The 224026-nt window shown below is 61.1% G+C and carries 220 protein-coding genes and 1 tRNA gene (2 of these 221 running past the window's edge); 102 read left to right on the top strand and 119 right to left on the bottom strand.

Annotation, left to right across the window (positions count from 1 at the left end; translation table 11 throughout):
* The 7 genes from GKIL_RS09940 to GKIL_RS09970 form a co-directional block, all read right to left on the bottom strand.
* Positions 1-337: the start of a hypothetical protein gene (locus GKIL_RS09940; RefSeq protein WP_023173419.1), read on the bottom strand. The gene continues 572 nt to the left of window position 1, outside the view; the window shows 337 of its 909 coding nt (coding positions 1-337); its start codon is at positions 335-337; its stop codon lies beyond the left edge, outside the window.
* A gap of 36 nt (positions 338-373) precedes the next feature.
* Entirely contained in the window at positions 374-3517 is a 3144-nt protein-coding gene (locus GKIL_RS09945) for an efflux RND transporter permease subunit (protein WP_023173420.1), read from the bottom strand.
* A 15-nt stretch (positions 3518-3532) separates the two neighbouring features.
* Entirely contained in the window at positions 3533-4969 is a 1437-nt protein-coding gene (locus GKIL_RS22590) for an efflux RND transporter periplasmic adaptor subunit (RefSeq protein WP_023173422.1), read from the bottom strand.
* A 76-nt stretch (positions 4970-5045) separates the two neighbouring features.
* Positions 5046-5963 carry a M56 family metallopeptidase gene (locus GKIL_RS22595; RefSeq protein ID WP_023173423.1) on the bottom strand — a complete coding sequence of 306 codons (918 nt, stop codon included), beginning with the start codon at positions 5961-5963 and terminating at the stop codon, positions 5046-5048.
* A gap of 3 nt (positions 5964-5966) precedes the next feature.
* A complete protein-coding gene (locus tag GKIL_RS09960; RefSeq protein ID WP_023173424.1) occupies positions 5967-6395 on the bottom strand; it encodes a BlaI/MecI/CopY family transcriptional regulator in 429 nt (142 codons plus the stop codon).
* Between the two features lie 66 nt (positions 6396-6461).
* Complete coding sequence (locus tag GKIL_RS09965) at positions 6462-6821, bottom strand: VOC family protein (RefSeq protein ID WP_023173425.1); 360 nt, start codon at positions 6819-6821, stop codon at positions 6462-6464.
* A 3-nt stretch (positions 6822-6824) separates the two neighbouring features.
* Complete coding sequence (locus GKIL_RS09970) at positions 6825-7025, bottom strand: hypothetical protein (RefSeq protein ID WP_023173426.1); 201 nt, start codon at positions 7023-7025, stop codon at positions 6825-6827.
* Positions 7026-7344: 319 nt separating this feature from the next.
* Between GKIL_RS09970 and GKIL_RS09975 the strand changes: the two genes are divergently transcribed.
* Positions 7345-8505 carry an FG-GAP repeat domain-containing protein gene (locus tag GKIL_RS09975; protein ID WP_023173427.1) on the top strand — a complete coding sequence of 387 codons (1161 nt, stop codon included), beginning with the start codon at positions 7345-7347 and terminating at the stop codon, positions 8503-8505.
* Positions 8506-8555: 50 nt separating this feature from the next.
* Here the strand turns inward: GKIL_RS09975 and GKIL_RS09980 are convergent, their stop codons facing one another.
* Together GKIL_RS09980 and GKIL_RS09985 are read right to left on the bottom strand one after the other, a co-directional pair.
* Positions 8556-10484 (bottom strand): heavy metal translocating P-type ATPase, encoded by a 1929-nt coding sequence (locus tag GKIL_RS09980; RefSeq protein ID WP_023173428.1) that lies wholly within the window; start codon positions 10482-10484, stop codon positions 8556-8558.
* Positions 10481-10861 (bottom strand): ArsR/SmtB family transcription factor, encoded by a 381-nt coding sequence (locus tag GKIL_RS09985; protein WP_023173429.1) that lies wholly within the window; start codon positions 10859-10861, stop codon positions 10481-10483. Before GKIL_RS09985 ends, GKIL_RS09980 begins: the two co-directional genes overlap by 4 nt.
* A gap of 123 nt (positions 10862-10984) precedes the next feature.
* Between GKIL_RS09985 and GKIL_RS09990 the strand changes: the two genes are divergently transcribed.
* A complete protein-coding gene (locus tag GKIL_RS09990; protein ID WP_023173430.1) occupies positions 10985-11233 on the top strand; it encodes a FitA-like ribbon-helix-helix domain-containing protein in 249 nt (82 codons plus the stop codon).
* Positions 11234-11239: 6 nt separating this feature from the next.
* On the top strand, positions 11240-11662 hold the full coding sequence (locus GKIL_RS09995) for a type II toxin-antitoxin system VapC family toxin (protein ID WP_041244618.1): 423 nt from the start codon (positions 11240-11242) through the stop codon (positions 11660-11662).
* Positions 11663-11797: 135 nt separating this feature from the next.
* On the opposite strand, the gene GKIL_RS10000 is transcribed toward GKIL_RS09995, so the two are convergent.
* Both GKIL_RS10000 and GKIL_RS10005 read right to left on the bottom strand, forming a co-directional pair.
* A complete protein-coding gene (locus GKIL_RS10000; RefSeq protein ID WP_023173432.1) occupies positions 11798-12097 on the bottom strand; it encodes a type II toxin-antitoxin system RelE/ParE family toxin in 300 nt (99 codons plus the stop codon).
* Positions 12094-12372, bottom strand: a complete 279-nt coding sequence (locus tag GKIL_RS10005) for a ribbon-helix-helix domain-containing protein (RefSeq protein WP_245595923.1) — start codon at positions 12370-12372, stop codon at positions 12094-12096. Before GKIL_RS10005 ends, GKIL_RS10000 begins: the two co-directional genes overlap by 4 nt.
* A gap of 170 nt (positions 12373-12542) precedes the next feature.
* Here GKIL_RS10005 and hpnA point away from each other — a divergent pair, with 170 nt between their 5' ends.
* From hpnA to GKIL_RS10035, 6 genes are all read left to right on the top strand, one after another.
* Positions 12543-13541, top strand: coding sequence for a hopanoid-associated sugar epimerase (gene hpnA / locus GKIL_RS10010; RefSeq protein WP_023173434.1), 999 nt, complete (start codon positions 12543-12545; stop codon positions 13539-13541).
* An 8-nt stretch (positions 13542-13549) separates the two neighbouring features.
* Complete coding sequence (gene hpnH / locus GKIL_RS10015) at positions 13550-14569, top strand: adenosyl-hopene transferase HpnH (RefSeq protein ID WP_023173435.1); 1020 nt, start codon at positions 13550-13552, stop codon at positions 14567-14569.
* Between the two features lie 37 nt (positions 14570-14606).
* Positions 14607-15608, top strand: coding sequence for a threo-3-hydroxy-L-aspartate ammonia-lyase (locus tag GKIL_RS10020; RefSeq protein ID WP_023173436.1), 1002 nt, complete (start codon positions 14607-14609; stop codon positions 15606-15608).
* A complete protein-coding gene (rnhA, locus tag GKIL_RS10025; RefSeq protein ID WP_023173437.1) occupies positions 15605-16267 on the top strand; it encodes a ribonuclease HI in 663 nt (220 codons plus the stop codon). Before GKIL_RS10020 ends, rnhA begins: the two co-directional genes overlap by 4 nt.
* A gap of 26 nt (positions 16268-16293) precedes the next feature.
* Positions 16294-17262, top strand: a complete 969-nt coding sequence (locus GKIL_RS10030; protein ID WP_023173438.1) for a PhoH family protein — start codon at positions 16294-16296, stop codon at positions 17260-17262.
* Between the two features lie 291 nt (positions 17263-17553).
* Positions 17554-18582, top strand: coding sequence for an IS110 family RNA-guided transposase (locus GKIL_RS10035; protein WP_023171280.1), 1029 nt, complete (start codon positions 17554-17556; stop codon positions 18580-18582).
* A 146-nt stretch (positions 18583-18728) separates the two neighbouring features.
* Here GKIL_RS10035 and GKIL_RS10040 read toward each other — a convergent pair whose 3' ends face one another.
* Complete coding sequence (locus GKIL_RS10040; protein ID WP_023173439.1) at positions 18729-19340, bottom strand: MarC family protein; 612 nt, start codon at positions 19338-19340, stop codon at positions 18729-18731.
* A 280-nt stretch (positions 19341-19620) separates the two neighbouring features.
* Here GKIL_RS10040 and topA point away from each other — a divergent pair, with 280 nt between their 5' ends.
* Positions 19621-21915 carry a type I DNA topoisomerase gene (topA, locus tag GKIL_RS10045; protein WP_023173440.1) on the top strand — a complete coding sequence of 765 codons (2295 nt, stop codon included), beginning with the start codon at positions 19621-19623 and terminating at the stop codon, positions 21913-21915.
* 6 nt (positions 21916-21921) lie between these two features.
* Here the strand turns inward: topA and GKIL_RS10050 are convergent, their stop codons facing one another.
* Positions 21922-22563: a DUF4142 domain-containing protein gene (locus tag GKIL_RS10050; protein WP_023173441.1), complete on the bottom strand. Its 642-nt coding sequence runs from the start codon at positions 22561-22563 to the stop codon at positions 21922-21924.
* Between the two features lie 72 nt (positions 22564-22635).
* Complete coding sequence (locus GKIL_RS10055) at positions 22636-23541, bottom strand: TerB family tellurite resistance protein (RefSeq protein WP_023173443.1); 906 nt, start codon at positions 23539-23541, stop codon at positions 22636-22638.
* A 224-nt stretch (positions 23542-23765) separates the two neighbouring features.
* Between GKIL_RS10055 and GKIL_RS10060 the strand changes: the two genes are divergently transcribed.
* From GKIL_RS10060 to GKIL_RS10070, 3 genes are all read left to right on the top strand, one after another.
* Positions 23766-24008 carry a hypothetical protein gene (locus tag GKIL_RS10060; protein ID WP_144080370.1) on the top strand — a complete coding sequence of 81 codons (243 nt, stop codon included), beginning with the start codon at positions 23766-23768 and terminating at the stop codon, positions 24006-24008.
* Between the two features lie 84 nt (positions 24009-24092).
* Positions 24093-26369 (top strand): M28 family metallopeptidase, encoded by a 2277-nt coding sequence (locus GKIL_RS10065; RefSeq protein WP_023173445.1) that lies wholly within the window; start codon positions 24093-24095, stop codon positions 26367-26369.
* A gap of 55 nt (positions 26370-26424) precedes the next feature.
* Positions 26425-27336 (top strand): alpha/beta fold hydrolase, encoded by a 912-nt coding sequence (locus GKIL_RS10070; RefSeq protein WP_023173446.1) that lies wholly within the window; start codon positions 26425-26427, stop codon positions 27334-27336.
* A 206-nt stretch (positions 27337-27542) separates the two neighbouring features.
* On the opposite strand, the gene GKIL_RS10075 is transcribed toward GKIL_RS10070, so the two are convergent.
* The 3 genes from GKIL_RS10075 to gpmI form a co-directional block, all read right to left on the bottom strand.
* A complete protein-coding gene (locus tag GKIL_RS10075) occupies positions 27543-28460 on the bottom strand; it encodes a hypothetical protein (RefSeq protein WP_187293912.1) in 918 nt (305 codons plus the stop codon).
* Positions 28461-28543: 83 nt separating this feature from the next.
* The gene (locus GKIL_RS10080) at positions 28544-29581 is read right to left on the bottom strand and encodes a hypothetical protein (RefSeq protein WP_023173448.1); all 1038 of its coding nucleotides are present in this window, start codon (positions 29579-29581) and stop codon (positions 28544-28546) included.
* On the bottom strand, positions 29532-31133 hold the full coding sequence (gpmI, locus tag GKIL_RS10085; RefSeq protein WP_023173449.1) for a 2,3-bisphosphoglycerate-independent phosphoglycerate mutase: 1602 nt from the start codon (positions 31131-31133) through the stop codon (positions 29532-29534). Before gpmI ends, GKIL_RS10080 begins: the two co-directional genes overlap by 50 nt.
* 278 nt (positions 31134-31411) lie before the next feature.
* Between gpmI and GKIL_RS10095 the strand changes: the two genes are divergently transcribed.
* Positions 31412-32584: a hypothetical protein gene (locus GKIL_RS10095; RefSeq protein WP_023173450.1), complete on the top strand. Its 1173-nt coding sequence runs from the start codon at positions 31412-31414 to the stop codon at positions 32582-32584.
* Between the two features lie 71 nt (positions 32585-32655).
* Here the strand turns inward: GKIL_RS10095 and GKIL_RS10100 are convergent, their stop codons facing one another.
* From GKIL_RS10100 to GKIL_RS10125, 6 genes are all read right to left on the bottom strand, one after another.
* Positions 32656-32934, bottom strand: a complete 279-nt coding sequence (locus GKIL_RS10100) for a hypothetical protein (protein ID WP_023173451.1) — start codon at positions 32932-32934, stop codon at positions 32656-32658.
* A gap of 96 nt (positions 32935-33030) precedes the next feature.
* Complete coding sequence (locus GKIL_RS10105; RefSeq protein ID WP_023173452.1) at positions 33031-33546, bottom strand: gamma carbonic anhydrase family protein; 516 nt, start codon at positions 33544-33546, stop codon at positions 33031-33033.
* Between the two features lie 4 nt (positions 33547-33550).
* Entirely contained in the window at positions 33551-34480 is a 930-nt protein-coding gene (locus GKIL_RS10110; protein WP_041244621.1) for an SPFH domain-containing protein, read from the bottom strand.
* 34 nt (positions 34481-34514) lie between these two features.
* Entirely contained in the window at positions 34515-34943 is a 429-nt protein-coding gene (locus GKIL_RS10115; protein ID WP_023173454.1) for an NfeD family protein, read from the bottom strand.
* 78 nt (positions 34944-35021) lie between these two features.
* Positions 35022-35552, bottom strand: coding sequence for a cupin domain-containing protein (locus GKIL_RS10120; protein WP_023173455.1), 531 nt, complete (start codon positions 35550-35552; stop codon positions 35022-35024).
* Between the two features lie 93 nt (positions 35553-35645).
* Positions 35646-36005, bottom strand: coding sequence for a hypothetical protein (locus tag GKIL_RS10125; RefSeq protein WP_023173456.1), 360 nt, complete (start codon positions 36003-36005; stop codon positions 35646-35648).
* 303 nt (positions 36006-36308) lie between these two features.
* Between GKIL_RS10125 and GKIL_RS10130 the strand changes: the two genes are divergently transcribed.
* From GKIL_RS10130 to GKIL_RS10140, 3 genes are all read left to right on the top strand, one after another.
* Positions 36309-38744: a penicillin acylase family protein gene (locus GKIL_RS10130; RefSeq protein WP_023173458.1), complete on the top strand. Its 2436-nt coding sequence runs from the start codon at positions 36309-36311 to the stop codon at positions 38742-38744.
* A gap of 14 nt (positions 38745-38758) precedes the next feature.
* Positions 38759-39301 (top strand): hypothetical protein, encoded by a 543-nt coding sequence (locus GKIL_RS10135; RefSeq protein ID WP_023173460.1) that lies wholly within the window; start codon positions 38759-38761, stop codon positions 39299-39301.
* An 80-nt stretch (positions 39302-39381) separates the two neighbouring features.
* Positions 39382-41496, top strand: a complete 2115-nt coding sequence (locus tag GKIL_RS10140; RefSeq protein ID WP_023173461.1) for a S9 family peptidase — start codon at positions 39382-39384, stop codon at positions 41494-41496.
* On the opposite strand, the gene GKIL_RS10145 is transcribed toward GKIL_RS10140, so the two are convergent.
* From GKIL_RS10145 to GKIL_RS10155, 3 genes are all read right to left on the bottom strand, one after another.
* Positions 41493-41705: a hypothetical protein gene (locus tag GKIL_RS10145; protein WP_023173462.1), complete on the bottom strand. Its 213-nt coding sequence runs from the start codon at positions 41703-41705 to the stop codon at positions 41493-41495. The genes GKIL_RS10140 and GKIL_RS10145 overlap by 4 nt on opposite strands.
* A 25-nt stretch (positions 41706-41730) precedes the next feature.
* Positions 41731-42915, bottom strand: a complete 1185-nt coding sequence (locus GKIL_RS10150; protein ID WP_023173463.1) for an NAD(P)H-quinone oxidoreductase subunit H — start codon at positions 42913-42915, stop codon at positions 41731-41733.
* An 81-nt stretch (positions 42916-42996) separates the two neighbouring features.
* Positions 42997-44160, bottom strand: coding sequence for a class I SAM-dependent methyltransferase (locus GKIL_RS10155; RefSeq protein WP_041243874.1), 1164 nt, complete (start codon positions 44158-44160; stop codon positions 42997-42999).
* A 175-nt stretch (positions 44161-44335) separates the two neighbouring features.
* Between GKIL_RS10155 and nuoB the strand changes: the two genes are divergently transcribed.
* Together nuoB and GKIL_RS10165 are read left to right on the top strand one after the other, a co-directional pair.
* Entirely contained in the window at positions 44336-45064 is a 729-nt protein-coding gene (gene nuoB / locus GKIL_RS10160) for an NADH-quinone oxidoreductase subunit NuoB (RefSeq protein ID WP_023173465.1), read from the top strand.
* Positions 45045-45563 (top strand): NAD(P)H-quinone oxidoreductase subunit J, encoded by a 519-nt coding sequence (locus GKIL_RS10165; RefSeq protein WP_023173466.1) that lies wholly within the window; start codon positions 45045-45047, stop codon positions 45561-45563. Before nuoB ends, GKIL_RS10165 begins: the two co-directional genes overlap by 20 nt.
* On the opposite strand, the gene GKIL_RS10170 is transcribed toward GKIL_RS10165, so the two are convergent.
* The 4 genes from GKIL_RS10170 to GKIL_RS10185 all read right to left on the bottom strand — a co-directional run bounded on the left by GKIL_RS10170 (position 45557) and on the right by GKIL_RS10185 (position 47800).
* Positions 45557-46012: a hypothetical protein gene (locus GKIL_RS10170; RefSeq protein WP_023173467.1), complete on the bottom strand. Its 456-nt coding sequence runs from the start codon at positions 46010-46012 to the stop codon at positions 45557-45559. The genes GKIL_RS10165 and GKIL_RS10170 overlap by 7 nt on opposite strands.
* Entirely contained in the window at positions 45991-46374 is a 384-nt protein-coding gene (locus GKIL_RS10175; protein ID WP_023173468.1) for a phage holin family protein, read from the bottom strand. The genes GKIL_RS10170 and GKIL_RS10175 overlap by 22 nt, the downstream gene beginning before the upstream one ends.
* A gap of 12 nt (positions 46375-46386) precedes the next feature.
* Positions 46387-46779 carry a hypothetical protein gene (locus GKIL_RS10180; protein WP_023173470.1) on the bottom strand — a complete coding sequence of 131 codons (393 nt, stop codon included), beginning with the start codon at positions 46777-46779 and terminating at the stop codon, positions 46387-46389.
* A gap of 127 nt (positions 46780-46906) precedes the next feature.
* Positions 46907-47800 (bottom strand): dockerin type I repeat-containing protein, encoded by an 894-nt coding sequence (locus GKIL_RS10185; protein WP_023173471.1) that lies wholly within the window; start codon positions 47798-47800, stop codon positions 46907-46909.
* Between the two features lie 101 nt (positions 47801-47901).
* Here GKIL_RS10185 and GKIL_RS10190 point away from each other — a divergent pair, with 101 nt between their 5' ends.
* Entirely contained in the window at positions 47902-48897 is a 996-nt protein-coding gene (locus GKIL_RS10190) for an NAD(P)/FAD-dependent oxidoreductase (RefSeq protein ID WP_023173473.1), read from the top strand.
* A gap of 328 nt (positions 48898-49225) precedes the next feature.
* Positions 49226-49591 (top strand): DUF2237 family protein, encoded by a 366-nt coding sequence (locus GKIL_RS10195; RefSeq protein ID WP_023173474.1) that lies wholly within the window; start codon positions 49226-49228, stop codon positions 49589-49591.
* A gap of 6 nt (positions 49592-49597) precedes the next feature.
* Here the strand turns inward: GKIL_RS10195 and egtC are convergent, their stop codons facing one another.
* From egtC to GKIL_RS10210, 3 genes are read right to left on the bottom strand one after another with little or no spacing between them, the layout of a single operon-like run.
* Positions 49598-50389 carry an ergothioneine biosynthesis protein EgtC gene (gene egtC, locus GKIL_RS10200; RefSeq protein WP_023173475.1) on the bottom strand — a complete coding sequence of 264 codons (792 nt, stop codon included), beginning with the start codon at positions 50387-50389 and terminating at the stop codon, positions 49598-49600.
* Between the two features lie 25 nt (positions 50390-50414).
* Positions 50415-50789: a DUF423 domain-containing protein gene (locus GKIL_RS10205; protein WP_023173476.1), complete on the bottom strand. Its 375-nt coding sequence runs from the start codon at positions 50787-50789 to the stop codon at positions 50415-50417.
* The gene (locus GKIL_RS10210; RefSeq protein WP_223173822.1) at positions 50789-51196 is read right to left on the bottom strand and encodes an NUDIX hydrolase; all 408 of its coding nucleotides are present in this window, start codon (positions 51194-51196) and stop codon (positions 50789-50791) included. Before GKIL_RS10210 ends, GKIL_RS10205 begins: the two co-directional genes overlap by 1 nt.
* 255 nt (positions 51197-51451) lie before the next feature.
* Here GKIL_RS10210 and GKIL_RS10215 point away from each other — a divergent pair, with 255 nt between their 5' ends.
* Positions 51452-52243 carry a PRC-barrel domain-containing protein gene (locus GKIL_RS10215; protein ID WP_023173479.1) on the top strand — a complete coding sequence of 264 codons (792 nt, stop codon included), beginning with the start codon at positions 51452-51454 and terminating at the stop codon, positions 52241-52243.
* Here GKIL_RS10215 and bioB read toward each other — a convergent pair.
* The 3 genes from bioB to GKIL_RS10230 form a co-directional block, all read right to left on the bottom strand.
* Entirely contained in the window at positions 52240-53184 is a 945-nt protein-coding gene (gene bioB, locus GKIL_RS10220; RefSeq protein ID WP_023173480.1) for a biotin synthase BioB, read from the bottom strand. The two genes, GKIL_RS10215 and bioB, sit on opposite strands and share 4 nt — an antisense overlap.
* A gap of 88 nt (positions 53185-53272) precedes the next feature.
* Positions 53273-53737 carry a hypothetical protein gene (locus GKIL_RS22600; protein ID WP_023173481.1) on the bottom strand — a complete coding sequence of 155 codons (465 nt, stop codon included), beginning with the start codon at positions 53735-53737 and terminating at the stop codon, positions 53273-53275.
* 101 nt (positions 53738-53838) lie between these two features.
* Positions 53839-54579, bottom strand: a complete 741-nt coding sequence (locus GKIL_RS10230; protein ID WP_041243876.1) for a proteasome-type protease — start codon at positions 54577-54579, stop codon at positions 53839-53841.
* A gap of 142 nt (positions 54580-54721) precedes the next feature.
* On the opposite strand from GKIL_RS10230, the gene GKIL_RS10235 reads away from it, so the two are divergent.
* Positions 54722-55096 carry a hypothetical protein gene (locus GKIL_RS10235; RefSeq protein ID WP_023173483.1) on the top strand — a complete coding sequence of 125 codons (375 nt, stop codon included), beginning with the start codon at positions 54722-54724 and terminating at the stop codon, positions 55094-55096.
* 38 nt (positions 55097-55134) lie between these two features.
* On the opposite strand, the gene GKIL_RS10240 is transcribed toward GKIL_RS10235, so the two are convergent.
* Together GKIL_RS10240 and pedR are read right to left on the bottom strand one after the other, a co-directional pair.
* Entirely contained in the window at positions 55135-55485 is a 351-nt protein-coding gene (locus GKIL_RS10240; RefSeq protein WP_023173484.1) for a hypothetical protein, read from the bottom strand.
* Positions 55460-55732, bottom strand: a complete 273-nt coding sequence (gene pedR, locus GKIL_RS10245) for a photosynthetic electron transport-dependent transcriptional regulator PedR (RefSeq protein ID WP_023173485.1) — start codon at positions 55730-55732, stop codon at positions 55460-55462. Before pedR ends, GKIL_RS10240 begins: the two co-directional genes overlap by 26 nt.
* A 232-nt stretch (positions 55733-55964) precedes the next feature.
* On the opposite strand from pedR, the gene GKIL_RS10250 reads away from it, so the two are divergent.
* Both GKIL_RS10250 and GKIL_RS24720 read left to right on the top strand, forming a co-directional pair.
* Positions 55965-57938 carry a hypothetical protein gene (locus GKIL_RS10250; protein ID WP_023173486.1) on the top strand — a complete coding sequence of 658 codons (1974 nt, stop codon included), beginning with the start codon at positions 55965-55967 and terminating at the stop codon, positions 57936-57938.
* 8 nt (positions 57939-57946) lie between these two features.
* Positions 57947-58339, top strand: coding sequence for a hypothetical protein (locus GKIL_RS24720; RefSeq protein ID WP_144080371.1), 393 nt, complete (start codon positions 57947-57949; stop codon positions 58337-58339).
* A 96-nt stretch (positions 58340-58435) separates the two neighbouring features.
* On the opposite strand, the gene GKIL_RS10255 is transcribed toward GKIL_RS24720, so the two are convergent.
* Positions 58436-59626 (bottom strand): GNAT family N-acetyltransferase, encoded by a 1191-nt coding sequence (locus GKIL_RS10255; protein WP_023173487.1) that lies wholly within the window; start codon positions 59624-59626, stop codon positions 58436-58438.
* A gap of 187 nt (positions 59627-59813) precedes the next feature.
* Between GKIL_RS10255 and GKIL_RS10260 the strand changes: the two genes are divergently transcribed.
* Positions 59814-60971: a hypothetical protein gene (locus tag GKIL_RS10260; protein WP_023173488.1), complete on the top strand. Its 1158-nt coding sequence runs from the start codon at positions 59814-59816 to the stop codon at positions 60969-60971.
* Between the two features lie 134 nt (positions 60972-61105).
* Positions 61106-62281 carry a DNA double-strand break repair nuclease NurA gene (locus GKIL_RS10265; RefSeq protein ID WP_023173489.1) on the top strand — a complete coding sequence of 392 codons (1176 nt, stop codon included), beginning with the start codon at positions 61106-61108 and terminating at the stop codon, positions 62279-62281.
* Between the two features lie 122 nt (positions 62282-62403).
* Here GKIL_RS10265 and GKIL_RS10270 read toward each other — a convergent pair whose 3' ends face one another.
* The 4 genes from GKIL_RS10270 to GKIL_RS10285 all read right to left on the bottom strand — a co-directional run bounded on the left by GKIL_RS10270 (position 62404) and on the right by GKIL_RS10285 (position 66208).
* Positions 62404-63129, bottom strand: a complete 726-nt coding sequence (locus GKIL_RS10270; RefSeq protein ID WP_023173491.1) for a CsbD family protein — start codon at positions 63127-63129, stop codon at positions 62404-62406.
* Between the two features lie 92 nt (positions 63130-63221).
* The gene (locus tag GKIL_RS10275) at positions 63222-65015 is read right to left on the bottom strand and encodes an ABC transporter ATP-binding protein (RefSeq protein ID WP_187293913.1); all 1794 of its coding nucleotides are present in this window, start codon (positions 65013-65015) and stop codon (positions 63222-63224) included.
* A gap of 31 nt (positions 65016-65046) precedes the next feature.
* Positions 65047-65913 (bottom strand): ADP-ribosylglycohydrolase family protein, encoded by an 867-nt coding sequence (locus GKIL_RS10280; protein WP_023173493.1) that lies wholly within the window; start codon positions 65911-65913, stop codon positions 65047-65049.
* Between the two features lie 10 nt (positions 65914-65923).
* On the bottom strand, positions 65924-66208 hold the full coding sequence (locus GKIL_RS10285; RefSeq protein WP_023173495.1) for a type II toxin-antitoxin system Phd/YefM family antitoxin: 285 nt from the start codon (positions 66206-66208) through the stop codon (positions 65924-65926).
* A 205-nt stretch (positions 66209-66413) separates the two neighbouring features.
* Between GKIL_RS10285 and recG the strand changes: the two genes are divergently transcribed.
* Positions 66414-68858, top strand: coding sequence for an ATP-dependent DNA helicase RecG (gene recG / locus GKIL_RS10290; RefSeq protein ID WP_023173496.1), 2445 nt, complete (start codon positions 66414-66416; stop codon positions 68856-68858).
* Between the two features lie 3 nt (positions 68859-68861).
* Here the strand turns inward: recG and GKIL_RS10295 are convergent, their stop codons facing one another.
* The 3 genes from GKIL_RS10295 to GKIL_RS10310 all read right to left on the bottom strand — a co-directional run bounded on the left by GKIL_RS10295 (position 68862) and on the right by GKIL_RS10310 (position 70851).
* Positions 68862-69077 (bottom strand): hypothetical protein, encoded by a 216-nt coding sequence (locus tag GKIL_RS10295; RefSeq protein ID WP_023173498.1) that lies wholly within the window; start codon positions 69075-69077, stop codon positions 68862-68864.
* A 180-nt stretch (positions 69078-69257) separates the two neighbouring features.
* Positions 69258-69788 (bottom strand): hypothetical protein, encoded by a 531-nt coding sequence (locus tag GKIL_RS22605; RefSeq protein ID WP_023173499.1) that lies wholly within the window; start codon positions 69786-69788, stop codon positions 69258-69260.
* Positions 69789-70137: 349 nt separating this feature from the next.
* Positions 70138-70851: a rhomboid family intramembrane serine protease gene (locus GKIL_RS10310; RefSeq protein ID WP_023173501.1), complete on the bottom strand. Its 714-nt coding sequence runs from the start codon at positions 70849-70851 to the stop codon at positions 70138-70140.
* Between the two features lie 190 nt (positions 70852-71041).
* Between GKIL_RS10310 and dnaK the strand changes: the two genes are divergently transcribed.
* Entirely contained in the window at positions 71042-72940 is a 1899-nt protein-coding gene (dnaK, locus tag GKIL_RS10315; protein WP_023173502.1) for a molecular chaperone DnaK, read from the top strand.
* A gap of 94 nt (positions 72941-73034) precedes the next feature.
* Positions 73035-73571: a DUF4330 domain-containing protein gene (locus GKIL_RS10320; RefSeq protein ID WP_023173503.1), complete on the top strand. Its 537-nt coding sequence runs from the start codon at positions 73035-73037 to the stop codon at positions 73569-73571.
* 7 nt (positions 73572-73578) lie between these two features.
* Here the strand turns inward: GKIL_RS10320 and GKIL_RS10325 are convergent, their stop codons facing one another.
* From GKIL_RS10325 to GKIL_RS10335, 3 genes are all read right to left on the bottom strand, one after another.
* The gene (locus GKIL_RS10325) at positions 73579-73836 is read right to left on the bottom strand and encodes a ubiquitin carboxyl-terminal hydrolase 14 (protein WP_023173504.1); all 258 of its coding nucleotides are present in this window, start codon (positions 73834-73836) and stop codon (positions 73579-73581) included.
* Between the two features lie 11 nt (positions 73837-73847).
* A complete protein-coding gene (locus GKIL_RS10330) occupies positions 73848-75806 on the bottom strand; it encodes an ATP-dependent DNA helicase (RefSeq protein ID WP_023173505.1) in 1959 nt (652 codons plus the stop codon).
* Positions 75807-75874: 68 nt separating this feature from the next.
* Positions 75875-76579 (bottom strand): DJ-1/PfpI family protein, encoded by a 705-nt coding sequence (locus tag GKIL_RS10335; RefSeq protein WP_041244627.1) that lies wholly within the window; start codon positions 76577-76579, stop codon positions 75875-75877.
* A 316-nt stretch (positions 76580-76895) separates the two neighbouring features.
* On the opposite strand from GKIL_RS10335, the gene GKIL_RS10340 reads away from it, so the two are divergent.
* Positions 76896-77771, top strand: a complete 876-nt coding sequence (locus GKIL_RS10340) for an NmrA/HSCARG family protein (RefSeq protein ID WP_023173507.1) — start codon at positions 76896-76898, stop codon at positions 77769-77771.
* Positions 77772-77795: 24 nt separating this feature from the next.
* Here GKIL_RS10340 and GKIL_RS10345 read toward each other — a convergent pair whose 3' ends face one another.
* Genes GKIL_RS10345 through GKIL_RS22610 form a run of 3 tightly spaced genes read right to left on the bottom strand, consistent with a single transcriptional unit; the run spans position 77796 to position 79685 of the window.
* Positions 77796-78329, bottom strand: a complete 534-nt coding sequence (locus GKIL_RS10345) for a hypothetical protein (protein WP_023173508.1) — start codon at positions 78327-78329, stop codon at positions 77796-77798.
* Complete coding sequence (locus GKIL_RS10350; RefSeq protein ID WP_223173823.1) at positions 78329-78814, bottom strand: type II toxin-antitoxin system RelE/ParE family toxin; 486 nt, start codon at positions 78812-78814, stop codon at positions 78329-78331. The genes GKIL_RS10345 and GKIL_RS10350 overlap by 1 nt, the downstream gene beginning before the upstream one ends.
* 49 nt (positions 78815-78863) lie before the next feature.
* Complete coding sequence (locus tag GKIL_RS22610) at positions 78864-79685, bottom strand: SpoIID/LytB domain-containing protein (protein WP_023173510.1); 822 nt, start codon at positions 79683-79685, stop codon at positions 78864-78866.
* 94 nt (positions 79686-79779) lie between these two features.
* Between GKIL_RS22610 and GKIL_RS10360 the strand changes: the two genes are divergently transcribed.
* The 4 genes from GKIL_RS10360 to fba all read left to right on the top strand — a co-directional run bounded on the left by GKIL_RS10360 (position 79780) and on the right by fba (position 83337).
* On the top strand, positions 79780-80439 hold the full coding sequence (locus GKIL_RS10360) for a phosphoribosylanthranilate isomerase (protein WP_023173511.1): 660 nt from the start codon (positions 79780-79782) through the stop codon (positions 80437-80439).
* On the top strand, positions 80426-81094 hold the full coding sequence (locus GKIL_RS10365; RefSeq protein WP_023173512.1) for a CAAX prenyl protease-related protein: 669 nt from the start codon (positions 80426-80428) through the stop codon (positions 81092-81094). Before GKIL_RS10360 ends, GKIL_RS10365 begins: the two co-directional genes overlap by 14 nt.
* Positions 81095-81176: 82 nt before the next feature.
* A complete protein-coding gene (gene sds / locus GKIL_RS10370) occupies positions 81177-82154 on the top strand; it encodes a solanesyl diphosphate synthase (RefSeq protein ID WP_023173513.1) in 978 nt (325 codons plus the stop codon).
* 112 nt (positions 82155-82266) lie between these two features.
* Entirely contained in the window at positions 82267-83337 is a 1071-nt protein-coding gene (gene fba / locus GKIL_RS10375; protein ID WP_023173514.1) for a class II fructose-bisphosphate aldolase, read from the top strand.
* 68 nt (positions 83338-83405) lie between these two features.
* On the opposite strand, the gene GKIL_RS10380 is transcribed toward fba, so the two are convergent.
* A complete protein-coding gene (locus tag GKIL_RS10380; RefSeq protein WP_023173515.1) occupies positions 83406-84071 on the bottom strand; it encodes a DUF7282 domain-containing protein in 666 nt (221 codons plus the stop codon).
* Positions 84072-84227: 156 nt separating this feature from the next.
* On the opposite strand from GKIL_RS10380, the gene GKIL_RS10385 reads away from it, so the two are divergent.
* Together GKIL_RS10385 and GKIL_RS22615 are read left to right on the top strand one after the other, a co-directional pair.
* Entirely contained in the window at positions 84228-85016 is a 789-nt protein-coding gene (locus tag GKIL_RS10385) for an ABC transporter ATP-binding protein (RefSeq protein WP_023173516.1), read from the top strand.
* 18 nt (positions 85017-85034) lie between these two features.
* Positions 85035-86180: an MlaD family protein gene (locus GKIL_RS22615; RefSeq protein WP_023173517.1), complete on the top strand. Its 1146-nt coding sequence runs from the start codon at positions 85035-85037 to the stop codon at positions 86178-86180.
* Here GKIL_RS22615 and GKIL_RS10395 read toward each other — a convergent pair.
* A complete protein-coding gene (locus GKIL_RS10395; protein WP_023173518.1) occupies positions 86146-86745 on the bottom strand; it encodes a 2OG-Fe(II) oxygenase in 600 nt (199 codons plus the stop codon). The genes GKIL_RS22615 and GKIL_RS10395 overlap by 35 nt on opposite strands.
* A gap of 101 nt (positions 86746-86846) precedes the next feature.
* On the opposite strand from GKIL_RS10395, the gene GKIL_RS10400 reads away from it, so the two are divergent.
* Together GKIL_RS10400 and GKIL_RS10405 are read left to right on the top strand one after the other, a co-directional pair.
* Entirely contained in the window at positions 86847-88166 is a 1320-nt protein-coding gene (locus GKIL_RS10400) for a DUF2157 domain-containing protein (RefSeq protein ID WP_023173519.1), read from the top strand.
* On the top strand, positions 88159-88716 hold the full coding sequence (locus GKIL_RS10405; protein ID WP_023173521.1) for a GDYXXLXY domain-containing protein: 558 nt from the start codon (positions 88159-88161) through the stop codon (positions 88714-88716). The genes GKIL_RS10400 and GKIL_RS10405 overlap by 8 nt, the downstream gene beginning before the upstream one ends.
* On the opposite strand, the gene GKIL_RS10410 is transcribed toward GKIL_RS10405, so the two are convergent.
* On the bottom strand, positions 88704-89183 hold the full coding sequence (locus GKIL_RS10410) for a hypothetical protein (protein ID WP_023173522.1): 480 nt from the start codon (positions 89181-89183) through the stop codon (positions 88704-88706). The genes GKIL_RS10405 and GKIL_RS10410 overlap by 13 nt on opposite strands.
* A 192-nt stretch (positions 89184-89375) precedes the next feature.
* Here GKIL_RS10410 and GKIL_RS10415 point away from each other — a divergent pair, with 192 nt between their 5' ends.
* From GKIL_RS10415 to tolA, 6 genes are all read left to right on the top strand, one after another.
* Positions 89376-90218 carry a dockerin type I repeat-containing protein gene (locus GKIL_RS10415; protein WP_023173524.1) on the top strand — a complete coding sequence of 281 codons (843 nt, stop codon included), beginning with the start codon at positions 89376-89378 and terminating at the stop codon, positions 90216-90218.
* 44 nt (positions 90219-90262) lie between these two features.
* The gene (locus tag GKIL_RS10420) at positions 90263-92194 is read left to right on the top strand and encodes a DUF3769 domain-containing protein (RefSeq protein ID WP_023173526.1); all 1932 of its coding nucleotides are present in this window, start codon (positions 90263-90265) and stop codon (positions 92192-92194) included.
* A gap of 110 nt (positions 92195-92304) precedes the next feature.
* Positions 92305-96132, top strand: coding sequence for an ATP-binding protein (locus GKIL_RS10425; protein WP_023173527.1), 3828 nt, complete (start codon positions 92305-92307; stop codon positions 96130-96132).
* 52 nt (positions 96133-96184) lie between these two features.
* Positions 96185-97978: a penicillin-binding protein 2 gene (gene mrdA / locus GKIL_RS10430; protein WP_023173528.1), complete on the top strand. Its 1794-nt coding sequence runs from the start codon at positions 96185-96187 to the stop codon at positions 97976-97978.
* An 82-nt stretch (positions 97979-98060) separates the two neighbouring features.
* Positions 98061-98348: an HU family DNA-binding protein gene (locus GKIL_RS10435; RefSeq protein ID WP_023173529.1), complete on the top strand. Its 288-nt coding sequence runs from the start codon at positions 98061-98063 to the stop codon at positions 98346-98348.
* A 2-nt stretch (positions 98349-98350) separates the two neighbouring features.
* Positions 98351-99064 carry a cell envelope integrity protein TolA gene (gene tolA, locus GKIL_RS10440; protein ID WP_023173530.1) on the top strand — a complete coding sequence of 238 codons (714 nt, stop codon included), beginning with the start codon at positions 98351-98353 and terminating at the stop codon, positions 99062-99064.
* A gap of 2 nt (positions 99065-99066) precedes the next feature.
* On the opposite strand, the gene GKIL_RS10445 is transcribed toward tolA, so the two are convergent.
* Entirely contained in the window at positions 99067-99975 is a 909-nt protein-coding gene (locus GKIL_RS10445) for a bifunctional riboflavin kinase/FAD synthetase (RefSeq protein WP_023173531.1), read from the bottom strand.
* Positions 99976-100269: 294 nt separating this feature from the next.
* Between GKIL_RS10445 and GKIL_RS10450 the strand changes: the two genes are divergently transcribed.
* The 4 genes from GKIL_RS10450 to GKIL_RS10465 all read left to right on the top strand — a co-directional run bounded on the left by GKIL_RS10450 (position 100270) and on the right by GKIL_RS10465 (position 106531).
* The gene (locus GKIL_RS10450; protein WP_023173533.1) at positions 100270-102351 is read left to right on the top strand and encodes an NAD(P)H-quinone oxidoreductase subunit 5; all 2082 of its coding nucleotides are present in this window, start codon (positions 100270-100272) and stop codon (positions 102349-102351) included.
* A 16-nt stretch (positions 102352-102367) separates the two neighbouring features.
* Positions 102368-103933, top strand: coding sequence for an NAD(P)H-quinone oxidoreductase subunit 4 (locus tag GKIL_RS10455; protein ID WP_023173534.1), 1566 nt, complete (start codon positions 102368-102370; stop codon positions 103931-103933).
* A 343-nt stretch (positions 103934-104276) separates the two neighbouring features.
* The gene (locus tag GKIL_RS10460; protein ID WP_187293914.1) at positions 104277-105422 is read left to right on the top strand and encodes a sigma-70 family RNA polymerase sigma factor; all 1146 of its coding nucleotides are present in this window, start codon (positions 104277-104279) and stop codon (positions 105420-105422) included.
* A complete protein-coding gene (locus GKIL_RS10465) occupies positions 105419-106531 on the top strand; it encodes a DUF1822 family protein (RefSeq protein WP_023173536.1) in 1113 nt (370 codons plus the stop codon). Before GKIL_RS10460 ends, GKIL_RS10465 begins: the two co-directional genes overlap by 4 nt.
* Before the next feature lie 11 nt (positions 106532-106542).
* On the opposite strand, the gene GKIL_RS10470 is transcribed toward GKIL_RS10465, so the two are convergent.
* The gene (locus GKIL_RS10470) at positions 106543-107853 is read right to left on the bottom strand and encodes a TldD/PmbA family protein (RefSeq protein ID WP_023173537.1); all 1311 of its coding nucleotides are present in this window, start codon (positions 107851-107853) and stop codon (positions 106543-106545) included.
* Complete coding sequence (locus GKIL_RS10475) at positions 107850-108104, bottom strand: hypothetical protein (protein ID WP_023173538.1); 255 nt, start codon at positions 108102-108104, stop codon at positions 107850-107852. Before GKIL_RS10475 ends, GKIL_RS10470 begins: the two co-directional genes overlap by 4 nt.
* A 376-nt stretch (positions 108105-108480) precedes the next feature.
* Between GKIL_RS10475 and GKIL_RS10480 the strand changes: the two genes are divergently transcribed.
* From GKIL_RS10480 to GKIL_RS10510, 7 genes are all read left to right on the top strand, one after another.
* Positions 108481-108978, top strand: a complete 498-nt coding sequence (locus GKIL_RS10480; protein ID WP_041243886.1) for a hypothetical protein — start codon at positions 108481-108483, stop codon at positions 108976-108978.
* 299 nt (positions 108979-109277) lie between these two features.
* On the top strand, positions 109278-109910 hold the full coding sequence (locus tag GKIL_RS10485; protein WP_023173541.1) for a DedA family protein: 633 nt from the start codon (positions 109278-109280) through the stop codon (positions 109908-109910).
* An 88-nt stretch (positions 109911-109998) separates the two neighbouring features.
* A complete protein-coding gene (locus GKIL_RS10490) occupies positions 109999-113178 on the top strand; it encodes an amidohydrolase family protein (RefSeq protein WP_023173542.1) in 3180 nt (1059 codons plus the stop codon).
* Positions 113084-114487: an amidohydrolase family protein gene (locus GKIL_RS10495; RefSeq protein ID WP_051382761.1), complete on the top strand. Its 1404-nt coding sequence runs from the start codon at positions 113084-113086 to the stop codon at positions 114485-114487. Before GKIL_RS10490 ends, GKIL_RS10495 begins: the two co-directional genes overlap by 95 nt.
* Before the next feature lie 35 nt (positions 114488-114522).
* Entirely contained in the window at positions 114523-114786 is a 264-nt protein-coding gene (locus tag GKIL_RS25265) for a hypothetical protein (protein ID WP_023173544.1), read from the top strand.
* 47 nt (positions 114787-114833) lie between these two features.
* Entirely contained in the window at positions 114834-115499 is a 666-nt protein-coding gene (locus GKIL_RS10505; protein ID WP_023173545.1) for an acyltransferase, read from the top strand.
* 6 nt (positions 115500-115505) lie between these two features.
* Positions 115506-116063: a WcaF family extracellular polysaccharide biosynthesis acetyltransferase gene (locus GKIL_RS10510; RefSeq protein WP_023173546.1), complete on the top strand. Its 558-nt coding sequence runs from the start codon at positions 115506-115508 to the stop codon at positions 116061-116063.
* Position 116064: 1 nt separating this feature from the next.
* Here the strand turns inward: GKIL_RS10510 and GKIL_RS10515 are convergent, their stop codons facing one another.
* The 8 genes from GKIL_RS10515 to GKIL_RS10545 form a co-directional block, all read right to left on the bottom strand.
* Entirely contained in the window at positions 116065-117210 is a 1146-nt protein-coding gene (locus tag GKIL_RS10515; RefSeq protein WP_023173547.1) for a nucleotidyltransferase domain-containing protein, read from the bottom strand.
* 6 nt (positions 117211-117216) lie between these two features.
* Positions 117217-118347 (bottom strand): 50S ribosomal protein L11 methyltransferase, encoded by a 1131-nt coding sequence (locus GKIL_RS22620; protein ID WP_023173548.1) that lies wholly within the window; start codon positions 118345-118347, stop codon positions 117217-117219.
* Positions 118348-119289 (bottom strand): phytanoyl-CoA dioxygenase family protein, encoded by a 942-nt coding sequence (locus tag GKIL_RS22625; RefSeq protein ID WP_023173549.1) that lies wholly within the window; start codon positions 119287-119289, stop codon positions 118348-118350. It lies immediately after the preceding gene.
* Positions 119280-120266, bottom strand: coding sequence for a phosphoenolpyruvate carboxykinase (ATP) (locus GKIL_RS10530; RefSeq protein ID WP_023173550.1), 987 nt, complete (start codon positions 120264-120266; stop codon positions 119280-119282). Before GKIL_RS10530 ends, GKIL_RS22625 begins: the two co-directional genes overlap by 10 nt.
* Positions 120263-121303, bottom strand: coding sequence for a hypothetical protein (locus GKIL_RS10535; protein WP_023173551.1), 1041 nt, complete (start codon positions 121301-121303; stop codon positions 120263-120265). The genes GKIL_RS10530 and GKIL_RS10535 overlap by 4 nt, the downstream gene beginning before the upstream one ends.
* A gap of 5 nt (positions 121304-121308) precedes the next feature.
* Complete coding sequence (locus GKIL_RS24730; RefSeq protein WP_023173552.1) at positions 121309-121449, bottom strand: lasso RiPP family leader peptide-containing protein; 141 nt, start codon at positions 121447-121449, stop codon at positions 121309-121311.
* Positions 121446-123257: an asparagine synthetase B family protein gene (locus tag GKIL_RS10540; RefSeq protein WP_023173553.1), complete on the bottom strand. Its 1812-nt coding sequence runs from the start codon at positions 123255-123257 to the stop codon at positions 121446-121448. Before GKIL_RS10540 ends, GKIL_RS24730 begins: the two co-directional genes overlap by 4 nt.
* Positions 123258-123338: 81 nt before the next feature.
* Positions 123339-123614 carry a PqqD family protein gene (locus GKIL_RS10545; RefSeq protein WP_023173554.1) on the bottom strand — a complete coding sequence of 92 codons (276 nt, stop codon included), beginning with the start codon at positions 123612-123614 and terminating at the stop codon, positions 123339-123341.
* A 122-nt stretch (positions 123615-123736) separates the two neighbouring features.
* Here GKIL_RS10545 and GKIL_RS10550 point away from each other — a divergent pair, with 122 nt between their 5' ends.
* From GKIL_RS10550 to GKIL_RS10575, 6 genes are all read left to right on the top strand, one after another.
* Entirely contained in the window at positions 123737-124576 is an 840-nt protein-coding gene (locus GKIL_RS10550) for a glycosyltransferase family 2 protein (protein WP_223173825.1), read from the top strand.
* Between the two features lie 222 nt (positions 124577-124798).
* A complete protein-coding gene (locus GKIL_RS10555; RefSeq protein ID WP_023173556.1) occupies positions 124799-126106 on the top strand; it encodes a glycosyltransferase WbuB in 1308 nt (435 codons plus the stop codon).
* Between the two features lie 9 nt (positions 126107-126115).
* Entirely contained in the window at positions 126116-127156 is a 1041-nt protein-coding gene (glpX, locus tag GKIL_RS10560; RefSeq protein ID WP_023173557.1) for a class II fructose-bisphosphatase, read from the top strand.
* 119 nt (positions 127157-127275) lie between these two features.
* Entirely contained in the window at positions 127276-127848 is a 573-nt protein-coding gene (locus GKIL_RS10565) for a Uma2 family endonuclease (protein WP_023173558.1), read from the top strand.
* 98 nt (positions 127849-127946) lie between these two features.
* Positions 127947-128309, top strand: coding sequence for a hypothetical protein (locus GKIL_RS10570; protein ID WP_023173560.1), 363 nt, complete (start codon positions 127947-127949; stop codon positions 128307-128309).
* Positions 128310-128324: 15 nt separating this feature from the next.
* Positions 128325-128861 (top strand): RES family NAD+ phosphorylase, encoded by a 537-nt coding sequence (locus GKIL_RS10575; protein ID WP_023173562.1) that lies wholly within the window; start codon positions 128325-128327, stop codon positions 128859-128861.
* 24 nt (positions 128862-128885) lie between these two features.
* Here GKIL_RS10575 and GKIL_RS10580 read toward each other — a convergent pair whose 3' ends face one another.
* The 3 genes from GKIL_RS10580 to GKIL_RS10590 all read right to left on the bottom strand — a co-directional run bounded on the left by GKIL_RS10580 (position 128886) and on the right by GKIL_RS10590 (position 132976).
* Positions 128886-130118, bottom strand: a complete 1233-nt coding sequence (locus tag GKIL_RS10580) for a type II secretion system F family protein (RefSeq protein WP_023173564.1) — start codon at positions 130116-130118, stop codon at positions 128886-128888.
* Between the two features lie 16 nt (positions 130119-130134).
* Complete coding sequence (locus GKIL_RS10585) at positions 130135-131238, bottom strand: type IV pilus twitching motility protein PilT (RefSeq protein ID WP_023173565.1); 1104 nt, start codon at positions 131236-131238, stop codon at positions 130135-130137.
* Positions 131239-131317: 79 nt separating this feature from the next.
* Positions 131318-132976 carry a GspE/PulE family protein gene (locus GKIL_RS10590; RefSeq protein ID WP_023173567.1) on the bottom strand — a complete coding sequence of 553 codons (1659 nt, stop codon included), beginning with the start codon at positions 132974-132976 and terminating at the stop codon, positions 131318-131320.
* A gap of 163 nt (positions 132977-133139) precedes the next feature.
* Between GKIL_RS10590 and GKIL_RS10595 the strand changes: the two genes are divergently transcribed.
* From GKIL_RS10595 to GKIL_RS25620, 4 genes are all read left to right on the top strand, one after another.
* Entirely contained in the window at positions 133140-133913 is a 774-nt protein-coding gene (locus GKIL_RS10595; protein WP_023173568.1) for a sigma-70 family RNA polymerase sigma factor, read from the top strand.
* A 189-nt stretch (positions 133914-134102) separates the two neighbouring features.
* Complete coding sequence (gene rpaB / locus GKIL_RS10600) at positions 134103-134828, top strand: response regulator transcription factor RpaB (RefSeq protein ID WP_041244642.1); 726 nt, start codon at positions 134103-134105, stop codon at positions 134826-134828.
* 79 nt (positions 134829-134907) lie between these two features.
* A complete protein-coding gene (locus GKIL_RS10605; protein WP_023173570.1) occupies positions 134908-135600 on the top strand; it encodes a hypothetical protein in 693 nt (230 codons plus the stop codon).
* 330 nt (positions 135601-135930) lie between these two features.
* Positions 135931-137754 (top strand): IPT/TIG domain-containing protein, encoded by a 1824-nt coding sequence (locus GKIL_RS25620; protein WP_023173571.1) that lies wholly within the window; start codon positions 135931-135933, stop codon positions 137752-137754.
* A 149-nt stretch (positions 137755-137903) separates the two neighbouring features.
* On the opposite strand, the gene GKIL_RS24740 is transcribed toward GKIL_RS25620, so the two are convergent.
* The 5 genes from GKIL_RS24740 to arsM form a co-directional block, all read right to left on the bottom strand.
* Positions 137904-138545: a hypothetical protein gene (locus tag GKIL_RS24740; protein ID WP_023173572.1), complete on the bottom strand. Its 642-nt coding sequence runs from the start codon at positions 138543-138545 to the stop codon at positions 137904-137906.
* 163 nt (positions 138546-138708) lie between these two features.
* Positions 138709-141522 (bottom strand): serine/threonine-protein kinase, encoded by a 2814-nt coding sequence (locus tag GKIL_RS22630; RefSeq protein ID WP_187293915.1) that lies wholly within the window; start codon positions 141520-141522, stop codon positions 138709-138711.
* On the bottom strand, positions 141512-142090 hold the full coding sequence (locus GKIL_RS10620) for a sigma-70 family RNA polymerase sigma factor (RefSeq protein ID WP_023173574.1): 579 nt from the start codon (positions 142088-142090) through the stop codon (positions 141512-141514). Before GKIL_RS10620 ends, GKIL_RS22630 begins: the two co-directional genes overlap by 11 nt.
* 334 nt (positions 142091-142424) lie before the next feature.
* Positions 142425-142811, bottom strand: coding sequence for a hypothetical protein (locus GKIL_RS10625; RefSeq protein ID WP_023173578.1), 387 nt, complete (start codon positions 142809-142811; stop codon positions 142425-142427).
* 90 nt (positions 142812-142901) lie between these two features.
* The gene (gene arsM / locus GKIL_RS10630) at positions 142902-143873 is read right to left on the bottom strand and encodes an arsenosugar biosynthesis arsenite methyltransferase ArsM (RefSeq protein WP_041244644.1); all 972 of its coding nucleotides are present in this window, start codon (positions 143871-143873) and stop codon (positions 142902-142904) included.
* 132 nt (positions 143874-144005) lie between these two features.
* Between arsM and GKIL_RS10635 the strand changes: the two genes are divergently transcribed.
* Positions 144006-144410 (top strand): fasciclin domain-containing protein, encoded by a 405-nt coding sequence (locus GKIL_RS10635; RefSeq protein ID WP_023173580.1) that lies wholly within the window; start codon positions 144006-144008, stop codon positions 144408-144410.
* Here GKIL_RS10635 and GKIL_RS10640 read toward each other — a convergent pair whose 3' ends face one another.
* Together GKIL_RS10640 and GKIL_RS10645 are read right to left on the bottom strand one after the other, a co-directional pair.
* A complete protein-coding gene (locus GKIL_RS10640; RefSeq protein WP_041243890.1) occupies positions 144411-144911 on the bottom strand; it encodes a gluconokinase in 501 nt (166 codons plus the stop codon).
* A gap of 61 nt (positions 144912-144972) precedes the next feature.
* Complete coding sequence (locus tag GKIL_RS10645; protein ID WP_023173583.1) at positions 144973-145518, bottom strand: Dps family protein; 546 nt, start codon at positions 145516-145518, stop codon at positions 144973-144975.
* A gap of 123 nt (positions 145519-145641) precedes the next feature.
* Here GKIL_RS10645 and galE point away from each other — a divergent pair, with 123 nt between their 5' ends.
* Together galE and GKIL_RS10655 are read left to right on the top strand one after the other, a co-directional pair.
* Positions 145642-146619, top strand: a complete 978-nt coding sequence (gene galE / locus GKIL_RS10650) for a UDP-glucose 4-epimerase GalE (protein WP_023173584.1) — start codon at positions 145642-145644, stop codon at positions 146617-146619.
* A 40-nt stretch (positions 146620-146659) separates the two neighbouring features.
* Positions 146660-146732, top strand: a tRNA-Ala gene (locus tag GKIL_RS10655).
* Positions 146733-146965: 233 nt separating this feature from the next.
* Here GKIL_RS10655 and GKIL_RS10660 read toward each other — a convergent pair.
* From GKIL_RS10660 to GKIL_RS10690, 7 genes are all read right to left on the bottom strand, one after another.
* A complete protein-coding gene (locus GKIL_RS10660) occupies positions 146966-148126 on the bottom strand; it encodes a hypothetical protein (RefSeq protein ID WP_023173585.1) in 1161 nt (386 codons plus the stop codon).
* Between the two features lie 45 nt (positions 148127-148171).
* Complete coding sequence (locus tag GKIL_RS10665; protein WP_023173586.1) at positions 148172-148843, bottom strand: hypothetical protein; 672 nt, start codon at positions 148841-148843, stop codon at positions 148172-148174.
* Between the two features lie 76 nt (positions 148844-148919).
* Positions 148920-149495, bottom strand: coding sequence for a M23 family metallopeptidase (locus GKIL_RS10670; RefSeq protein WP_023173587.1), 576 nt, complete (start codon positions 149493-149495; stop codon positions 148920-148922).
* Between the two features lie 99 nt (positions 149496-149594).
* On the bottom strand, positions 149595-149798 hold the full coding sequence (locus GKIL_RS10675; protein ID WP_023173588.1) for a hypothetical protein: 204 nt from the start codon (positions 149796-149798) through the stop codon (positions 149595-149597).
* A 276-nt stretch (positions 149799-150074) separates the two neighbouring features.
* Entirely contained in the window at positions 150075-151733 is a 1659-nt protein-coding gene (locus GKIL_RS10680) for a cyclic peptide export ABC transporter (protein ID WP_023173589.1), read from the bottom strand.
* The gene (locus GKIL_RS10685; RefSeq protein ID WP_023173590.1) at positions 151730-155803 is read right to left on the bottom strand and encodes a non-ribosomal peptide synthetase; all 4074 of its coding nucleotides are present in this window, start codon (positions 155801-155803) and stop codon (positions 151730-151732) included. Before GKIL_RS10685 ends, GKIL_RS10680 begins: the two co-directional genes overlap by 4 nt.
* 175 nt (positions 155804-155978) lie before the next feature.
* A complete protein-coding gene (locus GKIL_RS10690) occupies positions 155979-157337 on the bottom strand; it encodes an anthranilate synthase component I (protein ID WP_023173591.1) in 1359 nt (452 codons plus the stop codon).
* A 123-nt stretch (positions 157338-157460) separates the two neighbouring features.
* On the opposite strand from GKIL_RS10690, the gene GKIL_RS10695 reads away from it, so the two are divergent.
* Positions 157461-158351 (top strand): hypothetical protein, encoded by an 891-nt coding sequence (locus tag GKIL_RS10695; RefSeq protein ID WP_023173592.1) that lies wholly within the window; start codon positions 157461-157463, stop codon positions 158349-158351.
* 6 nt (positions 158352-158357) lie between these two features.
* Here GKIL_RS10695 and tyrS read toward each other — a convergent pair whose 3' ends face one another.
* Positions 158358-159542, bottom strand: a complete 1185-nt coding sequence (gene tyrS / locus GKIL_RS10700; RefSeq protein WP_023173593.1) for a tyrosine--tRNA ligase — start codon at positions 159540-159542, stop codon at positions 158358-158360.
* 28 nt (positions 159543-159570) lie between these two features.
* Positions 159571-160107, bottom strand: coding sequence for a Ycf51 family protein (locus GKIL_RS10705; RefSeq protein ID WP_023173594.1), 537 nt, complete (start codon positions 160105-160107; stop codon positions 159571-159573).
* 109 nt (positions 160108-160216) lie between these two features.
* On the opposite strand from GKIL_RS10705, the gene GKIL_RS10710 reads away from it, so the two are divergent.
* Together GKIL_RS10710 and GKIL_RS10715 are read left to right on the top strand one after the other, a co-directional pair.
* Positions 160217-160480 (top strand): BolA family protein, encoded by a 264-nt coding sequence (locus GKIL_RS10710; RefSeq protein ID WP_023173595.1) that lies wholly within the window; start codon positions 160217-160219, stop codon positions 160478-160480.
* 12 nt (positions 160481-160492) lie between these two features.
* Positions 160493-160897, top strand: a complete 405-nt coding sequence (locus GKIL_RS10715; protein WP_023173596.1) for a hypothetical protein — start codon at positions 160493-160495, stop codon at positions 160895-160897.
* Positions 160898-161085: 188 nt separating this feature from the next.
* On the opposite strand, the gene GKIL_RS10720 is transcribed toward GKIL_RS10715, so the two are convergent.
* Positions 161086-161322 (bottom strand): hypothetical protein, encoded by a 237-nt coding sequence (locus GKIL_RS10720; protein WP_144080372.1) that lies wholly within the window; start codon positions 161320-161322, stop codon positions 161086-161088.
* A 502-nt stretch (positions 161323-161824) separates the two neighbouring features.
* On the opposite strand from GKIL_RS10720, the gene GKIL_RS23585 reads away from it, so the two are divergent.
* Positions 161825-162142: a hypothetical protein gene (locus GKIL_RS23585; protein WP_023173598.1), complete on the top strand. Its 318-nt coding sequence runs from the start codon at positions 161825-161827 to the stop codon at positions 162140-162142.
* Here GKIL_RS23585 and GKIL_RS23590 read toward each other — a convergent pair.
* The 4 genes from GKIL_RS23590 to GKIL_RS10735 all read right to left on the bottom strand — a co-directional run bounded on the left by GKIL_RS23590 (position 162139) and on the right by GKIL_RS10735 (position 165539).
* Entirely contained in the window at positions 162139-163851 is a 1713-nt protein-coding gene (locus GKIL_RS23590) for an ATP-dependent nuclease (RefSeq protein ID WP_023173599.1), read from the bottom strand. The two genes, GKIL_RS23585 and GKIL_RS23590, sit on opposite strands and share 4 nt — an antisense overlap.
* A gap of 347 nt (positions 163852-164198) precedes the next feature.
* Entirely contained in the window at positions 164199-164936 is a 738-nt protein-coding gene (locus GKIL_RS10725) for a Uma2 family endonuclease (protein WP_041243891.1), read from the bottom strand.
* A 46-nt stretch (positions 164937-164982) separates the two neighbouring features.
* Entirely contained in the window at positions 164983-165201 is a 219-nt protein-coding gene (locus GKIL_RS10730) for a hypothetical protein (protein WP_023173601.1), read from the bottom strand.
* On the bottom strand, positions 165198-165539 hold the full coding sequence (locus GKIL_RS10735) for a hypothetical protein (protein ID WP_023173602.1): 342 nt from the start codon (positions 165537-165539) through the stop codon (positions 165198-165200). The genes GKIL_RS10730 and GKIL_RS10735 overlap by 4 nt, the downstream gene beginning before the upstream one ends.
* Before the next feature lie 202 nt (positions 165540-165741).
* Here GKIL_RS10735 and rplM point away from each other — a divergent pair, with 202 nt between their 5' ends.
* From rplM to era, 5 genes are all read left to right on the top strand, one after another.
* On the top strand, positions 165742-166200 hold the full coding sequence (rplM, locus tag GKIL_RS10740; RefSeq protein ID WP_023173603.1) for a 50S ribosomal protein L13: 459 nt from the start codon (positions 165742-165744) through the stop codon (positions 166198-166200).
* Positions 166197-166598: a 30S ribosomal protein S9 gene (gene rpsI / locus GKIL_RS10745; RefSeq protein ID WP_023173604.1), complete on the top strand. Its 402-nt coding sequence runs from the start codon at positions 166197-166199 to the stop codon at positions 166596-166598. Before rplM ends, rpsI begins: the two co-directional genes overlap by 4 nt.
* Positions 166599-166614: 16 nt before the next feature.
* Positions 166615-166839, top strand: coding sequence for a 50S ribosomal protein L31 (rpmE, locus tag GKIL_RS10750; RefSeq protein ID WP_023173605.1), 225 nt, complete (start codon positions 166615-166617; stop codon positions 166837-166839).
* A 93-nt stretch (positions 166840-166932) separates the two neighbouring features.
* Positions 166933-168027: a peptide chain release factor 1 gene (gene prfA / locus GKIL_RS10755; RefSeq protein ID WP_023173606.1), complete on the top strand. Its 1095-nt coding sequence runs from the start codon at positions 166933-166935 to the stop codon at positions 168025-168027.
* Positions 168024-168938, top strand: coding sequence for a GTPase Era (era, locus tag GKIL_RS10760; RefSeq protein ID WP_023173607.1), 915 nt, complete (start codon positions 168024-168026; stop codon positions 168936-168938). The genes prfA and era overlap by 4 nt, the downstream gene beginning before the upstream one ends.
* Here the strand turns inward: era and purC are convergent.
* Both purC and sipA read right to left on the bottom strand, forming a co-directional pair.
* On the bottom strand, positions 168935-169678 hold the full coding sequence (purC, locus tag GKIL_RS10765) for a phosphoribosylaminoimidazolesuccinocarboxamide synthase (protein WP_051382770.1): 744 nt from the start codon (positions 169676-169678) through the stop codon (positions 168935-168937). The two genes, era and purC, sit on opposite strands and share 4 nt — an antisense overlap.
* Positions 169679-169696: 18 nt before the next feature.
* A complete protein-coding gene (gene sipA / locus GKIL_RS10770) occupies positions 169697-169912 on the bottom strand; it encodes a regulatory protein SipA (protein ID WP_023173610.1) in 216 nt (71 codons plus the stop codon).
* Positions 169913-170028: 116 nt separating this feature from the next.
* Between sipA and yidD the strand changes: the two genes are divergently transcribed.
* On the top strand, positions 170029-170286 hold the full coding sequence (gene yidD / locus GKIL_RS10775) for a membrane protein insertion efficiency factor YidD (RefSeq protein ID WP_023173612.1): 258 nt from the start codon (positions 170029-170031) through the stop codon (positions 170284-170286).
* Between the two features lie 27 nt (positions 170287-170313).
* On the top strand, positions 170314-171108 hold the full coding sequence (gene tatC, locus GKIL_RS10780) for a twin-arginine translocase subunit TatC (RefSeq protein WP_023173613.1): 795 nt from the start codon (positions 170314-170316) through the stop codon (positions 171106-171108).
* 110 nt (positions 171109-171218) lie between these two features.
* Here the strand turns inward: tatC and GKIL_RS10785 are convergent, their stop codons facing one another.
* The 3 genes from GKIL_RS10785 to GKIL_RS10795 form a co-directional block, all read right to left on the bottom strand.
* Positions 171219-171887, bottom strand: coding sequence for an OmpA family protein (locus tag GKIL_RS10785; protein WP_023173615.1), 669 nt, complete (start codon positions 171885-171887; stop codon positions 171219-171221).
* A gap of 44 nt (positions 171888-171931) precedes the next feature.
* Positions 171932-173275 (bottom strand): PrsW family glutamic-type intramembrane protease, encoded by a 1344-nt coding sequence (locus tag GKIL_RS10790; protein ID WP_023173617.1) that lies wholly within the window; start codon positions 173273-173275, stop codon positions 171932-171934.
* 121 nt (positions 173276-173396) lie between these two features.
* On the bottom strand, positions 173397-174680 hold the full coding sequence (locus tag GKIL_RS10795; protein ID WP_023173618.1) for a histidine phosphatase family protein: 1284 nt from the start codon (positions 174678-174680) through the stop codon (positions 173397-173399).
* 78 nt (positions 174681-174758) lie between these two features.
* On the opposite strand from GKIL_RS10795, the gene GKIL_RS10800 reads away from it, so the two are divergent.
* The gene (locus tag GKIL_RS10800; protein WP_023173619.1) at positions 174759-175409 is read left to right on the top strand and encodes a tetratricopeptide repeat protein; all 651 of its coding nucleotides are present in this window, start codon (positions 174759-174761) and stop codon (positions 175407-175409) included.
* Positions 175410-175420: 11 nt separating this feature from the next.
* Here the strand turns inward: GKIL_RS10800 and GKIL_RS10805 are convergent, their stop codons facing one another.
* Positions 175421-176725: an ABC transporter permease gene (locus tag GKIL_RS10805; RefSeq protein ID WP_023173620.1), complete on the bottom strand. Its 1305-nt coding sequence runs from the start codon at positions 176723-176725 to the stop codon at positions 175421-175423.
* Positions 176726-176738: 13 nt separating this feature from the next.
* Positions 176739-178100 (bottom strand): efflux RND transporter periplasmic adaptor subunit, encoded by a 1362-nt coding sequence (locus tag GKIL_RS10810; protein WP_023173621.1) that lies wholly within the window; start codon positions 178098-178100, stop codon positions 176739-176741.
* A 109-nt stretch (positions 178101-178209) separates the two neighbouring features.
* Between GKIL_RS10810 and cofH the strand changes: the two genes are divergently transcribed.
* Entirely contained in the window at positions 178210-179370 is a 1161-nt protein-coding gene (gene cofH, locus GKIL_RS10815; protein ID WP_023173622.1) for a 7,8-didemethyl-8-hydroxy-5-deazariboflavin synthase subunit CofH, read from the top strand.
* Here cofH and GKIL_RS10820 read toward each other — a convergent pair.
* Complete coding sequence (locus GKIL_RS10820) at positions 179367-179975, bottom strand: D-glycero-alpha-D-manno-heptose-1,7-bisphosphate 7-phosphatase (RefSeq protein ID WP_023173623.1); 609 nt, start codon at positions 179973-179975, stop codon at positions 179367-179369. The two genes, cofH and GKIL_RS10820, sit on opposite strands and share 4 nt — an antisense overlap.
* Positions 179962-180813, bottom strand: coding sequence for an alpha/beta hydrolase (locus tag GKIL_RS10825; RefSeq protein ID WP_023173624.1), 852 nt, complete (start codon positions 180811-180813; stop codon positions 179962-179964). The genes GKIL_RS10820 and GKIL_RS10825 overlap by 14 nt, the downstream gene beginning before the upstream one ends.
* A gap of 202 nt (positions 180814-181015) precedes the next feature.
* Between GKIL_RS10825 and psbA the strand changes: the two genes are divergently transcribed.
* Together psbA and GKIL_RS10835 are read left to right on the top strand one after the other, a co-directional pair.
* On the top strand, positions 181016-182098 hold the full coding sequence (gene psbA, locus GKIL_RS10830) for a photosystem II q(b) protein (protein ID WP_023172020.1): 1083 nt from the start codon (positions 181016-181018) through the stop codon (positions 182096-182098).
* 113 nt (positions 182099-182211) lie between these two features.
* Positions 182212-184047 carry a M2 family metallopeptidase gene (locus tag GKIL_RS10835; protein WP_023173625.1) on the top strand — a complete coding sequence of 612 codons (1836 nt, stop codon included), beginning with the start codon at positions 182212-182214 and terminating at the stop codon, positions 184045-184047.
* Between the two features lie 5 nt (positions 184048-184052).
* On the opposite strand, the gene GKIL_RS10840 is transcribed toward GKIL_RS10835, so the two are convergent.
* The gene (locus tag GKIL_RS10840; RefSeq protein WP_023173626.1) at positions 184053-185033 is read right to left on the bottom strand and encodes an ABC transporter substrate-binding protein; all 981 of its coding nucleotides are present in this window, start codon (positions 185031-185033) and stop codon (positions 184053-184055) included.
* Positions 185034-185168: 135 nt separating this feature from the next.
* Here GKIL_RS10840 and GKIL_RS10845 point away from each other — a divergent pair, with 135 nt between their 5' ends.
* The 3 genes from GKIL_RS10845 to cobT all read left to right on the top strand — a co-directional run bounded on the left by GKIL_RS10845 (position 185169) and on the right by cobT (position 187011).
* Positions 185169-185426, top strand: a complete 258-nt coding sequence (locus tag GKIL_RS10845; RefSeq protein WP_023173628.1) for a hypothetical protein — start codon at positions 185169-185171, stop codon at positions 185424-185426.
* 95 nt (positions 185427-185521) lie between these two features.
* Positions 185522-185905, top strand: a complete 384-nt coding sequence (locus GKIL_RS10850; RefSeq protein ID WP_223173826.1) for a DUF302 domain-containing protein — start codon at positions 185522-185524, stop codon at positions 185903-185905.
* A gap of 23 nt (positions 185906-185928) precedes the next feature.
* A complete protein-coding gene (gene cobT / locus GKIL_RS10855; protein WP_023173630.1) occupies positions 185929-187011 on the top strand; it encodes a nicotinate mononucleotide-dependent phosphoribosyltransferase CobT in 1083 nt (360 codons plus the stop codon).
* On the opposite strand, the gene GKIL_RS10860 is transcribed toward cobT, so the two are convergent.
* On the bottom strand, positions 187012-187203 hold the full coding sequence (locus GKIL_RS10860; RefSeq protein ID WP_023173631.1) for a hypothetical protein: 192 nt from the start codon (positions 187201-187203) through the stop codon (positions 187012-187014).
* Between the two features lie 170 nt (positions 187204-187373).
* On the opposite strand from GKIL_RS10860, the gene ntcA reads away from it, so the two are divergent.
* On the top strand, positions 187374-188042 hold the full coding sequence (ntcA, locus tag GKIL_RS10865; RefSeq protein ID WP_023173632.1) for a global nitrogen regulator NtcA: 669 nt from the start codon (positions 187374-187376) through the stop codon (positions 188040-188042).
* Between the two features lie 76 nt (positions 188043-188118).
* Here the strand turns inward: ntcA and atpA are convergent, their stop codons facing one another.
* The 8 genes from atpA to GKIL_RS24745 form a co-directional block, all read right to left on the bottom strand.
* Positions 188119-189669 (bottom strand): F0F1 ATP synthase subunit alpha, encoded by a 1551-nt coding sequence (gene atpA, locus GKIL_RS10870; RefSeq protein WP_023173633.1) that lies wholly within the window; start codon positions 189667-189669, stop codon positions 188119-188121.
* A 17-nt stretch (positions 189670-189686) separates the two neighbouring features.
* Positions 189687-190238: an ATP synthase F1 subunit delta gene (gene atpH, locus GKIL_RS10875; protein ID WP_023173634.1), complete on the bottom strand. Its 552-nt coding sequence runs from the start codon at positions 190236-190238 to the stop codon at positions 189687-189689.
* Between the two features lie 3 nt (positions 190239-190241).
* Complete coding sequence (locus tag GKIL_RS10880) at positions 190242-190769, bottom strand: F0F1 ATP synthase subunit B (protein WP_023173635.1); 528 nt, start codon at positions 190767-190769, stop codon at positions 190242-190244.
* Positions 190766-191287 carry a F0F1 ATP synthase subunit B' gene (locus tag GKIL_RS10885; protein ID WP_023173636.1) on the bottom strand — a complete coding sequence of 174 codons (522 nt, stop codon included), beginning with the start codon at positions 191285-191287 and terminating at the stop codon, positions 190766-190768. Before GKIL_RS10885 ends, GKIL_RS10880 begins: the two co-directional genes overlap by 4 nt.
* Positions 191288-191312: 25 nt before the next feature.
* A complete protein-coding gene (gene atpE / locus GKIL_RS10890; protein ID WP_023173637.1) occupies positions 191313-191567 on the bottom strand; it encodes an ATP synthase F0 subunit C in 255 nt (84 codons plus the stop codon).
* 51 nt (positions 191568-191618) lie between these two features.
* Complete coding sequence (gene atpB, locus GKIL_RS10895; protein ID WP_023173638.1) at positions 191619-192350, bottom strand: F0F1 ATP synthase subunit A; 732 nt, start codon at positions 192348-192350, stop codon at positions 191619-191621.
* The gene (locus GKIL_RS10900) at positions 192347-192781 is read right to left on the bottom strand and encodes an ATP synthase subunit I (RefSeq protein WP_023173639.1); all 435 of its coding nucleotides are present in this window, start codon (positions 192779-192781) and stop codon (positions 192347-192349) included. Before GKIL_RS10900 ends, atpB begins: the two co-directional genes overlap by 4 nt.
* 140 nt (positions 192782-192921) lie before the next feature.
* Positions 192922-193095: a hypothetical protein gene (locus tag GKIL_RS24745; RefSeq protein WP_023173641.1), complete on the bottom strand. Its 174-nt coding sequence runs from the start codon at positions 193093-193095 to the stop codon at positions 192922-192924.
* 33 nt (positions 193096-193128) lie between these two features.
* Between GKIL_RS24745 and GKIL_RS24750 the strand changes: the two genes are divergently transcribed.
* The 4 genes from GKIL_RS24750 to GKIL_RS10920 all read left to right on the top strand — a co-directional run bounded on the left by GKIL_RS24750 (position 193129) and on the right by GKIL_RS10920 (position 195526).
* Positions 193129-193494 carry an Npun_F0494 family protein gene (locus tag GKIL_RS24750; RefSeq protein ID WP_023173642.1) on the top strand — a complete coding sequence of 122 codons (366 nt, stop codon included), beginning with the start codon at positions 193129-193131 and terminating at the stop codon, positions 193492-193494.
* A 45-nt stretch (positions 193495-193539) separates the two neighbouring features.
* Positions 193540-194160, top strand: a complete 621-nt coding sequence (locus GKIL_RS10910; RefSeq protein ID WP_023173643.1) for a hypothetical protein — start codon at positions 193540-193542, stop codon at positions 194158-194160.
* A gap of 127 nt (positions 194161-194287) precedes the next feature.
* Entirely contained in the window at positions 194288-194593 is a 306-nt protein-coding gene (locus GKIL_RS10915) for a hypothetical protein (RefSeq protein WP_023173644.1), read from the top strand.
* A gap of 78 nt (positions 194594-194671) precedes the next feature.
* Positions 194672-195526, top strand: a complete 855-nt coding sequence (locus GKIL_RS10920; protein ID WP_023173645.1) for a metal-dependent hydrolase — start codon at positions 194672-194674, stop codon at positions 195524-195526.
* Positions 195527-195536: 10 nt separating this feature from the next.
* Here the strand turns inward: GKIL_RS10920 and GKIL_RS10925 are convergent, their stop codons facing one another.
* Complete coding sequence (locus tag GKIL_RS10925) at positions 195537-196316, bottom strand: PHP domain-containing protein (protein ID WP_023173646.1); 780 nt, start codon at positions 196314-196316, stop codon at positions 195537-195539.
* Between the two features lie 141 nt (positions 196317-196457).
* Between GKIL_RS10925 and GKIL_RS10930 the strand changes: the two genes are divergently transcribed.
* Together GKIL_RS10930 and GKIL_RS10935 are read left to right on the top strand one after the other, a co-directional pair.
* Positions 196458-199151 carry a valine--tRNA ligase gene (locus GKIL_RS10930; protein WP_023173647.1) on the top strand — a complete coding sequence of 898 codons (2694 nt, stop codon included), beginning with the start codon at positions 196458-196460 and terminating at the stop codon, positions 199149-199151.
* A 32-nt stretch (positions 199152-199183) separates the two neighbouring features.
* Entirely contained in the window at positions 199184-199849 is a 666-nt protein-coding gene (locus GKIL_RS10935) for a class I SAM-dependent methyltransferase (RefSeq protein WP_023173648.1), read from the top strand.
* Between the two features lie 297 nt (positions 199850-200146).
* On the opposite strand, the gene GKIL_RS24755 is transcribed toward GKIL_RS10935, so the two are convergent.
* Positions 200147-200905, bottom strand: coding sequence for an HNH endonuclease (locus GKIL_RS24755; protein ID WP_223173827.1), 759 nt, complete (start codon positions 200903-200905; stop codon positions 200147-200149).
* 80 nt (positions 200906-200985) lie between these two features.
* A complete protein-coding gene (locus tag GKIL_RS10940) occupies positions 200986-202041 on the bottom strand; it encodes a fatty acid desaturase (protein ID WP_023173650.1) in 1056 nt (351 codons plus the stop codon).
* Positions 202042-202434: 393 nt separating this feature from the next.
* Between GKIL_RS10940 and GKIL_RS10945 the strand changes: the two genes are divergently transcribed.
* Positions 202435-206421, top strand: coding sequence for a magnesium chelatase subunit H (locus tag GKIL_RS10945; protein ID WP_023173651.1), 3987 nt, complete (start codon positions 202435-202437; stop codon positions 206419-206421).
* 25 nt (positions 206422-206446) lie between these two features.
* Here GKIL_RS10945 and GKIL_RS10950 read toward each other — a convergent pair whose 3' ends face one another.
* Together GKIL_RS10950 and GKIL_RS10955 are read right to left on the bottom strand one after the other, a co-directional pair.
* Positions 206447-207004 (bottom strand): aspartyl/asparaginyl beta-hydroxylase domain-containing protein, encoded by a 558-nt coding sequence (locus tag GKIL_RS10950; protein ID WP_023173652.1) that lies wholly within the window; start codon positions 207002-207004, stop codon positions 206447-206449.
* A 39-nt stretch (positions 207005-207043) separates the two neighbouring features.
* Complete coding sequence (locus GKIL_RS10955) at positions 207044-207289, bottom strand: hypothetical protein (protein WP_144080373.1); 246 nt, start codon at positions 207287-207289, stop codon at positions 207044-207046.
* 178 nt (positions 207290-207467) lie between these two features.
* Between GKIL_RS10955 and GKIL_RS10960 the strand changes: the two genes are divergently transcribed.
* The 6 genes from GKIL_RS10960 (at position 207468) to GKIL_RS10985 (ending at position 216693) form a co-directional block, all read left to right on the top strand.
* Complete coding sequence (locus GKIL_RS10960) at positions 207468-209258, top strand: response regulator (protein WP_023173654.1); 1791 nt, start codon at positions 207468-207470, stop codon at positions 209256-209258.
* Positions 209255-210886: a PAS domain-containing sensor histidine kinase gene (locus tag GKIL_RS10965; protein ID WP_023173655.1), complete on the top strand. Its 1632-nt coding sequence runs from the start codon at positions 209255-209257 to the stop codon at positions 210884-210886. The genes GKIL_RS10960 and GKIL_RS10965 overlap by 4 nt, the downstream gene beginning before the upstream one ends.
* On the top strand, positions 210883-211257 hold the full coding sequence (locus GKIL_RS10970) for a response regulator (protein WP_023173657.1): 375 nt from the start codon (positions 210883-210885) through the stop codon (positions 211255-211257). Before GKIL_RS10965 ends, GKIL_RS10970 begins: the two co-directional genes overlap by 4 nt.
* 249 nt (positions 211258-211506) lie before the next feature.
* A complete protein-coding gene (locus tag GKIL_RS10975) occupies positions 211507-214911 on the top strand; it encodes an ATP-binding protein (RefSeq protein ID WP_023173659.1) in 3405 nt (1134 codons plus the stop codon).
* On the top strand, positions 214908-216119 hold the full coding sequence (locus GKIL_RS22635) for a hybrid sensor histidine kinase/response regulator (protein ID WP_023173660.1): 1212 nt from the start codon (positions 214908-214910) through the stop codon (positions 216117-216119). Before GKIL_RS10975 ends, GKIL_RS22635 begins: the two co-directional genes overlap by 4 nt.
* Before the next feature lie 91 nt (positions 216120-216210).
* On the top strand, positions 216211-216693 hold the full coding sequence (locus GKIL_RS10985) for a hypothetical protein (protein ID WP_023173661.1): 483 nt from the start codon (positions 216211-216213) through the stop codon (positions 216691-216693).
* Between the two features lie 84 nt (positions 216694-216777).
* Here GKIL_RS10985 and GKIL_RS10990 read toward each other — a convergent pair whose 3' ends face one another.
* The 5 genes from GKIL_RS10990 to GKIL_RS11010 form a co-directional block, all read right to left on the bottom strand.
* Positions 216778-217311: a universal stress protein gene (locus GKIL_RS10990; RefSeq protein ID WP_023173663.1), complete on the bottom strand. Its 534-nt coding sequence runs from the start codon at positions 217309-217311 to the stop codon at positions 216778-216780.
* A 232-nt stretch (positions 217312-217543) separates the two neighbouring features.
* Positions 217544-218041 carry a universal stress protein gene (locus GKIL_RS10995; RefSeq protein ID WP_023173664.1) on the bottom strand — a complete coding sequence of 166 codons (498 nt, stop codon included), beginning with the start codon at positions 218039-218041 and terminating at the stop codon, positions 217544-217546.
* Between the two features lie 71 nt (positions 218042-218112).
* Complete coding sequence (locus GKIL_RS11000) at positions 218113-220584, bottom strand: cation-translocating P-type ATPase (protein WP_023173665.1); 2472 nt, start codon at positions 220582-220584, stop codon at positions 218113-218115.
* Positions 220585-220725: 141 nt separating this feature from the next.
* Entirely contained in the window at positions 220726-222273 is a 1548-nt protein-coding gene (locus tag GKIL_RS11005) for a hypothetical protein (protein ID WP_023173666.1), read from the bottom strand.
* Positions 222274-222513: 240 nt separating this feature from the next.
* A complete protein-coding gene (locus GKIL_RS11010; RefSeq protein WP_041243893.1) occupies positions 222514-223689 on the bottom strand; it encodes a tetracycline resistance MFS efflux pump in 1176 nt (391 codons plus the stop codon).
* Between the two features lie 120 nt (positions 223690-223809).
* Between GKIL_RS11010 and GKIL_RS11015 the strand changes: the two genes are divergently transcribed.
* On the top strand, positions 223810-224026 hold the 5' end (the start) of the coding sequence (locus tag GKIL_RS11015; protein WP_245595837.1) for a transglycosylase domain-containing protein. The gene runs 1877 nt beyond the window's last position; the window shows 217 of its 2094 coding nt (coding positions 1-217); the start codon lies at positions 223810-223812; the stop codon falls past the right edge of the window.

Here is a 224026-nt window from a genome sequence, read left to right on the forward strand (position 1 = left end):
TCGCCGTCACCCGAAAGCGGCCCCCGCCGACGTATTGCGGATGGAGGTGATCGAAGAAGGTGAGGTCGTCGCTGACCACGATCAGGTGCATCAGTTTCTCATGCTGGAGGGCAAAGCGCTCGACGGGCCTCCCCCTGCCGTCGCGCACAAAAATCAGCATCGCCTGCGGCTTACCCGGCTTCAGTTGAGCAGGTGAAACGGTGGCGCGGCTGCTGCTGGTCGTCTTTGTCGCCCCCGGCATCGCCATTGACTCCAGGCTGTGCGGGCCGTGGGCCAGGGCGGGGATGGCGGCCATTCCACCCAGGACGAGAAGCACTGCCAGCTTGCGTATCGACATCTTTTCTCCCTCGTCGGTATATCTAGACAAAAGCGATTATTCTCCATCGACCCGCACACCCGCATCTTCGATCCGGTAAGCGTAATCGTCGAAAACGGGCGGCCTGCGAGCGGCGAAGCGCTCGAACAGGGCCGGGATCACTACCAGCGTCAGGGCGGTGGAGGTAAAAAGCCCCCCAAAGACGACGACTGCCAGGGGCTGGAGAATTTCTTTGCCCGCCCCGCCCCCGATCATCAGGGGCAGCATCGCTAGAGCAGCGGTGAGGGCGGTCATCAGCACGGGCGAGAGCCGTTCGAGGGTGCCTTCGATGAGAGCGTCCTCGACAGCTTCTCCCGCCGCCAGGCGCTGGTAGTAGGTGGTGACAAGGATGATGCCGTTGCGGTTGGCGACGCCAAAGAGGGTGATAAAGCCCACCAGCGAGGCCACCGAGAGCACCCCGCCGCCGAGCCGGACGGCGACGATGCCGCCAATCAGGGCGAGGGGCAGATTGGCAAGGATGAGCAAAGTGGCCCGCAGCGAGCGAACCGCCCGATAGAGTAAAAAGACGACGACCAGCAAAGCGAGCAGGCCAAAGAGCAATAACTCGCGGGTGGCCCGCTCCTGGGCCTCGAACTGGCCGCCGTACTGGAGGTAGTAGCCGCTGGGCAATTGTACCTGGGCGGCAATCTTCTCCCGCGCCTGGGCAATGAGCGATCCGATGTCGCGCCCGGAGACGTTGGCAGAGATGACGATCCGCCGCGAGACGTTCTGGCGGTTGATCGTGTTTGGTCCCTCGCCCAGGACGACTGTGGCCACGGCGGAGAGCGGAATTTTCTGTCCGGTTGGGGTGTCGAGGACGAGCGCCTGCAGCGATTCGGGCCGGTTGCGCGCCTCTGGAGCGAGCCAGACGACGAGGTTGAAGAGGCGCTGCGCTTCGAGGACCTGGGAGACGACCCGGCCATTAAAGGCCGTCTCGATCTGCTCGGCGATCTGGCCCACGCTCAGGCCATAGCGGGCCGCCGCCGATCGATCGAAGCGCACGGTGTACTGCTCGACCGGCACCTGGGGCTCTATTTGCAGATCTACGACGCCGTTTATGTTCTTCATGAGCTGAGAAATCTCGGCTGCCTTAGTGCGCAGGATGTCCAGATCCGGCCCGAAGAGCTTGATTGCGACAGCGGCGCGGGTGCCGGAGAGCACTTCGTCGATGCGGTGGGAGATAAAGCCGCCAACGTTGACGGCCACCCCAGGAAAGCGGCCCAACTCGGCGCGGATCGTGGCGAGCACTTTCTCGCGATCGGTGGCGTTGGGGGCAATCTGCACGTCGAGTTCGCCGAAGTTGACCCCGCCCGCGTCGTCGTCGCCGGGGGCGCGACCGGCGCGAAACTGGGCGGTCTCGATCTCGGGGTGGCGGATCAGCGCTTTTTCCATCGCCGCCCCGATCTGCTGGGTGGAGGCGAGCGAAGCGCCAGGGAGCTGCGAGACGGCGATCACCAGGCTGCGCTCCTGGAACTCGGGCAAAAAGGTGCGGCCTAAGGAGGGGATCAAGGCGAGGGAGAGCCCAAAAGCGAGCAGCGAGCCGCCCAAAACGGGAGCCGGGTGGCGCAGTGCCCAGGTAAGAATCGGGCGGTAGAGCCGCTTGAGGAGGCGGACGGTGGGCGTCTCTTCGGTGGGCAGGGGCCGGTCGGCCAGAAGCAGATAACACAGCGCCGGTGTCAGCGTCAGCGCCACCAAGAGCGAGGCGAGAATCGAGAGCCCGTAGGCGAGGCCCAGGGGCGTGAAGATCTGCCCTTCCACTCCAGAAAGAACGAAGACCGGGGCAATCGCCGCACAGAGGATGAGCGTTGCAAAGACCACCGAGCTGCGAATCTGGGCCGACGCCTGAAAGATCACCTTGAGGGCGGGCTGGGGATCGAGCGAGCGGGCGTTCTCGCGCAAGCGGCGATAGACGTTCTCCGCGTCGATGATCGCATCGTCGATCACTTCTCCCAGGGCGATGGCCAGACCTCCCAGGCTCATCGTATTGAGGCCCACCCCAAAGGCATTGAGCGCCAGCAGCCCCAACCCGATCGACAGCGGTAGGGCGGCGAGGGTGACGAGCATCGTCCGCCAGTTGCCCAGAAAAAAAATCAAGATCACCGCGACGATGAGCGCCCCATCCCTGAGGGCGTCCACCACGTTGCCCACGGAGGTCTCGATAAAATCCTGCTGGCGAAAGGTCGTCGTCACCTTCACATCCTTCGGCAAGGTCGGTTGCAACTCCGCCATCGCCTGCTCGACGGCGCGGGTGACGGTGGGCGTGTCAGCAAAAGGCTGGCGGGTAACGGTGACAATCACGGCGGGTTTGCCGTCAAAAGAACCGTCCCCCCGCCGTACACCCGAACCGATCGCGATGCGGGCGACATCGGCCAGGCGCACCGCAACGCCCTGGCGCACCGCGACCACCGAGGTGCGCAGGTCCGCCAGCGAGGCGATCCGCCCGACGCCCCGAATCAAAAATTCCCGATCCGGCGTCTGCAAAAAGCCGCCCGCAGCGTTGACATTTGCCTGCCGCACCGCTTCTGTCACCTGATTGAGGCTGACGCCGTACTGTTTGAGCTTCACCGGTTCTACCAATACCTGGTACTGCCGCTCGCCTCCCCCCAGCACCAGCACCCGCGTGACGCCAGGAACCGCCAAAAGCCGGTTGCGGATCTGCCAGTTGGCGATCGCCGCCAGATCCAGTAGAGCCGTCGGTTTTGGAACTTTTATGTCGGAATCGACTGTGAGGGCGTACTTGATCACATCGCCCACGGGTGAACTGATGGGCGAGAGGATGGGCGCGCCTGCGCCCTGGGGCAGGCGGGGCACCACCTGATCGACCCGCTCGGTGACGAGCTGGCGGGCGCGGAAGATGTCCGTGTTCCAGCCAAAGACAATCGTCACCACCGAGAGGCCCACCGACGAACTCGATCGAATGTCCACAAGGCCCGGCAGGCCGCCCAGGGCGCTTTCTAAGGGCAGGGTGACGAGAGATTCTACTTCTTCTGGGGCGAGTCCCACCGCTTCGGTCTGGATCACCACCTGGGGCGGAGCAAAGTTGGGAAAGACATCGAGGGGCAGCCGCACGATCGTGGCGGTGCCAAAGATGAGCAGGGCAACCGAAGCGATCACCACCAGCCAGCGCTGGGCCAGCGACCAGAGGATCAGGCGGTTGAGCATCCCGTTCCTCCTCGATTAGCGCTGGGGAGGGCGGGAGGAGGACACCCCCGCCGGTGGACGAGCGGCTGGCGCTGCCGGGCGGCCAGTGCGTCGCGCCACCCCCACCCCGGCAACAAAGGAACCCACAGCGATCAGGACACCTCCGACGACCCAGCTCCACCAGGGCAACGCCGCCCTGTCTGCCTTTGCTGTGGGTCTAGAATCAGAATTTTCGGCGCTCACCTGACCAGAAGCACTCTCCTCGGCTGCCAGACTCCCTTTGAGCGCCTGGGCGCGCAGTTGAAAGGCGCGCTGGGTGACGACCCTATCGCCTGGAGCCAGGCCGTCTTTGACCTCGATAAGATCCTCCCCGTCCGTCCGTCCCAGTTGCACTTCGGTTGGAACGAAAGCCTCGCCCTTCTGGACGTAGACGAGCTTCTGGCCATCGGCGTCGATCACCGCCGTGCGGGGGATTACCGCTACCGCCCTGGAGGCTCTGCCTGTCACCAGGCGCAGGGTAGCGAACATGCCGGGCTTGAGTTGCCCGTCCGGGTTGGCCAGAATTGCCCGCACCCCGAGCGTGCGCGTGTCCGCATCGATGGCGGGATCGACGGAGGCCACCCGGCCCCGGAACGTTCGATTCGGATAGGCCGCGACACTCACCTCGACCGGCTCCCCTGGCCGGACCTGGGCGAGGTCCTTTTCGTAGACCGCCGCCGTTGCCCAGACTGCTGTCAGATCGATGATCTTGTAGAGTGGCTTGCCGGGTTCGACCGCCTCGCCCGCTGTCACCCGTTGTTCGGCGACGACCCCCGCCACAGGAGCGGCGAGGGCAACGATGCCGTCGGCGCGGGCGCTCACCCCGCGCTGGCCCAACTGACTGAGGCGGCTTTTAAGAAGCGCGTCCGCAAGCTGGACCTGGGCGCGTGCCGCCTCCCGGTCAGCCCGCACCTGGTTGCGCTCAGCCTCCGCCAGCTGAAAATCCCTCCGCGCCGAAATTCCTTTTGTGAGCAGGTCTTTTTCGCGCTGATAATTCGCCTCCGCCAGGGCCAGCCGCGCTTCTGCCTGCTTAAAAGCGGTGCGCGCCTGCACCCTGCTGCGGGCCGCCTCGACCGCCAGTTGCCGGATCTCAGGACTATCGAGGGTGGCGAGTACCTGGCCGGTGCGCACCGCCTGGGCCCGGCTCGCGTAGAGCGCCAGCACCCGCCCTGCCAGCGGTGCGTTCACATCCGCCGAATGGCTCGGGATCGCCTCGATCTTGCCGTTGACTGCCAGGCCACTGCTCAGCAGGCGCTGTTGGACCGGGCGGACGACCAGGCCCATCGCCTTCTGGACATCGGGTGCCACCCGCACCGCCTCCGCCGCCTGATGCTGCTCGAAAGCGTCGTCGTGGCCGCCGTGCGCCCCAGCCGGAACCGCAAGGGCGAGTACTACCACCGCCGCCAGAAACCAGACCCTGCCTCGCGCTTCCATCTCGATCGCTCCAGAACAAGCCTGCCGCCATCGCTCAACCAACTTTAGCCTGTTTTGCAGAGGGTGCAAAAGATTTTCAAGGCAGCTCCAGCAGGTGGGGCAGAGCAAAGATGAGCCAGGCAAGACCAGGCGGCACCAGCAGTGTCAATTTCCAGATCCGGGACCACTGTCGGGCTTCCTTCGCGGCACCGGTACCGCCCTTGTGCAGGGCGACGAGCTGCCGAATGCGCCGTTCGGCTGTGGCACTTTTCAGTAGCCCACAGGCCACCCCAGAGGGAGCTGTGTTGGCGCAGGCGGCCCGGTGAAGCACCCGCGCCAGGGCAACGGGCTTGCCTGTGACGGCGACAGCCAGCGCATCGGCTGCCAGTTCGCGCTCTGTGAACAGGTTTTGCCAGGCGAGCCAGTTGGTGGGCAGCCAGGCAGCCGCTCCCAGAAGTGTCGTGGCTACAAAGGCGATCAGGTTGTCGCGCTGGGCAATATGGGCCAGCTCGTGAGCGAGCACCCCTTCCAGCTCCTCCGGACCGAGATTGTCCTCCATCCAGCTTGAAAGATAGAGTCGGGGCCGGAACAGTCCTGCGACGCAGGCCAGTGGCCGGTCTGAAGGAATCAGCCGCGCCTCGGGTGTGCGCTTGAGATTTAGACGGGGAGCAAGGTCCGCCAGTGTCGCGGCAATTTCGGAGGGCACCGGCTGCGACCACGCCTCCAGAGAAGCTCCAAAGCGGTACTGGCGCAGGAGAAAACCACACGCGAAGCTGGCGGCACAAAGACCCGTTCCTCCCAGTGCCCAAAGAGGCAGGCAGGCAGAACCGCCCTGACCGGCAGCCACGTCGTCCCCGTGCAGGTGCCACAGGGCAAAGCTGAAGGCAAAAGCACCGACCAAGAGGGTCGCGTAAGAGCGCACCGGTCCCGCCTGTTTGCGGGTGAGAACCAGCACCAGGCCGTAAGCGAAGGCGGCCATGAGCAACGGCACCAGGCGTTCAATGTCCAGAGGCATCCTTCAATCCTCCAGATGCGAGAGCAATTCGCCCAACTCCGGCGACAGGTTCTCACTACCTTGCAAGAACCCGGCCACCGCCGCCGGAAAATCCTTCGCGAGCGAGGCGAGAACCCGGCGCACCGACGTTTCGATAAATGCCTCACGCCCAATCGTCGCCACGTACAGATAAGGCTTGGTCGAGGGATTGGTAACTTTTAATAGTCCCTTAGCGACCAGACGGCCCATCGTACAGACGACCGTCGAGTACGCCAGCTTCGCCCCTCCCGGCATCGCCTCGTGGACCTGCCGGGCGAGCACCGGCCCGTCCATCGCCCAGACCTGCTCCATGATCTCGGCTTCTTGATCGCCCAGTAGCTTTTTGAGGCCGCTTTGCGCGGTGCGCACCAGTGGCTGGCGCTGCGCCTCCCTGCCCCGGTCTATTTCGTGCATCGTCGTTGCCGGTACCTGCCCATTTATCCTAAGGCGCGGGACTTTGCAGTGCCAGCAAATTGGTACCTACCCCTGGGTGAGCAGATAAAACGAGCAGCGGTGTCCATCGGGATCGACAAAATTGAGGGCAACTTCCCGCCTGGCGAGGGCCGGATGGTCAAACTGGCGGCGCTCGAAGGGGAGGCTACGAGCAGAACATCTACGGGCCAGCGCATCGAGGTCCGCCTGCCGGGCAAGCCGAAAACCGAAGCGCACCGGCACGACCGTCCCCGGCAGCACCAGTAGTTCCGCGCCGTAGACAGTAAAAAGAACGAATCCCGCGCTGTGATTCACTGTGGGCGGCGCGTCAAAAAGCTGGTGGTAAAACCGCTCTGAGCGCAACAGGTCCGTTGCGCGCAATTCAAGATGCACCGCTTGAATCTGCATCGACTAGCCAGAATGATGAGCTGCCCGCAGGCGGTCGATAAGCACCTGCAGCTGGTCTTTTGAGCGGCAGTGGACGTGCCGGCGCTCGCCTTGCCGGTCGCGATAAATGATGGCGTACTCGGCTCCCTCGCGGTCGTAGCGGCAGGTGAGCCAGAAGCCGGGGTTGTCCCACTCGATTTGATCCAGGCTACGCGTCTCGTTCATGACTTACGCTTTGTACTGGAGGAGGGAGCTGAAGCACTTTTTCTCCAGATTCCCACCTCAAGTTCTTAATCTAGCTACCATTTTGGTAAGAATGTCTTCACAGATAATCTTTAGAACTAAGTATTACATATTGAGTGATGCCACCTCCTTGCCGCACCGGCAGCGAGCCTGGTAGTATCAGTCCGGCTGCCGGTAGACTTCAGCCCCTGGGGGATCGCTTCGGGGCCGGTTTTGTGGGTCTTTACGGGTGCTGCGCCATGCATGGCCTTCCTGTTTCAATTTTTCCAACCGTTCGCTGCAGCCTTTCTGGAGATACTCGATGGACATTCACTACTCGATGAAGCACTCCTGGTTCTCGCTGAGCGCAGTCTGTCTACTGACGTGCGGTCTGTTCCCAGGCAGGGCAGTGGGGCAGACGGTACCCTTCACCCTCCTGCGCAGTATACCGATACCGGGACAGCCATCCGGCCTGGCCGCCGGAGATTTCAACGGCGACGGTCGCCCGGACCTGGTCACTGCTAACTGCAATACCGATACGGTGACGCTTCTACCCAACCTGGGACGGAGTGCTGCATTTCTCGGCCTGCGCGGAGTCCGCTCCTTGCCGGTTGGAGACTGCCCCACCGCCGTTATCTTGGCCGATCTCGATCGCGATGGAGATCTAGATCTGATAACAGCCAATCTGAATGGTGGTTCGCTCTCGGTGCTCCTCAACAGTGGCAGGGGAGTTTTTGCAGCTCCTATTGAGGTTCCGGTAGGTCAGAAACCAGTCGCGGTGGCGGCGGGTGACCTCGACGCCGATGGTGACCTGGATCTGGTATCGGCCAACTCCTCCAGCAGCAGCATCACTATTGTCAAGAATCTGGGCAGTGGTCAGTTTAGCGGTGTCGAGCGTCGCTTGAGTAGATATATCAACGCCAGTTCGGTAGCGATCGGCGATCTGGACGGTGACAAGGACCTCGACCTGGCAGTATCCGATTTTGGATCATCCACTGGCCTACTCCTGCTACGCAACGCGGGTAACGGCACTTTCTCCACCTTTGCTCAACTAGATCCAACCTATGTGCGCACAGTCTTGCTCGGGGATCTTGATGGCGACGGCGATTTGGATCTGGTGGCGACTGGAAACGGGATCTACGACTACTCTGCAACTTGTATTTTGAAGAACAGCGGCAGTGGCAGCTTCAGCGAGACTGACCGTTTCGGCGGCTTCGGATATCCGACGGGGACAACCCTGGGCGACTTCGATGGTGATGGCGATCTCGATGTTGTGGTTGGCTTTACGTTCGATGACGGCCTTAAAGTGTTTCTCAACGATGGGGACGGGAACTTTCCAGCGGATCAGGGAACTTTCGTGCCGACGGCCAGTTTCCCATCCAGCCTGGTAAACGGCGATTTCGATGGTGACGGCAATCTCGACGTTGCTGCGGTGTTACCCAACTTGAATGAGGTAGTCATTTTTCGGAACAGTAGTCCCTAGCGAGCATGGCTTGCTATCCTACCGGGAGAAGCAACCCAAGGATGCCGAGTTTAACTTCTGGAGCCAACCAGCAGCCTGAGGCCGCTCAGGGTGACGAGCAGCGTCGAACCTTCGTGACCGAGAACGCCCAGAGGCAGGGTGAGATCGGCGGCAAAGTTGGCCCCCAGTAATACTGCGACGCTTGCCAGGGCAAAGGCAACGTTCTGGCGCACGACGCTTCTGGCTCGCCGCCCGAGGTGCAGCGAGTCAAAGAGTTTTTCGAGGCGGTCGGCCATCAGCACCACGTCTGCGCTTTCGAGGGCAACATCGCTGCCCGCCCCGCCCATCGCAATGCCAACATCCGCCTGGGCGAGGGCTGGGGCGTCGTTGATGCCGTCGCCCACCATCGCTACAATTCCGTACTGCTTCTGGAGCCGGCGGATTGCCTCGACCTTGTCCTCCGGCAGCAGACCAGCGCGCACTTCTTTGATACCGAGGCTGTCGGCGATCGTCTGGGCAGCCCGCAGATTGTCGCCGCTCAGCATGACAATGTGCTCGATCCCCAGCCGCCGCAACTGCTCGACCGCCCCTTTTGCCTCGGGCCGCACCCGGTCCGCCACCGCTACCGCTCCTGTAAGACGTGCATCAGCAGCCACCCAGATCACCGTCTGGCCCTGGGCTTCACGCTCGTCACTCCAGGCTTTGAGCGCTTCTTCCACCGGACGATCCGGTAAGACAAATCCAAGACGCCCTACCCGGATCGCCGTTCCATCCGGCAGTTGCCCCGCAATGCCCAGGCCGGTCCGCGCCTGGACGGCACTGGCCTGCGGGAAGGCGATGGCGCGCTCGGTGGCCGAATCGACGATCGCTTTACCTATCGGGTGCTCGGAGCCCGCCTCCAGCGCGGCGGCAAGCCGGAGCACCGTCTGCTCCGTTTCGCCAGCTGCTGCAAAAATGCCCGTTACCTGGGGCTGACCCACGGTGAGCGTGCCGGTCTTGTCGAAGGCGACGGCGCGCACCCGGCCCAGTGTCTCCACCTGGGCAGCGTTCTTGAAGAGCACGCCGTTTCTTGCGCCGTTGGCAATAGCTGAGAGCAAGGCGGGCATCGTCGCCGCCATCAGCGCGCAGGGCGAGGCGACCACCAGAAAGATCAAGGCGCGGTAGATAGCCGTCTGCCAGTCCCACAAACCCGCCACGGGCGGCACCAGCACCAGCACCAGCGCCACGGCGATTACAGCACGCGCATAGAGTCGCTCGAAGCGCTCGATCGACCGCTGCGAGGGGGGCTCCTCGCTCTGGGCCTGCTCGACCAGGCGAATCACCCGCTGCAACAGGCTGCTTTGGGGAGGCTGGTCCACCTGGGCGATGAGCGTGCCGTTGCCGTTGAGGGTACCGGCGTAGATCACCTCGCCCGGCCCCTTATCGACCGGCAGCGACTCGCCGGTGATCGCCGCCTGGTTGAGGGCGCTGGTGCCCTCGACGATGCGGGCATCGGTGGGCACCAGTTCACCGGGCCGGATGAGCACCCGATCGCCAATGGCCAGATCGGCTACGGCAACGCGGGCAAGTTCACCGCCGCGCTGAACGGTCGCCTGGTCGGGGGCAAGGCGCATCAAACTTTTGATGTCGCGGCCCGTGCGCTCCATCGCATAACTTTCGAGGGCACCGCTCACCGCAAAGATCAAAATCAAGATTGCCCCGTCCAGGATGAAGTGGTACTCCCCCTGCCAGAGGCCCAGACCCGCCGCTCCGAGGGCCGCCACGATCATCAACAGATCCACGTCGAGTTCGCGCTCGTGCAAGAGCGTCTCCAGACCCTCGCGGGCCGGTCCCTGACCGCCGACGAGGTAGGCGGCAAAGAGCACCGCCAGCGCCGGGACGATGAGCCCCGCCTGCAGTGCCAGCCAGCCTCCCAGCACCAGCGCCGCACAGCCGAGGGCGGCCAGTACATCGGCGTTGAGCAGCAGCCGTCCAGAGGATATTGCCGTCTGTGTCGTCATGATTGCCCTCTACTGTGATGCCGGACATGGGCCTCGCCCTGGGCGAGTAAATTGAGTACATGCTCGTCGTCGAGGCGATAGTAGACGACCCGCCCCTCCCGGCGCGAGCGCACCAGCCGCAGCGAGCGCAGCAGCCGCAACTGGTGAGAGACCGCTGAGGCCGTCATCCCGAGCGCAGCGCTCAGATCGCACACGCACAGATCGCCTTCGCTTAAAGCCGTGAGAATGCGTAGACGGGTCGGATCGCCGAAGGCAGCGAACAACTCTGCTAGATCCTGCCCATCGCCAAACACTTCCAGCCGCGCCACCGCCCGGCCCACCCCCTCCGGGTGCAGACCGACGCTCTCGCAGGTGTCGCTGATCAAAGCTTTTGCCATACTCCCAGTCTAAGGCATGAAACAAACATTTGAGCAAGTATTCAAGTATTTGCTCTACAACGCTGCCCAGGCGAGACCGCCGCGAACAGTGCTATCGTTGATAGCAATACTCCAGCCCTCGCGATGGCAAGCCTGATCGTTCGCAACCTGAGTGACGCTTTGAAGGCAAAGTTAAAGATTCGAGCAGCGCACAATGGACGCTCGATGGAAGAGGAGGTACGGGTGATCCTGTCTGCAGTTTTGAGCGAGGATCCACCTGCTGGCACCAATCTGGCTGAGCAGGTCCACCGGCGCTTTGCTAATCTGGGGGGATTTGACCTGCCCGAGATAGCGCGAGAACCAGTACAGCAACCTGCCTGGCTCGATGATTGAGTGATAGTGATTATTCTCGATACGAATGTTTTATCTGAACTGATGCGGTCTACTCCCCATCCAGCCGTTATGGCATGGGTAGCTCAGCAAAATCCGCAAGAATTATTTACAACCAGCATTGCCGAGGCTGAGATCTCCTATGGTGTTGCGCTTTTGGAAGCAGGACAGCGACGAACACAACTGGAGAGCGCTGTTCGTCAGATGTTCGAGCAGGATTTTTACCGGCGCATTCTCCCCTTCGATAGCCCTGCTGCTGTGCTGTATGGTCCTCTTGTAGCTCAGCGCCGGAAGCTCGGAAAACCGATTGCTCAGGCGGATGCGCAAATTGCAGCAATTGTCCGAGCGCAGGCAGCGACCCTGGCTACCCGCAATATCCGTGATTTTACAGATTGCCAGCTCTCCCTCATCAGCCCCTGGCAGGGTAGCTGAGGTTGCATCAGACAGTGACTGAACAAACTGTATTGCTGCAGGATGTGATTTTGCCTTTCGATAGTACTCAAATGCTCTCTGCGAAGAGGAAAACATTGCAACCAGGCAGATATACGATTTTGAAATTCGAGCGTTCTATTCAGGCTTTTGAAACAGCGCTGGTAGATCGCGTCGGCCACTCAGAACGCGCAGAATCTCAACCCCGTCTTCTAAGAGTCTGTAGAAAATAATGTATCCATCCACTGGCAAGCCTCGGAGACCGGGACGAATAAAATTATAGCTTTTTCCGCTATTTGCAAAAGAGACGAGTAACCGACACTTGCGTTGAAACTCCTGGAAAAACCGTTCGCCTGCTTCAATACTTGTTTTGGCAAACTGGTCGCTGATTTCTTCGAGATCCTGGATAGCAAGCGCGTTGAGCAGATAACGACTCATCCCTGGATCTGGTGTCGCTGTTGCAGTCTATGTAAGATATCGTGAATAACTGACTCGCCGTCTACTGCGGGAACGCTATCAGAGGTACAGATCGCCGCATCAATTTTCTCACGCACTTGCTCAACCCACTCGGACTCTGCCCTGTCATGAGCATCGAGCAGACCCAGGGCAACTTCGAGTACTTCCTCTGCAGATTGATACTTTCCTAACTGCAGCTTTGTGCGAACAAAAACTTCCTGCTCAGGAGTTAGATGGATGCTCACGGTAGTAGCCAACGAGATTTTTCTTCTATGCTAAGCCAGAATCTTAGCTCTCACTACGGAGCGATACAGGCACTATCGCAGACTTCTCCATCATGTAAAGGTCGGCGTTGCGGCAGGACGCGATTTTGCTTTTTGATGGTGAAGCTGGGATGCTGGGGTGTTCTCCTGGAGGCTGAGCATGAATGGATGAGTTGGCGTTCGTCACCGGCGGCAACGGGTTTATCGGTGCTAACCTGGTGCGCTTGTTGCTCAGACAAGGCTGGCGGGTGCGGGCTCTGGTGCGGGATCGGACGAAGGCGCGCAACCTGGCAGGACTCGATGTCGATCTCGTCGAAGGCGACCTGCTCACAGACGACCTGGCAGCTCGGATGGCGGGATGCCGGGCCGTCTTCCACGTCGCGGCCCACTACAGTCTTTTTCAGGCCGACAAAGAAGTGCTCTGGCGCTCGAACGTGCTCGGAACCCGCAGCGTGCTGGCGGCGGCGCGGCGGGCGCAAGTGGAGCGGGTAGTCTATACTTCTTCGGTGGCGGCCATCGGCGTGGGTGGTCCGCTCACCGACGAGACCTACCAGAGTCCGCCCGAAAAGCTCATCGGCGCTTACAAGCAGTCGAAGTACTGGGCAGAGCAGGAGGCAAAGCGCGCTGTCCAGAGCGGACAGGACGTGGTGATCGTCAATCCGGCGGCTCCTATCGGCCCCTGGGACAGCAAGCCGACGCCCACGGGGGAGATTATCCTGCGCTTCTTGCGCCGCCAGATGCCCTTTTATCTGGAGACGGGCCTCAATTTCATTCACGTGGGCGATGTGGCCGCCGGGCACCTGGCGGCCTTCGAGCGGGGCCGCACCGGCGAGCGCTACATCCTCGGGCATCGCAACCTCTCGCTCAAGCAGCTCTTTGACGAACTGGAACGGATCACAGGTATTGCCGCCCCCCAGTTCACCGTGCCTGAGTGGTTGCCCCTCGGAGTGGCCTGGTTCGATGAGCAGCTGCTGGCACCGCTCACCGGTCGCCCGCCCGCTGTGGCCATCGACGCGGTGCGCATGGCCGCCCAGACGATGTACTACGACGCCACAAAAGCAGTGCGCGAACTGGACCTGCCCCAGACGCCGGTACGGTTGGCCCTCGAAGATGCCGTAGACTGGTTTTTGAAGAACGGATACGCCGGTGCCGCCGGGGGGTAGGTCTACGCATGGCAGTCAGTCTCAAGCAGGTCGTCGAGATCGGCAAATATCTGATCGAGCAGCGCCTCTCAGGCCGCAAGCGCTTTGCTTTGGCCCTGATGCTCGAACCGCTGTTTCGCTGCAATCTCGCCTGTCCTGGCTGCGGCAAGATCCAGCACCCGAGCGAGATTTTGCGCAGGCACCTCACCCCCGAAGAATGCTTCCGGGCCGTCGAAGAGTGCGGCGCGCCAGTGGTGACGATTCCCGGCGGTGAACCGCTCCTCCATCCCCAGATCGACCAGATCGTCGAGGGCATGGTGGACCGGGGCAAGTTCGTCTACCTGTGTACCAACGCCATCTTGCTAGAAAAAAGCCTCGACAAGTTTCGCCCTTCGGATTATCTCAGCTTCAGCGTCCACCTCGACGGGCTTGCCCACGAGCACGACCGGGCCGTCGATCGAGAAGGTGTCTTCGAGATCGCCGTGCGGGCGATCAAGGCCGCCAAGGCGCGGGGCTTTCGAGTGACGACCAACACGACTATCTTCAACGACACCGATCCGGCCCAGGTGCAAAAGTTCTTCGACTTTCTGACGAGCCTGGGCGTAGATGGGATGATGGTCTCGCCCGCCTACGGCTACGAGTGGGCACCGGATCAGGAGCACTTTTTGCAGCGCGAGCAGACCCGTGCCCTGTTTCGCGCCATTCTTGCTCCTTACCGGGCCGGTGAGAACCAGTGGAACTTTAATCACAACCCCCTGTTTCTCGATTTTCTCGAAGGACTCGAAGACTACGACTGCACGCCCTGGGGGATGCCCAGCTACAGTGTGCTCGGCTGGCAAAAGCCCTGCTACCTGCTCAACGAGGGCCACTACGCAAGCTGGCAGGAGCTGCTCGATAACACCCGCTGGGAAGATTATGGGCCCAAAAGCGGGCATCCCCAGTGCCGCGACTGCATGATGCACTGCGGCTACGAACCGACCGCCGCCCTCGACGCCCTCGAACTGCACCGGTTGCCGCGCATGGCGGCCAACCTGCTCACGGGCCGTTGATTTCGACTACCCGGTACTGTTCCCGCAAGAACCAGCCGTGACAACGCCCGGTACTCTGCCTGTCGATTACGGCGACATCGAGGCTGCCGCCCACCGGCTCGCTGGTGTCGCCCACCGGACACCGGTCCTCACTTCCCGCACCGTCGATGCGCTCAGCGGTGCCCAGGTCTACTTCAAGTGCGAGAACTTTCAGCGCACCGGCTCCTTCAAGTTTCGCGGTGCCTACAACGCCCTCTCCCAACTCACCGATGAGCAGAGACAGCGGGGCGTGATTGCCTACTCCTCCGGCAATCACGCCCAGGCCGTCGCCCTCGCCGGTCAACTGCTCGCCATTCCGACGCTCATCGTCATGCCCGAGGATGCTCCCCGGATCAAGCGCTGGGCCACCGAGGGCTACGGGGCCGAGGTGATCCTCTACGACCGCCGCCGCACTACCCGCGAGGCGGTTGCCGAAAAGCTCATCGCCGAACGGGGCACGACCTTGATCCCGCCCTTCGATCACCCGCAGGTCGTTGCCGGTCAGGGCACGGCGGCGCGGGAACTGTTTTCTCAGGCTGCTCCCCTCGATGTGCTCGTCGTCTGCTGCGGCGGCGGCGGTCTGCTCTCCGGCTCAGCCATCGCCGCCCACGCCCTCGCCCCTACCTGCCGGGTGATCGGGGCCGAACCTGCCCAGGCAGACGATGCAGCCCGCTCGTTTCGCACCGGCGTTCTGCACACCGTCCACAACCCCGACACGATCGCCGACGGGGCGCGCACCCCGTCGCTAGGCCAGATCACTTTTGCTCTGGTCCGCCACTACGTCCACGACATCGTTACCGTCGAAGAAGCAGCGATTGTCCGGGCCATGTTTTTTCTGTGGGAGCGACTCAAGATCGTCGTCGAACCCACCGGAGCCCTCGCCACTGCCGCTCTGCTCGAAGGAAAAGTTGCCCGCAAGGGCGAGCGCGTCGGAGTGATCGTCAGTGGCGGCAACGTCGATGTGGGGGCGATGGCAGGTTACGCTGATAAGAGCTTTTTAGAAGGCGAGCCCAGAGGATGATCCGGATCGTTACCGATGGCGCGTGCCTGGGCAATCCCGGCCCCGGCGGTTGGGCGGCGTTGATCTTGCAGGACGATCAAATCGAAGAATACAGCGGCTTCGAGGCCCAGACCACCAACAACCGCATGGAGATGCAGGCCGTGATCGAGGGGCTGCGCCGCGTGGGCGCTACTGTCCCGGTGACGGTAATCTCCGATAGCCAGTACGTCATCAAAGGCATGAGCGAATGGCTGCCCGGCTGGAAACGCCGCCAGTGGCGCACCGCCGCCGGTAAGCCCGTCGAGAACCGCGACCTCTGGGAAGCACTCGAAAAAGTGGCGGCGGGCCGGGTGCAGTGGCAACACGTCTACGGCCATCGCGGCCATGCTGAGAACGAGCGGGCAAACGATCTGGCCCAGGCTGCCGCTGCCCGCAGACCGGTGCCGCCCGCTGTCGAACCTGCTGCTTTTGCAACCAGCGCTCCCCGCTCAGACGGTATTACCTATCTCAGCTTGATCGATGGCCAGATCGAGCGCTTCAGCAGTTGGCCCGCCTGCCAGGCCAGGGTGCAGGGCGTCGCAAAGGCGCGCTATAAAAAGTGCCGCAGCCCGGAGGAAGAGCGCACCGTCCTCGCCGAGTGGGGGATGGCCAGTTACCCACCCGAAGCGCTAAAGTCGTAGTATATCTGTAGTATGCAAGCGTCTGAATGTCCGACAACCTGACCATTCACCTGCCCGACATTTCCAGCACCCTCAACCTGGCTGGACCCGCCGAAGAGAACTTGCGGGAGCTGGAGGCGCGGACGGGAGCGCAACTGGTGTTGCGCGGTCAGGATCTACTGATTGCCGGGACCGACGAGCAGGTGCAGATGTCGCAGCAGATTATTCAAAATCTCGAGAATCTCTGGCAGCGGGGGCGACGGATCGCCAACGTCGATCTTTCGAGCGCCTACCAGGCGGTGAGCACCGGCCAGACCGAGGAGTTGCGGCGGCTGCAGCGCACGGTGATTGCCGTCAACCGGCGGGGCGAATCGCTCTACACCCGCACCCTGGGCCAGTGGCGCTACATCCAGGCGATTCAAAAGCACGACCTCACCTTCGGCATCGGCCCAGCCGGTACGGGCAAGACCTACCTGGCGGCGGTCCAGGCGGTCCTTGCCCTGCAAGAAAAGCGGGTCGAGCGGATCATCCTGACGCGCCCGGCGGTAGAAGCGGGCGAGCGGCTCGGCTACTTGCCGGGCGATCTGCAGGCAAAGGTAAGCCCGTACCTGCGGCCCCTCTACGACGCCCTTTACGAGTTTGTCGAGTCGGAGCGGCTGATGCAGCTGATGGACCGGGGCACGGTCGAAGTTGCACCCCTCGCCTACATGCGGGGCCGCACCCTCGCCAACGCCTTTGTCATCCTCGACGAGGCCCAAAACACGACCGGCGAGCAGATGAAGATGATGCTCACCCGCCTGGGCAACGCCTCGAAGATGGTCGTCACCGGCGACATTACCCAGACCGACCTGCCTGCTGGAACGCGCTCGGGCCTGCAACTCGCTCGCCGCATTCTCTCCGGTGTGCGCGGCATTGCCTTTTGCGAATTTAATCGCGAGGACGTGGTGCGCCACCCCCTCGTCCAGCGCATCATCGAAGCTTACGAGCACTACGAGGCGGTCCAGAAGCCGGATTAGACCTGACCTCCCACCCCCCCCGGTAAGACAAGTCTGAAACTGACTTCACCCTGCCCATCGGCAGCCCAGTTACAGTGAACCCCCCCTCGTATATTGCTATTGGTTCCAAGGTAGCGGTGAGGACTGTGCCCCCCCTTGCGGCTTTGACCGCGTGGAAGAGATTGTCCCCCGCTATCAAGGACCGGCAAAGCTGAACCGTATCGAGTGGCACTGACCACGTATCACGAGGCTAGACTTTTGCCGTCCTGCGGAACTTGCCTACCTCCTCTGAAGCTTCAACTGGAGACACTCATGCAGCGAGACGGTTCACAAAACGACTATCAGCTATTTGTCGGTATTGATGTGGCGGCACTCACTGTCACTGCCGCCTGGCTGCTCACCCACGCAAAGCCTACCGCTGCCATCACACTGCCCCAAACCCCCGAAGGACACTGCCAATTGGCCGAACGCTTACTCGCCGTCTGTCCCACCGCCGCTGAGGTGTTAGTGGTCATCGAAGCCACAGGCTCCTACTGGATGCGACTGGCCACATTTCTGGCGCTCAAAGGTTTTGCCGTCAGTGTGGTCAACCCCGCTCAGTCTCATTACTTTGCCAGGGCACTGCTCAAGCGTTCCAAAAGCGATGCGCTTGATGCCCAGACGCTTGCCCAACTCGCTGCCGCCCTGCAACCTGGTCTTTGGCAGCCGCCGCCTGAGATTTATTACCAACTCCAACAGCGCCTGCAGCATCGCGATGCCTTGCTGCAGCAACGCCAACAACTGCACAACCAGTTGCACGCTCTGCGGCAATTTCCGTTGGTGGTGGCGGCGGTACAAGCGAGTCTGGAGCAGTTGAGCCACACCTTCGATGAGCAGATTGCGCAGATGGAAGCTCAGCTAGAAGCGCTGCTCGCCCAAGACTCGCTTTGGCATCAAGCTGCAACCAAGCTGCGCACTATCAAAGGCATTGGGTCTGTCACCGCTGGGTGGGTGTTGGTGAGTACCCTCAACTTCGGCTGCTGTGCAACGGTGGAAGCGGCGGTGGCCTACGCGGGTCTCGCTCCCCGCTCCCATCGTAGCGGCACCAGCCTTCATAGACCAGAGCGCATCGGCCATGCAGGCAATGCCCGCTTACGCACGGCGCTGTATATGGCGAGCTTGAGTGCGATCCGCTGCAATCAGCAGATTAAAAGCTTTTACCAGCGGCTACGAGCAGCCGGTAAACCGGCAAAGGTAGCGCTTTGCGCTGCGGCTCGCAAACTCTTACACATTGCCTGGGCGGTTGTGAAAACAGACACGCCTTTCGATGCAGAGCACGGCAGGTTGGTTTGCTTGCAGTAGGGCGGAGGAAGAGAAGAAAGGAGGAGGCTGCTTGACTCTCAATACCGTATCTCTTCTCCTCTGCCCGGCGGGGCAGCCCCCCATTCGGGGGGCAGGAGGAGGAGAGTGGGGGGCAGGGGGGGTGTGGAGGGGTGGGGGACAGACCGCTACTTAAGCAGTTCGACGACGCCGTTGGCCATCAGCTGCAGGGCGATGGCAACGATCAAAAAGCCGAGGATCTGGTTGAAGGCGCGGGTACCGGTCCGGCCCAGCCACCGGAGAACTGGTTCACCCAAAAGCAAGCTGAGGTAGAGCACACCGCCCACCAGGCCAATACCGATAAGCGAACCAAGGTAGTCCGTCCAGCCGGTCGCTTTGCCCGACAGCCCGATCACTACCCCAATTGCTCCTGGGCCACTCACCAGCGGCATCGCCATCGGTGCGAAGGCAATGTCAGCGCCGGCACTCTGCTGGGCAACGACTTCCTCATCCTCGTGAGCGCTCACCATCTGCCAGCCGGTGTGGGCAACCAGTAAACCGCCCGCGATCTGCAGCACGGCAAAGGAAATGCCGAAAAATTCCAACAGCAGCCTGCCCGCCACCAAAAAAAGCGCCAGCAGCCAGATCACGTGCAGCGTCGTCAGGCGCGCCTGACGCTGGCGGTGCGCCGCCGAAGCCGCGCTTGTCAAACCATAAAAAATCGGCACCGCACCGAGCGGGTCAGTGACCGGAAACAGCGCCAGGAAAGTCCCGGCGGCAGAGCCCAGCACGTCCCACATTGCCGTTCACCCCGTAACAATTTGAAATATCCTCACTCAACTGTAGCTTTTGCTACAACCGAACGTCAACGCAGGGCCTGGGGCTCTCGCAGCGGGCAGCGGCAGCGATCGCGTGATCCCGGTCTCTGTCCCCCTGGGGCAGTTGCGTGGCCGGGCGGGAAGCGGTTAGAACCGGTGTATGATACCTTCCGACTTCTCAAGAGCAGTTAAGCTGATGGCAAGTTCAGCCTCCAAGGCTCCGTCGTAGTTGCCGTTCGCCTCGCCTTACACCCAAAAATCGATGGCCAAATCGCTCGTTATTGTCGAATCTCCAGCCAAAGCCAAGACAATCAGCAAGATTCTCGGTAAAAACTTTATCGTCAAAGCTTCTGCCGGGCACATCCGCGATCTGCCGCAAAAGGAGATGGGCGTGGATGTCAAAAAAGATTTTGCGCCAAAGTACGTAGTCATTCCTAAAAAAGAGGACGTCGTCGAGGAGTTGCGGGGGGCGGCGCGGGGGGCCGAGCGCGTCTACCTCGCCCCGGACCCGGATCGCGAAGGGGAAGCGATCGCCTGGCACCTTTCTCAGATTCTCGAAATCCCGGACGACCGGCTGCAGCGCATCGAATTCCACGAGATTACCCAGCAGGCGATCCGCAACGCCGTCGCCCACCCGCGCCACATCGACATCAACCGGGTCGATGCCCAGCAGGCCCGCCGCATCCTCGATCGGCTGGTGGGCTACAAGCTCAGCCCGCTCTTGTGGAAGAAGGTGCAGCGCGGCCTCTCGGCGGGCCGGGTGCAGTCGGTGGCGGTGCGGCTATTGTGCGACCGTGAAAAGGACATCCAGGCGTTCGTGAGCGAAGAGTACTGGACGATCCACGGCCAGTTTCGCCAGGCATCCTCCGAGCAGGCGGCGGCCTTTACGGCGGATCTGGTGCGCTGGGCCGGTAAAAAACCTGATCTGTCCACAGAGCAGGCGGCTCAGGCAGTGGTCCAATCTCTGGCGGGAGCGGCAGCCCAGGTCGAATCGGTCAAGACCCGCGAGCGCGCCCGCGAGCCCCAGCCGCCCTTTATCACGAGCACCCTCCAGCGCGAGGCGGCCTCCGCCCTCAACCTCACCGTCAAACGGACGATGGCCATCGCCCAGCAACTGTACGAGGGCATCGAACTGGGAGAAGAGGGACCGTCGGGGCTCATCACCTACATGCGCACCGACAGCACCCGGATCGCCGAAGAAGCGCAAGATGCAACCCGCGAATTTATCCAGAGCGCCTACGGCAAACCCTACCTGCCCGCCCGCCGCCGCCAGTACGGTGCCAAAAAGGGAGCCCAGGACGCCCACGAGTGCATCCGGCCCACCGACATCAACAACACCCCCGATCGGATCAAAAAATCCCTTACTCCGGATCAGTTCAAGCTCTATCGCCTGATCTGGCAGCGCTTCATCGCCTCGCAGATGGCAGCGGCAACCCTTGAGACCCGCACGGTCGAAATTGCCGCCAGAGTGCCGGGTAGCCGCCACGAAGGGTTGTTTCGCGTCGCTGTGACCCGCACCCTCTTCGACGGTTACACCCGCGTCTACGAAGAAGCGCGCGAAGAAAACGCTCCCGAGGACGAATCGGCCTCTGCCGCTCCGGTGCTCGCCGAGGGCGAGGCGCTCGTATTGCTCGCGGTCGAACCCCGTCAGCACTTTACCCAGCCGCCGCCCCGCTACTCCGAAGCGACCCTGGTCAAGGCGCTCGAAGAGCAGGGCATCGGTCGCCCCAGCACCTACGCTCCGACGATCGCCACCATCCAGGAGCGCGGCTACGTCAACAAGGAGGGCCGCAGCCTGGTGCCCACCGACCTGGGGATGAAGGTCAACGAGGAACTGGTCCAGCATTTTCCAAATATCGTCGATACGCGCTTTACAGCGACGATGGAAGCGCAGCTCGACGAGGTCGAGAAGGGCTCCCAGCGCTGGACGCAGCTACTCGCCGATTTTTATGGGCCATTTATCGAGACACTCAAGGTCGCCGACGAAGAGATGAAGAAGGTGGTGATCGTCACCGACTATCTCTGCGAGCGCTGCGGACGGCCACTGCTCAACCGCTATGGCCGCTTCGGCAACTTTTTAGGCTGCTCGGGCTATCCGGAGTGCGAATTTACCCACCAGCTCACCCGCGACAATAAGCCCGTACCCAAGGACCGGCCCGCCGAGGGCGTGCGCTGCAACCACTGCAGCCACGAGCCGATGACGATCACCTACGGTCGCTACGGCGAATATCTCAAGTGTCCGGCCTGCGGCAAGAGCCAGCCCAAATCCACCGGCATCGAGTGCCCCAAGTGCCACAAAGGGCACATCGTCGAGCGCCGATCCAAGATGGGCAAGACCTTCTACGGCTGCGATCAATACCCCGACTGCGACTTTGTGCTCTGGAGCAAGCCCCTCGAAAAACCCCGTTGTCCGGAGTGCGATTCGATCTTGCTCTTCAAGCCCCGCAAGCGCGGCGAGGACATGGTCGCCTGCAGCCACTGCAAGTTCGTCGCCCCGGCCTCCGAGATTCTGCCGGAGAGCGAGCAGGCCGAGGCAGAAGAGTTGCTGACGGGCTAGAAAGCTCTACTTCGGCGTCTTTGCTGCCGGTTTCTGGGCTGCCTGTTGGGCCTTGTTCTGGGCTGTCACTGCCGCCGCAATCACTTTAGCGACTGGGGCCACCTTCGCCTGCTGGGCTTTTACTTTTTCGAGATTCTGGCTTGCGAGAGTTTTGATCTCGGCGTCTTCTGTCTTCTCCAGCTGGGGTTGAAGTGTTTCGGCAAGAGCTTGATCGTCGCTGTTGAGCGCATCGAGGTACGCCTGATCAAACAGGGGCGTGCGCAGATCCGACAGGCGGCTGTCGATGTCGAGCAGCGCCTCGCGCGCAGTGCTGGAGAGCGTCCGCGCCGAGCGGGGCAGTTTGAGCTGCCGCAGCTGGGCCAGTTCCGTTAATTTGCGATCGAGGGTGCTGTACTCGATGAGCCGCTGGCGGGCGTAGCCTACGAGTTGAGAATTGGTGCTCAGTTGCATCGCCAGTTGGGCCAGGGCAATCTGGCGGATGTTGTACTCAGCGAGGGTGCGCAAAATCGAAGCGTCCGCTTCAGAAGTGCTCTGACGCCGCTCCGGCGATGGTCTGTTGCCTTCGGAAGCGGGTAGCTGGGCAACCACAGGCGTCGCGCCCAAAAGTCCAACCACCAGACCGAGGGGGAGCAAAAAAAATCTGGGCATAAGCTATTCACCGTGAGGGAAAGCGCTCCAGCCGGGGCAGATCCTGCCCACCGCCGGTCGCTGAATCGGGTTTTAAGGTTGCTTCCTACCGTAGCGCAGCTTGCTGTCGATAAACATCCGGTGCGTCACCTTCAGCCCGAGCGCCATCCCCCGAATCGTCTCGGTCTCCTCGTCATCGATCGTGCCGTCGGTGGCAGCCAGACAAAACAGCAGCTCGACCAGGCCCAGAGCGAGGGGGCGGTCCGCATAATTTTCTACCCCCCGCACCAGCCGCGCCCGGTCCAGGCTCCGCACGTAGGGATCGCTGAGCATCTGCTCGACGAATTCGGCCTGCTCGTCTTCGAGGCGCAGGCACTCGCGGATGCAGGAGGTGGCAGCAGGCAGGGGTCTTTTTAATTCACCCCAGGTACAACCGGCGAGGGCACCGACGAACAGCAGCGCCCGCTGCCTGTCGCTCGGTTGCCCGCCTGCCTTGAGATGGCGGGCAAAGTCACCACCGGGGTGATCGCGCTCCTTCCACAGCCAGAGCAGTTCCGCTTCCAGTTCCGCCAGGTGGGCGTCCGCCGAGCGCTGGATCTTGAAGGGCCGGACGGCAAAAAAGCCGCGCAATCGGTTGGCAAACAATCCCAGATCGCCGGCGCTGGCAAAAAGAGCGCTCACCTCCTCCAGAAAGCGTTTTTCGGCTTCGTCTAAGCGCTCATCGGCGCAGGCAAGCTGCCGCAGCCGCTCCAGGGCCACTTCCCGCTCCTCGGGCCTGTGGGCGGCCTCGACCAGCTCGCGGCTGAACGCTTCGGCCTGTTGCCTCGTCGTGGGCTGCTCAAGGTAGTAGCGCAGGTAGTTGCATTGCTGCTCGCTGAGCGAAAATTCGGCCATCCACCGGCGCACCAGAGCCCGCTCGCTCTCGCTGAACTCGCCATCCGCCCAGCCAATCGCAATCAACACCTTGAGTAGAGCGAGCTGAAAGGGGCTGGCAGCCATCGATGGGTCTCCAGGGCAACCCTTCCAGTCTAAAGATGCGCCCAGGCTCCCGCAAAGAAACGCGATATTGTTGCAATTTTTGAGCGTCCCTTCATCGTTGCTTACTTTTCTGAAAGCAGATGGTCAGCGGACCAATAAGTTTGACATTTTGCTCTTTCGGCCAGACTGCGGCTACCCATAGGATCGGCAAGGATAGCAATGATTTTATCCAGGAGAAACTTTTGGTGAATACGTTGAATTCTGTGCGGACAGCGTTCGTCTTCCAGGCCATTGCCAGCCTGTACCTGCTCGCCAATCTCTGGATTTTGCAGAGCCAGGCGGCGACGGTGCTATTCGGTGCGCTGATTTCAGGCAGCCTGCTCTTTAGCGTCTACGCCCTCGTCCAGGTGCAGCGCCACCACGGGCGGCAGCGCAAGGCCGCCATCGAGCGCACGAGCCCCTCGCGCGATCTGCTGGCCACGCACTGATCCTTCGATCGGCCAAACCCCGACAACCGCCTTAGAATAGGGCGAGCCATTGCGGCCCATCAGGTTGCTCTTTTTGGGGGTTGGATGTTTCGACGCATTTGTTTGACCGGCCTGTGCCTGCTCGGTTTTTGCTTACCACTCCACGCTGGCCCCGATGCCGCAGGTTCTGCCGCATCGGGGCTTATTGGTTTTGATCGGGCGGATACAGATAAAGAGCGCGCCCTTGAAGCCCAGTTCGACAATCAGCTTCAAAAGGCGAACCTGAGCAACTCGCTTAACAAACTGGCGGCCCGGCCCCACCACGTCGGCTCCGCCGCCCAAAAAGACAATGCCGAATACCTGGCTTCTCAATTTCGCAGCTGGGGCTATCAGGTCGAAATCGAGCGCTTCGAGGCGCTTTTTCCGGAGCCAAAGACCCGCCTGCTGGAGCTGGTAGGCCCGACAAAATTCAAAGCAAAGCTGCGCGAGCCGGTGCTCAAGGCCGACCGCACCTCGGGGGCAGCCGGAGAGCTGCCAGTCTACAACGCCTACTCGATCGACGGCGATGTCACGGGCGAACTGGTCTATGTCAATTACGGGGTGCCCAAAGATTACGAAGAACTCGAGCGGCGCGGCATCGATGTAAAGGGCAAAATCGTGATCGCCCGTTACGGCGGTTCCTGGCGCGGCATCAAGCCCAAGGTAGCGGCGGAGCATGGGGCCATTGGCTGCATCATCTACTCCGATCCCAAAGACGACGGCTACTACCAGGGCGACGTCTACCCCAAAGGTGCCTGGCGCAACCCCTACGGTGCCCAGCGCGGCTCGGTGGCCGATATGCCCGTCTACCCCGGCGATCCGTTGACGCCCGACGTAGGGGCGACGCCAGGGGCAAAGCGCCTCGATCGATCTCAAGCAGCGACGCTCACCAAAATTCCGGTGCTGCCCATCGCCTACGCCGACGCCCTGCCGCTTTTGGGGGCGCTCGGCGGTCCTCTGGCCCCGGCGGAGTGGCGGGGCGCTCTGCCCATTCCCTACCACCTCGGAGCGGGACCGGCTAAGGTCCATCTCAAGCTCAGCTTCGACTGGAAGCTGGTGCCGGTCTACGACGTGATCGCCCGTTTGCCCGGCAGCGAGCGGCCCGACCAGTGGATTATCCGGGGCAACCACTACGACGGCTGGGTGTTCGGCGCAAACGATCCATTGAGCGGAGCGGTGACACTGCTTGAAGAGGCGCGCGCCCTCTCTGAACTGGTAAAGGGGGGCTGGCGACCAAAGCGGACGATCGTCTTTGCCCTCTGGGACGGCGAGGAGCCGGGGCTTATCGGTTCGACCGAGTGGGTGGAGACCCACGCAGCGGAGCTGGATAAAAAGGCGGCCCTCTACATCAACACTGACTCGAACGCCCGTGGTTTTCTGGAGATGGGCGGCTCCCATAGCCTCGAGCACTTTTTTAACGAGGTGGCCCGCGACGTGCCGGATCCCGAAAAAAAGCTGCCCGTAAAGGACCGGCTGCGCGCTCAGCGCATCTACACTTCTAGCGGCGAGGAGCGGCGCGAAGTGCGCAACCGCTCAGATCTGAGGCTGGCGGCCCTGGGCTCCGGTTCGGACTATTCGCCTTTCTTGCAGCACCTGGGGATCGCAAGCCTGAATCTGGGCTACGGCGGCGAAGGCCGGGGCGGCTCCTACCATTCGATCTACGACTCGATCGATCACTTCGAGCGCTTCATCGATCCGGGCTACCAGTACGGTCTGACCCTCGCCCAGACCAATGGTCGCCTGCTGTTGCGCGCTGCCGATGCCCAGGTGCTGCCTTTTGAATTCACGGGCCTCGCCGACACCCTCGAAAAGTACGTCAAAGAAGTCACTGCCCTTGAGAAGGATCTGAGGGAGGCGAGTCTCGAAAAAAATCGCCAGATCGAGGAGCGCACTTTCTTCGCCGTCGCCGACCCGACCGAGACCACGGTGATTCCCAAACCGGACGACGCTGTGCCCGAACTGGACTTTGCCCCGCTCAAAGCGGCGGCAGCAAAACTCAAAGCAAGTGCGGAGCGCTACCGGCTCGCTCTGGAAGCTTCTCAGAATAAACCGCTGCCCCCCACCCTCGATGCGGCTTTAATCGCGGTCGAGCGCTCGATGCTCAACCCGGCAGGTTTACCCCGCCGTCCCTGGTATCGGCACCAGTTCTACGCCCCTGGCTTTTATACCGGCTACGGCGTCAAGACACTCCCCGGCCTGCGCGAGGCGATCGAGGAGCGCCAGTGGCAGGAGGCGCGTACCCAGTTGCCGCTTTTGAGTGCCACCGTCGAGGGCGTCGCCGCCGCCATCGACCGGGCGAGCGCCATCCTCCAGCCCTACCAGAGCACTTCGGCTCTGCGGTAGAGGCCCGAGCGGGCAAAGCGATCTAGCATGAGAGCCGACGCGATGCGGCTCAGCCATGGACGAGACACAGGTACTTTTTCAGCCACCGGGCTTTAGCTCTAAAGACGTGATCACCTCGCGCGGGCGCATCCGGTACTACGAATCGGGCACAGGAGCGCGGACGCTAGTTTTTTTGCACGGCTTTGGGGGCGGATCGTCCTCTTATGAGTGGTCGAGGATCTATCCCGCCTTTGCTTGTGATTATCGGGTGCTCGCTCTGGACCTGCCTGGCTGGGGGCTTTCTGAGCACCGCAGCGGCAATTATGTCCCTGAGGACTACCGGACGGCCATCGCTGAATTTATCGAGCGCACCAGCGCGGAGAAGGTGACGGCAATCGCCTCCAGCGTCGTTGCCGGGCTCACTTTCTGGCTTTCTGTCGAAAGGCCGGAATTGTTCGAGTGCATCGTCGCCGTCAATCCTTCCGGACTGCGGGACTTTGGCAAAAAATACGACGGCAGTTTCTTTTCGTTTATCGAAAATCTGCCCCTCATCAACGAACTGGTCTACTCGCAGCTCATCACCACCCGCTCCTCGATCCGCGACTTTTTGCGCAAGCGGCTATTTGTCCGCGAAAACCGGATCACCGAGGAGATGGTCGAAGCCTACTACACCTCCGCTTCCCAACCCGAAGGGCTGTGGGCGGCCTACTCGTTTCTTAAAGGCAACCTCGCCTTCGATCTGGCCGACTGGCTGCCGAAACTGAGCATTCCTGCTGCCATTCTCTGGGGTGAAAAATCCCAGTACGAGGGACCGGATGTCGGTAGACGCCTGGCTGAACTCAGCCCCCAGGTCCGCTTCTTTGAGACGATTCAAGATACCGGGCTCACGCCCCAACTGGAACTGCCGGCGACGACGATCGCGACCATCCACAAGGCGCTGGCTCTACTGGGAACAGCGGAGCCTGCTCCAGCCCCCGGCACACTTTGAGCCCTGCTTCCGCAGGTTGAGTCGTAGTTTCTGGAGTTTCCGTCACCCATCTGGAAGGAGTCAGTAGCAGCCTGGGCAGCTTCGGTGTTGAAGGAGGAAGTGCTGGCGTTGAGCGGCAGGCTGGGAGCAGTTGCCAGACCCAGGTAAAGATAGACCTATTCGAGACGTATTTGTCCAGCGGTCTGCGATTGAACCAGGACAGCGACTCACTTGCCAAGGGCAATCTGAGCAGCACGATGATAAATCGGCCACAAAGTGTAGAGTGGACCGCCACTGAACATCATCCCGCGCTTACCAAAATCAAAGCTCTGAATGTAAGGATATTCTTTGACTGCTTGCTTGAGCAGATCGACCATTTGCGAACCCGGCATCTGCGATAGTTCGCGCATCTGGTCTTCACTTATACTTTCCATGAAATCTTCGATCTCATGTGCTCTGCTGGACAAATACTTCCTCACACGCTTGTAGCGATCTTTGATGGACTCAGGCTTGCGCCCATGATTGTTTGTCAATCGTTCCTTTTGCTCAGCAGTTAGATTCCAAATATCCATGTCTTCTTCCAAGGCAGGATACAGATAAATACCCCAGTAGTAATCGGCATAAAGCCGGGCAAAATCCGCTGAAAATTGGTTGATATCTTTGTGATAGACTAGATTACCTTCTGTAATTACGGGCCAAGTTCCTTCTGGAAAGAATGCTGCATGTTTGAACAGTGGCTCTTCTTTTTCGGTTAAACCACTGGCACGTAAGAAGAACTCAAAAAAGGCTTCGTCTAACATGAAACTTGCTTCTTCATCTACATCTAACGGTACTTCCAGCTCTTGCAGAATGTAGGGCTCGATAGCATTCTTTCGGGCTTCTACTAAATCCGTGATTGAAATTGATGAAGCAAAAACCCTGCCCCTATCCAGAAACTCGAAACCAGATCTAAACCAGCGGCCACAATGTGTGGCATTCAAACCGTAATAAGTTTTTGCAATCGTCTCATAATTAAGCCAAACAGCCACCTTCTTATCTGATCCTATTGTGTCTTGGAGAATTTCATCTGCAGATAGGAGAAAGGCTTCTTTATCTATTTCTTCCTCATCCTGTACACTATTCTTGTATTGTTTAATATAAACCATGTTCCCCTTCTCTAGTAACCTTCTGAGGAGTTGCAAGTACATTTGAATAGAATCTTTTGCCTCTACACAAAATGCAAGAGTGCTTAGCTGGACCACGGTACCCTCTTCACAGTTACAACTTGTCCACCAACCTTAACAGGCTTCTGAATCATTTTCCCGTTTTCATAAGCTTCTTCCCACAGTTGATTGCCTTTTACTGTATATCCCACTTCAAGCCCTGTTCCTTCTGGTATGGCAACAGATGCTTCCCCCAGTTTCGCATCAGGGATTTTTTGCATTAGAGATGAGTAAGTGTTTCTAAGCTGGTTGATTGCCTCCCCTACTTCTGCCCCTTTCTTGCCTTCTGGATCACTTGCTTTCACTTCTGTCAGATTGAACTTGCCTCCTTCTGTTAATGAAACAAAATCGCAGGCTTGGGTTCTGTCAACTCCTCTTGGCATGTCCAGCAGTTTGCGGGTGTTCCCATCACCGTAACTCATAATCTTGTCTCCCTTCTGCGTCAGCAACTCAGACACTCTTTCCTCAATCTCTGCGGACTTGCGCGCTTGTATCGCTTCAGGGCTGTTCTTGCCCTGCCTTTTGGCCGTATCTCTTGCGGCGGCATACAGGTCCGTTTTCTCTCCCACTGGCTCCAGCTTGCGACCAGGATACCCAAGCGGGCTGCTCGCTGGACCCTCGCCCCTGGAAAAGAGCACCCCCAAATCTTGCTGCAGGTTCTCGTTGGCCTGATTGGCCACAAATATCCCATGCCCCGCCTCTGCCACACCCAGACCGGCTAAGGCTCCACCCGCCAGGATGCCTACTCCGCTTTCTGAGCCGAGGACCGCTAGAGCAAGACCCGCTTCGACTTTCAGCCCACCGTCCCAACTCTCGAAGATGCCCTGGGCCATTGCTCCAAGGTCACCCAGCACCTGACCGGTCTGGAAAAAGGGATTGTCGTGTTGCTCTTCGTAGGCTTTGCTCTCAAGAAACGGCAGGTTGCTTGTATCGAAGCCGTAGCTGAGACCGCGACCGAGTTCGCCGACGTTGTAGAAAACCTGGCCAGCATGACAGTTTGAGGATTGGCAGGGATCAGATGCCGACTCTAAGCGGACTGCGGCCCTGGCGAATTTCGATGTCACTTTTTTGAAGGAGCGAGCGGCCTGTCATCTCAGGCGGCTGGGCGATCCCCAGCAGATCGAGGATCGTTGGCGCAATATCGCCCAGGTTGCCGCCCTCGCGCAGGGCAACGGCGGTGCCCCAGCCAGGAATTTTCAGTCCCTCGCTCTCGATCAAGATAAAGGGCACCGGGTTGGTGGTGTGGGCGGTCCAGGGCCGGCCCTGCTCGTCCCACATCAGCTCGGCGTTGCCGTGATCGGCGGTGACGAGCAGCGTTCCCCCGGCGGCGACGCAGGCGGTGAGCAACCGGCCCAGGCAGGTATCGACGGTTTGAACGGCCTGGATGGCGGCCTGGAAGTTGCCGGTGTGGCCCACCATGTCGGGGTTGGCGTAGTTGATCACCACCAGAGCGTACTGGCGCGAAGTTATCGCGCTCACCGCCTGGGTGGTCACCTCAAGCGCCGCCATCTGGGGTTTGAGGTCGTAGGTAGGCACCAACGGGCTCTGGACCATCAGCCGGTCCTCGCCGGGCAGGGCCGCCTCGATGCCACCGTTAAAAAAGTAGGTGACGTGGGCATACTTCTCGGTTTCGGCAATCCGAAACTGGCGCAATCCCTGCCTGGCAATCACCTGCCCCAGCAGGTTGTCGAGGGACTGGGGCGGAAAGGCGACGGCGGTGGGCAAAGTCGCGTCGTACTGGGTAAAACTCACAAAGCCCAGCGGGTCGAGGTAGGGACGGACGAAGCCTTCAAAATCGGGCTGCAAAAAGGCGCGAGTGAGCTGGCGGGCCCGGTCGGGGCGGAAGTTAAAGAAAATCAGGCCGTCGCCCGGCTCGATGGCACCGGCGGCAAGGCGCACCGGCACGATAAATTCGTCGGTGATCCCGGCTTCGTAGCTCTCGCTCAGGGTCTGGACCGCTGATTTACCTGTGCCTTCTCCCGTCTCGGTCATCACCCGATACGCCTGGGCAATCCGGTCCCAGCGCCGGTCGCGGTCCATGCCAAAGTAGCGGCCCCCGAGGGTGGCGATCGTGCCGATGCCCACCTGGGCGATGCGCTCTTGTAGTTGGCCGAAGTACGCGATTCCCGAAGTGGGTGGGGTGTCGCGCCCGTCGCTGAAGGCGTGGATGTAAAGGTTGTCGCATCCCTGTTGTTTTGCCAGGTCGAGCAGGCCGAACAGGTGCTCGATGTGGGAGTGGACACCACCGTCGGAGACCAGTCCGACGGCGTGCAGCTTGCCTTTGCGAGCGCGGATCGTCCGGCACAACTCGACGAGGGCCGGATTGGTGAGCAGCGACCCGTCCTCGACGGCATCGCTGATGCGCACGAGTTCTTGAGGAACGATCCGGCCCGCACCGATATTGAGGTGGCCGACTTCGGAGTTGCCCATCTGGCCGCGTGGCAGACCGACTGCCTTGCCGCTGGTCTGGATGCGCGTAAAAGGATAACTGGCTTTAAGGGCGTCGAAGACTGGCGTCTGGGCAGCGGCAATGGCGTTGCCGTCGGCTTCGTCGCGCTCACCCCATCCGTCGAGAATAACCAGAACGACCGGATTGACCGGGCTAGAAGTGCTCATAGGATTGGCTCACTTTTTAGCAACGGGTGGATACGAAAGAGGGTATCCCCAGATACAGTAGTCTTTGTCTAACCAGTAAAACTGATCCCCGACATACTTTGTGGTATTCGCGGCAAAAATTTTGAATTCGCACAAGATTTGACACTTTTTCAGCCACAGATAGTATTTTGTCAGCCAGCTAGACACTCTGGCTCTTACAACTTCTAGAAGCAAGGGCTGCTGTAGCCGTGGCTGCAGAATCATTCCCTTACCATTAAAGCGGGAAAGGAGTGCAGAGATTGCCCACAGATGTGCCGCCATTGGACGAGGACACGCTGCTCTATCTCAGGGCATCGGGCGATGGGCGGCTGGCTGCGCTGAAGGATCTCATCGCCGAGCGCTTCGAGCCCCTCCAGTCACTGCAACTGGTAGAGATCGTTCTGCCAGAGTCGTGCTGGCCGGTCTGGGCCCACTGGCTGGCCGTCGAGGTCATCGACCGCTGGCGCAACGAACTATTGGCCGACGAGGCACTCGCCCTTCCGGCGATGCTCGCTGCTCTCGGACTCGCTGCTCAGCAGGAGGAAGCGCTGCCGCTATTGAGCAGGCTGAGCGAGACCGCCGAAGGAAGTACCCTTAGCTTTGAGCTGACGCTGCGCCTGCAGGCCGCAGCCCGGCAACTGCCCCAGCCGCCCCAGGCCGCCCTCGCCCAGATCGAGCAGGTGGTAACTGCCCTCGCCGATTGGTTCGCCGCAGAGGACGAGAACGGTTGCCTGACCCAGTTGCGGGCCAACTTTGAACGGATCCGTACCGTCACCGCTGCCAGTTGCCGCCAGCTTCTGATCCGACTGGGTTTTGCCGGAACCCAGGTTGCCCTCCAACAGTTAACAACACTGCAGGCGGCCCTCGAAGCACTGGACCGGCAGCACGCCGAAGAGCACGAGGATCGCCTGCAGCGCGAGCAGGCGTCCTGGCGGGCCTTTGCCACTTTGCGGAACCGGTTGGCCGGGCGTGGCTGGAACCTGCGGGTCGGGCGCGACGACTACGAGGCGACGCTGCGGGCGCTCGCCTCGGTCTACCAGTTCAAACTCGAAGCAGAAATCTTCTGGCTGAGCAGTCTGATCGTCCGCGAGGTGCTGGAACCGGTGCGCCTGCAGCTGGCGATGGTAGCCCGCTCCGACCGGCTACTCGCCGAGTGGCAGCAGCGCTGCCGCGAACATTCAAAGATCGGTGCCGGTGCCAGTGCCGTTCTCTTCGCAAACTATCTGCGCTCGCAGCTGGATGCGGCTCAACTGTTGCAGAGCTTCGAGACCCAACCGGGCTATTCGCTGATGCGCTGGGGCACTCTCGCCCCTTCGCGGGCCGCCGCTTTGCTCGATGCCTTGCTCGCCCACCTGCAGCAACTGTGCCGCAGCCTGCACCTGCGCTGCTGCCTCTCGTTATTGGCCCTCGATGATCCGGCAACCCACGAGTAGCGCCCGGCTCAAAAACACAGCGCCCCTTCCCGAGCTGGCCGGGAAGGGGCTTGTGCGAATGGCATCAAAATTCAGGCGACCGATGCTGTCAGCGTCCGCTCAGCAGTAGTATCGACGCACTCCATCGCGGGCAGATGGCACCAGACCTGATAGCCGGTGTCATCTGAGACGATCAAAGTCGATCCCGGACAACTGCGGTAAAAGTTGATCGCCTCGTGCATCTCCGTCGGCGCAAAACTGCCGCAGGGATAGAACAACTGGTTGCCAAAGCGCAAACCTGTCTCGATCCGGGCGTCTTTGGAACGACGAATGCGGCAAAGATCGACAGAAGCCTTGTTTAAAATCAACATTTGGTCTATCCCTGCTCTGTGAAAGCGAGCCCTTACTGCTTCTATTCTAACGACCTGTATCGAAGTGGAAAGGTTCCAGAGTAAAAGGAAGCATTACTAAATGTGATGATTCCGATAGAGCAGTGCAAGTTGTCGATAACTGAGGGCGTGGCGGGCGCGCTCGGCCACCTCCTCCTCCCTGAGGGGCCGGATCACCCGTGCGGGTACACCGGCCACGAGGGTAGCGGCGGGTACGGAGGCGGTGACTACCGCCCCGGCGGCGACGATCGCCTGGCTGCCGACAATAAGGCCACCCAAGACGATCGCCCCGATCCCGATGAGGCACTCGTCCTGGACCGTAGCCCCATGGATCACAGCTCTATGGCCGACCGTGACGCGCTCGCCCACGATCACCGGTTCACCGGGATCGCCGTGGAGAATCGCCCCGTCTTGAATGTTGCTGTCTACGCCGACCTCGATGCGCTCGACATCGCCGCGCAGCACCGCGCCGTACCAGATACTCGTGCCCGCTGCTAGCCGCACCCTGCCAATGACAACCGCCCCCGGTGCTACGAAAGCGGCGGGGCTGAGGTCCGGCTGGCTCAGATCGATGTCCAGTGCCGAAATATCCACCCGCTCAACCTTCGTTGCGAACGCGGTTGAGGGGCGGCAGCACGGTGGAGCCGTTGGCGGCGTCACCGGCATTGTTCATTGCCAGAAGGGCGCTGATCGACGCTGGGATCGATTGGGGATCCATAAAGAGCACCTTGCTGCTCGGGGACGCGCCGACGGCGTTGGCGACATCGAGGTAGTTGCGCGCCAGATAAAATTGCAGCGCCTCGCGGGCTCTTGGATCCTGCAGGGTCTCAGCCAGGGTGCGCAGCGCTTCGGCGGTGCCCTGAGCCTGGAGGACCTGCTCCTGCCGCTCCGCTTCGGCGCGGGTAATACGGGCCTGGGCCTCGCCCTGGGAGCTGTTGATGGCGGACTGGCGCTCGCCTTCGGAGTTGAGGATGACAGCGCGCTTGCGGCGCTCGGCAGCCATCTGCTGTTCCATCGAATCGAGCACCGTGCGCGAGGGAGCGATGTTGCGCACCTCGACGCGGGTGACCTTGATGCCCCAGGGATCGGTGCTCGCGTCGAGATCGCGGAGCAGAGCCTGGTTGATCTCGCTGCGCGAGGCGAAGGTCTCGTCGAGTTCGAGCTTGCCAATCTCGGCGCGCAGGGCCGTGAGCACCAGGTTGGTCATCGCCTGGCGGATATTGGCCACCGAGTAGTAGGCCCGCCGGGTGTCGATGATCCGCCAGTAGATAACCGCATCCGCTTCGAGGGCAACGTTGTCTTTTGTGATGCACTGCTGCGGCTGGATATCGAGCACCTGCTCGCGGATTGTTTCTTTGAAGACGATATTGTCGATAAACGGGATGATGATGTGCAGCCCCGGTGTCAGCTTCGTATGAAAGCGGCCCAGCCGCTCGACGAGAGCCTCATCGCCCTGGTTGATGATTTTGACCCCGGCGATGATTGTTGCCAACAGACCGGCACCGAACACAAGCAGGAAAAATTCAATCACCTTAAACTCCTTCTTGAACGTGCAAGAAAGCTCACTCCAACGGTTCGAGGGGGACGACGCTCAAGGTATTGCCCTTCTGGCCCACGATCAGCACCTTCGTCCCGGTGGGCACGCGGCTGAGACTGCGGCAGTGCGCATTCCAGGTCGTTCCGCCGAAGGCGACTCGGCCCGTCGCCCCTGGTTCGATCGCCGCCGTCACAGTTCCTTCCTCCTGGAAAAAGGGATTTTCCAGTTCCGGATCCGTGCGCGGCACCAGTTTGCGGGAGAGCACAATCAGGATGGATGCGACCAGGGCAAAGACAAAAAGCTGTACGAAGGGATGGGGAATCCACTGGCCAATCAGCAGCATCAAAAGCGCTGCCGTTCCGGCTGAGCCCGCCACCAGCGCTGGAGTAAAAAACTCCAGCACCCACAGGCCAATGCCCAGCGCGACCCAGAAGACCAGCAACGATACGCTCATAAACCCACGCTAGCGCAAGCTTTCAGCCTCTATCGGCGAAAGTCACTAACATTTAAGTAATCGTGCCCACCCGGTAGTTTAAGTATCCGTTCTCGCTTGCTGCACGAGGGCGCTCACCGCCTGGCCATCTTCACCATCCCAGTAACCCACTCCGTCTTTGGCACTGTCGCGGATAAAAAACCGGGTCGATTCCTGACCCGTCGTTGCGATGCGCACGCTCGTCTTGTCCGAATCCGGGTAGCCCACCACCTCCGGTAGCAGCAGGGAGGACATCGCCAGATACACAAGATCGCCGTCGCCTGTGTTCACAAACTGGTGCGCCAGTTCCGGGCCGCCCGCCGGGGTGAGGACGTAGTCGTTGGGTCCCACCGGGTAGGTCTTGTCGCCAAAGCGCAGTACGCCGGTGCCGCTCAGGATAAAAAAGTGCTCTTCGTTGACGTGGTGATGGTGCAGTGGAAAGGCTGCTTTGCCCGGCGGCACACGGGTAATGTTGACGCCCACCGACTTTGAGCCGAGGGGTTCGGCCAGTTCCGTCATCCAGCATTCGAAATACTCACCGTGGATGAAGCGATTGACGGGCGCGGCTGAAACGTTCAAGACCGGCTGCATCGTGGCCTCCCTGACAAAGAAACAGCGGCTAACTTTGTGAACAGAATATCACAATATCAGCCGCTCTTCTTTAATAGTTGAGAGTTACGAGGATCAGCCCTCTTCGAGCACCTCGCGGATCCGCCGCTCAAGCCGATCGATATCGAGGCTGCTCTCGTCGCGGGCGATGCGCCGCACGGTCGGGTTGACGTTGCCCAGATCCGAGAGCAGATCGCTGAGAATTTGCTGTTGCTGACGGGCCTGGGTCACTTCGCGCGGTTCCTGCACCAGATCGCGGACGATCGATTCTTCGGCCCGCGAGGCGACGATGGGCTCCGGCTGACCCAAAAGACAGACAAAGCTGCGGCGGCCAGGCCCGCGTTCTTGCTCGATCGGAATCACCGCCGTCACCTGATCGGAGCGCACATATTTACCGAAACCGAGGGGAACGAGTATCGAGGATTGGATGCGCATAGGATGCGGCTCCTTCATAAAGATTGAGTCTTTCTATATCAATTATAATCTTTTTGAATCTAAAACCGCAGGTACATTTGCAGGCTAACTTGGAACAGTTGGTTCCGAGCATTTTTCTGATTTCTAGGAGCTGGATCCAACCCGCCCCCCCGACTTTGACGCCTTCGTGGGCACAGAAAGCCCGTCCTGCAGCGCGCTGGGACGATAGAGAGGCGAAAGAATACTTATTACTCTCCCTCTTCTTCAAAAGGAGGGGTTCTAGATCCAGAGCCTAGGATTGAACGGGATTGCGCGGGGTGAACGATGCTCAAAGGACGGACCTGGGCAAAAAGGCTGCTGCAGGTGCTGGGCGCGCTGGGTGTGCTCGTGGTGCTGACTGGTGCCGGTGCGTACCTGTGGCTGCGCAGGAACCTGCCGGTGGTTGACGGAACTGTGCAGGTAAAAGGGATTACTGCAACGGTTACGATCAGCCGGGACCGCGATGCAGTACCCCACATCAAGGCAGCGACGGCTGCGGACGCCCTTTTTGGCCTGGGCTACGTCCACGCCCAGGACCGGCTCTGGCAGATGGAGTTCCAGCGCCGCATCGGCTGTGGCCGACTTTCAGAAATTTTGGGCGAGGCCACGCTTAAGACCGATCGCTTTTTGCGCACGGTTGGGCTTTGCCGGGCGGCGCAAACCGCCTGGCAGCGGCAACGACCGCAGATGAAACGGTTCATCGAAGCTTACGTGGCCGGGATCAACGCTTTTGTCGGCGCACACCACGGCGGGGAGCTGCCGGTCGAATTTACGCTGTTGGGCTTTGAACCCGAACCCTGGCAACCAGTCGATGTTATGGTCTGGCAAAAAGTGCTTGCCCTCAACTTAAACGGTGCCGGCAGCGACGAACTGCTGCGCAGCCGCCTCATCGCCCGCGTCGGTACCGAGCGCGCCGCGCAGCTATTTCCGGCCTACACCAGCGATGGACCGATTATCGTTTCTGCCGGCCCCGCGCAACCGGAGAAAAAACTCCCGACCCGTTTATCTGGACGGGTGAACCTGCCCGCCTACCGGCAACTCGTTGCCCAGATCCAGGACGTGCAGAAGCTGCTCGGCTCCGATCCGCTCGCCACCGGCAGCAACAGCTGGGTCGTCTCCGGTCGCCATACCACTACCGGCAAACCGCTACTTGCCAACGACCCCCACCTGGGCACTCAGATCCCCTCGGTCTGGTACCTGGCCCACGTCGAAGGCGGCAACTTCGATGCCATCGGCGCTTCCTTTCCTGGCCTGCCCGGCTTTGCCATCGGCCACAATGCCCGGATCGCCTGGGGGGTGACCAACCTCGAAGCGGACGTGCAGGATCTGTTTATCGAACAGCTCGATGCGAGCGGCAACCGCTACCGGCTGGGCAACCGCTGGCTGCCGCTGACTCGCATCGCTGAGCGGATCAAAGTCAAAGGGGCGGACGACACTGTGCTCACGGTCCGCCTGACAAGGCACGGTCCTTTGATCAGCGACGCCACCGGTACTGCCGGCAGTCAGGAACGGCCCCTCGCCCTGCGCTGGAGCGCCCTCGACGACGAGGACCGGACGATCGAAGCATTTTTGGAGCTTGCCACCGCCCAGAACTGGCAGGCGTTCACCCGCGCTCTCAGCCTCTACAACGCCCCGGCCCAGAATTTTATCTACGCCGACCGCGACGGGCATATCGGCTACCACGCCGCCGGGGCGATTCCGGTGCGGGCAGAGGGCGACGGGAGTGTACCCGTGCCCGGCTGGCAGGGGCGCTACGACTGGCAGCGCTACGTTCCCTTTGCCGGGCTGCCCCACACTTTTGATCCGCCCGAGGGCTGGATCGTCACCGCCAACAACAAGCCGGTTCCCGACAGTTACCCGTACTTTCTGGGCAGCAACTGGGCACCGCCCTACCGGGCCGAACGGATCGTAGAGCAGCTCCGCTCCCGCGCTCGCCTGTCCGCTGACGACATGGCTGCCCTGCAGATGGATACGACTTCTACCTTCACCCGCCGGATGCGTCCGCTGCTGGCCCGCGTTCTGCCCTTCGACGCACGCTCCAGGCAGGCCATCGCTGAGCTGGGGCGCTGGGATGGCCGTGCGGACGCCGAGAGCGCCGGAGCGAGCATCTTCTGGGCCTGGTACCTGCACATTCCCGCCGCGCTTTTTGCAGACGAGTTGGGAGCGGACCTGGCAAAGGAATACCTGCAGCGGGCGGGCACCCTGGGCAAGGCGATTCCGGCGATTCTCACAAGTTTTCCTGCCTGGTGCGACGACGTGCGCACTCCCGCCCGCGAAGATTGTCCAACGACACTGCAGCGCGCCCTGGCAGCAGGTCTGGCGGATATGGCCCACCGTCAAAGTAGCGACGATCCGGCCCGCTGGCGCTGGCAGCAGGTGCATCAAGCCATCTTTCCCCACAACCCGTTCGACAAGGTGGCGGCCCTCAAACCGTTCTTCAGCCGGGCAATCGGCAACGGCGGCGACAGCTTTACGGTCAACGTCGCCACCGTGAGCGCCCTCGATCCGTACAACCAGTACCACAGCCCTTCGTACCGCCAGATCGTCGATCTGTCCCGGCTGGACGCCTCGCGCTTTATGCACACCACCGGCCAGTCGGGCAATGTCTTGAGCGAGCACTACGCCGATCTGATCGGGCCGTGGCAGCGCGGTACCTACCTGCCGATGCGGTTCACCGACGTTCAGAGTAAGGCAAAATTGGTCCTGGAGCCGGACAAGTAGAGAGGAAGGCCGCCATGTCGCGCTACGCCCAGATCTGCAACGCTCTTAAAAAAACGCGCCAGGACTATATCCAGTACCGCCGGGAATGCGCCCAGTTTCTGGTGAAGTTGATCGAAGGGTTGATTGGCTACCTGGAGTGTCCGCCCCAGGAAGTCACCTTCTTCAAGGTCCACGCCGAGAAGTACGTGCCGACGACGCTGGCGGACGCACTGCAGTTGCACGCCGACACCTACCTCTATCTGGGCTTGGGGATCAACCTCTACGAAGATCTCGCAGCGGTGCGCAGCGACGACCCGGAGGTGCAGAAGGCAAAGCCGCCCCGCCCCTTTCTGTGCGCCTGCATGGTCAAAAAAATAGACGGAGGCTTTTATTTCAAGATCAAGCACATCGACGAAGAATTTACCGTCGATCCGACCAGGCCGGAAGACTTTGAGGCGGTCTACGCTTCGGTCTTCAGCAACCTGCTCGCTGAACTCGACTCGCACCTGCAGAGCTTCCTCAACCGCACCAGCGAGCGCAACCGCATCGGCTTCGACGTGGGCCGCGACGAAGAATAAAAAGCGGTTCGCCCTGAGCAGGTCCGGCCCGCCCGCCCCTGGTATCGTGTACAGGTTTGCAAACAACAGGAGTGCTGAGCGTGCGCAACTGGGGGTCGTGGGGTGTGCTTTTTGGAGTGTGCATTTCGATCGCGGCGGTGCAGGCGGCTCCGCTGCGCCCGCTGCAGCTCGGCGATCTGCAGCAGTTGCGCGAGGTGAGCGAGCCGGAGTTTTCGCCGGAAGGCAACTGGGTCGCCTACGCGGTAAAGCGGCCCGACTTTGCTGCCGACGAAAACGACAGCGACATCTGGATGAGCCGCTGGGATGGTTCTGAGAAGTTGCGCCTCACGACTTCGAGCGCCAGCGAGCACACGCCGCGCTGGAGTCCGGATGGCCGGTACCTGGGCTTTCTGGCGGATCGGCCCGACAAGACAGACGACAAGGACGACAAGGACCAGGGCGATCAGCTCTGGCTGCTCAACCGCACCGGCGGCGAGGCTGAGAAGATCACAAGCTTCAAAGGCGGAGTGGTCGATTACGTCTGGTCGCCCGACAGCCGCAAACTGGCGCTCATCGTCGAAGATCCGGACCCGCAGGTAGAAGAAGAGACCGTCGAGATCCAGACCAACCCGACGGCAGGGGACAGCAAAAAAAACGTCCAGCTAAAAAAGACAAAGACGCCAAAGCCCATCGTCATCGACCGCTTTCAGTTCAAGCAGGACGAGGACGGCTATCTGGTCCACCGCCGCAAGCACCTTTATCTATTTGATCTGGCGACGCGCCAGGCGATGCTGCTTACGCCCGGCGACTACGACGAGCGCCTGCCCGCCTGGTCCCCCGACAGCAAGCAGATCGTCTTTGTGAGCAAGCGCCGGGCAGAGGCAGATCGTGACAACAACTGGGATCTCTATCTCATCGAGGCCAAAGCGGGAGCAAAACCCCGGCAGCTCACCGATTTTGCCGGTCCCGACAACGACCCGGACTACGAGAGCCGTCCCGCCTGGAGTCCGGATGGCCGCCAGATCGCCTACCTGCAGGGCGGGCCTTTGAAGTTGATTGGCTACGCTGTCCACGCCCTGGCAGTGATCCCGGCGGCGGGCGGCACGCCGCGCCTGCTCAGTGCAAATCTCGATCGCAACGTCCAGCATCCCAGCTGGAGTGCGGATGGGCGCTCGATCCGCTTCATCGTCGAGGACGACCGGACCGGTTATCTAGCCAGTGTGCCGGTGGCCGGAGGAGCGATCAGCCCTCTTACGAGCGGACGCCAGATGGTCGAAGAGTTTAGCGCCGCAACCAGTGGCCGGATCGCGATTGTTGCCAGTACGGCTTCGACCCTGCCGGAGGTCTTTGCCCTCGAAGGCGGCAAACAGTTGCCCCTCAGCCGCCAGAACGACGACTGGCTCGCCACGGTTCAGCTTGCGCCGGTGAGCGAAATCGATTTTCCGAGCAAGGACGGCACCGTTATCCACGGCTTTCTGGTCAAACCCCCCGGCTATCAATCTGGCCGCAAGTACCCGGCCCTCCTGCGCATTCACGGTGGGCCGGTGGGCCAGTTCGGCAACAGCTTTTCTTTTGAGTGGCAGTGGCTCGCCGCCAACGGTTACGCCGTCGTCGCCGCCAACCCGCGCGGTTCATCGGGGCGGGGTGAAGTGTTCTCGAAGGCGATTTACGCCGACTGGGGCCACCTGGACGCCCAGGATGTCCTTGCTGCGGTCGATTATGCCGTCGCTGGAGGTATCGCCGATCCCGAGCGTTTGGGCATCGGCGGCTGGAGCTACGGCGGGATGCTCACCAACTACACGATCGCTCAGGATAGGCGCTTCAAAGCGGCGATTAGCGGTGCCAGTATCGCCAATATCCTCTCCGGCTACGGCACCGATCAGTACATCCGCGACTACGAAACGGAACTGAGCACCCCCTGGCGTAACCTCGAAGGCTGGATGAAAATTTCTTTCCCCTTCTTCCACGCCGATCGGATTGCAACACCGACGTTGTTTTTGTGCGGCGAGAAGGACTTCAACGTGCCGCTCCTCAATTCTGAGCAGATGTACCAGGCCCTACGCAGTCTGGGCCTCGATACCCAGCTTGTGATCTATCCGGGTCAGCACCACGGCATCAGCAAGCCCAGCTACCGCCGCGACCGGCTCGAACGCTACGTCGCCTGGTACGACCGCTTCTTAAAATCAAAAACGACCGGAACGACCGCGAGCCGCTAACTCCCGTTGCGGTAATGGGCATCGACCCAGCAGCGCGGCAGAGGTTCATCGGAAGGAAAGACCAGTTCGGCTTTGGCGTAGGCGCGGGCTTCCTGTTCCTCTTGCCCGGCCTGGAGCTGGCCCTGGATGTGGGACGCACTCGGAGCAATCAGTTCGTCGATCGCGAGCACTTCGATCAGATCGTCGGTCCCTCGATGCTTCAGCAACATACAATTTTTCTCCTGATAGTGACGCTCAGCGGTCCACCGAGCCCATGATGATGTCGATCGAACCCAGGATGACGATCAAGTCGGCCACCTTCGCCCCCTGCAGCAGGTAGGGCAACACGGCCAGATTGACAAAATCCGGTGGCCGAATCTTCCAGCGCCAGGGGTTGGTCTGGTCGTTGCCGATGAGGTAGACGCCCATCTCACCCTTGGCCTCCTCGATGCGGGCATAGGCTTCGCCGGTGGGCAGTTTGAAGGTGGGCGACGATTTTCTGCCGATGAACTGGTAATCGAAGCTGTTCCACTCGGATTTGGGACCTTCCGCCAGCCGGCGGGCCTCCAGTTGCTCAAAGGGACCGCCCGGTAGCCTGTCGAGGGCCTGCAGGACGATCTTGACCGACTCGCGCATCTCCTTCATCCGCACCAGATAGCGGGCCAGACAGTCCCCTGCCGTCTCCCAGGCCACCTCGAAGTCAAATTCGTCGTAGACCTCGTAGGGGTCCACCTTGCGCAGGTCCCACTGGACGCCGGAGGCGCGCAGCATCGGACCGGACAGCCCCCAGTTGATCGCCTCCTCGCGGCCAATCACCCCGATATTTTCGACCCGCCGCCGGAAGATCGGGTTGTTGGTGATGAGCCGCTCGTACTCGTCTACTTTGGCCGGAAAGTACTCGCAAAAATCGCGGCACTTGTCTACCCAGCCGTAGGGCAGATCGACTGTCACCCCCCCGACGCGAAAGTAGTTGTTGCCGATCATCCGCAGTCCCGTGGCCGCCTCGAACAGGTCGTAGATCATCTCCCGTTCGCGGAAAATATAGAAGAAGGGCGACTGGGCACCGAGGTCGGCCATAAACGGACCCAGCCACATCAGGTGGTTGGCGATCCGCGACAGCTCGATCATGATCACACGAATGTAGCGCGCCCGCTTCGGTACATCGATCCCGGCCAGCACCTCGGGAGCGGCAATTGTCACCGCCTCGTTCATCATCGCCGCCGTATAGTCCCAGCGCGAGACGTAGGGCAAGAACATAATCACCGTGCGGTTCTCGGCGATCTTTTCCATGCCCCGGTGCAGATAGCCAATCACCGGTCGGCAATCGACGATATTCTCGCCGTCGAGGGTGACGATCAGCCGCAGCACGCCGTGGGTCGAAGGATGGTGCGGACCCATGTTGATCACCATCTGGTCGGTGCGCGTCTCGATCGAAGTCATGGCGAGCCTTCTGGCAGCGGCACACTCATGCTAGTCGCGGGCTATGGCAGCGCAATGTACCTGCGGGGGGATTGCGGCGAATTACAGCTGCGCAGTCAGACCGCGCAACCCTGCCTCCTTCTCATCCACGTTCTTGCTGAGGACAAGTACGCCAAATTCACCGAGGCCATCGGGTTTGACCAGTTGCTGGAGCGCCTCCCGGCGGCGCAGCCGCTCCTGCAGTTGCTCGTAGCTGGTAGGGGTGCCCAGGGCTGCGAGCCGCTCTCCCAGCCCCAGAGCCCAGAGAAAAAAATTCTGCCGGGTAAAGCCTACGGTCCGCAATCCAAGCGCTTCCGCCTGCTGGGTGAGGGCAGTGAAATCGACGTGGCTCGTCAGATCCTGGCTGCCGATGTGCCTGTAGGGATCGGCCTGGAGGGTGTGGCGGTAGTAGCACTGGAGGGTGCCCTCCGAGCGCACCGGCCTGTAGTACTGATTGGCGGTGTAGCCGTAATCGATAATCAGGACAAAGCCCCGTCTCAGGACGCGCTCCACTTCGGTGAGCCAGTCGAGGGCTGCCAGGTTGATCTCACTTGTAAAGCCATCGGGTAAATCTTCGACTCGCAGACCCAGGGCGTTTAGATGGGCTTCCAGACGGGGCGTCGATGGCGGCGCGAGCACCGGGCGAAAGCCGTGCCCGTCCTCGCTCACCTCCACAAAGACCTCCTGCAACTGTCCGTTTTCTACACAAAAGCGATGCACCGGCAGGGCGTCGAGCAGTTCGTTGCAAAAGAGCACGCCGGTGATCGCTTGCTCTTCGATCGCCTCCAGCGACTGCCAGCGGACATCGAACGCACGGAGCCGCTTTTTTTGTTGAGCAGCGAGCGTCCCTGAGCGCTCGATGAGCGTGTAGCGCAGCCCAGCCCCCATCGCCGGTGCCTGGGCGTGGATGTACTCTAAGATGTCGGCGGCAAGCAGTCCCTGGCCCGCTCCTATCTCCACCAGATCGAACGGTTCCGGCTCTGCGAGCCGCTGCCAGATCTCGACAAATTGCACCGCCAGCAGTTCGCCAAAATCCGGCCCCAGGTGCGGTGCCGTGTAGTAGTCGCCCCCGGCCCCAATCGCCTCGGCTGGACGGCTGTAGTAGCCGTAGCGGGGGTGGTAGAGGGCGAGGTCCATAAATACCGCAAAGCTGATCCGCTTTTGCGGACTGGCAGCTATCCGTTTGCCCATCACCTGCTCAAGGGGAGATGCACTGTTTTCGCCCATGAGATGTATTGAAGTGGACCGCCGTGCTGCGGTACTTCCGCCCAGAGAAAGATTGCGCTCCGGTGACGCCCCTGGCCGGCAAATACCCCGATGGTTAGAGGCTGATCATTTACTAGAAAACTTAGAGTGTGGGCACTCTCCGGCGGTGCCTCCGCCGGGAAATTTACGGGAAACGATGGACGAAAAGCTTCAGCAGATGATGTATCCACCTGAGTTACCGGAAATTACTTCCGAGCTCAGCAACAATGTTGTCCTCACGACGCTCAACGACCTGTACAACTGGGCGCGGCTCTCCAGCGTCTGGCCCCTGATGTACGGCACCGCCTGCTGCTTTATCGAGTTCGCCGCCCTCATCGGGGCGCGCTTCGACTTTGATCGCTTCGGTCTGGTGCCCCGTAGCTCGCCCCGGCAGGCGGACCTCATCATCACTGCCGGAACGATCACGACCAAATTTTCCGATGTGCTGGTGCAGCTCTACCAGCAGATGCCCGAACCCAAGTACGTGATCGCCATGGGTGCCTGCACGATCACCGGCGGCATGTTCTCCGCCGACTCCTACACCGCCGTGCGGGGGGTGGACAAACTGATCCCGGTCGATGTCTACCTGCCCGGTTGCCCGCCCCGTCCCGAAGCGATCTTCGATGCGATCATCAAACTGCGCAAAAAAATGGGGGCAGAAGATTTTCGCGAGCGGGGCAACCACCAGAACCAGACCCACCGCTACTACACCCTCAGCCACAATCTCAAGGCGATCCCGGACGTGCTCGACAAAGAGTACCTGCGCATGGAAAGCCGCCAGCAGATGCCGCCCGCCATCGCCGCCGCCCTCGAAATGCAGCAGGCTCTGGATGTCAGCCGCCCACCTCTAGAACTGGAGAACCGCGATGGAAACACCGCCCGCTGAAAATACAGCGATCGAACCGGTCCAGCCCGGCCCGTACACGCTCCTGCTTCAGCAGCAAAACCTGAGCGCTGAATTTTTGGGCTACGGCCAGGACAAAGTCGAAATGATCAGCGTCGCCCCCCAGGATCTGCTGCAGGTTGCAAAGGCCCTGCGCGAAGCCGGGTTCAACTACCTGCGGCTGCAGTGCGGCTACGACGAGGGGGCAGGCGAAAGGCTCGTGAGCGTCTACCAGCTCACCCAGGTGGGCGACAATCTGCGCACGCCCCCCGAGGTGCGGCTGAAGGTCTTCTTGCCCCGCGACAACCCGAGGGTGCCCTCGGTCTATTGGCTCTGGAAGGCGGCGGACTGGCAGGAGCGCGAGTCGTTCGACATGTTCGGCATCGTCTACGAGGGCCATCCCAACTTGATCCGTATCCTGAGCCAGGAAGATGTCATGGGCTGGCCCCTGCGCAAGGACTACGTCACCCCGGATCTCTACGAGTTGCAGGACGCCTACTGAGCGTCCGGCTGGCGCGGGTCATCGAAGAAGCGCTTTGCCAGGTACTGTGCTCCTTCGCGGAGCACCGTCGTGGCGACATTGGTGAGCACGGTGGCCACCAGGGTGTTCTGCCCCGTCTGCTTGATCAGCTCTGCTTCGCGGCGCGTGGGCGTTGCCCCCGGTTTCGCCGGGCGGTTGCTGCGGCTGGGGCGACCACCTGGCAGGGCAAAACCCGCGACGATCCCTGCTGCCGCTGCCAGAGCAACGGCCTGATAAGGGTAGCGGTAGAGCCACAGCTGCCAGCTCATATTGGCGCGTAGCTGCTGCTGCAACAGGGCGGTCGTCTGGGAGATCTGGGCGCGGGTGCGCCGGATTTCCCGCTCGGCGGGCAACTGCTCGGCCTCACTCACGCTACTGGCCGCTTTGATGTCGTCGCGGTCCTGTCGGGTTATTGCTTGCGTGTCAGCCATGCGATCGTCTCCTGGGTTTCTTCGCGGGTGCGGATAGCCGGTTCGATATTCTGGATGCGGCGCAGCGACAACAGCGCCAGAAGGCCGCCACCGCCTAAAAAGACGACGGCGACGATCAAACTGGCCAGCCAGGGAGCAAGCCAGATTTCAAGAGCGTGCATCAGCGTGACGCCGATAAAAGCAAGGCCAAGAATGGCAAGGATGCCCCCAGCCGCAATGCCGACCGACTGCACAGCGAACTGCTTGCCGTCTGAAACCATTTCCTGATAAGCGAGGCGCAGGTGGGCAGCGAGCAACTGTTCCATCTGAGCAATGAGCTGAGAGAGCAGACTGCCGACATTTGTCTCGGTGTAGCGTTGCATTGCGCTCTCCTGCTAACTCTTGATGAGACGGGCGAGAAGAAAACCAACGACGAACGCGCCACCGACGCTCAGCAGAGGCTGCTTGCGGATCTGCTTTTTGAATTGTTCGCCCAGTTCGTCGGTGTCGGTCGATTCGAGGTACTCCGCACCCCTGCGGATCGTCCCTGCGACGCCGCTGCTGAGCCTGCCCACCTGGGTACCGGGCTCGCCGTAATTTTCGAGCTTGTCGGCGACAGTGTGCAGCTTGCTCGCGGTGCCGTCGATTACATCGTCGATCCGCCCCTTCACCTGCTGGAGGTTTTCTGACTGCCTGTCACTACCGGGAGTGTCTTCGCTCCGATGGACTTTTTGCTCTTCTTCGAGCGGATTTGCAGCGCCTGGAATGTGGTTCGTCTGGCTTTCCATAATCGTCTTTTACAACCGTCTTTTGCTTCTGGGTCACGTATCCCCCAGAATAGGTTGCAATCGAGTTGCAGACATTGTTCGCGAGAGAGAAATCGGCCCCGCCGAAGGGTAGAATCCGCTTTGGGTGCTAACGGCAGCGCAAAGAAGCGAGATCGACATCCGGCAGGCGGGTGCGCTCAGAACCAGCAACGCGCTCCATCGGACCGCCGCGCACGTAGTAGTCGCCCGCCGATAAGCTGCCCATCGGTCTGCCGCCGTTAAATAAAAAGCCGAACAGGCCGCCCAAAAGACCGCCGCCCCCCTGGCCGCTGCCGGCATCGAGCACTTCGACCCGAATCCGGATCTCAGCCTGGCCGGGTCCACGGTTGAGAATGTCTGCGGTCGAAGCATAGACCGCTCCGCCTTGATCGCGCAGTTGCTCGGTAAAGCTAAAGCGCGCATCGCTGTAGTCGTTTACCTGCCAGCACAGCCGGTCGAGGCGCTCGCCGGTCTGCACCTTGTAGGTGCTGTAGAGCTTCGAGAGGTCGCCGGGTAGACTGAGCTGCTCGCTCTGGTAATTGTTGCCGCCACCAAAGCCACCGCGCGCGTCGTAGATCTGCGATTGAAAGCGCCAGCTACCGCGCACCCACTCCGGCACCACATCCGCCACCCCGAGCTGGAAGGCAGAGCTACTTGCACTCGCCCGGTAGCCGCCCCGGCGACTATTCGCCCGATCGCTGCTGGCACGGCCATTGAGGGTCGGTTCATCGACGGTGGCGATACCCAGTTGCTGGCGCAGGCGGTTGGCGTCCTTGCTATTTACTACACCGTCGCCGTTGAGATCGGCGCGCGCACTTTGATCGCCGTCGAGCAGTCCCGAGCCGTCCAGGTACTGTTCTAAAAGGCCCAGGTCAGCGCGGTCCACCTTGCCATCGCCGTTGAGATCCCCCGCCGTCTGGGCGCTGAGCGGCCCGACCGCCAGCAACAGCACCAGGGCAGCGACCGGCCCAGAGAATCTGATTGGACTTTGAAAGATTGCCACTGCTCTTTTGACAGCCTCCGGCTGGCCCAGGTTCCCCCTCCATTGTGGGCCGGACGCGAAATTAGAGACAATAGGAAAGTACCCCAGAGCGAAGCACAGCCGTGATTCTCAAACACGAACATCTCGAAGCCAAGCAGCAAGAACTGTACGACGTGATCGTGGTCGGCGGGGGAGCCGGTGGATTGTCGGCGGCGGTGTATCTCGCCCGCTACAACCTGAAGGTGCTCGTCATCGAAAAAGGACGGGGCCGCTCCTTCTGGATGCAAAAGCTCTGGAATTACCTTCCGGCTGTGATCAGCGGCAAAGAACTGATCGAGGGGGGCAGGATGATGGCCCTCGACTACGGGGCCGACTGGCTGAATGGCTTTGTCGAGTCGGTACAGGATACTGGCGGCGAGTTTGCCGTGCGCGTCAAGTACCGCCTCAAAAATAGCGAGTACCCGGTCTTCCGCTCGAAGTACCTGATCGCGGCGAGCGGTCTCATCGACGTACTGCCGCATCTGGCCGATATGCAAAATGTCTACGAGTACGCGGGCTACAACCTGCACGTCTGCTTGATCTGCGACGGCCACGAGATGACCGACCAGCGTGCCGCCCTGATCGCAGGCAGCGAGTCTGCGATCAACACCGCCTTTTTTCTGAGCTGGTTCACCCCCTACATCAGCGTTCTCACCCAGGGCGCTTTTCCGGTCAGTGAGGCGATGCGCACCAAGCTGGCCGAGCACGGCTATCCGCTCATCGAAAAACCGATTGCCCGCTTCCTGGGCCGCGACCACGTGATGGACGGCATCGAATTTACCGACGGCACCGTGCTCAAAGTAGACACGGGCCTTGTCTCGATGGGCTCGATCCGCCACAACGAATACCTCGAAGGTCTGGACCTCCAAAAAGACAGCGAAGACATCGTTACCGACGGCTACTGCCGCACCTCCCACCCGCGCCTCTTCGCCGTAGGCGATCTTAAAAAGGGCCTCAACCAGGTTTCGATCGCCGTCGCCGACGGCACCTTGGCCGCCACCGCGATCTGGAAGGAGATCCGGCGCGAGCAACCGGCGCGCAAGTGGCTCGAAAACCTGCGCCAGCCCGAAGTGGTTTAACAGCTCAAGGCCCCTGCCCGCCTTCACCCATCCCCCCTGCAGCTGCTCCTGCCAGACTCCCTGATTGTCCTCACCCATCCCCCCTGCAGCCCAGTTACAGTGAACCCCCCCTCTCCTCCCCTGCCCAGCGGGGGCAGGGGAGGAGAGGGGGGGCAGGGGGGGTGTGGAGGGGTGGGGGACGGTCTTAGTCACTACCCAAAAAAGCAAAAGAACGACCAGCTCCTATTGGATCCCAAGCCCCCTGACCTGCGCGGTGTGAGCTTGAAGCTGGTCTGATTGAACGCACCAGTGTGATACGGTAGGCGCATCAATCTGTGCGGGCTTTTCGATGTCACAGGCAAAGAACGTCCTCGGCGGCCCCCTGCAGACCTGCTGCCAATCCCCACTGACTGGCTTTTACCGCACTGGCCTCTGCGAGACCGGGCCCGAAGATAGCGGAGTACACGTAGTCTGTGCCCGCGTCAGCGAAGCTTTTTTGAGCTACACGCGGGCGATGGGCAACGACCTTTCGACTCCCGTACCGGCGGCGCGCTTTCCTGGCCTCAAGCCGGGCGATTGCTGGTGCCTTTGTGCGGCGCGCTGGCTTGAGGCGCTGCGCGATGGGGTGGCCCCGCCGGTGGTCCTGGCGGCGACCCACGAGGCTGCCCTGCGGACGGTTTCGCTCGCGGATCTCAAGGCGCACAGCATCGACTGAGGCTCCTCAGCCGATCGTAGTCAGTTGCACCGCACCGCCGGGGGTAGCCGTAAGGATGCTGCCCGCCGGGACGCGCTTCCAGTGCTCAGAAGGAGTCAGGGGCTCGGAGGCAATAAGAAATGCATCGGGGTAACGCAGATCGCCATTGAGCCAGTACAGGCTCGGGGGATTGGGACGATTGGCGTAGCGGGAGGCCACCAGTTGCTCGCCGTCGCTGAGGATCAAGTTCAAAGAAATAGCAACGTTCTGTTTGGCTGCCCAGTCCGCGAGAGTGCGGATCGAAGCGGCGAGGGCGTCGGTGAGACTGCCGCCCTGACGCTGCCACAGGTTGAGCACAAAGGCAAAGAGGTGCTCGGAGTCGGTGCTGCCGTCGATCGCCTTGTAATAGATATCGTCGAGGCTGTCGCGGATCGGTCGGTAGAGCGTCTGGCGAAAGTTCTCGATAAAACCGTTGTGCTGGGCGAGGATCTGCTCGAAGCAAAAAGGCTGGCAGTTGCTGAGATCGACCGCCTGACCGGGGGTGGCGCTGCGGACGTTGGCAAGCAGGCAGTGCGAATGGATATAGCGCACCAGGGCCGGAAAGTTCGCATCGCCCCAGATGGGCTGGGTGCTGCGAAAGCGAAACGGTGAACCTTCCCGTCCGGGATCGTACCAGCCGAAACCGAAGCCGTCGGCGTTGAGCAGGCCGGAAGTCATCTCCTGTGGTCGATAACTCTGGAGGACGAGCGAAAATTCCGGTTTTTCGACCAGATCGACGAGGGCAAGGCTGGGGCCAAGGTAGGCGAGCAATCGGCACATAGGTACACAGTATCGGGTGGACTTCTTACTTATAGTTCCAGGCTGCCAGAGCCAGGCAGAGCCAGCCGAGCAGGTAGGCGGCCCCCCCCAGGGGCGTGATCGCTCCCAGCCACTTGATGCCGCTCAGGCTCAGGGCGTAGAGACTGCCCGAGAAGATCAAAGTCCCGGCGATAAAGGCGTACCCGCTCACCGTCAATAGCGGATTCGGACCGCTGCGCTCCAGCAACAGAGCCACCAGGATCAAAGCCAGAGCGTGATACATCTGATAGCGGGCGGCAGTCTCAAAAATTTCGAGCGCCCGCTCGTCGAGTTGGGAGCGCAGGGCGTGGGTTGCAAAGGCTCCGGCGGCGACGGCCAGCCCCGCCAGTACCGCCGCAGTGGCCAGAAAAAAACGAAACATCAATCTACCACCAGCGAATTCGATAAATAATGCTCCAGTTGTTCGCGACAATCGAGCGTCAGTTCTGCGGGCAGGGCGTCGAGGGCAAAAGCGCCCGCCCGCTCGACTTCGAGTTTGTCGCGCGGTCGCATCTCGGCGGCTTCGACAAAAACCTCCATGACAATGCTGACGCTATGAAAGCGCGGATCGCGCCTGGGATCGGAGTAGACACCGCTCAGCCGCCCGATGCGTAAGACCCGCAGCCCGCACTCTTCGAGCACCTCCCGGATAATCGCCGCTCGAATCTTCTCGTTGTTGTCCATCAGCCCGCCGGGCAGCACCCAGCCGCCGCGATGCAGTTTGACGAGCACTACCTCACCGCCCGGCAGCAACGGAATGGCGCGCACGCCGACCAGCGGCCTGCCCAACAGCAAACCGAGCAGGGTACGGGCGATGTACCAGAAGGTCGCGGGCCATCCAGGTTTAGCAGAAGTGATAGATGGCTCCTTTCTTAAAAAATCGCGTCGGCATCCAGTCTATCAATCTTGAAAGTCAGCCTTCAGAGGGAAGTGAGTGGACAGATCGCTCGATATTCTCGAAGGAAAGACAACAAAATGGTCACTTCCCAGGAGAAAAGTCACAGATGGGATAGTGTCGGATTTGTATGCGAAGAGGACTCTGCAATGCTATTTATCAGAGCTGACGACAAGAAGTACGGCGACCCGGCGATCGCTGAGCGCTTCGGCAGGCAGGCGCTGATCAACGCCGAGGACGAAAAGCTTGGCAACATCGACCACGTATTTGTGAACGTCAACGACGCCAACGACCTCTACCTTGAGGCGAACCTCGGGGGCGGCCTGTTTGGTTTCGGGGGCAAGGAGTTTTTGATTCCGGCGGGCAAGCTGGCTGCGCGCGGCGAGAATCTCTTTTTGGATCTGCCCAAGGACGAGACGGCGATGCAGGGACGGCTCGTACCGGGCAGCGGCCAGGATTATTTAGCCGGCATTCTCGCTCCGCCCTACGGTTACGCCGAGGGCCAGGGCGAAGGCATCAAAGAAGCGATCGGCGGTGGCACTGGCCTGCCGGGCGGCAACTTCGCGGGCAACGTCGGCGACTACGGTGGCCGCCGGGTGACGAGCAACGTCGTGGACGCCCACCGGGGCAAGATCACCGCCCTCAAGGGCAACCGCCTCTACGAATCGACGACCAGCGAGCAGTTCGGCACGATCGAAGAAGTCTACTGCGATCTGTCCACGGGTGAGCCGACCCTGCTCAAGATTCGCTACGGCGGCGACCAGCAGCCCGGCGGTTTCTTCAGCCTCTTTGGCAGCGGGCACGATGTCCTGGTCTCCCTCGACGCGCTGGTCAAAAATGGCGACTTCTATTACCTGCGCGACCCCCAGACCCTCCAGATCCTGCACAGCGGCGACGAGAGGGGCTCTGTCGGTACACCGGCTGTCGCGCCCGAATTCTAGCTACCGCCACCACGGGCCTGCATCCCCAGCTTCGCAAGCAGGTGCTGGTCCTGGGAGGCGGCGGGGTTCGGCGTCGTGAGCAGTCTTGCTCCTGCAAAAATCGAGTTGGCTCCTGCCAGAAAACACAGCGCCTGCAACTCGTCGCTCATCGCCAGCCGTCCGGCAGAGAGGCGAACGATGGCGCGAGGAAAGACGATGCGGGTCGTCGCCACCAGCCGCACCACCTCCAGAGGCTCTACTGGCTCCGCGTTGGCCAGGGGTGTACCTGTAACAGGCACGAGGTTGTTGATCGGAATTGACTCGGGCTGCGGGTCGAGGCTGCTGAGCACTGCCAGTAGCTCAAAGCGGTCCTGGAGAGATTCGCCCATCCCTACGATTCCGCCGCAGCAGACCGAGATGCCGGCGGCGCTGACCGCCTCGATGGTTGCAAGCCGGTCCTGGTAGGTGCGGGTGGTAACCACCTGGGGATAGTAGCTGGGGCCAGTGTCGAGGTTGTGGTTGTAGGCGGTCAGTCCAGCCGCCTTCAGACGCAGCGCCTGGTGGGGTTTGAGCATCCCGAGGGTGCAGCAGACTTCGAGGTCCAGTGCCGCCACAGCCCTCACCATCTCAAGCACGCGCTCGAACTGGGGGCCGTCTTTGACTTCGCGCCAGGCCGCTCCCATACAAAAGCGGGTGGAACCTGCCGCCCGCGCCGCCTGCGCCTCAGCTACGACCGCTTCCAGATCGCTCAGGGGCTGGGGAACAAGACCAGTCGTGTGGTGGGCACTCTGGGAGCAGTAGCCGCAATTTTCGGGGCAGAGGCCGCTTTTGATGTTGCTCAGGGTGCAAAACTGCACCTGGCGCGGGTCGTGGTGTTCGCGGTGAGCGCGTTGCGCCTCGTAGAGCAGGTCCGGCAGGGACTGGTGGTAGATGCGGGCAATCTCAGCGACGGTAGTGGCCATGGGCGACGCAGTTGGAGCACGAACAATGTAGCACCTGGCTTTGGCGCTCAAGCCGGATCTGGATTTGCAGATCCGGCTTTGGAGTACTCTAGACCGCCTGCTTGAAGAGGCCAATGCCGTAATAGCAGGGATCTTTGGTCTTGCAGCCGCGCATCACGACCTGAACCTGGAACTTGCCTGCAATCTCAGGGCCAATCTTGATAGTGGGATAATCGCTGACGCTCACATCCTGGGCGACGACCTTGCCGTTGTAGATGAGCCGGAGATCGACGTCGGAGCAGTACTGATCGCAGACAGCCAGCAGTGCCCGCCTGCCGGTGCTCTGGTTGAGAGCGACATTAAAGAAAGTCGTCCGGTTGTTGGTCAGACCACCGGTGAAATATTTTTTTCCTTCGAGCTGGTAGCCCGGTAGGGCTGCCCGAGCGGCTTTGGCCAGGTAGCTCCCGACCTGCTGCCGCCACTGGTTGCTCTGAGCGATGGCATCTGTCGGAACCAGAAGCATCAGTGCCCCTACCGCTGCGAGGCTAAATCCAATCGGGAAGAGTTTTTTCATCGAAGTTCAGCTCCAGGAAGCTTGTGAGAGTATACGCACTATCGATAGGGATACCACGCACCTGTCATAATTTCCCAAAATCGCGTCTGCCGGACGGTCCATCACACAATCGGGCTGCACTGAAAGGGGATCTCCGGCAAGTTGTGAAAGGCATTCTGCAGCGACTGGCTCCAGGCCCGGCGCATCTCGACCCAGAAAGGATCGCCCTCCTGCAGGCGGCAACTCTGGGCGATGCGGAAGCTGTCGCGCTCGTAGACCAACAAATCTATCGGAGCCCCGACTGAGAGGTTCGAGATCATCGTCGAATCCATCGACAACAGCGCGCACATCGAGGCGGTCCTCAGGCTGCTGCGGTAGTTGAAGACGCGATCGAGGATGGGCTTTCCGTACTTGGTCTCGCCGATCTGGACGAAGGCCGTTTCCTCGGTTGCCTGGATAAAGTTGCCCTGGGTGTAGACGAGGTAGAGCGCCGGAATGTCGCCCTTGATCTGGCCTGCGACGATCAAGTTGACGCTGAAGTCGATGTTGTCCTTTTCGAGGGCGGCCCGGTCCTGCTGCTCGATAAGGCGGATCTTCTGGCCGATGTAGCGGCTGATGGCAAACATATTCGGCAGCGAGTGCAGGTTCTCCTCCTCCTTGAGCACGTCCTGGCGCAGGAGGTTGATCACCGACTGGGTGATCGAGAGATTGCCGGAGGTGAGAATAAAGATCATCCGTTCACCGGGAATCGAGAAATCAAACACCTTGCGGTAGCTCGATACGTAATCGACGCCGGCGTTCGTGCGTGAGTCGGCTGCCAATACCAATCCCGCTTCCATCAAAAGTCCAAGGCAGTAGGTCACCGTCGGCCTTCCCCAACGCTGGACACGCTCATCTTGCCATCTTGAGCAGCCAGATCGCAGGATGCCTATTTACAGGCGGCCTGTCGTTTGCGGGCGTCCTCTGCTAGGATCCCCTCAAGCATCGTTCAGCAAGGGACGCGAGATGAAAGATTTACTGCTGTGCGAGCGGACAATCGGTGAGGTGAAGCTCCGTGGTTACCGGTTGCAGGATCACTTTCTGATTGCCGTTTGGGGAGTACCGGGTTCGTCCGAACAGCCGAAACGTCTGGTTTGCCATGACTTTGAGCACCTGAACGATCTGTGGAGAACCTGGCAGCAAATCGAACCACAAGCGCTCATCGACCAGCTCGCTGCTTTTAAAGAAGGGATGTTACCCAAGCCCAAGCCCAAGATCTTCAAAAAGCCCGAAGCGCGGGGACCGTCCGGCGGCGGCCTGATCAAAAAACAGACCAGACCCAGCGCCGACGATGGGGAGAGCCTGCCAGAAAACAGTCCTCCCAAGCGGCGGCTGTTTTGAAGATCCCCTGGCAATGGACCACAAGCCCTGCCTGGGGCTTATTTGTCCAGCACAGGCAGCAGTCTGGCTCCGGCTTTTACAGAATAGACCTGATCGCCCCGCACCAGGCGGGCGGTGTCGCCCCGCGTGTCCGGTGTCTCGTAGTAGCGTTGCAGGTAATATTCGAGGATGACCGCCAGTTGCCGCCGGTCCGCCGCCGTCCTCGGGCTATCGAATGTCAGGCATTCGACTTGATCGAGGTGACTGTCAAAGTGCGGATTGCTGCGCAGGACCACCTGCGCCTGGATAGCCAGCTGAGCGATGTGAACGGCGCATTCGCGGTAGGTGGCAAGGGGCCAGCCTGGCAGGTAGAGCGCCCAGGGATCAGGCGTGGGAGGAGCCGTTGCCATTCGGGAGGATGCAGCAGTTCACTTCGTCGATGCAGACTTTGCCCCACTGCAGCGCCCAGCGCACCAGCTCCACCCGATTCTTGGTCCGGGTCTTCTGCAAGATGTTGCTTACGTGATTATCGACGGTACGCTTGCTGATTTCGAGCGCAGCAGCGATGTCCTCGTTGGTGAGACCCTGGGCCACCAGTTCCAGAATCTGCAGCTCCCGGTCGGACAGGGTTTCACCAGCCGCGCGCGTTTCAGACATGGGGATGAGGTAGGTATAAATTCTTGTTCCCCTTCATTCTACGGGATCTAGAGGCGAGTGGGGATCAAAGCAGTGACATATCCCGGTATCTCGCCTACCCGACTCTCAGCGCTCAATGATAGAGCGCGGGGCTTCCCGGCTAAGCACTAATAATTTTCCCCAAAAGTGGACTTGACGCTCTTGATTTGCCGCTGTACCTTCTGAGAAAGCAGCCCTTTGTCGCAGGTTTATCATGGACGAACAAGATTGCTCCTTCGACGACGAGCAGGACGACGCCAGCGGCGGCTTCGGCGATGAGCAAGATGAAGCAGAGATGAACGTGCAGGACGCGGCTGGGGAGCAAACCGACGAGAGCGAGAGCGGCGAATCGGATGAGCAAGCCCCAGATCCTTATGGCTATCTTGCCGAGCAATATGGTTACGGCGAGGAGACGATTGCCGACCAGCAGGGCTTCAGCAGCGATGACGACGGCTACGACCCTACACATGCTACCAACTTTCAGAATTTCAATGACGACTATGACCGGAGCGAAGGTGGCAATGTTTACGGAACTCAAGATGACAGCTTCGAGAACTCCGTTAATGGCTACACTCAGACTGGGAACAGCGACGGTTTTGCAACACTAGACGCGGGCTTTTTGAACTTTGGCGGTGACTATGTTCAAGCCAAAGGCAGAAACACTTTTGAGATGCAGGACACCGATATCCAGAATTTCAGTAGTAGTTATGATTGGAGCGAAAATGATAATACCTTCGGAATACAAGATAGCGACTTTCAGGACTCCAATGATGGCTACGCCAGGAGCGATGACAACAATGGTCTTGCATACCGACCTTCTCAAGAAGACGGGCAGGTAGACTTTAGCGATGATCCCAGTGTGGCTGGATTTGTCCGTGACTGGAGTTCTGAGACTACAGAACAGGAGCAGAACCTGATTCTCGCCATGCAGAATCAAAATGCATCGGATTTTGGCGAATGGGAATCAAGCCAAAAGCAAACCGATGAAACTAATCAGCCAATTGCCAGCAACATCAATGGCGATCGGGAACGAGCAGTACCAGGTGATTCTGGATATGACGAAGAAGCGTTCAGCCAAACATTCTTTGAGCAGAACAATGACCAGCGTGCATCTGGCACTATAGCTGACATTAACTCCCAACTCGGCTCTACTGGTTTTCTGGATGTAAGTAATAATGCAGAAAGTAACTTTGTAAATAGCGATAGTGAATCAGCCGAAGCTAGTGCATATGGTATGTTGCCTCCAGGTGCTCTAGCAATGAACACACCTGGATCACTTGCCACTAATTACAACGGCATAGTCACTGCAGCTGCAGACCCAATTGATAACGAGGGTGGCAATCCGGTTCAAATAGCAAGTGCCGGTATTCCCAAGGGCAAGAACACTGCAGTGGCTCCAGAAAATGGTCGAAGCGATGCATCCACGTCTGGCTCTACTAACGATTTGACCAATGGCCGAGGAGAAGTAACGCCCGATGCATCTGACACTGATGGCGGTGGAGAGAGCAATACAGGTAGAACTGGAAGCGGCGATGCTGGCAGCACTCCCAAAGGTGGTACTAGCACCGCACCTCCAATGACGCAGGGACTTCCTACGCGGGACGGTAGCAAGAAGACGCCTCTTCAGACAGGTCCAAACACAAGTGGTGAGTGCAAAGCTCAATATGACGAATACCAACGTTTATCAAAAGAGGAGCAGGCAGAAAAAGATCATAAAGAAGACCAGGAGCGCAACAAAATTCGCAACGTCGTAGTTAACACCTCAATTGCGTTCGGTAGTATAGCAGGGGTAAGCTTGGGTGGAGCAATTGGCGCTGCTGCTGGGGGATTTTTCGGTGCTGGAGAGGGCTCGCCCACAGGCCCGCCAGGAATGCTTGCTGGAGCAACTTGGCAGGCTGCCTCTGGGGCTAGCCTAGGTGGCGTGCTTGGCCTTGGTGCCGGAACCGTTGCAGGCAGTTGGGCGGGTGATACGGTAATGGACTTCTATGCTGATCAATGGGCAAAGGAGCGCTCGTGCGAGAAAACTGGTGACTATCCAGATTGGTACGAGCCTACCAGTCAAGAAATGGGGCAAGAGCCGCGACTCACACCAAGCGAAATAGAGCAGCGGGTGAAGGAGCGAGAGCAGCGAGCAAAAAGTGGCAAAGATCCTTACGATCCCAATGATCCGCAATCCTTCAATCAGTAGATTCGAGCATGGCTGACTTTTTTTCTTGGCTTCCTCCAGAACGGCTACCAAATACTATTGGTGCTGCGGCATTGGTTATATGTGCTGTCCAACTGGCCTACTTCCAAACTGGTAAAGCTTGGAGCAAGAAAGTCACTGTAGCCGCTGGTCTGATTGCAACTGTGGCATTGGGTTGGGGGTTATGGCTGAATCCGCTCGGATCAGCGTTTTTCTTTGGCATATTTGTTCTGGGATTGGCCGCCCTCTGGCCTCTCCATCGCCGAATATTTACTGGAGAGCTAAATCTGTTGACACTCCTCGGCTTTCCTAATAGATCCAAGATGAAGAGTGAACAAAACAGCACCTTGCACTCCACTTCCTCCAAATCTCCGGACAAGCTTTTACCACCCAGAGAGGGCTGAAGTGTAGAGGAATAGGCTGGTGCTTCACAGCTATGGCTTCTCGGTCTCCTGTGTCGTCCGGGCAGCAACTGAGGCTATCCAGAGCAGGATACAACACTAAAACTGGATCGCCGGTTCTGGCCGTTCTTTCATCGGCAGGTCGTTGTTGAGATCGTCGATGCCTTCGAGGGTGGCGCGGTTGGCCTGCTTGAGGTGGTCTTCGAGAATCTGGCGAAAGCGCGGATGGTAGATGCGGTGCAGGCTGTAGTTGGGAGTGGCGGCAAAACCCCGGCGCATCTTAAAGGACCCGCCCGCTCCCGGATCGAAGACGCGCACGCCCAGGCGAATCGCGCTCACCACCGGCTCGTAGTAGCAGGCGCTGAAGTGCAAGAACTTGATGTCCTCGGTGCAGCCCCAGTAGCGGCCATACATGTGCTCGCCCTTGCGCACGTTGAAGGACATGCCGACTATCTGGCCCTCGCGCTCGGCGGCGATAAAGACCGTGCGGTGGGCGAAGCATTCGCCGATGAGCTGAAAGAAGCGGCGGTTGAGGTACTTGCTGCTCCACATGAACTTGCTGCAGGTGTCGTCGTAGAGCCTGTACATCAGATCGAACATGCCGCTCGGAATCGCTTCGCCGGTGTAGGTATTGAAGGCAACGCCCTCGGCAGCGAGAGCGGCGCGCTCGCGGCGGATGTTGCGGCGCTGGTTGGCGTTAAAGCGCTCAAGGTACTCGTCGAAGTCGCGGTAGCCGCCGTTTACCCACTGGTAGTTGTGGGTGATCCGCTCCAGGCAGTCCTGCCGTTGAAAGCGCCCGCGCTCCGTTGGGGCGACGTACAGGAAGCTCGCACAGAGAATGCGGTTTTTGTGGGCAAATTCGTCGATCGCCCCTGTGATCCGGGCGGTCAGCTCGTCGGGATCTTCCTGGGGATGAACCAAAAAGCGGTAGCCGGTGGCCGGGGTAAAGGGCGTTGCTCCGAGCAGTTTTGGATAGTACCGCAGGCCCAGCCGAGAAGCGGCGTCGGCCCAGGCATGGTCGAAGACGAATTCGCCGTAGCTGTGGCCCTTTATATACAAGGGGGCCGCCCCCACCAGTTGTTTGCCGCGCCAGACCAATAGATGCACCGGCTGGATGCCCTCGCGGGGTGCCGCGCAACCGGCAAGTTCAAGACTTCTGAGCCACTCCCATTCAAGAAAAGGCAGGCCATCGGCCACCAGGGCATTCCAGCGCGCCCTATCGATGGCTTTGAGGGAATCGACCCACTGACAGGTGAGGTTGGTGGAGGACATCGGCAAGGTGCTGCGCAACGTTCTCCTTCATGTTAAGGGACATAACAGTGTTCCTCTGGGGCCAGGGGTGACTTTTCTGACGCTCAAGTTCTGACTTTTTTCTACCGACAGGCGACGCCGGGCTTTCTACCGTTTAGAAACCACCGGTGGCAGGCGCAAGAGAGCCCGCCTCCCGGTTCTTCCCGCTTTAGTTGGAGCAAGTGCTATGAAAAGTGTACAGATTCACTGGGGCATTGCCGCTCTCGGGTTCTGCCTGGCCACCGGCGGCGCGAGCGCCGCCCAGGCCCAGACCTGCAACGCCACCTGGCAGGTTGTCCCGAGCCCCGCTCTGCAGTCGGGCGGGACGCTTGCCGGGGTGACGGCGATCGCCGCCGACAACGTCTGGGCGGTCGGTTCGCGCAATACCACAAACGGCCTGCTAAGGACGCTCATCGAGCGCTGGAACGGCAGCCAGTGGGCAATCGTTCCCAGTCCCAACCCCCTCAACTTTTCGAGCGATCAAGATTTGCTGGCCGGTGTGGCAGCCGTCTCGGCCACCGATATCTGGGCTGTCGGCAGCCACATCATCAACGGCACCCAGTCCCAGGGACTTGCCCTGCACTGGAACGGCAGGCGCTGGAGCGTCGTGCCCACCCCGAGCACTACCCTCGGCAACGCCCTGGTAGGGATCACGGCCATCGCCACAAACAATGTCTGGGCGGTGGGAACGAACGGCAACGCCACCCTTGTCGAGCACTGGGACGGCAGCCAGTGGAGCATCGTCCCCAGCCGGAACGTACCGGGGGCGGAGGAGCAGATTCTCAAGGGGGTGACGGCGGTAGCAGCCAACGACATCTGGGCCGTCGGCTCTGTCGAGCCCCAGAGCGGTCCCACCCGTACCCTCACCGAGCACTGGGACGGCAGTCAGTGGAGCATCGTCCCCAGCCCGAACCCCGGAGCGCTCAACAACGTCCTCAACGGCACTGCTGCCATCGCCACAAACAACGTCTGGGCGGTGGGCTACGGCGACGGAGCGCCCGCCTTCGGCACCCTCACCGAACAGTGGAACGGCAGCCAGTGGCAGGTGATCCCCAGCGCCGACGCCAGTGGCCAGTTCAACATCCTGACGGCGGTGAACGCCCCCGCTGCCGACAATATCTGGACGGTGGGCTACACCCAGAACGTTGGCCTCAACCAGACCCTGAGCGAGCACTGGGACGGCAGCCAGTGGCAGGTGGTGCCGACGCCGAACGTCGGCACAGGCAACAATCAGTTGCTGGCCGTCACCAGCACCGGCACCAACATCTGGGCGGTGGGCTTCACCGGCAGCGGCACCTCTGCCCAGCCGCTCATCGCTTTGTTTTGCAACGGACAGTCTGGATGATGTCGGCAAGCCACCCCCACTTTGCGGCCATTTCTGCTGGTTTCCGCCCGAATGCAGGCTGGAGGCTTGCATTTAATAAATGAAGGAGGTAGGTTACTGATAACAACTGTCCACAAGCCCACATCTTGAGGCCCATGCTCGACTTCCTGAAAATCTCACGCCAGATGCAGGGCGTCGGTCGCCAGCTCGCTCAAGAAGCGGAGCGTTCCAGCCGCCGCATCGAAGAGGCACTGCGGCTGCTCGATTGGGTTCGTCAGAACCAGCAGGCGGTTGTCGAACGCACCGCCGAGGTGCGCAGCCGGATCACCTTCTTGATCGGTGCGCCGGTCGAACCCCTCGAAAGCATCCATCCGGTAGCGCCGATTGCCCCGGTCCATACCGTCGTTGCCACCGATGGCTCCCAGATTGCCCCGAGCCACCACGAGATCGCCTACTGCTCGCTCATCAACGTCGGAAAAGTCTGCCTGCACTACGGCACGGGAGCCCGGCCATTGCTCGACTCGCAGCCGGAGGTCTTTTATCGCGAAGAAGACCTCTACGGCAACTGGGGGCTGAGCGCCGAGGAGGCGCTCGCCATCCGCCGCTCGCGGGCTGAGACGGAGGTTCTGGCAGACCTGGCCCTCGACTGTACCGACGAGGGCGTACCGAGCGTCGCCTTAGTCGATGGTTCGCTCATCCACTGGCAGCTCGAACAGGTCAACAACAAACACCAGCGGGCAATTCTTGAGCCGGTACTCGCCGCCTGGGAGCGCTTGCGCCAGAAGCGCATTCCGCTGGCCGGCTACATCAGCTCCTCCCGCTCGGGCGATGCGCTAAATTTTTTGCGGCTCCAACTGTGTCCCCACCCCGATCCGGACTGTGACCGCCACTGCGCGGGCAACACGGGCCGGGGAGCGCCCTGCGGCCTGCTGCATGGCCTGAGCGACCGCCGGTTGCACGAGCGGCTTTTAGCACCGGGCGAGCGCTCGGCCCTGTGGGCGAGTACCTCCCGCATCCTCGAACACTATGGTCCGCACCGCGTCCACTTCTGCTATCTGCACACCGGCGCTGAGGTGGCCCGCGTCGAGATGCCCGAGTGGGTGGCCCTCGACAGCGAACTGCGCGAGCGGGTGCTGGGGGTGTGTCTCTCCCAGGTCGAAAAGGGCTACGGCTATCCGGTGGCCCTCGCCGAGGCCCATAACCGGGCGGTGGTGCAGGGGGGCGACCGGGCGCGCTTTTTTGCAATGCTCGAAACCGCCCTCTTCAAAGCTGGTCTGCAGGATGTGCGCGTCTCCCGCAAGGAAGCGCGCAAGCGCGGCAGCATCGCTTGATCGCAAGTTGCAAGCCAGTACGACAGCAACAGTGCCGCAATTAAAAAGAAAAGACCAGCCCGAGGCAGTTCCTCCGGCTGGTCCTTGGGTCCTATGCACGGTGCTGCGGAGCACCGGGCAATTTAGTAGTTGCGGTCGCGCAGATCGGCGTCAGACTGCTTGGCACGACCGGCGGCGATGTCGCCGGGGTCGTTGGTGACTTTGCCCCAGTTTTCCTGGGTGCTGCCCTGAACGCGCTCACCCAGGTTGCGGGCGCGCTCGCCGAGGCTGGGCCGGTTGCGGAAGCGAGCCGCATCGTAGCTGCCCACCGGAGCGTCGTAGACGCCGTAATCGCTGATGCCGTAGCCATTCAGGATGCTCTCGGCCTCGTTGATCTCGGTTTGATCGCCTTCGACGACCACCAGATAATCACCGCGCGCAACCGCCGCGTTGTACGCTTCGGCCCGCTCCTTGGGAATGCCCAGACCAACCAGGGCACCGACCAGGCCGCCAGCCGCCGCACCGATTGCACCGCCACTCAGAGTGGTCGCAATCGCTGTGCCGAGCGCACCGGCGGTCATCACCGGACCGATGCCGGGGATGGCCAGAGCGCCGATACCGACTAGAAGACCAGTCAGACCGCCAACGGCTGCACCGGCGGTGGCACCGGTTGCAGCGCCTTCACCGGCTCGGTTGCCGACGGTGTCCCTGACATCCGCACCAGCAATGTCTCCGCCATCCTCGTGTCTGGAGATCACAGAGACATCGTTCATATCAAAACCGGAGTCGCGCAGCCTGGTGAGTGCCTGTTCCGCCTGAGCGCGGTTCGGAAAAGTACCGATGGCGCGACGAATTGTTGTGTCAGCCATATGTGTTTGCCTGTCTCGTTATGAGGGTCATTTGCACTGTAAGAAATGCAGGGGTAAAGTCCCTCCCCCCCAGGGCAGGCATCTACGCCGTCCTAGACGCGGTAGCCCTCCGCCTGAAGGGAGAACAGCTCGGCGTAGCGCCCGTTGCGGGCGATCAATTCCTGGTGCGATCCCTGCTCAAGAATCCGGCCCCCTTCAAGAACAACAATCCGATCTGCCGAGATCACCGTCGAGAAGCGGTGGGAGATAAGAAGAGCGATCTTGCCCTGGCGCAGATCGCGAAACTTGCGAAAGACCTCGTGCTCGGCGCGGGCGTCGAGGGCGGCGGTCGGTTCGTCGAGTACCAGCACCGGTGCGTCGCGCATGTAGGCGCGGGCGAGGGCAATCTTCTGCCACTGCCCGCCGGAGAGATCCTGGCCCTCGCGGAACCACTTGCCGAGCATCGTCTGATAGCCTTTGTCGAGTCTGGAGATCACGGCGTCCGCCCCGCCCCAACCGGCGGCGGTCTCGATGCGCTCGTCGTCGGCCAATTCTCCTACCCGGCCATAGCCGATGTTGTCGCGGGCGGTGGCGTGGAAGCGCACAAAATCCTGAAAGATGACGCCGATGAGTTCGCGTAGGTGAGCAGGGTCGTACTCGCGCAGATCTTTGCCGTCGAGCAAGATCCGCCCCCCGGTCGGTTCATAGAGCCGCGTGAGCAGCTTCACCAGGGTCGTCTTGCCCGAGCCGTTCTCGCCCACCAGCGCTACAGTTTCGCCCGGCGTCAGTTCAAAGCTGACGCCGCTCAGCACATCGCGCTCCGCCCCCGGATAGCGGAAACTGACGTTCTCGAAGCGGATGCCCTGCTCGATCTGCTCAGGGATTGCCGCCGGAATCGAGCTTGTCGGCAGACGGGCTTCGAGGTCGAGAAACTTGAACAGATCGTCGATGTACAGAAAGTTCTTGTAGAGGCTGGCCCCGCCCCTGGTAAACGATTGCAGCTGGTTGTTGAGCTGCAGGACCGCCCCGGCGTAGAGCGTCAGATCCCCGATCGTGAGCAACCGCCTCAGAGCCAGCCAGATGAGATAGCCGTAGAGCCCGACGTAACCGATAGAACTGGCAACGCTGCTTGCGATCCGGGCTCCGCCCTTGCGCAGAGCGAGATCCACCGTTTCTTTATGCACCCTCGCAAACAGGGCGCGGTAGCTCTCGATAAAGTACGGCCCGAGGTTAAAGAGCTTGATCTCCTTGGCGGCCTGGTCCGTTCCCATCAGCGACTGGATATAGCTCATCTGCCGGGCCTCGGGGGTGCGGGCGTTGACCAGCAGGTAGCCCGTGCGCACAAAGCGCAGCGTGGAGACGACCAGCGGAATCGCAGTAAGCAGCAGCACCGGCACGACAAAGAAGCCCAGCCGCGAGAGCAGCACCGCGAGGGAGGAGATGGCGATTGCCCCCTCCACGAGATTTAAGAGCTGACTCAAAAGCCCCAGAGGCCGATAACCCGCCTCGCGCTGGGCGCGCTGCAGCATGTCGTAGAACTTCGGATCCTCGAAGTAGGCCAGTTCCAGCTCGTCCGCCTTGCGCAGGATCTGCTCGTTGATTTCAAACGTCAGCTTCTCGCCGAAGACTTCTTCGAGCATCGAGTTGCCCATCTGCGCCGCCGCCGAGAGCACGAGCAAGCCCAGTTCTACGCCCACCAGAGCGAAGGCCCGGCCCGTGAACACTTCACCGTCCGCTCGGGAGGCGGCCACCACCACCGTATCGATGATGAGCTTGCCCACGAACAGTTGGACAGCAGGCAGAATGCCGCTCAGCAGCGTCAGGCCAAACAAACCCAGACAGGAGGACGGACCACTCTGCCAGAGCAGTCCGGCGATGCGGCGCAGGCGATTGACTATAGCAGACAAAGAAGAAAAGCCGACCACTCCTCTATTGTCGTCAACCGGTAATCAGGCGGCCAGCTACCCATTCTTCCAGTCCGACCAGTGCCTCGCGGGCGGCCAGCCACTCTGCCGGAATCGGTGCCGCCAGAGCAACGATACCGCCGACGATCGCACAGGTTGTATCGCCGTCCTCCAGTCCAGCGATCGTCGTCCAGAGCGCTTCTTCGAAATTATCCAGATGGTGCGCTGCACACCAGAGACAATAAGGCACCGTGTCCTGGGCCGAAATCTGACGACCGGTACCTAGAACGGCAACCGCCTGCGCGTGTTCTTCAGGTGCAATGTGTAAAGCTTTTTCGATGCCATCGAGGACTGCCCCTGCTGGTACATACGGACACACCGCTTCCAAAAATTCCCGGCCTACAGGCGGAGCAGGTTGAGCGGCGAGAGCCGCCGCCACCGCCACCGCTGCCGCCCCAGCCTGGCCCTCCGGATGGGCGTGGGTGACTGTGGCAGAAAGTATCGCTTCAGCGGCAGCACAGGAGAGATCGTCGCTGAAGTACGCCCCAATCGGAGTCGCCCGCATCGCCGCGCCGTTGCCCCAGGAGCCGTTTGCAAAAACAGCAGTCGTCAATTCCTGCCAGGGGCGGCTGCCTACCTGCTCCAGCAGCTTGCGCACCCCCAGACCGTAGGCGCGATGGGGATCTTCGGCGTAGCGGCGGGCAAAGGCGGCAATCAAACTGTCCTGATCGATCCGGCCATGCATCGCCAGATTTTCGACCACCGAAAGGGTCATATGGGTATCGTCGGACCAGCGCCAGGTCGCCGCCGGAAGTGTGCGACTGACCAGCAACTCGGGCCTGAGCAGGATACGCATTCCAAAGGCGTCGCCCACGGATGTGCCGTCCAGACTGCGCCGCATCTTTTGAAATTTATCTATCTTCGATCCCATCATTTCGGCACCAGTCCGTAGTTGATTGAAGCGTCGGCTCGAACAGCTCGACAAGTTCTGCTTCGCTCAGGCCCGTCTCCGTACTTACCTGTTCCACCTGGGCGGCAAGACGACGAGCCAGCTCTGCAACTTTCTGAGGATCCGGAGATTTGACAGGCACATACACCCCAATCAACCGACCGTGGCTCTGGATACCCAGAACTTCGCCAGCCGCCAGGTGCTGACTGGCCCGATCTCGAAACTCCCGCACGCCAAGGAATTTCATTGTTCTCTCTTTATGACCACTTGTGACCACATTTTAGCCTGCTACCAGAGTTTGGCACCATCCGCTCGCAGACTGTGGTCATCACGGATGCACGAACCGGAAGTGTTTGGCCGCAGCCGGAGCGATCGAATCGTGATTTGTTAGAGCACTGTGCTTTGACGCTAGCCGTGGCGCACCAGAAAATTCCCGGCACTACAATAAGGCTGTGCCGGAAGTACAGGAGCTGAGCGAGCTGTTGCAGCGCCTCCACCGCGCCCTGGCGGCGGAGGCGGATCGTGGTTTCGGCAACATCCGGGGCAACCGGCAGTATTTTTCAGAATTTTTGAGCGCGGCCCTGAGCGAACCGCCCACCGGCATCGCTGGGGCGGACGAGCAGCGGCGCTGGCAGGATCTGGGTAAAAAGTTCGAGCGCTACGGAGAACTGGAAGCAGGAGCGAGGGCGCATCTGGTGGCCGAGACCCGCCGCTTTTTGCACCGGCTGCGCCGCTCGCTGGAGCCACCGCCAGTCCCAAAAAGCAACGGTCGCAACTCCAGAAGCCAGCCGCCGCCAAAGCCGGAGGTGCTGGAGCAGCCGGTTTCGACTCTCAAGGGCATCGGTCCCAAACTGGCGGCCCAACTGGAGAAATTGGGCCTCACGACGATCGGCGCGGTGCTGCGCTACTTTCCCCGCGACTACCTCGATTACACCAACCGCACGACGATCAAGACCTGCGAGGTGGGCCAGACGGTGACGATCGTCGCCCAGGTGCGCCGGGCCAGTTGCTTTACCAGTCCCCGCAACCACAAGCTTGCAGTCTTCAGCCTGACGCTGGGCGACGGCACGGGCCAGATGCAGCTTTCGCAGTTTTTTGCCGGATCGCGCTTTACCAACCGGGGCTGGCAGGAGGGCCAGCTGAAGCGCTTTCCGCGCGGGGCTACGGTCGCCGCCAGCGGCCTCGTGCGCCGGGGCAAGGCGGGCCTGACGCTGCACGAACCCCAGCTGGAGGTGCTGGACGAAGAAGAAAGTACCGATCACCTGCGGCGGATCGTGCCGGTCTATCCGCTGGTCGAAGGGGTAGGAGCCGGAGTGGTGCGTCGGGCGGTAACGGCTGCCCTTCCTTTTGCCGACGCCCTCGTAGATCCGCTGCCCGCCTCCATCCGCACGAGTGCCGGCTTGATGGAGACAGCGGAGGCGATCCGGGCGGTTCACTACCCCGAAAGTCTTGAGCAAAAGACAGCAGCCCGGCGGCGGCTCGTCTTCGACGAATTTTTCTTTTTGCAACTGGGATTGTTGCAGCGGCGGTGGCGGCAAAAAAAGCGCAGCGAGGGCATCGCCTTTCGCACCCAGGGAGAACTGATCGAGCAGTTTTATGGGTTGCTACCCTTTGCCCTCACCGGCGCGCAGAAGCGAGTCGTCCAGGAGGTGCTCACAGATCTGGCAAGCCCCGAGCCGATGAACCGACTGGTGCAGGGCGATGTCGGCTCAGGCAAGACGGTGATCGCCGTAATTGCGATGCTCGCCGCCATTCAATCGGGCTATCAGACGGCTTTGATGGCTCCGACCGAGGTGCTTGCCGAGCAGCACTACCAGAAACTGGTCCAGTGGTTCGCCCAGCTGCACCTGCCGGTGGAACTGATCACCGGTTCGGTGCGGGCCACCCGCAGGCGCGAGGTGCTCCGGCAGTTGGCCACCGGCGAGTTGCGCGTCGTGGTTGGCACCCACGCCCTGATTCAAGACGGGGTGCAGTTTGCCAACCTCGGCCTGGCAGTGATCGACGAGCAGCACCGCTTTGGCGTCAACCAGCGCGCCCGCCTGCAAAACAAGGGCCGCAACCCGGATGTGCTCACGATGACGGCCACACCGATCCCCCGCACGCTTGCACTCACGCTGCACGGCGACCTCGACGTGTCGCAGGTGGACGAGTTGCCGCCGGGCCGCAAGCCCATCCGCACGACGGTGGTCACCCCCGCCGAGCGCAGCGCTGTCATCGAACTCATCCGCCGTCAGGTGCTCGAAGGCCGCCAGGTCTACGTCGTGCTGCCGCTCATCGAGGAGTCCGAAAAAAGTGACCTGCGCTCCGCCTTTGAAGAACACGAGCGCCTCAAAGAAAAAGTCTTTCCAGAATTTCGGGTGGGCCTCCTGCACGGACGGCTCAAATCCGAACAGAAGGAGGAGGTGATCACTGCCTTTCGCGCCCACACCCTCGATATTCTCGTCTCGACGACGGTAGTCGAGGTGGGCGTCGATGTACCGAACGCCTCGCTCATGCTCATCGAACACGCCGAGCGCTTTGGCCTGGCGCAGTTGCACCAGTTGCGCGGGCGGGTAGGCCGGGGAGCGAGCCAGAGCTTTTGCCTGTTGATGAGCGCTTCTAAAAGTGAGGCGGCCCTGCAGCGGTTGAAGGTGCTCGAACAATCCACCGACGGCTTCTTTATCGCCGAGATGGATCTGCGGCTGCGGGGGCCGGGCGAGGTGATTGGCACCCGCCAGTCCGGACTGCCGGACATGGTGCTCAGCTCACTGATCGAAGATCAAGAGACGCTCGAACGATCCCGCCATGAAGCCCAGGCGCTTATCGAACGCGATCCGGAGTTGACGAGCTTCCCCCTCCTGCGCACCGAGTTGGGTAGCAGGCTGGATCGGCTGATGGACGGGGCAATTTTGACTTAAAGCTCAGCGCGCCTCGGCCAACGGGCGCTGGTCGAGCTGAATCTGGCGGTGAGAGGCACTCTCCAGCTGCTGCCAGAGCCCGACATCACAGATTTTGAGCTGTTGCTCGGCGAGCACCTCAGCCATCACCTCGGGCAATTCGACGCCTGCATTCGTCTGGCAGTGCAGTTCGTAGCGATTGGCAATGCGGCTCGCCAGCGGCTCCATCCAGCTGTTCATCGACCGTCCTCAGGGTATATGGGGCGTTTGTTCTTCCATTGTGATGAGCGGGGATCAAGTTGTCCAGTATAAATACTTACCGTTTTTGAATTTCCCGTTTGTCCGTCGATTTTGGGTGTTGCCGAGCAAAAAGGGCCGAGGAAGCTCCCCAGCCCAGGACGATCGAACAGGTCCGGCCACTCAGCTCTGGCCTTCGCTCTCGCTGTAGGGGCAAAAGCTCGGACAACTGTCTTCGTAGCGCGGATTGTACTTGCCGCAGATATAGCAGCGCTGCACCTCGCTGCCGCGCTCTTTGGCACTGCGGTAGATGCGGCCCGCCAGATCTCTCAGGGGCAGATTTTTGGTGTCCACAGCGTCCGAGCGCTCGATCGCCTCGACGGCGGTATAGATTTCATCGAGGCTTTTGCCCTCCATGTATCCGGCGAGAACAACCTGACGAAACTGGGTGCGGAAGATACGCTCGTCCTCGCTTTCTTGATCGTGCAAAAAGTCAAAATCTTCCAGCTCGACGTTGGGAGCTTGCTCCCTTGCAAATTCAACTGCAGCCTTCTCTTCCTCAGCTTTTTCTTTTGCCATCACATCCGGGGAGACGTTCGGCTGCGCTGGCCCGGTGCCACTGAGATCGAGGTCAATCTTATCGATATCAGGGGCGTACTTTTCGAGGATTTTTTGTTTGTCTTTTTCTTGTTCAGAAGGCGGTTCGACACTCATTGCGGCAATTTCCTGTCTCGCTTTCTAAACAGTACCCTGGGCCATGGATCCCTTCCTCTACCCAGGGGAAGACATGCCCATACCGAGTCTATTTAGTAACCAGAAGACCTGATCCCCGGCCCCTCACCCCTCACCCCCAGCCCCTCTCCCACGAGGGGAGAGGGGAGAATGACAACTCTGGCACTAACTTCACCCATCCCGCCTGCCGCTGCTCCTGCCAGACTCCGTGATTGTCCTCGCTTATCCCCTCCGCAGCCCAGTTACAGTGAACCCCCCTTGCCTCTCCTGTCCCGGCGGGGGCAGGAGGGGGAAAGGGGGGCAGGGGGGTATGGGGAGGTGGGGGACGGTCCTAGTAGCGGTTATAAGGGTCCCCATCGCGGGCAAAAACATTGACCAGTACTGCCCCGACGATAAATCCGGCGGCGTGGGCCAGGTAGGCGACGCCCCCTTTGTCCATGTGAGGAACGTTGCGCACACTTAGAGCCGCGACACTGCTAAGGGCCTGCTGTACGAACCAGAAGCCGATAAACCAGATGGCCGGAATGCGAAAGGGAATCGGAATGAAGCCCAGGGGAAAGATCGCCTGCACCGGGGCGCGGGGAAACTTGACGATATAGGCTCCGAGCACACCGGCAATCGCTCCACTTGCGCCGAGGGAGGCAATAGACGAAGTGGGTTCGAGGTAGGTCTGGGCAAGAATCGATACCACCCCACAGAGGAGGTAAAAGATCAAGTAACCCACAGGCCCCATACGGTCCTCGACGTTGTCGCCAAAGATCCACAGGTAGAGCATGTTGCCCGCGATGTGCAAAAATCCGCCGTGCAAAAACATCGCCGTGATCAGCGGCAGCAACAAACCCACGTCATTGAGCTGGCCGTGGAGGACCGCCCCGATTATCGGCGTCAATTTTGCCGGTACGGCGGCGTAGTGGTTGATAAAGCTTTCGAGCTGCTTGTCGTCGAGGGTGATCTCGTAAATAAAGACAAGGATATTGGCCAGGATCAGGCCGTAGTTCACCCAGGGAACGCGATAGCCGCGATTCTCATCCCAGATGGGGACCATCTTTATTCAACCGCTTGAAACTCCAGAACGATTCTAGAGCCTGACTTGCATGGCAGTAGCCCGCCCTGGGGCAGGTGCAGAGGTACGGGAATTACGCCATCGAGCCTGCGGACGACCGCACCCGGTCCGTCCAGCAAGCCGGATACGGTAGGGAGAGATCCAGGGAAGACATGCCCCTTAAGGAGAGGTCATGGGAAAAATTGTCGGCATTGACTTGGGCACGACCAACTCGGTAGTTGCCGTTCTCGAAGGTGGACAGCCTACCGTAATCGCCAACGCGGAGGGTGCGCGCACCACGCCATCGGTGGTTGCCTTCACCAAAAACCACGATCGGCTGGTTGGCCAGCTGGCCCGCCGTCAGGCTGTTCTCAACCCCGAAAACACTTTTTATTCTGTCAAGCGCTTCATCGGTCGCAAGTACGACGAGATCACCGACGAAGCCAAGCAGGTTGCCTACCGCGTCGTGCGCGACGGCAGCAACGTCAAGCTCCATAGCTCCAACGAAGACAAAGATTTTGCCCCCGAGGAAATTTCCGCTCAGGTGCTGCGCAAGCTGGTCGATGATGCCAGCAAGTACCTGGGTGAGAAGGTAACCGAGGCGGTGATTACCGTTCCGGCTTACTTCAACGACTCCCAGCGTCAGGCGACCAAGGACGCAGGCCGGATCGCCGGGATCGAGGTCAAGCGGATCATCAACGAACCGACGGCGGCTGCCCTCGCCTACGGCCTCGATAAAAAGTCCAACGAGACGATCCTCGTCTTCGACCTGGGTGGCGGCACCTTCGACGTGTCGATTCTTGAGGTGGGCGACGGCGTGTTCGAGGTCAAATCCACCGCCGGTGACACCCACCTGGGCGGCGACGACTTCGACAGGCGGATTGTCGATTATCTGGCCGAAGAATTCAAAAAGCTCGAAGGCGTCGATCTGCGCACCGACCGTCAGGCGCTCCAGCGCCTCACCGAAGCGGCTGAGAAGGCAAAGATCGAGCTGTCGGGCGTGACCCAGACCCAGATCAACCTGCCTTTTATCACCGCCGGTGCCGACGGTGCCAAGCACCTCGACATGAGCCTCACCCGCGCCAAGTTCGAGAGCCTCTGCGCCGATCTGCTCCGCCGCGTCGAGCTGCCGGTCGAGCAGGCGTTGCGCGACGCCAAGCTCTCCAAGAGCGAGATCAACGAGGTGGTGCTGGTGGGCGGTTCTACCCGCATCCCAGCCGTGCAGGAACTGGTCAAGCGGCTGATCGGCAAGGAGCCCAACCAGAGCGTCAACCCCGACGAGGTGGTGGCGGTCGGTGCGGCGATCCAGGCCGGTGTGCTCAGAGGTGAAGTGCGCGACGTGGTGCTGCTCGATGTCACCCCGCTCACCCTCTGCGTCGAGACCCTGGGCGGCGTCGCTACCCCGATGGTCCCCCGCAACACGACCATCCCGACCCGCAAGTCCGAAGTCTTCTCGACCGCCGCTGACGGCCAGACCTCCGTCGAGATCCACGTCCTGCAGGGCGAGCGCTCGATGGCCAACGACAACAAGAGCCTGGGCCGCTTCCGGCTCGACGGCATCCCGCCTGCGCCCCGTGGCGTGCCCCAGGTCGAAGTCACCTTCGACATCGACGCCAACGGCATCTTGAGCGTCACCGCCAAGGACAAGGCGAGCAGCAAGGCCCAGACGATCAGCATCACCGGCGCTTCGACCCTTTCAAAGGACGACGTCGAGAAGATGGTCAAAGAAGCCGAGACCTTCTCCACCGAGGACAAGAAGCGCCGCGAGGCGGTCGATCTCAAAAATGAGGCCGACTCGCTCGCCTACCAGGCCGAGCGCCAGCTCGAAGAGTTCAAGGACAAAGTCCCCAGCTCCGACCGCAGCAAGATCGAAGGGCTGATCAAAGACCTGCGCGACGCCCTCGCCCGCGAGGACATGGACAAAGTTGCCAGTTACAAAGCTGACCTCCAGCAGGCCGTCTACGACCTGAGCGGCAAGCTCTACCAGGGTTCGGCCCCGAGTGGAGCAGCGGACGGCGACGGCGGCAGCAGTTCCGACCGCAGCTCCGGCGGCGACGATGTGATCGACGCCGAGTTCACCGAGACCAAGTAATCAACAGCTGTTTCTTCCTGTAGGTACCCGTGCGGCCAGCCCCGCACGGGTATTTTTTGTGTGCTACGATGCGCGCGAACCGCAAGGAAGTGAGATGGCGCTGATCGATCCGGAGGGCAGACTGTTCGGCAAAGTGAACATCATCGATGCAGTGGTGGTGACAGCAATTGTCATCGCGATCTTTGCCTACGTCCTCTCGCGCGGCAGTGGCAAAGCGGAGGTGGCCCAGGCGGGCAATCAGCCGGTCGAAGTGGACATGCTCATCCGCAACCTGAGCATCGGCGATCCCAAAGTCTTTGCGATCGGCAAGGAGACCCAGGTGGTGATCCGCAACCAGCCTGCCGGGTCACTCACGATCGGCAAAGTCAAGGTGATCCCCCATCTCATCCCGGTGGTCGTCAATTCCAGGATCGAGAACATTCCCGACCCGGCGGATCCCTACGGACGGGACTACCTCGTGACGCTACTGGGCACCGCCAGCACCACCGACGATGGGCTGATCATCGGTCGGGTCAAAGCCAAGATCGGCACCCCAATCGAGATCGAAGGCTTCAAGTACGTTCTTAAAGGCGGCATCGTCGATGTGCGTCTTGCCCCGCCCAAATCGGCAGGGGCCGGCAGTACGCCCTGAGTTTTTGCTACACGTAGCTATTGTCGATATAGCACCAGCGCCAGTCCTCGCCGGGCTCGAAGGACTGGACGATCGGGTGGGTGGTGCTGCGAAAGTGTTTTGTGGCGTGCTTGTTCGGACTGGAATCGCAGCAGCCCACGTGTCCGCAGCTCAGGCACAGCCGCAGGTGGACCCAGCGGCTGCCCATCTGCAGGCACTCCTCGCAGCCTTTCGCACTCGGGGTGACCTGGTGGATCTGTTCGGTGTGTTGGCACTTTTTGCTCATCGAGCGCTCCTTTAGATTCCAAGACCGAAGTCCTGCACGCACAGCTCGTCCCCCTCGATTGTCACTCCACTTCCGGCGGGTGGAATAAACCTGCGAAAGATTTCGGTGTCGAACTGGCGAAGAACGCGCATCGGCGGCAGTGCCTTCAAGATCGTGTGGCCATATCCTTTGCGGCCCATGCGCGGATCGAGGATGGCGACGACGCCCTGGTCGGTGCGGGTGCGGATGAGGCGACCGGCCCCCTGCTTGAGCCGCAACTGGGCGTGGGGCAAAGCGAGCTTTTCAAACCAGGCCCACCGCTCGCCGGTGGCACGGACGATCTGCTCGCAGCGGGCGTCGTAGACAATATCGCCGGGCGATTGAAACGGAATGCGATCGATAATCACCAGACTCAGCTGCGGCCCCTCGACACTCACGCCCTCCCAGAAGCTGGCGGTGGCAAAGAGCACCGGATTTTTGGCGGTGCGGAACCATTCGATGAGGCGGCGCTTGGGCATCTGCTCCTGGTGGCAGGCGGGCCACAGGAGCTTTGCCTCCAGCAGGTTGTATACCTGCTTCATCTGCTGGACGCTGGTGAAGAGTACGAAGGCGCGGCCCTCGGAAAAATTGACCAGCTTCTCGATTTCACCGGCGATGGCAGCGGTGTAAGCGGCGTCGTTCGGATCCGGCAGATGGGTGGGTAGATATAGTAGCGCCTGCTCCGAAAAATCGAAGGGGCTGGCAAAGATCAGTTCCTGGGCCGTGTTCGGGGGCAGGCCCACCTGGCGGCGAAAATAATCGAAGGGGTCGTTGCCGCCGGTGCTGAGGGTGGCAGACATCCAGACTGTCGTCGGTCCTTCTTCTAAGTTGCTGAACCACTGGCTGAGGGGCGGGGCGACATCGAGGGGCGTGCAGTTGAGCGTCACGTTCACCGCCCCGCTGCGCGTCGTCTGGTACTCGATCCAGTTGACCCAGCTTTCACCCGGATCCGCCAGCACCCGCAGGTTGCCCTCGTAGCCGGTAAGCGTCTCCACCAGCCGGTCGCGGCGCATCCGGCTGACATTCGCTTCCAGGCTGTCGTCGCTTCCCAAATCCAGCGCTTTGAGCGCCTGCAACAGCCGCACCAGGGCGGAGGCCAGATCGTCCGCCAGGACCGGATCGATGTTGTAGCGCCGCGTCTGCTGGGAACCGGAAAGCAGCGTCTCAAAGAAGAAATTGCTCGTCGCCTCCGCCTGCGAGAGCGCCACGCCGATGAGCGGAAACTGCTTTTTGATCCGGCCCAGCGTCCGCCCGACGCCAAAATTGCTCAAAGCGAGCGTCAGCGCCCGGCTGGCGTACTCGGCAAATTGGTGGGCTTCATCGATGACGAGCAGATCAAAATCCGGCAGGATCTGGCCGTGGCTTGCCCGGTCGATAAGCAGCAGGGCGTGATTGGTAATCAACAGCTGCGCCTGGGCGAGGGAGCGGCGCGACTCAAAATAAAAGCAACTGTCGAAGTGGGGGCACTTCTCCCGCAGGCAGTCGTCCTTGTCGGAGCGAATATCTTCCCAGATGTCCGCCGGGGGGCTGGTGGGCAGATCCGCCAGATCGCCTGTGGTGGTGTCCTCGTACCACTCCCGCAGCCAGGTAATACCGGGAGCGAGAAGCGACTCTCCCCAGCGCCGCTTCGAGACGTAGTGGCTGCGCCCCTTGACCAGCCGCGCCTGAAAGCGGACGGGCAGTGCCCGCTGCAACAGCGGAATGTCCTTATATAAATACTGCTCCTGCAGGGCGATCGTCGCCGTCGAGATCACCACCCGCTTGCCGCTCAAGATAGCCGGAATGAGAGCACTGAAGCTCTTGCCGGTACCCGTTCCCGCCTCCGCCACCACCGGCATCCGCTCGGCAAAACCGCGCTCGATCGCCCGCGCCATGTCCAGCTGCGCCTGCCGCACCTCGTAGTTGGGCAGAATGCGCGCTACGGCATCGAAGGCATCGCTGAGGGTGAGCATTGTCTCAGTTTGACACTCCTCACCCTTAATGTGGTGCTCTTCGTCTGAGGACAGGTGCCCGTTATTTTCTAAACGTCGATACCAAGACCGGCAGCGATTCGCCGCGCCGTCCGCTCCCGCCGGGCAGTGATGTCCTGCACAGCCTGCCGCGCCTGCTCCAGTATTGGAGCGGGAGCGGTTTCGGGGGAGCCGCTGTTAAAGGGCGGCTCAGGCGCATAGGCAATACCGAGTTGAATGAGCTGGGCCGCCTCGCTGCCGCGCAGCTCAGCCGCCAGCCGCAGGGCACCGTCGATTCCGGCGGTGACACCGGCGGCGAACACCCAATTGCCGTCTACTACCACCCTCTCGTTTACCGGGATGGCACCAAAAAATGGCAACAGGTGAAACGAAGCCCAGTGCGTCGTCGCCCGGCGGCCCATCAATAGACCCGCCGCACCGCAGAGCAGGGCACCGGTGCAGACGGAGAAGACGCTGAGCGCGCCCGCCGCCTGCTGCCGTATCCAGCCCAGCACCTCGTCGTTGTCCATCAAAGCTTCCTGACCAAAGCCGCCGGGAATGTGTAGAACGTCGAGTTGGGGCGCATCGGCCAGAGTCGCATCTGGGACGAGGCGCAGTCCTTTAAGATCGCGAACCGGCTCAGCCGTTCTGGCATAAATCTTGTAAGTCGAATTTGGCAGGCGCGACAGCACCTCGAACGGTCCTGTAAGGTCAATCTGGTCCAGCCCCTCAAAAAGCAGGGAGCCGATCTGCAGGTGGGTGTCGTCGGGAATCACAGACATCTTGGAGGCAAATATTAGAAGAACCAGACAACTTCACATTACAGCGATCTGCATCGATAGTTGATAAGCTTCGCCCCTGTGGGGAGATTTCGATCGAACCGGCGGTGCTACCTAGATATCAGCCTTTAGAGATGGTTCGATGAAAGATCCATTTGTTACTTTGAGGGCGGGTGAACAGCAACTGCCGCGGCTTATGAACTAGTTTCACCTGTTATCAACCCAATTATCTTCAGTTCGTTCTGAGTGTTCTTTCAGGATACGACAGAGATTGAGCGTGTCAGTATTACACCCAATTTATCAGGAGAGAAACATGGAAAACTCCGATCGGATCATTCTTGTTACCGGTGCAACTGGTAACCAGGGCGGTGCAGTAGCTCGCCATCTGTTGCAGCACAAAAACTTTACGGTTCGCGCCTTCGTGCGCGACGAGAATAAGCCTGAGGCACAGGCGCTCAGACGAGCGGGTGCAAAACTCGTAGAAGGAGATCTAGACGATCGCGCCTCGCTCGATCGCGCCCTACAGGGTGTCTATGGTGTCTTTTCGGTGCAAAACTTTGAAAGGGGATTAGACACCGAAATTCGAGAAGGTAAAGCCGTTGCTGACGCAGCGAAGGCAGCAGGGATCCGACACTTTCTCTATAGTTCGGTCGGTAGCGCAGAGCGCAACACCGGTGTTCCCCATTTTGACAGTAAGTTTCAAATCGAAGAACATGTTCGAGCGATCGGCTTACCCTACACGATCATGCGTCCGGTCTTCTTCTTTTACAATTACGAACAGATGCGCCCTCTGATCGAAAAGGGAACATTGTCCCAGCCACTCAGTCCCGAGACGAAATTGCAGCAACTTTCCGAAGAAGATTACGGAGAGATGATCGCTGGGGTCTTTGAGCGCCCGGCAGAATTTCTGAACCGTGAAATCGAAGTGGCCAGTGTAGAGATGACGATGACAGAAGTGGCCGCTGCCTTCAGCCGTGTTCTGGCAAAAACCGTTCAGTACCAGCAGATCCCTTTTGAGGCGTTCGAGCAGCAGGCTGGCAAAGAGATGACCATCATGTATCGCTGGTTCGAGAACGTCGGCTATCGAGCCGATCTGGCAGAACTGAGACGGATTTTTTCTAAACTGAGCAGCCTTGAATCTTATCTGCGCGAAAAGGGCTGGGCAAAACTAACCGAATCGAGAGGGTAAATAGTCTACATTGAAAAAGAATATTTACTTTGGCGGCAAGTCGAAGTGTGTACTTAAAAGCCCTTCAGTTTCGGCATCATGGGCAACAAGCTTGATTACAAACGGCTGCTTCATGCTAGAGCTGAAGCCCTGCCCACTTTTTCTATTTCGTGGAAAAGCAGGTATTGATTCACCGCGCTTTTTCCGTTCTGACTTATGCTTTGGCAACTCGACTCGCACTTCGATGCCGCTACCGATCTGTGAAGCAGCCTCCCTTAAAGCCTGAAAATCAGCCACAGGAATAGCCTTACCCTGGGCAGCCTGTTTCTCGATGCGCTGCTTGATCCTCAGGAGTCGAGCGAGTGGCTCTTGCTCTGAGGATAATTCTTGAACACCATCCCCAGCCTGAGGAGGCTGTTGTCGCTTTGGACGAGCAATGTAATCCTCCGGGGCGGGCGTCTCGGTGGATAGGCTCTCCTTGTAAAAATCTGAGTGAGCAAGCCGCTCCGCCTCCCTATTGACCGCCTTCCTGCGTTCTGGAGATAGACGGGCCAGCATTTCCTCAAGTGAGAGTGGCATCAACGTTTCCTTTTCTTTTGTCTGGTCGCCGGTGGGAATGACTTCCCGTTGACTTTCTTCTTTGCCTGTTCAGCCTGTTGTCGAACCTGTTTGAGTTCGGCTTCGACTACCTCTCTATGTTGATCGTATCGTTTATCAGCATGACGGAGCAGTGTTTTGTAAAACAAATCCTCGCTCATTCCAGATTTGTTTCCAGCCCACAGTAGGACGGCTCTGCGTTTGGGATCGAAGGCGAATGCAACTCTCCAGGGTCCATCTTCGCTTATCTGTAGTTCTTTCATATTTGCAAACTTGGAACCATTGAGGGTATCAACTTTTGGCCTGCCAAGCCTCGGACCATCTTTTTTAAGGTTCTTTGCAGAGGCGAGGATGGCAAGCTGAACGTCTTCATCGAGCGCGTCAAACTCTGGTCTGAATTCGTCGTGGAAGATAACCTCCCAGGGCGGTGGTTCTTGAACCATGTCATCCGAGCTGGCCTTGGGCATTGCAGAAAATTTCAAGAAAGCAGTTGACGAAACATCCTGCGCCCAGCACTCACATCGACAACAGATAAACGTCGCTCTTGTACCAGTAGGCGAGGATCTGGCGGTAGTTCCAGCCGGAGGTGGCCATCATCTGGGAGACGCGCTGGCTGAGCATCCGGCCTTTGGGAATCGGTAACTGGTACTGGCCGTAGCGCACCCAACCGGCGATGCCGTTGTCGCGGTAGAAACCCTGGGCCTTCGAGTAGTCGAGTACCTGACCACGGGTGGCGAGGATGGCCCGATCGGTGCGCGCATCGGTGAGGATCGTGCTGCGGCCCGTGCGCGGGTTGTAGCGGGCAAAGCCGCCGTAGACTTGATCGATGACCGAATCGACCATGTCGTAGTGCGGGCCGTGCTTGCGCCGGACGTAGCTCGTGAGCGCGTAGGTGCGCGCTGCCACCGCCTGGGCCATCAGGGCGTGATCGCTCCAACTGGCGGGCATTTCGCGGGGAACGACGCCGCGCAGGTAGGTTTCAGAATCGACCAGGTTGATCGCACCCACGCCGCCTTTGAAGCGCAAGAACTGCATTCCCTCCGGATACCAGCGATCGCCCACCAGCACGTAGGCGTTTGCAGGCAATTGCAGGATGCCGGTGTGGGCGGCGGTGACCGTAAACCAGTGGCCGGGGGCAAGATCGATGGCGCTGCCGTTGTCCTGGCGCAGTTGGGCAGGGGCGGAGACGGCAATCATCATCGAAGGCTTTGGCCCCTCGATGAGCACGCGCAGCGGAAAGGCACGGGCAGCTGTACCCCCCGTTAAAAGCAGGGAAAGAAGAACAAGAAGCAACGGGGCAAGAAGGGCGCGAATCGGGCTGGCTGCTGGACTTTGCATCGCTTTGTCAGGTGGGATGGTCGAACGGTAGGCGCAAAATCTCCGGCAAAGTTAGCGCACACTGGAGGTGATTTGCAACTTCTGCGCCACTGCCATGCGGGTCAAAATTTGCGGCCTCACCGATCCTGCCCAGGCACACGCCATCGCCGGGCTCGGTGCCCACGCCCTGGGCTTTATCTGCGTGCCCGCCTCGCCCCGCTATGTCGCAGCGGAGCAGTTGAGGGCCCTCACCGCCGGATTGCCGCCCTTTATATTCAAAGTGGGCGTCTTCGCCGACGCGCCCCTGGAGGCGATCGAGGAAGCGGTGCAGGCCGGAGGGTTGAACGCAATTCAGCTGCACGGCGAGGAGGAGCCGCAAGTGTGCAGGGATCTGGCGCAAAGCGTGCCCGGTGTGGCGCGGATCAAGGCACTGCGCCTGCGGGAGGCAGCGGACCTGGAGCGCATCGAGCGCTACCGGGGCTGCGTCGAGACGGTGCTGCTCGATTCCTGGCACCCGGCCCAACTGGGCGGCACGGGAGTGACCTTCGACTGGCAGTGGCTTATGGGCTTCAAGCCGGGGCTGCCCTGGATTCTCTCGGGCGGACTGAAGCCTGAGAATCTGCTCACAGCACTCCATCGCCTCCAGCCCCAGGCAATCGATCTGTCGAGCGGCGTCGAGGAAGCAGGCCAGCCTGGCCGCAAGAACCTCAAAAAGGTGGCCCAGGTGCTCGCGATCGCCCGGCAATTTTCGGAGCAATCCCATGTCGTCGTCTGACGAGGCGCGGGGGGAGCCGCCCGATATTCTCAACGGCCACACGCTGCCTTTTATAGTCTTCATCGCCCTTACGGCCCTCACCCCCCTGGTGCCGGGCGGTGTGTTCGTGATCTATCCGCTCAAGACGGTCCTGGCGGCGGGAATGCTCTGGTACTTCCGGCGCGACTACAGCGAGCTTTCTAAGTGGCACTTTCACTGGCTGGCCCTGCCGGTGGGGCTTCTGGTCACACTGCTCTGGGTCGGGATGGACGGGTTCTATCCGAAGACGGCGGTGGCCGAAGGCTTCAACCCGTTTACCACTGGCGCGCCTGGGCTGGACTGGCTTGGGGCGGGTATCCGCCTGGGCGGCTCGACGCTGGTGGTGCCGGTGATGGAGGAACTGTTCTGGCGCTCCTGGCTCTTGCGCTTTCTCATCGACCGGGACGATTTTCGCCGGGTGCCGGTGGGCCGCTTCAGCGGTTTTGGTTTTTGCGTCTCGATTTTGCTTTTTGGCCTGGAGCACGACCGCTGGCTCGCAGGCATCCTCGCCGGGGCGATCTACGCGGCTCTCGTCTACTGGCGCAAAGAAATCCGCACCGCAATCGTCGCCCACGCCGTCACCAACTTTGCCCTGGGGCTCTACGTCATCGCCGCCCGCGCCTGGACATTCTGGTAAATGTGCCGCCTCCCGGTGGGCGGTTTATGATAAATGATGAAGGCACTGTTACCTTTCTTAAATCTCAGTGCCCCTGGGAGTTATGAGCGTGGTGTCCGCAGGGAACTGGTCAGCTCTTGTCGAAGACGACCTGAGCCAGATGACGCGCAGTCTGATGAGTCTGGTCGGGGCAAAACATCCAGTTCTGCACGCAGCGGCGGAGCATCTGTTTAACGCGGGGGGCAAGCGCATCCGTCCGGCGCTGGTACTTTTGGCCTCGCGGGCAACGGTCGCGGGGGGAGAACCGAGCGAGCGGCATCGGCGTCTGGCGGAGATCACCGAAATGATCCACACCGCTTCGCTCTTGCACGACGACGTGATCGACACCAGCGAAGTGCGCCGGGGCATCGAGACGGTGAACGCCCGCTTCGGCAACCGGGTAGCGATGCTCGCGGGCGATTATCTATTTGGTCTATCTTCGGTGCTGCTGGCCCGCTTGGGCAGCCTGGAGGTGGTGGAACTTTTAGGAGAGGTGATCTCGCACTTTGGCGAAGGCGAACTGTTGCAGAGCACGATCCAGTTCGACCCGGAACTGACCTTCGAGCAGTATCTCGACAAGAGTTTTTATAAGACGGCCTCGCTGATGGCCGGTACCTCGCGGGCGGCGGCGGTGCTGAGCGGTAGCCCTGCGGTTGTCTGCGACGCTCTTTATGAGTATGGCCGCCACTTGGGCATCGCCTTTCAGGTGATCGACGATCTGCTCGACTTTACCGGTTCGACCGCCCAACTGGGCAAGCCTGCCGGTTCGGATCTGCAGGACGGCAACCTCACCGCTCCAGTTCTCTACGCCCTTGAGGAGGCACCGCACCTGGGTGTACTCATCGAGCGCCAGTTCGACGAGCCGGGCGATCTCGAAAAGGCGATGTCGATGGTCTTTGCCAGTCGGGGCATCGAGCGCACCCGCGAGTTGGCCCAGCAGCACGCCCGCGAGGCGCTTACCAATCTCGATGCGCTGCCGGCTTCACCCGCCAGAGAAGCGCTCGCCGACCTGGTGGATTACATTCTTGGTCGCCTGCACTAACCACCGTTGCGCCCTCGCCAGAATTTGAAATCTATCTTAAAATTAGGGCGAGTACGGACGGTTGCGGCTGCGGCCCCCGGTGCGGGTCGCTGGCATCTCTAGGAGGAAAGTTATGGCGCTTGTACCGTTGCGAATTTTGCTGGACCACGCTGCTGAGAACAACTACGGCATTCCAGCTTTTAACGTCAATAATCTCGAGCAGATCAAGGCAATCATGGAGGCTGCCCGCGAAGTCAACAGCCCCGTGATCCTGCAGGCGTCGCGGGGTGCCCGCAAGTATGCAGGCGAAGCCTTCCTGCGCCACATGGTGCTCGGCGCTGTCGAGGAGTACCCCGAGATTCCGATCGTCATGCACCAGGACCACGGCAACAGCCCGGCCACCTGCTACTCGGCGATCAAGAACGGCTTTACCAGCGTGATGATGGATGGCTCCTTGATGGAGGATGCCAAGACCCCGGCAAGCTACGAGTACAACGTCGAGGTGACTGCCAAGGTGACCGAAGTCGCCCACGCCCTCGGGGTGAGCGTCGAGGGTGAACTGGGTTGCCTCGGTTCCCTTGAAACCGGCCAGGGCGACAAAGAAGACGGCCACGGCTTCGAGGGGTCGCTCTCCCACGATCAGCTCCTGACCGACCCGGATCAGGCCGCCGATTTTGTCGAGCGCACCGGCGTCGATGCCCTCGCCATCGCCATCGGCACCAGCCACGGCGCTTACAAGTTCAGCCGCAAGCCCGACGGTGCGATCCTCGCCATCGACCGCATCCGCGAAATTCACCACCGCCTGCCCAACACCCACCTGGTCATGCACGGCTCCTCCAGCGTGCCGCAGGATCTGCAGGACATCATCAACGCCTACGGCGGAGCGATTCCGCAGACCTGGGGCGTGCCGGTCGCTGAGATTCAAGAAGGCATTCGCAACGGCGTGCGCAAGATCAACGTCGATACCGACAACCGGCTGGCGATTACCGGTGCCGTGCGCAAGGCTCTCGCCGAGGACACCACCGAGTTCGATCCGCGCAAGTTCTTGATCCCCTCGACCAAGGCGATGCAAAAAGTCTGCCGCGAGCGCTACATCGAGTTCGGCTCCGCCGGTCAGGCCGACAAGATCAAGCAGGTCTCCCTCGAAGAGATGGCCAAGCGCTACATCGCCGCCGCCAGCATCAAGAAGACCGTGACTGTATAAAACCGCCACCTGCTGACAGTGCAAAAAGGGGCCGTCTGGCCCCTTTTTGTTGAATCTATCTACACGGTCTACGGTTTGGGCGGGGTGTTGCCCGGTGCGGGATTCAACGCATCGGAGGGCGCAGTCGTCGTGGTCGTGGTCGTGCTGCTGTAGGAGGCGCTGCTCACAGACGTGGCACTCGGATCGGCGTAGCCCGTCTGGTAGGGATAGACGTTGAAAGCAGCGATCGCCGACTTGGGCGACTGCGCAGGCGGGAAGGTGGTGGGATCAAAGCGGCCCAGCACGTTGTTGGAGCGGGCGTTGCGCAGAACATGCACCACCGCGAAGCCCCGGTTGTTCTTGGGTAGACGGCTCAAAGAAACGCTCAGATCCTTGTTGGCACCGGCCTCGATCGGGGTGTAGCCCAGGATGTCGCCGCGCAGGCCGTTGTTGTTGTCGTAGATCACCAGGTAGCCGATCGAAGGGCTGTTGACGGTCTTTATTTTGAGCTTGCCATCGGCAACGTACTGATCCTGGATATCGATGAGCGAGTCTTCGGGTTGGGGCACGTTGTCGTTGGTGTAGCTGACGGTGCTTGTCGTCGTGGTCGGTTGGGTGCTCGTCGTCGTCTCGGTCGTGGTCGTCGTGGTTGTCGTGCTCGGGCTGGTCATCTGCTGGGCCTGGGCACTGCCGCTCAGCAGTACTGCCGGTGAAAGAGCAAGCAGCGCACTGAGGATCAAATGACTGGGTCTCATGGGGAATAGCCTCCCTAACTCCAGGTTTGATCGTGCCACGCTCGAAGCAGTGCCTACATCTCCCTATAGAGACATGTCCATAGGCCAATAGACAGGTCTAAAGTCGCAGAGGCCGCCAGTGTAAAATGTCCCTGTCACCTCTCGGTCACGTATTTTGTGAACACACCTGTCTCGACAGGCGGGCCGCTTGTAGAGTTGCGCGGCGTTACTAAAAGCTTTAACGGTCAGCGCGTCCTCGACGGCGTCGATCTCAAGATTTATCACGGTGAGGCGCTGGTGATCGTCGGGCCATCCGGTACCGGCAAATCCACAGTTCTGCGGATCGTGAGCGGTCTATTAGATCCCGACGAGGGGGAGGTGCTCGTCTCGGGCCAGCCCCTGCAGGTCAACCGCGCCCTCGCCAAACCGGTGCAGATCAGCATGGTCTTTCAGCAGGCGGCGCTGTTCGACTCGCTCACCGTCAAGGAGAACGTCGGCTTTTTGCTCTACGAGCACTCGAAGCTGCCCCGCGAAAAGATCGCCGAGCTGGTGCGTCAAAAACTCGAACTGGTGGGCCTGCACCCGGAGATCGCAGAACAGATGCCGGCGGAGCTGTCCGGCGGCCAGCGCAAGCGGGTCTCCTTTGCGCGGGCGATCATGGAAGATCCCGGCAATCCCGACGACGACCCGCAGCTGTTACTTTATGACGAACCGACTGCCGGGCTTGACCCGATCGCCTCGACGGTGATCGAAAATTTGATTCGCCAGCTCAAAGACCAGGGCTCCTGCGATAGCTACGTCGTGGTCACCCACCAGGAAAGCACGATTCGTCACACCGCCGATCGCATCTTGATGATCTACCAGGGCAAGGTGCGCTGGGAGGGCACGGTGCCTGAAATTGACACCTGTCAGGATCCGTACGTGCGCCAGTTTTTTGATGGCAGGACCGACGGACCTATCCAGTAACCACTAAGGAGCAACAAGATGAACCGACGGGGCATTCGCGAGGGGCTGGTAGGACTGCTGATTATCGTCGGTGTGGGCATCACCGTCGGACTTTACCTCTGGATCTCAGGCGGCCTGCGCCAGGGCGGCTATCGCTTTTCGATCGCCTTTGAAGATGCCAACAGCCTCAACGTCGGGGCACCGGTACGCCTCAGGGGCGTGCGCATCGGCATCGTCGAGGGGACGGTGCCGGGGATTCGCAACGTGCGCGTCGATGTGCTGCTCGACAAAGGGGATGTGATTATTCCAAAAGATTCAAAATTTGTCGTCTCCCAGAGCGGCCTGATCGGCGAGACGTTCATCGAGATCTTCCCGCCCGACACAGCCTCGGTGCCCCCAGATTTTACCGTTGCCAAGCTTTCAGAAGGTTGCGAGCAAAACCCGGCAGTGCAGCTGTACGTCTGTCCAAAATCGACCGTCATCGGGAACACCCCGCCGCGCTTTGAAGAACTGGTGCGCTCCCTCGACGCTCTGGCAAGCCGCCTCGATCGCCGCTTTTTTGATTCATTGCAGACGACCGTAGTCAAATTTGGGCAGACCGCCGACAATTTGAGCCTGCTTTCTAAGCGCGCCGCTACCGACCTCGACACACTCGCCGTCGCCGCCGACCGGGTTGCCAACAAAGAAGTCCCCAACTTCAGCGTTGCCGCCCGCTCGCTCGCCAAAACTTCTCAAGACGTCGATGCGCTCCTCAACGACAACCGCGACTCCCTGCGCTCGACTCTCGCTAACTTGAGCCAGACCAGCGACGACGTGCGGCGGCTTTCCCAGCAGCTCGGATCGAGCCTCACCAAAGAAAAAGTCGATCGCATCGTCAACAACACCGATCAGGCGGTGACGAGTTTGCGCAATTTGAGTGCGTCCATCTCCGACCCCGGCACGGTCGATTCGCTGCGCGCCACCCTCGATTCGGCCCGCACTTCGCTGCAGAACGTCCAGAAGATCACAGGCGACCTCGAAGAATTTACCGGCGATCCCAAATTTCGCGCCAACCTGCGCCGGCTCATCGATGGCCTGAGCAACCTGGTCTCAAGCAATCCCCCGATCTTCGACAGCAGCGACAGGATCGCCGCCGGAGACTTTGCCTGGCCTAGCGAACCGGCTGGACCCGCGACTCGACCGTAAAGGTCGGAATGCTCAGTAGTTCCAGCTCGCTCAGCTGGTATTGCTCGCACACCAGGCTGAGGCGGCGACCGGGGGAGCGCATTTTATTGACAGAGTGGGTGAGATTGCCCTGGAAGTGGACCAGGGTATTTTCTACAGGCCGGATCTGGCCGACTGGTTTTTTGCCGCAGCACAGTACCAATTCTCCCCCTTCGAGGGCGGGGGGCACCTGGATGTAGAGCACGCTGACGGCGGCGGGGGGATCGACCGTCTTGCAGTAAGAACGCAGGCTGCGGTCGATGTGCGGATCGACGCGGGAATTTTGGGTGAGCAGCAGAGCGTTGAGGTAAAAGGCGTTGCAGTCCGCCTCAAGGGCAAGCGCCAGGTAAGGCTCCAGATAGCCGAAGCGCTGAACGACTACAGGCAGGCTCTCTTGTTTGAAGACAATCGAGAAGCCACGGGTGGCGACAAAGTCGCGGTTGAGGTTGTTGACGCTCAAGTAGGGCGAGGCCAGAAGCTGGCCGCCCAGGGTGCTCAGCTCGCTTGGGGCAAGAGCCTGATCGCGTCTACGGTAATAACCTGCCATTTGCCAGATACCTAAAAAGACAGTCGGGCAACTGGCACAGGCCAGGCTGAGCCCATCACCAGTCCACTTCTATAATCGCTGGTATCTTCCAGAGAATTGCCATGCAACTGCCCCCCAACTTCTCACCCGCCTTCCGGCGCTCCCTCAAGCAGGAGGTGCCCCTCTGGCGCGAGCGCGGCCTGGTCGATGCGGCCCAGGCCGAGGCCCTCGCTCAACTGTATCGGCTCGACGAACTGCCGCAGACCCGCTTCAGCCTGGTAACGGCGGTGGCCCTCTGCGGAGCCCTGCTCATTGGCCTGGGTGTCATCAGCTTCGTCGCCGCCAACTGGCAGGCTCTGCCCACACTGGCGCGGATACTCTTGCTTTTGGGAGCGATGTGGGGCGCTTACGGCGGCGGGTTTTATCTGTGGCGGGTGCGCGGCCAGTCCGCCGCCGGTCAGGCGCTGGTGCTGGTCGGTTCGCTTGTCTATGGCGCAAATATTGGTCTATTTGGCCAGATCTTTCACCTGCAGGGCGAGCTGTACCAGGCGCTGCTCCTCTGGGTCGTCGGGGCGCTTTTGGTAGCGTTCGCTCTACCCAATCTGGCGAACGCCCTGCTGGCGCTGCTTGTAGGTTGTTCGGCCTGTTTGAGCGCCAGCTTCTCCCAGGGGCAGATCGATCAACCTCTCTGGTGGCTATTGCCCTGGTCGGGCCTGGCGCTGTTTTTGCTGCTGGCCTGGCGCGAGCGCTCCTGGCTGCTCTACCAGATAAGTGGCCTTGCCTTCAGCCTGGTCGTTCTTTTGCAGGGGGTGGACCGCTTTGGCTTTGGGGACGGCCCGCCGTTTGTCTTTGGCCTGCTGGTGGCAGCCTGGCTGTGGGTCTTTGCTACGCTGCCGGCGGCAGCCGGAGTGCCCCAGGGCCGCTTCGCTCGCGGCGTCGCCTTCTTTGCGGTTGCCCTGGTGGGCTACTATTACTCGTTCTGGTTTGCCCTGGAGCCGCTGCCGGGCCGCTGGGAAATGGCGAGCGACAGCTCCAGCTGGCTGTTGCTCACCAGCTTGATCGCAGGGGGCGGCTGGCTTTTGTGGCAAAGCAACGATCTGCAATTGCGCCTGCAGGCGCTGGCGATCGCCGTCGGCGCTGCCGGGGTGCTGTTGCCTCTGTTGCTCGGGCTACCCGATCTGGCGGCGATTATCTGGCGGAACCTGACGCTGCTGGCGATGGGCAGCTATCTGCTCTGGGCCGGGCTGCACGCGGGCGATCGCCGGGCTTTTTTGTTGGGGACCGGTTTTTGGGGCCTGCTCATCTTGAGCCGCTTCTTCGAGTACGAGACTGGCCTGCTCATCAAATCCGCCGCCTTTGTGGGCATCGGGCTGGCCGTCGTTGCCGCCGCCTTCTGGTTTGAAAAATTTCTCCAGCGCGAGGAGGGCTTCAAAAATGCTTAAGTCCCTGCCTGCCAAGCAGAACCGCGTCCGGGGATGGGGTTTGCTGCTGGCTGCCGTCCTTGGGCAGACGCTGCTGCTTTTTTGGGCACCGGCCCAGCAAAACTGGATCTCTCTCACGGGCCGGGAAGTGACGCTCCAGACAGCCCCGGTCGATCCGTTCAACGCCTTGAGCGGCTACTACGTCAACTTGAGCTATCAGATCGCCGATGCGCGCAAGCTACCGGGCTTTCCGAGCGCAATCGCCGAGGGCGCACCGCTCTACGTGCTTCTGGCCGCTCCGCAGACGCCTGGCACCGCCTGGCGGGCGCTCTCTGTCTCTACCAGCCCACCGCAACCCACCGGCACCCAGGCGGTGCTGATGGGCCACTACCGCAGGGGCAGGCTGAAATTTGGCCTGGAGACTTACTACATTCCCGAAGCGGAGCGCGAGCGCATCGCCGCCGATTTGAATCAGCATCCCAGCCGGGCGCTGGTCGATGCGCGGGTGACGGCGGGCGGGCAGGCGGTACCGGTGCGCATCCGCATCGAGAACCGGCGCTACGAATTTTGAGGCTCCTCCCGCAGTTGCAGGCACAAAAAGACGATCCGCATCCACTGGCTGAGGATGGCCGCCTGCTCTGGATCGTCGAACTGCCGGCCTTCGAGGAGCAACTCGAATTTGAACGAGTCGAGGGTATAGCCGTCCCTGTAGGCCCGAATCACGCCGAGCACCAGCAGCTCGACCCCTGTCTCGTCCGCGCGCGGATCGTTGCTTGCCAGGGGTTCACCGGGAGGCGGCTCACCGACCATCTCGAGGGCGAGGTAGACCAGCCGCAGCCACAGATCGCGCACCCCCAGTTCTTCCTCGCTGAAGGCGAGGTTGGCGTCGAGGGCAGGGTTGCCGGTCAGCTTGCGGCTGGCCACCAGTTCGAGCTTGAGCCGCTCCAGGCTATAGCCCCTGCGGTAGGCACCGATCGCGGCGCGCACAAAAGCTTCGAGAGCCGACAGGTAGTCCTCGCCGATGCCGCGCGCGTACAAAAAAAGCCATGCCTTGCGGAAGGCCAGTTCGATCTCACCCAGGGAGTGTCTCCTTCAGCCGCCTGTGCATTTTTTCACCTTAGCACCGCTAAGTGGGTCTAAAGGGATCGTGAACTTCTCATAGAGGGGCGAAGATCGCCCGCTAGACTAGTCCGCGTTCCGCCCTCCTCTTTTTTTGGGATGCTCTTTGCGATGCCTCAAAAAGTGATCGCCTCTGCCCTCGGTTGGGTTGCGCTTTTCTTTTTTTCCATCCCTTCGATCGCCGCTTTTGCCAGTGGGCTGCTCGAGGGCGACCTCAACGCCGACAGTGTGATCGATCTGCAAGATGAACACCTGCTCGGGCGCTACCTGCAGGGAGAGGTGCTTTTAAGCGAAGAACAGATTCGCCGCGCCGACATCGACGGCGACGGCCAGGTGGACGCCCAGGACGATGCGCTGTTGCGCGCCAGGTTGGGCATCGCTGGAGCAGTGCCCCATCCACTGCTGCAGGTGGGCATTCGCAGTGGCGGCAGCCAGGGGACGCCCTTTTTGCTGGGCGTCTCGACGCTGGCGCTCATTCCGGACTGGGTGCGCGGCAGTTGGCAGTTCACCTCGACGGTGATCGAAGATCATGGCTTCGGTACCCTGGGTAGCTACCAGAGCGAGCGCATCAGCCTGCCTGGCGACCTGGCAGGTCTTTACGCGGGCTACCGCGTCGATACGGGCGAGCGTCTGGAGCGCGTCTGCTGGCAGGTCGAAGAAAACACCAGAAACCACTTTGTCTTCAGCGAGCACCTGCGCGACCACGAAGGTTCCTTGATCGCCTCTACCGCCGACATCACCCGCCATGCCCCTGGCGAGGCCACCATCCGCATCCGCACCGAAGTGCTCAAAAGCTCGCCGGTGGTCGCCATCGATCTGAGTGTGCTGCTGGCAATGGGCACCCACGCCGGCGATTTCAACGTCCGCACCGGCGCGATGCAGCGCATCGCCGGGACCGAGAGCAGCACCGACGAGGAAGCTCTGGCCCAGCCCCTCTGCACCGAGGGGCGCTAAACCGGCGAGATTCGGTATGCTGAGGAAGCAGACCAGGAGTGTTCATGCCCTACTTCCCGGTGCTTCCGCCGCCGCCCCCGCCCCTGGTACTTCTGGCTGAGGCGCTACCCGAGCCACAACCGCCGGTTGCCCGCGTGAGCGATCTGCAGGCCCAGGCTCCCGGCCAGGCGAGCGATCTGGGCAAAAACGTCGATAACAGCCGCCTGCGACCTGCCGAGGAGGGACTGTCCTCCGGCGGTGCGCTCAAGCCCGGCGATCAGATCTTTCTTGACGCCGACGATCAGCAGTACGACCAGACGACCCATATTTTTACGGCCCGAGGCAACGTCAAGCTCCGCCTCAACGACATTCTGCTGAGCGCCGACCAGATGCAGGTCAACCTCGACACGCGCCTGGCGGTGGCCGAGGGCCATCTCACGCTCGTCCAGGGAGAGCAACGCCTGAGCGGCAGGCGGCTGGAGTACAACTTTGCCCGCAAAGAAGGGGTGCTGCTCGATGCCCAGGGGCGCATCGACACCAAGCCCGACAACACCGCGCCGGTGCCCAATTCTCCCCTGGCAACCGATCCAGGACCGATCGCGGCGGCGGCTCCGGTCGCGCCCAAGGCGCGGGGCGGCATCCTGCGCTTCCACGCCCGGCGCATCACCTTCAGCCCCCAGGGCGCAAAAGCCGAGGACCTGCGCGCCACACCGGACCAGTTCGACCCGCCGGAACTGGAGGTCATCTCCAACCGCGCCACGCTCGTCCCGAACGGTCCCGGCTCCAACCGGCTCACGATCGATTCAGGAACAATCCTGTTCGATCAGACGACAACCCTGCCCTTTCCAACCATCCTCAGCACGATCGACAAGGAGCGCCGCAAGCCGCCCTACGAGATCGGTGCCGACTACTTTGACAAGGGCGGCATCTACTACCAGCAAAACTTCTACATCGACTTTTCTAATAAAAGCTGGTTGTCTTTTTCGCCCCAGTTCTACATCCAGCAGGCGTTCAGCTCGCGCGGCTTTCTCGACCCGGCCAACTTCGGCATCCAGAGCAAACTCAACCTCGACTACGGCAACGGCCAGATTACAAAGGTCTTTCTTGAACTCAACGGCCTCGACCTCGGCAACCTCGAAAACCGTCTGCGCGGTCGCATCGATCAGATCCTGCCGCTGGGCAACCACACCCTGACCTTCAACTTTTCCTACAACGAGCGCTTCTTTAACTACGTCGTCGGCTATCAGATCGCCCACTCGATTCTGGGCATTACCCTCGATTCGCCCGTAATCAACCTGGGCAACACCGGCGTGCTGCTCTCTTATCAGGTCAACGCCGCTTTGATCAACGCCATAAGTGACCGGCCCAACCTACCTGCCCAGCCGGACCTTTCCCGCCTGCGGCTCGCGGGTTCTTTAAGCAAACAGATTCCGCTGGTGGTGGGCACCTACCTGCCGCCCTCGCGCGAGACCCTGCGCTTTACCCAGCAGCCGGTCACACCTGGCCTCTGGCTGGATCTGGGCACCACCCTCTCCCAGTCCTGGTACTCGAGCGGCGACAGCCAGACCTACCTGGGTGGCCGGGTGGGCCTCTCGACGATTATTGGCCGCTTTACGAAGGACCTGTTCGATTACACCAGTCTCAACATCGGCTACAACAACGGTTATGTCAGTGGCCTCTCGCCGTTTTTGTTCGACCGGGTCGCCTCAGCTCAGCAGATCTACGGCGGCATCCAGCAGCAGATCTATGGACCGGTGCGCGCCGGAGTCCAGGTGGCCTACGACCTGTTTTTTCGTAAAGTTGTAGACAACTACTTCTCCTTGAGCTTTGATCGGCGCACCTATTCGCTGTCGCTCATCTACAACCCGGTGCTGCAGACCGGCGGTTTTCAGTTGCGCGTCGATGACTTCAACTGGGGAACCAACCAGTACGGCAAACCTGATCAGGTGACGACGGTCCTGGGCGGTGTCGAGCGCTTTAATCGCACCGGTCCCTGAAGTTATCGACATCAAAATGTATCGCTTGGGGCGCGACAGGCAACTTTAGAGATGATTTTTGTTAGACTCTTACCAGCCTTCGGTAACTCGAAAAGTTAGCCCATTCAGCTATGGACAACGCTTCTGTCAAACCCACGCCGCTGCAGTCCGGGGACGGGGCAGGCATCTCGATGCACGACGAACTTTTTACCGGCAGCGGCCAGATGGGCCGCCTCGTGCAGACCAGAGACTGGTCGCTCACGCCGCTCGGGCCGCAGCACAACTGGCCCCAGAGCCTGAAGACGGCCCTGCGCATCCTGCTCAGTTCACGCTACGCGATGTGGATGGGTTGGGGAGAGGAACTCACGTTTTTCTACAACGACGCTTACCGTCCGACTCTGGGCATCAAACATCCCTGGGCGCTCGGTTCTGCGGCCCGGCAGGTCTGGGCCGAAATCTGGAGCGACATTGGCCCGCGCATCGAGAAGGTGCTGCGCACGGGGGAGGCCACCTACGACGAAGGGCTCTTGCTTTTTTTGGAGCGCAGCGGCTTTTCGGAGGAGACCTACCATACTTTCTCCTACAGTCCCCTGGCCGACGATAGTGGCCGGGTCGTCGGGATGCTGTGCGTGGTTGCAGAGGAAACCGAGCGGGTAATCGCCGAGCGGCGCATGGCCCTGCTGCGCGAGTTGGCCACCGATCTCGCTGTCACCAACACCGAGCAGGAAGTGCTCGCTGCCGTGGAGCGCCGGGTAGGCCACGACCGCAAGGATCTGCCTTTTATGCTGAGTTATCTATTTGAGGCGGAGAGTGGAGGGCGGGCCCGGCTGGCCGGCACCACCGGCCTCGACCCTGCCCTTTCCGTTGTCGCAGCGGCGATCGATCCTGGAGCCGACGATCCCCAGTGGCCAGTGGAGGCTGCCTGGCACGGAACGACGACCACCGTCGGCGACATTGCCAGACGCTTTGGCAATCAGCCGCCTCCAAGCGCGTGGGACCGACCGCCGCTCGAAGCGACGATCGTGCCCCTCAAAAGCCAGGGCCAGGAGCAACCGGCGGGCTTTCTGGTGGCCGGGCTCAGCCCCTACCGCCGCTACGACGACGCCTACGCGGGGTTCATCGATCTGCTGGCCGGGCAGATTGCCGCTGCCCTGGCCAACGCCCGAGCCTACGAAATCGAGCGCAGGCGGGCAGCCGCCCTGGCTGAACTCGACCGGGCAAAGACGACTTTTTTTAGCAACGTCAGCCACGAATTTCGCACGCCCCTCACGCTGATGCTCGGTCCGCTGGAGGAAACCCTTGCGGCTCCAGAAAAGAGTATCCCTGCAAAAGAGCGCGAGCGGTTGCAGATGATCCAGCGCAACGGCCAGCGGTTGCTAAAACTGGTCAACACGCTGTTAGATTTCAGTCGCATCGAAGCGGGCCGGGTGCAGGCGAACTACCAGCCTACGGATCTGGCAGGTTTTACGGCGGAGTTGGCCTCGGTCTTCCGCTCGGCCATCGAGGCGGCAGGGCTGCAGTTGGCGATCGATTGTCCGCCGCTCCCTGAGCCGGTGTACGTGGACCGGGACATGTGGGAGAAGATCGTCCTCAACCTGCTTTCTAACGCCTTCAAGTACACCTTTGAGGGTCAGATCGTCGTTTCGCTCGCGGTGAGCGGCCAGAGTGCGCAGTTGAGCGTCAAAGATACAGGCATCGGCATCGCCGCTCACGAGTTGCCGCGCTTATTTGAGCGGTTTTACCGGGTCGAGGGGGCACGCGGTCGCACCTACGAGGGCAGCGGCATCGGGCTGGCGCTGGTGGCGGAGTTGGCCCGGCTCCACGGCGGCACGATCGCTGTCGCCAGCATTCTGGGCCAGGGCAGCACGTTCACCGTCAACCTGCCGCTGGGAACAAAACACCTCGACAGCAAAGCCGTATCGGCCCCAGACCCCCTCCCTTCCACCGCCATCCGGGTGGATGCCTACGTCGAGGAAGCCCTAAGCTGGCTGTCCACCGCCGACAACACAGCAGCGGCAACGCTTTCTGGCTGGCTGCCGGATCGGCCATTTGAGTCTACCTATCACCGCTCGCGGATCTTGCTTGCCGACGACAACGCCGATATGCGCGAGTACGTGCGCCGCCTGCTGGGCGAGCGCTACACCGTCGAGGTGGTCAGCGACGGCCTGGAGGCGCTCGCTGCTATCGAGCGGGAGTTGCCGGATCTGGTGCTCACCGACGCGATGATGCCGAGACTCGACGGGTTCGAGCTATTAAAAGCCCTCAGACAGCGGCGAGGCGGGGTGGAAGTGCCGGTGATCGTCCTCTCGGCGCGGGCCGGAGAGGAGGCACGCATCGAGGGTCTTGCTGCCGGGGCGGACGATTATCTGGTCAAGCCCTTCTCGGCGCGGGAATTGCTGGCGCGGGTGCAGGCAAACCTGGCGCTGTCGCACGTCCGAAGAGAGACCGAACAGCGGCTGCGCAAGGCAGAACAGCGCACCCGGCTTGCGATCGAGGCGGCCCGGCTCGGCACCTGGCACTACGACCCGTCCGCCGACCAGGGAGAGTTGGATTCCCGACTGTGCGAAATTCTGGGTCTGAGCAGCGAGCATGCCAGGCTGAGCCTCACCGCTGCCCTGCAGAGTGTCCACCCCGACGACCGGCAGCGCGTGGGCGCTGCCCTTGCCGCTGCCCTCGATCCGACTGGGGCGGGCCGCTACGAACTTGAGCACCGGATCGTCCAGCCGGATGGCGGCGTGCGCTGGCTCTCGGTAAATGGCCTGGTGCTCTTCGAGGGCGAAGACACCGCCCGTAGACCCGTCGAGTTCTTCGGCACCGCCCTCGACATCACCGAGCGCAAGCAGGGGGAGTTGTCGCTGCGCGAGAGCGAGGCGCGCCTGGTGGCTATCCTCGACGGCTCCGGCACAGTCGTCTACCTCAAGGATCTCGAAGGCCGCCTGCAACTGGTCAACCGCGAGTTTGAACGGTTGTTCGGCTGGCCCAGAGAAAAAGCAATCGGCAAAACGGACCGGGAACTGTTTGGCGAGGAGCTGGCGGAGCAATTTCTCAAAAACGACCGCCAGGTGCTGGAGGCCAGTCGGCCCCTCGAATTTGAAGAGGTGATTCCGCTGGACGGCGAGCAGCGCACCTATCTGTCGGTCAAATTTCCCCTCTACGACACCTCAGGCAAGGTATACGCCCTCTGTGGCTTCTCGACCGACATCACCGAGCGCAAGCGCAGCGAGAAGATGCTCGAAATCGCCCGCGCCGAGGCGGAGACGGCCAACCGGGTCAAAGACGAATTTCTCGCTGTCCTCAGCCACGAGCTGCGCACCCCGCTCAATCCGATCATCGGCTGGACCCAGTTGCTCCGGCGCGGTGGATTGCCAGAAAAGACGCAGGCGAGCGCCCTTGAGGCGATCGAGCGCAACGCCAAGCTTCAGAACCAGCTCATCGCCGATCTATTAGATGTCAACCGCATCCAGCGGGGCAAATTTGAACTGAAGCTCCAACCGCTGGCCCTGGAAGGGGTCGTGCAACTGGCTGTCGAGACGGTGCGCCCGCTTGCCAAAAATGCCCAGGTCGAGCTGACGGTCGAGGTCGCGAAGAACCTGCCTGAGCTGATGGCCGATTCGGTCCGCCTCACCCAGGTGGTCTGGAATCTGCTCACCAACGCGATCAAGTTCACCCCCGCCGGGGGACAGGTGGAGGTGCGGCTGATGACCACAGCGGGCGGGGTGCGCATCGAGGTGCGCGACAGCGGGGTGGGCATCGCGCCTGAATTTTTGCCGCGCCTGTTCGAGCGCTTTACCCAGGCGAGCGCCGGTACCACCCGCACCCAGGGCGGCCTGGGGCTGGGACTTTTTATCGTCAAGCACATCGTCGAGTTGCACGGCGGCAGAGTCTGGGCCGCCAGTGCCGGTGCAGGCAGCGGGGCAGCCTTCTTCGTCGAGTTGCCCCTGCCCGTCCCGTCGCCCTGAGGGCGCTCCGCTGTGCTACAAGTACGTCAACAGCACCCCAGGAGCATCAGCCGTGCAACTGCAGCAGGACCGCCGCGACAAGCGCACCAGTGGCGAGGGCAACCGGGGCATGGTCTTACTCGGCGTGGCGCTGCTCCTTTTAGCGGGGGTCGGCTCGCGCCTGGGCTACCTGCAACTGGTGCGCGGCAGCTACCACCGCGAACTGGCCGAGAACAACCGCATCCGGCTCATCCCGATCCGGCCCCCCCGTGGCCGGATCCTCGATCGCTATGGCCGGGTGCTGGCGACCAACCGCCTCTCCTACTCGGTCTTTCTTGAGCCGATGCAACTGAGAGCCCGGCAATGGCCCGAGGTGCTGGGACGGCTGAGCGGCTTTATCGCCGTTCCGGCGGACAGGATGGCCCAAAAACTGCGGATTGCCGGTTACAACTCGCCCTACCCGGTGCGCGTGCTGCAGAACGTCGAACCGAAGCTGGTGACCGTCCTGCGCGAGCATATTCAACAGTTGCCGGGGATCAGAGTCGATGTCGAGTGGATGCGCACCTATCCCAACGGCCCGATCGCAAGCCACCTGCTGGGCTACACCGGCGAAATCTCGGAGCAGCAGCTGGCCGAGCGCAAGGAGCAGGGCTATCGTCTGGGCGATATCGTCGGCAAGGCCGGTGTGGAGCGGCTGCTCGAAGAACAGCTGCACGGCGAGTGGGGCGGCGAGCCGGTGGAGGTCGATGGGGCCGGTCAGGTGGTGCGCGTGCTCGGAGAACGGCCCCCCAAAGCCGGTGCCGACGTGCGCCTCTCCATCGATCTGAGCCTGCAGAAGGCCGCCGAGTCCGCCCTCCATAGCCTCCAAAAGCGCGGCGCGGTCGTGGCCCTCGACCCGCGCACGGGCCAGGTGCTGGCGATGGCCTCCAGCCCCAGCTACGACGCCAATATTCTCTCAGGCCGGATTGCGACGGCGGACTGGAAGCGGCTGCAGACGCCGGAGCGGCCCCTACTCAACCGCGCCCTCAGACCCTATCCCACCGCCAGCACCTTCAAGATCATCATGACCGCCGCCGCCCTCGAAAGCGGCAAATTTAACCCCGCATCGACCCTGCAGACCTTTGGCGGCCTGCGCATCGGCAGCCGCGTCTTTCGCGAGCACGACGGCGGCGGCTTTGGCCGCCTGGGCTTTGTCGGCGCGCTGGCGATCAGCTCCGATACGTTCTTCTATCAGGTGGGCCTGCGCATCGGTCCCGAGCAAATCGGCCACTGGGCCCGAAATTTTGGCTTCGGCACCCGCACCGGCCTGGGTCTACCCAGCGAATCGAACGGCATCGTGCCCACCCCTGAATGGAAGATGCAGCGCTTCGGCCAGCGCTGGTATCCCGGCGACACCGCCAACACTTCGATTGGCCAGGGCATGGTGCTCTCCACGCCCCTCCAGAACGCGATCATGGTGAGCGCCATCGCCAACGGCGGCTACCGCGTCCAGCCGCACCTGCAGCTTGACAGCCGCCCCGGACTGTCGCCGGTGGGCCTCGCACCGGCGACGCTCAACACGATTCGCCTCGGACTCATCGAAGTCGTGCGCGGCGGCACCGCCCGGCGCTCCCTGGGCAATATCGGCATCCCCAACGCCGGTAAGACCGGTTCCGCCGAACACGGCCTGCGCAAGGCCCGCCAGACCCACGCCGTCTTCGTCGGCTACGCCCCCATCCTCCAGCCCCAGATCGCCGTGTCGGTTTTTCTTGAGAACGGCGGCCACGGCGGCTCCGATGCCGCCCCGATTGCAAAGAAAATTTACAAGGCTTACTTCAGTCATGGCACTAAAAAAAGTGCTTCAACCTCTACAAAGCATGTAGAATGAGCGATTGAAATGCAGGCCCAAGAACACTTCCAGCAGTTCGCGTGCAACTTTCGGGTCTGCTATTGCACGGTGAGGAGTTTCTATGAACAAAGGTGAACTGGTGGATGCTGTCGCCAAGAAGGCCAAGCTGGCCAAAAAAGACGTCGATGCCGTCGTCGGCGCGACCTTCGATGTGATCGTCGAGGCGGTGGCCAGAGGCGACAAGGTGACGCTGGTGGGCTTCGGTTCCTTCGAGCCGCGCAAGCGCTCCGCCCGCGAGGGCCGCAACCCCAAGACCCGCGAGAAGATGCAGATTGCCGAGACGACCGTGCCGGCTTTTTCTGCCGGTAAGCAGTTCCGTGAGGCCGTAGCGGGCTCCGACAAGTCCTAGCCGTGTTTTTTTCGCACCGGCTGTCGGGGCTATTGCGCGTCCAGTCGAGTCTGCTGGTTTTGTGGGCGGGATTGGTCTGTGCCCCTGGGCCTCTCTCCGCCCAGGCGGACGCTCTGAGCGGCCCATCCCGTTCTGAGATCGACGCCTACATCCAGCGGGTAAAGGGGCGGATTATCAGCAGTTTTTCGGGCTTTGCCACCGCCAGACAGCGCGGCATCATCCGCCTGCAGCTCACCCCGCAGGGCCAGCTCAAAGGGGCGGCTCTCGATCAAAGTTTTGGCGACCCCGAGTGCGACCGATCGCTCCTGGCTCACATCCGGCAGCTGGCCCCCTTCGAGCCCCTGCCCGCCTCCTTCAGCGCTCCGGATATCAGCCTCACCCTGCCGTATCTTCCCGACGCGGTGATCGAGCACTATCTAGAAAGCGTCCGTCCCAGCGTCTATGCCCGGCTTTCGGCGTTAGGCCGGATGACCCGCACGGGCGAAGTCGAACTCAAAATCAGCGGCAACGGTACCGTCCGCGTCCGTACCCTGGCTAGCTTCGGCGATCCCCAGCTCGATCGGCGGGCAGTCGAGTCGATCAAAGGTCTCTCGCCCTTACCGGCGATTCCCGGTGCCGCCGATTGGGAAACGGTTTCTACCACGTTCTCCTACGGACCGGCTGCCCCGATTCCGTTGCAGCAGCCGACGATCTTGCCCACCGTCAGGCGCAAGTAGCCTCAGATGCCCCTCGCGATCAGTCGCTCCGCCTGGTCGCGGTCGCGGTGCAACTGCTCGATCAGTTCTCCTACCGAGGCAAATTTTTTCTCGGCCCGCAGGTAATGTTCGAGGGTGATCTTCATCGACTGGCCGTAGAGATCGCCCTGCCAGTCGAGGACGTGGACTTCGAGGGTGCGCCGCTCGCCGCCAAAAGTCGGGCGCACACCGAGGTTAAAAAGTCCCCAGCGCCGCTGCGATCCCCAGTGGGCGCGCACCAGATACACGCCGTCGCCCGGCAGAAACTTGCGCTCGCTCACCTGCAGGTTGGCGGTCGGAAAACCGAGCAGCCGCCCGCGCTGATCGCCCCGGCCAATTTCACCTTCAAGACTGTAGGAGCGGCCCAACAATAGCCGCGCCCGCTCGACATCGCCCGACGCCAGTGCGGTGCGGATGGCGGAGCTGCTGACGCGCTGGCCTTCGATCTGGCGCTCCGCCAGGATCTCGATGTCGAACTGGTATGCGCGGGCGCAGGATTGCAGCATCTCGGTGTTGCCGAGGCGGTCCTTGCCAAAGCGAAAGTTCCAGCCCACCGAGACGAAGCGGGCGCGCAACCCCTCTACCAGAACTTCCTCGACGAAGCGGTGGGCCTCGGTGCTCGCCAGTCGCTCGTCGAAGGGCAGCACGACGATCTGAGCGATCCCCAGGGCCAGAATCTGGCTGCTGCGCTCCCGCTCCGGAGCCAGCAAAAAGCCGGTGCGGCCCGAAAAATACTCCCGTGGATGGGGATCGAAGGTGAGCACCGTCGGGACACCCGGACGGCCAAGCACCGCCTGGATCACCGCCTGGTGCCCGAGGTGAACGCCGTCGAAGTTGCCCAGAGCGACAGCGCAGGGCCGCGCCACCTCCGATACCGATCGAAAAACTGTCACATTCTGCTTCCTGTATGAGGCTCTTCTTAACAAACGCCGCTATCTAAAAAGAGTCTTAAATCTCCTCCAAATGCCTGAAAAGCTTTCCTACACTGCCAGTAAAGCACCCTCTGCTGTTACCTTCGACGTGCAAAGTTTTATTGCGATACCGTTAAAAAAATCTGCGATCGCCAGGATTGCCTGGAGCGCTTTGCTTAGAATAAGTTTTGGGGAATCGCACTTGACCCAGGGGTTTGTACAGCGAATTGGCCCCTCACGTCGTCGTTTCTGCAAGGATTTGACAGGGAAAGCCTTATGGAATGGGTATACAGTTACGCCTGGCTGATTCCGGTGCTGCCGCTGCTGGCTGCGCTGCTTCTGGGCATCGGATTCGTATCGGCCCAGGAGTGGACCAGAAGTCAGCGCTCCCTGGCAGCCGGCCTGAGCATCGGTACGATCGCCGTTGCCTTTGTCTATTCGGTATTGATTTTGCTGCAGGCGATCGGGGGCCATCCGGCCTACACCTGGCAGTTCGAGTGGGCAGCGATGGGCGGCATCGTCGTGCCGATGGGCTACACGGTCGATAATCTCGCAGCGGTCATGCTCACGGTCGTCACCGGCGTCGCCATGCTCGTGATGATCTACTCCCACGGCTACATGGAGCACGATCCGGGCTACGTGCGCTTCTTCTGCTACTTGAGCCTGTTTAGCTTCTCGATGCTGGGTCTGGTCGTCTCGCCCAACTTGATCCAGATCTACGTTTTTTGGGAACTGGTGGGCATGTGCTCCTACCTGCTGGTCGGTTTCTGGTTCTATAAAAAATCGGCTGCCGACGCCGCTCAAAAAGCGTTCATCACCAACCGGGTCGGCGACTTTGGTCTGCTGTTGGGCATTCTGGGCATCTACTCGATTACCCGGACCTTCGATTTTGAGGGGCTTGCCCCGGCGATCCGCACCGCCCTCGAAAGTGGGGCAGTGCCGCTGGCGCTGGTGATTCTCTACAGCCTGCTGGTCTACATGGGTCCGATGGCCAAGTCGGCCCAGGTGCCCCTGCACGTCTGGCTGCCGGATGCGATGGAAGGCCCCACACCGATCTCCGCCCTCATCCACGCCGCGACGATGGTGGCCGCCGGTGTCTTTTTGGTGGCCCGCATCTTCCCGGTCTTCTCGGAGGTGCCGGCAGTTCTCGAAGTCGTAGCCTGGCTCGGAGCGATCACCGCCTTTGTCGGCGCGACGATTGCGATTACCCAGAACGACATCAAGAAGGGCCTCGCCTACTCGACGATCTCCCAGCTCGGCTACATGATGATGGGCATGGGCGTCGGTGCCTACGCCGCCGGGCTTTTTCATCTGGTGACCCACGCCTGCTTCAAGGCGATGCTGTTCTTGGGCTCCGGTTCGGTCATCCACGGCGTCCACGACAACCAGGACATGCGGCTGATGGGCGGCCTGCGCAAGTACATGCCGATCACCGCCGCTACCTTCGGGATCGGTGTACTCGCCATCAGCGGTATTCCGCCCTTCTCCGGTTTCTGGTCTAAGGACGAAATTCTCGGCTACGCCCTCGGCCATAGCAGCTGGCTGTGGCTCATCGGCTTTGTGACCGCCGGGATCACGGCCTTTTATATGGCCCGCATGTACTTTATGACCTTCGAGGGCAGCTACCGGGGCGAAGACCAGATGGCGATCGCCCGCGTGAACGCCTGGCAGCACAACATCGATCAAGACGGCATCGTCCATGGCTTTGCCGAGTTGCCCGCCTACGGCCCCGGCGCGATGGACCGCAATGAACCGCTGCACGCCCAGGACGATGCGCACCACCACGGTCCGGACGATCCCCACGCCCACCACGGTGGCACGCCCCACGAATCGCCCTGGTCGATGACCCTGCCCCTGGTAGTCCTGGCGGTGCCCTCGGTGCTGATCGGCTTTGTCGGGGTGCCCTGGGACAACTGGTTCGGCAAGTTCCTGGGCGAAGGCGGTGGGGAAGGGGCCGCCGAACACGGCTTCGATCTGGCGCACTTCTTGCTGGTGGGTGGCTCCTCGACGCTCCTGTCCCTCACGGGCATCGCCCTCGCCTACTACCTCTACATCCTCAGGCCCGAACTGCCGGGACGACTGGCGCGCCGCTTCGAGTCGCTCTACTTGTTCTCGGTCAACAAGTGGAACTTCGACTGGCTCTACGAGCAGGCGTTCGTCAAGACCTCCAGGCTCCTGGCGCGGGGCACCCTCGAAGTGGACCGCAAGGGGGTCGATGGTGTCGTCAACTTCTCAGGACTCACCACGCTGCTTGCCGGTGAAGGGCTCAAGTACCTCGAATCGGGCCGCGCCCAGTTCTACGTGCTCATCGTCTTTGTCTCCCTGCTGGCGCTCATCGCCGTGCTCGGCCTCCTTTAGCCCACGGGTGCAAACTATGTTTCCTTGGTTGACTGTCATCATCGTTCTGCCCCTGCTGGCCGCCTTCGCCGTACCGTTCATTCCCGAAAAGCGGGTGAAGTGGTTCAGCTTCGGCGTCTGCTTGATCGACTTTGTGCTGATGGTCGCTGCCTTCTGGCTCGACTACGACATCACAAAGCCCGGAATGCAACTGGTCGAGCGCTACAGCTGGATGCCCCAGATTGGCCTGGAGTGGTCGGTGGGAGCGGACGGCCTCTCGATGCCGCTCATCTTGCTCACGGGCTTTATCACTGCCCTCGCCACTCTCGCTGCCTGGCCAGTCACCCTCAGGCCGCGCATGTTCCACTTTTTGATGCTCGCCATGCTCACCGGCATGACGGGCGTCTTTGCCGTACAGGACGTGGTGCTTTTCTTCCTGTTCTTTGAGCTGGAACTGGTGCCGGTCTACCTGATGCTCGCCATCTGGGGCGGCAAGGGCAGGCTGTACGCCGCCACCAAGTTCATCCTCTACACGGCGATTGGCTCGCTCTTTATCATCGTCGTCGGCCTGGCGATGTACTTCTACGGCGACGTGCGCACCCTCAACATGATCGAGCTGGCGGCCAAGAACTACAACTCCACCTTCCAGAACCTCTGCTTTTTGGGACTCCTGATCGCCTTTGCGGTCAAGCTGCCCATCTTCCCGCTGCACACCTGGCTGCCGGATGCCCACGGCGAGGCGACCGCCCCTGTCCACATGCTGCTCGCGGGCATCCTGCTCAAGATGGGCGGCTACGCCCTGATGCGGATGAACGTCGGTTTCTTTCCGGAGGCGACGCGCCTGTTTGCGCCGCTGCTCATCGTGTTGGGCATCGTCAACATCATCTACGCCGCCCTCACCTCCTTTGGTCAGCGCAACCTCAAGCGCAAGATCGCCTATTCGTCGATCTCGCACATGGGCTTTGTGCTGATCGGTATCGGGTCGCTCTCGCAAATTGGCATGGGCGGGGCGATGCTCCAGATGATCTCCCACGGTCTTATCGGTGCCTCGCTCTTTTTCCTGGTCGGGGCCACCTACGACCGCACCCACACGCTCATCCTGAACGAAATGGGCGGTATCGCCCCCAAGATGCCCAAGATCTTCGCGATGTTTACCGCCTGCTCCCTCGCCTCCCTCGCCCTGCCGGGCATGAGCGGCTTTGTCGCCGAGTTGATGGTCTTTGTCGGCATGACCACCACCGACGCCTACAGCTTCCAGTTCAAGGCGCTGGTGATCTTGTTCGCCGCCTTCGGGGTGATCCTCACGCCCATCTATCTGCTCTCGATGCTGCGCGAAATCTTTTACGGCAAGCTCAACCACAAGGTCGTCCACGAGGAGGAGCTATTTGACGCTGAGCCGCGCGAGGTGTTCATCATCGCGAGCCTGCTGGTGCCGATCTTTGGGATCGGTCTTTATCCGAAGTTGACGACCGATATGTACGTCGCTACCACCGACCGCCTGGTCGATGTCACCCGCGAACGCACCGCCCGCTCGGTGCCGCCCCGTCTTCTGGGCGGCATCTATAATTTCCCGGTGGCCAAAGACTCGATCAGCCTGCGCTGAGGACCAGTCTTTTCAAGAAAAAGCCCTGTCTGAGCCAACAGACGGGGCTTTTTCTGATCCCTGGAAGCAAGTCTGGCCTGGGGGGAAGGCAGGAAGGGGGGACCGATTGCGGTTTGCCTGAAGCCGGCGAACCGGGAAGGGAACCGAAGCTCTACCATCCCATAGCCACAACTGCGCTCGCTTATGCAGAGGATTTCGCCTGCTTGCGAGCTTTGTTAAATCTTTATCGAAAACCGATCGTCCGATACAATGATTGGCCTGCGGTATTGGACAGATTTACGTATCTTCCCCTTCCTAGAGTCAAAATCCTATGCAAGCGCGTCAGGTATTCTCAACATACCCCGTGTTCGATGCAAGCCGGATGCGCTGGGAGCGCATTCCCCGGTTGCAGCGGAACATGCAAATCTGGTCGGAGCAAGAGCCGCAGGCGTCCTATTCGATCGAGCAGTGGCTGCTTTTTTGGTATGGGCGCTGGCGCAGGGGGGACGATCCACTGGCAGTCGAGCACCTGACCTGTTATCTTTATGAGCCTGCCTGCTGGGCAGCACGGGACATGCAGAACAGTTTCCGGCGGCACGACGAACTGGGGGATCTGGTACAGATGGCGATCACGGGCGTCGGGCGCGTCCTGGAGCACTACAACCCGGAGCGGGGCATCGATCTTAAGCGCTACGCTGCCCGCGTCTTCAAAAATATGCTCAATCGCATCCTGCGGGAGCGGCACGAGGCAGAAGTCTGCACGGACTGGTCGCTTTTGCGCAAGTACAGTCTCAGATGCCTGCACAAAGCTCTGCAGCGCAGCGGCTACACAGGTCCGGCGCTAGAGTGTCGCCTGAGCGCTGCGAGCGCCTTCAAGACAATCTATGTTCCGCAGCGCAAAGCTGGTTCTTCTCATCTGCAGCCGCCGCCGAACGAGGTCTGGCTGGCCATCGCCGGACATTACATCTACCACAGCACCCCAGACTCTCCCTCTGCGACAGTGGCCCAACTGCAAAGCTGGCTGGAGGACTGCGCCAAAGCGCTGCGCCGCCACCTGATCATCGAGGTCAGCCTTGCCGACTTGAGCAGCGAAGCCTCGCGGGATCTGCTCGATTATCTGCAGCCAGCGGGACCGACGCCCATCGAGCAATTGATCGAACAAGAAAGCGCCGAAAGACGTCGGCTTCTGCACGCCCAGATCAACGCCGTACTGGTAGACGCCCTCCACCGGCTGGACCTGCCCCTGCAGCAGTCGCTCCAGCTTTATTACAGCGGCAGTTTGAACCAGCAGCAGATTGCCTCAGAATTTGATGTTCAACAATACACAGTTTCGCGCTGGCTCCATCGGGCCCGCACAAAACTTCTTGTTGCGGTAGGTAGCTGGGTCCACCAAAACCTGCATGTTTCGCTGGAACCGAACATAGTGGAAGGTATGGGTATGAATACGATCCTTGAAGACTGGCTCCAACTGCACTTTCAACCTTCCGATCCAGGAGAGCTAAACCTGTGACCCTCGAATCTTCTATTTACTGTCCGGATACCCTCTGGCTTGAAATCCCAGCGGCAGCCCTCAGGGCGGAGCGGCGGGCCTACTCCCACGGCAGCGTGCATTGGAGCGCCTACCTCAATCAACTGTGCCAGGCAACGGTTCTGGAGTGGATCCAGCAGGATTTTGAACCTTCCGCCCAGGTCTGGCCTGCGGTTGCAGACCAGCCGGCCCTCCGAGAATTTGTGAGTGGTACGGCGATTGTCTGCGGCGCGTTGAGGCTGGTCTTTTTGCCCAGCGAACAGATCGACCGCGACGAATTTCGCATTCCCCGCGAGTGGGTCGAAATTCCGGGTTGGGCGGCCCACTATTACCTGCCCGTCGAGATCGATTGCGAGAACGACCGACTGGGGATCTGGGGCTTCGTGCGCTACGAGCAGCTGCACTTTGATCTCATCGACCACCGCGACCGCACCTATTGCCTGGACGGCTGGCGCGTCAATCCGAACCTGCACACGCTCTGGGCAGCTTATGAGTTGGAGGTGCGTCCTCCCGACCCCCAGCCCGTAGCCCCAGCCGCCCTCAGCAGCAGTCAGGCAGAACAGCTGATTGCCCAGTGGAGCGACCGGCGGCAAATGCTCTCCCCCCGACTGCAGGTCTTCGACTTCAGTCAGTGGCTGGCGCTGCTTTCTGATCCTGATTGGCGGGAGCAACTCTACGCCGAGCGCCATCGCCATTCGGTGCTGCGCTGGCTGCAGCGGGGCAGTGAGCTGCCGAGCGGCTGGTGCAGACCCCTGGCACCGGCGGGTGGACGCGGCAGGAGCAGCGGGCAGGCCGTGCTCCGCCAGTTGCAGATCGCCGGTCAGCAGTACGAACTGCGCGTCTTTCCGCTGCCGGACCGCCCCGACTACACCTGGCGCTTTGAGTTGCGCAACTGCCGGGGGCGGGTGCCAGGCGGCCTCAAACTCAGGCTTTTGACCGACGAAAGGCAGCCTTTTGAAAACAACGAGGAGACAGCCCAGACAGCGACCGACGAACTCTACATCGACGTACAGCTCGATCCGGGCGATGGCCTGATCTGGGAGATCGAGCCGCAACCGGACAATTTTGTCCATGAGGTTCTCTACTTTTAATCTCTCAATCTCTAGCGGCGGCTGGAGACGCCCAGATGACTGAAGGCGATCGTCGGCAACGCGGTCGAACCGAAAACCCAGCTTGTCTCGCGGGACAGTCCCAGCAGTTGGGTGCTGAACGCCTCGAAGATATTGCCGGCAACCATCGTATTTTTGAGGCGACCGACGATCTCGCCCTTCTCGATCTTGTAGCCCAGATCGAGGTTGACCGAAAATTCGCCCGCGAGCGTATTGGATTGACCGGCACCGAGCACCTGCTCGACCAGGATACCCTCGTCGATCGAGCCGATGAGTTGGGCGGTTGTTGCCCTCCCCCCGGCCATACAAAAATTGACCAGTCCCGGTGCGGGCCGGGCGAGGCCACTGCGAAAGCCGTTGCCGCCCGGCAGTCGGCCTGCCCGCGCTGCCCAGGTGCGGTCCCAGTAAAATTCTTGCACCACACCTCGCTCGATAAATTGCTTGGCTCTTGTCGGTGTTCCCTCGTCGTCGAAGCCAGTGGCAGCGGTGCCCTGATCGGGAGCTTCAAAAAGCGTCAGCTCTTCGCTGAAAACCTGCTGGTCCAGCCTGTCCGCCAGGGGAGAGGTCTTCTGGAGGACCGTCTGCCCCGAGAGCGCCGTTTGAAAGAGCCCCCCCAGGGTAAAGGCCGCCGCCATCGGCGAGAAGACGACCGGTAAAGTGCCGCTCTCCACCCAGGCAGTGCGCTCGGCCCGGCGGAACTTGGCAATTACCCCGGCAACCAGTTGCTCGTAGTCCGGCTCGCCGTCGCGCTCGACCGCAAAGTCCGAGACCTCCAGTAAGTCGGCATCGCGCACCAGGTTGCCAGAAAGCGAGGCGCTCACCGTCGTCCGCTCACGCCTGCCGGTGGTGCCGCCGGTGGTGGCAATCTCGACCTGCGATCGGCGCAGGGTAAAAGCAGCGCTCACCAGAATATCGCCGTTGTAGTCGCGGATGCGCGCCACCAGCTCATCGCCCAACCGCACAAAATGGTCGCCACTCGGCACCGTAAAGAGCCGGCTCGCCCGCCCTTCGGGCAACTCGCCCGCCGCTAAAAAGTCGAATTCAGCCGGATCGCCGCTGCCCGCCGTCTCGATTGCCGCCGCCAGCAGCGCTTCGAGGCGACTCAGGTCAGTAGAACTGGCAAAACCCAGCCGCCCCTGCGAGAGGACGCGCAGGGCAATACCGGTAGTCGCCCGCGTCTGCAGGCTTTTGAGGCGGTTGGTCTCGAATTTGACCGGGGTTTCATCGAGCTGGAGAAAGTAAACCTCCGCCTGGACCCCCTGCTGCCGGGCAAGGGCGAGCAGTTTCTGGACACTATCGTTCACGGCAATTTGGGTAGATGAATGGGGCGGCGGCGCAGGCGCGGTTCAGCCGTCGCCTGCACCCGCGTCGGATTGATGACGCGGCCTGCCACATCGAGGTGCCAGATCTGCTGGCTGTTGAGATTTTTGAGTCGCCGGGAAGCACCGTCCCAGTGGAAGGTGCCGTCCCACTCGCAGTGCAATAGACCGTCCTCGATCACCGCGACCGATTGCAGAAGGCGATTACACAGCGGGCAGTGGCGTGGCCTGATCATATCTCTCCTGATAAAAAGTGATTGCCTGGCTTGAGAATAGCAAACCCTTCCCCACGATACAAAGCCTCCGGCGGTTATTCACCTTTTTTTGTGGCTCGAATGTCGATATTTTCTGCCGAAGCCTGCCTTTAGAACGTCGGACAGTAGCGGCAGGCAGACAAAAGCAGCGGTCGTGGCTATCCCAGTCATTCGATCCGGTTAACACCAGCTTCGATCGGCAATTGGGGGAGCGGTTGCCGACGCTGCCGCCCCGCCCTCGTGCTGCCGATTGTCTCGGATACTACCGAATATGAACAATTCCTAAAAAAACAAGCAGGCACGAAAAATTTCTGGAACTCTAGAGGTTGAAGATGTGTTCTCAGAAAGAAGTTATCCCGTGAATACCGGTGGTAAGCCCCTGGCAACCAAGCATCGCCTTTGCTATCAGGATGTCTATGCCTGCCCGATCTGTCGTCACGGCGAGATCGCGGGCCTGGTCCTCACCGAAGCCTTTGCCTGCAATTTCTGCAGACACATCTTTACTGCCGACCTCGAAGAAAACACGCTTAGGGTCGAGGACAGTTCACAGCCTTTAAGCTGGCGCTGGAACGGTCGGCACTGGCAATCGATTCATCGCGAAGATTTTGATCTGACGCTCGTGATCTGGATTGTCGGTCTGGCATTGATTGTCTTCCCACCGACGCTGGTCTGGTTTTCTTACCGTTCGCTGCCCCAGCCGCCGCTGTTGTTCCCAACGATCTGGACGGTGCTGACGCTGGTGGCGCACCTCGCTCTGGTGGGCTGGCTGCTGGCTGAGCACTATCAATTTCCGCTCTACATTGCCGGTAAGATCCGCCTGCGCACCTGGATGGAGCATCGCGATTCTAAAGCCTGATGCCCCGCTCGGGCACTCTTTTGCTGTGGGGCAGTCATGAAAAAGGACCGAGCGGACAGGCAACGGTCCCCAGCTTCGGGATCCCCGATTATGACCCTCCCTGTTCCCTCGGATCATAGCGGGAATACCCCCCTTCCAAGGGCAGAGTATAGCACACGCCCTGATCGCGAGTAATGTGCGGACCGAGCCGTTGTGCTTGAAAATTCCGGCAGGCCAATCGCCTATGCATCTCCGCTTTGAACCAGGAAAGCTGGGGACGGACTGATACAGTGGTTCTGTCGTGGCATACGAGGCCGAACGTGGAGCCGGTACAGGATTTTTTTCATTACCTGAGCAACTTCGATGCGCTGATTCGCACCGGTGGCTATCTGGCTTTGACGGCGATCATCTTTGCAGAGACGGGCCTGCTGGTCGGGTTTTTTTTGCCGGGCGATTCGCTTTTGGTGGCGGCGGGCGTGCTCATCGCCGCCAGCGGCCTGCTCAATATCTGGGTGCTGACGGGCCTGCTCATCGCCGCTGCCATCGGCGGCAATGCCGTCGGCTACTGGATCGGGTCAGCGGCGGGGCCCCGCTTATTTCGCCGCGAGCAATCGCTGTTGTTTTCTAAAAAGAGCCTGCTCAAGGCCGAGCGCTTTTACCTCCGCCACGGCGGCAAGACGATCGTGCTCGCCCGCTTCGTCCCGATTATCCGCACCTTCGCGCCGGTGGTGGCGGGGGCGGCGGGGATGTCCTTTCGGACATTTATGCTCTACAGCGTCTTTGGCGGCATCGCCTGGATTGGCCTGCTGTTGCCTGGCAGTTACTTTTTGGGCCGGCTGATCCCAGATCTCGAAAAAAACATTCACCTGGCGGTCGCCCTGGTGATTGTCCTGTCGCTGCTGCCGCCTTTGATCGAATATCTCAAGACCCGCCGGGAACCCCACACCTCCTGATCTTAAAAAACTACCCGCTCTGGGCGAAAGCGCGGTCCTGGCTGCGCTATGATGCGCTGCGACCCACCCGCGACTGCTTCTGGTCTTTATGCCGACTGCCCTGTACCGGCTGACAGGCTTCCTTATCGCCTGGTGCTGCTGTCCTGCCATCGCCTTTGCCCAGATCCCCGAGACGGCTCCGCCCCAGGGCCTGCGCGAGAACAACCCGCGCCTGCACGCCCTCACCGGAGCGCGCATCGTCGTCGCCCCCGGCAAAGTGATCGAAGATGGCACCCTCCTCCTGCGCGACGGTCTGATCGAGGCGGTGGGCGGCAAGCTCACCATTCCGGCTGGAGCGAGAGTCTGGAAGCTCAGGGGCCGGGTGATCTACGCGGGCTTTATCGACAGCTACACCTCCCTCGATCTGCCCAAAGATCTCCAGCCGCCTAAACCGCGCCCAGAAGAAGGCGAAGCAAACGAAGCGAAGCCCCCGGAAAAAAAAGCGCCCCCCGCTGGAGCGGCGGCCTGGAACGAGCGGGTCACCCCCGAGCGCAATGCCGCCGACGCGCTCACCATCGATGCCACGGGCACCGAAAAGTTGCGCAACCTCGGTTTTACCAGTGCCCTCAGCGCACCGGGCCGGGGCGTCTTCCGGGGCAGCAGCGCCCTTATCAACCTGGGCAGTGGCGACGGCAACCGGGTGGTACTGGTGCCGAAGCTGGCCGAGCACATTGCCTTCGAGCAGTCGCGCTTTCGGGAGGACCGCTATCCGGTGTCGCTGATGGGTTCGATCGCCCTCATCCGCCAGACGTTCCTCGACGCCGACTGGTACCGCCGCGCCCAGGCCGCCTACAGTCGTTCTGCCGCAGGACTGGTGCGGCCTGAGACCAACGAGGCGCTCGCCGCCCTCGAAGAAGCCTCCACCGCCAAGATGCCCGTCGTCTTCGAGGCGCAGGACGAGCTGGACCTGTTGCGGGCGCTGCGCCTGGTGGACGAATTTCACCTGCGCGGCCTGCTTGTGGGCAACGGCTACGAGTACCGGGTGATGGACGAGCTGCAGGCGGCCCGCACACCGGTGATCGTGCCCCTCGATTTTCCGGGGGCCCCGGAGGTGGAGACGCCCGAAAAAGCGCTCGATATCCCCCTCGACGAGCTGCAGCACTGGGACCAGGCTCCCGACAACCCGGCCCGGCTGGCGGCGGCAGGCATTCCCTTTGCTCTCACGACAGCCCGCCTCGCCAGGCCCGAGGAGCAGTTCTGGACGCGGCTTCGGCGCTCGGTGCGGCGCGGCCTCAGTGCCACGAGCGCCCTCGCCGCCCTCACCACCACCCCGGCCCGGCTCTGGGGCGTGAGCAACCGCTACGGCACGATCGAGCCCGGCAAGGTGGCAAATCTCGTCGTCGCCGACGGGGATCTGTTTACCGGCAAGGCGAACGTGCTCACCGTCTGGGTCGATGGCCAGTACTACCAGACCGATAGAGGCGAAGCGGCGGACCCACGGGGCAGCTGGCAGGTGAGCTGGTCCGGGGCGAGCGCCCCCACCGCCCTCGACATCAAAGGCGAGGCGGGCAAACCCAGGGCGAGCCTGGCGGGCAGCGACCTCACCGCCGCCCTCGATGGCGAGCAACTGGTGCTGCTTGCGCCAGCCAGACTTTTTGGCACCACCGGCGGGCTGGTGCGCCTCAGCGGCCAGATCGCAGAGGACAGCCTCAGCGGCACTGGCCAGCTACCCGATGGCCGTTTTTTTGACTGGAGCGCCCGCCGCACCGCCGTGGGTGCCGCCGCAGACAAGGACAAGGACACCGACACCGACAGAGCAAGTAGCGCCCCTGCCACCTACCCGGCGGGAGCCTTCGGTCGCGCCCAAAAACCCGATCAGCCCGAGTGGGTGCTGGTGCGCGGCGGCACGCTCTGGACCAGCGCCGCTGCCGGTAAGCTCGTCGAGTCCGACCTGCTCGTTCACCGGGGCAAGATCGCCCGCCTCGGACCCAATCTCGTCGCCCCAGCCGGGGCAACGGTGATCGACGCGCGCGGCGGGCATATTACACCCGGTCTCATCGACTGTCACTCCCACACGGCGATCAGCCGGGGGGTGAACGAGGGCACCCACGCCGTCACCAGCGAAGTGCGCATCGGCGACGTGCTCGATGCCACCGACATCAACCTCTACCGCGAACTGGCGGGCGGTCTCACCGTCGCCAACGTCCTGCACGGCTCGGCTAACCCGATCGGCGGCCAGAATCAGGTCATCAAACTGCGCTGGGGCGAAAAGCCGGAGGGGCTCAAATTTGCCGGGGCGATGCCGGGCATCAAGTTCGCCCTGGGCGAGAACGTCAAGCAGTCCTTTCGGCCCCAGTCGAGCCGCTATCCCCAGACGCGCATGGGGGTCGAGCAACTGTTGCGCGACAATTTTTTGGCGGCCCGCGACTACGAGCGGAACTTTGAGCGCTATCGCGTCGGGGCGACGCTGCTGCCGCCCCGGCGGGACCTCCAGCTCGAAGCCCTCGTCGAAATCTTAAATGGCAGGCGGCTGGTTCACATCCACTCCTACCGCCAGGACGAGATCTTGATGTTCACCCGGCTCGCGGAGCAGCTGAAGTTTCAGATCGGCACCTTTCAGCACGTGCTCGAAGGCTACAAGGTGGCCGACGCCATCGCGAGAGTCGGGGCGGGCGCTTCGAGCTTCAGCGACTGGTGGGGCTACAAGGTCGAAGTCTACGACGCTATCCCTCAGAACGTGGCGCTGATGACGCGGGTGGGGGTAGTAAGCTCGGTCAACTCCGACAGCGACGATCTGGCCCGCCGCCTCAACACCGAAGCGGCCAAGTCGATCCGCTACGGCGGCCTCAGCGAAGAAGAAGCGCTCAAGCTCGTCACGATCAACCCGGCCAGGCAGCTGCGCATCGACCGGCAGGTGGGCTCGCTGGAGGTAGGCAAGGACGCCGACTTTGTGATCTGGAGCGGGCCGCCGCTTTCGAGCAAAAGCCGCGCCGATGCGACCTGGATCGACGGGCGGCGCTACTTCGATCGCGACGAGGATGCCCGGCTGCGGACCGCCAATGCCCAGGAGCACGAGGCGCTCGTTCAAAAAGCGCTCGTCGAGCGCCAGAAGATGCTCGGCACAGGTGGCCGCGCCGCTGACAAACCGACTACCCCAGGTTCTACTCCCACCCTCGAAGCAGGTGATTTTGCCTATGCGCTCGAACACCGCTCGCTCTACCACGACGGTCGCGGCCATATCGACTGTTCTGATCGCGATCATCGCACTCTGTACGGCGATCGCCCCTAGCCGGGCCAGCGACCTGGTGCCGCCTCCGCCCCAGACGCGCCCCATCGCCCTGGTGGGCGGTACGATCCATCCGGTGAGCGCCCCCGCGATCGAGGCGGGGCAGATCGTCATGAGCGGCGGCAAGATCGTGGCGGTGGGCAAAAATCTGTCTCTGCCTCCCAACGCCGAGGTGATCGATATAACCGGAAAGCACGTCTATCCGGGATTGATGGCCGCCCACAGCGAACTGGGGCTGGTGGAGATCGGCTCGGTGCGTGCCAGCACCGACACCGCCGAGAGCGGATCGATCAATCCGAACGTGCGGGCGGCGGTGTCGATCAACCCCGACAGCGAATTGTTGCCCGTCGCCCGTACCGGCGGCGTGCTCACCGCCCTCAGCGTGCCCCAGCCAGGGGGCGAGGACGGCCTGATTACCGGCACCTCTGCCCTCATCCAGCTCGACGGCTGGAGCTGGGAGGAGATGGCCCTCAAGCCCCGCGTCGGCCTGCACATCTTCTGGCCGACCCTCGCGATCAACCGCGACCCGAGCTTTCCCAAGTCGCCCAAAAAACAGCAGGAGGAGGCCCAGAAGCGCCTGCGCCAGATCGACGACACCTTTGCCGTCGCCCGCGCCTACCGCCTCGCCCGCCTGCACAACAGCGCCGCCCAGGACCACGACAGCCGCTGGGAGGCGATGATCCCGGTCTTCGAGGGCAAGCTGCCGGTATTTATCCATGCCGACGAATTGAGCCAGATCGAGTCTGCCCTCGCCTGGAGTGCCGGGCAGAAGCTCTCGATCGTGCTGGTGGGCGGGCAGGACGCCTGGCGGGTGGCAGGTCGCCTCAAAGAGCGCGACATTCCGGTTATTATCAGTCCCCTCATCGCCCTGCCCCTCAGGCGGGACGATCCCTACGACGCACCCTACACCAGTGCCGCCAAACTCTTCCAGGCCGGGGTGCGCTTTGCGATCGCCAACGACGGCAGCAGCTTTGCTGCTCCCCACGAGCGCAACCTGCCCTACCAGGCGGCGATGGCCGCCGCCTACGGCCTGCCCCCGGACGAGGCGATCAGGGCAATCACCCTCTACCCGGCCCAGATTCTGGGGGTGGCGGATCGACTCGGGTCGCTGGAGGTGGGCAAGGACGCCACCCTCATCGTCACCACCGGCGATCCGCTCGAAATGGCTACCCAGACCGAGCGCGCCTACATCCAGGGCCGCAACATCGATCTGGCCAACCGCCAGACGCGCCTCTACGACAAGTACCGCCAGAAGTACGAGCGGCTGTTGCGCACCGCTACTCCGGCCAGTTCGACTGGCGGCAGGCAGTAGTACGATCGAAGCAGAGATGAGGGAGAGAAAAGCGTATGAGCGAGCAGCAGCAGCAGCGTAATTGTGCCGAGGTCTGCCAGAACGGCTGTATCGAGGCGGCGAACGGCACCCCCGAAAAATGCCCGCACTACGAGAGTATGCTCCAGGCTCGCGCCACCGTCGAGAACACCTCCTTTGACCGACTGATGGAACTGGCAGAAGAAGGGGCGATCGAATCGCGCCTGCGGGGCATCGGGGCCACCCCCAAATTTGAAGATCTGCCCCCGGAAGTGCGGCGGATGCTCACCGGCGAGGGCTGATTGTCCCGGAGGCGGTAGACTCAACAGAGTTTCTGCTCATCGAGACGGTGAAGACGCTCCTTGCTGCGCTGACGCTGCTTCTGCCCTGGCCGGTGCGCCGGTGGGTGCTGGTGCGCTTCTGGGGCTACCGGATCGACCCGACCAGCCGCATCGGCCTTGCCTGGATCTTTCCGCGCCGCCTGGTGCTGGCGGCCCACAGCCAGATCGGCCACCTGAACGTCTGCAGGGGACTCGACGAGCTGCGCCTCGAAGAACACGCCCGAATTGGCCGCCTCAACTGGATCAGCGGTTTTCCGGCGAGGCCCGACCGCCACTTTGCCCACCAGCCGGAGCGCTCGCCGCGCCTCGTCCTGGGCCGCCACGCCGCGATCACCCACCGCCACCTCATCGACTGCACCGACACGGTTCGCCTGGGCAACCACGCAATCTTGGGAGGGTACCGCTCGCAGGTGCTCACCCACGCCATCGACCTCGAGCGGGGCCGCCAGCACGCTGCCCCGGTGCAGATCGGCAACTACTGTTTTGTCGGCACCAGCTGCGTGTTGCTGGGAGGCAGCCGCCTGCCCGACCATTCAGTACTTGGGGCGATGAGCCTGCTCAAGGACGCCTTCAGCGAGGAGTACACCCTCTACGCCGGTGTGCCCGCGACGGCGCGCAAGAACCTCGGCACAGACTGGAAGTACTTTTCGCGGCCAGAAGGCTACGTCTGGTAGGTGGCGATGTCCGGCATCCTCGAAGGCAACGACCCTTACACCCAGCCCAGTTTCAGCCGGGCGAACCGGCTTGGGCGGCTCGTCTGGGGGCTGGTCCGGCTGGTGGCCTTTCGATTTAGCCCCCGGCCCCTGCACGCCTGGCGGGCCTTCGTGCTGCGCTGCTTTGGGGCAAAGCTGGGCCGGGGCTGCCACATCTATCCGGGGGTCAAGATCTGGGCTCCCTGGAACCTCGAGTGCGGCGACTACGTGGGTATCGCCGACGGCGTCACCCTCTACAACCAGGATCGAATTGCGATCGGCAGCCGGGCAACGATCTCCCAGGGTTCGCACCTCTGCACGGGTACCCACGACTACACCCGGCCCCACTTTCCGCTTCGTACTGCGCCGATTGCCGTCGGGGATTGCGCCTGGATCTGTGCGGAGGTGTTCATCCATCCGGGGGTGCGGGTGGGTGAAGGAACCGTGGTCGGTGCCCGCGCCGTCGTCACCGCCGATCTGCCCGCCTGGACTGTCTGCGCCGGTCATCCCTGCCGGGTGCTCAAGCTGCGCCCGAGGTGGGAATAACCTATTCGACCCGGCGCAGGCCGCGCAACCAGCGGTAGGGGTAATAGAAGGGCACCAGCGACCGGTGGGCAATTCCGTAGCGCTCCTGCATGTACTCCGCGTCTGGAAACAGGGCTCGCCGGACAAGCTGCCACTTCTGCCGCCAACGGATGACCCCCGAAAGATCCGCAAGCAGGCGCTGGGCGCGGGTCCGCTCGCCGGGGGCGAGGGCACCGAAGGCGCGCAGTTCAGTAGCAGTGACTCGCAGGGCGCGCAGGTCTTCGACGATTCCCCGAGGCACCGGCACCGCCCAATCGGTGGCCAGCTGCAAAAGGGTGCGCTGCAGCGGCAGCACCAGGCTGTTGCCTTGCGCTTGCTCCAGGAGCACTTCCCAGTCCAGATCCTGTCCGCAGCGGACAAGCAGCTCGGCAATATCCTGCAGCCAAAGAAGGGAGCGGCCTCCGTGGTGCAACTGCAGGTGGGCGCACAGGTAGAGCACTTCTGCTTCGAGGCCCAGCACCAGGGCCATCCGATCGCCGATGGGGCTGCGGCGGGCCGTTTGCCAGAACCACTCGCCCGCGAGGGCCCGCTGATAATAATTGGGGCCGATGAGCCGCCAGTGCAGATCGACGTAGACATCCACCAGCCCCCGCCTGTGCAGCGATTCCTCGTTGCGGAAGGCGGCGTTGAATCCAGTCGCGATCTCCGTGCGGGTAGGAGCGAAGTGCAGCGCTTTGAGCACCTGGCGCGCCACCGGCAAAGCAGCGGGACGGATGAGCAGATCGAGATCCTGCATGGGCCGCACGGCGATGTCGCCGTAGAGGCGTTCGGCCAGCGCCGCTCCTTTGAGAACGATCACCTCCACCTGCGCCCCTGCCAGCGCCTGGAGGATGTCTGCCAGGGCAGCAAACAGCAGCGCGTTGCGGCAGGCGTTGCGCCGGTAGGCCACTTCCCACTCCGCTTCGACGGCGGCAGGAACGAGCGCCTGGTGGTGGACGACGCTGTAGAGCAGGGGGCCCAGGGCTTCTGAATTCACGATCTGACAGCAGCGCTCCCAGTCGAGGGGCGGCTGGTCACGGGCCAATTCCAGCGCCTCCGGCTCCCAGCGCCCGCGCAGGCAGAGCACCAGCCACCGGGTCAGTTCTTCGTCCACCGCAGGCACCGGCATGGGCTACTACTGTCCGTACTTCTGGGCCAGTTCACCGACGCGGGCCAGACTGTCTTGAAGGCGGTCGAAGCGGCCAGGAAAGTGCTGCGCCAGGCGGCGGGCAATCGCTTCGAGGGTGAGCTGGCCGTCCATCTGTTCGAGGATGAACCGGTCGATCTTGCCTTCTTCGCCCAGGCTGGGCACGGAATCCGCCGCCTGCCGCCGCAGCCGCTCCAGCGAAAGGGGCATCCCGTAAAAGGTGGACTGGCGAAAGCTCATCTTTTCGATCTGGCTGTCCCAGCGCCAGATATATTCTCCCCCGACCAGTCTGGCGCTGAGTTGAACAACGATCGTGTCGCCGACAGCGACATTCACCGGTTCGGACCAGGGCAGAAAGCCGCTGCCGTAGATCGTGGTCGGCTGGGCTGTGCCGGGGCGGTTACAAAAGCCAATGCCGGGAGCGAGCACGGCGTCGAACCAGAGCAAGAGCCCGTGGGCGGTGCCGGACCGGGTCACCTGCCAGCGCAGTTCACCCTCGACGTCGCTGGTTTCGACGGTTCTGTAATCGAGGGTGGCCCAACGCTCGGGCGGGGCGAGCAACTGCTCCGGGCCGACCGGGCCGTGGTGAAAGCTGTTGCGCACGATGGGCAGGGCGGCCCGCAGATCGAGGTTGTGGCAGTTGTCCGTCCAGGGCAGTGTGCAGGAGTGGTAGAGGGCTTCGGACTCGATGATCGCTGCCCAGAGCACGTCCTGCTCGGGAATGAGTGCCCCATCGGGTGCCAGAAAGCGCCGCCGCGCATCGATGATCGTCGGCAGATGGTTGCGAAAAAGCGGCAGCGCCCCGCGCAGGTCCGAGACGATCAGATCGGCGCGCTCCGGCAACTGCACCGCGTTCGACCAGTTCTGGAGAAATTCGATGCGATCCGCGCAACCGGCGGCCACAGCAACCTCCTGCGCCAGGGCGATCGTATCGTCCGCCTCGATGGCGTAGACCCGACGCGCCCCGAAGCGGCAGGCGAGCACCGCAAAGACGCCGGTGCCGGTGCCGATGTCCACGACCACCGCCCCAGGCGTCACCCGTTGCCGCAACGCCCGCTCGTAGGCGCGCGAGCGCACCCCATCGGCGATCATCTGGCCATGATTTAAAAGGACGTACATCTAAGATCCGGCCCGCTCGCACAGGTGTTGCGCCAGATCAAGATAGCGGATCAGCCGCACCTCGTTGCGGTAGTAGTCGAGAATCGCCCGCCCGATCAGCCCCAGGCGCTCGGCGAACGGGGGCAGACCGGCTGTGGGATCAAAAAGGGGCCGCTCGCGGGCGGTGGGTTCTTCTTGAGCGGCGAGAAATTCGGTAGAAAAACTGAGGCGCGGCTCGCCTGTCCCATCGGATTTGCCTCCCCAGTGCAACAGCTCGCCGTCCCAGATGAGCGCTGCACCGGCAGCTACCGGCAGGGCGCGGCTGTGGTGCAGCAGGGCGAGCAGCGTTTCTTTTGTGAGCATCTGCAGATCATCGCGCCAGCTTCCCACTGGCGCATTTTTCGGAACGGCGTAGAGGCAGCCGTTTGCGGGTGTGGCAGGGCTGAGCGCCATCCAGACAGTCACCCGTCCCGTCCTGTCCGGATAGTCCTGGTGGGGAGGCCAGCCGCCTGCCCCCGGCAGGGCAGGAACGGCGTGAAACCAGAAGTTCGCACTCTGGCGGTAGCCGCTGCCGAGAATGGAACCGAGCAGCGCCGCCAGCTTCGGTAGCTGGGGCACCTGCCAGAAAGCGTCGTAGACGAAGGCGAACACCGGCGGCCAGTCCTCGCGCTGCAGCAGGAGGGCGCAGCGGTGCATCGCCTCCAGCAGCGGCGGCGGCAAAGCGGACTCGACCTGCAGGTAACCGGCGCTCCCAAACTGGGCAAGCAGCGCTCCCTGGTGTTCTGGCAGGAGGGCTGCGGTTTCGCTATCCGGCAGAGGGGACGTTCCGGCAACGGAAAGCTGGGGCTGGAGGGTGCGCCAGTAATCGATCGACAGCGCCTGCTCCAGCTTGCGGGCGACCAGCCTGTCGTCCAGGCGCGCGCCTGCAAGAAGTTGCCGGGCGAGTTGCCCATCTATACCCATGCCCGACTCCGCTGCAGCGCCTCGAAATCTTGCAAAATCGCATCGCCCAGCCCGGTCAATCCTGGCCCTCCAGGGCGGGAGGAGACGCAGCGCAGCGGTACCGCTTCCGCCAGTTGGGCGAGCTGAACGAATTGCTGGGCGCGCATCGCTCTGGTGTGCAGACGACTTACCCAGCTTTCGGCGAGCAGAGCGGGCCAGATGGTCTGAAAGGAAGCAGGCTCGATCCGGGTCGTCGGCGCGGGTTGTCTCAGCCAGTAGATAGCGGCGACGGGCAGTGGCTGGCGGGCATACCGGCAACCGTTCTGGCGCAGGTCGAGGTCGAGGTGGTCGCCGTCCGGCGCAGGGATCAGCTGGAGTGTAAATCCCTGCAGCTGGGCGAGCAGCGGCGCGGCTGTGGGCCGCAGGCGCAGCCAGGGCGTGCCCGGCTGGGCAATGAAGTGATCGCCCTGTTGCCCCAGCGCCACCAGATCGTCCGCCAGTACCGGGTAGCCCCGCGCCGCCAGCGCCGCCGCCAGCGTCGATTTGCCGCTCCCCTCCGCTCCCAGCAAAAGTAGTGCCCGATCGCCCACGACCACTGCCCCAGCGTGCAGCGCGATCGTCCCCCTTAGGCCCAGCACCAGGGCGAGGAGCGAACCGAGTAGATAATCCGTTGCCGCCTGAAAACCGGCAGATGCGGGCCAGGTTGCCCAGACCTGGGTGCCGACCCGATCGAGCAGAAACTCGACCCCGTCGCCGTAGCGCAGGCGCAGATAGACATCGCCCACCTCCCAGCCGACGAGCACCGGCTGGCCATTCCGGTGCCGGTAGGGGCTGGTGTACCAGCGCTTCTGAGACAGCTCTCCCATCCCCTGCGGCCAGCAACCGAGCTGGATCTGGACATCCACCGGCTCGCTTCCGGCAGCCAGAATATCCAGATTGGCGACGGGCCGGTTCACCCGCAGGCGCAGGCCAAAGATCCGATGCAAAACCGCTGTCACCGGCACTCTCCCAAAGCTGCAGTCGCTTCGAGAATCCGATCGCACAACTGGTCGAGGCGGGCCGGGTCGCTGTGGGGGTGGAGCCACAGGGGCGGCATCTGCTCGCTGAGCCGGGCGAGCAGGTCAAATTCTTGCTCGCGCATCGCTCTATTCAGCAGGCGGGCAGCGTAGGTATTCCCCACCAGGGCGATCAGCCCTTGCTGGCCCATTGCAGGGGTGATCCGGGGTGCAGTAGCGTCTGGATGCCGTTCAGCGAGCAGATAAAGCGCGCCCAATGGCAGCGGCTCCGCCCAGAAGCGGTAGCCGTTTTGCTGAAGATCGAGGTGCAGCCGTCTTTCTCCCTGGGCCTCCGGCAGCGCAAGCGCCTCACCGGCAGCGCAGGCAAGCATCGTCAGGGCGGTGGGCCGCAGCCTGAGACGCGGATAGCCCGGCTGCACCAGAAAGTGCGTCCCGCCATCGACCAGCGGCACGATGTCATCGGAGAGCACCGCCAGACCGCGTCTGGCCAGGGCCGCTGCCAGAGTGGATTTGCCCGCCTCCGCCGGGCCGACGAAGACGACCGCCCGGCCTGCAATGGCGACAGCGCTGGCGTGGAGGGCAACCGTTCCCCGCAGCCGCAAAAGAAAACCGAACACCGGACCGAGCAGGTAGGTGAGCGCGTCCGCCTCGGTGAGGGTGGCTGGCCACCAGGCCCAGAGGCGGCTGCCAGTGCGATCGAGAAGAAACTCGGCTCCGTCGCTGTAGGCGAAGTGGACATGCCCATCCAGCCGTTCCCAGACGATCAGGGCCGTCCTGCCGCCCTCGTCGCGGTAAGGGCTGAGATAGACCGGCGGCGGTGCGGTGGCCATCTCCCGATCGAGCCACTCCGGACGAGCGGCCAGTTCGATCGTCAGATCCGCCGGACCGGTGGCCACACTCGCGGCCAGGGCGGGAATGGGCCGGTTGGAGGCAATTTTCAGGCCATAGGCGCTGTACAACCGGGCGGCTGCATCTTCGACTCGCCCGGCGGCGCTGCCCCGCTCCGTAGCGCCCGTCATCTTCGCTAGACAGCTGTCTTTACTCTGTTGCTGTCTTTTCGGCCCTTGCGATCAGAAGTTCCCTGGGTGATCGTGCGGATATCGCCGTAGACGTGCAACTGGGGAGGCTGGTACGGTTTTTTCTCCGGCGGCGCTGGCTCGCTCATGGTCTGCTCCTGGTAGGTATCGGGACGGACGGAACGGTGTATTTCAACCAGTAATTCAGGGCAATCAATCTTCGTCTTTTCTGGATTGTATCGTTCAGCTCATCGCAGGTCGTCCCCTGGATCAGTGTAGAAACGATCGTCATGTCCACGTACTCTCCCAGCCGGGCGACCGGCAGGGCGTCGCCCAGCACCCAGGGAGCGTAGGGATGGACAGGACGGGCCGCCAGGGGAGTTTTGGGCCGTTGCCGCACCGCCTCCGGCAGCCGATCGCCCATCGCCTCACGCAACAGTTGCTTGTGAACGCACCAGGGCACAGGCGGGATCGCCAGCAAAAATTCGAGCAGGCGCAGGTCGAAGAAAGGATGGCGCACCTCGACGGGGATATGGGTCCAGGCCGGATCGTAGCTTTCAAACAGGCTCGGCCAGAACGGATCGCGGAGCATTCTATGTAGTCTGGGGCGAAAGGGATGCACTGCCGGTGGATTGCTGCTCAGTTGCCGCCAGCGCCCCGGCAGATCCAGGCGGGCAGCGAAGTCCCTGTTGAGCCAGTCGGGATAGCCTGCCGGTTCCTGCCTGCGGAGGCTTTTTAAAAAGGTGCGGATACCGAGGGGCGGCAGGCGGCCATGCTCCACCAGATAACTGCCGATCGTTCCGGCGGCGCGCCTGATCCCGCCCTGCCTGAGCAGGTACAGGCCGTAGGTGTTCTCGGCACAGAAGGCAGAATCGCCCCCCTGGCCGGTGAGGAGCACCCGGCCACCGCTGGCCGCTATCTGGCGGCACTGATCGGCGTCGATGAGCCAGAGCGGATGGTCGCAGGGCTCGGGCAGGTAGCCCTCCAGCCGGTCCCAGCCCTCGAAGGCGCAGTAGCGATCGGCGATCTGGTAGTGGACGGCGATCTCCAGGTGCCGGGCGGCCAGAGCGGCCCAGTGGCGCTCACTATCGGGGATGAGCCGGTCGTAGACGCAGGTGTGGGCCCAGAGGCGAGAAGCATTCCCCTGCCGAGATAGCAGGGTTCTGGCCGTAGCCGCCACCGAGGTCGAATCCATGCCACCGCTCATCGAGATGGCGACGGGCCCGTCCCCAAGCCGGTCCCCCACCGCCCGGTCGAACAGTTCTCGAAAGTGCTCGATGTAATCGCCGCGACGACGGTAAAAAATCGGCTCAGCGACCGGCAGCTCCCAGTAGCGGCTGATGCGGACCGGCTGTCTGGGCTGCCAGCCGAGCGTGTGAGCCGGGGGCAACCTGCGGATGGCAGCGAAGGGGGTGATATCCAGTTGCTGGGGACAGCCAAACAGTAGAAAGTCGGCAACCGCCAGCTCATCGATCCGATTGCTCAAGGCCGGGTGCAGCCGCAGAGCCGCCAGCTCGCTGCTGAAGAGCAAGCTCTGACCTACCTGGGTATAAAAAAAAGGTTTGACTCCCAGCTGATCGCGGGCACAAAACAGGCTGCCATCCCAGATGGCGAAGGCAAAATCGCCCAGCAGGTGCGTGGCGCACCCTTCACCCCAGCGGCGGTAGGCGCTAAGAATCAGCTCGGCATCCGAAAGCGGCGCTTTTACTGCCAGTTTCTCGGCCAGCTCCGCCCGCCCGTCTAGGCGCGCATCCGCCACGATCCAGAGTGGAGCGCCTGCAAAGCACCCTCCACTGCTCTGGCCGGACTGGCTGAAACCAAAGCCCACCGGCCCCGTCAGCCTGCTTTGCTGCCCATCCGGACCCCGGTGGGCAAGGGCTCTCACTAGTTGCTCTAACAATCGGCGGTCGGCGGGAGCGCCGTCCAGGTTGAGAATACCAGCAATACCGCCACTCATCGCCGTGGAAGGATGGCGCGATCGAAGGCGGCTACGAACAGTCCTCTCGCTGGTCCAGGTAGACGAAAGAAGCGGCGGGCCCTATTCATCGCTCGTCTCCAACAGACCGTGTCTCACCAGTTCGGCAATCAAGTTCAGGGCGTCCTGCCGCAGGACAGCCGCCTCCACGTCGTACTCGCCCAGGAGCAATGTGCAGGCTGCCTCGACCGACTCGGAAGTGGTCAGCACTTCCCACATGCGGGTGCCGACCGCATCGAGGCCAAAGTACTGTTCGCTGCGCAAACTGAGCAGCACAGACTCGGTCTTGAGCCGGCGCACGAGAACATCGGCAGGTAGGGACACTCGCATGGAGACCATCGAGGCGCTGTCTCTGTGCAGCCCTCCTCGATCATTGTTTCGGAGAAATCTGAGAATGGCAATCAACATCCCTTAACAATCGGGGCGAGTCGCAGTGCAACAATAAGAAGGCGTCATCGCACTTGCGCCTGGCCGTGGCCGTCTCGATCGTCATTCTTACCCTCAACGAAGCGGCGGATCTGCCCGGTTGTCTGGAGTCGATCGGCTGGTGCGACGACATTCACCTCGTCGATTCCGGCAGCTGCGACGGAACGCTCGAACTGGCCGTCGCCGCCGGAGTACGCTGCTACGAGCATCCCTTCAGTTCTTTTGGCAAGCAACGCAACTGGGCTCTCGATCACTGCCAGTTCGCCCACGAGTGGATCTTGTTTCTGGATGCGGACGAGAGAGCGACGCCCGCCTTTGCCCGCGCAATCGAGGGGGCAACGGCAGCCGCTGGAGCTTCTATCGCCGGTTATTACTGCTGCTGGAAGCTCATGCTGGACGGGCATTGGCTCAGGCGCACCGACGGCTTTCCGCGCTGGCAGTTTCGCCTGCTGCGCTGGGGCCGGGTGCGCTTTTGCGACTTTGGCCACGGCCAGAAAGAAGACCGCGTCCAGGGACAGCTCGCCTACCTGAGCGAACCGTACCTGCACTACGCCTTCAGCAAGGGCTGGGGGCAGTGGCTGAGCCGCCACAACCGCTACTCCGATCTGGAGGCTGCCGAGCGGTTGCGCGCCAATGTTTCCTGGCAGGAATTGCTTGCCCGCGACCCTTCGGTGCGCAACAAAGCCCTCAAACCGCTGCTCAGCCGCCTGCCCGGCTGGCCCTTGTGGCGGTTTTTGATCATGTATGTTTTCAAGCTGGGCTTTCTTGAGGGGCGAGCGGCCCTCACCTACTGCATTCACCTGGCGTACTACGAGTTTTTAATCCAGGTAAAGATGGACGAATTGCGCCGAGGCCGCTGTCTGGACAGAACCTGAAGCGGGCTATCGTCAGCGATTTTTGACTTTGTCACCCAAAAGCACCTGTCTCCCCCGTTCGTGCTTCCGTCCCGACTTTGATTCCTGTACGCTTCATAAAGATAACCGGCAACTGTCCTGTGGGCATTTGCCAGAGGTCGGTCAGTTTATGCTCCTGGCTTGCGAACAAAATTCGCTGAAAACTGTTCAGCCAGCCCCTCCCGTTGTTTCCCTCCAGTTCCCATGCGTATCCTCATTTATGGCATCAACTATTTCCCCGAACTGACGGGCGTCGGCAAGTACACCGGCGAGATGGCGGAGTGGCTGGCCGCCCAGGGGCATCAGGTGCGCGTCGTCACCGCCCCTCCCCACTATCCCGCCTGGCGGGTGGCCAAAGGTTACAGCCCCTGGCGCTACAGCCGTACATGCCAGGCGGGCGTCGAGGTGTTCCGCTGTCCTGTCTGGCTCAAAACCCAGCCCACCGGCGTCGAGCGGCTGGTTCACCTGCTGTCGTTCGCCCTTACAAGCCTGCCGGTGATGCTCGCCCAGGTGTTCTGGAAGCCGGAGGTGGTGCTCACGATCGAGCCGCCGCTTTTGGCGGCCCCGACGGCGCTGCTGGTAGCCCGGCTCTCAGGAGCCCATAGCTGGCTGCACATTCAAGATCACGAGGTAGACGCCGCCTTCGAGTTGCAGTCACTGCCAGGAGGGGGCCGTCTACAGCGCACGGCGGTGGGCTTCGAGCGCTGGTTGCTCAAACATTTCGATCGCCTCTCGACCCTGTCGCTCCAGATGCTCGAGCGGGCAGTCGGCAAAGGGGTCGAGCGCGAACGGATCGGTCTATTTCCCAACTGGGTCGATACGGGCCGGATTCATCCCGATATCTCAGCTGATGCATTGCGCCGCGAGCTGGGGCTTACAGCCGAGGATCTGGTGGTGCTCTACTCGGGCAATATGGGCGGCAAACAGGGACTCGATCTGTTGCTGGCAGCGGCAGACAGGCTGCCACGGGTGCAGTTCGTCCTCTGTGGCGACGGCACAGCCCGCCGCCGCCTGAAGAGTGAAAGCTGTCGTCTGGCCCTCGCCAATGTCCATTTTTTGCCCCTACAGCCGACCGAGCGGCTGGGCGAATTGCTCAATCTGGCCGACATCCACGCCCTGATCCAGCGCGATCAGGCCGCCGACCTGGTCATGCCCTCCAAACTGGCGGGCATGATGGCGAGTGGCCGGGCGGTGATCGCCACCGCCCGCCCCGGCACCGCCGTGGCGACGATGGTCACCGCTTCTGCCTGCGGGGCGCTGGTGCCCCCCGAAAATGTCGATGCGTTCGTGCTGGCGGTGCAGGAGCTGGCCGCTGCCCCGAGGCTGCGCCGCGAAATGGGGCGCAATGGCCGCAACTGGGCACGGGACTATCTAGCTAAGGGACTGATTTTAAGTCAGTTCACAGCTCAACTCCTCCAGCTTTGCAGCGGCACTGTACCGCTTGTGATCCCCGATGCTGGGCTTGAGGAGGCTTCTGGTACACTGAGGACCGCGGACGTAGATGGAGAATGAGGTGCGGTCATGGAGAAAACGCTGGGGCTGGAGATTATCGAGGTAGTCGAGCAGGCGGCGATCGCCTCGGCCCGGCTGATGGGCAAGGGCTTGAAAAATGAAGCGGACGGCGTCGCTGTCAAGGCGATGCGCGACCGGATGAACGAAATTTATATGCGTGGCCGGATCGTGATCGGCGAAGGCGAGCGCGACGACGCGCCGATGCTCTATATCGGCGAGCAGGTGGGCATCTGCACGCGCGAGGACGCCGCCCAGCTGTGCAGCCTCGATGAACTCATCGAGATCGACATCGCCGTCGATCCCTGCGAAGGTACCAATCTGGTCGCCGAAGGCCGGGCCGGATCGATGGCGGTGCTCGCCATCTCCGAGAAGGGCGGCCTGCTCGGTGCGCCCGATCTGTATATGAAAAAATTGGCCGCTCCGCCCCAGGCCAAAGGCAAGGTCCACATCGACTATTCGGCCACCAAAAATCTGCAAATCATTGCCGAGTGCCTCGATCGCAGCGTCGAAGAGCTGGTGGTGATCGTTATGAAGCGCGACCGCCACAAAGATCTCATCCGCGAAATTCGCGAGACCGGAGCGCGGGTGCGCTTTATCGACGACGGCGACATCTCCGCCGCCCTCTCCGCCGGGATCAACGGCACCGGCGTCCACGCACTGATGGGTATCGGAGCCGCACCTGAGGGAGTGATCTCCGCCGCCGCCCTGCGCTGCCTGGGTGCCCACTTTCAGGGACAGCTCATCTACGATCCGGAGGTCGTCCAGACGGGTTTACTCAAGGGCACCAAAGCCGAGATCGAAGAGCAGCTCAAGGCTCAGGGCGTCGAGCAGCCCGACAAAGTCTGGGAAGCCGACGAACTCGCCTCCGGCAAGAACGTGCTCTTTGCTGCCGCCGGCATCACCGACGGCGACTTTATCAAGGGCGTGCGCTTCTTCAATGGCGGGGCGCGCACCGAGACGATGGTCATCTCCAGCCAGTCCAATACGGTCCGCTTCGTGGACACGGTTCATATCCTCGATTCGAGCAAGCACGCCGATCTGGTGATCTAGAGCGGTCTTTGGCAGCCGGGTATCAGAACCAACTGAACGAAGCATCCGGCTCTGGACAACCGATTGTTCTGGTTTGCGACATCACCCAATAGAATGGACTTGCTGCACTCAAAATCCCAGTGATTGCCTCCGTCCACGAGCGCCTCTTCTCGGTGCGTGAGTTCCGCCAGATGGTGGAAGCAGGCATGTTCGGCCCAGAAGAAAATGTCGAACTTTTAGAAGGCCGCATCGTCGTCATCCCTCCCCAGGGTCCGCTTCACGCTTCGACGGTGCGTCGGCTGATGCGCCTGTTGCTCTCTTTGGGGCTGCCCATCGAGCAACTGTTCGACGAAAAGCCCATCTTACTCGGCCACGGCGGACAACCGGTTCCCGATATTGCCCTCGTCGAAGTGAACCCTCAAGATCCGGAGTACCGCTACGAACATCCCACCGCCCGGCAGGTGCGTCTGGCGATCGAGGTGGCCGATTCTACCGCCGCCTTCGATCTCGGTGAAAAAGCCCGCGCCTGTGCCAGAGGCGGCCTGCGGGAGTACTGGGTAGTGGACCTGCCGCACAATCGCATCGTTCAGCACACTGAAGCGTCTGAGAACAGCTATCTGTTGGTCATCTCCCACCCGGCAGGCTCCGGCATCCAGCTACAACTACCTGACGGGGTGCATCTCGATATTGATGCCCTCTTTGCCCAGGCTTGAGGGGATAGCACCGCAGCAAGATTCTGAATCCACAGAAAGACGGTTGCATCTCCTCAAATGCATATAATGTGCATATCAAGCACTGCTGGAGCAGCAACATGTTGTCGCCGTTTTTGGAATCCGTTCTGGAGCCGCAGAAGGGTTGGATCTCTCCTCGGCTCGTGGCACATGCGCTACGAATGCAATTGCAGGAGCTATCCGCGATAGTGCAGGTGCATCGCAACACGCTCACCCGGCATCCGGAATCTCCGGAAGTGCAGAATCGTCTGGGCCAGGTGGTGCGCATCATCAATCGAGCCGCTGCTATGGTTGGCGGAGATAGCAACCGAGCTGTTCTCTGGTTTCGTTACGAGCCGCTATCCGGTTTCGATCGCAAGACAGCCGAGCAACTGGTAGCAGCCGGGCACGGCGACGCAGTGGAAGCGCACCTCGACATGCTCATAGAAGGCGTATATGCCTGATGTTGCTTGTTGGAGATGAGTGAGAACAGCAGCATCACTGCCCGGCGCTACACGGGCCTCTGCTGGCGGATTTTAGCGCCGAAATGGTCCTATGATCCTCTAAGCGGGGCTGGTGCAGCGCGCTTCGGTGGCCGGTGGAATCCCCAGGGTGTACCAGCTCTGTACACGTCGGAGCAGATCGACACCGCCTTTGCTGAGTACCAGCAGGATCTTCTGGTGCGACCGGGCACCTTCTGCGCTTACCGCCTCGATTTGGAGGGCATCGTCGATTTTTGTGACCCTGCTGTCCGGGAGGCTGCCGAAATCACCGAAGCAACACTTTTGAGTCCCTGGAAGGAGATCTGGCTTGTGCAGCGGCGCAGACCGCCAACCTGGGAAGCGACCCAGAAGCTGCTGCAATTCGGCTTTAGCGGTGTTCGCGTACCATCTGCCAGACAGCAAGGCGGCGTCAATCTCGTACTCTGGCACTGGAACAACACTCCAGTTCGCACAGTTGAAGTACTGGATCCGAGGGCGGATTTGCCCCGTGACCAGCGCTCCTGGAATAGTTGAACGCCCGGTAAATACAGAAGAGCGTTACTTAATCAAATCAAAGACAGTAAATAGCGGCAGGTACATTGCCAGAATGACCGAACCGACCAGGCCGCCGAGGACGACGATAAGTAGCGGTTCCAGCAGGCTGGTGAGAGACTTGATCGCCTGCTCGACTTCAAGCTCGTAGAAGTCGGCGACTTTGGTGAGCATCGAGTCGAGTTCGCCGGACTCTTCGCCCACCCGGATCATCTGGACAGCCATCGGCGGAAAGGCCCGCTCCTGCTGGAGGGTGGGGCTAATCATGCCACCTTCGCGGATCGTCTGGCGGGCAGCATCGACGGCGTCGGCGATGACGGTGTTACCGGCGGTGTCGCGGACGATCTCAAGGGCGCGCAGCACATCGACGCCAGAACGAAACAGCACGCCGAAGGTGCGACAGAAGCGGGCGATGGCGGCCTTGCGGATCAGATCGCCAAATAGCGGCAGCCAGAGCCGGACCCGGTCGATCGAGCGGCGGCCACGAGGGGAGCGGTAGGTGCGCCGATAAAACCAGACGACGAAGGCCACGAGAGCCACGAGCACCAGCCAGTTGAGGGGTTGCTGCAAAAAGGTGCTGAGAGACATCAACAGCTGCGTAAAGGCAGGGAGGGTGCCCCCTAACTGGTCGAAGATGCCCTTGAAGACCGGCAGGATAAAGGTGACCATCGCGAGGAAGATGCCGACGGCGAGCACGAGCACGGTAATCGGATAGGCGAGGGCGGAGCGCACCTGGCGCTGCAGCCGGTCTTGATCTTCGAGCAACTTGGAGAGCCGTTCGAGCACCTCGTCGAGCACGCCGCCCTGCTCTCCGGCGGTGATCATCGCCACAAAGAGATTGTCGAAGGCGTCAGGAAATTTGCGCATCGCCCCCGCCAGACTGCTGCCCTGCTGCACATCGACGTTGATCTGGGCGAGGTATTTTTTGAGTTTGCGGTTGCTGGTCTGCTCTTCGAGCACCGTCAGCGAGCGGACGAGGGCGACACCGGCGTTGGTGAGGGCCGAGAGTTGCCGGGCAAGGAGGGATTTGTCGCGGACGGTGATGCGGGTGGTGGCCAGACGCAGTGCCTCAAGGGAGAAGCGCCCGCCGGGCTGCTCGGGCTTTACTTCGGCAATTTCGATCACGTACATGCCCTTTTCGCGCAGTTGCGAGCGGAGAATGGTAGCGTTGTCGGCCTCGGCAGTCTGTTCGAGGGGTGCCCCCCGGTAGTCGCGGACGCGGTATCTGAACGTGGGCATGGCAGCTTACCTGTGGCTAGTAGGGGCGGCTGGTGGCAGGCCGGGGAGCGGCTCCTCCCAACATGCGCTGGAATTCTTCGGGCCGGGAGGTGTAGGTAAGGGCGTTTTCGAGGGCGATCTGACCGGAGGTGACCAGGTCGCGCAGGGAGCTTTCGAGCGTCTTCATTCCGAGGCTGCCGCCGGTCTGCAGGGCAGAGTAGATCTGGCTGGTCTTGCCCTCGCGGATGAGGTTGGCGATGGCGGGGTTGACAACCATGATCTCCTGGGCCATCACCCGCGACTGCAGTCCCCGGCCCGCCTGCACCCTCGGGATCAAGGTCTGGGAGAAGACGGCGACCAGCGAATTGGAGAGCTGGACGCGGATCTGCTGCTGCTGGGCGGGCGGGAAGACATCGACCATGCGATCGACTGTCTGGGCGGCGGAGCTGGTGTGCAGGGTCGCAAAGACGAGGTGGCCGGTCTCAGCGGCGGTGATCGCCAGTTGAATCGTCTCAAGGTCGCGCATCTCGCCGACTAAGATCACGTCGGGATCTTCGCGCAGGGCGGCGCGCAGGGCGTTGGCAAAGCTTTTGGTGTCTTCGCCCAACTGGCGCTGGTTGATGAGGGAGCGCTTGGGAACGAACAGATATTCGATCGGATCCTCGACGGTGAGGATGTGCTCGGAGCGGCTGCCGTTGATGTAATCGACGAGGGAGGCGAGGGTGGTCGTCTTGCCGGAGCCGGTGGGACCGGTGACGAGCACCAGCCCACGGGGCCGATCGGCGATCTCGCGCATGACCGGCGGCAGGCCCAGTTCCTGGATCGTCGGGATGCGGGAGCTGAGGGCGCGCAGAGCTGCGGCGTAGTTGCCCTTGTCTTTATAGACATTGACGCGAAAGCGGGTGCCGCCGTGGCTGTAGGAGCAGTCCAATTCCCAGTTCTGCTCAAGCTGCAGCCGCTGGTTGTTGCTGAGTAGCGGCAGGATGAGCGCCTCGGAGTCGGCGGGACTCAGAGGCTCGTTGCCCACGAAGTGCAGCGCACCGCCCACCCGGATGCAGGGGGGCGTACCGGCGGCAATGTGCAGGTCTGAACCCGCCGAGTCGATGACGTGCTGCATCAGCGTTTCAATGGCTACGGGCATGGGTCTTCTCCAGGCTGTTTTTATCGCTATTCGGCCATGACGGCCCGGTGAGGGCGCAGGTGCCCCACTCTAGAAGAGTCTATCCATCCTGGCGGGGCGTTGTGCAGTACGGGCAGTCGATCCACTCGGGCCGCAACTCGGCCCGGCAACCCCGGCAGTTACTGGTATGGGCGGTGCAGGCGTGCAAACCCGCATCGGTGAGGACGACCCGCTCGACTTCTTCGAGGCTCGTAAGCCCCCGGCGGGCCAGTTGCAGCGCGGAGGTGAGCAGCGTCTGCATTCCTGCCTCAAGCGCCGCTCCCCGCAGGCGAGCTGCAGAAGCGCCGTCGGCAATCAGTGTGCGCAGCCCTTCGCTGATACCCATCGCTTCGTAGACGCCGACCCGGCCCTTGTAGCCGGTGCCGCCGCAGTGATCACAGCTCCGGGCGCGGTAGAAGACGACTTTGCCGGTGGTGGCTGTGAGCGCGCCGAACGGTCTGAGCCGCTCAGGGTTCGGATAGTACGGTTCGCGGCAGTGGGCACAGAGGCGGCGCACCAGCCGCTGGGCCAGCACACCCACCAGCGCACCGGTGATGAGGTACGGCTCGATACCCAGTTCTGCCAGCCGGACGATCGCTTCGGCGGCGTCGTTGGTGTGCAGGCTGGTGAGCACCAGATGCCCGGTGAGGGCCGCCTCGACGGCGGTGGCGATCGTCTCGCGGTCGCGGCTTTCACCCACCAGCAAGATGTCCGGATCCTGGCGCAAGAAGGCGCGCAGGATCCGGGCAAAGTCGAGCCCCTTCTCGCGCAGCACCTGCACCTGGGTCACCCCCGGCAGGCTGTACTCGATCGGATCTTCAGCGGTGACGATGTTGAGGCCCACTTCGTTGCGCTCCTCCAGGGCGGCGTAGAGCGTCGTCGTCTTGCCCGAGCCGGTGGGGCCGGTGACGAGCACCAGGCCGTGGGGGCGGTGGATCCAGCGGTTGACGAGCGCCAGAGTCTGCCCATCCGCGATGAGTTCTGCCAGGCGAAAGCGAGCGGCACTGTCTAACAGGCGCAATACCAGCTTTTCGCCGTAGCGTCCCGGCAGCGTCGAGAGGCGAAAGTCGATCGCCCGGCCATCGAAGTGGCGGCGCAGGCGGCCATCCTGGGGCAACCGCCGCTCGGCAATGTCCAGTTCCGCCAGCACCTTGAAGTGCGACACCAGAGCCGGGGCGATCTCAATCGGCAAGGGCTCGAACGCCTCGCGCAGCACGCCGTCCTGGCGCAGACGGATGCGCAGGTGCCTCTCAGTCGGTTCGATATGGATGTCGGAGCTGCCGCTGCTGATTGCCCGCAAAAGAATCTGGCCCGCGAGCCGGAGAACCGGGCTTTCCTCCTGCACCTGCCACTCCGGCAACACCGCCCGTTCCTCCCCGACCCCCCGCCGGGCAAGCCAGCGCCCGTACTCCTCCTCGCCCACCGCCACCCGCCTCAGGGCAAGTCCCTGGCAGTGCAGGCGGCGCACGAGATGGTCGATGGCCTCCAGATCATCTGGATCGACCATCGCGACGACTACGGTGGACTGCTCCTGCCGGATCGGGAGCAACCGGTAATGGGCACAGGCTTCGGACCCGACGAGTTCCCGCAGCCGTCCGGATTCTGCCTCGCCCGGCGCGTCCTGCTCGGGATCGATCACCATCACCCCAAAAAGCAGCTTGATTTCAAATAACCGCTGGTGCGTTGCCAGGGTCCGCTCGCTCAATGCAAGAGCCGTCATCGTCGCCGTCGCCAGATGCCATCTTTCTTTCTTAATCTGTGACTGCTTGCCTGGACAGCTTTCCGGTCGAACCGGACAGCCGCCGGACTGGGCGGGCTGTCCGGCAGTTGCCTTCAGCAGCGGGAAGCTCTACTGCTGGTGGGGTGCATCCTGAGGAACACCCATGCAGACCGCCAACCGCCCGACGATGAGCGAGCGCCAGCAACAGGTGCTCAGCCACATTGGCCTCGTCTATCGAACTGCCCACCGACTGAGCCGCATCAGCCGCGAACCTTTCGAGGATCTCGTCCAGGTCGGCATCCTCGGCCTGATCCGCGCCATCGATCGCTTCGATCCGGCGCGGGGCAACGCCTTCAGTTCCTTTGCCGCCCCCTACATCCAGGGTGAGATGCAGCACTACCTGCGCGATCGGGCCGACAGTATCCGCCTGCCGCGCCGCTGGCAGGAACTGGCCCGTCAGGCCCAAAAGCTCGGCCTGCTGGGTATGGAACGGCTGCCAGAACAACAGATCGCCCACGCCCTGGGGATTACCCTCGACGAATGGCTCGCGGTCAGCGAGGCTCAGCGCAACCGCGTTCCTCTGAGCCTCGATGCGCCCCTCGGGCCGCACCCGGAGGCACCCACCCTGGCAGAGTCGTTGCCCGACCGCACGGGGCAGTACCGCCGTCAGAACGACGAGGACCGCTTGCTGCTCCAGCAGGCTCTCAGCTCTCTCGATCCGCTCACCCGCGATATCGTCGAGTCGGTTTTTCTGCGAGAATGCACCCGACACGAGACTGCACGACGCATAGGCATTTCCCCAGTTACAGTCTCGCGAAGGCTGCGACAGGGCGTGGCGCAATTGCAGCATTTGCTACAAGATCCGGGCAGCGCGCCGCCGGAGGTCACCGGCTATCCGATTACTATCGCCGTTGATCCCCGTCGGCTCAGCGCTTAACAAGTTTTCGTCGAACTTTCGACCAGCACAATTACTTACGAACGGGGATCACCAATCGCAGCAACGCTGACCGGCTTTGGACAACGCAGCGATCGAAGTGTTAAAAGAAACGGAAGCTCGCATCAGAGTTTACATCCACCTGATAGACTAAACAAAAGTCATCAAAAATTAGCAATGGGTGGTGGCAACTTGGACAACCGTAAAGAGAAAATTCTTGTTGTTGACGACGAGGCCAGCATCCGCCGCATCCTCGAAACACGTCTATCGATGATCGGTTACGATGTCGTGACCGCTGCCGACGGTGAAGAGGCACTCGAAGTTTTTAGCCGCGAGCATCCCGATCTGGTCGTACTGGACGTGATGATGCCCAAGCTCGACGGCTACGGTGTCTGCCAGGAGCTGCGCAAAGATTCCGACGTGCCGATCATCATGCTGACGGCCCTGGGCGACGTGGCCGATCGGATCACAGGGTTGGAGTTGGGAGCAGACGATTACGTCGTCAAGCCCTTCTCCCCCAAAGAACTCGAAGCGCGCATCCGCTCGGTGCTCCGGCGGGCTGACCGCGACACGGCAAGCGGCATCCCCAGTTCCGGTGTCATCCATGTGGGCGATCTCAAGATCGACACCAACAAGCGCCAGGTCTACAAGCGCGGCGAGCGTATCCGCCTCACCGGCATGGAGTTCTCGCTCCTTGAGCTATTGGTGAGCCGCTCCGGCGAACCCTTCTCGCGCTCAGAAATTTTGCAGGAAGTCTGGGGCTACACCCCCGAGCGCCACGTCGATACTCGCGTCGTCGATGTCCACATCTCGCGCCTGCGCTCCAAACTCGAAGACGATCCGTCCAATCCAGAACTGATCCTCACCGCTCGCGGCACCGGCTATCTGTTCCAGCGGATCACCGAACCCAAAGAGTAGCTGCAAATCAATCTCACAGACGGGCAGGGGGTAAACCGCTGCCCGTTATATTTTTGGGTAGCCCCCAGTAAGAGCATCTATGTTCTATGCCCGTTGCCGCCGTTATCTTACAATCTTCTTTCTTGTTTGCCTGCTTGCCCGACCGGCAGCTGCTGCCTCGCCCTTCGAGGGCGTTGCCGCCCAGGATCTAGATGGCAAGCCCGTCACAGCCGAGCAGTTTCAAAAGAAAATTACCGTAGCCGTGGTGGCGGACCGCACCACCGCCGACGCTGCCACCCAGGCGGGTGCCGACCTCCAGTTCAACCTGCGGGGTGAACCCGGCTTTTTCTACGTCGTCGTCTTGAACCTGCGCGACATCCCCGGCATCGCCCACGGCCTGGTGCTGGGACTGATCAAGGACAAAGCAAAAAGCGCCGAGCAGGATCTGCAGAAGCGCTTTGCCCTGGCCGGTAAAGATCTCACCGCCCGCCAGCAGCGGCCCCTTTTTATCCCGGACTGGGACGGCGAACTGGCGCTTCGGCTGTGGCAAAATAGCCCCCTGCCAGAATTTGCAATCTTCCGCAAAGAGAAGCTGCAGTCCCGCTTCGAGCGCGAGCGAACCCAGCGCGAAGAGCAGCCGTTGCGCGAGCACGTGCATTTTTTCATCCTTGGCCCAGACGGTGAAGTGAAGGCCCACTATCTCGATGCGGGGGCGGTCGGCACGGTGATCGACAAAGTGCGGGCTCTGCTGAAGGGACCGCCGCCCAGTCCGGCAGTCTCATCTGCAAAATAAATATTTAATTTTCAATCTGGCTTAACAGTTGTTACGGAAGGAAGAAGGCTCCCACGATTCGCGGTAGATTTTTTAACGGTCCGGTGCAGTCACTCCCTGCCTCTGTCGATCAAAGGCATTCTTCTGGGGCAATCGGGCGTGCCTGCCGGAGGCTCGCACCGGCGATCCCTTCCCCTACCGCGACGAGCCTGCTAAAGATAACTGTACTTTTTGAAACAACTCCAGCGCTGCAGAGGGTTGTGGCACATTGGCCACCGGCAGCTCCGAATATCTTGCTTGCGTGATCGGCGCGATGCGCTGACCTGTCACTTTGACCGAAGGAGAAAAGCTGTGAAGAGACACTTTCCACTTGCCGGTTCGATCCTCCTGGCGACCGGCCTGCTTCTGGCCCCAACGACCATTCACCTTCAAACCGCTACAGCCCAACAAGTCGCACCGGCTGACGATGCTCTGCGCCAGCTCTACAACGACAAGCGGCGCTTCGAGGAACTCTCCGGCGCGGCCCGCACCGCCCTCGAGCGGCGCTTCGGTCCAAAGGTACCGCTCCGAGCGCCCGCTTACCCGGCTCCTGTTCCGAGTGCGGAGGTACCGCTCGACGGATTTACCAACGTCCTGGTCAACAACCCAGCCGCCGATCGCACCGCCCAGGACACCCAGAGCGAGACGACGATCGTGTTGGGAAGCGGCAGCACCGTCGTCGCCGCCTACAACGACTCCGGTTCGTTTCTAGGCGGTGCCTCCAAGTTCACCGGCTATGCCGTCTCGACCGACGGCGGCACGACCTTCGTCGATAAGGGTGCCCTGCCCACCGTTACCGGCGGCGACGCAGGCGATCCGGGCCTGGCGCGGGATACGACCACCGGCACGATTTATTTTCTCACCCTCGAATTTAGCCCCGGCAATTCCCTCAAGGTCTTTCGCTCCACCGACAACGGCCAGACCTTCAGCAGTGCCGTCTCCAACGGCTCGCCCGGTTTTCCCACCTCGACTTTCAACGACAAAGCCTGGATCACCGTGGACAACTTCCCCGGTCCCGGCAACGGCAACGTCTACCTGGGCTTTCGGCCCTTCCCGGTTTCTGGGGGCAACATGGCCTTCACCCGCTCCACCGACGGCGGCGCGACCTTTGGGCCCAGCGGCGGTCTGGCGCTCACCGGCTCCGCTACCGGCGACGCAGGTGGCCAGGGAGCCTTCGTGCTCGTCGGCCCCGATCACGCGGTCTATTACTTCTGGTACGACAGCGGCAACAGCAAGCGGCGGATCTCGGTGCGCAAGTCCACCGACTTAGGCGTGAGCTTCGCCCCCAAAGTCCAGGTTTCTGCCAACTTGCTCGCTACCGGCACCAACGGCGATCTGGGCTTGAACGGCGGCTTTCGCACCAACAGCTTCCCCCACGCGGCGGTGAACCCGGTGAGCGGCGATCTGTACGCGGTCTACAACGATCGAGCCAGTAGCGCTGACCGGGGCAACGTTTACCTTGTCACCTCCACCGACGGCGGGGCCACCTGGAGCAGCCCGATTCTGGTCAACGATGACGGCACGACCAACGACCAGTTCATGCCGACCGTCGCCGTCACCCCGGACGGCTCGCGGCTCATCGTCGGCTTCTACGACCGCAGGCTCGATCCGAACAACTCCCTCATCGACCGCTTCTCAGCGATCGCTACCCTCTCCGGCGGTGCTGTCACCTTCGCTCCCAACTTCCGGGTAAGCAGCCAATCTTTCCCGGTAGTGATCGGTCAAGATCCAGTCGTTAACACCACCTACATGGGCGACTACGACCAGATCGCCGCCGACAACGCCTTCTTCTACAGCACCTGGGGCGACAACCGCGACTCCAACAGCTTCCACACCAACCAGCCGGACGTGCGCTTCGCCAAGATCCCGGTCACAGGCACCGGCACCATCACCCCCACGATCGCAAGCTTCACCCCTGCCTCCGGCCCGGTGGGGACTCCCGTCACGATCACGGGCACCAACTTCACCGGAGCCACCGCCGTCACCTTCCGGGGAGCCGGAGCCACCTTCAGCGTCAACGCCGCCGGAACCCAGATCAACACGACCGTTCCAACCGGTGCCCGCACCGGTCGCATCCGGGTCACCACACCCAACGGTCAGGCCGTGAGCGCTACGGTCTTTAGAGTGACGCCCTAACCGGCTGCTCTGCAAATAACCATGCCGGGTGCGGGAGCCGCTTTCCGCACCCGGTTTCACGCTGAATCCTCCAAAACAGGAAGAAATATGGAAATTTATATCCCCTCTATACCGTCTGGATCAAAGCGGAGAAGTATAAAGATTATTCATCATGGATTTATCAGACGGTCAATAAGTCCTAATAGTTTTGCTTCACTGAACTCTTGCGGGTCAAATGGTGGGTTAAGGACAAAAGTTGGCTTAAGTCTTAGAGAGCCTTCAAGGTAGTCAGCTCCATAACCCTCTTGTAAGATCTGCACATTAATTTTGCTTCCGCTTTTGTCATAATCAAAAATCTCAGTCTTACCGCGACTACCAAAGTAAGTGTCACGGCGTTTCAGATTATTATTGATGTCTGTGGAGCCAACAATGATGACTACAGAACCATAAGTTCGGTGCGCACATGTTTTCTCTGTAACTATCAGAGCTTGGCTAGGAGCTGTCCCTCCCATCCAATCTTCTGTAAAGAGGCCGCTCTCTAGGAATAGACCAGGTCCAATCGTTACAAGAGGACTCGTGTCTGCTACAGATACATTGGCATAATGTACAACTGAGTGGCTACCTAATTCAATCTTTAAACCATCTGTGTAGGTCAACACTACAGAACAGGACTGGCTCCGAATCTTATATCCGAGCTTAAGAGTGTTGCCAATTCCTAAAGGTTCTGATGGCCCCCCATTGCGTTCCAGGGTAGCTTTATCATTAGCATTAGCAGCTGTTCCAACAATACTACTAACTTGCCATTCACCCATGATTTAATCTCCTAAATCGAACTTTTGTAGAACCAACTAGAGTGTTGGCGAGAACTAATAGTCTCAGAAGTCATGAAATATGCAGGTAATGTAGAAATAGTTTAATTTCCTTAATGAGTTTCCCTATCAGGTATTTTTCCCAAGCAATATAAAAGCAATTTAATCAACGGTTTTCCGTTGTTGTCTCTTGCATTCGCTTAACTGCGATTTCAGCCTCTCGCAAAATATATACGAATTCGGAATCATGGCGGAGTTTAGAAAAGAGAGGATCTATTTGAGCTTCTCGATAAGCACGCCAGCCTAATCTGAACGCATGTCTTAAGTGAGTAAGCGCTTCGCTTTTTCTACCGAGTACACTGTAGGCTGTGGCCATCCTGTAGGCAATGTCCAAATCCTCACTGCCATATGCAAAGGCTCTTTCTCCATACTTAATATAATTCCGCAAATAGAGATCTGAAGTTTTTCTTTTGCCTAAACTTTTATAGATAAAGCCTATTGATGCACCATAATATTCCGCTCTCAAGACTGCTGGAATCTTTAAGTAATAGTTGAGTGCATTCTGTAAATTACCACGCTGTAATTCCAGATTTCCAACAGCAGCATTACAATCGGCACTATTAGGAGCGACGGAAACACATACTTGAGCTTGCTTATACGCATCATTGTATTTACCTTGTATTAAGTAAAGATGACTGAGTTGTTTGTGACCGTTATAGACATCTGGTTGTAACTGAATAGCTTGGAGTAGTTGTTGTTCAGCTTCAGAATCCATGTTAAGAGCAATGTAAGCTTCTGCAAGGCTAATGTATCCATAAGCACTGATTAAGTTGAGTCTTTGAGCTTTTTTAAGGGCTTTTAAAGCTATGTCCCAATCTCCTCGATAGCCATTAGCAAAGGCGTATACGTTCAAAGCTGCAAAGAAACTGGGATTGATAGAAATGGCTTTTTCTTCAGCCTGGAGCGCTTTTCGAAAGAAACCCTTATAAAGATATGCTAACCCCAGTGACTTATATCCTTCAGCCAAATTAGGATTGAGAGCGAGTGCTTTCTGGCTTGATACAATAGAGTAGTCCAACCATTTAGTAGAATAACCAAATTTCTCTACTCGCTGAGCATAGCTGTCTCCTAGTCCAGACCAAGCTAAAGCAAAATTTGGATCTTTTCCCAAAGCTTTCTGGAAAAGGCGGATGGCTTGTTCATTGTCTGATTTTCGATAAAACGAATAGTATTCTAGTCCTTTCCGATAGTAATTATAAGCATCAAGACTAGTTGTAGGTTTTTGAGTAATCTGGCTAATAACTTCAGGTGTCAGTTTTGCCTTTAGTATCTGAGCAATATCAGTAGCAATTATATTCTGAATTACAAAAATATCTTCATTCAAACGATCAAAGCTTTTAGCCCAGATCTGCTTTTCAGTATTTGCTTCAATCAGTCGGCTTGTGATATGAATTCTTTCTCCATCACGCTGTATGCTGCCTGTCACAAGAGCAGTTGCACCAAGTTCTGCACCAATTTCTCGTGGGGACTTTTTGCTATTCTTGTACCGTTTCATCGCCTCATTGCTGATAATATCTAGGCTGCCTACCTCGCCCAATTTTGTAGAGATATCTTCAGTAATACCGTCGCTCAGATAAGAATTACGTGGATCAGGATCAATATTTTTAAAAGGTAATACAGCAATGGCACGAACTGGGGGAGGACCGAAAGGAAACTTCCCTTGCCCAAGCCAAAGAGCACTGATGCTTCCAGCAACTAAGGCTGCTGTTGCTAACCCTGCTCTGTTGCGCTTGAGAAACTTACCAGTGCGATAGAGCAAATCGCTAGCTCTGGCAGAGACAGGCTTATCCGCTAAATAGCACTCAATGTCTTTAACCAGAGCATCTACGGAGGCGTAACGCTGGTCGGGCTGTTTGCTGAGCGCCTTGAGCAAGATGCTATCGAGATCACCTTGCAGGAGCTGACGCAGTTTGTTTGGTTTGCTTTCTTTTCGCGCTCGGGCAATTTCTTCGGCTTGGAGTGTGCTGAAGCAGGAGATTGCTTCACTTGGACGCAGCAAATTTCCTTCCTGGATCAATTGCATCTGCTCTTTTGGAGTCGTGGCGGATTTCGGATAGGGCGAATGTCCAGTGAGAAGTTCATAGAGAATGACTCCCAGTGAGTAGATATCGCTCACGAAGGAGACAGGCTGTGATTGGACTTGCTCGGGGCTTGCATATCGAGGTGTAAAGCTCTGGGTGGCTGCAAGAGAAGAAACTGCTTCAGTCGGATTGATGAGTTTGGCGATACCAAAATCGAGCAGCTTGGGGCTACCGTCCTTTGTCACCAGGATGTTGCCCGGTTTGAGATCCCGGTGAACGATGCCCTGAGCATGGGCGTAGCTGACAGCAGAACAGACTTGACAGAAAAGTTTCAGCCTCTCACCGATATTCAGCTTTTTGTCGTCACAGTAGCGATCGATGGGCTCACCATCGACATAATCCATCACGAAGTAGGGCCGACCATCGGGGGTGGTACCACCGTCGAAGAGCCGGGCAATGTTTTCGTTTTTCAGGTTTGCGAGCATTTGCCGCTCAGCCCGAAAGCGCTTCACCAGTTCGGCGTTGCTGGCATCTTGGCGGATGATCTTGATTGCCACTTGCATGTCGAACTGACCATCTGCTCGCTCAGCCAGGTAGACAGTTCCCATACCGCCTTCTCCGAGTTGGCGGATGAGCTGATAGATACCGATGAGAGGCGGGTTTTCGAGTTCGGCAGTCAGGGCGTCTAGCAGTACATCCTGGTTTATCAGAGGCTGCTCAAGAAAACTGTCGAGCTTTGCGTTTTCGTGTTCTTCAAGAAAGTCTTCGACTGCCTTACGCAAGGCAGTATCTTCCCAGCACTCTTTGCTTAAAAAGGCAGCGCGAGCGTCCGCTTCGAGTTCGAGAGCAGCAGTAAACAGCTCCTGAATGCGATTGAAGCGCTCCTGTTCAGGTGTCACCGCCTTCCCCATCTTTCAGGCGCTTGCGCAGCCAGGCTCTGGCAAAGTCCCAGCGCCGCTTGACAGTTCCGCTCGAAACTCCAAGAACCTCGGCGGTCTCTTCGATCGTCAGGCCGCCGAAGAAGCGTAACTCGACAACGCGGCTGTGTTCTTCAGAAAGTTGGGATAGTTCCTCCAGGGCCGCTTCAAGATCGCTCCAGTCGAAGTCCTCTCCCTGTTGCACCACATCTCCTGCTTCATCGAAGGAGAGTTTGCGCATCTGACCACCGCGCTTGGCGGCCCCGTGGGCGCGGGCGTGGTCGATGAGGATCTTGCGCATCAGGTGAGCGGCGACGCCTAGAAAGTGGGCGCGGCTTTTCCAGCAGGTGTCTTTCTGGTTCACCAATCGCAAATAGGCTTCGTTGACCAGGGCTGTCGCCTGCAAGGTGTGGCCGCTGCGCTCTTGGGACATCAGGCTACCGGCACGGCGGCGCAGCTCCTTGTAGATCATTGGCGTCAGGGCAGAAAGGGCATTTTGATCGCCTTTTTGCCAGGCCAGCAGCAGTTGGGTCGCATCTAGCTCATCCATAAGCGGCACCTTCTCGATACTGCAAGAATACATGAGCCAATTTCAGCTACAGGTTTCACAAACAGCAGTAGACGCTGCTCAACTGCCGGTCAGCTTGACTTTCTATACGGTCATGAAAATAGACTTATGCAGTCCAAGGCAACAAGCTGCCTGGAAAGCCCGGCAGCCTGGGCGACTACAGAAGCCAGAGGACGAAAAGTCTGACGATCAAGCCGCCGATCATTGCACCAAGTAGAGCCGGTAGGGCCAGGTTGTGCAGAAAGTAGCGCAGCTGGGTACGCATGGGTAACAGGTTCCCTCCGCATCGGTAGATTGGTGGATTGAACCCATCGGTCTATTGGATCGGAGCCGGGCAGTACTGGTGGACGCGGTTGGTCGGATTCTTGCTCATCAAGGCCAGCCGACCGCCGCTAAACAGGTAGTACCAGTCTGCGAGCTGATAGCGGGTGAGGGTGCAGTCGGGCGTGACAATGGTCTCGGGCACTGCCGCCAGTTGCCGCTCGTGCTGCCTCACGAATACCTGCTCGTCTATAGCCGGGAAGGGCGTTTTAATCTGCACAGGAGTCGGAACGACAGCCGGAAGAATCGCTGGAGCAGGTATTTGCCTGGAAAATTCACCCCTGAGCATAGCGGCAGTGCTGGCGACGAGCAGGCAGGCGACGAACGCACCGCTGAGCTGGAATACGCGGCGGTTAGCCGTAGAAACGGTGTACTGTCTCATAACATCCTCACCAAATAGGGGTCTCTATCAGGTGACGCGGAGCTAGAAGACAAATTGGATCAGTTTCCGGAAAAAAACTTTTCAAACAGCTCAGCAGCAGCCCCCGCCGCTGTAGTGCCAGGTGCTCGGGGTGATCACCAGCTGGGGATGGGCGAGGCTGGCCAGTTTGGCGGCGGTCTTGTCGCAGACGGCGCTCGGCACATCGACCGGGATGATGTGACCGGCCCGATCGTCGAAGTGTTCGTCGCTGCCGGTGTAGATGGCTGTCTTACCGGTGAAGATGCAGGGGCCGTCCGGTGGGACCGGCAGGTTGTAAGCGGCCAGTTCGACGCTTTCGAGCAGGAGATCGGCGGGCAGGTTGTAGCGGGTGCGATCGAGCATCCGGTAGGGACGGCGGGCGCGAACATCGATCTGGCCAAAACCGGCCTGGGCGATCAGATCCAGGTAGGTATCGAGAGGGAGGCAGCCGCTCAGGCACATCGCCCGCAACCGCTCGTCGCGCCGCAGGTGCTCGGGGACGGGCCGGGTAGCGATCGGGTCGGAGAGAATCAGCCGTCCACCGGGCTTGAGCACCCGGCGCACCTGCTGGAGGGCCACCCGCAACTCGGCAGGTTCAAAGATGTTAAATAGACAGTTCTGGGCGACCAGATCGACTGTGGCATCGGCCACCGGCAGATCGAGGGCGTCGCCGAGGTACAGTTCGACAAATTCGGGCTCGAACCAGTCGTTGAGCCGGGCCGCTTCCTCCAGGTTGATCCGGGCCCGATCGAGCATTTCATCAACCGGATCGACGGCCACCACACCCCCCGGTTGGCGGCAAAAATAAGCAAATTTGAGCGCTTCGAGGCCGCCGCCCACACCGATATAGAGAATGCGCTGATCAGGGGCCATGTCCTGCAGGTGAACGGTCGTGCCGCAGCCGTAATTCATCTGCTCCATCGCGGGCGGAATTACGAGCCCCGGCAGAAACAGTGCCGCCTGCTGCACACAGCAGAGGGCAGGCTGGGGCGTGATCGCCGCTTCTTTATAAACCTCGATGGCGGTCTGCAGATATTCTTTCACAGGACGGCTCCAGAGCGGCAACCGCTCCATGCTAACGCCCGGTAGAACGATAATCTCTGCCCCCAGGCGGAGCCTTGAGACCGAAGTTGGGCGATAACTGAGGATGGCAATCTCAGCGAGGACTCATCGATCATGGCCGATATCGTCGATACCGCTATTGGGGCCGGTTTCAAGACACTGGCAAAGGCTCTGCAGGCTGCCGAACTGGTGCATACGCTCAAGGAACACGGACCCTACACGGTCTTCGCACCCACCGACGAAGCGTTCAGCCGCTTGCCCGCCGGTAAGCTTGAAACCTTGCTCGCTCCGGAGAACAAAGAAACCCTGAGCCAGTTGCTGCTCCACCACGTCGTTCGGGGAGTGTTGCGCTCCACGGACCTCACGACCGGTGACATTCAGTCTCTGGTAAGCAGCGACCTGCACGTGACGGTGAGCAGCGGCGTGGTCGTCAACGACGCAAAAGTGGTCCAGGCGGACGTGCAGGCCGACAACGGCATCATCCACGCCATCGACCGCGTGTTACTCTATCCGAACTGATTACAGGCCCAACTGCCGCCGGACCTGCTCGATCTGCACGTCGAGGGGTTCGTGTTTGTCCATATCGACGACGATCGCCTCCGTTGGCACTTCGAGGTCGTCGAACTGGCTTTGCAGCAGGTCCGGGGGCATGAAGTGGCCCCCGGCAGCGGCGCGCTTGGCCACCCGCTGACTGGCCAGGGCAAAGCTAATTTGCAAAAAGACGAACTGGACTGCCGGATCGCCCGCTTTGAGTACTTGGCGGTAGCGCTCCTTGAGGGCGGAGCAGGCAAGAACGACGTCGCGCTTTTGCCCCTGCCAGGTCCGGATCGCCTGGTGTAATCGTGCCAGCCAGGGCAGGCGGTCGGCGTCGCTGAGCGGAAAATGGGCGTGCATCTTGGCAATCGCCTGGGCAGAATGAAAATCGTCGGCGTCAGCAAATTGCCAGCCCATAGCAGCGGCGAGCGCTTTGCTGAAAGAGGTTTTACCGGCTCCTGAAACGCCCAGGACAACAATTACCATCGCCCACAAAAGCGGGAGTGCATCGGCACCCCCGCTCTTTACGATAGAGGACCAGCTGTCCTTAGCGCAGCTCTACCGGTGTGCGCACGTCAGCGCCGGAGCGGTTCTCAGCGGCGGGCTGGATCGATTCGCCCTCGATAAACGAGCGCAGCATCCAGGCCATCTCCTCGTGCTCCTCCATCAGGCCGGTCAGAAAGTCCGCCGTGCCCGTATCGTGGAACTGCTCCTCGCTGGCATCGACGTGCTCGCGCAGGTTGCGGATGATCTGCTCGTGGTCCGCCAGCAGATTGGCGACCATGCCGTAGGCGTTCGGTACCTCTCCAGCGTGCTCCTTGATCGAGCCGTACTCGAGGAAGCCCTTGGCCGTGCCGACCGGGTAGCCGCCCAGGGCCCGGACGCGCTCGGCGATCTTGTCGCCGTTGAGGCTGAGTGCCTCGTACTGCTCCTCCCACAGCTTGTGCAGCGTGCGGAACTGGGGACCGACGACGTCCCAGTGGTACTTCTTGGTTTTGATCAGCACCAGGTTCACGTCGGCCAGATCGCGGTTGAGCAACTCGACAACGCCTTCGCGCTGTTCGGGGCTGAGGCCGATATTCGGTTTGATCATGGGTCCTGCTCTCCGTGGATAGCTTTCTGCACTGCTTCCAGTCAAACTTCATCGACTTTACACAGACATCTCTCCGGCGGTCGATACTCTAGAGTAAAGCAACACACGCGACGAGGCTTCCCGATGATCCTGGTGACGGGCGGTGCCGGTTATATCGGTTCCCATGTCGTTCTTGCCCTGCAGCGGGCTGGTTTTGAGGCTCTGGTCCTCGACAACCTCGTCTACGGCCATGCGGAGTTCGTTCCCGCCGACAAGCTGATCCACGGTGAACTGGAGGACCGCGAGAAGCTCAAGCAGCTTTTTGCGGACCATCCAATCGAGGCGGTCATCCATATGGCCGCCTACGCCTACGTCGGTGAATCGGTGACAAAACCGGCTATCTACTACCGCAACAATATTTACGGCACCCTCTGCCTGCTGGAGGCGATGGTCGAGGCGGGGGTGGGCAAGATCGTCTTTTCCTCCACCTGTGCCACCTACGGCGAGCCCGATCAGATCCCAATTCCCGAAAGCCACCCCCAGCGCCCGATCAACCCCTACGGTTTTACCAAGCTGGTGGTCGAGCAGATGCTGCGCGACTTCGACCGGGCTTACGGTTTGCGCTCCGTTGTCTTTCGCTACTTCAACGCCGCTGGAGCCGAGCCGGACGGGCAGATTGGCGAGGACCACAATCCAGAAACGCACCTGATTCCGCTCGTGCTCGATGTGGCGATTGGCCGCCGCCCCCACATCACTGTCTTCGGCGACGACTATGCCACCGTCGATGGTACCTGCGTGCGCGACTATATCCACGTGAGCGATCTGGCCGATGCCCATGTGCTGGGGCTCAAGTACCTGCGCACGGGCGGCGAGACGACTTTTTTCAACCTCGGCAACGGCAATGGCTTCTCGGTGCAACAGGTGATCGATGCCGCCCGGCAGATCACCGGCAAACCGATCGCCCAGGTGCTTGGGGCGCGCCGCCCCGGCGATCCGGCTCAACTCGTAGGCGGCGCTGATCGAGCCCGCCAGGTACTGGGCTGGTCTCCCCGCTTTGCTGACATCGAGACGATCATCGCCACCGCCTGGCGCTGGCACCAGTCGCGCTTCGGCAAAGACTGATTGCCGCTCGCTGCCTGCCAGTGATAGGCTGGTTTCCCGCGGGGAGTTAGCTCAGTTGGTAGAGCGCAGCAATCGCACTGCTGAGGCCAGGGGTTCGAATCCCCTACTCTCCACTTTTTAAAATCCGCCTGTAGCTTAAAGTTGGCTCAGGGCCGATTTCCTGCACCTGCCCCAGCCCCTGTCAGATAAGTTGTATAGGTCGCAAAAGTCGCTGTGTCAGGCTAAATTTGTGCCCAATTCCGTACCCAAAAAAGCAACCATGGTCACAGATTCGGCGGTTGCACAAGAAGCGCTGAGCCAGAAGCTGCAGGCGGCTCTTGACGCAGCAAATCTCAGGCTTCGCACTTCAGTTCGCCGGTGGGCCGAGGCCAGAATCGACGCGGTAGATCTGATAGATACCGGCGAGGAGGCTGATCACCTCGAAGTAAATGTAAGCGCCCTGGGTCGTGATGAATGCTTTTGGGTTTTTGCGCACTTCCTGCTGCGAATTGCACACCTTGCGGTAAAAGGGGGCAGCGGGATCGACTCCGGCAATCCAGACTTCGGTCGGTACGGTAAGGCTTTTCTGGTTGCTGGAGGTGGAGGTGACCATGTAGAGGTACGATTTGCCGTTGTAGGTAAAAGGCTCGACCGACCAGAGGTAGGTGCCCACCGAGGGCGGCTTCAGGACGTTCACCCGCTGCCACTTTGTACCCACTTTTTGATAGATGCCGATCTGGGTCTTGCCGTTAATCAGGGTCAGGGCGAGCAGAGCGTTGTTGTACTCCGGAGCCTCCCACATCTGAGCGGAGAGAGTGCCGCCGGACTCGGAGGTGATCTGGGCGGTCAGATTGGTATCGAGGGTGTACTTGAAGACCTGGGCTTTGCCGTTTGCGGCGGTGGCGTTGTAGGTGACGGCGCGCTCGCCTTTGATCCACTGCACGCCGGGGGGGACGGCTTTGGGAATCTGTTTTTCGGTGGAGCTGCCAACTTCGCGCCACAGGACGATCTGGGAACCGGAACTGCCGGGGGCGAGGTAGCTGATTGTCGCCGGTGAGGAAGTGTCCTCACCCCCGATCGGCCCATAGGCGTTGGTACCGTTGGGCAGGAGGGTCGGTACCCACTGGCTGCCGTTAAACTGGGCGCTGGCCAGGGTGAAGCGGTTTTGTGAATCGTACTTGGTATAGGTGATGAATGAGCCGTTGCTGCCGATGCTCCAGGTCGGCCCGTTGCCGATGGTAGACACGGTGACAGCACCGGTATCGACGAGGAACGCCTGCCCGGTGGGAGGGACAAAATCGCCCGTCGCCGGGTCGATGTTGCCCTGCCAGAGGTTGCCGTCGCCATCGACCCAGGTGATCTGGGCAAGCGCTTGATTAAATTCAGGATCGTTGAGCTTGACAGAAGGATCGGAGACTGGAATCTCCTGGGGATCGGCCTTGAGGACGGGTGCGGTGCCAAGCAGGGTGCCGGCGGCGATTGCCAGCAAAATTGAGCGCAGCAGGGCGCGGTGGGGGAAGAATTGCATGGGGAAACCAAAAGGAGACTTGTCCCTCAGTGTACGGCATCGCCCCTAGCGGGCACGGGGCGGCGACTGCGGATCGCGTAGCCGCTCGTAGATGGTGTAGCTGCCGTCGGCATCGCGCAGGTAGACCTGCTCGGGTCTTTTGCGGCGACTGTCAAGAAAGATCAAGTTGCGCTTGAAGATGTAGCCTGAGCTGCGAAAACTGGAGGTCTCGGTGCGGGTGCGGTCGGTGCGGAGGTAGCTGAGGTCGTTGTAGCTCACCCAGTCGGGGCTGCTGTTAAATTCGCGGTGGGTGGCCAGGGCTTTGTCGTCTTTGAGCACCTCGCGCAGCGAGGCCGCCCACTCCTCGGCCAGGGCGCGGGCGGTACTGTTGTGGCGGGCCATATCGGCGGCGGTGACAGTGGCGAGTAACTGACCGCCCAGCAATACCTGCCAGGAGGAGCCGTTGCCCGTCACCTTGACCGCTTTTACCTCGGGGCTGTCCGTGCTCAGGGTCTTGTTGAGCCGGGCCTGCACGAGGGCGGTCCGCTCCGCCAGCGCCTCCGGATCGCTGCCGCTCAGGGTAAAGATGCCCCGCGTATCGAGGACGATCTGGCCTGGATATTTGACCAGTTCGGGCACATCGAGCTGGGCATGGGCGCTCAGGCTCGTGAGCAGGACAATCGCTGGGGCAAGCAGCGAGAGGAGGGCACGGCGCTTTAGCAGCAGAGGATTGGGCATTGTTTCTCATCGGATGGCTGAACCCAATTATTAAACGGCGCAGGGAGGTTTGAAGCAACTGCGCAGAACCGGTGCGCTAGCGGCGGCGCAGGAAGGGACGGGGGTTGATCGCCCGGCCCCGCCGGAAGATGGTGTAGTGCAGGTGGGGCGCGGTGCTGCGACCGGTACTGCCCATCCGACCGATGAGTTGCCTGCGGCGCACCCGCATTCCGGGCCGGACCTTGATTCGCGAGAGATGGCCATAGAGGGTGCTCCAGCCCCGACCGTGGCGGATGAGAATGCGCTTGCCGTAGCCGCCCCGGCTCCAACCGGCCAGACCCACGATGCCGGGAGCGGTGGCGAAGATCGGCGTGCCGCGCCGTCCAGCAAAGTCGATGCCGTTATGAAAGGCGCGCCGGTGGGTAAAAGGGTCGATCCGCCAGCCAAAGCGGGAGGTGATCCGCACCCGGCCCCGCACTGGCAAGCCGCGCGGTCGGGCCACCCGGCGGGACGTCGAAGAGAGAGCTAGCCGGTAGCGGCCTGCTCGGGCCTGGGCTACGGGCTGAAAGTGAACGAAGACCAGCAAAGTCGCCAGTAACAGAACTGCCCAGCGCCGTTGGGCCAGAACAGCAACCGCACACCGACTCGCTGCGGAACGGGGAAACACCGGCATCGAAAAAATCTTGAGCGAAGCTACCCAGAAGATTCCCACGTTTGACCGGTTGGACAGAATTCCTCTTTTTGAGGAATTTAGGGCTGCACCAGGCTGTATTCAGGCGATCAGGCGCTCCAGAACGCTGGCGGGGCGGTAGGAAAGCCGTATCCGCACAGGCAGGCGGGAAGATCGGCCACGCAGGTAGAGAACGTTGTTGCCGACCGGTCTGCCGCTGAGACGCAGAAACTTGTAGATGCTCGCCGGTGTGGCGGGCCGGGTCTTCAGGCAACCTGTCAGAATGGGCAGTCGAATAGCGTTCATTTGCAACCGCGCAAATTCTCATTTCAGAATATCTATCGATAATTTGAACCGCAAAAATCGAGCAATTGTCTTCAGACTTTGTACCGGTGCGTTCGATGCCTACTGGAGATGTCCCCCACCTCACCTCTCCCCCCTGCCCCCCTCCCCTCTCCTGCCCCCGCCGGGGCAAGGAGAGAGAAGGGGGGTTCACTGTAACTGGGCTGCAGGCGGGATAGGTGAGGACAATCAGGGAGTGTGCGTGGCTGTTGGTTCGCGCAGGTAAAGCATAAATGGGTATTAGAGAGTTCGCTCGCCCGTAACCCCCGAAAGGGTTGCTTCGGGAGCAAGTAGCCGTCCGTTTTCGAGCTTGAGGATGCGGTCGGCTACCGGAAAATAGCGATCGTCGTGGGTGATGACCAGGACGGTCTTGCCCCGCTCCTTCAGTTCTGGCAATAGTTTGAGGTAGAAGATGTCTTTGAAGTGGGGGTCTTGATTGGCCGCCCACTCGTCGAAGATGTAGAAGGGCCGGTCCTCCAGGTAGGCAGTAAGCAGGGTCAAACGCTTGCGCTGGCCCTGGGAAAGGGCGACGGTCGAAAATTCTCCTGAGCGGACGGAGACTTTGTGCTTCAGCTGCAGCCGCTCCAGATAATCGCCTGCCCGCCGATCCAATTCTGGGTGATCGAGGCCGATCAAGTTCTCGAATAGATAGCCGTCCGAGAAGACGGCTGTAAATAGTTGCCGGTACTGCTCGCGGTTGTGGTCGTCGATGGGGATGCCGTCGAGGCGGATTTCGCCCGTCTCCGGCGGATAGAGCCCCAGCAGCAGCTTCGCCAGGGTCGTCTTGCCGCTGCCGTTGCCCCCGACTAGAAAGACCACCTCGCCCGGTACAAAGCTGAGGTGAATCGGGCCAAGGCTGAAGTAATCGTCCTCCTGCTCGCGGTAGTAGGTGTGGGTGGCAGCAACAAGTTCCAGTCGCTGCCAGGCCGTCGAACTGGTCGGTTCTTCGGCTGGTTGGGATTCGCCGCCGGTTGCACTGGCGAGGGTGAGGCCGAGGGCTTCGACCTTGGCGAGGGCTACCTGGGCGCGCTGCAATATTGGCAGCGCTTCAAACAGCGCCCCGATCGCCCCGGCCATGTAGAAGGCGGTGAGGGTGCAGCCGGTGAGCACCGGCGAACTCACCCCGGCCAGCAGTGGCAGCAAAAATAGCAGCGCTCCGACCAGTAGAAAGTGCAGCGCCTGCGCCCAACTGATGGCGACAGCAAAGTACCGTCCACCCGCGACATTGTGCTCGTAGAGATTCTGCACACTCGGTCGCAGGTTGTCGCTGACAAACGCTTCGCGCCGCCGCCAGTGCAGTTTGAGTTCTTTGTTGCCCTCGGTGAGCGCCTGAAAGTGACGGATGAGCCGGTCCCACTCCTCGCGCGCCTGGATGAAGTAGCGGGTGGCTGGGGCTTCGAGGAGCTTGTAACTGCTCAGCGAGAGGACAATCGCTGCGATAGCGATTGCCAGACCGAGGGGAGCGAGCCAGGTGATGTAGCCCAGGCAGCCGATCAAGATCGCGGCGTTGATACAGAAGGGCGGCAACTGAAAGAGGCTGGCGGCAATTGTCGGGATGTCGTCGGTGAAGGTGGCAAACAGGCGCGAGATCCCGGCGCGCTCCAGTTGTAAGAGCGGTGCGGCGAGAATCTGGCGGCTCAACTGGAGCCGCAGATCCATCAATGCCTGCTGGGAGACCTGTAATAGCAGAATGCGCGAGAGTAGGTTGCAGACGAGCATCGCCAGCACGAGTGCCCCGAAGAGCAGGGCAAGCTGGCCCAGGGGGATGTCGCGCCGGGTGAGACTGGTGTTGATCACCGCCAGGATCGAGGCGCTGATCGCTCCGCCGGCAAGACCGGCCACCGCCGCCAGGGCGACGTTGCGCCACGAGTAGCCGAGCAGCAACTTCAGCAGATTCATCCCTTCCCTCCAGAGGTGTGGGCAGCCAGACACTCGCTCAGCCGGGCCGCCAGGACCGTAACCTGCGGTTCAAAGAGGCAGCTGTCGTGATCGCCCGGTACCCGGTAGCTGGTAAGGCCGGCGCGGGTGAGGGGTTGCCAGCCCGGTGCAAAATTTCGTTCCTCCCCCGCCTCGAAGAGCGCGACGGGTGCAGCGATGGCAGTGGCGGGCCGGTAGCGGGCAAGGGCGAGCAGGTTGATCCGATAGACATCCAGCAGGCGGCGGGCGAGGATCAGATCCACATCCGGCGGCAGCGCGTGGACGGCCTGGGCCTTTTCGACAAAGAGCCGCAGGCGTTCCTCCGGCTGTTCGCAGTTGCGCAATTCGGATTCTGTAAGCGGTACGCGCAGGCCGCGAGCGAGATCGGCGAGGATGGCGCTCTCGTCGCTTCCGTCCTGCCTTTCTTCACTTCCTGGAGCGGCCAGATCGAGGACCACCAGAACCGCGACGCGCTCGCCTTCCGCTTCGAGCCGGAGGGCCATCTCGAAGGCGACGGCTGCCCCCATGCTGTAGCCGCCCAGCGCGTAAGGTCCGTGGGGCTGGACGGCGCGCAGAGCCTGCAGATAATCGGCGGCCATCGACTCGACGCTCGCGTGCAGTTCCACCTCCTGATCCACCGCCGGTACCTGCAGCCCGTAGAAGGGCCGCTCCGCGCCTGACTGCCGGGCCAGATCCACCAGGCAGAGCACGCCCCCACCGGCGGGATGGACGCAGAAGAAGGGCAGCTCCTTGCCCAGGGGTTGCAGAGTTACCAGCGGCGAGGAGGGAGCGGGGGCAGATCCCTGGAGTTGCTGGGCCAGACTTTCGATCGTGGCGGAGCGGAAGAAGGCGGCAAGGGGCAGCTTCAAATCGAGCTGTTTCTGGATGCGCGCCAGCAGGTGAACGGCCAGAAGCGAATTGCCGCCCAGATCGAAGAAATTGTCTGTAACCCCTATGGGCTTGAGAGCGAGCAATTCCTCCCAGATCTGGACCAGTTGCAGTTCCAGAGGTGTGCGCGGTGGTACCTGGGCAGACGGTCGAGCTACGAGGAACGGGTCCGGCAACGCTGCCCGGTCCAGCTTGCCGTTGGCGGTGAGGGGTAGTTGCGGGAGCGCCACAAAAAGCGAGGGGATCATGTACTCCGGCAGGCGTTCTTTCAGGTAAGCGCGCAACTGGACAGCAGGGAGCGGACGATCCTCTTCACCGACTACATAGGCGACCAGCGAACGATCTCCCGTTGTCTCGTTCTGCCAGACGGTCGCTGTTGCCTCGCGCAGGTCGGGATAGCTCACGAGGGCAGCTTCTACCTCCGCCAGCTCGATGCGGAAACCGCGCAGCTTCACCTGGTTGTCCAGCCGACCCACAAATTCCAGCACCCCCTCCGCTCTCCAGCGCGCCAGATCCCCGCTCCGGTACAGCTTCCCACCGGACTCACTGAACGGGTCAGAGACGAACTTTTCTGCCGTCAGCTCAGGCCGATTGAGATACCCCCGTGCCAGACCGTCGCCGCCGATAAACAGCTCTCCCACCACTCCCACCGGCACCAACTCAGCCCGAGCATCCAGCACGTACACCCGCGTGTTCGCTATCGGCTTTCCTATCGGCACACTCCCTTCTAACTGCGTGTTCCTGTCCATCCGATAACAACAGGCAAAGGTCGTGCTCTCGGTGGGACCGTAACCGTTGATGACGACTCGTTCTCCCGGTTGCTCAAGCAATTTCCGCACATGGGGAAGCGAGAGTACATCGCCCCCGGCGAGCAGTTGACGGACTTTTGCAAGGGTAGGGAGTTGTTCTGTGAGCATCAGGTGGAACAGTCCTGCTGTCAGCCACAGGGTTGTGATGTGGTGAGCTTCGATGAGCTGAGCGATTTCTGCTAAGGAGAGCTTTCGGGCAGGAGCAAGGACGAGGGTGGCACCGTGGAGCAAGGGAGCCCAGATTTCAAAGGTGGAGGCGTCGAAGGCGACGGGAGCAAGTTGGAGGAAGGTTTCGTCTTCTTCCACCTCAAAGAAAGGGTTGTTGAGGAGCAGTCGGAGGACGGCTCTGTGGGGAGTGAGCACACCTTTAGGGATGCCGGTGGAACCGCTGGTGTACAGCACGTAGGCCAGGTTCTCACCCCGGACAGTTGTTGACAGGTTTGCTGTCGGGAGATTGGCCAGTTCCAGATGATCGATGTCGATAAAGTGGGTGGCAGGAAGGTTCAGGAGGTTATTCGGAAGCGACTGGCCCAGGACAACGTTCAGCCCCGCATCCTGGATCATGAAGGCCAGTCTTTCGCTTGGATAGGCCGGATCGAGGGGAAGGTAGGCACCGCCTGCTTTCAAGACCGCCAGCAGGCTGACAATCAGTTCCGGACTGCGTTCCAGACAGATGCCAACTGGTACTTCCGCTCCAACTCCGAGGGATTGGAGGTGGTGGGCAAGCTGGTTGGCTCGGTGGTTCAACTCCCGGTAACTGAGTTTTTCTTTGCCCCAGACGAGAGCAGTTGCTTCCGGTGTGCGTTCTACCTGCTGCTCGAAAAGTTGATGGATGCAGAGGTGGCGCGGGTAGTCGCGATCTGTAGCGTTCCACTGACTGAAGAGTTGTATTTCCTGAGCAGTCAGTAACGGCAGGGAAGTGATGGCCTGGTCGGGGTTGGCGACGAGGGATTCTAACAGTGTGAGCAGATGACCTGCCATCCGCTCGATCGTCTCGGGCTCGAAGAGGTCCGTGTTGTACTGGAAGGTGGCCCCCAGTTCCTGGCTGGTTTCGAGCATCGTGAGCAGCAGGTCGAACTTGGAAATTGGGTTCGGAAATTCCAGCGGTGTGAAGCGCGGGCCGTCGTCGTTCGCTGCCGCGTGCATCGGCATGTTCTGCAGGACGAACATCACCTGAAACAGAGGCGCGTGGCTGAGGGTGCGCTCGGGCTTGAGGTAGTCCACCACCTTCTCGAAGGGCAGATCCTGGTGGGCGTAGGCTCCGAGGGTGGTCTGCCGCACTCTTCCCAGTAGCTCGCGGAAGCTCGGTTCACCGCCCAGGTCCGTTCGTAGAACCAGCGTGTTGACGAAAAAGCCGATCAAAGGCTCGATTTCTGAGCGGTTGCGGTTGGCGATGAGTGAACCGACCAGCAGATCGGATTGATGGGTGTAGCGAAACAGCAGCACCTTGAAGGCAGCGAGGAGCACCATGAAGAGCGTCGCTCCTTCCTGGGCAGCCAGGCGATTCAGGCCCGGCAGCAGGGAACTGGGAATGGGGAAGCTGTGGGTTCTGCCCCGGTAGCTCTGGACGGGGGGACGGGAGTGATCGGAGGGGAGGGTGAGGACCGTCGGTGCGCCGGTGAGTTTTTGCTGCCAGTAGGTGAGTTGTTCCTTGTAGGCTTCGCTCGTGAGCCATTGCTGTTGCCAGGCTGCAAAATCGCTGTACTGAATCGGCAAATCGGGCAGCGTAGCCCCTTCTCCCCGGCGGTGCGCTTCGTAGAGAATCGCCAGTTCGCGGATGAGCACGCCCAGCGACCAGCCGTCGCTGATGATGTGGTGCATGGTGAGAATCAAGATGTGCTCTTCGTCGGCCAGACGGAGCAACTGCACCCGCAGCAGTGGTCCCTGGGCGAGGTCGAAGGGCCGGGTCGCTTCTTCGTCGGTGAGACGCCGCGATTCTCTCTGCCGCTCCCCCGCTTTCAGGTGGCTCAGATCCTGAATGGGCAGGGTGAAGGGCCGGTGGGGAGCAACCACCTGCACAGGTTCGCCCTCGCAGTTCACGAACGTCGTGCGCAGGCTGTCGTGGCGGCGGATCACCGCATCGAGGCTGCGCTCGAAGGCAGGAATGTCAAGTTTGCCCTGAATGTGAATGCCGCCGGGGATCGTGTAGACGGAGGTGCCGGGTTCGAGTTGATCGAGGAACCAGAGCCGCTGCTGGGCAAAGGAGAGCGGAGCCGGGCCAGCCTCCTCCGGGCGGCGCGGAATGGCGGTGTTACCGCCCGGCTGGGCGGCAATGCCTTCCTCCGCGAGCATCAGATCGAGCAGGGCGCGCTTGGCGGCGGACAGTCCCAATCGGCGTTTTGGAGTCCCACTCATCGGTCGATTCCTTTTTGAGCACTGATTCCTGACTGACTGACAAACACCATCAAAAGCTGCTTTCCATAAGACTGTCCATCGTCGCCTTCAAGAAAGGCCGTCTCGGAGCGTCTTCGCAATCGATAGAGGTGCAAGCCCGTAGTTATGCTAGATAGTGTTTCGTCCAGTCAACCACTTAAGCAGTGCCCAGGGCTGTCCACTGGGCTTTTGCCTTGTCGAGGGATTCATCGAATTCTTTTTCGGCTTCGGAGTCGGCGACGATCCCTGCTCCCACCTGGCCCCAGACCTGATGGCCAGACTTTAGGAGGGTGCGGATGAGAATGTTGAGATCCAGGTCGCCTGTGCGGTCGAGGTAGCCGCAGGAGCCATAAAAAAGCGAGCGGCGCACCGGTTCGAGCTGCTCGATAATTTCCATGCAGCGCACCTTCGGGCAGCCGGTGATCGTACCGCCCGGAAAGACGGCGCGCACCAGATCGAGGGCGTCGTAGCCCGGCTGCAGTTCGCCGACGATATTCGAGACGATGTGCATGACGTGGGAGTAGCGCTCGATGCTCAATAGCTCATCGACCTCGACACTACCGGGCTGACAGACGCGCCCGAGGTCGTTGCGCTCGAGATCGACCAGCATGATGTGCTCAGCCCGCTCCTTGGGGCTTAAGAGCAACTCCGCTTCGAGGGCGCTGTCGCCCTCGAGGGTCTGGCCACGCGGTCGGGTACCGGCGATGGGGCGGGTACTGACGGCCCTGCCGCGCAGGGAGACCAGCCGCTCCGGCGAGCAGCTGATCATCTCACCGAAGGGCGTGCGCCAGTAGCTGGCAAAAGGCGAAGGATTAAGCTGGGCCAGCCGCCGGTAGAGCTGCCAACCCCCGCCCGTCCACTCCAGGGCAAAGCGCAGCGAAAGATTGCCCTGGAAGATGTCCCCAGCGGCGATGTGCTCTTTGATCCGGTGGACGGCCTGCAAAAAATCGTCGCGCACGGGCAGGAGCAGGGGGCTGCTCGCCGCTGGGGGAGCAGGGGCCGCGCCGAGTGCCGGTGTCTCCAGCCGCTTGCGCCAGTACGGCCAGCTGCGCTTGCGCTCCGGCTGCTGGGAGGTAGGGCAGAGGGCGAGCCAGAGCTGATCTTCGGCGTGATCGGCGACAGCAAAGACCGTCGGCTCAAACCACCAGGCCACCGGAAAGGGCAGCGCGTCGGCGCGCCGATAAGCGAGCCTCTCGATCTCCCAGGCCAGGTCGTAGCCAAACCAGCCTACCAATCCGCCGCGAAAGGGCAGCGACCGGTACTCTTCGGGCAGTGGGGCAAGGGTGCGGGCCGTGGCCAGCCAGTCTTTTAACGTCGGTAGAACCCTGCCCAGGGGCGGCACGAGAATCTGGGCCGGACAGGCCGCCAGAATCGAGTAGCGGCCCGTGCGCGGGGTGAGCTGGGGGCTTTCGAGGAGCACGGCGATTGCCTCGTCGCCAAAGAGGCAATCGAACAGATCCGCGCCCGTGCGCCCGGCCAGGGGCAACGACAGCCAGCACCAATCAGAGCACAACATCTGCTATGGCAGCCCTGCAATCTCCTGGCCTTATTCTCACCCGAGGGCGAGGATGTGCCAAACTCAGGCGCATATGTCAAAGTGAGAGCAGTCTGCGATTCCGCTACCTGTCCGCCTGTGTCTATGAACGTTATTCCGCCTTCTTCACCGGTTGATTTCGATAAACTGCCCATTCCTGAAGACGAGCCCCAAACACCTTTTCCTGCGCCCAGCGAACCGCTGCAGTACCGCGCTATCGGCATCGTGCGTGGCCGCTACGAGCCTTCGGAGGAGCGCCTGACCCAGGGCAAGCTGATTACCGGCGACGGCGTCGAGATCGACGCTGTGCTCTTGGGCCGTGTCCTCAGCCTGGTGCGCAAGCACCTCGATCTGAGCGTCGAGCACCCCTGGGTCGTCTACCCGCGCACCCGCGACGGCGGTGGCCTGCACACCCAGATCGTCGGAGTCTGGTCGCTCAATCCCAACGGTCTTAAGCCCGAAAAGTCCGACGACGACGAGGAGGGCGAGGACGACGAGGACGAGGACGAGGACGAGGGCGGCAAATCAACGCTGCTTTTCTCGACCGCCAACCTCGAAGGGGTGGACGGTTTCTTTTCGATCCGGGGCGAGGTCACCTTCCAATCGGAGCAGGAAAACTTTATCCTGCTCAAGATCCGCCAGCAGAGCAAGAAAAAAAAGCCAGGCCGGGCTTTCAAGCTGCGCCTCGAAGGGTTGCTGCCGGAAGACGCCCGTGGCAAGTTCTGGGATCTGGCGGTGCGGCGGACGGACGAAGCACTGCACATCCTCGACGGTACTCTGGTCGCTGTCCTGCCCAAGCCACCGGCCAAGCGCCGGGGTGGCCCCGGTGGCAGACCCGGCGGCGGGGGCGGACGGGGTGGTTTTCAGCGCAGTAGCCGTCCTGGTGAGGGCGGTGGGATCAGACCGCGCTCAGCCGATCGAGCAGGCGAGGGGGGCGGGCTCATCAAGCCGGAGCGGCCCTATCGCTCCTTCGATCGCCGCTCGCGGCCCGAATAGCGCTGTTCAATCCACCACGAGGCGGCGGAACTGCTTCTTGCCGACCTGGAGTACAGCGTTCTGAATTGCTGCCGCTTCAGCAATCTCGTATTGGGGATCGCTCACTTTTTGTTGATCCAGGCGCACCGCCCCATTCTTGATCTGGCGCATTCCTTCGGAGACGCTCGGGGTCAGTCCGGCAAGCTGGAGGATCTTTGCCAGACGCACCGGAAAGACAAGGCTGCCCAGTTGCACCTCAGGGACGTTTTCTCCTGCGCCGCTACCAAATAGCAGGCTTGCTGCATCCTTCTGGGCCTGAACGGCCTGGGCGGGGGAATGCAGCAGGCTGGTGATCGCAAGGGCAAGGGCTTTTTGCCGCTCGCGGGCCGTAGCGGGAAGCTGTTGCACCGGCATGTCCGTGAGTAGCTCGAAGTAGGTGTCCACCAGGGCGTCGGGCGTCTTTTCGAGTTTCGAGTACATCGTGAGCGGATCTTCGGTGAACCCAACGTAGTTGTCGAGGGACTTGGACATTTTTTTAACGCCATCCAGGCCCACCAGTAGCGGTACGGTGAGAGCCAGTTGGGGGGCTTTGCCGTAGAGCGCCTGCAGATGACGGCCCATCAGCAGATTAAAGCGCTGGTCGGTGCCGCCCAGTTCGATATCGGCGTCGAGGGCCACCGAGTCGTAGCCCTGCAGCAGCGGATAGAGAAATTCGTGCAGGTAGATGGCCGTGTCCTGCTCGTAGCGCTGGCGAAAGTCCTCCTTGGCGAGCATCTGGGCGACGCTGGTCGAGGCGAGAATGCGAATGATCTGCGATAAATCCAGCCCCCCCAGCCACTCGCTGTTGTCGCGGACCTCCAGCCTGTCAAAATCGAGGACGAGCCGCGCCTGGTCGAGGTAGGTCCGGGCATTTGCTTTGACTTCATCTGCACTGAGTCGCGGGCGCGTCTCCGATTTGCCCGTCGGATCGCCGATCTGGGCAGTAAAGCCGCCGATGAGCAAGATGGCCGTGTGCCCCAGATCTTGAAACTGCCTGAGCTTGCGCAGCACGACAGCGTGGCCGAGGTGCAGGTCTGGCCGGGTGGGGTCGATCCCCAGTTTGACGCGCAGCGGTTTACCGGTGTTTAACCGCTCGGCGAGGGCCTGGGCTCCGCCGGGAAAAATCTCCGCCACCCCCTGCTCGCTCAGGCGCTGAAATTGCTCTTGGTCCATGTCAAAAAAATGTTCCGCTACCGCTTTCTTATTTAACGGGCTGCTTGCCCTGGGCGGCAATCGCCCCTGCCCGCGCCAGCGCCTCGCGATCGATGCGGATGCGCGGCTCGGTATTGCTGCTGCCGAACTGGCGCTCCAGCGTGCCTACCGGGATGATCTGGCTTACGCCGGGGCGGGGATGGACGATCGTGCGCGCCTGCAGCACAAAGGTCCGATCCGAGATTACCCGGCCACTGGAACCGGTATCGATCGCCGCCTGGCGGAGGGTTTTTTCGAGCGCCTCGAGGCTAATCGTCGCGGCGACGGCAATCACCGCCCGGCTGCCGCCGCGATCGAAGACGACAGAAAATTTCTCTGCCCCGGGGATGCGCTGGCGGACGATCGAAGGGAGGATGGCGAGCGTCCAGACGCCGGAGGTGAGGACGACTAAAAAGGCGGTGACACCGAAGGCGCGAAAGCGCCAGGGCTGCTTGGTGAGCCAGCTCACCAGGGTCGCCACCGCACAGAGGATGGTGACGATACCGAGGATGTTGCCGGCGGTCGTAAATAATCCCGAAAAATTCATCTTCGATCGCGGTGGGACTCTTTCATGTTCGTCCAAAAATACGGTGCCGGTGGGCTCGATGCCCGATCGGGGTCCACAATGAAAGGGAGATTTTATCGACACCGCCTGTATGCTGCCCGAAGATGTGCGCGAGCTGATTCTCGAAGCGTTCCCCGATGCCGTCGTCGAGGTGCAGGATCTGACCGGCACCGGCGATCACTTTGCAGCGACAATCGTCTCAGAAAGATTCAGCGGCCTGCCGATGATCAAGCAGCACCGGCTGGTCAACCAGGCTCTGCTGGACTACCTCGAAGATGGCCGCATCCACGCGCTCGCCCTCAAGACCTTTTCGCCCGAGCAGTGGCAACGCGCCTCGGTGCAACTGGAATCTTAAGGGGAGCGGGAGGTGCGCAGCGTCTGCCTGCTTATCGTGCTCCTCGCGCTGATCGCCGGGCCAGTGATAGCCCGACCGGCAAAGCGGGTCCAGTTGCAACTGTCAGCCCACCGGCCTGGAGCGGGAGCAGCCTATCTCGCCGCCACCCTCCAGCCGCGCCACTACCGCTTCGCCGCCCGCAAGCCCCGGCTGGAGCGCATCGCCCGGCGGATTGGCAAGACGGCAATTCCCACTTTCTTTGCAGGGCCGCCCCCCGGCTTCAGCCTCGATCGCACCCTTCGCAATACCGGGTACGACACACTCGCGATCTTGCTCTGGCCCCTTGGCCTGGGTCGCGCTCAGATCGAATATCTCGCCGATCGGGGCTTCGAGGCGGCAAGTGGCCAGAACGTCCGCCTCTTCGAGGCGAAGTGGTAATAATCCACCCAGCGCAGCTCGTGGCGATAGACGATGATCTGCCGGATTAGTTAAACAGATCAAGTTCTTGAAGACAATTGTGTCTAAAATTGGGACACCTTTTAGCAGAGATATCTCTTGCTTCCTGAGAATGGGGATAAGCCATTGAGCGGGTGAGCCAGATCCTGTAGCTCTGCCAAAAAGAGCTGTTAGGGTTGATTGTCCAGCCGGATGTCTCTAACAACCCCCTGCATCCGATCGATGAGAGCTACTCCCAAGTAGATGAACGATGGCCCGGCTGTGCGCTTCTGCATCGTCAGCAGACCCGCAAACTCGATGTCCGGCCACTGCCGCCAGAAAGTTGAGTGGCTGCAATCGGCATACTGAGCAATGGTGGCTGCTGAGGCGTAGCAGTGGCCGTACTGGTCCATTAGGCCAATCACCATCTGCACGATGCAGCTAATTGTGTAGAGGCGGGTGCTACTGATAGCGTGATTGACCAGCCCTTTCCAGTGCATGTCTACGGCCAGTTCTTTGCACAGCTCAGCAGCAGCTGTCTTCGTCTGGGTGTGGGCCTTGGTTGAGATCCGATGGTTCTAAGCGAGGAGTGCAACGGGCGCTCTGCTGAAGACGGGCTTGAAATGCGTTGTGTCCAGCACTCTCAAGGCGCACTGTGGCGGCATACACTATACGTGGACTCCAAGCGGTTTTGGCGCTTGAGAAGCATCTGAGTCCAAGCAGAGGCACAAGCCTTTAAGGGCACCTTCCAGGTCTATGCCTGGATGGGTTTATTAATCATGAATAGTGCAGCGTACACACTAGATATAGCGTGATACTTTTCTGTGTAATCGACGCTTGGTTCATCATAGATTCATCATATCTTCATAAGAATCTATATCTATATCTAGTATTTTGTGGATAAAGATCGTATTTGTTCGAGGTATAGACATGGCTGACACATATGAGATTATTGCTAACGCAATCCGCAACAAACAGCAGATTATTGCAACGTATGATGGGCATGAAAGAGAGCTTTGTCCGCATTCACTTGGCACAAAAAATGGTACTTTACAATGTTTGTTTTATCAGTTTGGTGGATACAGTAGTAAAGGTAAAATTGAACCGGGCTCCTCAAATAATTGGCGATGTTTGTCACTTAGCAAATTGTCGAATGTAAAAACTAGAGATGGAAACTGGTATACAGCATACAACCATAGTAGACCAAATTCATGTATTGATAATGTGGAGATTGAAGTAACTAGTTAAGTCGTGCTTGCAAGACCACTTACAAAGTCTCTTGCGGCCCTTAGTTCCTCATCTGTTGCAAGGTCGCGTGCGAGCACTGGGTTTACCCACCTTGGTCCATGCCCGCTTACTGTTCTAACAAAGCCTTCAAGTTCTCCAACATCCACGACATAGAGCCCCCCTGCACGTAGATTTGATAGAAGTCGTTCACATGCTACGGACGGATCACCCGATGGAACAAATACTTTACCAGCAAGTTTGGCATTACTCCAGGGTGACGACTGTTTAAGAATTGATTGAATAGCAGCCTTAGTTTGCTGTGGAAACGTTTCTGCTACAACAGCGGATAGCAAAGCTTCTATTGCCTCTTTTACTTCTTTAGTGTTTAGATCAGGCTTCCTCTGCTCCACAGATTTTTTCACTAGTTTCCAATCATTTACTATTGTTGTCCAATCAATTCCAAGAGATTCCACAATTGATTTTAAAGGTTCTAGCTCCGATAACACGTCGAAGTCTGCAACCACTTTTACCGGTACATCAACAGCACGCAGTGCACGAATTACGGGGGGAAAACGAGCTTTTCCTCCGCAATGTGTAAACATCAAGTCTGGGCGCTTTGTTTCAGGTGTACTACTCATCGTAACTGCGTCTAGTACTGCTGAATAGAAACGACAATCAGCGTCAGCCTCACACACTACAACACTTTCATGAAATAGACCATCAAGAATATTGGAGTAACGGAGTAAGGGATCACCCCAAAGCTCTTTAATTTTCTCGCTATTTAGTAATCGTACAGTATTTACAAATCCATTTCTTGTAATTCGTATTATACGCACATCTGCGCTTTCTGCGTTGAGAACGCCCCGTAGAATATCCGTACTATGTGTTGCAATAAACAGCTGGCGTTCTTTGTTTCGATCTTGAACCAAGGTAGTGCCTAATAGCCGTGCCTGTGGTGGGTGCAAAAAGGCTTCAGGCTCGTCAATAAGCATAATACTCTCACGTCCTACTGATGTTGCTAGTAAAACACCTGCGAAGCTACGCATACCGTCACCTTGTGTATGTAATGTTGGAAGCTCCTCTATTCTTTCAACGTAGGTCACGCTAAGTCGATCTTCATTAGCATTTGGTATAGGGCGTTCGCCAACATGTAATGGAACTATGTTTCCTGCGTTACGATGAACAACAAGATCAACACCAAAAGCTTTTCGGAACTCCGAACTCAATCTAACTTCGAGTTTGTCATCTCTTAGTAGGAAATGAATTGGGTGGCTGGGGTTGTCCCGTGCGAGCGCGATGTTCTGCGGTGGAGTACAGATTTGGAGCCGTTCGTCTGCAGACAGTAAATGGCAGAACCAACGTGAAAGCCCACCTAAAACATGGTCTCCCCGCTGCCAATCGCTATCGATTTGGCTTCGATGAAGTCCATGTCCAAGCGCTTGATAGATTGGGTTTTCAGGAGCTGAGTTTTTTGCTCTAACAGTCCATCCTGAAAGCCATTTATCGACTTCATTCACATCGCCAATTCTTTGAATTTGAAGGCTCTTTAGAACTGGGCTCATGTGGCCACTGTTTTGAAGCTTATCTCTAATGGCACGAAGAGTTGCGCTCTTTCCAGCATTATTCGGTCCAACGATGAGAACAACATCATTAGGTGAAACTGGAACCTCACTGCCATCGCTAAACGTGAGATTATTGATTACTACTCGAAGTGTAGTTAGTCCATTCATGCTTTATCAGTTAGTAATGAGTTAACTGCATAGTTACGTGCTCAAATGTAATTTCTAAATGCATACTGCTCTAGCATTTATCCACACCAACACCATTTCGACTACACAGGTATTTCAATACTATCAGTTTTTATTGTTTTGGAACAGTAACAATGCAGCAAGCTGATGCAATCAGCTCCTCTTCTTTCAACCGCAAAAGTGGTCCTGTTTATTTACTTTTCCTCAAATTTAATAAGAGGAAACATGCTGAGAGTACGGACATGGCACAGCTAGCCTTTCAGTCGCTATAGTCTTTGCCTGTCGCAGCTCTTTATTGTCAACCGTGGTTCTCCGCTTATAGTAGGTTCTCACAGGCTCTCAGGCTCTATTCCCAGTGCCCTTAGTTGCTCCGCCAGGGCTGCAGCTCGCCGCTCCGCCTGTTCAGCTCTCTGGCGTTCTTGCTCCAATTCCGTTGGTATCCACCGACCTGCTACGTCATACCACCGCAACCACTCTCGCTCCACTCCTGCAAAGCTGCCCTGCCACAAACCCAGCCCGATCTGTAATGGTTCTATCCACAGCCTCGGCTCCGCCATTTCTTGATATTCTGCTCCCTCCAACTGAAATAGCCGATAGGTGTTGCCCTCTCGGTTGAACAGCACATAGTACGGCACCCGCAGGATGCTCTCGTACACCTCCCACTTCGAGGGCGGCTGCCGACCCCGCAAAGTCTGACCCTGGTCTTCCTCCAGGGTTCCTGGTGAGAGTAGCTCGATCACTACCACCGGTGCGCGGCCCTCCCGCCAGAGCACGTAGCTGAGGCGACCCGCATCAACCAGGCGGGGTACGCCCACGACGGCAAACCAGTCGGGCCGCTTGTAGTAGCTGGTGTTGAGCGAGTCGTAGTACAGATTGAGGTCGGCGGCGGTGAAGACCTGATCAGCCGGGTAGGTAGCAGGCTGGAAAGTCTGGCTGAGCAGTTGCGGCTGCCAATCGTGAAACTCGTCTGGCAAACCGGGTTCCTCGGGATTCTCACTCGGCAGCTCATACATCGAGGGCAGCGGTGGCGGTGGTGATGAGGTGCGTACCGGTTTATAAGTCGTCATCGGGCCTCTACTTGTACAGGATCCTCTGTCCACGGGGCGCTCTCGCTCAGGGCGTGTTGCCGTTGGCTAGCCGGGCGTTCTCCGCAGCCCACTTTGCGTGCAACTGCCCAATAGGGCTTTGCTCATAATCGCGGTCTAACATCTCCTGGATTGCCTGCAGTTCCTTGCTCCAGGCACGCATCTCCGCAGAAACTGCCCGTAGCTGTGCGATCAGCCGCTGATGGGTCGCCTCATCCGGCACATAAGGGGCAGATGGCTCGTTCATGACAATCTCCAGAACTGTTGCACTTCGCGAATACTCTGCAGGAAGGCCGCGATGCGGTTGCTACCTGATGTGGCGCTCTGTCTGAGTAAGTTCATCTTAGCGGTGGCTGTCTGGATATCATCGCGGGCAATACCTGCCATCAGACCGCTCAAGCGCCGGTAGAGATCCTGGGCATCGTCGCTGACGTTGCTGAGAGCCTGAAGATCATTAAGGGTTAGGTCGCTCTGCCCGTGCTGCTCGAAAAGAGTGCGCTCAATGCTCCCCGCAAAGTCAATGACATCGAGTAGTTGAGAGGCAAGGGCGAAGATTTCGTTTTTCAGTTCATCCGACAGTCGCATCAGCTTCTGGTAGTGGAGATAGAGGTGCGTGGCGGCTCGGTTGCATGTTGCGCTTGAGGGGCATCTTCAGCCAGACAGATGCGCCGCGCCAGAACGTCCGCCTCTTCGAGGCGAAGTGGTGACGAGGGCTCTTTGAAGCCGGGGTCGCTATTGTGTATAATCCTAATTTGTGTGCGCAACGGCAGCACAGGAGCAGTGGACCGTGACAGCTAAGACTTTTCTGCCCGCAGTGGACGCCATCGAGCGTCAGTGGTTGGTGGTAGACGCCGCCGGCCAGCATCTGGGGCGTCTGGCGAGTGTCGTCGCCAATCTTTTACGGGGCAAACATCGCCCCAACTTTACCCCGCACCTCGACACGGGCGACTTTGTGATCGTGATCAACGCCGAAAAAGTCCAGGTGACGGGCCGCAAGAGTTCTCAAAAGCTATATCGCCGCAACTCAGGCCGCCCCGGCGGCATGAAAGTCGAAACCTTCAGCCACCTGCAGGCGCGCCTGCCCGAGCGGATCGTCGAAAAGGCGGTCTGGGGGATGTTGCCCCACACCCGCCTGGGCCGCCAGCAGTACACCAAGCTCAAGGTCTACAAGGGGGCGCTCCATCCCCACGCTGCCCAAAAACCCGCACCCTTCGATCTGAGCACGGTGCTCGGAGGTCAACCATGATTCAAAATGCTGCCGTCTACTGGGGAACGGGCCGCCGCAAGTCGGCGATTGCCCGCGTGCGCCTCGTACCGGGTACGGGAGAGCTGATTATCAATGGCCGCCCCGGCGACGAGTATCTTCACTTCCGCCAGCCGCTGGTCAGCCACGCCAGGGCTCCCCTCGAGACACTCGGCCTCGAAAATCAGTACAATATAGTAGTAAACGCGTCCGGTGGTGGCGTTGCCGGCCAGGCCGGGGCTATCCGTCTGGGTATTGCCCGTGCTCTGTGCGAATTGTCCCCCGACAACCGTCATCCTCTCAAGGTTGAGGGCTACCTCAGCCGTGACCCGCGAGCGAAGGAGCGTCGCAAGTACGGTCTAAAGAAGGCGCGCAAAGCTCCTCAATTCTCCAAGCGCTAAGCGGAGGCAACCAGTCATGGCGAAAGCCGGTATTCATCCTCGTTACGAGCAGGCCCGCATCGTCTGCGGCTGCGGTACTGTCTACGAAACCCGTTCCACCAAGCCCGGCGTGATCAACGTCGAGATCTGCGCCGCCTGCCACCCCTTCTTCACTGGCCAGCAAAAGATCGTAGACGCCGAGGGCCGGGTTGACCGCTTCCTCAAGAAGTACGGCAACGTCCAGGTCCGTTCCAAGCGCTGAATATCCATGTTCTGTGCTGCTTTGCCGTTTCATTAGCGCCGCTGTTTGGTTTTAGTCCAGACAGTCAAGCTGCACTTGCAAAGGAGCACAGTCATGGCCAGCCCCGATTTGATGGTTCAAAAGCTCAAAGACATCGAGCGCACCTACAACGATCTGACCGATCGCTTAGGCGATCCGGGCCTGGTCAGCAATCCCCAGGAGATGCTGCGGATCGTGCGGATGCGCTCGGGCCTTGAGCGCACGGTCGAAGCCTACCACCAGTGGCTCAAGCTGGGCGACGAACAAAAATCTGTCCGCCAGATGGTGCGCGACGAACAAGATCCCGAGTTGCGCGAACTGGCCGAAGAAGAACTCGCTGGCATCGAGGAGCGCATCGCCCGACTCGAAGACGAGATCACCCTGCTGTTGTTGCCGCGCGATCCGAACGACGAAAAGAACGTCATGCTCGAAATTCGGGCCGGGGCGGGGGGAGACGAGGCGGCGATCTTTGCCGGGGATCTGATGCGCATGTACACGCGCTACGCCGAAGGCCAGGGCTGGACGGTCAAGCTCGTGAGCGAATCGGTGGCCGACATGGGCGGCTTCAAAGAAGTGATCCTCGAAATTCAAGGCGAGAGCGTCTACTCCAAGCTCAAGTTCGAGGCGGGGGTCCACCGTGTCCAGCGGGTGCCGGTCACCGAGACCCAGGGCCGGGTTCACACGAGCACGGCGACGGTGGCGATCATGCCCGAAGTCGAGGCGGTCGATGTCGAGATCAACCCCAACGACATCGAGATCACGACCGCCCGCTCCGGCGGCGCAGGCGGCCAGAACGTCAACAAGGTTGAGACCGCCGTGCATCTGGTCCACAAGCCCTCCGGCATTCACATCCATTGCCAGGAGGAGCGCTCTCAGCTGCAAAACAAGGAACGGGCGATGCAGATTCTGCGCGCCAAGCTCTACGACATCAAGCAGCGCGAGCAGCACGAGCAGGTTTCAGGAATGCGCCGCTCCCAGGTCGGTACCGGCGATCGGTCTGAAAAAATTCGCACCTACAATTACAAGGACAACCGGGTGACCGACCACCGCCTGAGCCAGAACTTTACCCTCACCACTGCGATCGGCGGGGAGATCGAACCGCTCATCCAGTCGGCAATCGCCGCTTCCCAGCGCGAACAACTGGCGGAACTGGCCCGCAGCAGCGGATGATTCTCCCTGAAGCGCCGCCTGATTTTCGTTCGGGCTTTGTCGCTATCTTGGGCCGTCCAAATGTCGGTAAATCGACGCTGGTGAACCGGCTGGTAGGCGAAAAAGTAGCGATCACCGCTCCCACCGCCCAGACGACGCGCAACCGCCTGCGGGGCATTCTCACCCTGCCCACCGCCCAGATTGTCCTGGTCGATACCCCCGGCATTCACAAGCCCCAGCACCGCCTGGGAGAGGTGCTCGTCCACAATGCCCGCCGGGCAGCCGCCTCGGCGGACGGCATCTTGTTTCTGGTCGATGGGTCCGTCGAAGCCGGTAGCGGCGATCGCTTCATCGCCGAGAGCCTCAAGGGGCTCCCGACGCCCCTCTGGCTGGTGCTCAACAAGATCGACCAGCGCTCAGCGCGCAGGGCCGATCTGATCCGCGAGAGTTACCGGACACTCTTTGATCCGCCCGTCGAACTGCGGGAAGTATCCGCCCTCAAAGGCACAGGTATTGAGTCGCTGCTGGCCGATGTCATCAACCGTCTGCCCCGTGGCCCGTACTACTATCCGCCGGAGCTTTTTACCGATCAACCGGAGCGCTTCATCATGGGTGAGCTGGTGCGCGAGCAGGTTTTGCTCGCTACCCGCGAGGAGATTCCCCACTCGGTCGCGGTGGTGATCGAGCGGGTCGAAGAAGGGGAGCAACTGACGCGGGTGCTCGCCACGATCCTGGTCGAGCGCGATTCGCAAAAAGGGATCTTAATTGGCAAGGAGGGCCAGATGCTCAAGAGCATCGGCACAAAGGCCCGCACCCAGATGCAGAAGCTGGTCGGTCACAAAGTCTTCTTGCAACTGTTCGTCAAGGTCAAGGAGCGCTGGCGGCAGTCGGACGCCACCCTCAAAGATCTGGGCTACCGGCGGGAAGATTAAAACGAGGTCGCCCCGACCCGCTCCAGTACCTCCTGGTAGGCGGCGTCTACGTCGCCCAGATCGAAGCGGAAGCGGTCCTTGTCGAGCACCCGGTCCTCGTCGAGGGTCCACAGCCGGCAGTTGTCGGGGCTCAATTCGTCGCCCAGTTGCAGTTGACCGGCGTTGTCGTAGCCGTATTCGAGCTTGAAATCGACCAGTCGAATGCCGCAGCGCAAATAAAAGGCACCGAGAATGTCGTTGACTTTGAGGGCGGAGTGCCGCAGCTGGGCCAGCTGGATCGCATCGACGAGGGTGAGCACCTTGAGGATGTGATCGTCGTTGAGGAGCGGATCGCCCAGATCGTCGCTCTTGTAATAAAACTCGATGAGCGCTTCGCCCAGCACCGTGCCCGTCTCAAGGCCGGTGCGTTTGGCAAGACTGCCGGCGACGATGTTGCGCACCACCACCTCCAGCGGAATCATCTGCAACCGGCGCAGGCGCAGCAGGTTCTCGCCTGCCTGTTCGATAAAGTGCGTCGGCACCCCCGAGCGCTCCAGCAGCGTAAAGAGTTTGGCTGAAACCGTGGCATTCACCCGGCCCTTGTGGGCGATTGAGCCCTTTTTTTGGGCGTTGAAGGCAGTGGCGTCGTCTTTGAATTCTGCCAGTAAGATTGCCGGATCACTGGTCGTATAAAGAATCTTGGCCTTGCCTTCGTACAATTTTTCTGCCACGGACTTTTTCCTGCCAGGCGACGAGATCAAGTTAGCACAGGCCACCCGTCAGCTTACCGGCTCCAGATCGCTGCCGTCGATTAAAAATGCGCCCTGCTTGAAGCGCACCGCCCAGTAGTTCGCAGGCCGCCTGTCGAGAATCTGGCCCTCCTGGCCGACCTCCAGGAAGCTCGAAGGCCGCAGCATCGGCATCGTATCTGCCGTCTTGACAAAAGGAGGAATCCGCACCAGCCGCACCGTCTGGCCTACCTGCATCTCCGCCATTGCGAAACTCTTTAGCGCTGGCTCCAGTGTAGCGCCCGGTCTTTTTAAGAGTTTTCCACAGCCTTGTGCATAAGTTGTGAATTGTTAGGCTAAAAGCAGTGATCGCCCGTTCTGCCATGATGCCCACCCGCCGGGTTGCCACCGGGGCAATCCGCTTTTACCAGCGATTTCTCTCGCCACTCACCCCCCCCAGTTGCCGCTTTGTGCCCACCTGCTCGGAGTACACGCGCCAGGCGATCGATCGCTTTGGCGTCATCCGGGGGGTGTGGCTGGGCAGCCGTCGCCTCTGCCGGTGTCATCCGTGGCATCCGGGCGGTTACGATCCGGTGCCGGAAAACCTGGACAAACCCCGGATGCCCGAACCCGGACGTTAGAATTGTGAGCGGTATGGTTTGAAAACGATGACCGCCATTCGACCCGATCCGCAGCAAGAAGAACAACAGCCGCCCGACGCGGCGGGCCTCAGCGAGCCCACCGAAGAAAACGAATTTCCTGACGAAGTCGAGATGACCCTGAGTGAACATCTCGAAGAGCTGCGCACCCGCATCTTCTGGGCACTCGGCGCTTTTTTGGTAGCGACGATCGGCTGTTTTGTCTTTGTAGGACCAATCGTCCAGCTTTTACAAAAACCCGCCGGAACAGCGGTCAAGTTCATCCAGACCGTCCCCGGCGAATACTTTTTTGTCTCCTTTAAAGTCGCCGGTTACTGCGGCCTGCTCATCGCCGCCCCGGTGATCCTCTATCAGGTCATCCGCTTTGTGCTGCCGGGGTTGAGCCGCCGCGAGCGCAAGTTCCTGTTACCGATCGTCAGCGGCTCCAGCGTTCTATTTGTGCTGGGCATCGTCTTTGCCTACTTCGTGCTCGCCCCTGCCGCTTTGCTCTTTTTTGTCAGCTACGGTGCCAACGTCGTCGAGCAGACCTGGACGATCGAGCGCTACTTCGACCTGATGTTCTTTATGCTCCTCAGCTCCGGCATCGTCTTTCAGCTGCCAATTCTCCAGGTACTGCTGGGGGTGACGGGGATCGTCTCCTCCGCCCGAATGTTCTCAGTCTGGCGCTACGTCGCCCTGCTGGCAGTCGTGGTCGGGGCGGTGGTCACTCCCTCCACCGACCCCCTCACCCAGAGCCTGCTCGCTGGAGCGGTGACGGGCTTGTATTTTGGCGGGGCCACCACCGTCCGCCTGCTCGGAAAATAGCCATAGAGGTAGGGCTCGCTAAGATGAACTTGCTTGCCACACACCGCCCAGATTGGCTCAGGGAACACTGCCGCCGCCTGTAAGCCCAGTCGTTCGGTTATTGCGCGCCTCTATACTCGGCGCACGACAATCTCGACGCGGCGGTTTTTCTGGCGGCCCGCCGGATTGTCGGACCCATCGGGGTTGGCATTCGGCGCTACCGGATGGGACTCACCAAAACCGGTGGTGCGCATCCGTCCGTTCTCGATCCGGGCGTTCTGGAGGAGCCAGCCCTGGACGGCAGCGGCGCGGCGGCGCGAGAGATCGAGGTTGTAGCTGTCACTGCCCATCGAGTCGGTGTAGCCTTCGATGCGCACCGGCTTGCCCGGATAGCCCTTGAGGACTATGGCCACCTTCACGAGGGCAGCCGCTGCGTCTGGCCGAATGTTGTCCTTATCAAAGTCAAACAACACATCGGCGTCAAGGACGATTCGGGTTTCTGTCCTGGTATCGATTGCCCTGAGCTGGGTCTTGGCCTCGCGCACCTGGCTGGGAACCACCTTCACAGGCACCGTCACCGTCGGCACATAGCGGCTGGGGATCGTTTTGTTGGGCACGGCGACAGAAGGCGTCGTCCGATTCGGCACAGTGACGGAGGGGGTGGGCGCGCTCGGCACCGTCACCGTTGGGACTGTCTGGGTGGGGACGGTGCGCGTCTGATTTTGCTGGGCGGCACAGGGGAAGGACCAGATGCCGGCAACCATGACAAGAATCAAGCCAGGCAGTAGCTGACTTTTCATCTAAAAAGTTCTCCTGATAGCACCTTGTTTTTTAGGGAAAAGATTTACTTGTTGAGCGGGATCGCCCGTGTGGCAAAGTTCTTTTCGCGGGTGGGCGAGAGCTTGCGGGCCTTGAGAATCGCCGCCATCAAAAAGGCAAAGGCGATCACCCCGGCAAAGGCGAGGACCGAATCGCCCAGCACCCGCGCTGAGTCCCAGAGCGCATGGATAGATGCGGCACTCAGGTAGCCCACGAGAATGATCCACCAGCGCTTGGCCGCGCTGCGCTTGAGGGCGGCGAGGCCAATGAAGTAGCCCAGATAGCCGCTGTAGGCCATATGCCCGGCGACGTTGCCGATGATGCGCGGAATGAGCAGTTGCAGCCCCGCCATCTGCCCGAGGCCAAGCCCGGCCTGGGCTCCGATACTCTGGACGGTGGCGGGGACGTACTGGGCCAGGGTCTCGTAGAGGGTGAAGCCGACGCCGCAGGCAGCTCCGAGCAAGATGCCGTCGAGCGGTTCGAGCACGCCGATCCGCTCGCGCCAGGGCGAGGCGAGGCGGCGACCGATGATCAAGGCGGCCAGCACCGGTAGCGCCTTGACGAATTCTTCGAGCATCCCCGCTCCGAAGAAGAAGGTCGTCAGTTGCTCAAAAAATCCAACGGGCACACCCTGGTGCATCCGGCCGATCATCGCGTCGGTGTTGCCCGGCAGGACGTAGCGAAAGACAAAGAAGAACAGCTCCATCAGCGGACTGACCAGGATCAAGCAGGTGCTGAGGGCTGCACCGACGATCACCCACCAGGGTTTGGTCTTGCCGCACAGCTGGTAGACGAAGTAGTAGCCCACCCCCGCCAGATAAAAAGCAAGGATCAAGTTGAACAGCATCGGCTTGCCGACACTGTTGAACATGGCGATGACAAACATCACCGTGATGATCCCTGGGATCAAGTACGCCTTGTTGAGCAGGTCGCGGCCAGTGGAGGTGATGGGCAGAAGCTGGGTGATGCTGATCCGATCGGGCGGTGCGTCGGCGACTGGCAGCGGTTCCGGCAGGGGCAGGCGGCTTTTTTCACACTCGAAGAGAAATTCGGGGCCGTTGTGGCCGAGCATGATCCGATCGCCGCTCTGGAGAATGTGGCTGCCTTCGAGGCGGGTGCCGTTGATGTAGGTGCCGTTGGCGCTGTTGAGATCGCAGATCTGCCAGCCGGTGCTGCCCGGCAGGGGCAGGATCTGGGCGTGGTTGCGGGAGACGCCGCTGTAGCGGCTCGAATCGAGAACGATCTGACAGCTGGGGGAACGGCCCAGGGTGACGGTCTCAGCATCGGCAAGGGAGTGGCGATCGCTGCTGGGGGTGCCTTCCAGGCTGAGCTGCCGCAAGAAACCTTTGTTCCGATTTTTGAGTGACATGATGTTTCTCTGGCCGCTTGCAAGAGTGGGGGCAGGTGGCGGGATGTTGCGGAATTCTCAGTGACCCGTCACCATTTTCTCTCACAGGTCAAGTTTTCGTAGAGGCGCTTCTGGCTGAAGTTCACAAAGCACCGGCGGCTGTGCAATCGAGTACACCGCCCAGGTGGGAGGTAATGTTGGCAGCACTCAGTTGGGGACGGCCAGTAGGGCCATCCGGATAGTCGATCACCGTCACCGAGCCGTTGCCCTGCTTGAAGCGCCAGAAATCCTCCGGTCCAGCTCCGAGGGTGGCAGCGACGATCGCCTTGTTGATCGCATCGTGGGCCACCACCAGAGCAGTCCCCTCGCCCACAGTCTGGGCGATCTGCTGCCAGGCTGCCCACGCCCGTGTCCAGACCTGGGCAAGGTTTTCGCCCTCAGGCATCTGGACAGTGTGGGGCTCGCGCTGCCACTGATCGAGCTGTCCGGGAAAGAGCGCTTCGATCTGGTGGCGGAACTTGCCTTCCCACTGGCCGTGGCTGATTTCCTGCAGCGCGTCCACCAGTTCCAGCCTCACCTCATGATGGAAGCGCAAGATAGCCTCCGCCGTGCTGCGCGGACGCAACAGCGGACTGCTGAAGGCCCGCTGGATCGCCACTTCTTTGAGAAAGTAGGCGGCCTGCTCCGCCTGCCACTGTCCCTGGGCATTGAGGGGCACGTCGATCTGCCCCTGAAAGCGCTCCTGGCGGTTCCACTCGGTCTCGCCGTGGCGGACGAGCAACAGGCGCACGCCGCGCTTGAAGGGCGGCAGGGGAGAACCGGTGTGGGCGGTGAGGTTCAGCGATTCGAGCTGGGCGTAGCCGCTTTTGTCGAAATTCAGCACGCTGATGCCGGTATTAGACTGCAACAGCAAGGGGTAGGCGCGGGGGGGCAGCCCGAGGGCTGTTGCCAGCAAGGCTTTATTGATCGCGTTGTGGGCCACCACCAGCACACAACCGCCGTCGCAGCTCTCCAGGAGCGCCTGCCAGAACTGGCCTGCCTGCTGCCAGAGGGCCGGTAGCGGCGCAAAATTGCCGAGCAAGAGCTTCTCAGGCGCTGTGCGCCAGGTAGTGTGTTGCTCTGCAAAGTGCTCGGCCAGCTGGACGTGGTTGAGCCCTTCCCAGCCGGGCAGGTCGATCTCCAGCAGCCGATTATCGAATGTAACCGCCAATTCAGGACGCTCGGAGAGCAAAATTTCGGTTGTCTGGCGGGCGCGCTTGAGGGGGCTGGAGAAAACCCGATCAAAGGCGACGTTCTTGAGCGCGGCGGCGGCGGCCCGCGCCTGCTCTACACCTTTTTCGGTCAGCTCCGAAAGATCCGTGCGTCCCTGCACCAGCCCCTGCACATTCCAGGTACTCTGTCCATGACGAACCAGCACGACGCGCATCCGTACACCTCTTTTTGACCGGGGACGCAAACGCACCCATATTAGCGCTGCTGCAAAGCTAGAACAGGAGAAAACCGCGTGCAGGTACAAAGGCGAGTGGGGCGTTTCTGGCGAATACTCACGATCTTTTTGCTCTTCTGGCCTGCCGCCCTCCCTGCCCAGGATCTAAGCCGCCGCGAGCACGACTGTGCGCTCCAGAAGCGGGGTCTGGCCGCCGGGCGCAACCGCCATCTCAACGCCTGTGTCAACTACGGCTGGCAGTTGCACCTGCAGGGGCGCAATCGAGACGCTATCGGAATTCTCACAGAAACTGCCAGCCTGGTACCCGACGACGAAAAGCCACTCAACGCCCTCGGGGTGATTTATCTGTTCACGGGCAACTATTCCCGCGCCGTCGAAGCCAACCGGCGCGCCCTCCAGCGGCAGCCCAACAACGAGGTGGCCTTCTACAACCTCAGCCTCGGACTGTGGGAGTTGGGCCGCTTTGAGGAGGCAGCCCGCGCAGCCCGGGAAGCAACCCGCTTAGACAGCACCAACCCCCATCCCTGGGTGGCTCTCGCCATCGCCGAAGCAAAAGCGGGCCGCCCTGATCTGGCCCAGAGCGCCTATGCCCAGGCCATTCGCCTTGATCGCCGCTACCGGCAGTCGCCCTACCTGGCCCGCCTGAAGCGATCAGATTTTAGCGACCGGCAGATCGCCGCCGCCCGCGCCTTACTTCATAACAGATAGTTCGCCTTCTCCTAATCGGTCCTGAGGGCCTGGATTGGGTCCAGCCGGGCCGCCTGGCGGGCCGGGTAGACACCAAAAAAGACGCCGATGGCGAGGCAGACCACCAGCGACAGCGCAATCGATTCGGGAGCGACGCTCGTCTGCCAACCCAGCGTCGCGCTCACCGCCCAGGCTGCCCCAAGGCCCAGGGCGATGCCTGCCAGACCGCCACTTGTAGAAAGCACCACCGCCTCGATCAAAAATTGCCAGAGAATATCGCTGCGCCGCGCTCCGATCGCCTTGCGGATGCCGATTTCGCGGGTGCGCTCGCTCACCGAGACGAGCATGATGTTCATGATCCCGATGCCGCCCACCACCAGCGAGATCGCAGCGGTGACACCGAGCAAGATCGTAAAGATACCCGTGACGCTGTTGGACGCCTCGACCAGGTCAGCCTGGTTGCGGATGATAAAGTCGTCCTCGCGGGGCGGCACGATCTTGTGGCGCAGGCGCAGCAGGTTCGTCATCTGGTACTGGGCGGCGTCGATCTGATCGGCGCTTTTTGCAGAGACAGAAATGCTGCTCAAGGCAATGCCGTTGAGAGAGTTGACGCCCACGATCCGGCGGGCCATCGTCGTCAAGGGCAGCACCACCTGATCGTCTTGATCGCGAAACTGGGTCGCTCCCTTGTATTCGAGGGTGCCCACCACCAGAAAATCTTCGCCCTGGATGCGCACACTCTTGCCCACCGCACTGCGCGCATCGAGGCCGAGGGCGTCTACGACGGTCTGGCCCAGGACCGCCACTTTTGCCCCCTGCTCCAGTTCGAGCTGGTTAAAAAACCGTCCGCTCAGCGGCAAAAAGTCGCGCACCGCGACGTACTCGGGGGTGGTACCGAGCAGATTGGTGTTGGTATTCGCTTCGCCGTAAACCACCTGGGCGCGGCCATTTAAGCTCGGAGCAACGCCCGCGATCGACTGAGAAGAAGCGGCGATCGCCCTGGCATCGTCCCAGCTGAGGGTCGTTGCCGTTCCGGCTCCCCGCGAAGCGCCGGGGGTACCGGCGAAGACGGCAGCACCGTTCTGGACGAAGATCAAATTCGAGCCCAGGGACTTGAGTTGGGCCTCGGTCTGCTGCTGTGCCCCCCGGCCAATGGCCACCATCGCAATCACAGCGGCGATGCCGATAATCACCCCGAGCATGGTGAGGGCCGAGCGCAGCTTGTTTGCCAGCAGCGATCCCCAGGCCAGACCAATCGTCTCGATCAGATCCAGGCCACCCCGGCGAACCGGAGGTTGGGGGCGAGGGCGGGCAGTGAGGGTTTGCTTGAGTTCCATCAGGTGCCTCTGCCTAGCGCGGTACGCCCCGGTTGCCCCGGCTGCCGCTGCCCCCCGGCGGTCCCCCGAGCGGTGAATTGTTGCTGCGCACGGGCCGGTCGTTGGGCCTGCGGCTACTCGGAAAGGTGATGTAAACCCGGTCGCCTTCTTTAAGGCCAGCCAGCACTTCGGTCTGGGCACCGACCGTCGCTCCGACTTTGAGCGGCTGAAAGTGGGCGCGTGTCCTACCTGGCACGTAGACGCCCATCCGGCCCTGTTCGTTGAGGACAGCTGTCGTCGGTACCAGCAGAGCGTTCTTGTGATCGCCCACCTGAAACTTCGCCGTCAGATTCATCGCCGATCTGAGCAACCGGCGGTCCGGGTCGGTGATCCGCACCCGCACCTCGAAGCTGGTGACGTTCTGGACGACCACGCCTTCCGGGGCGACCAGGCGCACGACGCCACTAAAGGTCCGATCCGGGTAAGCGTCCACCTGCAATTGCACCTTCTGTCCTGGATAGATGTTGCGGATGTCCGACTCGGCGACGCTGGCCACCGCCTCCAGTTGCCCGGCCATCGCCAGAATCGACGAGGAGGTGGCGGAAGTGGTGGCACTCGCCGAGGTGGTGGGGGTGACGAAGGAACCGGGGTTGGCAAATTTTTGGGTGATCACCCCGGCGAACGGGGCGCGAATTGCGGTGTCGTTTACCTGGGTCTGGATGTCCTTGAGGGTGCCCTCCGCCTGGATCACCTGGGCGCGGGCGGTGTCTTTGTCTTCGATGCGAAAGCCCGCTTTTTGCAGGCTGTACTGCTGGCGCAGGCCGCCAATCTGGGCGAGGCTCGCCTCATACTGGGAGCGGCTGACATCGAGGGTGTTGCGGCTCACCGCCCCGGCAGCGTAGAGCTTTTCGTTGCTCTCGTAGGTCGAGCGGGTGGCGATGAGCTGGGCTTCGGCGTTGCGCAGATTTTGCTCGGCCTGGGCAATTTCCTGGGGCCGGTTGCCTGCCTCCTGCTTGCGCAGGTTGGCTTGGGCGGCGGCGAGGGCACCCTTCGCCTGCAAAAGCTGCCCCTGCAGATTGCTGTCGTCCATGCGGGCGAGGATCTGACCGGCTCTGACCTGCATTCCTTGATCGACGTACAGGGCTGCGAGCCGACCCGGCTGCTTGGGGGAGATATTTACAGGTGTGAGGGGCTTGATCGTTCCGGCGGCTGAGACGGTGACGGTGATGTCCTGGCGGGTTGCCCGGACGGTCTGCTGATCCAGTTGCGCCTGATCGGCTGGCTGCGGAGAACGAGCAAAGATAAACCAGACAACAGCCAGAAGAGCCGCCGCCCCTGCGGCGAGGAGCAGCCACCTTGATCCCTGCTGGGTTTGCTTTTTACTGACAACGGCCATCGGCAGATTCGATCGACACTATGGATCCAGACGCCCGCGACAGGCCGGAGGTTCTGCCCGTCGGCGGCAACTGGACTTTCGGCCAGGTTTGCTCCATACCATGGATAGTATGGCTGACATTGCTGCAACGGACGACAGGCTCCAGTCCCTCCTCGATCATGCCCTCGCAGACCGGCCCCTGTCGGTGCCTGACGCTGCTTTTTTGCTCTCACAGACAGACCCGCACCGGCGCGAGCGCATCCGGGCGGCGGCGGACAGCCTGCGCTCGGCCCTGGTCGGGGAGCGGGCCAGCTACGTGATCAACCGCAACATCAACTTCTCGAATATCTGTATCCAGCACTGCTCGTTCTGCGCCTTTCGCCGCGATGCGGGGGAGGCCGGCGCTTACCATCTCGACTTTGCCCAGATTCTTGCAAAGACCGCCGAGGCGGTGCGCTACGGTGCCACCGAAATCTGTATGCAGGGAGGGCTCAACCCGGCGGTGCGCCCCGACCGTGGCCGGGTGCTCGACTACTACCTGCAACTGGTCGATGCGATCAAGTCGCGCTTTGCCCCCATTCACCTGCACGCCTTTTCACCCCAGGAGTCGTTTTTTATTGCCCGCGCCGATGGGCTGCCTGTCGAAACGGTTCTGGCCGAACTGCAGGCAGCGGGGGTCGATTCGATGCCGGGCACAGCGGCGGAAGTGCTCTACGAACCGGTGCGCCGTCGGCTCTGTCCAGAAAAGCTCAGCACCTTCGAGTGGGTGCAGACCGTCCAGGCTGCCCACCGCCTTGGCCTGCCCACGACGAGCACGCTGCTTTCAGGCCACATCGAGACACCGACGCAGCGGGCGATTCATCTGGGGGTGCTGCGTTCGATCCAGCAGCGCACCGGCGGCTTCAGCGAATTCGTCCTCCTGCCCTACGTGGGCCTGGCTGCTCCCCGTGCCCTGCGCTCGCGGGTAGGCCGCGATCAGCCCCTGCTGGCGGACACGCTGCTTATTCAGGCTGTCGCCCGTTTGTTCTTCGGTCGCTGGATCGTCAATCACCAACCGAGCTGGGTAAAACTGGGCATCGCTGGGGCGAGCGAGGCGCTGCGCTGGGGCTGCAACGACATCGGCGGCACCTTGATGGAGGAGCACATCACGACGATGGCCGGAGCCCAGGGCGGCACCTGTCAGTCTCCAGAGGCTCTGCGCCAGGCAATTCGCGCCGCTGGCCGCGAACCCTACCAGCGCGACACGCTCTATCGAGAAATTCGAGCAAGGGACCTGGCAAGCACCGGTTAGTGCCCGAGGATCCAGTCCACTGCCTTACTCAAGTCAGAAGCCAGATAATCCGGCTCGACGCGGTACTGGTACTGGCCCGTCCGTACCTGCGTTCCAAAACCCGTTTCGACCAGGATGCCCCGGCAGCCGGCGTTGCGGGCCAGGTCCACATCCGTCGCCTTGTCGCCGACCATGAAGCTCTGGCGCAGGTCGATGTCGAACCGCCAGGCTGCCGCCACCAGCATACCGGTGTTTGGCTTGCGCCAGGCGGACCAGTAGCTGTACCCGGCCTGGGTGCCGCCCTCGTCCGGCCCGAGCGTCGGCGCAAAGAGCACCCGGTCGAGCCAGGCATCCGCCTCAGTCTTCAAGAGCATCGCAAGCCGCCGATGCAGCGCCTCGACGTGTTCGAGCGGGTAGTAGCCCCGCGCCGGACCGGACTGATTGGACACCAGAACCGTGAACAATCCCCGCTCGTTCAACCGCCGCACCGCCTCCGCTGCGCCGCTGATGAGTTCGAGATCTTCGAGTGTGTGCAGGTAGCCGCGCTCCTGGTTGAGTACACCGTCGCGGTCGAGAAAAACCGCCGGCTGCAGGCCATTTGATCCCTGGGATTCAACGGCTGACATAGCGTTGCTGAAGCCAGCTTTGAATGTCGCTCTGGACCTGGGCGCTTCTATGATCGTGCAGCAGGTCGTGGCGGCAGTCGGCGTATTCTTTGAGCATCCGGTCGTTGCTGCCGAGGCGGTCAAAAAACTGGCGCGTGCCTGCTACCTCGACGACCGCATCGACCGGTGCCAGCAGAACCAGGGTCGGCAGCGTCAATCTCTCAGCCCGCACGATGCAGAGCCTGCCGGCCCGGCGCAACTCACTCACCAGCCGGGCGCGGGTGATCCCATTGATGAGCGGGTCGGCTGCGATCCGCTCCTGCTCCCGCACATCGGTTGTCACCCTGGCCGGGTTGTACTCTCTTGTGAGGATGCGGTGGGGAGCCAGCCAGTTGAGCAGGTGCATCGCTACTTTTGTCGCCCTGGGCAGACGGTTTTCGATCGAGAAGGCCGGTGATACACAGATGAGCCCCCGAATGCGCTCAGGCCACTCCAGGGCAGCGAGCGTTGCCACCACAGCCCCCATGCTGTAGCCCAACAGCACGACGGGCCGATCCTTTCCTGTATTACCCAGCCCCTCCAGTGCCGCCTCGACATCGATCAAAAATTGCCCAAAGCGGTCCACCCGAGCAGGCGGTCCCTCGGAGCGGCCCTGACCGCGCAGATCCAGTCCCCAGACCCGCCAGCCCATCGGCGCAAGGCAATCCGCCAGCCTCGTATAACGCCCGCCATGCTCGCCCTTACCAGGAATCACCAGCACCGTCCCGCACACAGGCACGGTCGCCTCCCAGCGCGAGAGGTGCAAGCGCAGACCATCTGCCGTTTTTAGCTGTAGATCGGTGTGCGCCGTGCTGACCATCCGCCCGCTAGTGAGAACATGGGTATTATCGCATCGGCCTGCCAGACTCTGCGGCACTCCCCGTGGACTCCAACTCAACTCTGAGCTATAAGTCCTGCTGATAGCAAATATAAGCAAAAAGCAATTGAGTAAATGCTGAGAAGTCTGTGAACTAATGTATCGTTTATAGTGATGAACCTTACTATCTGGATTTATCAGAACTATGACTGCAACACTTGAGCGTCGTTCGACTCAGGGATTGTGGGAGCGCTTCGCCGACTGGGTCACCTCCACCAACAACCGCTTCTACGTCGGTTGGTTCGGCGTCTTGATGATCCCCACCCTGCTTTCGGCTACCATCTGCTACATCGTCGCCTTCATCGCCGCCCCGCCGGTGGACATGGACGGCATCCGCGAGCCGATTTCCGGCTCCTTGCTTTACGGCAACAACATCATCACCGGCGCTGTCATTCCCAGCTCCAACGCTATCGGTCTTCACTTTTATCCGATTTGGGAAGCAGCCAGCATGGATGAGTGGCTCTACAACGGCGGGCCTTACCAGCTTGTCGTCTTCCACTTTTTGATTGGGGTGTTTTGCTACCTGGGTCGGGAGTGGGAGTTATCGTATCGTCTGGGCTTGCGTCCCTGGATCTGCATTGCCTACAGTGCGCCTGTGGCGGCAGCGACGGCGGTGTTTTTGATTTACCCGATTGGTCAGGGCAGTTTCAGCGATGGGATGCCGTTGGGTATCTCCGGCACGTTCAACTTCATGTTTGTCTTTCAGGCGGAGCACAACATTCTCAACCACCCCTTCCACATGCTGGGAGTGGCGGGAGTGTTCGGTGGTTCGCTTTTCAGTGCGATGCACGGTTCGTTGGTGACCAGCAGCCTGATTCGTGAGACTTCTTACGAGGAGTCGCAGAACTACGGTTACAAGTTTGGTCAGGAAGAGGAGACGTACAACATCATTGCGGCCCACGGCTACTTTGGTCGTCTGATTTTCCAGTACGCGAGCTTCAACAACAGCCGTTCGTTGCACTTTTTCCTGGCGGCGTGGCCGGTTGTAGGGATCTGGTTCACGGCGCTGGGCATCAGCGTGATGGCGTTCAACCTGAACGGGTTCAACTTCAATTCGAGCATCGTGGATTCGCAGGGCCGTGCGATTTACACGTGGGCGGACGTGGTGAACCGGGCGAACTTGGGAATGGAAGTGATGCACGAGCGCAATGCGCACAATTTCCCGCTGGACCTGGCGTCGAGCGAGAGTGTGCCTGTGGCGGTGAGCACCGCTGACCTCAACGGCTAATTCCAGCAATCTTTCCTCAAAGTTTGTTGACAGAGGCTCCTTCGGGAGCCTTTTTGTTTGGTTTGGAGCAGAAATGTTATGGTCGGGACTGTCCAAAAAGAAGAGACAGTCCTGTGAACCGCAATGTCTATCTGGTCGCCTTGCTGGCTGCGCTGGGCAGCCCGGTGGCGGCGACGGCCCCAGCATCCGCCGCTCCCCGTCTGGCGTTCGTTCAGTCGGTGGCCGAGGCTCAAAAATTCATGCAGCGCGCCGAGGGCGAACTGGCCGAATTGAATGTCAAGGCCAACCGCGCCAGCTGGGTGGGTGCCACCTACATTACCGACGACACCGAAGCGCTCTCAGCGGATGCCCAGACGAACCTCAATTCAGCGATCCAGCGCTTTGCCATCGAGGCGAAGCGCTTCGACAACCTGCAGATGCCGCCGGAACTGGCGCGCAAGTTCAAGTTGTTAAAGTTGAACCTGATTGCCCCGCCGCCCAGCGACAGCAAAGAACAGCAGGAGTTGACCCGGCTGACGGTCGGCATGGAGAGCGAGTACGGCAAAGGCACCTACTGCCGCTCGCCAGTAGATGGCAAACAGGAATGCCTGCAGCTCAACGACCTCGAGCGCATCCTGCGCACCAGCCGCGATCCAAAAGAATTGCTCGATGTCTGGCAGGGCTGGCACCAGATTGCCCGGCCCCTGCGCCCGCGCTACGAGCGCTTTGTGCAGCTTTCAAATAAAGGGGCGCGGGAGCTGGGCTTCGCGGATACCGGCGCAATGTGGCGCTCGAACTACGACATGAGCCCGGCCCAGTTCAGCGCCGAGGTCGAGCGGCTCTGGCAGCAGGTGAGGCCGCTCTATCTGTCTCTCCACGCTTACGTGCGCACAAAACTGGGCGAGCAGTACGGTACGCAGCTGGTACCTGCCGACGGTCCGATTCCGGCCCATCTGCTGGGCAACATGTGGGCGCAGGAGTGGGGCAATATCTATCCGCTGGCTGCTCCGGCCAACGACCAGCGCGGCTATGACCTCACCCAGCTGTTGACGGCCAAAAAAGTCGATGAGCGCGAGATGTTCCGCTACGGCGAGCGCTTCTTTACTTCCCTCGGTTTTGCGCCGTTGCCTAAAACTTTCTGGGAGCGCTCGATGCTCACCAAACCGAGGGACCGGGACGTGGTCTGCCACGCCAGCGCCTGGGACATCGACAACCTCGACGACGTGCGCATCAAGATGTGTGCGGAGGTGACGGACAGCGACTTTGTGACCATCCATCACGAGTTGGGCCACAACTTTTATCAGCGCGCCTACAAGACCCAGCCTCCCCTGTTTCAAAACAGCGCCAACGACGGCTTCCACGAGGCGGTGGGAGACACGATCGCCCTCTCGGTCACCCCCGACTATCTGGTCAAAGTGGGCCTGCTGGGTAAAGCTCCCGGTCCCGAATCGGACACAGGCTTCCTGCTCAAGCAGGCGCTCGACAAGGTTGCCTTCTTGCCCTTCGGCCTGCTCATCGACCAGTGGCGCTGGAAGGTCTTCTCAGGCGAAACCCAGCCCAAAGATTACAACAAGAGCTGGTGGGAGTTGCGCGAGCGCTACCAGGGGATCGCACCGCCTTTGGCCCGCAGCGAAGCCGACTTTGACCCGGCAGCCAAGTACCACGTTGCGGCCAATACGCCCTACATCCGCTACTTTCTGGCGAGGATACTGCAGTTTCAGTTCCACCGGGCGCTCTGCCGCGAGGCGGGCTATACCGGTCCCTTGCATCGCTGCTCGATCTATGCCAACCGCGCTGCTGGGACAAAACTCGCAGCGATGCTCGCCGCCGGTCAGAGCCAACCCTGGCCCGATACGCTCTACGCGATGACGGGCGAGCGCCAGATGGACGCCTCGGCCATGCTCGACTACTTCGCGCCGCTCAAAAGCTGGCTTGACGCCCAGAACCAGGGCAAAAAAGTCGGCTGGTAGCCTGCTTAAGGCAGGGCGGCGGTGCGCGATTGCGCCTTGATGAAGCGAGCGTCAAAGAGCGCATTCAAGTCGGGCCTGGTCTTGGCCAGGCCCGACTTGACCAGAAAGCTCGCGATAATCTTCGATTGGTAGTGCAGGTTGGTGGGCACCTTCGTCTCCGGCGCAAAGGTGGCAAGATTTTCAGCGAGTGAGAAGATGCGCGTGCCGCTGTCGTAGCTCTTGTAATCTTCTATACTCGTCCCTGCCCGTCTGGCCATGATCTCGACCGCCTCTTTCGGGTTTTTCTGGATGTAATCGAGGGTATCGAACCAGGTCTTGACGATCTTTTGCACCTCGTCGGGATGGGTTTTGACGAACTCTTCGCGGAAGACAAGATGATCTGAGATGGCACCGGGAAAATCTTTGGAGCTAAAGAGCACCTTGCCCTTGCCGGTACTGAGAGCCTTGGTGGTAAAGGGCGCAAACACCCCCACCCCGTCCAGTCTCCCGGCGGCGAAGGCGGCAGCGGCAGCGCCGGTCTCGATAGGCGTGAACTGGATGTCTTTGGCGCTCAACCCCGCCTTCTCAAGGCCCAGCAGCAGCAGGTAGTGATCCACCGTGCCCAGCTCCGCGCCGAGCTTTTTGCCCTTGAGGTCTTTGATCGAGGAGATGTCTTTTTTGACGATAATCTGGTCGTTGCCGGCGGAGTTGTCGTTGGTAAGGACGATCTTGAGCTTTGCTCCCGCCGCCGCCGGTGAGATCGTGTCGTTGAGCGTCTGACAGTTGGCATCGAGCTTGGCCGCCACCAGGGCGCTAATCGAATCGGCGTAGCCCTCGAACCAGACCATCTGCACATCGACATTATTTTTCTTAAATAGTCCCTTCTCCTCGGCTACCTTCCAGGGAAACCAGCCCGGCCAGGCGCTGTAACCGATCTTGATCGGCGCTGCAAGCAGGGGAGCAGTTAGATTGAGCCAGAGCAGGGCGGTGAGCAGAGCTTTGCGCATGTCGAGAACTCTCCGGAAGAACACTTGATCGTGGCGCTATTCAGACACCCTTGCCGTCGAGAGTCCGTATTCGCCGCTACTGTCCTGGTGCTTACCTCTGGGATAGTAAAAAAGTCTGTCTCAGCGCCTGCAGCCATGACCATCCACCCCGATCTGACGCGCCACGTCGAGGAGCGCTTTTTGCCCGCGCTGCCCTCGCCCCACCGCGAGGCCGCCCGGATTCTCTACACCCAGTTGCGCCGCCTAGACGCGCTCAGCGCCCAGGCAGCCGACTGGTTCGGCCCCGATCAGCCTGCCCCTCGCGCCCAGTGTGAACAGGCACTCATCGAGGTGGCTGTCGAAGTGCGGGAAGCCTACAAGATCGTTCTGGCCCTGGCACAACCGCCGGTATAGACCACACCGAACCGTGGCCGTGTCTTGCAACGAATCTGTAGTAGGATTGGGCTGCTCGGTAGAGCATTCGCGTACACTTGCGGTCGATGATAAGTATGGACAACGGTATCGTCAGCAAACCCAGCCCCTATTCAGTCTCTGAGACGATCGACAGACTGGTGGCGGTGCTCGAAGCGAAGGGCATCGCCATCTTCTCGCGCATCGATCAGCAGGCCGAAGCCGAAAAAGTCGGTCTTGCCCTGACGCCCATTCAACTACTTATCTTTGGCAATCCACGGGCAGGCACGCCGCTGATGGCCGCCGTTCCCGTGAGCGCCCTCGATCTGCCCCTCAAGGCGCTTGGCTGGGAGGACAGCCAGGGCCAGGTCTGGCTGAGCTACAACCGGCCCGACTACCTGCAGCAGCGCTTTGGCCTGAGCGACGCGCTCATCAAAAATATTGCCGGGATCGGTGCGCTCGTCGATCAGGCGCTGGCCTGAGGCACTCGCTTACAATCGGCGACATGGTGATCTACAGCTTCGATCCGGCTGCGGGCCGGCGGTGGATAGCGGCACTGGCAGGAGTCCGGCCTGCCTTTGCCTGTGTGCTGGGCTTTACTGCCACCTGCCTCATCCCCGGCATCTCGGCGGCGGGGCTCACCCCCGAGGCGCGCCGCTCCACGGCGGCGGGCGACGCGCTGATGCTTTTGAGGGGCGAAACGAGCCGGCTTCCCACCGCTCCAGAAGGGTACCCCTCGCCGGTGATCATCAGCCGTGCGGTCGTCGAACTGCTCGATCTGCCCGTCTGGGTATTGGATGCGGGGCTGGTGGAGTCCTGCAGTGGGGCGGTCGATCTGGGTGGTGCGCCGGCGCGCTGCCTCAGCAGCGGCTCCGCCCTCGATCTTGCGGTCGTGGAGCATCTTTTTGAGCAGGGATTGCACTGGGGGGAGCGCCTCGCTTCTGCGGGCGATTATCTGGCGATCGGCGAGTGCGTCGCCGGGGGCACGACGAGCGCTCTCGCGGTGCTCTGCGCCCTGGGTTACGAGGCAGACGGCCTGGTCAACAGTTCCCATCCCACCTGCAACCACGATCAAAAGCGCGCCCTGGTGGAGCAGGCCCGCGCCCGCGCCTGCTTGAGCCCTTCTGCTTCTGCCCTGGAGATGCTTGCGGCGCTGGGGGATCCGGCCCAGCCGGTCATTGCCGGGATGGCGATTGCCGCCAGTGGCCGGGGGCCGGTTCTCCTCGCCGGTGGCACCCAGATGCTGGCGATTGCGGCGGTAGCCCAGCACCTGGCAGAGCAAAATGGACTCTTCTGGCGGGCGGACCGCATCGCTGTCGGTACGACCCGCTGGGTGGCTTCCGACCCGAGCGCCGACGCGGCCCTGCTTGCTCAGCGCATCGGCGTCGTGCCCCTTATCGCAAGCGAGCTGAATTTTGCTTGCTCGCGCTTTGCGGGCTTACGCGCCTACGAGCGGGGCTACGTCAAGGAGGGCGTCGGTGCCGGTGGCCTCGCCATCGCCGCCGAACTGGCCGGTCTCGGGCAGGAGCGCCTGCTGGAGCGCATCGAGCAGCTGCTTGTAAAAGCGCTTACCCCGGCAGTGCAATAATCAGCCTTCTTGAACGCTCTGCGGTTGAATCTGCTCCGGCAGGCGCTGGCACCTTTGCTGGAGGGTCAATCCCGCCTGGGTAAGGGCTGCGTGTACCGGCAGGGGCTCGCTTATGGTCAGAACTTGCACCTGGAGCACCGCATCGCTCAAAGCGGGATCGGGGCCAAAACAACAGTCGCGCTCTTCGCTCATCTTCCGATCGCTCAGGACATTTCTCTATTTTGTATGTTTACACACATCCCTGACCAAAAAATTGTTCTCTTGTGAGCCAATTTCAGCTAATTTGGTAGTCTTCAACACAATAAAGTTGCGATGCTCAGCTTAATTGTTGAGAAACTTTTACTGCTGCTGGAGAGTCCACCGTGAATTGGGACGACCCGTTCGCCAGTTTGTTTCGCCAGGCAGAAAATGGCGGTCAATTTCCGCCGGTTGTCGAACACTACGATCGGGGCAAGACGATCTTTTTTCCCGGCGATCCGGCGGTGCGCGTCTACTTTCTCAAGCGCGGTGCGGTCAAGCTCTCGCGCGTCTACGAGCACGGCGAGGAGATCACCGTTGCCCTGCTGCGCGAAAATAGTGTTTTCGGTGTTCTTTCACTGATCACGGGCCACCGCTCCGATCGCTTTTACCACGCCGTTGCCTTTACACCGGTGGACCTGATTGCCGTCGGCGTCGAGCAGATGGAGCGGATCATCCTCGAAGATCCGGATATTTCAAAGTTGCTCTTCCAGGGTCTGGCTTCGCGCATTCTCCAGACCGAGATGATGATCGAAACCCTCGCCCACCGCGACATGGGTTCGCGCCTCGAAAGCTTCCTGCTCATTCTCTGCCGCGACTTTGGTCTGCCGACCAAAGACGGTGTGACGATCGACCTCAGACTCTCGCACCAGGCGATCGCCGAAGCGATCGGTTCGACGCGGGTGACGATCACCCGGCTGCTGGGGGATCTGCGCAAGAAAAAATTGATCTCGATCAGCAAAAAACGGATTACCGTCCACGACCCGATCAAACTCGGCCAGCGCTTTGCGTAGGTAGAACCGTCTACAGTAGCTTCCAAATTCGGAGCTTGGGGCATTACCCTTCTGGGCAATGCCCCTGCTAGAGGCGTCAGGCTGACTTCTTGAAGGTGCTCTTGAAGTCGGCGATCGCTTTTTTGAGGATCTCGACCGCCTTGTCGGTGAGCTGCTGGCTGTTGCCGACTTCGCTGCCGTAGTCGGGGGCACTCTTGTCGAGGTAAGCGAGAAACTGTGCCTTAAAAGGCCCGATGTCCTTGACGGCGATATCGTCGAGGTAGCCGCTGGTGGCAGCGTAGATGATCGCCACCTGCTGGGCCACCAGAAGCGGCGAGTACTGGGGCTGCTTGAGGATCTCGCGCAGGCGCTGGCCACGGGCAAGCTGGGCCTGGGTCGCCTTGTCAAGGTCCGAGGCGAACTGGCTGAAGGCTTCGAGTTCGGCGAACTGGGCGAGTTCGAGCTTGAGCTTGCCGGCCACTTTTTTCATCGCCTTGGTCTGGGCGGCGCTGCCGACGCGGGAGACGGAGATACCGGCATCGATCGCCGGGCGCAGGCCCGAGTTAAAGAGGCCCGAGTCGAGGAAGATCTGGCCGTCGGTGATCGAGATGACGTTGGTCGGGATGTAGGCCGACACATCGCCTGCCTGGGTTTCGATGATGGGCAAAGCCGTGAGCGAACCTTCGCCTAAGTCGGGACTGAGCTTGGCGGCGCGTTCGAGCAGGCGCGAGTGCAGGTAGAAGACATCGCCCGGATAGGCTTCGCGGCCAGGGGGACGGCGCAACAATAGCGACATCTGCCGGTAGGCGACTGCCTGCTTGGAGAGGTCGTCGTAGACCAGCAGGGCAGAGTTGACTTTTTGGTTGTAGCCCGGCAGGTCGATGCCGTTGTACATCGCGTACTCACCCAGAGTACAGCCGGTGTAGGGGGCGAGGTACTGGAGGGCCGCCGGGTCGTTGGCGTTGGCGGCGACGATGATCGTGTATTCGAGGGCACCGCGCGAGCGCAAAACTTCGACGATCTGGGCGACGGTGGAGGCTTTTTGACCGATGGCGACGTAGACGCAGATGACGCCCTTGCCCTTCTGATTAAGGATGGTATCGACCGCGATCGTCGTCTTGCCGGTCTGGCGGTCGCCGATAATCAGCTCGCGCTGGCCCCGGCCAATCGGAATCATCGCGTCGATGGCAGTGATGCCGGTGGCGAGGGGTTCATAGACCGACTTGCGCTTGATGATGCCGGGAGCGGGCGATTCGAGCAATCGCGTATCGGCGGCGCTGATGTCGCCCTTGCCGTCGATGGGCCGGGCAAGGGCATCGACGACACGGCCCAAAAAGGCCGGTCCCACCGGAATCTGGGCGATGCGGCCCGTGGCGCGCACGGTGGAGCCTTCTTGAATATGGACACCCTCGCCCATCAGTACCGCGCCGACGTTGTCCTCTTCGAGGTTGAGGGCGATGCCGATCGTGCCGTCCTCAAATTCGAGCAACTCGGAAGCGGCGCACTTTTCGAGGCCATAGACGCGGGCGATGCCGTCTCCTACCTGCAGGACGGTGCCGACGTTGCTGACCTGCAATTCGTTGTTGTACTTCTGGATTTGATCGCGGATGACGGAGCTGATCTCGTCCGGTCGAATGCTGAATACCATTGACGGCTACCTCTTCTTCAAGAAAGTGTGAGCTGCAGGGTGAGCTTGCGCAACTGGCCGCGCAGGCTGGCGTCGATGATTTCATCGCCGATCTTAATAATCATGCCACCGAGCAACTCCGGGTTGATGCGCGTGCGCAATTCGACGCGCCGGGCGCTGGTGCGGGTCTGGATGCGCGCAAGCAGCGCCTCCTGTTGCTCTTGGCTCAAGGGAACGGCTGAGATCACCTCAGCCAGGGTGACCTGCTGGAGCTTGCGCAACAAAATCTGGAACTGGTTGCAGATGGGGCGCAAGAAGCCGATCCGCCGCCTATCGACCAGCAACTGCAAAAAGTTGAGCACGTAGGGATGGACCTTGCCCTCGAAGATCTGGGCGAGGACGCGCTTTTTGTCGGCGAGCGACACCAGGGGCGTCGCGAGCAACCGCTCCAGTTCGGGGTTGGCGTCCAGCACCTCAAGAAGAGCCTCGGTGGTCCTGCCGAACTCGTCGAGCAGTCCCTCCTCGGAGAGGCCCAGATCCTTGAGCGCCTCGGCGTAGCGCAGGGCAATCTGTTCGGAATCTTTTTGCATGGCTTAATCGAGTAGCTGGATGCTTTGATCGAGCAGGCGGCGCTGGGTCTGCTCGTCGAGTTCGCCCGGCAGGCGCTGCTGCAGCCTTGAGAGGGCGTCGCGGATCACCTGCAGGCGCACCTGGGCCAGGGCGCGCTGCTGCTCGCTCTGGAGATCCTGCTCGATGCTGTCGCGGATGCGGGCAATGTCAGCCTGGGCCTGATCGAGAACCTGGGTACGGACGCGCTCGGCGTTGGTGCGCGCCTCGGCCAGAATTTGCTGGGCCTGGGCCTGGGCTGTCGAGAGGTTGTTGCGGGCAACGACCAGTTCCTGCTCGGCCTGACGGCCCCGGTCCTCGACTTCGCGGATGCTGCTTTCGATCTCAGCGCGCCGTTCGCCCAGGATGCGGCCCAGGTAGCCCCGGCCTAACCAGAACAGGAGGCCAAAGACGATGACGATGTTGAGGAGGTTGGTGTTGAGCAGGTCAAGGTTGAGGCCGAAGCGGTGCTCGGGAATCTCCACCTGGGCCAGCAGCGGAGCCAGTAGACTCATAGCCCCCTCCTGCCGCCGGTGGCGTTCAGGAGCTTGTCCCCCAGGCTGCGGCTTATCGCCTCGACCTCGGAGGCGAGGCTTGAGAGGGCGCGCTGCTTCTGGCTGTCAAGCTCAGCGCGGGCAGCGTCGATGCGCGATTGCGCTTCGGCCTGGGCCTGGGACACCTGCTGGGCGCGGATCTGCTGGGCCTCGGCTTCGGCTTTGGCAATCACCTGCTGGGCTTCGAGGCGGACCGTGCGCAACTCCTGCTCGTACTGCTCGGCGAGGGCCTTGGCCTCGTCAAAGCGCCGCTGGGCACTGGTGGCGTTCGAGCGGATGTACTCGCTGCGCTCCTCGACCACCCGCGAGATCGGGCGGTAAAAAAAAGCGTTGAGCAGCACCATCAAGACGAGAAACTGGACAATCTGCAAAAGCAGCGTGCCACCAAAGTCGAACAGTCCGCCGGAGGTTGCTTCGCTGCCAGCCTCCGCCAGCAGGGCAGGGGCGATTAGCCAGCCTGGATCAAAGAGCGTACTCACCTTCCCACTCCTTCAGCCGCGTAGATCAGCCCTTGAAGGGGTTGGCGAAGATCAAGACGATGGCGATGAGTAGACCATAGATCGTCAAGCTTTCCATGAAGGCGAGCGAGAGGAGCAGCGTACCGCGAATGCGGCCTTCGACCTCGGGCTGGCGGGCAATACCTTCGGCGGCTTTGCTGGCAGCGATACCCTGGCCGATGCCGGGGCCGATCGCCGCCAGACCAACGGCCAGACCGGCACCGATAACCGAGGCAGCAGCAATAATTGAGGCGGGGTTCATTGGGATCCTCCTGAGAATCTAACGTCCAACAAGGTAAAAAACGGGCACGCCTTACTCGTGCTCCGCGTGATGGTCCTCGACAGCCTCACCGATATAAGAAGCAGCGAGCGTTGCAAAGACCAGAGCCTGGATAGCGCCTGTAAACAAGAACAGGACCATCAGAGGAGCCGGTACCAGAATCGGCACCAGCAAGACGAGTACACCGACCACCAGCTCCTCAGCAAGAATGTTGCCAAATAGACGAATGCTGAGCGAGAGGGGCCGGGTAAAAAATTCGAGTACCCAGACAGCCGCCAGAATCGGCGACTCAAGGTAGTGCTTGAAGTAGCCGACGCCGGACTTGCGGATACCGGCGAACAGGTAGGCTACCAGGGCGATCAGAGCCAGACCGACGGTGGTGTTGATGTCGTTGGTAGGCGATGCCAGTTCGCCCTCCGGCAGGTGGACGAGCTTGAGGGGCAACTGCCCCAGCCAGTTCGACAAAAAGACAAACAAGAAGATCGTGCCCACCAGCGGCAGCCACTTGCGATATTCTTTTTCGCCGATCTGGTCGCGGGCGATGCTTGCGAGAAAGTCGTAGACGTACTCGAGGAAATTTTGATAACCCACCGGCACCCGCTGCAACTTGCGCGTTCCAAAGAAAGTCGCAGCGAGCAGGACCGCAATCACGATCCAGGTGGTGAGCATCGTCTCGCCGTGAACCGTGAGTGGCCCGAGGTTCCAGACAAGATGCTTGCCAACTTCGACGTCGGCGAGTGTCAAGGTTTCAAGCGCCAACTTCATCCACCTATCCTCCGAGTGCCGGCCCAGTTGCCCTCGCCATACAGCGTGCGCAGCGTGTCGAACAAAATCGCCGCCTTGACCGTCAAAAAGCCAAAAAATGCCGGCAGAATCTGCAGGGTTCCGGATTTGATCACCAGGATCATCACCGCCGCAAAGACGCCGATGCGGCCAAAGGAACCCACCTTGCCACCCGCAGCACCGATGCCGCTGACGCTGCGATCGAGCATCCGCAGATAAAGAAGGCCGCTCGCGGCTCCAACCAGATAACTGAGCGCTGTGTTGAACGAGTAGGTGACAAGAACAATCGCAAACGCCGCCGCTGCAATAGCCATCGTTGTCAGATAAATTCTGCGCTTGAGGGCCTTGTACTCAGCTAATGGATCCTCCGCTGCCCCCGGCTGTGACCCGTCGGCCTGCAACTCGCTCACCATCTTCGTTCAGCAACCCCAGATTGTCTTCACAACAGGCATCCGGCATCACTATACCACAGGGAACGCAACAAACCTTCAAGAATTAATAGGAATTTTTACTCATCGATTCTGCAGCAAAAAAGCGAGGGGCGACCGGCCCCCTAGAGCCCAAACAGGCGCGACAGCAGAAAGTAGACAAAAAATACCGCTCCTGCCGTCAGCACCACCAACCCGCCCGCCAGCATCAGCGCCTCCTCGCGCTGGTGCCAGCCGCGCTCGACAAGGTGAATCGCCCAGGTGAGGAGGGCCGCTGCTATAATGACAGTTGTTAACATATCTTCACAATAGCAGAGAAATGGGCGCGGTCGATGGATTTTCAGCAACAGACGATCGAGCGGGCGGAGCGGGCGATTCGCCTGGGAGCCATCCTGCCTGCGGGGCTGGTGCCGATGGCAGAGCGCAGTGTCGCAGCGGCGGAGCTGGCGGGGCGCTCGGGGTTGCAACTGGGATACACGCGGCAGGCACTGTCGGCGGCGGCGGTTGAAGCGGAGTTGATGTGGCTCTTTAAGGTAGGGGTGGTGCGCCGCGAGGTGGACGGCCAGGGGATCACCGATCGCTTTCGACTGACGCCCCTGGGGGCACAGGTTCTGGTCCGACTCAAGGACACCCATTCCCTCGCGCCGCTCACCCTGGTGGACGCATGGCACAATCAGTTTACCCGCTGGCTTTCTTAGAAGGCTCTGCTAAACTACATCTGGTGTCAAGCTACCGGATTAGCCATGGACGCAGCGCTAAAGATCGTTCTTGAGAAGGCCCGTTCCCTGGAGTTGCGCGCCCTGCGCACCGAGGTAAGCGTACTTAAGGATGTGCTGGTGGTACGGGCGGTGCTGCAGCTGGCTGGTCAGGAATTTACGGCCCACGCCGTCGCCGAGCGCCCCTCGGCTCTCGAGCGCGCCGAGGACGAAGCCCAACTGCGCGTCTTTGCCCTGGCCGGTATCGAGCCGAGCCGTAATCTGGTTGCGCTCTCCTCGCCCCACGACACTGCTCCGGATCTCAAACCCGCCACCCCTGCGCCGCAGGTCACCCCAGTTGCTGTCGAACCTGCTTCTCGGAGTGGCCTTTTTGACAACAGTGGTCCGCTCGTACCCGAAAACGATCCAACCGACGCAGAGATCAGCTTTGAGCCGGACGACGAACCTTTTGATCGCGAGGCATTGATGGGCGAGGTGCTCAGCTTGATGTCAGCTATCAAGATGGAGCCCAAGGAAGGCCGCGCTTATTTGATCGCCACTTACAACAAGCGCAGCCGCACCGAGCTGAGCGATGAAGAACTGCAAAGTTTCGTCGAGTACCTGCGCGCCCAGCACCACACCCGCCAGTACTCGCCTCTGCCGTTCTAAGGACAAAGAGCGACAGGCAATCGACTGCGATTGAAATATATCGCAATAATTCTCAACGGCTGCTCAAATTTCACTACAATTTACGTATCCAGCTGGCAAGGCCAGGCACGGGCGGAGGGCAGCGACGATGAACGGCTTGGACAAGTTTACAAAAAAATACCGTCTGGTATGTACGCTTACTTACGGAGACATCTACGGGCAGGTGGTGATCTGGCTGGGGGTGATCTTCGTCAGTCTGGCGGTGGCGCTGGCGACGATGAACAATCAGCCCTTGCTCTCGGTGATGTTGCTGGGTCTGATTCTGGTGGTGTCGCTGCCTTTTTTGCTCTTCTCGTTTGTGACGACCCTTTTTAATCACATCGAGGTGATGCAGACCAACCTTGGCGACGACCGGCCTCTGCAGACCAAGTCCTACACGCGCACCAACGATTAAAAGCACTGTCAGCCACAGATAGGTCGCGAATCGTACAATGCCCAGGTGGCTTCCCGGTTCGGTATCTGTGAGGTGCCCATGGTTTCTGTCGCGTCTTTGAAACGCTCAACGGCTCTGGTCTTTGCGGCATTGCTTTTGTTTATCTGGGCTATTTGTCCCGGCGCTGCCCAGCCGCAGACCCAGCTTGTCTGGTACGGCCAGTCCGCCTTTAAGCTCGTCACCCCCGCCGGTCATGTGCTCTTTATCGACCCCTGGCTGCTCAACCCGGTCAACAAAAACGGCAAGAACGACCTCGCCCAGGTAGACAAAGCGGATTTGATCTTGATCAGCCACGGCCACTTCGATCACGTCGGCCAGGCGGGCGAGATTGCCAGGCGTACCGGGGCAAAGCTCGTCACCACCCTCGATCTGGGCAACGCCCTGGCCCGCTACGGCGGCTTTCCCAAAGATCAGATGAGCTACCAGACGCTCGGTAACTTTGGCGGGGTGCTCTCGTTTTTCGATGGCGAAGTCAAAGTGGCCCTCGTGCCCGCCGTGCATAGCTCCCACGTCAACGGCAAAGACATCGGAGCCACCGGCGACGACGAGTATCACTGGGGCGGTGCCCCCGCCGGGTTCGTCATCGTCGTCAAAGGCGGTCCCACGATCTATCACACCGGCGATACGGACCTGTTCGGCGACATGCGCTACGTCCCCCAGTTCGGCAAGATCGACCTGATGCTCGCCTGCATCGGCGATCACTTTACGATGGGACCGGCGCGGGCCGCCGAGGCCGTCGCCTTAGTCGATCCAGCAAAAGTCGTGCCGATGCACTACGGCACCTTCGTGCCGCTGATGACTGGCACACCGGAGCAATTCGCCAGTGAACTCAAGCAGCGCAAACTCGATGGCAAGTTGCTGCTGCTGCGCGTCGGTGTGCCGATGACGTTTTAGGCATCAAGCATCAGCGGACGCACGACCCGGCAGCCAGCCAGTCCGATTCAAGCTCGACGGGCGGGAGGAGGCCATTTTGTTGTGTACCGGACCAGCCGTGAAAGTCGTGGCTGCCCCAGCAGGCTTTGCCCCGTTCCCGCGCCTGCTGCCCCCAGAAGCGCCGGGCGGTGGGGGGATGGTCGGGGTGGATCACTTCGATCGCATCGACCGCCTCGATGAGCGGCTCCAGATCCGGCAGTTCCGGGTAGCGGCCCGGATGGGCGAGGCCGATTTCGGCTTTCGATTCGCGCAGCCAATCAATCGCCTCGCGCCAGTGGGGAATGCGCGGCCTGAGCCGCTCCAGGTACGCCTCACCGTGGGCGGCGGCCCAGGCGTTGACGGCCTGGCGGGTACTCACCGTCTGGCACAGATAATCGATCGCCTGCTCGCGGGTAGTCGGGTCGAAGGCGAGGGTGGCGAGCTTTTCGTCGCCGGTCGCCCCCAGAAAACCTTCCTGCCAGAGGCGGTTGTATTCGTCTTGAAAGTAGCGGGTGTGCGCAAGGAGCCTGCCTGCCGGCATCACCCCCAGACCCAGCAGATGGACCTCGGTGCCGTCGTCGCTGAAGCAGCTGAGTTCGATGCCAGGAATCACCCAATCGGGAAGAGCCTCCAGGCTCTGCCAGCCCGCCACCGAGTTGTGGTCGGTCATGGCGAGGCGTTCGTAACCGAGCGCCTTTGCCTGGGCGATCAGTGCCGCCGGACTGTAGCGCCCATCGGAGAAGCAGGTGTGGTTGTGCAGGCCGACCAGCATGGCATTCCTCCTGGATCGTCTCTACCGTAATCACTGTCGGCCCGCCGCTGCAAGTTGCCTGCAACACTTCCGGCGCTATTTCAGCACATTCGTCCCGGACGATACCATAGATAAACCGCACCGCCAGAGCAACCGACCCCTATGGCCCGTACCCTGCCCAGCCAATACGACCCAGCGACCGCCGAGCCGCACTGGCAACGGTTCTGGCGGTCCCACGGCTTTTATTCGCCCGACGCCGACGCTCCCGGCGAGCCCTTCAGCATCGTTTTGCCGCCCCCCAACGTGACGGGCTCGCTGCACATGGGCCACGCCCTCACCTTTACCCTGCCGGATGTGATCGTCCGCTACAAGCGCATGAAGGGCTACAAGACGCTCTGGGTTCCAGGCACGGATCACGCGAGCATCGCCGTACACACAGTCCTCGAAAAGCAGTTGCGTGCGGAAGGCAAAAATCGCTTCGATCTGGGACGGGCGGCGTTCTTAGAGCGCGCCTGGCAGTGGAAAGAAAAATCCCACGGCGAGATTGCAGGCCAGCTTGAGCGCCTCGGGCTGTCGCTTGACTGGACGCGGGAGTGCTTTACCCTCGATCCGGAACGCAGCCGGGCGGTGGTGAAAGTGTTCGTCGATCTATTTCGTAAAGGCCGGATCTACCGGGGCAAGTACCTGGTCAACTGGTCGCCCGCTTCCCAGACCGTCGTCTCCGATCTGGAAGTCGAGGACAAAGAAATAAAAGGCCACCTCTGGCATCTGCGCTACCCGGTCGCCGACAGCGACGAATTTTTAGTCGTCGCCACCACCCGCCCCGAGACGATGCTGGGAGACACAGCCGTGGCTGTCCACCCCGACGACCCGCGCTACAAGCATTTGATCGGACGGCAGATCGAATTGCCGATTGTTGGTCGCCGCATCCCGATCGTGGCGGACCCAGCGGTAGAGCGCGAATTTGGCAGCGGTGCGGTCAAAGTCACCCCCGCCCACGATCCGAACGACTTTGAGATTGGCCGCCGCCACGATCTGCCGCTGATCAACCTGCTCAACCCGGACGGCACCTACAACGAGAACGCCGGTCCCTACGCCGGGCTGGACCGCTTCGTGGTGCGCAAAAAAGTAATCGCCCAGGCGGAGGCGGAAGGCTGGCTCGTCAGGACCGAAGATTACGTCCACAACGTGCCCCATTCGGAGCGGGGGGGCGAACCCATCGAACCCTACCTCTCGGACCAGTGGTTCCTCGATGTCTCCGAGATGGCTGAACGGGCGCTCGCCGCCTTCGACGACGACAATCTGCCCGCCTTCGTGCCGGAGCGCTGGGGCAAGGTCTACCGCGACTGGCTGGTGCGCATCCGGCCCTGGTGTATTTCCCGGCAACTGTGGTGGGGCCACCAGATCCCCGCCTGGTACATCGAAGGCCAAGAAGGCGCGTTCGTCGTCGCCACGGGCGAAGCCGAAGCCTACGACCTTGCCCGCGCCCAGTACGGAACGGACGTGCAACTCAGGCGCGACCAGGACGTGCTCGACACCTGGTTCAGCTCGGGGCTCTGGCCCTTTACCACCCTGGGCTGGCCCGCCGAAACGGAAGACTTCCGCGTCTTCTACCCGAACACGTTGATGGCGACGGGTTTTGACATCATCTTCTTCTGGGTGGCGCGCATGACGATGCTGGCCGGGGAATTCACGGGTCAGACGCCCTTTGGCACTGTCTACATCAACGGCCTGGTGCGGGATGAGAAAGGGGCCAAGATGTCGAAGACCAAGGGGAACGGCATCGACCCGCTGGCGCTTATCGACAAGTACGGCACTGACGCCCTGCGCTACACCCTCGTGCGCGAGGTGGCCGGAGCCGGTCAGGACGTGCGCCTCGATTACAACCGCAAGACCGGCGAATCGAGCGCCGTCGATGCCAGCCGCCGCTTCGCCAACAAGATCTGGAACGCCAGCCGCTTCGTACTGATGAACCTGGACGAATTGACCCCTGCTCAGTTGGAGTTACCGGCTGAGGACGACCTCACCCTGGCGGACCGCTGGATCTTGGGCCGCTTGAGCGAGACCGCCCGGCAACTGAACGACATGCTCGATCGCTACGCCCTGGGCGAAGGGGCGCGACTACTGTACGAATTTATCTGGGACGATTTTTGCGACTGGTACGTGGAGCTGGCCAAGCCCCGCCTGGAGAACCTGCAGACCCGCCGGGGCGTCCAGCAGGTACTCGCCTGCGTCCTCGATCGGATATTGCGACTGTTGCACCCGTGGATGCCCCACCTCAGCGAGGAGATCTGGCAGTTGTTGCACCAACCCACAGATAACCAGTCGATTGCCCTGCAACCGTACCCGAGCGGCGAGGAGTTGCTCCTTGACATTCCTGCCAGTTTCACGCTCATGCAGCAGCTCGTGCGCACGATCCGCAACCTGCGCGCCTTTGCCCAACTGCCTCCCGCCCGGAGCGTGCCGGAGGTGCGTCTGGTGACGAGCGACCCCGCCGAGCGGGCTGCCATCGAGCAGACCCGTTCTGAAATTTGCTACCTGGCCCGCGTCGAACATCTGCTCACAGACGAGCAAGCTCCTGCCAGCCTGGGGCGGGTAGCGGCGGGCGTCACCGGCACCGTGCAGGTGCTTCTGCCCCTCGAAGGACTGGTGGATGTCCCGGCTCTGGCGGCAAAGCTCAAACAGTCGCTCGAAAAATTGGCCAGAGAAGCGAGCGTGCTCACCGCCCGGCTGGATAACGCGAGCTACATCGCAAACGCCCCGGCAGAACTGGTGGCCGACAGCCGCGCCCGCCTCGCTGAATTGCAGACGCAATCGGCACTGTTGGGTGAGCAGTTGCAGCGGCTCGAAGGTTAAGGAGGCGCAAATTGCAGGCAGAATGGACTCCCATGCTCCAGGCCCTCGCCGAACACCGCGAGCGCGAGCACAGCGGACGCAACCCCCTGGCGCTTCTTCCGGACGAGGTGCAGGCGCTGCCCTTCTGGCGCGAGGTGGTCTCAGGCAAATTGCGCGACCGGCTGGGCCTGCCCTTCTGGCAACTGGTGAAGCCCAAAAAGAACGACCGCTGCCTCTATATCAACTGTGGCCCCAGCTTCCTCACCGATCCGTGGGTCGAATGGGGGGCGCTCTTCTGGGGACTGGACCTGGACGGAACGATGGTACGGGCCGTGCGCGCCCGCGCTCCCCGGCTCAACTCTAAATTGTTCAAAGACATGCAGGAGGGCGCTCCCCACGACCTGGACCGCTACAGCGACGGGCAGTTCGACTGTGTGATCGCCGCCGGTTTCAGCTTCTTTTTGCCGCAGGTCTACGACGAGCAGGTGCTCACCGCCATCCGGCGCGTCCTCAAACCGGAAGGCCACCTGCTCTGGGAAGCGGTCAACCCGGCTTCTCCCTGGTTCGAGGACTGGAGCATCGGCCAGATGTACCTCGGGCTGGAAGTTGTTACCGCTCCTGCCCTTACCGGCTGGCAATCCCTGTTGTCCGAAATTGGCCCGGTGCGCAGCCGCAAGGGAGGCGAGCTATTCGAGCTATTCGATGTAGCGCGGCTCTAACACCGCCAGGCGCGACCCGACTAGGACGGCAACGACGGCGACCAGAGCGACGGTAAGACCGCGAGGCGATGTCCGATCCACTGAGCGGCAACCCCACCATCCAACTAGAAAATGCCCTGTACTTAGCGCACAGGAGTAGAGACAGACATTGCTTACCACTGCATTACTGCAACAAGGCTCCCAGGTGTTTTTCGGCTACCCATCTGCAGTAACTCTCAGCCTCGATTTCGATAATCGTGCCGTGATGCACCAGCCCCAACGGGAGACTCGGGACCGGTCAATCGCTGCCACTGCCATCTACTCGAGAAAAGATTGTATTTCTTCAATCGTATAAGGCGGTACGCGACGATGGATGACCGCGTGACAGTTCGGGCAAACCGGTCTGAGATCGGCAATGGGATCAACTTCATATTCCGCGCCGACACTAGATAGAGGTTGCAGGTGATGGACATGAATGAGCCCTTTAGCGACCGAACCGTACACGCTACTCAGCTCGATCCCACAAGCGCAACAGCGTGTACCGTAGTGCTTAATGCATCGCTGGCGGGCCTCTGAATTGCGCTCATAATTATTGACCGCAATTCTGGTTATCGCTCCTTCCCAAAATGCTTCAGCGGCAGGTACCTCTTCTGGAAGCAACGTTTTAGAGAGAGTGTTTTTGGGCAATGCTTTATTTGGTGCTAAGTTTGGGTACTGGCAGCAACACCATTCAAAGGCATTGTTGATTCTTGAAAACGTACTCTCGCCGAGGTGTTGACCAAACCGATACCCGAGGTTACGCCAAGTTAGCCGTTCTAGAGTTTGTGCTGTGTAACATTTATAGCGGGTTGTCGCGTCCTCCCAGCCAGCTTTGAACTGCCCTCGACGACGCTCATTTGGTGGCTTACGGACATCAGCAATAACTGTGATATTTCTGCAGACCCGCTCGAATTGACTCGTATCATTCAAGTGATTATCTGTCTTTGTAGGCATGGCATTCAGCCCTAAGCCTCTCCTTAAAAAGTGGAGCTGTACGCTCGCCTGAACTGCCTCAAGCGGAGGAGCAACAATCGCCACACCCAGATGCTCTGCCTACTTGCGCGGCTAACCAGAAAGGACGAATTCTCCGCCGCCTATCGGTGCAATGCTCACCAAACTCACTTCACATTTCGGCAGGGCACGTAGTAGCCCGTCTCGTCGGACAGGTGGCAGTCGCGGACGATCGAGCGCAGCAGCGGCCAGGAAAATTCGGTCTCGTGCAGGTAGTCCGACCAGTGGGTGCGCAGGGCGGCGTGGGCGCGGCGCAGGTGGTAGCTCGGGATCGCGGTCGAGACGTGGTGCGGAATGTGGACGTTGATGTCATGGCAGAGAAATTCGACCCAGGCCGGGTAGGCGCAGTGGACGGTCGAAAAGAGTTGCGCTGTGACCGGTGTCCAGTGGGCAGCCGGATAAAAAGGAACGTCTGGATGGGTGTGGTGGACGAGGGTAAAGGTGCTCATCCAGAAGTGGTAGACCAGCCAGGGGATAAGCCAGAAGCTCACGATCGCCCAGGGGCCGCCCAGAAGCCAGAGCCCCGGAAAGAGCAGGCAGGCAAAGCCGGCGACGACTGCCACCGACAGGCGAGCATCGGCCTGGTCTTTGGCTTGAAAGAGCGAGGGCCGAAAGTGAACGGTGAACTGGTGAACGGCTGAAGCGAACCACCAGCCCCAGCCGCGAGCGAAGCGATAACCAGCTCTGGCTAGAGGCGGGAGGGCACGGTACTCTGCCACCGACAGGGGCCGCCAGGCGTTGTCCCGCTCGATCTGATTGGTGTAGGTGTGGTGCTGGTTGTGCTTGAGCCGCCAGCCGTGGAACGGATAGAGAAGCGGCAAAAGCAGCACGTGACCGACGATGTCGTTGGTGCGACGGCTGGTTGAAAAGCTGCGGTGGCCACAGTCGTGGGCGAGCACAAAAAAGCCGGTGAGGGCCGTGCCCGCATAAATCCAGGCGATCGGTAACAGCCACCAGGGAGCGTAGGCGATAGCCAGATATCCGAGGCCCACCAGCACGACGTTGAGTGCCACACGGCTCCAGGCTCGCGGCGCGTCGATCTCAAAGCACGCCTTGGGAATTGTGCGGATCACCGCGTTTAAGGAAGCTTGTTTTTCGAGGGCTGCGATGCGTTGCTGGTCCAGGTGGCGACGGGTGTGGGCGATACTCTTAGGCTGGACCATTCAGACTCCTGGTTTTCATGCTCCGCTCAGGGATCGGGCCGCTGAAGATGCCCGCTTGGGACTCTCACCTGTAAGGCTTGAGCAACGCGCACGTCGCCTCGATCCCCACACTGAAAAGTAATGTAACAGACAACCGCCCCTTTTCAGCAGCAATCGTTTGTTCCAGTCTGAAGCGGCGCAGGTGAGTGCTTGAAGCAGGCTCGAATAACAAACTTGATGAAGATTCGTTTCACCTGCGTTGCTTTCGCCCATTCCGGCGGGACGATGCTTGAAGATTGAGCTTACCTGGCTCCAGGCTGGGATCTCGCTTCTAGACCCGCAGGGCGTATCGGTGTAGGATACGCGCAATCCACCGGCAGGTCGTCACTCGTCGTTAAAGGATACGTGCAACTTATGCTTGCTCATCTCCATACGCCATCCACCGCCCGCATCGCTCCGCAGAGCTTAAATGGCCGCACGCTGCTCAAACTGGTCTACGTGGTGCTCGAACCGCAGTACCAGAGTGCGGTGGCCGCCGGAGCCGAGCAGATCAACCAGACCAATCCGGTTCTGGCCGTCGAGGTGAAGGGCTACTTGATCGAGGAGTTGCGCGAGGCGGAGCGCTACGCCGAATTTTGCGCCGACGTGGCTGAGGCGGATATTTTCTTTGCCTCGATGATCTTTATCGAAGATCTGGCCAACAAGATTGCCGAGGCGGTGCGTCCCCACCTCGACAACCTCAAGGCGTCGGTGATTTTTCCTTGTATGCCGCAGGTGATGCGCCTTTCAAAGGTGGGCTCGTTCTCGATGGCCAACATGGGCCAGTCCAAGGGGGCGATCGCCTCGTTCATGCGCAAGCGCAAACAGAACAACAAGGGCGGCAGCTTCCAGGAAGGGATGCTCAAGATGGTCCAGACGCTGCCCAAGATCTTGAAGTACCTGCCGGTAGAAAAGGCCCAGGACGCCCGCAACTTCATGCTGAGCTATCAGTACTGGCTGGGCGGCTCCGCCGACAACATGGCCAACCTGCTTTTGATGCTCGCCCACCACTACTTTCCGAATCAGCGCAAGCTCGCCTTCAACCCGCCCATCGAGTATCCGGATCTGGGCATCTGGCACCCGCTCGCCCCCAGGATGTTCGAGGACATCCGCGAGTATCTGACCTGGTACAACAACCGCCGCGAGCTGGCCGAAGAAATCCGCGATCCGCTCGCTCCCACCGTTGGCCTCATCCTCCAGCGCACCCATCTGGTCACAGGCGACGACGGCCATTACGTGGCGATGGTCGAAGAACTCGAATCGTCCGGGGCGCGGGTGGTGCCCATCTTTGCCGGTGGCCTCGACTGCTCCAAACCGGTCGAAAAGTTCTTTTATAACCCCGTCAACAATCAGCCCCTCGTCGATGCGGTCGTCTCTTTGACCGGCTTTTCGCTGGTGGGGGGTCCGGCCAAAAACGACCCGGAAGCGGCGATTGCGGCGATGAAAAAGCTCAACCGCCCCTACATGGTCTCGCTGCCGCTGGTCTTCCAGACCACCGAGCAGTGGGAAAGTTCCGACCTGGGATTGCATCCGGTGCAGGTGGCGCTGCAGGTGGCGCTGCCGGAACTGGACGGGGCAATTGAGCCGATTATTCTTTCTGGCCGCGATGGGGCCACCGGCAAGGCGATCCCGATGGCCGACCGCATCGAGCTGGTGGCTGCCCGCGCCCTCAAGTGGGCCAACCTGCGCAAGAAGCCCCGGCTCGCCAAAAAAGTAGCGATCACGGTTTTTTCTTTCCCGCCCGACAAGGGCAACGTCGGCACTGCCGCCTACCTCGATGTCTTCGCCTCGATCTACAACGTGATGAAGGTTCTGGCCGACAACGGCTACGACGTGGAAGGGTTACCGGCGAACGGCCACGAGCTGCTGCTCGAAGTCCTCCACGACGTTAACGCCCAGATCCGCTCCAGCGAGATCAACGTCGCCGCCCGACTGAGCGTGCAGGAGTACGAGGCGCTCACCCCCTTCAGCGATCGGCTGGTCGATAACTGGGGACCGGCACCGGGGCCGTTCAACAACGACGGCACCAATCTGGTCGTCTACGGCAAGCACTACGGCAACCTCTTTATCGGCGTGCAGCCTTCGTTCGGCTACGAGGGCGATCCGATGCGGCTGATGTTCTCCAAGTCCTGCTCGCCCCACCACGGCTTTGCCGCCTACTACACCTACATCGAAAAAGTCTGGGGGGCGGACGCGGTGCTGCACTTCGGCACCCACGGCGCGCTCGAATTTATGCCGGGTAAGCAGATGGGACTTTCGGGCAACTGCTATCCGGACCGGCTGATTGGCACCCTGCCCAACCTCTACTACTACTCGGTCAACAACCCGAGCGAGGCGACGATCGCCAAGCGCCGCTCCTACGCCTCGATCATCAGCTACCTCACGCCCCCGGCGGAGAATGCCGGACTGTACAAGGGTCTCAAAGAGTTGCAGGAACTGGTCGCCTCCTACAAGCAACTGCGCGAGAGCGAGCGCGGCGAGACGATCGCCCAGACGATCGCCGAGAAGGTGCGCCAGGTCAACCTCGACCAGGACGTGCCGGTAAGTGATCTAGCAAGCCTCGAAGACCGGGACCGGTTCGTGGGCCTCGTCTACAAGTTCTTGATGGAGATCGAGGAGCGCCTCGTCCCCTGCGACCTGCACGTCGTCGGCACCCCGCCCACCGCCACCGAGGCGATCGACACGCTGGTGGGGGTGGCGAGCTTCGATCGGCCCGAAAGGGAGACCGACGGCCTCGACCGGATGCTGGCGGTGAGCCGCAGCTGGGACATCGAGGCGCTGCAGCGCGAGGCGGAAACGGGTTCGATCGAAGCGCTCGACAAATTGCGGCAGATCAAAACCGCCGCCAAAGCTTCGGTGCGGGCTCTGGTCGATACCCAGACCGACGCCAATGGCCGCGTCTCGCGGGTGTCGCTATTGAACTTCTTCAACATGGGCACCACCGAGCCCTGGGTAGAAGCGCTCAAGTCCCACGGCTTCGTGCTCGATCCCAAGCAGCTCAAGCCGCTTTTTGCCTTCCTCGAAGAAGTGCTGGAGCGCATCGTCGCCGACAACGAACTGGGGGCTCTGGTTAAAGCCCTCGAAGGCGACTACACCCTGCCCGGTCCGGGAGGCGACACCGTGCGCAACCCGATCGTGCTGCCCACGGGCCGCAACATCCACGCCCTCGATCCCCAGTCGATTCCGACGGCTGCCGCCGTCAAGTCCGCCCAGATCGTCGTAGACCGGATGCTCGCCCGCCACAGGGCCGAAAATGGCGGTGCCTGGCCCGAGACGATCGCCACGGTCCTCTGGGGCACCGACAACATCAAGACCTACGGCGAAGCCCTCGCCCAGATTCTCGCGATGATCGGCGTCCTGCCCGCCCCCGATTCGATCGGTCGGATGAACTGTATCAAGGTGATTCCCCTTGCAGAACTGGGCAGACCCCGGATCGACGTGGTCGTCACCTGCTCGGGCATCTTCCGCGACTTGTTCCCGAACCAGATGGAACTCATCGACCTGGCGGTCAAGACCGTCGCCGAACTCGACGAGCCGCTCGATCAAAACTTCGTGCGCAAGCACGCCCTCGATCAAGCCGCCGCCCTCGGCATCTCGCCCCGCAAGGCGGCCACCCGCGTGTTCTCCAACGCCAGTGGCTCCTACGCCGCCAACGTCAACTTCGCCGTCGAGACCGGTGCCTGGGAATCCGAAGAGCAGCTGCACGAGATGTACCTGAGCCGCAAGTCCTACGCCTTCGGCACCGAGGCCAACAACCTCCAGCAGCGCGAGATCTACGAGGCCGCCCTCAAGACGGTCGATACCGCCTTCCAGAACCTCGACTCCAACGAGACGAGCATCACCGACGTCGATCACTACTTCGACTATCTGGGAGCGGTGACCGGGGTGGTCGAGAAGATGCGCGGCAAGCGGCCTGCAGTCTATATGGCCGATACCACCGCCGCCCAGGCCCGCATCCGCAGCATCGAGGAGATGGTCCGCCTCGACTCGCGCACCAAGATGCTCAACCCCAAGTGGTACGAGGGAATGCTCAAGCACGGCTTCGAGGGCGTGCGCGAGATCCAGTTCCGCCTCACCCACACCTTCGGCTGGTCCGCCACCGCCCACGCCGTCGATGGCTGGGTCTACGACGAGACCGCCGACATCTACGTCAACGACGCTCAGATGGCGGAGCGGCTCAAAAAGCTCAACCCCCACGCCTACCGCAAGATGGTCGGGACGCTCTTAGAGGCGAATGGCCGGGGCTACTGGCAGACCACGCCCGAACAGCTCGACCGCCTGCAGGAGCTGTATCAGGACCTCGAAGACGACATCGAAGGGATCGCTGAGCTGCCCGCGCTCCAGCGCCCGCCGTTGCTCTAGCCCGTTGCCCGGTCTGCAGGCCGGGCTACTTTTTTTTGAGAAAACCAAAAAGCGAAGTGAGGCCCCTGTCCGCCGGTTTGGGCGGTTCGGACAGGAGCCCTGCCGGTGCTTGAAAGTCGAGCAGCAGCACGATGCGGGTGTGCGCGCCCCTGTTCCAGGCTTCGTGCTCGGTGGTGTCATCGAAGACCAGACAGCGGCCCTCCTGCCAGGAGCGGGTCTCGTCTCCCACCCGCAGGGCGCAATTTTCGGGCACGACGAGGCCCAGGTGACAGCGCAGAAGACCGTCGGGGTAGCCCGTGTGGGGAGCGATGTGGGTGCCCGGCTTGAGGGACGAAAAACCCGCCGTCGTTAGCCCCGGAATCTGCTCGACCAGGCGGGTCGTCTCGGGGCATTGCTCGCAGTTGGCTGCTACTTTGATGCCGAAGGCGTAGAGCCCAAAGATGTCCCAGCCTTTGCCGTAGAGGTACTTTTCGGGCCAGGCGATAAAGTCGCCGTCGCCCAACTGCTCCAGTTCGCGGCGAATTGTCTGCCAGTTCGCTTCGAGAGCGGCGGTAAAGGCAAACTGTCCGGCGTCGTAGTACAAAGTCTTTCTTCTCCAGGTAGGTGCCTGCTGTGAGGGCAATTACTTTTTAGACCAGCCCCACTGCACCAGCGTCCGCCGCACGAGCAGGGCAACGATAAAGGCGAGGGTGCGCAGGGTGGCGCGCGGTCCACCGAGGCGTCTGAGCATCTGCCAGACAAAGACGACCCAGGCCCAGGCCCGGTCTATCTCCCGGCGCAGGCTGTAGGGTTCGTCTGGCGGAGCAGTGGGGACAGGAGTGGATTTGACGGGCTGTTCCATGACAGGCGGCGATTCTCGCTGACCCATCGTATCACCGCTGGGACCGGCTGTTGAGTCGGACGCTGCGTCAATTCTCCGGCAGCATCGCCGCCCTGGCATTGAGATGGATAAAGTATTTTTAGGGTTGGTAACGACTTAAACTTTGATGCTGCTGCCAGGCCCGTAGGATTGGGGCAGACGGGTGGACGGTCTGGCCGGGGGATGGATGAAAATTTTGCTCGCAGAAGATGACGAGGCCCAGGCTGAGGCGATCCGGGCTTTTTTGAGCGCCCAGCGCTACAGCGTCGAGGTGGTACACGACGGTCGAGCGGCCCAGGATCTGGCGGCAATCTATAGCTTTGATCTGGCTTTGCTCGATGTCGGGTTGCCGGGGCTCAGCGGCATCGAGGTGTGCCGGTGGCTGCGCAAGGAGGGCCGGCGGTTGCCGGTGTTGTTGCTGACCGGGCGCGACGGGAGCGCCGACAAGGTGGCTGGTCTCGATGCTGGGGCGGACGATTATCTGGTCAAGCCCTGCGATCTGCCGGAGCTGGCGGCCCGGATCCGGGCGCTGCTCAGACGGGGAGCGGCGGGTAGTGCGCCGGTCCTTGGCTGGGGCAAGCTGCAATTCGATCCGAGTAACTGCCAGGTACACTGGCAGGACCAGCTTCTGCGCCTTTCTCCCAAGGAGTACAGTCTGCTGGAGTTATTTTTGCGCGGTGGCCGGCGGGTCTACAGCCGTGCGGCGATCATCGATCATCTCTGGCCGATGGAGGAGCCACCGGAGGAGGACACGGTCAAGGCCCACATCAAAGGTCTGCGCCACAAACTGCGGGAGGCCGGGGCACCGGCGGACCTGATCGAGACGGTCTATGGCCTGGGCTACCGCCTCAAATCGCCGGAGCCCAAACCCGACGAGGGGCTCCCGGCGGCCCTCGCTGCGGTCTGGGAGCGCCACAAAGAAACGATCTTTTTGCGGCTGGAACCACTGGAAGCGGCCCGCCGGGCTGAATTGAGCGGGCAGTTGAGTGCTCAGTTGCGCGATGAGGCCAGGCAGGCTGCCCACAAGCTCACTGGCTCGCTGGGCACCTTCGGTCTGGGCGAAGGATCCCGCCTGGCCCGCACCCTGGAGCAGGCTCTGCAGCGGAGTGGACCCCTCACCGACCGCTTTACGACGGATCTGGCGGCGCTGCGGCGCGAACTGGAACGGGCCGGTGGCAAAGCAGCCATCGCACCGCAGGAGGCCGGACGGGTGCCTGTTCTGCTCGCCGTCGATGTCGAGGTGCAGGTATGGACGCAGATCAGCGCCTTCGCGGCGGGGAACTACGCCCTACTCCACGTCCGGGGCGTTCCCGAGGCCCAGCGGGCGATCGAGAAGCAGCGGCCAGATCTGGCGGCGATCGACCTGCATCCAGCCGGATTAGAGCCGGGCGATCGCTCCCGGCGCTGGGAACTCGTCGCCGCGCTGGTGGCGGAGGCGGTGCCGGTACTGGTGCTGGGCGAGGCCGACGCTTTTTTGGAGCGCGTCGAGGCGGCCCGCCGTGGCAGCCGGGCCTTTGTCGAGCGGACGATCGAGGCGCGCTTATTCTGGAAGGTGATTCAGCGCACGCTCGCCCAACGGGGCACCCAGGCGAAGGTGATGATCGTCGATGACGACCGCGAACTGCTCGCGGCGCTTCAAACACTGCTTGCAGACTGGCCGCTGGAACTGGTCACCCTGAGCGACCCGCACCAGTTCTGGCCGCTCCTGGCATCAGCCCGGCCCGATCTGCTGGTGCTCGATGTCGAGATGCCCGACATCAGCGGCGTCGAGCTGTGCCGGATCGTGCGCGCCGATCCGGCCTGGCAGCAGTTGCCGGTGCTTTTTTTAAGCGCCCACACCGACGCTGCGACTGTGCAGCGGCTGTGGTTGAGCGGCGCTGACGATTACATCCAGAAGCCCGTCAGCGGAGCGGATCTGGCCGCGCGCATCCTCAATCGCCTCGATCGCCTGCACGCCCAATCGGAGTTGCTCAGATGAACCCACCGGAGACAGACGCCCAGCACAAGATCTTGCAGGAGCTGGCGAATGTCCGCTTTGCCCTCGATCAGTCCTCGATCGTGGCGATCACCGACGCGCGCGGCGAGATTATCTACGTCAACGACAAATTCTGCGAAATTTCGCGCTACCGCCGCGACGAGTTACTCGGCCAAAACCATCGGATCATCAACTCCGGCTTTCACCCGCCCGCCTTCTTTACCAATCTGTGGCGGACGATTCGCTCCGGCCAGGTCTGGCGGGGCGAGATCAAAAATCGGGCCAAAGACGGCACGTTTTACTGGGTAGACACGACGATCGTCCCTTTTTTGGACGAACATGGCCGACCACAGCAGTACGTTTCGATTCGCAACGACATCACCGAGCGGCGGCGGGTCGAGGAGCAACTGCGCCAGGCCAAAGAAGAACTGGAGTACCGCGTCGCGGAGCGCACCTGGGAGCTGACTGAGGCCAACGCCCGGCTGTCGCTGGAGTTGACCGAGCGCAAGCGCACCGAGCGGGCGCTGGCCCTTTTAAGCCGCAAGAACGAACTGATCTTGATTTCTGCCGGTGATGGGATTGTCGGCCTCGACTTGCAAGGACGCATCAGCTTTGTCAATCCGGCTGCGGCGCGCCTGTTCGGTCGCGAGAGCAAGGAGCTGATCGAACAGCCGCTGCACGCCATCGCCCTCGCTGGTCGGCTAACGGGCTATCAGCCCGCTGAATTTCAGATCTATGCCTCGCTGGTGGATGGCCTGGTGCATCAGATGAGCGCCGTCTCCTTCTGCCGCCGCGACGGCTCGACTTTTCCGGTCGAGTACGTAAGCACGCCCATTCTCGACGAAGGGCAGGTGCTCGGGGCGGTGATCACCTTCCGCGACATCACCGAGCGGCAGGCGATCGAGCGGCTCAAAGAAGAATTTATCTCGGTGGTGAGCCACGAACTGCGCACGCCCCTCGCCTCGATTCGCGGCGCTCTGGGGCTACTTCAAGGCGGGCTCATCGAGACACAACCGGCCCGCGCCGAGCGGATGCTCGCCATCGCCACCACCAACACCGACCGGCTGGTGCGGCTCATCAACGACATTCTTGATGTCGAGCGGATGCAGTTGGGCAAGACGCCGATGGTGCGCCAGCACTGCAACATCGCCGAGATTGGAGCCCAGTCGGTCGAGATGATGCAGATGATGGCAGCCCAGGAGCAGATCAGCCTGCGCACCACCCTGGAGCCGGCCCCACTGTGGGCGGATCCGGACCGGCTGGTGCAGACGCTCACCAACTTGATCAGCAATGCGATCAAGTTTTCTGCGCCGGGTTCGACCGTCTGGGTGCGCAGCCGCCTGGAGGGAGCGAGCGTGCGCGTCGAGGTCGAAGACCAGGGCCGGGGGATTCCAGCGGACAAACTCGAGACGATCTTCGAGCGCTTTCAGCAGGTCGATGCCAGCGATTCGCGCCAAAAAGGCGGCACCGGGCTGGGGCTTGCTATCTGCCGGGGCATCGTCGAACAGCACGGTGGTCGGATCTGGGCGGTGAGCACCCCGGATCTGGGCAGCACGTTTATTTTGACACTGCCGCTCACAGACGAACCGCCGGGCGACACTGCCCCTCAAGGGCGCTCCTCCAGCCTATGAAGCGCATTCTGGTGATCGACGACGAGGCGGACATTCGCGAGGTGATCGAGGCAGCTCTGGAGCTGACCCGCGACTGGCAGGTGCTGCAGGCCGCCTCCGCCGAGGCGGGGCTGAGCGTCGCCGATAAGACGCAGCCCGACGCCATTCTGCTCGATGTAATGATGCCGGGAATGGATGGGCCGACTGCCTTTGCTCGCCTGCAAAAAGAAGCCCACACCCGGCTCATCCCGGTCGTTTTGCTCACCGCCAAGGTGCAGTCGGCTGACCGCCGCCGCTTCGCCGCCCTCGGCGTGGCCGGGGTGATCGACAAACCCTTTGACCCGATGCGGCTGGCCGAGCAGATCGAGGCACTCCTCGGCTGGGACGGCTGAATCTGTGCGTTTTTTAGCTCTGGCGGTGAAAGACGCATGGCGCAGTGCCAGGTGATCAGCAATCACCTCGCTGCTGTCAATAATTCTGAGGGGCCGGGCTGCTCCCCAGGAGGGCACAGTTTAGCTTTACGATCGCTTCTGTAAGAGCCTGGCGTACTATTTTAAGCTTGGTGAAGAAATATGCATCAAGATGTCCCGCAAAGAAGTATCTCTGCTACTTTGTTGAAATCTTGTTCTTAACCGTGCGCAATGGCAGGACGCTCTTCGATCAGCGATCTTGAATCGATCGGGGGCAGCGCCTGCGATCGGAGTTTTCTGGCCGGCGGCGGCGAGATGGGCGAGCGGATCCGCGCCTTCGATTGGGCAGGGACGCCCCTGGGTCCAGTGTCCGTCTGGCCCCAGAGTTTGCGCACCGCCGCGAGCATCGTTCTCAATTCGCTCTACCCGATGTTTGTCTTTTGGGGACCGCAGCGGATCACTCTCTACAACGACGCTTACTGTCCGATGCTTGGAGCGGGCAAGCACCCCTGGGCGCTGGGCCGCTCGGGCGAGCTGGTCTGGCCTGAGATCTGGAGCACGATCGGGCCGATGGTCGAGGAGGTGATCGAGGCGGGCCGGGCCACCTGGTCAGAAAATTTGCCCCTGTTTATCCGGCGCAGCAGCGATCTCGAAGAGACCTACTTCACGTTTTCCTACAGCCCGATCCGCGACGAATCCGGCGGGGTGGGAGGACTTTTTTGTGCCTGCACCGAGACGACCACCCGCGTGCTGAGTGAGCGCCGCCTGCGTACCCTCAGAGATCTTGCCGCCCAGACCGGCAGTGCCCACAGCGCCGAAGCGGCCTGCCACCTGGCCGCCCAGACGTTCGAGGCCAATCCGGCGGACCTGCCCTTTGCCCTGATTTATCTGTTGGACGGCGAGGGACAACGGGCGCTACGCACCGGGGCTGCCGGATCTAAGAGAGTAGTGGCGGCACTGCCAGGGGCGGTGGTGCTGGGGGAGCAGAGCGGTTGGGGTGCGGCGATGCGGGAGGCAATCCAGACTGGGCGGGCCGTCGTCGTCACCGATTTGCTCGCCGCCGCCGGTCCACTGCAAGCTGGATTGTGGCCCGAGGCGATTCGAGAAGCCCTTGTACTCCCTTTTACCGGCAGTGGCCAGGAGCGCCCGGCGGGCTTGCTCGTCGCCGGCATCGGTGCCCGGCGCGTGCTCGACGAGGAGTACCGGGGCTTTCTTGATCTGGCCGCTGCCCAGGTCGGGGCGGCAGTAGCCAATGCCCGCGCCTACGAGAACGAACGGCAGCGGGCGGAGGAACTGGCACAGCTGGACCGGGCAAAGATTGCTTTTTTTAGCAACGTCAGCCACGAATTTCGGACACCGCTCACCTTGATGCTCGGCCCGGTCGAGGAGTTGCTCGCTGCCGGACTGCCGGAGGCGATGCACAGCAAGGCGGAGACGCTCCATCGCAACGGCTTGAGGCTGCTGAAGCTGGTCAACGCCCTGCTCGATTATGCGCGGGTCGAATCGGGCCGCTCGGAGGCACATTTTGTGCCCACCGACCTGGCAGCCTGCACCGCCGATCTGGCCGGTACGTTCCGCACGACGATCGAGAAGGCGGGGCTGGCGCTGGAGGTCGTCTGCCCGCCCGTGGGCGAGCCGGTCTACATCGACCGCAGCCTCTGGGAGCTGATCGTTTTGAACTTGCTGTCCAATGCTTTTAAGTTCACCTTCACAGGCCGGATCAGCGTGCGCCTCAGCCGCGAGGCAAAGACGGTCCTGCTCGCAGTCGAGGACACCGGCACGGGTATCCCGGCGCACGAGCTGCCCCAGCTCTTCGAGCGCTTCCACCGGGTAGAAGGGGCGGTGGGCCGGAGCTTCGAGGGCAGCGGCATCGGCCTGGCACTGGTGGCGGAGCTGGTAAAACTGCACGGCGGCAGCGTCCACGTCGAGAGCGAAGTGGCAAAGGGCAGCAGCTTTCAGGTGCGCATTCCCCTGGGCACTGCCCACCTCCAGCCCGATCAGGTGGGCAGTGCGCCGGAGATTCTGGTAGCGACCGCAAAGCCGATCGCTTTTGTCGAGGAGGTGCGCTCGTGGCTGCCCACCGCTACCGTGGACGAGCAGGGCGGAGCGGGCGAGCAGACAGTGCTGCTCGTAGACGACAACAGCGACATGCGCGCCTACCTGTGTCGATTGCTCTCGCCGCGCTACCGCACCCTGGCCGTAGCCAACGGCCTGGAAGCCCTGGAGGCGATCCGCCGCGCACCGCCGGATCTGGTGCTCACCGACGCGATGATGCCCCGACTCGACGGCTCTGGGTTGATCGAAGCCCTGCGCGCCGATCAGGCGACACGGGATCTGCCTGTGATCATCCTTTCGGCGCGGGCCGGAGAAGAAGCAAAGGTAGAGGGCCTCGTTGCCGGGGCGGACGACTATCTGGTCAAGCCCTTCTCCGCTCGCGAACTGCTGGTGCGCATCGAGGCGGTCTTGAAGATGGCGCACCTGCGGCGGGAAGTGGCCCAGCGCGAGCGCAAACTGCGCACCGAGGCGCAACTGGCCCGCCAGGAACTGGACAGTGTTTTATCGCGCATCGGCGATCTATTTTTGGCCCTCGATCGCGAGTGGCGCTACAGCTACGTCAACGAGCGCGTCTGCGAACTGGTCGGCCTGCCGCGCGAACAGTTGTTGGGCCAGTGCATCCAGGAATTGTTTGCGGAGGCGGGCGGCCTTCCCTTTGACCGTTATCTGCGCGCCGCACTGGACAAGCAACAGCCTGTACATTTTGAATATTTTTCTGAGCGCTGGCAGCGCTGGTTTGAAAACCGTGTCTATCCCTCCGAGGACGGGGTGTCGGTTTTTATCACCGACATCACTGAGCGCAAGCGCGCCGAGGAGCGGCTGCGACTCTGGAACAGCGCGCTGGAGCAGGCGGTGGTGGAGCGGACCGATCAGCTGCGCGAACTCAACGACGAGCTTGAAGGCGAGATCATCGAGCGCAAACGCACCGGGCAGCAGATGCTGCTCTCGCTTCAAGAAAAAGAGTTGTTGTTGCGGGAGATTCACCACCGGGTCAAAAACAATCTCCAGGTGATCGCCAGTCTTTTGAAACTGCAGGCTCACCAGCTTGCCAATGCCAAGTTGACGACTGCCTTTGCTGAATGTCAGCAGCGCATCCAGGCGATGGCGCTTATCCATCAGCACCTCTACCAGTCGGCCAATCTTGCCCGAATCGAGTTCCGGGCGTACCTCAAAGAACTGGTGGGCAGTCTGTTTCGAGCCTACAATGTTTGTCCCCAGCGGATACGGCTAATCCAGGAGATTGCCGAAGTACCTGTCAGTATAGATATAGCGGTGCCGCTGGGTTTGATTTTAAGTGAACTGGTGAGCAATGCTCTGAAGTACGCCTTTGTCGGCAGACGACAGGGACAGTTGCGGTTGCAATTTCGCCGTCTGCGAGACAATTTCTGTCAACTGGTGCTGGATGACGACGGCATCGGCCTACCCGACGATCTGGACTGGCGCTCGACGCAATCTCTCGGGCTGCATCTGGTCCGGCTATTGGTAGAGCAACTGGACGGGAATCTGACGGTTCACCAGGAGACAGGCACCTGCTTTGAGATCACATTTACACTGCCGGATGACAGGGGGAAAATACGATGAGCGCCAGCATTTTAATCGTTGAGGATGAGCGGTTGGTGGCCGAAGATCTGCGCATCAGCGTCGAATCCTTTGGCTATTATGTCTGCGATATTGTCGGCAGCGGCGAACTGGCAGTCGAGCGCTGCAACCAGTTGCATCCGGATCTCGCCTTGATGGACATTCAGCTGAAGGGTTCGTTGAATGGCATCGCCGCTGCCCAGCAGATCTGCCAGAAAAATGATGTTGCCGTCGTTTTTTTGACCGCCTTTTGCGACGCCCAGTTTCTGGAGCAGGCCCAGACCGTTCTGCCCTACGGCTACCTGCTGAAGCCCTACAACGAAAATGAGCTGCGGGCGATGCTCCAGATGGCCCTCTACAAGCACACTGCCGAAAAGCAGATCAGAGAGCAACAGCAGCGCTTGAATGCGATCTTGAGCCGTCTGAACGACCCGGTAGTTCTGCCGTCGGCCTCCCAATCCCTTCAAGTCCAGGAATGGGAGACGGGAGCAGCCCGCAAAGCCAGCCGCGCTGTCGAGCGCAAGGCGCTGTTCGATGGATTGCTGCAGACGCTGGCCCACGAGTTGCGCACGCCGTTGCTGGCCTCGCGGTTGACATTGCGCTCGCTGATGCGCGGAGCGTTTGGTCCGGTCGATCAGGCCCTGCAGGAGGTGCTGAGCGAATCGGAGGGCACCAACGAAGAACTCATCAAGATGGTCGAGACCCTGCTCGAAATCTCCCGCTACGAGACCGGCGCGCAATTTTTGTTGCAAGAACCCCTCGACTGGCACAGGCTATCCAAAGCCGCGATCGAGGGGCTGCGGGCAACTTTTGGGTGCGAGCCCCCCAATATTCACTGCCGCATCGAGCCTGTGCCCGCTCAGGTCATCGGCGATCCGCAGCAGATTGTCTGTCTGCTGCGCTGCCTGCTCGACAACGCCCTGCGCGCCAGCGGACCCGGCGACAGCGTCGAACTGTCGGTCGAATTGCTGCCGCCGCGCCGGGTGAAGGTGAGTGTCAGTGACCAGGGCCAGGGCATCGCGCCGAGCGTGCAAAAGCAGCTTTTTAAAAAGTTTCTTCCCAACCGGCGGCGCGGTTGGGGAGCCGGGCTCAGCCTCTACCTGTGCAATCGGATCGTCCAGGCCCACGGCGGTACGATCGCCGTCAACAGCACCCCTGGCTCAGGAAGTACCTTTTACTTCACCCTGCCTCTGGCGGGCCGACGGCGCTGATCTGGCTGCAGCTTCCCAGGTTTTTCACGATTGGCCCCTATTCTCGAAGGCAAGCCGGGGGACATTTTTTCTCTGGCGACGGGAGTCGAGCATGTCCGGGCGCTTTTGGGATTGGATAGTTGTTTTTAGTCGCTTGTTCGCGCCGCCACCTGCCCTGCCGCGTGCCGCCACGCGCCACTCCCGCATCTACGTGCTGCACGATCTGGAGGCGCTGCGGGCGCTGCTGGTGCGGCTGCGGTGCCGCTTTGAAGAGCAACCGCTCCAGCTTGTGCTGCTGGCGGACGGGGTGGGCTGGCTATTGCGCGTCCTGCTGCCTGTGACCCACCGCATCGACAGCCGCGATCTGGCGGCCCTGCTGGCAGAATTTGCCCAGATCGAACCGTTTGAAGCGCAGTTGGAGAGTACCTTTGAGCAGCTGGAGCAGGGAGCGGACGACGATCTGAGGGGTATCCTGGCCCAGTGCCAGATGCGCGTGCTCTTTTGTGGTCCCCTCGCTGCCATCGAGCCATTGCTCGCTACAGACCTCGCCCAGGGGCAGCCCCAGCCGCCGGATCAATCCGAGCAACCGCGCTAGAGCGCAGCGGTTATCGCTTTGACTCGAGGCCGACAGGAGGGGCAACAGGCGCGCCGGGCCCAGTTGTGTTGCCCTCTGTCTGGGTCAGCCGGTGGTCGCCGGTGTTTGCTCCTGCGCTTCGATGGCGGGGGCGGCGGTGCCCCTGCCCTGCAGTACCAGCACCGAGCAGGGCGCATGGTGCAGCAGATAGTTGCTGATGCTGCCTAAAAACATCTCTCCCAGGCCCGTGCGGCCCCGGCGGCCCAGGACGATCAAATCCGCCGGCCATTCGCGGGCCAGTTTGCCGATCGCGTGCTCCGGTAGACCGAGGTGCTGCACAAAGCTCGCCTCCACCCCGGTTGCCCGCGCCTCGTCCACCAACCTCTGCAGGCGTTCGCTGCTTTTTTTCTGGAGGGTCTCGCGCAGCTCCAGGTAGCGCTCGAAGGCCGCTTCGCCGATAAAAGTGTACAGGTCCTCTGGAGGCGGTACGGGCGCTTCCGGAAAGCCATCGTCTTCGAGGGTCAGTACATGCACCAGGCGCAGGTGGGCACCGGCGAGCTTTGCCAGCGCCAGCGCTTCTGCGAAGACAGTGCGGCTGGTTGGGGAGTTATCGAGGGCTGCGATTATCTTTGTGAACATGGTGGACTCCTGTGGCAGGGCATCTTCCGACCGGATGTGGACCGGGGAAAGCTGAGGTCACGGTTACTGTAGCCAGCGAGTGTGAAAAAACTGGGAAGCCGGGCAGCGCTCTATTCTCGGTTTTTTCACCTCTACGTTCCGGAATCTGACACCTATCTCAGTCCGCGCGGTTGCTGAGGGAACCCGCGCAACGCAATCGGGGCAAACGTCCCAGCGGCGGGGACGCTCTATTTCAGGTGCTCTGGGCGGCGGCTGGCTGGAGGGTACTGACGACCAGCACCGAGCAGGGTGCATGGTGCAGGACGTAGTTGCTGGCGCTGCCTAAGAGTAGTTCGCTCAAGCCCGAGTGCCCCCGGCGGCCCATCACAACCAGATCCGCCTGCCAGCTTGAGGCCAGCTCGCACAGGCAGCGACCGGGATTGCCGGCCTGCTGCCGGACTTCGGCGTGAACCCCCTGTCCGGTGGCCCGTTCGGCGAAGCCCTGGAGCATATCGAGGCCAAATTTCTGGTACTGCTGCCACTGGCGCTGAAAATACTCGTAGACTGTCCCATCGGCTGCGAGCGGATAGGTATCGGCTACCGGCAGGTTGGCCCAGATGCCTTCATCGCCCGAAAGAATATGCACCAGTAACAAAGCCGCCCGATCACCTTGTGCCAGCTCCAGCGCTTTGAGAAAAACCGCTTCGTTTTTGGTGGAACTGTCGAGAGCAGCAAGAATGCGCGCGTACATGATTGCCTCCTGGGGGCGGAACGCGGACTCTTTCAGGGTAGGTAAGCCAGGTGAAGAACTCGGGAAGCGCCCTAGAACTCTGGCTCGTCGATGCCCCACCGCCGGCCAACGGCTTCGCCCACCAGCCAGCTCACGAGCACCAGCGCTGCCATCACCAGCACGAGCGGCGGTTTTAAGGCAACCAGATCGAGCAATTGTCTGAGGGGAGCCAGTCCGATCGCCACCAGCTGCAGAACGACGCCGAGGGCCACCGCCAGATGCACAAAAAGATTGGTGAGAGGTTTGCTGCCCATCCTGCGGGCCGGGTAGACCAGCAGCAGTTGCGCCAGCGCGGCGTAGAGAAAGACGGCGGAGCGGGCAGCGAGTGGTTCCAGGCCGAAGTATGGCAAAAAAGCCAGCAGCGTCAGGCTCACCGCCGCTGTGATCGAGGCGGTGATGAAGATAAAGCGCAGCGAGGCAGCGGTGAGCAGAGGGCTTGTGGCCGGACGCGGCCTGCGGCGCATCGCACCTGGGTCGCGGTCGGCTCCGAGGGCAATCGCCGGTGGTCCGTTGGTGACGAAGTTGATCCACAGTAGCTGGGCGGCACTCAAAGGCAGGAGCAACGCCCCGCTGCTTTCGCGCAGGGCAAGGACGAGGGCTCCCAGCGTGCCGCCCAGTACCAGCAGCACCAGCGCCAGATTGGCGGCGAACAAAAAGCGGAGGAATTTCTGGACATTGGCGTAGATGCCCCGGCCTTCCTCGATCGCGGCGACGATCGTAGCGAAGTTGTCATCGAGCAGCACCAGATCGGCCACCTCGCGGCTGACATCCGAGCCGCGCTGGCCCATCGCCACCCCGACATCGGCGCGCTTGAGGGCGGGAGCATCGTTGACGCCGTCGCCGGTCATCGCCACTACCTCCCCCTGGGCCTGGAGCGCTTCCACCAGGCGCAGCTTGTGCTCAGGCCGGGCGCGGGCGACAACGCTGGTACGGCGCAGCAGCTCGCTCAGGGCCGGTGGATCCAGCCTGTCCAGCTCGTCGCCTGTAAGCACCTCATCGACAGGGAGCGCGATCTGGCGGGCAATGGCCACTGCCGTCCCCGGATGATCGCCTGTGACGATCAAGACACGAATTCCAGCGGCGATCGCCGCAGCGATCGCCGCCTGCACCTCCGGGCGGGGCGGATCCCAAAAAAGCACCAGTCCCAAAAAGAGGAGATCCTGCTCGCCCAGTCCGTCGCCCCAGGCGATCCCCAGTACCCGGTGTCCGGCAGTGGCTGCTGCCGTCGCCCGCGCCCTCCAGGCATTTTTTTGGGCTTCCTCCAGCGAACAGCGCTCCAGCAGCACCTCGGGAGCGCCCTTGAGATAGCTGACCTCCCGCGCCCCCTCGCTCACGCGGACGTGCATACACTTAGAGCGACTGTCAAAACTCTGGGCGGCGCGGCGGGGCCGGGAGCGGCGCACCGCTACGGCATCCAGCCCACAGGTGCGGGCGTACTCCAGCAGCGCCACATCGAGGGGATCGCCCGCCTCCGCTTCGGCGTCGTTGGCCACCACCAGCGCCACCAGCGCCCGCTCGCTGTCCGGTGTATCCAGAGCGCGCACCTGCAGGCGGTTGGCCGTGAGCGTACCGGTCTTATCGGAGGCGATCACCGTCACCGAACCGAGGGCCTCCACCGCCGCCAGACGGCGGACAACCGCTCGCCGCCCGGCCATGCGCTCGACGCCGAGGGCCAGGGTGAGGGTGAGCACCGCCGGCAGCCCCTCGGGAATCGCCGCGACCGCCAGGGCAACCGCAAACAGCAGCACATGGCCCAACTGGCCTATGCCCTCGATGAGCAGGCCCACCAGCACCACGAGGGCTGTCACAGTTAGAATCCAGCGGGCCACCTGATCGCCAAAGACGCGCAGGCGGCGCTCCAGAGGCGTCGGTTCGCTCTCCACTCGATCGAGCAGCGCCGCAAGCTGGCCCAGGGCACTCGCTTTTCCGGTGCGACTGACCTGCAGGTAGGCTCTGCCGCGCACTGTCAGGGTGCCGCTCAACAGTTCCTCGTCCGGCTCGTGCTCCACCGGCAGGCTCTCGCCGGTGAGCATCGACTCGTCCACCGCCAGATTCTCGCAGCTGCGCACAACCCCGTCTGCGGGCACCCGATCGCCCGCCTCCAGGCGCACCAGATCGCCAGGAACGAGGCTGCTGCCTGCGATCTGCTGCCAGCGCCCGTCGCGGTGCGCCCAGATGCGCGGCGCGGCCAGACGCTTCAGCCGGGCGAGGGCCGCCTCAGCCTTTGTCTCCTGATAGACCCCGAGAGCCGTATTGAGCAGCAGGATGACCGCAATCGCCAGCGATTCGAGCGGCAGCCCGTGGTGGCCATTGCCAAGCCACAGGGCCAGATCGACCGCGAGGGCAAAAAGCAGCATGTAGACGAGCGGACTGTGAAACTGGCGCACCGTCCGCCGCCACAGCGGCTCTGCCGCCTGCTCCGGCAGGGCGTTTGGTCCCACTGCCTGCAACCGCCGCTCCGCCTCGGCTTGCCCCAGTCCCTGCCATTCGATCGCACCAACCATCTTGTTGCCCTTCGCTTTCTGGCGTCACTTCTGACAGTAGGCCGCGAAGGTGAATAATCGGGGAAGCGGACCGCAGCAAGCTTCAACGACGGAGTTTCAACTCTCGAAGCGCTCAGAAAGTCGAGCGATTATCGATCGTGGCTAGTTCGGAGCGTGGACGCCGGTGCTCGTAAAGTCAAACGAGCCCTCAGTGTTGAAGTTATAGCCCGAGCCGTTGTCGGTGGCCGAGATCGTCTGCTTGATCGAGCCGGGGAAGGGACGGGTCTGGAGGTTGGTGCCGTAGGGGTCGCTGTACCAGGTGGTCCGCCCACCGGCATTGTTGATCTCGATGTTGCCGAATTTGCCAACGACGCGGTGTGCGCCGTTGAAGGGCGAGTCCGGGTTGTCGTAGGTCCACTCGGGATGCTTGAGCACCTGGTTGCAGGCACTGCTGCCGTGGACGGTATCGCCGTTGGGCTCGACCAGGGTGCAGATGCCGATACTGTAGGCGAGGCTGTCGGACTGGGCCGGGTCGTAGTAGCGCACCGGATTGAGCACGGCAAATTCGGGTGTGATAAAGACGATGGGCCCCGGTTCGTCCGGCGACACCAGCCGCAGGGTGGGCTGCCAGGATTCGTAGAGCCCGCCGAAGGTGCCCGCCGCATCGTTGGGACTGAACTGGGACGTTTGCCCCTCGGGCACAAGGATGTATTGCTTGATGCAACTTAGATCCGGGATGGCGCGGGCGGTGCCGGTAAAGCCGTCGGGCGAATCCATCGGCATCGGCTCGGCAGTGGCGATCGTCTTGGAGCGGTTGCAGCCCTCGGTAAATTCACCCCCATTGCCGAAGGGCGAGAGCAGGTTGAGGGCGAGCTGGTTGCCGTCGCTGCAGCGGGCGTAGTAGCCGACCTCGTGCAGGTTGTTGCTGAAGGCGTCCGGCGAGTGGGTGCCCTGGTGGACGTGGGTGAGGATGCTGCACTTGATGCGCGAGTTGTTGAGGGCCCTGGTGTTGTTTGTCCAGTTGATCTTGTGGCCGACATGATCTTCGTGGCGCATATCGACCAGCCCCTGATTGGCGGCGTAGGTGTCGAGGGCTTCGTTCGCCGCCCCAAAGGGCACCCCGCCCGTCAGATCAAAGACGGCGGAGCCGCTCGGATCTTTGCCGTGCTCGTGGCCAAAGGTGCAGCCGGTGGCCGGATCGATGGGCGGGTGCCAGGTGGGATAGAGTTTGCCGCCCGGCCCAATAACCGCGTAGCTGTTGTGAATATCTACCGAACAGGTATCCCAGACGGTCGGCGTCCAGATGCCGTAAGCGGCGCTCAGGGGCACCGAGCGGGTGATCAGGGTGGCGCTCATGGGGGCGATGGGACCGGCGGCGGTGGAGCCGTCGATCTTAAGCAGACTGCGGCCCGCGAAGGTCCAGGGCGTCGTCCAGACATAGAGCGTCGCCCGATCGCGCCCGATCACAAAGCGGCCCTCCGCTCCCCAGGGCAGGCCGTGGACGGCCAGGCGCGCCCTTCGATCCAGGTGTTTGATCTGAAGTTCGTAGCGCGTGCGCGCACCGGCGGCGACCGTGCGGGTGAGGGCTGCCGGTGCCAGGCTATCGGCACTTACCGCACCGTTGCCGACAAAAAATAGACCCAAAATGCCGACAAAAACCAGAAAAGCTGTCGCCGTCGTGGCCAACAGCCAGAACTGCTTCGAGCGCATAGGTTTACCCCTACATAACTGTCAAGAGCACAAAAACAAGTACAGCAAGATCTAAAAATCTAGCTGCGACGACTTGCGTATAATTTTTTGCCCTGGCCTGCCGGCCCCAGGCAAATAAAAGCAGGAGAGCGGTCGATCCGTGGGTGGCGGCGTGGAAGATCGCCTTGTCTCTGCCAAGGAGTGTATCAGCCCCTTCGGACGCAATTTATTTTCCCGCCCATATAGGGGAGGGGCCGTAGCTCAGCGGACAGCGAGGACGCGCAGGTTCAAAAAGACGAAACCCAGCGCCAACAGGAGCGTCACTGCCCCGCCCCAGAAGGGCACCAGCTGCCCGAGATAGTCGTAGCTGCTGCTTGCGGCGAGGGGACCGAGTACCTGGCCCAGACTCACCAGCGACTGGGCACCGCCCAGTACCCGGCCCTGATCGCTGGCCGTGGCAGTATTCGAGAGCAGGCCCCTGAGCGAAGGGGTGGCAAGGCCCACCCCCAGGGCCAGCACGCCCTGGGTGAGGTAGAGCCAGCTACCGGCAGGAATCAGGGCAATCAGGGCAAAGGCAAAACAGATGCAGCCCAGGCCGCTCAGGGCCAGGCGCGGCTCGCCAAAGCGCGGCACCAGTTGACGGATGAGCCAGCCCTGGACAAAGGTCGAGACCACACCGATGAAGGCAAAGACCCAGACCACCTGGGCCGGTCCCCAACCGAAGCGGTCCTTAATCGAGAGGGCAAAGATGCTCGTAAAACCGGCGAAGGCAAAGTTAAACAAAAAAAAGCCCACCAGCAGGCCCCGGATCTTCCCATCGCCCACCAGCCGCGACAGTTGCTTGAACGGGTTCAAGGCGTCGAGGCCGCTGCGGCGCTGGCGCTTTTCGGGCGGCAGGGACTCTTTGAGGGTAAAGCTGCCCAACAGCAAGTTAAAAAGCGCCAGCGCACCGGCAAAGTAGACCGGAGCGTTGAGGTCAAAGTGGACGAGTGCCCCGCCAATCGCCGGTCCAAGGATAAATCCGAGGCCAAAGGCCGCCCCGATGAGGCCAAACGCCCCGGTGCGCTTCTCAGGCGGGGTGGTATCGGCGATGTATGCCTGGGCGGTGGAGACGACGCCACCGGTTGCCCCGGCGATCGTGCGCGCCAAAAAGAGCACCCACAGCTGGTTTGCCAGGGCAAACAGAAAGTAGCCGACGCTGGTGCCAAAGACACAAATAAGCAGCACCGGTCGGCGGCCAAAGCGGTCGGAGAGCGTTCCGAGCACCGGTGTGGCAAGAAACTGGGCGATCGAGAAGCTCGATGTGAGTAGACCGATCGTCAGGGCGTCGGAGCGAAAGCGCTCGACCAGGTAGGGCAACACCGGTACCAGGAGGCTGCCGCCCATCAAGTCGATGAAGACCGTCAACAACACAAACAGCAGGGGCGACCTGGGCATTCGATACCGGGCAGCGCACATTCATCGATCCTATGCCGGTTTGCCCTCCCCGAAGCGGTGTAAGCGCATACCGTCTGGGCGGCAGTATAATCGTTGAGCTTTCGCACCCTATCTACAACCTTGACGACAGAGACCACTCCCCCCGCCGCACTGCCGGGTAAGCGCTCTTCGCTCATCAGCTGGCGAGTGGTGGGCCGGGTCGCGATGGCGCTATTTTTGCTTTTTGGGGCGCTCGCCGTCGGGGCACTGTTGGGGCTGGCCCTCAGTTTTCGCAATCTGCCGGATGTGCGCCAGCTCAAGTCCTTTAAACCCAGCGAACCGACCCGGATCACCGACA

This window comes from Gloeobacter kilaueensis JS1, assembly GCF_000484535.1.
In the GTDB taxonomy this organism is placed as follows: domain Bacteria; phylum Cyanobacteriota; class Cyanobacteriia; order Gloeobacterales; family Gloeobacteraceae; genus Gloeobacter; species Gloeobacter kilaueensis.

Excerpts from the sequence above, each read along its gene's own strand:
- GKIL_RS09945 (WP_023173420.1), bottom strand. The coding sequence starts at position 3,517 with ATGCTCAACCGCCTGATCCTCTGGTCGCTGGCCCAGCGCTGGCTGGTG.
- GKIL_RS22590 (WP_023173422.1), bottom strand. The coding sequence starts at position 4,969 with ATGGAAGCGCGAGGCAGGGTCTGGTTTCTGGCGGCGGTGGTAGTACTC.
- GKIL_RS22595 (WP_023173423.1), bottom strand. The coding sequence starts at position 5,963 with ATGCCTCTGGACATTGAACGCCTGGTGCCGTTGCTCATGGCCGCCTTC.
- GKIL_RS09960 (WP_023173424.1), bottom strand. The coding sequence starts at position 6,395 with ATGCACGAAATAGACCGGGGCAGGGAGGCGCAGCGCCAGCCACTGGTG.
- GKIL_RS09965 (WP_023173425.1), bottom strand. The coding sequence starts at position 6,821 with ATGCAGATTCAAGCGGTGCATCTTGAATTGCGCGCAACGGACCTGTTG.
- GKIL_RS09970 (WP_023173426.1), bottom strand. The coding sequence starts at position 7,025 with ATGAACGAGACGCGTAGCCTGGATCAAATCGAGTGGGACAACCCCGGC.
- GKIL_RS09975 (WP_023173427.1), top strand. The coding sequence starts at position 7,345 with ATGGACATTCACTACTCGATGAAGCACTCCTGGTTCTCGCTGAGCGCA.
- GKIL_RS09980 (WP_023173428.1), bottom strand. The coding sequence starts at position 10,484 with ATGACGACACAGACGGCAATATCCTCTGGACGGCTGCTGCTCAACGCC.
- GKIL_RS09985 (WP_023173429.1), bottom strand. The coding sequence starts at position 10,861 with ATGGCAAAAGCTTTGATCAGCGACACCTGCGAGAGCGTCGGTCTGCAC.
- GKIL_RS09990 (WP_023173430.1), top strand. The coding sequence starts at position 10,985 with ATGGCAAGCCTGATCGTTCGCAACCTGAGTGACGCTTTGAAGGCAAAG.
- GKIL_RS10000 (WP_023173432.1), bottom strand. The coding sequence starts at position 12,097 with ATGAGTCGTTATCTGCTCAACGCGCTTGCTATCCAGGATCTCGAAGAA.
- hpnA (WP_023173434.1), top strand. The coding sequence starts at position 12,543 with ATGGATGAGTTGGCGTTCGTCACCGGCGGCAACGGGTTTATCGGTGCT.
- hpnH (WP_023173435.1), top strand. The coding sequence starts at position 13,550 with ATGGCAGTCAGTCTCAAGCAGGTCGTCGAGATCGGCAAATATCTGATC.
- rnhA (WP_023173437.1), top strand. The coding sequence starts at position 15,605 with ATGATCCGGATCGTTACCGATGGCGCGTGCCTGGGCAATCCCGGCCCC.
- GKIL_RS10030 (WP_023173438.1), top strand. The coding sequence starts at position 16,294 with ATGTCCGACAACCTGACCATTCACCTGCCCGACATTTCCAGCACCCTC.
- GKIL_RS10035 (WP_023171280.1), top strand. The coding sequence starts at position 17,554 with ATGCAGCGAGACGGTTCACAAAACGACTATCAGCTATTTGTCGGTATT.
- GKIL_RS10040 (WP_023173439.1), bottom strand. The coding sequence starts at position 19,340 with ATGTGGGACGTGCTGGGCTCTGCCGCCGGGACTTTCCTGGCGCTGTTT.
- topA (WP_023173440.1), top strand. The coding sequence starts at position 19,621 with ATGGCCAAATCGCTCGTTATTGTCGAATCTCCAGCCAAAGCCAAGACA.
- GKIL_RS10050 (WP_023173441.1), bottom strand. The coding sequence starts at position 22,563 with ATGCCCAGATTTTTTTTGCTCCCCCTCGGTCTGGTGGTTGGACTTTTG.
- GKIL_RS10055 (WP_023173443.1), bottom strand. The coding sequence starts at position 23,541 with ATGGCTGCCAGCCCCTTTCAGCTCGCTCTACTCAAGGTGTTGATTGCG.
- GKIL_RS10065 (WP_023173445.1), top strand. The coding sequence starts at position 24,093 with ATGTTTCGACGCATTTGTTTGACCGGCCTGTGCCTGCTCGGTTTTTGC.
- GKIL_RS10070 (WP_023173446.1), top strand. The coding sequence starts at position 26,425 with ATGGACGAGACACAGGTACTTTTTCAGCCACCGGGCTTTAGCTCTAAA.
- GKIL_RS10075 (WP_187293912.1), bottom strand. The coding sequence starts at position 28,460 with ATGGTTTATATTAAACAATACAAGAATAGTGTACAGGATGAGGAAGAA.
- gpmI (WP_023173449.1), bottom strand. The coding sequence starts at position 31,133 with ATGAGCACTTCTAGCCCGGTCAATCCGGTCGTTCTGGTTATTCTCGAC.
- GKIL_RS10100 (WP_023173451.1), bottom strand. The coding sequence starts at position 32,934 with ATGTTGATTTTAAACAAGGCTTCTGTCGATCTTTGCCGCATTCGTCGT.
- GKIL_RS10115 (WP_023173454.1), bottom strand. The coding sequence starts at position 34,943 with ATGAGCGTATCGTTGCTGGTCTTCTGGGTCGCGCTGGGCATTGGCCTG.
- GKIL_RS10120 (WP_023173455.1), bottom strand. The coding sequence starts at position 35,552 with ATGCAGCCGGTCTTGAACGTTTCAGCCGCGCCCGTCAATCGCTTCATC.
- GKIL_RS10125 (WP_023173456.1), bottom strand. The coding sequence starts at position 36,005 with ATGCGCATCCAATCCTCGATACTCGTTCCCCTCGGTTTCGGTAAATAT.
- GKIL_RS10130 (WP_023173458.1), top strand. The coding sequence starts at position 36,309 with ATGCTCAAAGGACGGACCTGGGCAAAAAGGCTGCTGCAGGTGCTGGGC.
- GKIL_RS10135 (WP_023173460.1), top strand. The coding sequence starts at position 38,759 with ATGTCGCGCTACGCCCAGATCTGCAACGCTCTTAAAAAAACGCGCCAG.
- GKIL_RS10145 (WP_023173462.1), bottom strand. The coding sequence starts at position 41,705 with ATGTTGCTGAAGCATCGAGGGACCGACGATCTGATCGAAGTGCTCGCG.
- GKIL_RS10150 (WP_023173463.1), bottom strand. The coding sequence starts at position 42,915 with ATGACTTCGATCGAGACGCGCACCGACCAGATGGTGATCAACATGGGT.
- GKIL_RS10155 (WP_041243874.1), bottom strand. The coding sequence starts at position 44,160 with ATGGGCGAAAACAGTGCATCTCCCCTTGAGCAGGTGATGGGCAAACGG.
- nuoB (WP_023173465.1), top strand. The coding sequence starts at position 44,336 with ATGGACGAAAAGCTTCAGCAGATGATGTATCCACCTGAGTTACCGGAA.
- GKIL_RS10165 (WP_023173466.1), top strand. The coding sequence starts at position 45,045 with ATGGAAACACCGCCCGCTGAAAATACAGCGATCGAACCGGTCCAGCCC.
- GKIL_RS10170 (WP_023173467.1), bottom strand. The coding sequence starts at position 46,012 with ATGGCTGACACGCAAGCAATAACCCGACAGGACCGCGACGACATCAAA.
- GKIL_RS10175 (WP_023173468.1), bottom strand. The coding sequence starts at position 46,374 with ATGCAACGCTACACCGAGACAAATGTCGGCAGTCTGCTCTCTCAGCTC.
- GKIL_RS10180 (WP_023173470.1), bottom strand. The coding sequence starts at position 46,779 with ATGGAAAGCCAGACGAACCACATTCCAGGCGCTGCAAATCCGCTCGAA.
- GKIL_RS10195 (WP_023173474.1), top strand. The coding sequence starts at position 49,226 with ATGTCACAGGCAAAGAACGTCCTCGGCGGCCCCCTGCAGACCTGCTGC.
- egtC (WP_023173475.1), bottom strand. The coding sequence starts at position 50,389 with ATGTGCCGATTGCTCGCCTACCTTGGCCCCAGCCTTGCCCTCGTCGAT.
- GKIL_RS10205 (WP_023173476.1), bottom strand. The coding sequence starts at position 50,789 with ATGTTTCGTTTTTTTCTGGCCACTGCGGCGGTACTGGCGGGGCTGGCC.
- GKIL_RS10215 (WP_023173479.1), top strand. The coding sequence starts at position 51,452 with ATGCTATTTATCAGAGCTGACGACAAGAAGTACGGCGACCCGGCGATC.
- bioB (WP_023173480.1), bottom strand. The coding sequence starts at position 53,184 with ATGGCCACTACCGTCGCTGAGATTGCCCGCATCTACCACCAGTCCCTG.
- GKIL_RS22600 (WP_023173481.1), bottom strand. The coding sequence starts at position 53,737 with ATGAAAAAACTCTTCCCGATTGGATTTAGCCTCGCAGCGGTAGGGGCA.
- GKIL_RS10235 (WP_023173483.1), top strand. The coding sequence starts at position 54,722 with ATGAAAGATTTACTGCTGTGCGAGCGGACAATCGGTGAGGTGAAGCTC.
- GKIL_RS10240 (WP_023173484.1), bottom strand. The coding sequence starts at position 55,485 with ATGGCAACGGCTCCTCCCACGCCTGATCCCTGGGCGCTCTACCTGCCA.
- pedR (WP_023173485.1), bottom strand. The coding sequence starts at position 55,732 with ATGTCTGAAACGCGCGCGGCTGGTGAAACCCTGTCCGACCGGGAGCTG.
- GKIL_RS10250 (WP_023173486.1), top strand. The coding sequence starts at position 55,965 with ATGGACGAACAAGATTGCTCCTTCGACGACGAGCAGGACGACGCCAGC.
- GKIL_RS24720 (WP_144080371.1), top strand. The coding sequence starts at position 57,947 with ATGGCTGACTTTTTTTCTTGGCTTCCTCCAGAACGGCTACCAAATACT.
- GKIL_RS10260 (WP_023173488.1), top strand. The coding sequence starts at position 59,814 with ATGAAAAGTGTACAGATTCACTGGGGCATTGCCGCTCTCGGGTTCTGC.
- GKIL_RS10265 (WP_023173489.1), top strand. The coding sequence starts at position 61,106 with ATGCTCGACTTCCTGAAAATCTCACGCCAGATGCAGGGCGTCGGTCGC.
- GKIL_RS10270 (WP_023173491.1), bottom strand. The coding sequence starts at position 63,129 with ATGGCTGACACAACAATTCGTCGCGCCATCGGTACTTTTCCGAACCGC.
- GKIL_RS10280 (WP_023173493.1), bottom strand. The coding sequence starts at position 65,913 with ATGCGGCGCAGTCTGGACGGCACATCCGTGGGCGACGCCTTTGGAATG.
- GKIL_RS10285 (WP_023173495.1), bottom strand. The coding sequence starts at position 66,208 with ATGAAATTCCTTGGCGTGCGGGAGTTTCGAGATCGGGCCAGTCAGCAC.
- GKIL_RS10295 (WP_023173498.1), bottom strand. The coding sequence starts at position 69,077 with ATGAACAGCTGGATGGAGCCGCTGGCGAGCCGCATTGCCAATCGCTAC.
- GKIL_RS22605 (WP_023173499.1), bottom strand. The coding sequence starts at position 69,788 with ATGAGTGTCGAACCGCCTTCTGAACAAGAAAAAGACAAACAAAAAATC.
- GKIL_RS10310 (WP_023173501.1), bottom strand. The coding sequence starts at position 70,851 with ATGGTCCCCATCTGGGATGAGAATCGCGGCTATCGCGTTCCCTGGGTG.
- dnaK (WP_023173502.1), top strand. The coding sequence starts at position 71,042 with ATGGGAAAAATTGTCGGCATTGACTTGGGCACGACCAACTCGGTAGTT.
- GKIL_RS10320 (WP_023173503.1), top strand. The coding sequence starts at position 73,035 with ATGGCGCTGATCGATCCGGAGGGCAGACTGTTCGGCAAAGTGAACATC.
- GKIL_RS10325 (WP_023173504.1), bottom strand. The coding sequence starts at position 73,836 with ATGAGCAAAAAGTGCCAACACACCGAACAGATCCACCAGGTCACCCCG.
- GKIL_RS10330 (WP_023173505.1), bottom strand. The coding sequence starts at position 75,806 with ATGCTCACCCTCAGCGATGCCTTCGATGCCGTAGCGCGCATTCTGCCC.
- GKIL_RS10340 (WP_023173507.1), top strand. The coding sequence starts at position 76,896 with ATGGAAAACTCCGATCGGATCATTCTTGTTACCGGTGCAACTGGTAAC.
- GKIL_RS10345 (WP_023173508.1), bottom strand. The coding sequence starts at position 78,329 with ATGCCACTCTCACTTGAGGAAATGCTGGCCCGTCTATCTCCAGAACGC.
- GKIL_RS10350 (WP_223173823.1), bottom strand. The coding sequence starts at position 78,814 with ATGCCCAAGGCCAGCTCGGATGACATGGTTCAAGAACCACCGCCCTGG.
- GKIL_RS22610 (WP_023173510.1), bottom strand. The coding sequence starts at position 79,685 with ATGCAAAGTCCAGCAGCCAGCCCGATTCGCGCCCTTCTTGCCCCGTTG.
- GKIL_RS10360 (WP_023173511.1), top strand. The coding sequence starts at position 79,780 with ATGCGGGTCAAAATTTGCGGCCTCACCGATCCTGCCCAGGCACACGCC.
- GKIL_RS10365 (WP_023173512.1), top strand. The coding sequence starts at position 80,426 with ATGTCGTCGTCTGACGAGGCGCGGGGGGAGCCGCCCGATATTCTCAAC.
- sds (WP_023173513.1), top strand. The coding sequence starts at position 81,177 with ATGAGCGTGGTGTCCGCAGGGAACTGGTCAGCTCTTGTCGAAGACGAC.
- fba (WP_023173514.1), top strand. The coding sequence starts at position 82,267 with ATGGCGCTTGTACCGTTGCGAATTTTGCTGGACCACGCTGCTGAGAAC.
- GKIL_RS10380 (WP_023173515.1), bottom strand. The coding sequence starts at position 84,071 with ATGAGACCCAGTCATTTGATCCTCAGTGCGCTGCTTGCTCTTTCACCG.
- GKIL_RS22615 (WP_023173517.1), top strand. The coding sequence starts at position 85,035 with ATGAACCGACGGGGCATTCGCGAGGGGCTGGTAGGACTGCTGATTATC.
- GKIL_RS10395 (WP_023173518.1), bottom strand. The coding sequence starts at position 86,745 with ATGGCAGGTTATTACCGTAGACGCGATCAGGCTCTTGCCCCAAGCGAG.
- GKIL_RS10400 (WP_023173519.1), top strand. The coding sequence starts at position 86,847 with ATGCAACTGCCCCCCAACTTCTCACCCGCCTTCCGGCGCTCCCTCAAG.
- GKIL_RS10405 (WP_023173521.1), top strand. The coding sequence starts at position 88,159 with ATGCTTAAGTCCCTGCCTGCCAAGCAGAACCGCGTCCGGGGATGGGGT.
- GKIL_RS10415 (WP_023173524.1), top strand. The coding sequence starts at position 89,376 with ATGCCTCAAAAAGTGATCGCCTCTGCCCTCGGTTGGGTTGCGCTTTTC.
- GKIL_RS10420 (WP_023173526.1), top strand. The coding sequence starts at position 90,263 with ATGCCCTACTTCCCGGTGCTTCCGCCGCCGCCCCCGCCCCTGGTACTT.
- GKIL_RS10425 (WP_023173527.1), top strand. The coding sequence starts at position 92,305 with ATGGACAACGCTTCTGTCAAACCCACGCCGCTGCAGTCCGGGGACGGG.
- GKIL_RS10435 (WP_023173529.1), top strand. The coding sequence starts at position 98,061 with ATGAACAAAGGTGAACTGGTGGATGCTGTCGCCAAGAAGGCCAAGCTG.
- GKIL_RS10450 (WP_023173533.1), top strand. The coding sequence starts at position 100,270 with ATGGAATGGGTATACAGTTACGCCTGGCTGATTCCGGTGCTGCCGCTG.
- GKIL_RS10455 (WP_023173534.1), top strand. The coding sequence starts at position 102,368 with ATGTTTCCTTGGTTGACTGTCATCATCGTTCTGCCCCTGCTGGCCGCC.
- GKIL_RS10475 (WP_023173538.1), bottom strand. The coding sequence starts at position 108,104 with ATGATCAGGCCACGCCACTGCCCGCTGTGTAATCGCCTTCTGCAATCG.
- GKIL_RS10490 (WP_023173542.1), top strand. The coding sequence starts at position 109,999 with ATGCCGACTGCCCTGTACCGGCTGACAGGCTTCCTTATCGCCTGGTGC.
- GKIL_RS10495 (WP_051382761.1), top strand. The coding sequence starts at position 113,084 with ATGCGCTCGAACACCGCTCGCTCTACCACGACGGTCGCGGCCATATCG.
- GKIL_RS25265 (WP_023173544.1), top strand. The coding sequence starts at position 114,523 with ATGAGCGAGCAGCAGCAGCAGCGTAATTGTGCCGAGGTCTGCCAGAAC.
- GKIL_RS10510 (WP_023173546.1), top strand. The coding sequence starts at position 115,506 with ATGTCCGGCATCCTCGAAGGCAACGACCCTTACACCCAGCCCAGTTTC.
- GKIL_RS10515 (WP_023173547.1), bottom strand. The coding sequence starts at position 117,210 with ATGCCGGTGCCTGCGGTGGACGAAGAACTGACCCGGTGGCTGGTGCTC.
- GKIL_RS22620 (WP_023173548.1), bottom strand. The coding sequence starts at position 118,347 with ATGTACGTCCTTTTAAATCATGGCCAGATGATCGCCGATGGGGTGCGC.
- GKIL_RS22625 (WP_023173549.1), bottom strand. The coding sequence starts at position 119,289 with ATGGGTATAGATGGGCAACTCGCCCGGCAACTTCTTGCAGGCGCGCGC.
- GKIL_RS10535 (WP_023173551.1), bottom strand. The coding sequence starts at position 121,303 with ATGACGGGCGCTACGGAGCGGGGCAGCGCCGCCGGGCGAGTCGAAGAT.
- GKIL_RS24730 (WP_023173552.1), bottom strand. The coding sequence starts at position 121,449 with ATGAGCGAGCCAGCGCCGCCGGAGAAAAAACCGTACCAGCCTCCCCAG.
- GKIL_RS10540 (WP_023173553.1), bottom strand. The coding sequence starts at position 123,257 with ATGAGTGGCGGTATTGCTGGTATTCTCAACCTGGACGGCGCTCCCGCC.
- GKIL_RS10545 (WP_023173554.1), bottom strand. The coding sequence starts at position 123,614 with ATGGTCTCCATGCGAGTGTCCCTACCTGCCGATGTTCTCGTGCGCCGG.
- GKIL_RS10555 (WP_023173556.1), top strand. The coding sequence starts at position 124,799 with ATGCGTATCCTCATTTATGGCATCAACTATTTCCCCGAACTGACGGGC.
- glpX (WP_023173557.1), top strand. The coding sequence starts at position 126,116 with ATGGAGAAAACGCTGGGGCTGGAGATTATCGAGGTAGTCGAGCAGGCG.
- GKIL_RS10570 (WP_023173560.1), top strand. The coding sequence starts at position 127,947 with ATGTTGTCGCCGTTTTTGGAATCCGTTCTGGAGCCGCAGAAGGGTTGG.
- GKIL_RS10575 (WP_023173562.1), top strand. The coding sequence starts at position 128,325 with ATGAGTGAGAACAGCAGCATCACTGCCCGGCGCTACACGGGCCTCTGC.
- GKIL_RS10580 (WP_023173564.1), bottom strand. The coding sequence starts at position 130,118 with ATGCCCACGTTCAGATACCGCGTCCGCGACTACCGGGGGGCACCCCTC.
- GKIL_RS10585 (WP_023173565.1), bottom strand. The coding sequence starts at position 131,238 with ATGCCCGTAGCCATTGAAACGCTGATGCAGCACGTCATCGACTCGGCG.
- GKIL_RS10590 (WP_023173567.1), bottom strand. The coding sequence starts at position 132,976 with ATGACGGCTCTTGCATTGAGCGAGCGGACCCTGGCAACGCACCAGCGG.
- GKIL_RS10595 (WP_023173568.1), top strand. The coding sequence starts at position 133,140 with ATGCAGACCGCCAACCGCCCGACGATGAGCGAGCGCCAGCAACAGGTG.
- GKIL_RS10605 (WP_023173570.1), top strand. The coding sequence starts at position 134,908 with ATGTTCTATGCCCGTTGCCGCCGTTATCTTACAATCTTCTTTCTTGTT.
- GKIL_RS24740 (WP_023173572.1), bottom strand. The coding sequence starts at position 138,545 with ATGGGTGAATGGCAAGTTAGTAGTATTGTTGGAACAGCTGCTAATGCT.
- GKIL_RS10620 (WP_023173574.1), bottom strand. The coding sequence starts at position 142,090 with ATGGATGAGCTAGATGCGACCCAACTGCTGCTGGCCTGGCAAAAAGGC.
- GKIL_RS10625 (WP_023173578.1), bottom strand. The coding sequence starts at position 142,811 with ATGAGACAGTACACCGTTTCTACGGCTAACCGCCGCGTATTCCAGCTC.
- GKIL_RS10635 (WP_023173580.1), top strand. The coding sequence starts at position 144,006 with ATGGCCGATATCGTCGATACCGCTATTGGGGCCGGTTTCAAGACACTG.
- GKIL_RS10640 (WP_041243890.1), bottom strand. The coding sequence starts at position 144,911 with ATGGTAATTGTTGTCCTGGGCGTTTCAGGAGCCGGTAAAACCTCTTTC.
- GKIL_RS10645 (WP_023173583.1), bottom strand. The coding sequence starts at position 145,518 with ATGATCAAACCGAATATCGGCCTCAGCCCCGAACAGCGCGAAGGCGTT.
- galE (WP_023173584.1), top strand. The coding sequence starts at position 145,642 with ATGATCCTGGTGACGGGCGGTGCCGGTTATATCGGTTCCCATGTCGTT.
- GKIL_RS10660 (WP_023173585.1), bottom strand. The coding sequence starts at position 148,126 with ATGCAATTCTTCCCCCACCGCGCCCTGCTGCGCTCAATTTTGCTGGCA.
- GKIL_RS10665 (WP_023173586.1), bottom strand. The coding sequence starts at position 148,843 with ATGCCCAATCCTCTGCTGCTAAAGCGCCGTGCCCTCCTCTCGCTGCTT.
- GKIL_RS10670 (WP_023173587.1), bottom strand. The coding sequence starts at position 149,495 with ATGCCGGTGTTTCCCCGTTCCGCAGCGAGTCGGTGTGCGGTTGCTGTT.
- GKIL_RS10675 (WP_023173588.1), bottom strand. The coding sequence starts at position 149,798 with ATGAACGCTATTCGACTGCCCATTCTGACAGGTTGCCTGAAGACCCGG.
- GKIL_RS10680 (WP_023173589.1), bottom strand. The coding sequence starts at position 151,733 with ATGAATCTGCTGAAGTTGCTGCTCGGCTACTCGTGGCGCAACGTCGCC.
- GKIL_RS10685 (WP_023173590.1), bottom strand. The coding sequence starts at position 155,803 with ATGAGTGGGACTCCAAAACGCCGATTGGGACTGTCCGCCGCCAAGCGC.
- GKIL_RS10690 (WP_023173591.1), bottom strand. The coding sequence starts at position 157,337 with ATGTTGTGCTCTGATTGGTGCTGGCTGTCGTTGCCCCTGGCCGGGCGC.
- GKIL_RS10695 (WP_023173592.1), top strand. The coding sequence starts at position 157,461 with ATGAACGTTATTCCGCCTTCTTCACCGGTTGATTTCGATAAACTGCCC.
- tyrS (WP_023173593.1), bottom strand. The coding sequence starts at position 159,542 with ATGGACCAAGAGCAATTTCAGCGCCTGAGCGAGCAGGGGGTGGCGGAG.
- GKIL_RS10705 (WP_023173594.1), bottom strand. The coding sequence starts at position 160,107 with ATGAATTTTTCGGGATTATTTACGACCGCCGGCAACATCCTCGGTATC.
- GKIL_RS10710 (WP_023173595.1), top strand. The coding sequence starts at position 160,217 with ATGCTGCCCGAAGATGTGCGCGAGCTGATTCTCGAAGCGTTCCCCGAT.
- GKIL_RS10720 (WP_144080372.1), bottom strand. The coding sequence starts at position 161,322 with ATGGTGATTGGCCTAATGGACCAGTACGGCCACTGCTACGCCTCAGCA.
- GKIL_RS23585 (WP_023173598.1), top strand. The coding sequence starts at position 161,825 with ATGGCTGACACATATGAGATTATTGCTAACGCAATCCGCAACAAACAG.
- GKIL_RS23590 (WP_023173599.1), bottom strand. The coding sequence starts at position 163,851 with ATGAATGGACTAACTACACTTCGAGTAGTAATCAATAATCTCACGTTT.
- GKIL_RS10725 (WP_041243891.1), bottom strand. The coding sequence starts at position 164,936 with ATGACGACTTATAAACCGGTACGCACCTCATCACCACCGCCACCGCTG.
- GKIL_RS10730 (WP_023173601.1), bottom strand. The coding sequence starts at position 165,201 with ATGAACGAGCCATCTGCCCCTTATGTGCCGGATGAGGCGACCCATCAG.
- GKIL_RS10735 (WP_023173602.1), bottom strand. The coding sequence starts at position 165,539 with ATGCGACTGTCGGATGAACTGAAAAACGAAATCTTCGCCCTTGCCTCT.
- rpsI (WP_023173604.1), top strand. The coding sequence starts at position 166,197 with ATGATTCAAAATGCTGCCGTCTACTGGGGAACGGGCCGCCGCAAGTCG.
- rpmE (WP_023173605.1), top strand. The coding sequence starts at position 166,615 with ATGGCGAAAGCCGGTATTCATCCTCGTTACGAGCAGGCCCGCATCGTC.
- prfA (WP_023173606.1), top strand. The coding sequence starts at position 166,933 with ATGGCCAGCCCCGATTTGATGGTTCAAAAGCTCAAAGACATCGAGCGC.
- era (WP_023173607.1), top strand. The coding sequence starts at position 168,024 with ATGATTCTCCCTGAAGCGCCGCCTGATTTTCGTTCGGGCTTTGTCGCT.
- sipA (WP_023173610.1), bottom strand. The coding sequence starts at position 169,912 with ATGGCGGAGATGCAGGTAGGCCAGACGGTGCGGCTGGTGCGGATTCCT.
- yidD (WP_023173612.1), top strand. The coding sequence starts at position 170,029 with ATGATGCCCACCCGCCGGGTTGCCACCGGGGCAATCCGCTTTTACCAG.
- tatC (WP_023173613.1), top strand. The coding sequence starts at position 170,314 with ATGACCGCCATTCGACCCGATCCGCAGCAAGAAGAACAACAGCCGCCC.
- GKIL_RS10785 (WP_023173615.1), bottom strand. The coding sequence starts at position 171,887 with ATGAAAAGTCAGCTACTGCCTGGCTTGATTCTTGTCATGGTTGCCGGC.
- GKIL_RS10790 (WP_023173617.1), bottom strand. The coding sequence starts at position 173,275 with ATGTCACTCAAAAATCGGAACAAAGGTTTCTTGCGGCAGCTCAGCCTG.
- GKIL_RS10795 (WP_023173618.1), bottom strand. The coding sequence starts at position 174,680 with ATGCGCGTCGTGCTGGTTCGTCATGGACAGAGTACCTGGAATGTGCAG.
- GKIL_RS10805 (WP_023173620.1), bottom strand. The coding sequence starts at position 176,725 with ATGGAACTCAAGCAAACCCTCACTGCCCGCCCTCGCCCCCAACCTCCG.
- GKIL_RS10810 (WP_023173621.1), bottom strand. The coding sequence starts at position 178,100 with ATGGCCGTTGTCAGTAAAAAGCAAACCCAGCAGGGATCAAGGTGGCTG.
- cofH (WP_023173622.1), top strand. The coding sequence starts at position 178,210 with ATGGCTGACATTGCTGCAACGGACGACAGGCTCCAGTCCCTCCTCGAT.
- GKIL_RS10820 (WP_023173623.1), bottom strand. The coding sequence starts at position 179,975 with ATGTCAGCCGTTGAATCCCAGGGATCAAATGGCCTGCAGCCGGCGGTT.
- GKIL_RS10825 (WP_023173624.1), bottom strand. The coding sequence starts at position 180,813 with ATGGTCAGCACGGCGCACACCGATCTACAGCTAAAAACGGCAGATGGT.
- psbA (WP_023172020.1), top strand. The coding sequence starts at position 181,016 with ATGACTGCAACACTTGAGCGTCGTTCGACTCAGGGATTGTGGGAGCGC.
- GKIL_RS10840 (WP_023173626.1), bottom strand. The coding sequence starts at position 185,033 with ATGCGCAAAGCTCTGCTCACCGCCCTGCTCTGGCTCAATCTAACTGCT.
- GKIL_RS10845 (WP_023173628.1), top strand. The coding sequence starts at position 185,169 with ATGACCATCCACCCCGATCTGACGCGCCACGTCGAGGAGCGCTTTTTG.
- GKIL_RS10850 (WP_223173826.1), top strand. The coding sequence starts at position 185,522 with ATGGACAACGGTATCGTCAGCAAACCCAGCCCCTATTCAGTCTCTGAG.
- cobT (WP_023173630.1), top strand. The coding sequence starts at position 185,929 with ATGGTGATCTACAGCTTCGATCCGGCTGCGGGCCGGCGGTGGATAGCG.
- GKIL_RS10860 (WP_023173631.1), bottom strand. The coding sequence starts at position 187,203 with ATGAGCGAAGAGCGCGACTGTTGTTTTGGCCCCGATCCCGCTTTGAGC.
- atpA (WP_023173633.1), bottom strand. The coding sequence starts at position 189,669 with ATGGTATTCAGCATTCGACCGGACGAGATCAGCTCCGTCATCCGCGAT.
- atpH (WP_023173634.1), bottom strand. The coding sequence starts at position 190,238 with ATGCAAAAAGATTCCGAACAGATTGCCCTGCGCTACGCCGAGGCGCTC.
- GKIL_RS10880 (WP_023173635.1), bottom strand. The coding sequence starts at position 190,769 with ATGAGTCTACTGGCTCCGCTGCTGGCCCAGGTGGAGATTCCCGAGCAC.
- atpE (WP_023173637.1), bottom strand. The coding sequence starts at position 191,567 with ATGAACCCCGCCTCAATTATTGCTGCTGCCTCGGTTATCGGTGCCGGT.
- atpB (WP_023173638.1), bottom strand. The coding sequence starts at position 192,350 with ATGAAGTTGGCGCTTGAAACCTTGACACTCGCCGACGTCGAAGTTGGC.
- GKIL_RS10900 (WP_023173639.1), bottom strand. The coding sequence starts at position 192,781 with ATGGTGAGCGAGTTGCAGGCCGACGGGTCACAGCCGGGGGCAGCGGAG.
- GKIL_RS24745 (WP_023173641.1), bottom strand. The coding sequence starts at position 193,095 with ATGTTAACAACTGTCATTATAGCAGCGGCCCTCCTCACCTGGGCGATT.
- GKIL_RS24750 (WP_023173642.1), top strand. The coding sequence starts at position 193,129 with ATGGATTTTCAGCAACAGACGATCGAGCGGGCGGAGCGGGCGATTCGC.
- GKIL_RS10910 (WP_023173643.1), top strand. The coding sequence starts at position 193,540 with ATGGACGCAGCGCTAAAGATCGTTCTTGAGAAGGCCCGTTCCCTGGAG.
- GKIL_RS10915 (WP_023173644.1), top strand. The coding sequence starts at position 194,288 with ATGAACGGCTTGGACAAGTTTACAAAAAAATACCGTCTGGTATGTACG.
- GKIL_RS10920 (WP_023173645.1), top strand. The coding sequence starts at position 194,672 with ATGGTTTCTGTCGCGTCTTTGAAACGCTCAACGGCTCTGGTCTTTGCG.
- GKIL_RS10925 (WP_023173646.1), bottom strand. The coding sequence starts at position 196,316 with ATGCTGGTCGGCCTGCACAACCACACCTGCTTCTCCGATGGGCGCTAC.
- GKIL_RS10930 (WP_023173647.1), top strand. The coding sequence starts at position 196,458 with ATGGCCCGTACCCTGCCCAGCCAATACGACCCAGCGACCGCCGAGCCG.
- GKIL_RS10935 (WP_023173648.1), top strand. The coding sequence starts at position 199,184 with ATGCTCCAGGCCCTCGCCGAACACCGCGAGCGCGAGCACAGCGGACGC.
- GKIL_RS10940 (WP_023173650.1), bottom strand. The coding sequence starts at position 202,041 with ATGGTCCAGCCTAAGAGTATCGCCCACACCCGTCGCCACCTGGACCAG.
- GKIL_RS10945 (WP_023173651.1), top strand. The coding sequence starts at position 202,435 with ATGCTTGCTCATCTCCATACGCCATCCACCGCCCGCATCGCTCCGCAG.
- GKIL_RS10955 (WP_144080373.1), bottom strand. The coding sequence starts at position 207,289 with ATGGGTCAGCGAGAATCGCCGCCTGTCATGGAACAGCCCGTCAAATCC.
- GKIL_RS10960 (WP_023173654.1), top strand. The coding sequence starts at position 207,468 with ATGAAAATTTTGCTCGCAGAAGATGACGAGGCCCAGGCTGAGGCGATC.
- GKIL_RS10965 (WP_023173655.1), top strand. The coding sequence starts at position 209,255 with ATGAACCCACCGGAGACAGACGCCCAGCACAAGATCTTGCAGGAGCTG.
- GKIL_RS10970 (WP_023173657.1), top strand. The coding sequence starts at position 210,883 with ATGAAGCGCATTCTGGTGATCGACGACGAGGCGGACATTCGCGAGGTG.
- GKIL_RS10975 (WP_023173659.1), top strand. The coding sequence starts at position 211,507 with ATGGCAGGACGCTCTTCGATCAGCGATCTTGAATCGATCGGGGGCAGC.
- GKIL_RS22635 (WP_023173660.1), top strand. The coding sequence starts at position 214,908 with ATGAGCGCCAGCATTTTAATCGTTGAGGATGAGCGGTTGGTGGCCGAA.
- GKIL_RS10985 (WP_023173661.1), top strand. The coding sequence starts at position 216,211 with ATGTCCGGGCGCTTTTGGGATTGGATAGTTGTTTTTAGTCGCTTGTTC.
- GKIL_RS10990 (WP_023173663.1), bottom strand. The coding sequence starts at position 217,311 with ATGTTCACAAAGATAATCGCAGCCCTCGATAACTCCCCAACCAGCCGC.
- GKIL_RS10995 (WP_023173664.1), bottom strand. The coding sequence starts at position 218,041 with ATGTACGCGCGCATTCTTGCTGCTCTCGACAGTTCCACCAAAAACGAA.
- GKIL_RS11000 (WP_023173665.1), bottom strand. The coding sequence starts at position 220,584 with ATGGTTGGTGCGATCGAATGGCAGGGACTGGGGCAAGCCGAGGCGGAG.
- GKIL_RS11005 (WP_023173666.1), bottom strand. The coding sequence starts at position 222,273 with ATGCGCTCGAAGCAGTTCTGGCTGTTGGCCACGACGGCGACAGCTTTT.
- GKIL_RS11010 (WP_041243893.1), bottom strand. The coding sequence starts at position 223,689 with ATGCCCAGGTCGCCCCTGCTGTTTGTGTTGTTGACGGTCTTCATCGAC.